General features: G+C 66.9%; 173 protein-coding genes, 2 tRNA genes and 4 pseudogenes (1 of these 179 only partly in view). 118 read left to right on the forward strand and 61 right to left on the reverse strand.

Features of this window, described 5'->3' with window-relative positions:
• Positions 1-163 precede the first annotated feature (163 nt).
• From CMV14_RS03720 to CMV14_RS03730, 3 genes and pseudogenes are all read left to right on the forward strand, one after another.
• Complete coding sequence (locus CMV14_RS03720) at positions 164-1,099, forward strand: LysR family transcriptional regulator (RefSeq protein ID WP_066959634.1); 936 nt, start codon at positions 164-166, stop codon at positions 1,097-1,099.
• 122 nt (positions 1,100-1,221) lie between these two features.
• Positions 1,222-2,437, forward strand: a pseudogene (locus CMV14_RS03725) (CaiB/BaiF CoA transferase family protein).
• Complete coding sequence (locus tag CMV14_RS03730; protein ID WP_066959632.1) at positions 2,434-3,354, forward strand: hydroxymethylglutaryl-CoA lyase; 921 nt, start codon at positions 2,434-2,436, stop codon at positions 3,352-3,354. Before CMV14_RS03725 ends, CMV14_RS03730 begins: the two are co-directional and overlap by 4 nt.
• Before the next feature lie 75 nt (positions 3,355-3,429).
• Here CMV14_RS03730 and pabB read toward each other — a convergent pair whose 3' ends face one another.
• Genes pabB through CMV14_RS03745 form a run of 3 tightly spaced genes read right to left on the reverse strand, consistent with a single transcriptional unit; the run spans position 3,430 to position 6,637 of the window.
• Positions 3,430-4,623, reverse strand: coding sequence for an aminodeoxychorismate synthase component I (pabB, locus tag CMV14_RS03735; protein WP_066959630.1), 1,194 nt, complete (start codon positions 4,621-4,623; stop codon positions 3,430-3,432).
• Between the two features lie 6 nt (positions 4,624-4,629).
• Positions 4,630-5,838, reverse strand: a complete 1,209-nt coding sequence (locus CMV14_RS03740) for an acetyl-CoA C-acetyltransferase (RefSeq protein ID WP_066959627.1) — start codon at positions 5,836-5,838, stop codon at positions 4,630-4,632.
• A 25-nt stretch (positions 5,839-5,863) separates the two neighbouring features.
• Complete coding sequence (locus CMV14_RS03745; RefSeq protein WP_066959625.1) at positions 5,864-6,637, reverse strand: IclR family transcriptional regulator domain-containing protein; 774 nt, start codon at positions 6,635-6,637, stop codon at positions 5,864-5,866.
• Between the two features lie 68 nt (positions 6,638-6,705).
• Between CMV14_RS03745 and CMV14_RS03750 the strand changes: the two genes are divergently transcribed.
• The 9 genes from CMV14_RS03750 to CMV14_RS03790 all read left to right on the forward strand — a co-directional run bounded on the left by CMV14_RS03750 (position 6,706) and on the right by CMV14_RS03790 (position 17,099).
• Positions 6,706-7,425: a CoA transferase subunit A gene (locus CMV14_RS03750; protein WP_096367669.1), complete on the forward strand. Its 720-nt coding sequence runs from the start codon at positions 6,706-6,708 to the stop codon at positions 7,423-7,425.
• Positions 7,425-8,063 (forward strand): 3-oxoacid CoA-transferase subunit B, encoded by a 639-nt coding sequence (locus CMV14_RS03755; protein ID WP_066959623.1) that lies wholly within the window; start codon positions 7,425-7,427, stop codon positions 8,061-8,063. The genes CMV14_RS03750 and CMV14_RS03755 overlap by 1 nt, the downstream gene beginning before the upstream one ends.
• A 115-nt stretch (positions 8,064-8,178) precedes the next feature.
• A complete protein-coding gene (locus CMV14_RS03760) occupies positions 8,179-9,219 on the forward strand; it encodes a hypothetical protein (RefSeq protein ID WP_066959621.1) in 1,041 nt (346 codons plus the stop codon).
• 301 nt (positions 9,220-9,520) lie between these two features.
• Positions 9,521-10,894 (forward strand): aminomethyltransferase family protein, encoded by a 1,374-nt coding sequence (locus CMV14_RS03765; protein ID WP_066959619.1) that lies wholly within the window; start codon positions 9,521-9,523, stop codon positions 10,892-10,894.
• 63 nt (positions 10,895-10,957) lie between these two features.
• Positions 10,958-11,830 (forward strand): methylenetetrahydrofolate reductase, encoded by an 873-nt coding sequence (locus tag CMV14_RS03770; RefSeq protein WP_066959618.1) that lies wholly within the window; start codon positions 10,958-10,960, stop codon positions 11,828-11,830.
• A 23-nt stretch (positions 11,831-11,853) separates the two neighbouring features.
• Complete coding sequence (locus CMV14_RS03775) at positions 11,854-12,780, forward strand: glutathione S-transferase family protein (RefSeq protein ID WP_066959616.1); 927 nt, start codon at positions 11,854-11,856, stop codon at positions 12,778-12,780.
• Between the two features lie 97 nt (positions 12,781-12,877).
• Complete coding sequence (gene pcpC / locus CMV14_RS03780; RefSeq protein ID WP_066959614.1) at positions 12,878-13,624, forward strand: tetrachloro-P-hydroquinone reductive dehalogenase PcpC; 747 nt, start codon at positions 12,878-12,880, stop codon at positions 13,622-13,624.
• Positions 13,625-13,795: 171 nt separating this feature from the next.
• Entirely contained in the window at positions 13,796-16,102 is a 2,307-nt protein-coding gene (locus CMV14_RS03785) for a TonB-dependent receptor (RefSeq protein ID WP_066959612.1), read from the forward strand.
• 10 nt (positions 16,103-16,112) lie between these two features.
• Complete coding sequence (locus CMV14_RS03790; RefSeq protein WP_066959610.1) at positions 16,113-17,099, forward strand: MBL fold metallo-hydrolase; 987 nt, start codon at positions 16,113-16,115, stop codon at positions 17,097-17,099.
• On the opposite strand, the gene CMV14_RS03795 is transcribed toward CMV14_RS03790, so the two are convergent.
• The 5 genes from CMV14_RS03795 to CMV14_RS03815 form a co-directional block, all read right to left on the reverse strand.
• Complete coding sequence (locus CMV14_RS03795) at positions 17,071-17,523, reverse strand: HPP family protein (RefSeq protein WP_066959608.1); 453 nt, start codon at positions 17,521-17,523, stop codon at positions 17,071-17,073. The two genes, CMV14_RS03790 and CMV14_RS03795, sit on opposite strands and share 29 nt — an antisense overlap.
• A gap of 102 nt (positions 17,524-17,625) precedes the next feature.
• Positions 17,626-18,588: a 2,6-dichlorohydroquinone dioxygenase PcpA gene (pcpA, locus tag CMV14_RS03800; protein WP_066959606.1), complete on the reverse strand. Its 963-nt coding sequence runs from the start codon at positions 18,586-18,588 to the stop codon at positions 17,626-17,628.
• Positions 18,589-18,696: 108 nt separating this feature from the next.
• Complete coding sequence (locus tag CMV14_RS03805) at positions 18,697-19,593, reverse strand: bifunctional 5,10-methylenetetrahydrofolate dehydrogenase/5,10-methenyltetrahydrofolate cyclohydrolase (RefSeq protein ID WP_066959604.1); 897 nt, start codon at positions 19,591-19,593, stop codon at positions 18,697-18,699.
• 3 nt (positions 19,594-19,596) lie between these two features.
• Positions 19,597-20,454 carry a formyltetrahydrofolate deformylase gene (gene purU, locus CMV14_RS03810; protein ID WP_066959781.1) on the reverse strand — a complete coding sequence of 286 codons (858 nt, stop codon included), beginning with the start codon at positions 20,452-20,454 and terminating at the stop codon, positions 19,597-19,599.
• 147 nt (positions 20,455-20,601) lie between these two features.
• The gene (locus CMV14_RS03815; RefSeq protein ID WP_066959601.1) at positions 20,602-21,219 is read right to left on the reverse strand and encodes an alpha/beta hydrolase; all 618 of its coding nucleotides are present in this window, start codon (positions 21,217-21,219) and stop codon (positions 20,602-20,604) included.
• 273 nt (positions 21,220-21,492) lie between these two features.
• Here CMV14_RS03815 and CMV14_RS03820 point away from each other — a divergent pair, with 273 nt between their 5' ends.
• Complete coding sequence (locus CMV14_RS03820; RefSeq protein WP_238147181.1) at positions 21,493-23,895, forward strand: TonB-dependent receptor; 2,403 nt, start codon at positions 21,493-21,495, stop codon at positions 23,893-23,895.
• A gap of 19 nt (positions 23,896-23,914) precedes the next feature.
• On the opposite strand, the gene CMV14_RS03825 is transcribed toward CMV14_RS03820, so the two are convergent.
• Both CMV14_RS03825 and CMV14_RS03830 read right to left on the reverse strand, forming a co-directional pair.
• Positions 23,915-24,349: a dihydroneopterin aldolase gene (locus CMV14_RS03825; RefSeq protein WP_066959597.1), complete on the reverse strand. Its 435-nt coding sequence runs from the start codon at positions 24,347-24,349 to the stop codon at positions 23,915-23,917.
• A 102-nt stretch (positions 24,350-24,451) separates the two neighbouring features.
• A complete protein-coding gene (locus CMV14_RS03830) occupies positions 24,452-25,471 on the reverse strand; it encodes a LysR family transcriptional regulator (RefSeq protein ID WP_083215676.1) in 1,020 nt (339 codons plus the stop codon).
• Positions 25,472-25,810: 339 nt separating this feature from the next.
• On the opposite strand from CMV14_RS03830, the gene CMV14_RS03835 reads away from it, so the two are divergent.
• Positions 25,811-26,461: a glutathione binding-like protein gene (locus CMV14_RS03835; protein WP_066959778.1), complete on the forward strand. Its 651-nt coding sequence runs from the start codon at positions 25,811-25,813 to the stop codon at positions 26,459-26,461.
• A 15-nt stretch (positions 26,462-26,476) separates the two neighbouring features.
• Here CMV14_RS03835 and pcpE read toward each other — a convergent pair whose 3' ends face one another.
• From pcpE to CMV14_RS03850, 3 genes are all read right to left on the reverse strand, one after another.
• Entirely contained in the window at positions 26,477-27,544 is a 1,068-nt protein-coding gene (gene pcpE / locus CMV14_RS03840) for a maleylacetate reductase PcpE (RefSeq protein ID WP_066959595.1), read from the reverse strand.
• A gap of 119 nt (positions 27,545-27,663) precedes the next feature.
• Positions 27,664-28,410: a nitroreductase gene (locus tag CMV14_RS03845; RefSeq protein WP_066959594.1), complete on the reverse strand. Its 747-nt coding sequence runs from the start codon at positions 28,408-28,410 to the stop codon at positions 27,664-27,666.
• A gap of 71 nt (positions 28,411-28,481) precedes the next feature.
• The gene (locus CMV14_RS03850; RefSeq protein WP_066959775.1) at positions 28,482-29,261 is read right to left on the reverse strand and encodes an SDR family NAD(P)-dependent oxidoreductase; all 780 of its coding nucleotides are present in this window, start codon (positions 29,259-29,261) and stop codon (positions 28,482-28,484) included.
• Between the two features lie 135 nt (positions 29,262-29,396).
• Here CMV14_RS03850 and CMV14_RS03855 point away from each other — a divergent pair, with 135 nt between their 5' ends.
• The 5 genes from CMV14_RS03855 to CMV14_RS03875 all read left to right on the forward strand — a co-directional run bounded on the left by CMV14_RS03855 (position 29,397) and on the right by CMV14_RS03875 (position 34,140).
• A complete protein-coding gene (locus CMV14_RS03855; protein WP_066959592.1) occupies positions 29,397-30,650 on the forward strand; it encodes an acetyl-CoA C-acetyltransferase in 1,254 nt (417 codons plus the stop codon).
• Positions 30,651-30,672: 22 nt separating this feature from the next.
• Positions 30,673-31,632: a beta-keto acid cleavage family enzyme gene (locus CMV14_RS03860; protein ID WP_066959590.1), complete on the forward strand. Its 960-nt coding sequence runs from the start codon at positions 30,673-30,675 to the stop codon at positions 31,630-31,632.
• Complete coding sequence (locus tag CMV14_RS03865; RefSeq protein ID WP_066959588.1) at positions 31,629-32,048, forward strand: nuclear transport factor 2 family protein; 420 nt, start codon at positions 31,629-31,631, stop codon at positions 32,046-32,048. The genes CMV14_RS03860 and CMV14_RS03865 overlap by 4 nt, the downstream gene beginning before the upstream one ends.
• Before the next feature lie 236 nt (positions 32,049-32,284).
• The gene (locus tag CMV14_RS03870) at positions 32,285-32,950 is read left to right on the forward strand and encodes a TetR family transcriptional regulator (RefSeq protein ID WP_066959586.1); all 666 of its coding nucleotides are present in this window, start codon (positions 32,285-32,287) and stop codon (positions 32,948-32,950) included.
• 53 nt (positions 32,951-33,003) lie between these two features.
• On the forward strand, positions 33,004-34,140 hold the full coding sequence (locus tag CMV14_RS03875) for an amidohydrolase family protein (RefSeq protein ID WP_066959584.1): 1,137 nt from the start codon (positions 33,004-33,006) through the stop codon (positions 34,138-34,140).
• A 48-nt stretch (positions 34,141-34,188) separates the two neighbouring features.
• Here CMV14_RS03875 and CMV14_RS03880 read toward each other — a convergent pair whose 3' ends face one another.
• The 4 genes from CMV14_RS03880 to CMV14_RS03895 all read right to left on the reverse strand — a co-directional run bounded on the left by CMV14_RS03880 (position 34,189) and on the right by CMV14_RS03895 (position 39,835).
• Positions 34,189-35,331 carry an acyl-CoA dehydrogenase family protein gene (locus CMV14_RS03880; protein WP_066959772.1) on the reverse strand — a complete coding sequence of 381 codons (1,143 nt, stop codon included), beginning with the start codon at positions 35,329-35,331 and terminating at the stop codon, positions 34,189-34,191.
• Between the two features lie 37 nt (positions 35,332-35,368).
• Positions 35,369-36,901, reverse strand: a complete 1,533-nt coding sequence (locus tag CMV14_RS03885) for an acyl-CoA synthetase (RefSeq protein ID WP_066959582.1) — start codon at positions 36,899-36,901, stop codon at positions 35,369-35,371.
• A gap of 109 nt (positions 36,902-37,010) precedes the next feature.
• Positions 37,011-38,198: a Gfo/Idh/MocA family protein gene (locus CMV14_RS03890; protein ID WP_066959580.1), complete on the reverse strand. Its 1,188-nt coding sequence runs from the start codon at positions 38,196-38,198 to the stop codon at positions 37,011-37,013.
• On the reverse strand, positions 38,195-39,835 hold the full coding sequence (locus CMV14_RS03895; RefSeq protein WP_083215675.1) for an AMP-binding protein: 1,641 nt from the start codon (positions 39,833-39,835) through the stop codon (positions 38,195-38,197). Before CMV14_RS03895 ends, CMV14_RS03890 begins: the two co-directional genes overlap by 4 nt.
• A gap of 342 nt (positions 39,836-40,177) precedes the next feature.
• On the opposite strand from CMV14_RS03895, the gene CMV14_RS03900 reads away from it, so the two are divergent.
• The 12 genes from CMV14_RS03900 (at position 40,178) to CMV14_RS03955 (ending at position 51,181) form a co-directional block, all read left to right on the forward strand.
• Entirely contained in the window at positions 40,178-41,392 is a 1,215-nt protein-coding gene (locus tag CMV14_RS03900; protein WP_066959769.1) for a CaiB/BaiF CoA transferase family protein, read from the forward strand.
• A 62-nt stretch (positions 41,393-41,454) separates the two neighbouring features.
• Positions 41,455-41,796 (forward strand): 2Fe-2S iron-sulfur cluster-binding protein, encoded by a 342-nt coding sequence (locus CMV14_RS03905; RefSeq protein ID WP_238147182.1) that lies wholly within the window; start codon positions 41,455-41,457, stop codon positions 41,794-41,796.
• A gap of 20 nt (positions 41,797-41,816) precedes the next feature.
• Positions 41,817-43,103: an aromatic ring-hydroxylating oxygenase subunit alpha gene (locus CMV14_RS03910; RefSeq protein WP_066959579.1), complete on the forward strand. Its 1,287-nt coding sequence runs from the start codon at positions 41,817-41,819 to the stop codon at positions 43,101-43,103.
• 5 nt (positions 43,104-43,108) lie between these two features.
• Positions 43,109-43,636, forward strand: coding sequence for an aromatic-ring-hydroxylating dioxygenase subunit beta (locus CMV14_RS03915; protein ID WP_066959577.1), 528 nt, complete (start codon positions 43,109-43,111; stop codon positions 43,634-43,636).
• Positions 43,637-43,658: 22 nt separating this feature from the next.
• Positions 43,659-44,576, forward strand: coding sequence for a VOC family protein (locus CMV14_RS03920; RefSeq protein ID WP_066959576.1), 918 nt, complete (start codon positions 43,659-43,661; stop codon positions 44,574-44,576).
• On the forward strand, positions 44,573-45,316 hold the full coding sequence (locus tag CMV14_RS03925) for an SDR family NAD(P)-dependent oxidoreductase (RefSeq protein WP_066959574.1): 744 nt from the start codon (positions 44,573-44,575) through the stop codon (positions 45,314-45,316). Before CMV14_RS03920 ends, CMV14_RS03925 begins: the two co-directional genes overlap by 4 nt.
• Positions 45,317-45,331: 15 nt before the next feature.
• The gene (locus CMV14_RS03930) at positions 45,332-46,165 is read left to right on the forward strand and encodes an alpha/beta fold hydrolase (RefSeq protein ID WP_066959572.1); all 834 of its coding nucleotides are present in this window, start codon (positions 45,332-45,334) and stop codon (positions 46,163-46,165) included.
• Positions 46,162-47,187, forward strand: coding sequence for an amidohydrolase family protein (locus CMV14_RS03935; protein WP_066959570.1), 1,026 nt, complete (start codon positions 46,162-46,164; stop codon positions 47,185-47,187). The genes CMV14_RS03930 and CMV14_RS03935 overlap by 4 nt, the downstream gene beginning before the upstream one ends.
• A 72-nt stretch (positions 47,188-47,259) precedes the next feature.
• A complete protein-coding gene (locus CMV14_RS03940) occupies positions 47,260-48,351 on the forward strand; it encodes an acyl-CoA dehydrogenase family protein (protein ID WP_066959568.1) in 1,092 nt (363 codons plus the stop codon).
• Positions 48,352-48,392: 41 nt separating this feature from the next.
• Complete coding sequence (locus CMV14_RS03945) at positions 48,393-48,689, forward strand: putative quinol monooxygenase (RefSeq protein WP_066959566.1); 297 nt, start codon at positions 48,393-48,395, stop codon at positions 48,687-48,689.
• Between the two features lie 39 nt (positions 48,690-48,728).
• Positions 48,729-49,919, forward strand: a complete 1,191-nt coding sequence (locus CMV14_RS03950; protein ID WP_066959564.1) for a CaiB/BaiF CoA transferase family protein — start codon at positions 48,729-48,731, stop codon at positions 49,917-49,919.
• A gap of 68 nt (positions 49,920-49,987) precedes the next feature.
• Positions 49,988-51,181, forward strand: a complete 1,194-nt coding sequence (locus tag CMV14_RS03955) for an amidohydrolase family protein (RefSeq protein ID WP_066959562.1) — start codon at positions 49,988-49,990, stop codon at positions 51,179-51,181.
• 76 nt (positions 51,182-51,257) lie between these two features.
• Here CMV14_RS03955 and CMV14_RS03960 read toward each other — a convergent pair whose 3' ends face one another.
• Entirely contained in the window at positions 51,258-52,211 is a 954-nt protein-coding gene (locus CMV14_RS03960; protein ID WP_066959560.1) for a TauD/TfdA dioxygenase family protein, read from the reverse strand.
• 278 nt (positions 52,212-52,489) lie between these two features.
• On the opposite strand from CMV14_RS03960, the gene CMV14_RS03965 reads away from it, so the two are divergent.
• Positions 52,490-54,796 carry a TonB-dependent receptor gene (locus tag CMV14_RS03965; RefSeq protein WP_066959558.1) on the forward strand — a complete coding sequence of 769 codons (2,307 nt, stop codon included), beginning with the start codon at positions 52,490-52,492 and terminating at the stop codon, positions 54,794-54,796.
• A gap of 212 nt (positions 54,797-55,008) precedes the next feature.
• On the opposite strand, the gene CMV14_RS03970 is transcribed toward CMV14_RS03965, so the two are convergent.
• Positions 55,009-55,800 carry an enoyl-CoA hydratase/isomerase family protein gene (locus tag CMV14_RS03970; protein WP_066959556.1) on the reverse strand — a complete coding sequence of 264 codons (792 nt, stop codon included), beginning with the start codon at positions 55,798-55,800 and terminating at the stop codon, positions 55,009-55,011.
• Positions 55,801-55,805: 5 nt separating this feature from the next.
• The gene (locus CMV14_RS03975; RefSeq protein ID WP_066959554.1) at positions 55,806-57,302 is read right to left on the reverse strand and encodes an aldehyde dehydrogenase family protein; all 1,497 of its coding nucleotides are present in this window, start codon (positions 57,300-57,302) and stop codon (positions 55,806-55,808) included.
• 108 nt (positions 57,303-57,410) lie between these two features.
• On the opposite strand from CMV14_RS03975, the gene CMV14_RS03980 reads away from it, so the two are divergent.
• From CMV14_RS03980 to CMV14_RS04035, 12 genes are all read left to right on the forward strand, one after another.
• Entirely contained in the window at positions 57,411-58,349 is a 939-nt protein-coding gene (locus CMV14_RS03980) for an alpha/beta fold hydrolase (RefSeq protein ID WP_066959552.1), read from the forward strand.
• A 67-nt stretch (positions 58,350-58,416) separates the two neighbouring features.
• A complete protein-coding gene (locus tag CMV14_RS03985; RefSeq protein ID WP_066959550.1) occupies positions 58,417-59,646 on the forward strand; it encodes a cytochrome P450 in 1,230 nt (409 codons plus the stop codon).
• A gap of 19 nt (positions 59,647-59,665) precedes the next feature.
• On the forward strand, positions 59,666-59,866 hold the full coding sequence (locus tag CMV14_RS03990) for a ferredoxin (RefSeq protein WP_066959549.1): 201 nt from the start codon (positions 59,666-59,668) through the stop codon (positions 59,864-59,866).
• A 20-nt stretch (positions 59,867-59,886) separates the two neighbouring features.
• On the forward strand, positions 59,887-61,077 hold the full coding sequence (locus CMV14_RS03995) for an epoxide hydrolase family protein (protein WP_066959547.1): 1,191 nt from the start codon (positions 59,887-59,889) through the stop codon (positions 61,075-61,077).
• Between the two features lie 4 nt (positions 61,078-61,081).
• Entirely contained in the window at positions 61,082-62,017 is a 936-nt protein-coding gene (locus tag CMV14_RS04000; RefSeq protein WP_066959545.1) for an alpha/beta fold hydrolase, read from the forward strand.
• Positions 62,014-63,639: a GMC family oxidoreductase gene (locus tag CMV14_RS04005; protein ID WP_066959543.1), complete on the forward strand. Its 1,626-nt coding sequence runs from the start codon at positions 62,014-62,016 to the stop codon at positions 63,637-63,639. The genes CMV14_RS04000 and CMV14_RS04005 overlap by 4 nt, the downstream gene beginning before the upstream one ends.
• A gap of 123 nt (positions 63,640-63,762) precedes the next feature.
• Positions 63,763-65,505, forward strand: coding sequence for an N-acyl-D-amino-acid deacylase family protein (locus tag CMV14_RS04010; protein WP_066959541.1), 1,743 nt, complete (start codon positions 63,763-63,765; stop codon positions 65,503-65,505).
• Positions 65,506-65,565: 60 nt separating this feature from the next.
• Positions 65,566-66,084 (forward strand): nuclear transport factor 2 family protein, encoded by a 519-nt coding sequence (locus tag CMV14_RS04015; protein WP_066959539.1) that lies wholly within the window; start codon positions 65,566-65,568, stop codon positions 66,082-66,084.
• Positions 66,081-67,199 carry an aldo/keto reductase gene (locus CMV14_RS04020; RefSeq protein WP_238147183.1) on the forward strand — a complete coding sequence of 373 codons (1,119 nt, stop codon included), beginning with the start codon at positions 66,081-66,083 and terminating at the stop codon, positions 67,197-67,199. Before CMV14_RS04015 ends, CMV14_RS04020 begins: the two co-directional genes overlap by 4 nt.
• A gap of 51 nt (positions 67,200-67,250) precedes the next feature.
• Positions 67,251-69,014, forward strand: coding sequence for an N-acyl-D-amino-acid deacylase family protein (locus tag CMV14_RS04025; protein WP_066959537.1), 1,764 nt, complete (start codon positions 67,251-67,253; stop codon positions 69,012-69,014).
• Positions 69,015-69,033: 19 nt separating this feature from the next.
• Entirely contained in the window at positions 69,034-70,125 is a 1,092-nt protein-coding gene (locus CMV14_RS04030; RefSeq protein ID WP_269148373.1) for a CaiB/BaiF CoA transferase family protein, read from the forward strand.
• Between the two features lie 39 nt (positions 70,126-70,164).
• Complete coding sequence (locus CMV14_RS04035) at positions 70,165-70,971, forward strand: metal-dependent hydrolase (protein ID WP_066959535.1); 807 nt, start codon at positions 70,165-70,167, stop codon at positions 70,969-70,971.
• 13 nt (positions 70,972-70,984) lie between these two features.
• Here the strand turns inward: CMV14_RS04035 and CMV14_RS04040 are convergent, their stop codons facing one another.
• The gene (locus tag CMV14_RS04040) at positions 70,985-71,668 is read right to left on the reverse strand and encodes a TetR/AcrR family transcriptional regulator (protein ID WP_238147184.1); all 684 of its coding nucleotides are present in this window, start codon (positions 71,666-71,668) and stop codon (positions 70,985-70,987) included.
• 294 nt (positions 71,669-71,962) lie between these two features.
• On the opposite strand from CMV14_RS04040, the gene CMV14_RS04045 reads away from it, so the two are divergent.
• Positions 71,963-73,141 (forward strand): acyl-CoA dehydrogenase family protein, encoded by a 1,179-nt coding sequence (locus CMV14_RS04045; RefSeq protein ID WP_066959533.1) that lies wholly within the window; start codon positions 71,963-71,965, stop codon positions 73,139-73,141.
• 54 nt (positions 73,142-73,195) lie between these two features.
• Here CMV14_RS04045 and CMV14_RS04050 read toward each other — a convergent pair whose 3' ends face one another.
• A complete protein-coding gene (locus tag CMV14_RS04050) occupies positions 73,196-74,746 on the reverse strand; it encodes an AMP-binding protein (protein WP_066959531.1) in 1,551 nt (516 codons plus the stop codon).
• A gap of 141 nt (positions 74,747-74,887) precedes the next feature.
• Here CMV14_RS04050 and CMV14_RS04055 point away from each other — a divergent pair, with 141 nt between their 5' ends.
• The 3 genes from CMV14_RS04055 to CMV14_RS04065 are packed head-to-tail and all read left to right on the forward strand — an operon-like array spanning position 74,888 to position 77,193.
• Positions 74,888-75,310 carry a glyoxalase/bleomycin resistance/extradiol dioxygenase family protein gene (locus tag CMV14_RS04055; RefSeq protein ID WP_066959528.1) on the forward strand — a complete coding sequence of 141 codons (423 nt, stop codon included), beginning with the start codon at positions 74,888-74,890 and terminating at the stop codon, positions 75,308-75,310.
• A 32-nt stretch (positions 75,311-75,342) separates the two neighbouring features.
• Positions 75,343-76,731, forward strand: a complete 1,389-nt coding sequence (locus tag CMV14_RS04060) for an MFS transporter (protein WP_083215673.1) — start codon at positions 75,343-75,345, stop codon at positions 76,729-76,731.
• A 12-nt stretch (positions 76,732-76,743) separates the two neighbouring features.
• Positions 76,744-77,193, forward strand: a complete 450-nt coding sequence (locus CMV14_RS04065) for a nuclear transport factor 2 family protein (protein WP_139114674.1) — start codon at positions 76,744-76,746, stop codon at positions 77,191-77,193.
• Between the two features lie 16 nt (positions 77,194-77,209).
• Here CMV14_RS04065 and CMV14_RS04070 read toward each other — a convergent pair whose 3' ends face one another.
• On the reverse strand, positions 77,210-78,052 hold the full coding sequence (locus CMV14_RS04070) for an HTD2 family dehydratase (RefSeq protein WP_066959524.1): 843 nt from the start codon (positions 78,050-78,052) through the stop codon (positions 77,210-77,212).
• Between the two features lie 18 nt (positions 78,053-78,070).
• Positions 78,071-79,234 carry an acyl-CoA dehydrogenase family protein gene (locus CMV14_RS04075; RefSeq protein ID WP_096367828.1) on the reverse strand — a complete coding sequence of 388 codons (1,164 nt, stop codon included), beginning with the start codon at positions 79,232-79,234 and terminating at the stop codon, positions 78,071-78,073.
• A 123-nt stretch (positions 79,235-79,357) separates the two neighbouring features.
• Between CMV14_RS04075 and CMV14_RS04080 the strand changes: the two genes are divergently transcribed.
• Positions 79,358-80,284 carry a LysR family transcriptional regulator gene (locus CMV14_RS04080; RefSeq protein ID WP_066959521.1) on the forward strand — a complete coding sequence of 309 codons (927 nt, stop codon included), beginning with the start codon at positions 79,358-79,360 and terminating at the stop codon, positions 80,282-80,284.
• Here the strand turns inward: CMV14_RS04080 and CMV14_RS04085 are convergent, their stop codons facing one another.
• Entirely contained in the window at positions 80,285-80,536 is a 252-nt protein-coding gene (locus tag CMV14_RS04085) for a hypothetical protein (protein ID WP_066959750.1), read from the reverse strand. It abuts the gene before it with no gap.
• 236 nt (positions 80,537-80,772) lie between these two features.
• On the opposite strand from CMV14_RS04085, the gene CMV14_RS04090 reads away from it, so the two are divergent.
• From CMV14_RS04090 to CMV14_RS04110, 5 genes are all read left to right on the forward strand, one after another.
• Positions 80,773-81,483 carry a response regulator transcription factor gene (locus tag CMV14_RS04090; RefSeq protein WP_066959744.1) on the forward strand — a complete coding sequence of 237 codons (711 nt, stop codon included), beginning with the start codon at positions 80,773-80,775 and terminating at the stop codon, positions 81,481-81,483.
• A complete protein-coding gene (locus CMV14_RS04095; protein ID WP_096367671.1) occupies positions 81,480-82,799 on the forward strand; it encodes an ATP-binding protein in 1,320 nt (439 codons plus the stop codon). Before CMV14_RS04090 ends, CMV14_RS04095 begins: the two co-directional genes overlap by 4 nt.
• A 124-nt stretch (positions 82,800-82,923) precedes the next feature.
• On the forward strand, positions 82,924-83,616 hold the full coding sequence (locus CMV14_RS04100; RefSeq protein WP_066959519.1) for a carbonic anhydrase: 693 nt from the start codon (positions 82,924-82,926) through the stop codon (positions 83,614-83,616).
• Positions 83,613-85,142 (forward strand): SulP family inorganic anion transporter, encoded by a 1,530-nt coding sequence (locus CMV14_RS04105; RefSeq protein ID WP_066959517.1) that lies wholly within the window; start codon positions 83,613-83,615, stop codon positions 85,140-85,142. Before CMV14_RS04100 ends, CMV14_RS04105 begins: the two co-directional genes overlap by 4 nt.
• 303 nt (positions 85,143-85,445) lie before the next feature.
• Positions 85,446-86,288 (forward strand): TorF family putative porin, encoded by an 843-nt coding sequence (locus CMV14_RS04110; RefSeq protein ID WP_066959515.1) that lies wholly within the window; start codon positions 85,446-85,448, stop codon positions 86,286-86,288.
• A gap of 54 nt (positions 86,289-86,342) precedes the next feature.
• Here the strand turns inward: CMV14_RS04110 and CMV14_RS04115 are convergent, their stop codons facing one another.
• Both CMV14_RS04115 and CMV14_RS04120 read right to left on the reverse strand, forming a co-directional pair.
• Positions 86,343-87,692, reverse strand: a complete 1,350-nt coding sequence (locus CMV14_RS04115) for an OprO/OprP family phosphate-selective porin (RefSeq protein WP_083215672.1) — start codon at positions 87,690-87,692, stop codon at positions 86,343-86,345.
• 101 nt (positions 87,693-87,793) lie between these two features.
• Positions 87,794-88,477 carry a hypothetical protein gene (locus CMV14_RS04120; RefSeq protein WP_066959511.1) on the reverse strand — a complete coding sequence of 228 codons (684 nt, stop codon included), beginning with the start codon at positions 88,475-88,477 and terminating at the stop codon, positions 87,794-87,796.
• Between the two features lie 182 nt (positions 88,478-88,659).
• Between CMV14_RS04120 and CMV14_RS04125 the strand changes: the two genes are divergently transcribed.
• From CMV14_RS04125 to CMV14_RS04150, 6 genes are all read left to right on the forward strand, one after another.
• Complete coding sequence (locus CMV14_RS04125) at positions 88,660-90,174, forward strand: sensor histidine kinase (RefSeq protein ID WP_238147185.1); 1,515 nt, start codon at positions 88,660-88,662, stop codon at positions 90,172-90,174.
• 23 nt (positions 90,175-90,197) lie between these two features.
• Positions 90,198-90,644 (forward strand): response regulator, encoded by a 447-nt coding sequence (locus CMV14_RS04130; RefSeq protein WP_066959509.1) that lies wholly within the window; start codon positions 90,198-90,200, stop codon positions 90,642-90,644.
• Complete coding sequence (locus CMV14_RS04135) at positions 90,644-91,681, forward strand: response regulator (protein WP_066959507.1); 1,038 nt, start codon at positions 90,644-90,646, stop codon at positions 91,679-91,681. The genes CMV14_RS04130 and CMV14_RS04135 overlap by 1 nt, the downstream gene beginning before the upstream one ends.
• Before the next feature lie 126 nt (positions 91,682-91,807).
• On the forward strand, positions 91,808-92,029 hold the full coding sequence (locus CMV14_RS04140; RefSeq protein WP_139114673.1) for a hypothetical protein: 222 nt from the start codon (positions 91,808-91,810) through the stop codon (positions 92,027-92,029).
• A gap of 327 nt (positions 92,030-92,356) precedes the next feature.
• Positions 92,357-93,550, forward strand: a complete 1,194-nt coding sequence (locus CMV14_RS04145; protein WP_066959503.1) for a hypothetical protein — start codon at positions 92,357-92,359, stop codon at positions 93,548-93,550.
• 157 nt (positions 93,551-93,707) lie between these two features.
• Positions 93,708-93,781: transfer RNA gene (locus CMV14_RS04150), tRNA-Gly, on the forward strand.
• 41 nt (positions 93,782-93,822) lie between these two features.
• Here CMV14_RS04150 and CMV14_RS26990 read toward each other — a convergent pair.
• The 5 genes from CMV14_RS26990 to CMV14_RS04175 all read right to left on the reverse strand — a co-directional run bounded on the left by CMV14_RS26990 (position 93,823) and on the right by CMV14_RS04175 (position 100,466).
• Positions 93,823-94,533, reverse strand: coding sequence for a DUF4145 domain-containing protein (locus CMV14_RS26990; protein WP_202820880.1), 711 nt, complete (start codon positions 94,531-94,533; stop codon positions 93,823-93,825).
• 159 nt (positions 94,534-94,692) lie between these two features.
• Positions 94,693-95,517 (reverse strand): peptidyl-prolyl cis-trans isomerase, encoded by an 825-nt coding sequence (locus CMV14_RS04160; protein ID WP_066959501.1) that lies wholly within the window; start codon positions 95,515-95,517, stop codon positions 94,693-94,695.
• Between the two features lie 170 nt (positions 95,518-95,687).
• Positions 95,688-97,556, reverse strand: coding sequence for an acetyl/propionyl/methylcrotonyl-CoA carboxylase subunit alpha (locus tag CMV14_RS04165; RefSeq protein WP_066959739.1), 1,869 nt, complete (start codon positions 97,554-97,556; stop codon positions 95,688-95,690).
• Positions 97,557-97,722: 166 nt separating this feature from the next.
• Positions 97,723-99,324, reverse strand: coding sequence for a carboxyl transferase domain-containing protein (locus CMV14_RS04170; RefSeq protein ID WP_066959499.1), 1,602 nt, complete (start codon positions 99,322-99,324; stop codon positions 97,723-97,725).
• Positions 99,321-100,466, reverse strand: coding sequence for an acyl-CoA dehydrogenase family protein (locus CMV14_RS04175; RefSeq protein ID WP_066959497.1), 1,146 nt, complete (start codon positions 100,464-100,466; stop codon positions 99,321-99,323). Before CMV14_RS04175 ends, CMV14_RS04170 begins: the two co-directional genes overlap by 4 nt.
• Positions 100,467-100,559: 93 nt before the next feature.
• Between CMV14_RS04175 and CMV14_RS04180 the strand changes: the two genes are divergently transcribed.
• The 5 genes from CMV14_RS04180 to CMV14_RS04200 all read left to right on the forward strand — a co-directional run bounded on the left by CMV14_RS04180 (position 100,560) and on the right by CMV14_RS04200 (position 103,700).
• Positions 100,560-101,459, forward strand: coding sequence for a LysR family transcriptional regulator (locus tag CMV14_RS04180; protein WP_066959495.1), 900 nt, complete (start codon positions 100,560-100,562; stop codon positions 101,457-101,459).
• Between the two features lie 72 nt (positions 101,460-101,531).
• Entirely contained in the window at positions 101,532-101,885 is a 354-nt protein-coding gene (locus tag CMV14_RS04185) for a DUF1428 domain-containing protein (RefSeq protein WP_066959494.1), read from the forward strand.
• Positions 101,886-102,019: 134 nt separating this feature from the next.
• Positions 102,020-102,370 (forward strand): GFA family protein, encoded by a 351-nt coding sequence (locus CMV14_RS04190; protein ID WP_066959736.1) that lies wholly within the window; start codon positions 102,020-102,022, stop codon positions 102,368-102,370.
• A complete protein-coding gene (locus CMV14_RS04195; RefSeq protein ID WP_066959492.1) occupies positions 102,370-103,170 on the forward strand; it encodes a DUF72 domain-containing protein in 801 nt (266 codons plus the stop codon). Before CMV14_RS04190 ends, CMV14_RS04195 begins: the two co-directional genes overlap by 1 nt.
• Positions 103,171-103,373: 203 nt before the next feature.
• Positions 103,374-103,700: a UrcA family protein gene (locus CMV14_RS04200; protein WP_066959490.1), complete on the forward strand. Its 327-nt coding sequence runs from the start codon at positions 103,374-103,376 to the stop codon at positions 103,698-103,700.
• Positions 103,701-103,860: 160 nt separating this feature from the next.
• Here the strand turns inward: CMV14_RS04200 and CMV14_RS04205 are convergent, their stop codons facing one another.
• From CMV14_RS04205 to CMV14_RS04220, 4 genes are all read right to left on the reverse strand, one after another.
• On the reverse strand, positions 103,861-104,889 hold the full coding sequence (locus CMV14_RS04205; RefSeq protein WP_066959733.1) for an LLM class flavin-dependent oxidoreductase: 1,029 nt from the start codon (positions 104,887-104,889) through the stop codon (positions 103,861-103,863).
• Between the two features lie 171 nt (positions 104,890-105,060).
• A complete protein-coding gene (locus CMV14_RS04210; protein ID WP_066959488.1) occupies positions 105,061-105,660 on the reverse strand; it encodes a hypothetical protein in 600 nt (199 codons plus the stop codon).
• The gene (locus CMV14_RS04215) at positions 105,642-106,184 is read right to left on the reverse strand and encodes a peroxiredoxin (RefSeq protein WP_066959485.1); all 543 of its coding nucleotides are present in this window, start codon (positions 106,182-106,184) and stop codon (positions 105,642-105,644) included. The genes CMV14_RS04210 and CMV14_RS04215 overlap by 19 nt, the downstream gene beginning before the upstream one ends.
• A 67-nt stretch (positions 106,185-106,251) precedes the next feature.
• Positions 106,252-107,220, reverse strand: a complete 969-nt coding sequence (locus tag CMV14_RS04220; protein WP_096367672.1) for a retroviral-like aspartic protease family protein — start codon at positions 107,218-107,220, stop codon at positions 106,252-106,254.
• Positions 107,221-107,355: 135 nt separating this feature from the next.
• Between CMV14_RS04220 and CMV14_RS04225 the strand changes: the two genes are divergently transcribed.
• From CMV14_RS04225 to CMV14_RS04285, 13 genes are all read left to right on the forward strand, one after another.
• Positions 107,356-107,697 (forward strand): hypothetical protein, encoded by a 342-nt coding sequence (locus tag CMV14_RS04225; protein ID WP_066959480.1) that lies wholly within the window; start codon positions 107,356-107,358, stop codon positions 107,695-107,697.
• Positions 107,698-107,720: 23 nt separating this feature from the next.
• Positions 107,721-108,563 carry an OmpA family protein gene (locus tag CMV14_RS27370; protein WP_139114672.1) on the forward strand — a complete coding sequence of 281 codons (843 nt, stop codon included), beginning with the start codon at positions 107,721-107,723 and terminating at the stop codon, positions 108,561-108,563.
• Positions 108,564-108,894: 331 nt separating this feature from the next.
• Complete coding sequence (locus CMV14_RS04235) at positions 108,895-110,403, forward strand: efflux transporter outer membrane subunit (protein ID WP_238147186.1); 1,509 nt, start codon at positions 108,895-108,897, stop codon at positions 110,401-110,403.
• Positions 110,400-111,821 (forward strand): efflux RND transporter periplasmic adaptor subunit, encoded by a 1,422-nt coding sequence (locus tag CMV14_RS04240; RefSeq protein WP_066959474.1) that lies wholly within the window; start codon positions 110,400-110,402, stop codon positions 111,819-111,821. Before CMV14_RS04235 ends, CMV14_RS04240 begins: the two co-directional genes overlap by 4 nt.
• Complete coding sequence (locus CMV14_RS04245) at positions 111,808-112,539, forward strand: ABC transporter ATP-binding protein (RefSeq protein ID WP_066959730.1); 732 nt, start codon at positions 111,808-111,810, stop codon at positions 112,537-112,539. Before CMV14_RS04240 ends, CMV14_RS04245 begins: the two co-directional genes overlap by 14 nt.
• A 118-nt stretch (positions 112,540-112,657) precedes the next feature.
• The gene (locus CMV14_RS04250; protein ID WP_066959472.1) at positions 112,658-113,866 is read left to right on the forward strand and encodes an ABC transporter permease; all 1,209 of its coding nucleotides are present in this window, start codon (positions 112,658-112,660) and stop codon (positions 113,864-113,866) included.
• Positions 113,867-114,063: 197 nt separating this feature from the next.
• Positions 114,064-114,714: an EF-hand domain-containing protein gene (locus CMV14_RS04255; protein ID WP_238147187.1), complete on the forward strand. Its 651-nt coding sequence runs from the start codon at positions 114,064-114,066 to the stop codon at positions 114,712-114,714.
• Complete coding sequence (locus CMV14_RS04260; protein WP_066959468.1) at positions 114,711-115,421, forward strand: response regulator; 711 nt, start codon at positions 114,711-114,713, stop codon at positions 115,419-115,421. Before CMV14_RS04255 ends, CMV14_RS04260 begins: the two co-directional genes overlap by 4 nt.
• Positions 115,422-116,840 carry an ATP-binding protein gene (locus tag CMV14_RS04265; RefSeq protein ID WP_066959465.1) on the forward strand — a complete coding sequence of 473 codons (1,419 nt, stop codon included), beginning with the start codon at positions 115,422-115,424 and terminating at the stop codon, positions 116,838-116,840. It abuts the gene before it with no gap.
• A 253-nt stretch (positions 116,841-117,093) separates the two neighbouring features.
• Positions 117,094-118,353: a 3-methyl-2-oxobutanoate dehydrogenase (2-methylpropanoyl-transferring) subunit alpha gene (locus CMV14_RS04270; RefSeq protein ID WP_066959463.1), complete on the forward strand. Its 1,260-nt coding sequence runs from the start codon at positions 117,094-117,096 to the stop codon at positions 118,351-118,353.
• 136 nt (positions 118,354-118,489) lie between these two features.
• A complete protein-coding gene (locus CMV14_RS04275) occupies positions 118,490-119,494 on the forward strand; it encodes an alpha-ketoacid dehydrogenase subunit beta (protein ID WP_066959461.1) in 1,005 nt (334 codons plus the stop codon).
• A 5-nt stretch (positions 119,495-119,499) separates the two neighbouring features.
• Positions 119,500-120,795 (forward strand): dihydrolipoamide acetyltransferase family protein, encoded by a 1,296-nt coding sequence (locus tag CMV14_RS04280; protein ID WP_066959459.1) that lies wholly within the window; start codon positions 119,500-119,502, stop codon positions 120,793-120,795.
• 173 nt (positions 120,796-120,968) lie between these two features.
• Entirely contained in the window at positions 120,969-121,712 is a 744-nt protein-coding gene (locus CMV14_RS04285) for a YebC/PmpR family DNA-binding transcriptional regulator (protein WP_066959457.1), read from the forward strand.
• Here the strand turns inward: CMV14_RS04285 and CMV14_RS04290 are convergent.
• Positions 121,709-121,987: a type II toxin-antitoxin system RelE/ParE family toxin gene (locus CMV14_RS04290; protein WP_066959455.1), complete on the reverse strand. Its 279-nt coding sequence runs from the start codon at positions 121,985-121,987 to the stop codon at positions 121,709-121,711. The two genes, CMV14_RS04285 and CMV14_RS04290, sit on opposite strands and share 4 nt — an antisense overlap.
• Positions 121,984-122,253 (reverse strand): CopG family ribbon-helix-helix protein, encoded by a 270-nt coding sequence (locus tag CMV14_RS04295; RefSeq protein ID WP_066959727.1) that lies wholly within the window; start codon positions 122,251-122,253, stop codon positions 121,984-121,986. The genes CMV14_RS04290 and CMV14_RS04295 overlap by 4 nt, the downstream gene beginning before the upstream one ends.
• A gap of 121 nt (positions 122,254-122,374) precedes the next feature.
• Between CMV14_RS04295 and ruvC the strand changes: the two genes are divergently transcribed.
• From ruvC to pal, 9 genes and pseudogenes are all read left to right on the forward strand, one after another.
• On the forward strand, positions 122,375-122,872 hold the full coding sequence (gene ruvC, locus CMV14_RS04300) for a crossover junction endodeoxyribonuclease RuvC (RefSeq protein WP_066959453.1): 498 nt from the start codon (positions 122,375-122,377) through the stop codon (positions 122,870-122,872).
• Positions 122,869-123,468, forward strand: coding sequence for a Holliday junction branch migration protein RuvA (gene ruvA, locus CMV14_RS04305; protein ID WP_066959451.1), 600 nt, complete (start codon positions 122,869-122,871; stop codon positions 123,466-123,468). The genes ruvC and ruvA overlap by 4 nt, the downstream gene beginning before the upstream one ends.
• A 154-nt stretch (positions 123,469-123,622) precedes the next feature.
• The gene (ruvB, locus tag CMV14_RS04310) at positions 123,623-124,654 is read left to right on the forward strand and encodes a Holliday junction branch migration DNA helicase RuvB (protein WP_066959450.1); all 1,032 of its coding nucleotides are present in this window, start codon (positions 123,623-123,625) and stop codon (positions 124,652-124,654) included.
• Positions 124,655-124,838: 184 nt separating this feature from the next.
• On the forward strand, positions 124,839-125,282 hold the full coding sequence (gene ybgC, locus CMV14_RS04315) for a tol-pal system-associated acyl-CoA thioesterase (protein ID WP_066959449.1): 444 nt from the start codon (positions 124,839-124,841) through the stop codon (positions 125,280-125,282).
• A gap of 19 nt (positions 125,283-125,301) precedes the next feature.
• Positions 125,302-126,000 (forward strand): protein TolQ, encoded by a 699-nt coding sequence (gene tolQ, locus CMV14_RS04320; RefSeq protein WP_066959447.1) that lies wholly within the window; start codon positions 125,302-125,304, stop codon positions 125,998-126,000.
• Positions 126,000-126,440, forward strand: a complete 441-nt coding sequence (tolR, locus tag CMV14_RS04325; protein WP_066959446.1) for a protein TolR — start codon at positions 126,000-126,002, stop codon at positions 126,438-126,440. Before tolQ ends, tolR begins: the two co-directional genes overlap by 1 nt.
• Positions 126,437-127,249, forward strand: coding sequence for a cell envelope integrity protein TolA (gene tolA / locus CMV14_RS04330; RefSeq protein ID WP_066959444.1), 813 nt, complete (start codon positions 126,437-126,439; stop codon positions 127,247-127,249). The genes tolR and tolA overlap by 4 nt, the downstream gene beginning before the upstream one ends.
• A gap of 128 nt (positions 127,250-127,377) precedes the next feature.
• A pseudogene (tolB, locus tag CMV14_RS04335) lies at positions 127,378-128,631 on the forward strand (Tol-Pal system beta propeller repeat protein TolB); the annotation flags it as partial.
• 71 nt (positions 128,632-128,702) lie between these two features.
• Complete coding sequence (pal, locus tag CMV14_RS04340) at positions 128,703-129,230, forward strand: peptidoglycan-associated lipoprotein Pal (protein ID WP_176488998.1); 528 nt, start codon at positions 128,703-128,705, stop codon at positions 129,228-129,230.
• A 114-nt stretch (positions 129,231-129,344) separates the two neighbouring features.
• Here pal and CMV14_RS04345 read toward each other — a convergent pair whose 3' ends face one another.
• From CMV14_RS04345 to CMV14_RS04355, 3 genes are all read right to left on the reverse strand, one after another.
• The gene (locus tag CMV14_RS04345) at positions 129,345-129,794 is read right to left on the reverse strand and encodes a hypothetical protein (RefSeq protein WP_066959440.1); all 450 of its coding nucleotides are present in this window, start codon (positions 129,792-129,794) and stop codon (positions 129,345-129,347) included.
• A 113-nt stretch (positions 129,795-129,907) separates the two neighbouring features.
• Positions 129,908-130,750 carry a S1/P1 nuclease gene (locus tag CMV14_RS04350; RefSeq protein WP_066959722.1) on the reverse strand — a complete coding sequence of 281 codons (843 nt, stop codon included), beginning with the start codon at positions 130,748-130,750 and terminating at the stop codon, positions 129,908-129,910.
• The gene (locus CMV14_RS04355; protein WP_066959438.1) at positions 130,747-131,706 is read right to left on the reverse strand and encodes an isoaspartyl peptidase/L-asparaginase family protein; all 960 of its coding nucleotides are present in this window, start codon (positions 131,704-131,706) and stop codon (positions 130,747-130,749) included. The genes CMV14_RS04350 and CMV14_RS04355 overlap by 4 nt, the downstream gene beginning before the upstream one ends.
• A gap of 192 nt (positions 131,707-131,898) precedes the next feature.
• Between CMV14_RS04355 and ispG the strand changes: the two genes are divergently transcribed.
• The 3 genes from ispG (at position 131,899) to CMV14_RS04370 (ending at position 134,499) form a co-directional block, all read left to right on the forward strand.
• Positions 131,899-133,023 carry a flavodoxin-dependent (E)-4-hydroxy-3-methylbut-2-enyl-diphosphate synthase gene (ispG, locus tag CMV14_RS04360; protein ID WP_066959436.1) on the forward strand — a complete coding sequence of 375 codons (1,125 nt, stop codon included), beginning with the start codon at positions 131,899-131,901 and terminating at the stop codon, positions 133,021-133,023.
• 103 nt (positions 133,024-133,126) lie between these two features.
• Complete coding sequence (locus CMV14_RS04365) at positions 133,127-134,020, forward strand: DMT family transporter (RefSeq protein WP_066959719.1); 894 nt, start codon at positions 133,127-133,129, stop codon at positions 134,018-134,020.
• Entirely contained in the window at positions 134,017-134,499 is a 483-nt protein-coding gene (locus CMV14_RS04370) for a GNAT family N-acetyltransferase (RefSeq protein ID WP_066959434.1), read from the forward strand. Before CMV14_RS04365 ends, CMV14_RS04370 begins: the two co-directional genes overlap by 4 nt.
• Before the next feature lie 165 nt (positions 134,500-134,664).
• Here the strand turns inward: CMV14_RS04370 and CMV14_RS04375 are convergent, their stop codons facing one another.
• On the reverse strand, positions 134,665-135,309 hold the full coding sequence (locus CMV14_RS04375; RefSeq protein WP_066959432.1) for a DUF1345 domain-containing protein: 645 nt from the start codon (positions 135,307-135,309) through the stop codon (positions 134,665-134,667).
• Positions 135,310-135,353: 44 nt separating this feature from the next.
• Here CMV14_RS04375 and CMV14_RS04380 point away from each other — a divergent pair, with 44 nt between their 5' ends.
• On the forward strand, positions 135,354-135,674 hold the full coding sequence (locus CMV14_RS04380; protein WP_066959430.1) for a DMT family transporter: 321 nt from the start codon (positions 135,354-135,356) through the stop codon (positions 135,672-135,674).
• Between the two features lie 48 nt (positions 135,675-135,722).
• On the opposite strand, the gene CMV14_RS04385 is transcribed toward CMV14_RS04380, so the two are convergent.
• Positions 135,723-136,025 carry a hypothetical protein gene (locus tag CMV14_RS04385; protein WP_066959428.1) on the reverse strand — a complete coding sequence of 101 codons (303 nt, stop codon included), beginning with the start codon at positions 136,023-136,025 and terminating at the stop codon, positions 135,723-135,725.
• 57 nt (positions 136,026-136,082) lie between these two features.
• Positions 136,083-136,973 carry a TonB-dependent receptor domain-containing protein gene (locus tag CMV14_RS04390; protein WP_066959426.1) on the reverse strand — a complete coding sequence of 297 codons (891 nt, stop codon included), beginning with the start codon at positions 136,971-136,973 and terminating at the stop codon, positions 136,083-136,085.
• A 304-nt stretch (positions 136,974-137,277) separates the two neighbouring features.
• On the opposite strand from CMV14_RS04390, the gene CMV14_RS04395 reads away from it, so the two are divergent.
• The 3 genes from CMV14_RS04395 (at position 137,278) to CMV14_RS04405 (ending at position 142,743) form a co-directional block, all read left to right on the forward strand.
• On the forward strand, positions 137,278-137,661 hold the full coding sequence (locus tag CMV14_RS04395) for a hypothetical protein (RefSeq protein WP_238147188.1): 384 nt from the start codon (positions 137,278-137,280) through the stop codon (positions 137,659-137,661).
• 49 nt (positions 137,662-137,710) lie between these two features.
• The gene (locus CMV14_RS04400) at positions 137,711-139,555 is read left to right on the forward strand and encodes a M48 family metalloprotease (protein WP_066959422.1); all 1,845 of its coding nucleotides are present in this window, start codon (positions 137,711-137,713) and stop codon (positions 139,553-139,555) included.
• Positions 139,556-139,731: 176 nt separating this feature from the next.
• Entirely contained in the window at positions 139,732-142,743 is a 3,012-nt protein-coding gene (locus CMV14_RS04405) for a CHAT domain-containing tetratricopeptide repeat protein (protein WP_066959420.1), read from the forward strand.
• 131 nt (positions 142,744-142,874) lie between these two features.
• On the opposite strand, the gene CMV14_RS04410 is transcribed toward CMV14_RS04405, so the two are convergent.
• The gene (locus tag CMV14_RS04410) at positions 142,875-143,060 is read right to left on the reverse strand and encodes a hypothetical protein (RefSeq protein WP_066959417.1); all 186 of its coding nucleotides are present in this window, start codon (positions 143,058-143,060) and stop codon (positions 142,875-142,877) included.
• Between the two features lie 196 nt (positions 143,061-143,256).
• Between CMV14_RS04410 and CMV14_RS04415 the strand changes: the two genes are divergently transcribed.
• The 4 genes from CMV14_RS04415 (at position 143,257) to CMV14_RS04430 (ending at position 147,717) form a co-directional block, all read left to right on the forward strand.
• Entirely contained in the window at positions 143,257-144,435 is a 1,179-nt protein-coding gene (locus CMV14_RS04415) for an SGNH/GDSL hydrolase family protein (protein WP_066959416.1), read from the forward strand.
• Positions 144,432-145,850, forward strand: coding sequence for an SGNH/GDSL hydrolase family protein (locus CMV14_RS04420; protein WP_066959414.1), 1,419 nt, complete (start codon positions 144,432-144,434; stop codon positions 145,848-145,850). Before CMV14_RS04415 ends, CMV14_RS04420 begins: the two co-directional genes overlap by 4 nt.
• Positions 145,851-145,975: 125 nt before the next feature.
• Positions 145,976-147,373 (forward strand): MBOAT family O-acyltransferase, encoded by a 1,398-nt coding sequence (locus CMV14_RS04425; RefSeq protein ID WP_066959412.1) that lies wholly within the window; start codon positions 145,976-145,978, stop codon positions 147,371-147,373.
• 14 nt (positions 147,374-147,387) lie between these two features.
• Positions 147,388-147,717 carry a hypothetical protein gene (locus tag CMV14_RS04430; RefSeq protein WP_066959410.1) on the forward strand — a complete coding sequence of 110 codons (330 nt, stop codon included), beginning with the start codon at positions 147,388-147,390 and terminating at the stop codon, positions 147,715-147,717.
• 227 nt (positions 147,718-147,944) lie between these two features.
• Here CMV14_RS04430 and ybaK read toward each other — a convergent pair.
• Positions 147,945-148,415: pseudogene (ybaK, locus tag CMV14_RS04435) on the reverse strand (Cys-tRNA(Pro) deacylase); the annotation flags it as partial.
• Positions 148,416-148,655: 240 nt separating this feature from the next.
• On the reverse strand, positions 148,656-149,234 hold the full coding sequence (locus CMV14_RS04440; RefSeq protein WP_066959408.1) for a cell wall hydrolase: 579 nt from the start codon (positions 149,232-149,234) through the stop codon (positions 148,656-148,658).
• 563 nt (positions 149,235-149,797) lie between these two features.
• Here CMV14_RS04440 and CMV14_RS04445 point away from each other — a divergent pair.
• From CMV14_RS04445 to CMV14_RS04455, 3 genes are all read left to right on the forward strand, one after another.
• A complete protein-coding gene (locus tag CMV14_RS04445; protein WP_066959406.1) occupies positions 149,798-150,937 on the forward strand; it encodes an AI-2E family transporter in 1,140 nt (379 codons plus the stop codon).
• Between the two features lie 88 nt (positions 150,938-151,025).
• A tRNA-Asp gene (locus CMV14_RS04450) sits at positions 151,026-151,102 on the forward strand.
• Positions 151,103-151,284: 182 nt separating this feature from the next.
• Positions 151,285-152,442, forward strand: coding sequence for a GGDEF domain-containing protein (locus CMV14_RS04455; RefSeq protein WP_238147189.1), 1,158 nt, complete (start codon positions 151,285-151,287; stop codon positions 152,440-152,442).
• Between the two features lie 14 nt (positions 152,443-152,456).
• Here CMV14_RS04455 and CMV14_RS04460 read toward each other — a convergent pair whose 3' ends face one another.
• Both CMV14_RS04460 and CMV14_RS04465 read right to left on the reverse strand, forming a co-directional pair.
• Entirely contained in the window at positions 152,457-153,185 is a 729-nt protein-coding gene (locus tag CMV14_RS04460; protein ID WP_066959401.1) for a metallophosphoesterase family protein, read from the reverse strand.
• Positions 153,182-154,060: a diacylglycerol/lipid kinase family protein gene (locus CMV14_RS04465; RefSeq protein WP_066959399.1), complete on the reverse strand. Its 879-nt coding sequence runs from the start codon at positions 154,058-154,060 to the stop codon at positions 153,182-153,184. The genes CMV14_RS04460 and CMV14_RS04465 overlap by 4 nt, the downstream gene beginning before the upstream one ends.
• Positions 154,061-154,139: 79 nt before the next feature.
• Here CMV14_RS04465 and CMV14_RS04470 point away from each other — a divergent pair, with 79 nt between their 5' ends.
• Positions 154,140-154,511, forward strand: a complete 372-nt coding sequence (locus CMV14_RS04470) for a hypothetical protein (protein ID WP_096616471.1) — start codon at positions 154,140-154,142, stop codon at positions 154,509-154,511.
• 80 nt (positions 154,512-154,591) lie between these two features.
• Here CMV14_RS04470 and CMV14_RS04475 read toward each other — a convergent pair whose 3' ends face one another.
• From CMV14_RS04475 to rpoB, 4 genes are all read right to left on the reverse strand, one after another.
• Entirely contained in the window at positions 154,592-154,939 is a 348-nt protein-coding gene (locus CMV14_RS04475) for a hypothetical protein (RefSeq protein ID WP_066959395.1), read from the reverse strand.
• 468 nt (positions 154,940-155,407) lie between these two features.
• A complete protein-coding gene (locus CMV14_RS04480; RefSeq protein ID WP_066959393.1) occupies positions 155,408-155,848 on the reverse strand; it encodes a hypothetical protein in 441 nt (146 codons plus the stop codon).
• A gap of 185 nt (positions 155,849-156,033) precedes the next feature.
• Entirely contained in the window at positions 156,034-160,305 is a 4,272-nt protein-coding gene (gene rpoC / locus CMV14_RS04485) for a DNA-directed RNA polymerase subunit beta' (protein ID WP_066959391.1), read from the reverse strand.
• A 160-nt stretch (positions 160,306-160,465) separates the two neighbouring features.
• Positions 160,466-164,830 carry a DNA-directed RNA polymerase subunit beta gene (rpoB, locus tag CMV14_RS04490; protein ID WP_066959389.1) on the reverse strand — a complete coding sequence of 1,455 codons (4,365 nt, stop codon included), beginning with the start codon at positions 164,828-164,830 and terminating at the stop codon, positions 160,466-160,468.
• A 382-nt stretch (positions 164,831-165,212) separates the two neighbouring features.
• On the opposite strand from rpoB, the gene CMV14_RS27710 reads away from it, so the two are divergent.
• From CMV14_RS27710 to CMV14_RS04505, 3 genes are all read left to right on the forward strand, one after another.
• Positions 165,213-166,823 (forward strand): DUF5615 family PIN-like protein, encoded by a 1,611-nt coding sequence (locus CMV14_RS27710; protein ID WP_083215670.1) that lies wholly within the window; start codon positions 165,213-165,215, stop codon positions 166,821-166,823.
• Between the two features lie 56 nt (positions 166,824-166,879).
• The gene (locus CMV14_RS04500; RefSeq protein WP_066959387.1) at positions 166,880-167,203 is read left to right on the forward strand and encodes a hypothetical protein; all 324 of its coding nucleotides are present in this window, start codon (positions 166,880-166,882) and stop codon (positions 167,201-167,203) included.
• Between the two features lie 61 nt (positions 167,204-167,264).
• Positions 167,265-169,244, forward strand: a complete 1,980-nt coding sequence (locus CMV14_RS04505; RefSeq protein ID WP_066959714.1) for a TonB-dependent receptor plug domain-containing protein — start codon at positions 167,265-167,267, stop codon at positions 169,242-169,244.
• 65 nt (positions 169,245-169,309) lie between these two features.
• Here CMV14_RS04505 and CMV14_RS04510 read toward each other — a convergent pair whose 3' ends face one another.
• Positions 169,310-171,379: an alpha/beta hydrolase family protein gene (locus tag CMV14_RS04510; RefSeq protein WP_066959385.1), complete on the reverse strand. Its 2,070-nt coding sequence runs from the start codon at positions 171,377-171,379 to the stop codon at positions 169,310-169,312.
• A 179-nt stretch (positions 171,380-171,558) separates the two neighbouring features.
• Between CMV14_RS04510 and CMV14_RS04515 the strand changes: the two genes are divergently transcribed.
• From CMV14_RS04515 to CMV14_RS04530, 4 genes are all read left to right on the forward strand, one after another.
• Entirely contained in the window at positions 171,559-172,251 is a 693-nt protein-coding gene (locus CMV14_RS04515) for a TetR/AcrR family transcriptional regulator (protein WP_083215669.1), read from the forward strand.
• Between the two features lie 182 nt (positions 172,252-172,433).
• Entirely contained in the window at positions 172,434-173,900 is a 1,467-nt protein-coding gene (locus CMV14_RS04520; protein WP_083215668.1) for a DUF1254 domain-containing protein, read from the forward strand.
• Positions 173,897-175,387 carry a DUF1254 domain-containing protein gene (locus CMV14_RS04525; protein WP_176488999.1) on the forward strand — a complete coding sequence of 497 codons (1,491 nt, stop codon included), beginning with the start codon at positions 173,897-173,899 and terminating at the stop codon, positions 175,385-175,387. The genes CMV14_RS04520 and CMV14_RS04525 overlap by 4 nt, the downstream gene beginning before the upstream one ends.
• Positions 175,388-175,440: 53 nt before the next feature.
• Complete coding sequence (locus tag CMV14_RS04530; protein WP_176489000.1) at positions 175,441-177,861, forward strand: TonB-dependent receptor; 2,421 nt, start codon at positions 175,441-175,443, stop codon at positions 177,859-177,861.
• Between the two features lie 284 nt (positions 177,862-178,145).
• On the opposite strand, the gene rplL is transcribed toward CMV14_RS04530, so the two are convergent.
• The 4 genes from rplL to acs all read right to left on the reverse strand — a co-directional run bounded on the left by rplL (position 178,146) and on the right by acs (position 182,037).
• The gene (rplL, locus tag CMV14_RS04535; protein WP_066959377.1) at positions 178,146-178,529 is read right to left on the reverse strand and encodes a 50S ribosomal protein L7/L12; all 384 of its coding nucleotides are present in this window, start codon (positions 178,527-178,529) and stop codon (positions 178,146-178,148) included.
• A 66-nt stretch (positions 178,530-178,595) separates the two neighbouring features.
• Entirely contained in the window at positions 178,596-179,111 is a 516-nt protein-coding gene (rplJ, locus tag CMV14_RS04540; RefSeq protein ID WP_066959375.1) for a 50S ribosomal protein L10, read from the reverse strand.
• A 390-nt stretch (positions 179,112-179,501) separates the two neighbouring features.
• Complete coding sequence (locus tag CMV14_RS04545) at positions 179,502-180,044, reverse strand: cytochrome b (protein WP_066959373.1); 543 nt, start codon at positions 180,042-180,044, stop codon at positions 179,502-179,504.
• 52 nt (positions 180,045-180,096) lie between these two features.
• Complete coding sequence (acs, locus tag CMV14_RS04550) at positions 180,097-182,037, reverse strand: acetate--CoA ligase (RefSeq protein ID WP_066959371.1); 1,941 nt, start codon at positions 182,035-182,037, stop codon at positions 180,097-180,099.
• A gap of 315 nt (positions 182,038-182,352) precedes the next feature.
• Here acs and CMV14_RS04555 point away from each other — a divergent pair, with 315 nt between their 5' ends.
• Positions 182,353-184,242, forward strand: a complete 1,890-nt coding sequence (locus CMV14_RS04555) for an ABC-F family ATP-binding cassette domain-containing protein (protein WP_066959369.1) — start codon at positions 182,353-182,355, stop codon at positions 184,240-184,242.
• A 37-nt stretch (positions 184,243-184,279) separates the two neighbouring features.
• Here the strand turns inward: CMV14_RS04555 and CMV14_RS26380 are convergent, their stop codons facing one another.
• Positions 184,280-187,330 (reverse strand): NB-ARC domain-containing protein, encoded by a 3,051-nt coding sequence (locus CMV14_RS26380; protein WP_176489001.1) that lies wholly within the window; start codon positions 187,328-187,330, stop codon positions 184,280-184,282.
• Between the two features lie 337 nt (positions 187,331-187,667).
• On the opposite strand from CMV14_RS26380, the gene CMV14_RS04570 reads away from it, so the two are divergent.
• From CMV14_RS04570 to kdsA, 6 genes and pseudogenes are all read left to right on the forward strand, one after another.
• Positions 187,668-187,928 (forward strand): hypothetical protein, encoded by a 261-nt coding sequence (locus tag CMV14_RS04570; RefSeq protein WP_066959363.1) that lies wholly within the window; start codon positions 187,668-187,670, stop codon positions 187,926-187,928.
• Between the two features lie 90 nt (positions 187,929-188,018).
• Complete coding sequence (locus CMV14_RS04575) at positions 188,019-188,312, forward strand: hypothetical protein (RefSeq protein ID WP_066959361.1); 294 nt, start codon at positions 188,019-188,021, stop codon at positions 188,310-188,312.
• Positions 188,309-188,398, forward strand: a pseudogene (locus tag CMV14_RS27550) (hypothetical protein); the annotation flags it as partial. The gene CMV14_RS04575 and the pseudogene CMV14_RS27550, both read left to right, overlap by 4 nt.
• A 477-nt stretch (positions 188,399-188,875) precedes the next feature.
• A complete protein-coding gene (locus CMV14_RS04580) occupies positions 188,876-190,438 on the forward strand; it encodes an OpgD/OpgG family glucan biosynthesis protein (protein ID WP_066959710.1) in 1,563 nt (520 codons plus the stop codon).
• Between the two features lie 199 nt (positions 190,439-190,637).
• Positions 190,638-192,494: a glucans biosynthesis glucosyltransferase MdoH gene (mdoH, locus tag CMV14_RS04585; RefSeq protein ID WP_066959359.1), complete on the forward strand. Its 1,857-nt coding sequence runs from the start codon at positions 190,638-190,640 to the stop codon at positions 192,492-192,494.
• A gap of 97 nt (positions 192,495-192,591) precedes the next feature.
• Positions 192,592-193,443, forward strand: a complete 852-nt coding sequence (gene kdsA / locus CMV14_RS04590; protein ID WP_066959358.1) for a 3-deoxy-8-phosphooctulonate synthase — start codon at positions 192,592-192,594, stop codon at positions 193,441-193,443.
• On the opposite strand, the gene CMV14_RS04595 is transcribed toward kdsA, so the two are convergent.
• On the reverse strand, positions 193,434-194,753 hold the full coding sequence (locus tag CMV14_RS04595) for a glycosyltransferase family 4 protein (protein ID WP_066959355.1): 1,320 nt from the start codon (positions 194,751-194,753) through the stop codon (positions 193,434-193,436). The two genes, kdsA and CMV14_RS04595, sit on opposite strands and share 10 nt — an antisense overlap.
• Positions 194,754-194,784: 31 nt before the next feature.
• Complete coding sequence (locus CMV14_RS04600; protein WP_066959354.1) at positions 194,785-195,954, reverse strand: glycosyltransferase family 4 protein; 1,170 nt, start codon at positions 195,952-195,954, stop codon at positions 194,785-194,787.
• A gap of 100 nt (positions 195,955-196,054) precedes the next feature.
• Here CMV14_RS04600 and CMV14_RS04605 point away from each other — a divergent pair, with 100 nt between their 5' ends.
• Positions 196,055-196,717, forward strand: a complete 663-nt coding sequence (locus CMV14_RS04605) for an ABC transporter ATP-binding protein (RefSeq protein ID WP_066959708.1) — start codon at positions 196,055-196,057, stop codon at positions 196,715-196,717.
• 133 nt (positions 196,718-196,850) lie between these two features.
• Positions 196,851-197,329, forward strand: partial view of a polysaccharide biosynthesis/export family protein gene (locus CMV14_RS04610; protein WP_066959352.1) — the beginning only. Its footprint extends 706 nt past the window's final position; the window shows 479 of its 1,185 coding nt (coding positions 1-479); its start codon is at positions 196,851-196,853; the stop codon falls past the right edge of the window.

Raw genomic sequence — 197,329 nt, forward strand, 5'->3', positions numbered from 1 at the left:
CCTCCCGAAGAATTTGCTGCTGATGGTTTTCGCTGTGGCTGCGAGGCGATATCCGGCGCTCTTATCGGGCGAACATCCGTGAACTAATGGTCGCGCTGGCCTGGCCGCCCGATGGGCGCTATCGGGGGCATATCGTTTCCTATGGCTTGACGAGAGGACGCGGATGACCTCGACCCCGCCCGAGCCCAGTCGGAATCTCACCGCCGGCTTCCTGCGTAACTTCGATCTCGCCTCGCTGCGCCTGCTGCTCAGCGCGATCGAAGAGGGGAATCTGGCGCGCGTTGCGGCGCGCGAGGGTTTCTCGCTGTCCGCGGTCAGCCGGCGCATCTCCGATCTCGAGGCGCGGATCGGTATCAGGCTGCTCCATCGGCATGATCGCGGTGTCAGCGCCACCGATGCCGCCCTGGCGAACCTTGCCCGGTTACGCAGCCTGTTCGGCCTGATCGATCAGCTGGTCGAAGATTTTCGCGCGATCCGCGACGGCGAAAAAGGCGTGGTGCGCGTGCGCGCCCACCTCACCGCAATCACCGGAGCCTTGCCCGAGGCGATGTCGAGCTTCACCGAAAGCCATGAGGGGATCGAACTCGTCGTCGATGAGGCGACCAGCAGGGAGATCGTCCATGCCGTCCAGCTTGGCGACTGCGATATCGGCTTCGTCTCCGGAACGGTCGATACCGAACGGCTGGCCGTCTTCCCCTGGAAGACCGACGAACTCGTGGTGGTGATGCCCGCGAATCATAGGCTGGGCGGCCAGGCGGCCCTGAGTTTCGGCGAGCTGCTCGATTACGGTTTCGTCGGAATGACTCCGGGCAGTGCGCTGCTCACCCTTTTCCGGGGCCAGGCCGCCTTGCTGGGTCGGACGCTCGACGAACGGGCGCGGGTGAGCACGTTCGACGGCGTGGTCGAAATGGTCGCAGCCGGGATAGGCATCGGCATTCTGCCCGCCGCCGTCGCCGCGCGTGTCGCTGCGCAACGCGGTCTGGCGATCCGGCGGCTGAGCGAGCCGTGGGCGGCGCGTCGGCTCGTGATCTGCGTGCGTGACCGCGAGCAGCTTCCGGCCGCGGCGCGTGCCTTTCTCGATCATCTGACCGGGGGATAGCGGCTGTCGCAACCCAGGCTTGCTGGAAACGGCATGGACCACAGGGGCTGGGCGGCGCCACATCGGGGACAAGGCTCGGGCCCATTGCCGTCTTGCCGCGATTTCCGGGACTGGGAGATCGGATGTCCTCGCAACGCCCTTCGCCGGTCCTGGCCGGCCTTCGCATACTCGAAATCGGCCATTTCGTGGCGGCGCCCTTTTGCACCCGGCTGCTGGCGGATCTGGGGGCGGACGTGATCAAGATCGAACCGCGCGGCGGCGATCCCGCCCGTAGCTGGGGCGAGATGGTCGATGGCCGCTCGCTCTGGTGGTCGATGCATGCCCGCAACAAGCGCAGCATCACGCTGGATCTGAAATCGAAAAAGGGGCGGGCGTTGCTGCTCGATCTGGTCGCGCAATGCGATGTGGTGGTCGAGAATTTCCGGCCGGGCCAGCTCAGGAAGATGGGGCTGGGCCCCGATGTGCTGCGCCGGGCGCGGCCGGACCTGATCGTCGCGCACATCTCCGGCTATGGCCAGGACGGGCCGGGGGCCGAGCGCGCCGCCTTCGGGGTGATCGGCGAGGCGATCGGTGGCTTGCGCTACCTGACCAACCATGTGCCCGGCACCGTCGATCTGCCACCGGTGCGGGTGGGCATCAGCATCGGCGATTCGATCGCCGGCCTCTATGCCGCCTTCGGGGTCATGGCGGCGCTGTGGCAGCGCGATCGCGCGAAAGGAGACGGTCAGGCGAGGACCATCGACGTGGCGCTGACCGAAAGCATGCTGAGCATGATGGAGGGCATGCTGCCCGAATATGGCGCGCTGGGTAAGATAGACCGGCGGCGGCATCGCCACCGCGGCGCCGACCAACGCCTATCCCAGTGCCGACGGGCAATGGGTGCTGATCGCCGCCAATTCGGAGCCGCTGTTTGCCAAGCTGATGGCATTGATCGGCCATGCCGAGCTGATCGGCGCGCCGGGCTATGCCAGCAATCCCGAGCGGGTCGCGAACGTAGCCCATCTTGATGCGCTGATAGGCGAGTGGAGCCGCCAACATGACGCGGCCGATCTGGTCGCGCTGCTCGACGCCGCCGATATCCCCAACAGCAAGGCCTATACCGCCGCTGATTGCGCCGCCGATCCGCAATATCGCGCGCGGGGTATGGTGCGCGAGGTGCCCGACAAGTATTTCGGCACGGTGCTGCAGGCGGGCATGGTGCCGCACATCCCGGAATCACCGGGCGAGGTGCGCTGGACCGGGCCCGATCTGGGCGAACATAATCACGAGGTTCTGAGCGAATTGCTGGGGCTGGAGCGCGAGGCGATCGAAGCTCTCGAACAGGAAGGCGTGCTGTGAGCGGAGCCGCTCAGGTCGAGATCGTCGAAGTCGGGCCGCGCGACGGCTTCCAGTCGATCGGCCCGCTGATCCCGACGCCCACCAAGATCGCCCTGATCGAACAATTGCACGCCGCCGGCATCCGGCGGATGGAGACTACCTCCTTCGTCAGCGCCAGCGCCCTGCCGCAGCTGGCCGACGCGCCCGCGATCGTCGCGGCGGTGGCGCGGATGCCGACGCTGGATTCGCAGGTGCTGGTGCCGACGGCGCGCCATGCCGAACGCGCGCTGGCAGCGGGGGCGCGGCATCTGAGTGCGGTGCTGTCGGTCAGCGAGCGGCACAATATGGGCAATGTTCGCCGGACGCCGATGGAATCGGTGGCGGATTACACACAGATGGTGGCGATGATGCCGGCGGACGCGAGCATGCGGCTGAACCTCGCCACCTCCTTCGATTGCCCGCATGTCGGCCGGATAGATCGCGACGCGGTGCTGGCCCTGCTCGAGCCGCTGGTGGCGGCGAGCGCCGATGTCGAGATCGCGCTGTGCGACACCACCGGCCATGCCGATCCGGCGCAGGTGCGCGGTCTGTTCGCCGCCGCGGCGGATCGCTTCCCCCAGGTGCGGGCCTGGGCCTTCCACGGCCATGACACCTATGGACTGGGTGCCGCCAATGTGCTGGCGGCCTGGGACGTCGGCATCCGGATATTCGATGCGGCGGTGGCGGGGCTGGGCGGCTGCCCCTTCGCCCCCGGCGCGACCGGCAATGTCGCGACCGAGGATCTGATCTGGATGTTCGACCATATGGGAGTCGAGACCGGCATCGATCTCCAGAAGCTGGTCGATGCCGCCCGCGCGGTGGCCGAGCTGCCGGGGGCCCAGGTCGGCGGCCGGGTCCGCCAGGCATTGGGTGCGCGTGCCTGTCTGGCGGCATCCTGATCGCGCTTCGGGCGCTACCGATATTGGCGATTTATCCTGCAATACTATCTCGAAGACGGCATCCTGTCCGTCGATCTACCAAGGAGGCCTGACGGCCCGGTCGATGAAGGCCGACTTGAGCAGGCATTCCGCCCATTCCTCCTCGAGCACCGAGTCCGCGACGATTCCCGAGCCCACCCCATATTCGGCCTGGCCGCCGGGCCGCAGCCGCAGGGTGCGGATCGCGACGTTGAAACGGCATTGCCAGGCCTCGTCCGCCCCCGTCGCGCCGTGGATCGCGCCGATCGCGCCGCAATAGGGGCCGCGTCCGCGATGCTCGATCTCGCGGATGATCTCCATCGCGCGCAGCTTGGGGGCGCCGGTGATCGAACCGCACGGGAACATCGCCCGGATCGCGCGCTCGAACGAAGGCGGGCCATCGATCCGGGCGGATATGCCGGTCGTCATCTGGAACAGGGTGGGATAGGTCTCGATCCGGAAGGGCGAGTCGACCCGGACGCTGCCGGGCAGGCTCATCCGCGCCAGATCGTTGCGCATCAGATCGACGATCATCAGATTTTCGGCGCGGTCCTTGACGCTGGCGGCCAGCGCCTCGGCGAGCCGCCGATCGCTCGGGGCGTCGCTGCCGCGCGGGCGGGTGCCCTTCATCGGCCGGACGGCGATGTTGCGATCGCGCATCGCGAAGAACAGTTCGGGTGAGAAGCTCAGCAGCCATTCGACGCCGTCGAAGATCAGCGCTGCGAAGCGGGCGTTGGCCGCGGGTCGGATCGCCCGGTAGAGCGCCACCGGGTCGCCCTCCCACCCGCCCTCCAGCCGGAAGGTCAGATTGGCCTGATAGATGTCGCCGGCCGCGATCGCCTCCTTCACCCGGCCGAAGGAGGCGGCATAGCTGTCGAAGCCGATCGCCGGCCGCAAAGGCGACAATCGCGCAAGGCCGATCGCCCTGCGACCAAGCCAGCCGTCCACCGTCTCGGCCGGCATGGCGGTGCAGCCGTCGAAGGCGAAAAGGCGCAGCAGTGCATCCCCCGGCTGGTTGCCCCCAAGCCAGTGCCTCAGCCGGGGCTCCAGGGCATAGCCGGCCTCATAGCCGATCCAGCCCGCCACGATTCCGCCGGCTCGTGCCACGGCGTCGGCTCTGGCGAGCGCCTTGTGGACGTCCTCCGCGCTGGTCGCGGTGATCATGTCGCGGGGCCGTTCGTACAGGCTGGCCTCGCCCTTCTCGATATCCTCGAGCAGGATGAACGGAGAGGGCCGGGACACGGCCGGCATCGGACGTCAGCGTTCGAAGATCGCGGCCAGGCCCTGACCGCCGCCGATGCACATCGTCTCCAGTCCGTAGCGGGTGCCACGGCGGCCCATCTCGTTCAGCAGGGTCGCGGCAATGCGCGCGCCCGTCACGCCGATCGGATGGCCCAGCGAGATGCCCGAGCCGTTGACGTTGAGCCGGTCGAAGCGGCTGTCCTCCGCGCTCCAGCCCCACCCCATGGTGACGGCCAGCACCTGCGCGGCGAAGGCCTCGTTGAGTTCGATCAGGCCGATGTCGTTCCAGCCGAGCCCGGTGCGCGCGAACAGGCGTTCGACGGCGGGCACCGGCCCGATCCCCATGCGCGACGGATCGCAGCCCGCCGCGGCCCAGCCCAGGAACCAGCCGGCGGGCTCAAGCCCCAGCTCGGCCAGGCGGTCCTCGGCGACCACCAGGCAGGCGGCGGCGGCGTCGTTCTGCTGGCTGGCATTGCCGGCGGTGACCACCCCGCCCTCGATGGGCCGGAGCGCAGCCAGGCTCTCCAGCGACGCGTCGGCGCGATAGCCTTCGTCATGGTCGAAGACGGTCACGGCGCCGCGCTTGCCCGGCACGTCCACCGGCACCACCTCATCGGCAAAGCGGCCCTCCCGCCAGGCTGCGGCGGCGCGCTGGTGCGACCGGACGGCATAGGCGTCACACTGTTCGCGGCTGATGCCATGGTCGCGGGCCAGATTCTCGGCGGTCTCGATCATGCCGGATATGACGCCGTAGCGCGCGATCGGCTGCGACATCAGCCGCGCCCGGGTCAGCCGGTCGTGCAGCTCGACATTGCCCATGCGCGCCCCGCCCCGGATCGCGGTCGAATAATGCTCGACGTTCGACATGCTCTCCGCGCCACCGGCGACGACCACGTCGGCGGCGCCGGTCTGCACCATCATCGCCGCCTCGATGATCGCCTGCAGGCCCGATCCGCAGCGCCGGTCGAGCTGGAAGCCGGGCACCGATTGCGGCAGCCCGGCGGCCAGCCAGGACCAGCGGCCGATGGCGGGCGCCTCGCCGCCCGGATAGCCATGGCCGAACACGACGTCGTCGACCCGCTCGGGATCGATCCCGCTGCGTTCGACCAGCGCCTTGAGGATGACGCCGCCGAGGTCGCCGGCGGTGAGCGACGAGAGGCCGCCGCCGAACTTGCCCACTGCGGTACGGAGGGGGGAGACGATCGCGGCGCGGCGCAGTTGCATCGATGGGAATCCTTCGGTTGAGAGGTCAGATCGCCCGTTCGAGCTGGCCGGCGGCCGCGCGCAGATCGGGCAGATGGATTTCGAGCAGCCGCTCGCGGCTGTGGGCGTGGGAGAAGGTCGCGACGTTGAGGCTGGCCACCACCGTTCCGTCGCGGTCACGCACCGGCACCGCCAGCGAACGCAGCCCCGGTTCCAGTTCCTCCTCGACGAGGCTCCAGCGCTGCTCCGCGACCGATGCCAGCTCGGCGCGAAGCCGTTCCGGGCTGGTGATGGTCCGCTCGGTACGGGGCTCCAGCAACGCCGCGGACAGCCAGCGCTCGCGCTCGTCCTCGTCCATCGCCGCGAGCAGGATTCGGCCCATCGATGTGCAGTGGCTGGGCAGGGTGCTGCCCACCATCAGCGGCGCGGCGATGATCTGGTTCCGCTCGGCGCGGGCGATGTAGATGATTCGGCCGGGATCGGACGGGTCGAGCGTGCCGACCGAGATCGTCTCCTCCAGCCGGTCGCGCAGCGCGTTGGCGACCGCCTGGGCGGCGCTCGCCAGCGGGGTGGAGGTGAGATAGCCGCAGGCGAGCGGCAGCAGCCGGGGCGTCAGTGCATATTGGCCACCGCGTTCGCGGGCATATTCCAGCTGGACCAGCGTGTGCAGGCAGCGTCCGGCGCTTGGCCGGTTGAGGCCGCTGATCCGCGCCGCCTCGCCCACTGTGAGCGAAGAGCGGCCCTCGAACGCCCGCAGCACGTCCAGCCCCCGGGCGAGCGAGAGCATGAAATTGGGATCGGCGACAGCGCCATCGGCCATGGATTGATCTTTCGACTGTGTACGATTAATGTATCTTTTGTCCGATTATCGGTCAAGTAAGGGATGAAATGGCGAAGCGCAAGATAGTGAGCGACGCGGGGGCCGCGCTCGCCGGCGTCCTGTCCGACGGGATGACCATCATGTCCGGGGGGTTCGGGCTTTCGGGAAATCCCGAGCATCTGATTGCCGGGCTGCTGGCCAGCGGCGTGAAGGAACTCACCATCATCTCGAACAATTGCGGCGCTGACGGCTTCGGCCTGTGGACCCTGCTCAACAACGGCCAGATCCGTAAGATGATCTCCTCCTATATCGGCGAGAACCGGCTGTTCGCCGAACTCTATCTGGCGGGAAAGCTGGAGCTGGAGCTCAATCCGCAGGGGACGCTCGCCGAGCGCATCCGCGCCGGGGGCGCGGGCATCCCTGCCTTCTATACGAAGACCGGCGTGGGCACCGTCGTGGCGGAAGGAAAGCCGGTCGAGACGTTCGAGGGCCAGGACTATGTCCGGGAAGCCTGGCTGCGTGCCGATCTTGCGATCGTGAAGGCCTGGAAGGGCGATCCCGAGGGCAATCTGATCTACCGCAAGACCGCGCGCAACTTTAACCCGAACATGGCCACAGCCGGCCGCATCACCATCGCCGAGGTGGAGGAACTGGTCCCCGCCGGCGCGCTCGATCCCGATCAGGTCCACACCCCCGGCATCTATGTCGACCGGCTGTTCCAGGGCCCTTCCTACGAAAAGCGCATCGAGTTCCGGACCACGCGTCCGCGTGTGGAGGAGCAGGGCTGATGGCGTGGACCCGCGAACAGATGGCCGCCCAGGCCGCGACCGAGCTGCAGGACGGCTTCTACGTCAATCTCGGCATCGGCATTCCGACGCTGGTGGCGAACCATGTGCCCGACGGTATCGAGGTGGTGCTGCAATCCGAGAACGGCATGCTCGGCATCGGGCCCTTCCCCTATGAGGAGGAGGTCGATCCCGACCTGATCAACGCCGGCAAGCAGACCGTTTCTACCCTGCCGACATCGAGCTTCTTCAGCTCGGCCGACAGCTTCGCGATGATCCGGGGGGGGCATGTCGACCTCGCCATCCTCGGCGCGATGGAGGTGGCCGGCAATGGCGATCTCGCCAACTGGACGGTGCCCGGCAAGATGATCAAGGGCATGGGCGGCGCGATGGACCTCGTCGCGGGAGTCAAGCGGGTGGTGGTGGTGATGAACCATTGCGACAAGGCCGGCGGCCCGAAGATCGTGCCACGGTGCAGCCTGCCGCTGACGGGTACCGGCGTGGTCGACGCGATCGTCTCGGAATATGGCCGCTTCCTGCTCGATCGTGCCGGCGAAAGACTGATCGCGCAGCAGCTTGCCGATGGCGTCGATCTGGAACTGGTACGGAGCCGCACCGGCATTCCCGTAGCGGCCGGCTGAGTTGCCCGCTTCGCATCCGCATCGCGGATGAAAGCTATCCGGGCGCCGGATTTCCTGGCGGGCCGGCGCATGTCTAAGGCTGCGCCTCACGATAATCCGTGAGGAGGGCGAGCGAATGACGGGCGGCCGCGGAACACCGATATTGCTGGTCGGCAGTGTGCCGCTTGCCGACGAGGCCGAGGTTTTCGCTACCGTCGGCCGGATATTGGGAGCGCGGGTCTGGGCCATTCCCGATGGCGAGACCGGCGAGCGCACCAACTGGATCAACTGGCAGAAGGCGGTGATGGACCGTGCGCCGATGCTCGAGCGGCTCCGACATGTCGATGGCTATGGCGCGGTCCAGGTGGATCTCTATTCGGAGCGGCCCGATCATCGCGGCGACGGGCGCTTTCCGCCGCTCGGCTATGCCGCCGCCGCCATCGCGTCCTACCGCAGCTTCGAACGCCTGGCCGGGGAAGGGCGGGTGGCGCCGGGGACCCGGTTCCAGGTGGCGCTTCCCACGCCCTTCGCCCCGATGATGTCGTTCATCGAGCCGGGCAGCTTCGAACGGATCGAGCCGCTCTATGTCGATGCGATGCGGCGCGAGCTGGGGGATATCCTTGCCGCCATTCCGCACGACAGGCTGGCGATCCAATGGGATACCGCGCTGGAATTCGCGGTTCTCGAAGGGGTGTTTCCAGCCCCGGTCCGCGATTTTCCGTCCCTGACCGGGCGGCTGGTTGAACTGGCCTCCTGGGTGCCGGTCGAGGTCCGGCTCGGCTTCCATCTCTGCTATGGCGATGCCGACCACAAGCATTTCAAGGATCCCGATGACAGCGCGCTGATGGTCGAGGTGATGAACCGGCTGATCGCGCAGGTCGGCAGGCGGATCGACTGGTTCCACCTGCCGGTCCCGATCGGCCGCGACGATCCGGGCTTCTTCGCGCCGCTCGCGCGCCTCGATCGGTCGGCCGGCACGATGGTCCACCTCGGGCTCGTCCATGCGCGCGATGGTGTCGAGGGCGCCCTGCGCCGGGTGGCCGCCGCGCGACACCATGTCGATGGCTTCGGCATCGCCACCGAATGCGGGCTCGGACGTCGTCCGCCGGAGAGCATTGTGCCGCTGCTCCATCTCCACGCCGAGATCGCCGCGCGGATGGACGGCGACGCGGCCTGAGCAGGCGTTCGGTGGGGATCGGCCCCGCGGTGCCCGGCACCGCGGGGCTTTTTCATGCGCGCGGCCCCCTTCTCATCCGGAAGCCGGATTCGCGGAATCCGTGCCGCCTTCTACCCATGGTCCCGGGCGGCAATTATTCAAGATCGCAAGAAGTCATCCGGCTTCGGTTCTCCGAAATCATGTCTTCGATCGATGAACATGTTGTCGGGGTGAAGGAAAGTGCCACGGCGGCGAAAGTATCTGAGTGGGATCTAGCCATGGCTCCACTTTTCGCGCGCAATATTTCTAGGAAAGAGATGCCATGAAGAGCCCATTGATGAAATATCGGAATCTGGAAGAGGCGATGGGGGCTGTCGGCGGCCCGGTGCAGCTGCTGCGCGGTTCGCAGACCGGTCCCTATGTCTTTCCCGTGGTGGCGCCCGAATATACCAACTGGCGTGACGAGCAGCGCGCCTGGAAGGAGAGCGTCGCGCTGCTCAACCTGTCCTATCACATGACCGACCTCTACCTGCGCGGTCCCGACGCGCTGAAGGTGCTGCAGAAGGTCGGCCTGACCAAGATGGTCACCTTTCCCGTCAACCGCGGCAAGCAGCTGATCGCGTCGAGCCCCGACGGCTATCTGATCGGCGACGGCATCGTCTTCCATCTGGAGCAGGATTATTTCCGCGTGGTCGGCCCGCCGGTCATCTCCGACTGGACCCAGTTCCATGCCGAGACCGGCGGCTTCGACGTGGAGATCGACCGCGACGAGACGGTCACCTTCCGGCCCGGCGATCCGCGCATCTACATCTATCAGGTTCAGGGCCCGCTGGCGCTGGAGATGATGAAGGAGGTGACGAACGGCACCCTGCCCGAGATCGGCTTCTTCGCGATCGGTGACTTCGAGATCCGCGGCAAGAAGGTCCGCGCGCTGCGCCACGGCATGGCGGGCACCGCGGGCTTCGAGATGTTCGGCCCCTGGGAGGACCAGGCCGTGATCATGGACGCGCTGGAGGAGGTCGGCGCCCGATATGGCATGCGCAAGATCGGCTCGCTGGCCTATCCGACCAGCACGCTGGAATCCTCGTGGATGCCGCTGCCGGTGCCGGCGGTCTACCATGGCGAGGCGATGAAGCCGTTCCGCGAATGGCTGACCATCCCGCATATCGAGGTTCTCGGCTCGGTCGGCGGCAGCCTCGCCTCCACCCGCATCGAGGATTATTACATGGACCCGGTGGAGGTCGGCTACACCGGCCTGATCGACACCAAGCGCGACGACTATATCGGCTGCGAGGCACTGAAGGAGCGGGTCGCGAACCAGCGCCGCAAGAAGGTGACGCTCGTCTGGAACCATGACGACCTGATGAAGGTCATGCACGACTCGCTCTACGCCGATCCGCCCGCGCGCTTCGTCAACTTCCCGCTCGCGACCTATTCGACCTTCCATGTCGATGATGTGCGCAAGGGCGGCAAGTCGGTCGGCATCGCCCAATATTCGGGCTTCTCGGCTAATGCGGGCGAGTTCGTCTCGCTGTCGATCGTCGACCTCGAACATGCCACGCCGGGCACCGAGCTGACGCTGATCTGGGGCGAGCAGGAGATGCGCCGCCCGACCATCGAGAAGAACACGCTGCGCGAAGTGCGCGTGACGGTCGCTCCGGCGCCCTATTTCGAGAAGGTCATCAAGAAAGACTGATCTTCCTTCCCCGGCCCCGCGCCGCCGCGCGGGGCCGGCCCCCTTCCCGAGAGGCTTCCCATCATGAAACTCGCCCTTGCGGCCCAGGACAGCCCCGTCCTGGACCTGGTCCGATCCTTTTCGCTCGAGATGACCGCGAAGGACATCGACAGCCTCTCCGAAGCGGCGCCGCTGATCCCGGCGGGCACGCCGATCTCGGTGACCTATCTGCCCGGCGAGGAGATGCCGGCCCGTGTCGCCGCCGCGAAGGCGGTGAAGGCGCTTGGCTTCGTCCCCGTGCCGCACATCTCGGCACGCCGTGTCCTGTCGCGCGATGATCTCGCCGATTTCCTCGCGATCCTCGACGATCAGGTGGGCATCGAGCGCGCCTTCGTGATCGCGGGCGATCCGCCGGCGCCGATGGGGCCGTTCGAGGATGCGCTGGCCGTCATCCGCAGCGGCATGCTCGACGCGGCCGGCATTCGCACCGTCGGCATATCGGGCTACCCCGAAGGCCATCCCGATATCGACAAGCCGAAGCTGGCCCGCGCGATGCAGGACAAGCTCGCCGCGCTCGCCGAACAGGGCAAGGAGGCGGAGATCATGACCCAGTTCGCCTTCGATGCCGATGCGATCCTCGTCTGGCTGGAGCGCATCCGTCAGGATGGCGTCGTTGCCCCCGTCCGGCTCGGCGTGCCGGGCCCCGCCAGCGTCAAGAAGCTGGTCCGCTTCGCGGCGCGCTGCGGCGTCGGCGCCTCGGCCAAGGTGATGCTCAAATATGGCACCTCGATCACCAAGCTGTTCAACACCGCCGGCCCGGAGCGCCTGATCGAGGATCTCGCCGCCCGTCTCGATCCGGCGCGTCATGGCCAGGTGATGCTGCACTTCTATCCCTTCGGTGCCCTGCTCGACACCGCGCGCTTCATCGACACCAACTATCCCGCCGCCGGGCGCTGACGGCGGATCGCGGGAGAACGGCCATGGGCCTGTTGGTCGACGGCGTCTGGCACGACCGATGGTATGATACGGAAAGCAGCGGCGGCCGTTTCATCCGCGCCGAATCCCAGTATCGCGGCGGACTGGACGGCGATTTCGAGGCACAGCCCGGCCGCTACCATCTCTATGCCGGGTTCGCCTGCCCCTGGGCGCATCGCGTGCTCATCATGCGCGCCCTCAAGGGGCTCGAAGGCATGGTCTCGGTCTCGATGGTCAACGCCCATATGGGCGGCCTGGGGTGGAGCTTCCTGCCCGGGGAGGGCGTCGTTCCCGATGCGGTCAACGGCGCGACCCATCTCCATCAGGTCTATGTCGCGGGCGATCCGAACTATACGGGGCGGGTCACCATCCCGATCCTGTGGGACAAGGCGGAGCGGCGGATCGTCAACAACGAATCCTCGGAGATCATCCGCATCCTCAACCATGGCTTCGACGGCATCGGCGCCGCGCCCGGCGACTATTATCCCGCCGGGCTCCGTGCCGCGATCGACGAGGTCAACACGCGCGTCTACGCCACCGTGAACAATGGGGTTTACCGCGCCGGCTTCGCCACCAGCCAGCAGGCCTATGAGGAAGCGGTGCTGCCGCTGTTCGAGACCCTCGACTGGCTCGACCGGCGGCTGGCGCGGAATCGCTGGCTGGTGGGTGGACAGCTGACCGAGGCCGACATCCGCCTGTTCACGACGCTGGTGCGCTTCGACGCGGTCTATCACGGCCATTTCAAGTGCAACCTGCGCAGGATCGCCGACTATCCGCACCTCGCCCGTTTCGTGCGCGCTCTGGCTGGGGATCCGCGCATCGCGCCGACCATCAACCTGCCCCATGCTAAGGCCCATTATTATGGCAGCCACCCGGGGATCAACCCGAGCGGGATTGTTCCGGTCGGCCCCGAACGGCCGCTGGGGCCGTGAAGTCCGCCAGGCGGAAGATCACTATCCGGTCCGCGCTATGGATCGATGCCCACGCGAAATTTATGCCTTTCCCGAGACAAGATAAAGGATTGCCAAGATGACCCATCTGGACCTGTACAATTACACCATGTCGATCTGCTCGATGAAGACGCGGCTCGCCATGGAGGAGCTCGGTCTCGACTATCAGGACCGGCAGGTCGACATCGGTTTCGCGCTGGAGAATTTCGAGCCTGACTATGTGCGGCTCAACAACAAATGCGTGGTTCCCACGCTGGTGGCCGGGGACAAGGTCGTCACCAATTCCTATAATATCGTGCTCGAGGCGGCGCAAATCGCCGGCAAGGGCCTGCCGGCCGATCCGGCCGCGCGGGAAACCGCGCTCGACTGGTTCCAGAAGGGCGACCAGGTCAACTTCCAGGTCATCACCTATGGGCGCAAGGGCGTGCCGCGTGGCGACGAGCTGCTGATCGCGCGCCGGGCACGCGCGCTGGAATATGCGGAGAAATATCCCGATCTGCGGCCGATCTACCAGGCCGCGCATGATCGGATCGTGGAGCACGGCAATTGCGCCTATGATGCCGAGACGGTGGCCGATGCCGAGGCCGGGCTGGTGGCGCGGCTCGACGAACTGGACAAGCATGTGCAGGGGCGCAGCTTCATCGCCGGCGATGACTATAGCGTGGCCGATATCATGTGGACCGTGCTGCTCGCCCGCGTCGAGATGCTCGAGCTGGGCGGCCTGATCAGCGAGCGGCCGCATCTGCTGGCCTATTATCAGCGCATGAAGGCGCGGCCCAGCTTCGCCGCCGCCCGCGTGATGCCCAATTGGAAGGGTGGGATCTGACCCGCCATCGGCGTCAGGACGGCAAAGGATATCGTGAATATTCCGTGCCTGGGAACAGATTATCCAAGTAACGGATGAGTATTATCCGGCTGTGTATTTGATAAGCAGACCATGGCCGATACCGTGATTTTCCGTAATCTCGGGAAAAACATATAAGCGGGAGTGAGGGGCATGAAGGATCTACGTCGCTGCATCATGAGTGCGATTGTCGGGGTGACCGCGCTGCAGGCTGGGAGCGGTTCGGCGTTCGCGCAGGAGCGCGCTCCCGAGGGAGAGGTGTCGGGCGGGGCCGCGACGGCCGCGCCGGAAACCCCCGACGACATCGTCGTCACGGCGCGCCGCCGCGCCGAGCGGCTCCAGGAGGTGCCGGTCGCGGTGACCGCGCTGTCGGCCGCCAGCTTGGAAGCGCGCGGCGCCTCCGATGTCGCGGCGATCGCGCCGGCCACCCCGGGTCTCAGCTTCAACGGCGGTGCCGTCGGCGGATCGGGCACCAGTTCCTCGGCGCAGGTGTTCGTGCGCGGCATCGGACAGGACGATTATCTGCCGACCACCGATCCGGGTGTCGGCATCTATATCGACGAGATCTATCTGGGCCGGACGACGGGGTCGATCCTGGCGCTCACCGATATCGAGCGGGTCGAGGTGCTGCGCGGCCCGCAGGGTACGCTTTTCGGCCGCAACACGATCGGCGGCGCGATCCTGGTGACGACGCGCAAGCCCGATCTCTCGGGAACGCATCTCAGCGTCTCCGCCAATCTCGGCGAACGCTCGCTGATCGACCTCAAGGGATCGGTCAACCTGCCGCTGTCGGATACGGTCGCGGTCAAGATATCGGCGGGGCTGAAGAAGCAGGACGGCTATGGCCGTTCCACCATCACGCCGGGCCGCTATGGCGACACCGATCGCTGGGGGATTACCGGCCAGCTGCTGTTCCAGCCGTCGGACCGGCTCAAATTCCTGCTGTCGGCCGACTATTCGGAGATCGACCAGCCCAGCCCGACCCAGGTTGCGAGCCGGATCGGCGCTCCCGCCGGCCTGATCGCGGCCTATAACGGGTTCGCCCCGGCGCGGGGCCTGCCGCTGTTCAATCAGGCGCTGGCGGCGACTGGCCGCTTCACCAACAGCAGCCAACGGCTCGGCTATGACCGCGCCAAGGTGAAGGGTGCGTCGCTGACCGGCGAATATGAGATCATGGAGGACTGGAGCCTCAAGTCGATCACCGCCTATCGCGAGAGCGACGTCGATTTCTCGGCCGATGCGGACACCACCAGCGCGCCGATCTTCGACGTCACCACGGTTGTCGACCAGTCCCAGTTCAGCCAGGAATTCCAGCTGAGCGGCACGCTGGGTTCGCTCGCGCTGACGGCGGGCACATATTATTATGACGAGGATATCGACTATACGCTGACCGCCGACATCCTGCCCGGGCTCTACGGTTTCCTTGTCGGGCGCGGTGTCTGTCCGAGCGCGGCGACGCCGTGCTTCGCGGCGACGCGCGGCTTCCGCCAGCCATCGACCCTGTCGATCAAGGCCTATGCCGGCTTCGGCCAGGGGACCTTCACCTTCACCGACTGGCTGAGCGCCACCGGCGGCCTCCGCTACTCGGTCGAGAAGCGCAGCTTCGACACCCAGTCCTTCGGCACGGCGACCGGCGCGCTGCAGTTCGGCGGCAATCAGAGCCGGCGCTATTCGCAATGGACCCCGAAGATCGGGATCGAGGTGAAGCCGGCGCGCGACGTGCTGGTCTATGGCTCCTATTCGAAGGGCTACAAGTCGGGCACGTTCAACGGCCGGGCCACTTCCGGACCTGCGCTCAACGAGGTGCTGCCGGAGAATTCGGACAGCTATGAGATCGGCCTGAAGTCGCAGTTCCTCGATCGGAAGGTGACGCTGAACCTGTCGTTCTACGACGTCACCTACAAGAATCTGCAGACGACGGTGACGGTGCGTGATGCCAGCGGCGCGCCGGCCACCGCGCTGATCAACGCCGCCAAGGCCCATGCCAAGGGCTTCGAGGCCGAATTGACGGTGCGTCCGCTCGATGGCCTGATGCTGAACGCGACCTGGGGCTATATCGACGGCAAGATCACGGAGACGACGCCGGTTGCGGCGGCGCAGGGGCTGCTGGTCGGCAACAAGCTGACCAAGACGCCGAAGAACAAGGTCTCGCTGGCCGCCCAATATGATTGGGACATGCTCGGATCCAAGGCCTTCGCCCGGGTCGATTACAGCTGGCAGTCGTCGATGTTCCACACGCCGCTGAACCAGTTCGCCACCTTCGAGCCGGCCTATGACGTGGTCAACGGGCGGATCGGCTACACCCTGCCGAAGGCGGACATCCGGGTGGCCCTGTTCGTCAACAACCTGTTCGACGAGCGCTATGCGGTGAACCGCAGCTATGTGGCCTTCGCCGACTACAACACCGCCAACTTCGCCCGGCCGCGCGAGTTCGGCATCTCGCTGGCGGCCGACTTCTGATCGGCCATCGATGAAACGCACGCTGCTCGCCCTCTTTCTCCTCGGGCTGGCAAGCGGGAGCGGGGCGCCTTCGGAGGTTCCGAAGGCGCCGACCGCGCCCCGGCTGATCCTGCTCGGAACCGCGGGCGGACCCATCGCCCGGCTCGAACGGTCCCAGCCGGCCAATGCGATCGTCGTCGACGGGCGGATCTACCTGATCGACGCCGGCGACGGCCTCCTCCGCCAGATGGCGGCGAAGCGCCTGGACCTGGGCAAGGTGCAGGCGCTGTTCCTTACCCATCATCATATTGACCATATCGCCGACCTGCCGGTGCTGATGATCGATCGCTGGCTGCTCAGCGCCGCGCCGCCGCTGCCGGTCCACGGCCCGCCGGGGGCCGCGCGGCTGGTGTCCGGCACGCTCGGCGCCTTCCGGCCGGTCGAGCTGGCGCCGGTCACGATCGGCGGGCCGCGCAAGCCGCCGCTTCGCCGCGCCGCCAGAGGGCATGACCTCCCGGCCCGGCTCGATGAGCCCCGCCTAGTCTACCAGGACGGATCGGTCCGCGTCCTCGCCATCGGGGTCGACCATTATCATTATCCGCCGGGTTCGCCCGAGGCGCGCTTCTCGCGATCCTACGCCTATCGGGTCGAGGCGGGCGGCAAGGCCTATGTGTTCAGCGGTGATACCGGGCCATCGGAACGGCTGGAGCGGCTGGCGCAAGGCGCCGACTATCTGGTCTGCGAGGTGATCGATCTCGCCCGGGTGGAACGAGCCCTGCGCGCCTTCCCCGGCTTCGCGCCCGAGCAGATTCAGCCCTTGCTGCGCCACATGGTCGAGGATCATCTGACCGGCGACCAGATCGGCCGGATCGCGGCGCGGGCGGGGGTAAGGAAAGTCATCCTCTCGCACCTGTCGCCCGGCGGCGACGGCGAGACCGACCTTGGCGACTATGCGCGCGGCATCGCCGACCATTTCGGCGGAGAAGTCGTCATCGGCCGCGATCTGGACGAATTCTGAGGCGCGGCAGCGCGATCGCGGCGAGGACCAGCACCAGCGCGGTCGCCGCGGTCAGCCCCAGCAACTGTTCGGCCGAGGCTGGCGAGGCATAGGCGAAGCCGGCATTGGCGAGTGCCGGCGGGTGCAGCGCGTCGAAGATCAGGACGATGGCAAGCGCGATCGCCACCGCCAGCGCCACCGCGCCGGGGCCGAGTGGCAGCAGGCCGCGCAGCGCGATGCCCGACAGCATGGCGATGCCATGGCTGAAGCCGACCCGGGCGGGATGGCTCGGGCGTTCGCCGCTGCTGGTCGTGATGACCACGGCGCTCGATACCAGCGAACCGAGGAAGATCGCCCCGCCGCTGGCCAGCAGCCCGGCCCAGGTCGCGAGGCCGACGATGCCGCCACACGCCATGCAGGCGAGCGCGATATCCGCCGCCCCCATAGGCCGAGCGCCACCGCCGCATGGAGCGGCGGTGGCGCGTTCGGCTTCGGATGGGATCGGGTATGCGGCCTGGTTTGAAGGATCGCGCAGCATCGGTACCCTTCAGACGACGATCGGATCGTCGGACATCGCCTGCTGGATCAGGTGCTTCTTGTCGTCGAACTGGGGCGAGACCTTCAGGTCCATGCCCAGGGTCAGCTCGTCCTCGTCATGGGTGAAGCCCAGGCTGTGGGTCGCCTCGAACATGATGCCGCCCGGGGTGCGGACATAGGTCGATTCAAAATAGCCGCGATTCTTGCGGTCGGAGAAGTCGGTGAAGCCGACGCCCTCGGTCTCGAACTTGATGCGCGCCTGCACGTCCATGTCGGGCACCGCGAAGGCGCCATGGTGGATGATGCCCTCGGCGATCGTCCAGCTGCCCTGGCGGCGATCGGGCTCATGCAGAAGGTCGATGATCGTGCCGGCGCTGCTGGTGTCCTTGACGCGGTAGCGGTGGCGGTTGCCCTCCTCGCCGATCTTCTCGAAATTCCAGCAGGCGTTCATGAAGAAATCCATGTCCTCGATCTCGCGCACCGATCCGGTCCAGCTGTGGAAGCCGCGCTGGGCATGCTCGATCGGCACATGGGGCGAGGCATAGGGCGCGCGATCGTCGGTCTCGTCCTCGATCACCTCGAAGTCGATCCCGCAATCGGGATGCTGGAAGCCGACGAAGCGCTGGCCGAAGCGGATGCCCGGCTCGCCGGTGGCGATGCCATGCGCGTTGAGATGGCCGATCCACCATTGCAGCGAGCCCTTCGGGATCGAATAGCTGCACACCGTGAACTGGTTCGATCCCTTGCGGCCCTTCTGGCCGGTGCGGCGGGTCGGGAAGGTCGTCATCACCGTGCCGGGGGTGCCCAGCTCGTCGGCGAAGTAAAGATGATAGATCGGGATGCTGCCGTCATAGAACAGGGTGCGCTTGACGAAGCGCTGTCCCATCACCTTCACGAAGAAGTCGATGTCGCCCTGTGCGGTGCCGGTGCAGATCGTTATGTGATGCAGGCTCGTGATATGGCTATTGTCCACGATCGCTCTCCATTGTCGTAGATGAACCCGCGACCGCCGCCGGTTGGAAGGCGGGGCGCGGTGTCGGATTCCGAAATACCAGCGCGGCCGGACTGCCTCCACGCGGCGTCACGAATAGGCGGCATCCGAAATCCGGATATCGGGGGCGGCGCGCAGCGCTCGGGCGGCCTGCAGGGTGTTGAGCAGCAGGCAGGCGATAGTCATCGGGCCGACCCCGCCGGGTACGGGAGTGAAGGCGGCGGCATGGCCGATCTCCTCGGCGGTGACGTCGCCGACGATGCCGCCCTTGCCGTCCGGCCCGACGATCCGGTTGATCCCGACGTCGATGATCACCGCGCCGGGCTTCACCCAGTCGCCGCGCACCAGCCCGGCCCGCCCCGCCGCCGCGACGATGATGTCGGCCTGGCGGCAGAGGTCGGGCAGGTTGACCGTATGGCGGTTGCAGACGGTGACCGTGCAGCCCTGTTCCAGCAGCAGCAGCGCCACCGGCTTGCCGACGATGTTCGACTTGCCGATCACCACCGCCGACTTGCCCCTGAGTTCGGGCAGTTCGCTCTGCAGCAGCATCATGCAGCCCATCGGCGTGCAGGGGATCAGCCCGCCGGTGCCTGTCGACAGCCGGCCGACATTGACCGGATGGAAACCGTCGACATCCTTCATCGGGTCGATCGCGTCGAGCACCTTGGCGCTGTCGATCTGCGGCGGCAGCGGCAGCTGCACGAGGATGCCGTGCACCTTGGGGTCGCGGTTGAGCCGATCGATCAGCGCCAGCAGCTCGGCCTCGCTGCAGTCGGCGCCGTGGCGATGCTCGATCGATCCCAGGCCCACCTTGCGGCATTGCTCGATCTTGCGGCGGACATAGATGCGGCTGGCCGGATCGTCGCCCACCAGCACCGCCGCCAGGGTCGGCGCCATGCCGTGGGCCCGGCTGAAATCGGCCACGTCCGTCGCGAGGCCGGCCATCAGCCGCTCGGCCGTGGCGGTTCCGGAAATGAGGCGGGCCATCGCTCAGTCCCGGAAGACGACGGTCTTGCCGGCGTTGATGAACACCCGCCCCTGGACATGGTAGAGCACCGCGCGGGACAGCACCCGCTGCTCGATGTTGCGGCCCTTGCGCACCAGATCCTCGGGCGTGTCGGCGTGCGAGACCAGTTCGACATCCTGGTGGATGATCGGCCCTTCGTCGAGGTCGGCGGTGACGTAATGGGCGGTGGCGCCGATCATCTTCACGCCGCGCGAATGGGCCTGGTGATAGGGTTTGGCGCCCTTGAAGCCGGGCAGGAAGCTGTGGTGGATGTTGATGCAGCGGCCCGACAGATAGGCGGCCAGATCGTCCGACAATATCTGCATGTAGCGGGCGAGGATGACCAGTTCGGCGCCCGATGCCTCGATCGCCGCCTTGATCCGTGCTTCCTGCTCGGCCTTGGTGTCGGCCGTGACCGGCAGGTGGTGATAGGGCACGTCCTCCAGCCAGGACTTGATGGTGAGCTTGTCCTTGGGATGGTTGGAGATGATCGCCACGACATCCATGTCGATCTCGCCGATCCGGCTCGCATAGAGCAGATGGCCAAGGCAATGGTCGAACTTGGATACGAGGATCACGACCTTGCGGCGCTGCGCGGCGGAGCGCAGCGACCATTGCATGTCGAAGCCGGCCGCGGGCTCGGCGAAGGCGGCCTCGAAGCCGGCGGCATCGTCCTTCTCGAAGCGGGCGACCACGCGCATGAAGAAGCGGCCGGTCTCCGGATCGTCGAATTGCTGTGCTTCTGCAATATTGGCGCCGGCCCTGAACAGGGCCGTGCTGACGGTGGAAACTATTCCTGGCCTGTCGGGGCAGGAAAGCTTGAGGATATAGTCTTCAGACACGCTGCATCCTATCTGTGATTGTGCGTTGATCATGGCAATGTCGGATCAAGCACAAGCTCATCAGGCCAGCGGGGCAGGAAAGGCAATAGATCGGGCGGTCCGTACTTTGGCTGGATCGATTCCGGTTATCGGATAGATGTTCGGTGGTCAGTGGTCGGCGGCGTCGAGCCAGTTCCGCACGCGCGACGCGACCGGCAACGGCAGTTCATGGCCCCCGTCATGGATCAGCACGCTGGCATGGGCATTACTCGGGCCGGTCAGATAGGCTTCGGCCTCCCGGAACTTCGCCAGCGGGATCACCATGTCCTCCCGTCCGCGACAGAACAGCACGGGCTTTCCCGACAGCGCCCCGGCGGGCAGGTTCCGTGCGGGCACGGCAAAGCAGCCGCCGATCATCACCAGGCCGGCATAGGCGCCGGGATCGGCGAGCATCAGGGCGGCCGCCATTGCCGCGCCGTTGCTGAAGCCGCACAGCCAGGGCAGCCGGCCTCCCCGATCGGCGGCGATCCAGTCACCCACCCGGGCGGACTGCTCGGCAAGGCTGTCCGGCGCCGCCACGCCGATCCCCATATTATGGAACCAGGCAAAGCCCGCCCCCTCCGGCAGGGGGCCGCGATAGGATCGCACCGTGCTGCGGCCGAACAGCGGCAGCGCCCAGCCCGCCTCCCGCTCGCTGCTGCCGCGGCCATGCAGATAGACGATGTCGCGCCCACCCTCCCGATCCGGGGCGTCGTAGCGGATCACCACCGCCTCTTCACGCGACATATGCCCTCCTTGCTTTCGCCGATGTCGCGCGAAGGCTGGCGGGGCGGAGGGGCGCGATCAAATCCATCTCCCTGATAGGCCCTATCCGGGCGGGGCGATTTCCCTTCGCGCGCAAAACTGTAGTTCCCCTGCTGTCCCGGTGGGCAGAGCGCGATGGCGCCGCCCACCCGTCAGGGCAGGCGAACAGTGCCCGCAACGACGGGCCGAACAAGGGGAGGCCGAATGTCTTTTTCATCTGGACACGCCACGATGGCGTCCTTGCGGCGGTTGCTTATGGGTTCGGTCTTCATCGGCGCGGTCGCGTCCGGGCAGGCGGTGTTCGCGCAGCAGGATGCCGCTGCCGCAAAGGATGTCGCGCAGGACGGCACGGCCTCCGAAGCCGCCGGCTATGGCGTCGGCGAGATTGTGGTGACGGCGCGCCGCCGCGCGGAATCGCTTCAGAACACGCCGGTCGCCGTGTCGGCGATCACCAGCGCCGTGCTGGAGGAGAAGGGGGCGACCAACATCGCCGCCGTCGCCCAGTCGGTGCCCAGCCTCACCTTCAACACCACCGCCGGCAATTCGGGCGCCAGCAACGCCGCCGTGGTCTTCATCCGCGGCATCGGCCAGGATGATTTCTTCCCGACGATCGATCCGGGCGTCGGCATCTATCTCGACGGCGTCTATGTCTCGCGCACCCTGGGCGGCGTGCTCGACACGGTCGACCTCGAACAGGTCGAGGTGCTGCGCGGCCCGCAGGGCACGCTGTTCGGCAAGAACACGATCGGCGGCGCGGTGCAGATCACCACCAAGAAGCCGGGGCCCGATCTCCAAGGCTCGCTGGAGGCGACCACCGGCCGGTTCAGCCGCGCCGACGTGAAGGCCAGCGTCAATCTGCCGCTGTCGGACACGCTGTTCACCCGCTTCTCGATCGCGTCGCTGAACCGCAACGGCTATATCACCATCCTCGCCAAGAACCCGGTGACCGGCGCGGTGAGCAGGAGCGACGCACCCCGCCTCGGCGACATCTCCACCATGGCCGGCCGCGCCGCGCTGCGCTGGAAGGCAAGCCCCGACCTTACCGTCGATCTCGCTGCCGATTATACGCGCAAGCGCGAGCAGTCCTCGGGCTCCACCCTGCTGGCGACTCAGCCGGTCATCCCGGGCCTGGGCTTCAACCCCGCCGATCCGGCCTCGATCAACAATTATATCTTCGCCAACGCCAACACGGTGGGCGGCTTCCACAATCTGATCGTCGCGGGCGCGCAGGACTGCAATCCGGTGTTCGGCGGCAACCCGCTCGACCAGAACAACCCGGCCTGCTTCAACAACCAATATGTGACCGGCAATCCCTACACCACCTTCTACGAACCCAATGCGTCGCGCTCGGACCTCGACGTGTGGGGGCTGACCGGGGTGGTCGACTGGGAGGCGATGCCGGGCCTCGGCGTCAAGTCGATCACCGCCTATCGCAACACCAAGTCCTTCTTCATGCGCGACGACGGTACGCCATTCCAGCTGATCGAGCTGCAGACCGACCAGACCGCCAAGCAGTTCAGCGAGGAACTGCAATTCTCGGGCAAGGCGTTCGACGACCGGCTGACTTGGCTGCTCGGCCTCTTCTACCTCAACGAGAAGGTCGACTTCGACAATCCGGCCTGCTTCTCCTTCGTTTGCACGGGCGTCTCGACCAGGCTGGAGACCAACAGCTACGCTGCCTTCGCGCAGGGCAGTTACGCGGTCGGCCCCGCCACCAACATCACCCTCGGCGCGCGCTACACCAATGAGAAGAAGACGAGCGATCCGAACAACGTCTTCATCGATATCGGCTTCGGCCTCGGCCCGCTTGCGATCGGCAATCCCAATGCCAACCCGGCGACGATCATCAACACGCCGGTCGCGGTGAAGTTCGACAATGTCTCGCCGATGGCATCGATCGACCATCGCTGGTCGCGGAACGTGATGACCTATGCGTCCTATTCGAAGGGCGTGAAGGGCGGCGGCTTCCAGCAGCGCGTGATCGTGCCGCGCATCCTCCAGCCGACCTTCGGCCCGGAGAAGCTGACCGCCTATGAGGTAGGCGCCAAGACCGACTTCTTCGACCGGCGCCTGCGGGTAAACGTCGCCGCCTTCCAGTCGGACTATAAGGATCTCCAGGTCACCACCTTCCCGGGCGGCGCGAACAGCATCGAACCGGTCCAGGTCAATGGCGGCAAGGCGCGCATCCGCGGCGTCGAGGTGGAGGCGACCGCCCATCCGATCGAGCCGCTCACCGCCAATTTCGGGCTCAGCTATCTCGACACCGAATATCTGAAGATCGCGCCCGGCGCGGTGATCCCGGCCAATGCCCGGCTGCCCTTCACGCCGAAGTGGAGCCTGTCGGGCGGCCTCGCCTACCGGTTCGAGATCGGCAGCGCCGGGGACCTCACCCTGCGGGGCGACTGGAACTACCGGACCGAGACCTTCCTGTCGGCCGACAATACCCCGATCCTGCGCCAGCCCGGCTATCATATGGTCAATGTGCTGGCGACCTTCGAGACCGCCAGCAAGGCGGTGCGCGTCACCGGCGGCATCACCAACCTCACCGATAAGGCGGTGCTGATGTCGGGCTTCGCCGACCTCCAGGGGTCGTCGCTTGCCGACGGCACCTATGGCCGGCCGCGCGAATGGTATCTGTCGATCCGCTATTCCTACTGATCGGAAAGCGGCGTCAGGCTCAGCAGCCCCGCCAGCCGTCATGAGCGGGCGTGGGCTTGCGGATTCGGAAGCGCACCGACGCCATGGCCGGGGCGATCGCGCGGGGCTTGTAAAGCTCCAGATCGACCGCGGTGACGCCGCCGAGCGCGATCAGCCGCCGGCCGAGTTCGCAGGCATAGGTCTCGATCAGCTCGAAATGCCCTTCCTCGGACAGTTGCCGGGCCTGGTCGACAAGGGTGCGATAATCGATCGTGTCGCCGATCTGGTCGGCCTCCGGCTCGGGCACCTCGGCGGCGATATCGAGCAGGATCTCCTGGCGCTTCTCCTTCTCGCCGCGATAGATGCCGACGCTCGCCATCAGCCGGACGCGCTCGGCCCTTACCCACAATGTCTGTTCCAGGCCGGCCATGGCGCCATGCAGGCCGGAACCCGTGATCCTGCGATGCTCGTTCATGCCTTCATGTCCCCGCCGGCCAGTCCATGGCCAGCTTAGGGGCGTGGCGCGGTCTGGCCAGCCTGTATTCCGGATGGAGCCTTTCCGGCTTCGCGAATTGATTCAGCAGCGGCCGGCGCCCAGCACGGGCGGCAGGGCGCTGCTCGCGCCGGGCGTGGGGATCGGCTTGACGCTCACCTGCCGCGCTTCGAGCTGGTGATCGACCCGGCATTCGGCGATCAGCGTGCGCAACCACATATTGCCCGGATCATGGTCGAAGCGCTCATGCCAATATTGCTTGACCTCGATCACCGGCAATTCGAGCGGCGGTGCCACGATCGTCATGCGCGGCGAACGGACGACCCGCGCCGCCGAGCGGGGGATCGTCAGCACCAGGTCGTTCATCTCGGCGATCAGCGCCGTGACCATGAACGTCTCGGAGACCATGCGGATGCGGCGCTTGTCGATCGTTTCCAGGATGCGCTGCTCGGCCTCCTGATGGCCGTGGCTGTAGTGGCGGCCGTCGACGACGATATGGTCGAGCGCCTTGAGGTCGCTCAGGCTCAATATCCCGTCGGGCGCCAGCGTCTTGGGCAGGATGCAGACATAGTCCTCCCGGAACAGCGTCTGTTCCTTCACATTGGCGTAGAGATTGGGATAGCTGCCGATCGCGACGTCGGCGGCGCCGGCCTCCATCTCCGAGATCAGCTTGTTGCGGCCGATCGGGACGGCGGTGAAGCTGATATTGGGCGCGCAGTCGACCGAATGGCGCTGGACCAGCGGCATGATGCAATAATGGCCCAGGTCGGATGCGGCGATGCGGAAATTTCGTTCCGACGTGCCGGGATCGAACCGGCGGCGCTCGCACAGGCCGGTGCGGTAGATGATCAGCGCCTCCTCGACCCCCTTGGCGACGGACTGCGCCACCGAAGTGGGGACCATGCCGTTGCGCGTCCGCACGAACAGCTGGTCGTTGAAATGCTCGCGCAGCGTCTGCAGGTTCCGGCTCAGCGACGATTGCGGCAGGTCGAGCTCGTCCGCGGCCATCGTCACGCTCTTGAGCCGCATCATCGCTTCGAACACCGTAAGGTGGAAGAAGGACAGCATCGACGCCTGGTCCCGGCTGGTGGGCAGCATGTTCATGGCGATCACTCTCCGATCGTTTCGTGCCTCATGGGCGCATGATTTTCCACGAATTGAATAGAGCCCGGCGCCGCGTAGCAAGTTCGGAATCCGGATAGGTTCCATCCATGTGGCGGATAATATCGTTGTTCGTGCCAAAGGCCAACGAGGCTCCCCCGTTTTCCGGCGCTTTCCATGCCGCCGGCCGGTGGCTGGTAACGACCTTCCGGGTGTCTCCCCGCCATCCTGCCGATCCCCGCGCAGGCATCCGCTATCGGGAATGTGGATATCCGGCCTGGCTGCTTGCCCGCCGTCGCCGCGCCGCCCCACCAAGGCACGCCGCCGCAGGAGGAAAAGGCCATGCTCAAACTCTATTACAATCCGGGATCCTGTTCGCTGGCGTCGCATGCGGCGCTCGAGGAAGCGGGGCTCGCCTATCAGGTGGAACTTGTCGACCTCACCAGGGATATCCAATTTTCGGCGGATTATCGGCTGAAAAACCCTTGGGGACGGGTACCCGCGCTCCAGATCGGCGACGAGACGCTGACCGAGAATGTCGCGATCCTCAATTATATCGCGGACAGCGTTCCCGGTCGGGAGCTGCTGCCTCGCGCGGGGCTGGCGCGGGCGCGCGCGATCGAATGGCTCGCCTTGCTCTCCAGCACCGTCCATGTCGCCTTTCGTCCGATCTTCCGTCCCGGCCGGCTTGCCGCCACGGAGGAGGGGCAGCGCGACGTTGCGGCCACCGGCCTGGCGGCGCTGCAGTCGGTGCTCGACCTGCTCGACGAGCGGCTGGGCGACCGGCCTTATGCGCTGGGGGACCGGTTCAGCCTGTGCGACCTCTACCTGTTCGTCTTCGCCCTCTGGTCGCGGCGGCCGGCGCTGGCGGCGAGGCTCGGCCCGCTTCCCCGTCTCGATGCCTTCGGGGACCGGCTGGCGCAGCGGCCCTCGATCGCGGCGGCGATGGCGCAGGAGGGGCTGGCATGGCCGGCGGCCGTCCGCGCGGCGTGACCCGCCTTCGGGCCTTCAGGCGGCCTCGCCGATGGTGGGGGGTAGGCCGGCATAGGCGCGGGCCAGCAGGGCGGCTATGCCTTCCTCGGTGATGGGACGCGGGTTGGGATAGGGATTGCGGACGGCGAGCCTAGCCGCCTTCTCGACCCCGTCGCTCGGCATGCCGAGCCGGGCGAGCGACATCTCGGCACCCAGGCTCGTGGCAAGCTCGTAAAGCGCCGCCGCCGGATTTCCGCCGCCCAGGGCGCGGCTCGCGCGCGCCATCGCCTCGGGCACGGCGGGGGCGTTATAGGCGATCGCGTGGGGCAGGACGGCGGTGTGGGTTTCGGCGTGCGGCATGTCGAACGAGCCGCCCAGCGTGTGGCAGAGCTTGTGGTGCAGGGCGACGCTCGCCGCGCCGAGCACCATGCCGGCCAGCCAGCAGCCATAGAGCGCTTCGCCCCGCGCCTCCCGGTCGTCCGGCCGCGCCCTGATGACGGGAAGGGCGCGCGCCAGCGTCCTTATCCCCTCTTCCGCCATGACCGAGACGACCGGGTTGCCGTCGACCGCGTAGAGGCCTTCCATGCAATGCGCGATGGCGTTGAGTCCGCTCGCGACCGAAAGCGCCGCCGGCAGGCTGAGCGTGAGGTCCGGATCGTAGATCACGACACGGGGCAGGACGCGCGGGTCGCGCCCGGTCGTCTTTACGCCATTCTCGGTCAGGCCCCAGATCGGCGTCACTTCGGACCCGGCATAGGTGGTCGGGATCACGACGGAGGGAAGCCCGGCCCGGAGCGACAGGGCCTTGGCAAGGCCAGTCGTCGATCCGCCGCCGATCGCGACGGTGCAGTCCGCATCCAGCGCCCTGGCCTGGGCGATCGCCGCCTCGACGGTGGCAATGGGAACGTGCATCGTGGCCTTGGCGAAGAGACCGGCGCCAAGGCCGCCCAGCCTTTCCATCAGGCGTTCGGCGTCGGCGCTCTGCTCGGGCGTCGAGAGGATCAGCGCGCGTTTGCCGATTGGTGCCACCTCGTCGGGAACCCGCTCTATCGATCCGGCCCCGAAGACGATCCGATAGGGCAGGGGCTCATATATGAATTGCACGGTGCGGTTCCTCTCCGGCCCGCAAATTAGCCGGCCGGGCGCGTTTGACGACACCGGTTGGGGGATATTGGCTATTCGGGAAACGGATGCGGCACGCGGCCGCGCCATCGCATCGCTTGCTACCCGGCCTCGGCCCCCGTCCGCCAGCTGACGACCTCGTCCAGCGAAGCGCGGCCGGTGCGGAAGCCGTTGGCCGGAGCGGCGCTGTCCTCATAGCCGAAGGATATGCCGCAGAGCAGCAGCCGATCGTCGCCGATGCCGAAATGGGCGCGGACGAATTGCGAGTAGGTCGCGAGCGCGCCCTGCGCGATCGTCGCCACGCCATGGGCCTGGGCGACGGTCATGAAGGTGCTGACGAAGCCGCCGCAATCGACCGCGCCATAGGGTCCCAGGTCGCGCGGGGTCGTCACGATCATCACGTGCGGTGCCCCGAACAGGTCGAAATTGTTCAGCATCGCCCGCGCCGCGCCGGCCCGGTCCTCGCGGGCGATGCCGAGGCTCTGGTACAGGGCCAGGCCGCAGGCGCGCCGCCGCTCGGCATAGATGCCGTCATAGCGCTCGGGGGTGGGAAAGTCGGGCGCCCCCTGGTCCGCGCCCGGGTCGGCCATCCTCCGGCTCGCCTCCGCGAACAGCGCCGTGCGGAAATCCCGGGTGGCCTGGCCCTCGGTGACGACCAGCTGCCACGCCTGCGAATTGCACCAGGATGGGGTCGATTGGGATATGCGCAGGATCCGCTCGATCAGCGTGCGGGGCACCGGATCGGGCCGGAACCCCCGGCAGCTGTGGCGCTGCTGCACGGCCCGTTCGACCGCATCCGCCATGCTGCTGTCCGTCGCCGGCGGCGCGATCGATGCGGTTTCGTTCATGGTAGCCACTCCATTCAATGCCGCGTGCCGGGGCGCGGAGGGCTTTCCTCCATCCCGTGGAGGGGAATCCCTCAGCGGGGCGCCATGCGGATGGCCCCGTCTAGGCGGACGTCCTCGCCGTTGAAATAGGGGTTCTCGATCATCTCGATCGCCAGCCGGGCATATTCGTCGGGCCGGCCGAGCCGTTTCGGGAACGGCACCGACGCACCCAGCGCATCCACGACATGCTGGGGCTGGCCCATCAGCAGGGGCGTCTCGAAGATGCCGGGCAGGATGGTGTTGATGCGGATGCCGTCATTGGACAGGTCGCGCGCGACCGGCAGGGTCAGGCCGATCACGCCAGCCTTCGATGCCGAATAGGCGACCTGCCCGATCTGGCCGTCCTCGGCCGCGACGCTGGCGGTGTTCACCATCGCCCCGCGCTCGCCGCTTTCCAGCGGCTCCACCGCCAGCATGCCGGCGGCCGACTTGGCGATGCAGCGGAAGGTGCCGACCAGGTTGATCTGGATGATCCGGTCGAACACCTCGATCGGGTAATGGCGGATGCTGCCGTCCTCCCGGGCGCGGCTCGCCGTCTTGATCGCGTTGCCGGTGCCGGCGCAGTTCACCAGGATGCGCTCCTGGCCCAGCGCCTCGCGTGCCCGGGCAAAGCCGGCGTCGACCGATTCGTCCGATGTCACGTCGACCGCGCAGAACACACCGCCGATCTCCGCGGCGATCGCTTCGCCCTTGTCTTTCTGCAGGTCGAAGATGGCGACCTTGGCGCCCCGGGCCGCCAGTGCCCGCGCGGTCGCCGCTCCCAGGCCGGAGGCTCCGCCGGTGACGACGGCCGTGAGACCCTTGATGTCCATTTTTTCCAACTCCTGCGCCTGATCGCTGTCGACGGCTCCCTTAATCAAGCGCGAAGGGCTTGTCAGCCCTAATTAATACAATCATATTCATGGGCGAGATTTTCTAAAACGATCGTTGTAGGGACCAGTGACCGCATGACCGAAGCCTATATCATCGACTCCGTCCGCACCCCACGCAGCATCGGCAAGGTCGGAAAGGGCGCGCTCGCCCATCTGCATCCCCAGCATATCGCGGCAAGCGTGCTGAAGGCGCTGAAGGACCGTAACGGTTTCGACACCGCCGACGTCGATGACATCATCTGGTCGACATCGATGCAGCGCGGCACGCAGGGCGGCGATCTCGGGCGGATGGCCGCGCTCGACGCGGGCTATGACGTCAAGGCGTCGGGCGTGACGCTCGATCGCTATTGCGGCGGCGGCATCACTGCGGTCAACCTGGCCGCCGGGCAGATCATGTCCGGCATGGAGGATCTCGTCATCGCCGGCGGCAGCGAGATGATGTCGCTCACCACCACCCTTTCGCAGCAGGAGGCGGCGGCAGGCCTGCCCGTCTATGGCATCGGTTCGGGCAATGAACGGCTGCAGGCGGTGCATCCCCAGTCGCACCAGGGCGTCTGCGGCGATGCCATAGCCGCGCTGGAGGGCATCAGCCGCGAGACGCTCGACGCCGCGGGCCTGGAGAGCCAGCGCCGGGCCGATCGCGCCATTCGTGAAGGGCGCTTCGCCAAAAGCCTGGTCCCGGTCGTGGACGATGACGGCAATGTCCTGCTCGCGGCCGACGAGTTTCCCCGTCCGGAAACGACGGCCGAGGGCCTGGCGCAGCTCAAGCCCGCCTTCGGCCAGCTGGCCCAAACCGCCATCGACGATCGGGGCACCACCTATGCGGGCCTGATCCACCAGAAATATCCGGGCCTTGAAATCGTCCCGGTCCATCATGCCGGCAATTCGTCGGGTGTCGTCGATGGGGCGGCGGCGATCCTGCTAGCGTCCGGCACCTATGTCGAACGGCATGGGCTGAAGCCGCGCGGGCGGATCGTCGCCACTGCCAATATCGGCGACGATCCCACGCTGATGCTCAACGCCCCCGTGCCCGCCGCACGCAAGGTGCTGGCCAAGGCCGGCCTGACCAAGGACGATATCGACCTGTGGGAGATCAACGAGGCCTTCGCGGTGGTCTCGGAAAAATTCCAGCGCGACCTCGATCTGGATCGCGACAAGGTCAACGTCAATGGCGGATCGATCGCGCTCGGCCATCCGATCGGGGCCACCGGCGCGATCCTGATCGGTACGGTGCTCGACGAACTGGAGCGGACCGGCGGGCGCTATGGCCTCGTCACCATGTGCGCGGCGGGCGGCATGGCCCCCGCCATCATCATCGAGCGGCTGTGACTGCCGGACAGCGGAGGGCATCATGAGGAAGAAGGTCATCATCGAGGTCGCCCTGAACGAGACGGTCGTGCGCCGGGAGAACCGCCACGTTCCGTTGACGCCCGAGGAAATCGCCGAGGATGCCTATCGGTGCCATCTCGCGGGCGCCTCGATCATCCACTTCCACCCCCGCGTGCCCGACAAGCCCGATGACGGCACCTATGATTCCAGCCTTGCCGGCAGCGCGGAGCATTATGCCGAGACGATGCGGCTGATCGCCGCGAAGTGCGACGTTATCGCCTATCCCTCCTACACCTATCCCGGCGCAGCGGGGCGGGAGGAGGCGGAGCGCGGCATGCATCCGCATGTGAAGGCGCTGCGTGCGATGCCCGACATCCGGCTGGAGACCTTCGTGCTCCACGTCGGCGCGACCAATATCGGCCGCTACGACTTCAAGACCCGCCGCTTCGTCTATGACCGGGTCAGCTCGCACACCCACGAGCAGATGGCCCAGTTTCTCCTATGGTGCCTGGAATCGGGCCTGCAGCCCGGCTTCATCATCCGCGAGCCCGGCCATATCCGCCATCTGCTGATGTACCGCGAGATGGGCCTGCTGCAGGAACCGATCATGGTCCACCTGAACATGTCGGATTCGGTGCCCTATGGACCGATGCCCGACGCGGCCGGCGTCCAGTCGATCCTGAACGTCTTCCCACCCGATGTCCGCTACGAGTGGTTCCCGCATAATTACACCACCTTCGTGCATGATCCCGAACAGGAGGATACGCATCGCGAGCTGAACCTGCTGGCGGTGGCGATGGGCGGTCACATCCGCACCGGGCTCGGCGACAAGCCTGAATGGGACGGCGAGCAACTGACCAATGCGGAGATGGTGCGCCGCATGGCCGCCGTCGCCAGGGCGGTGGGCCGGGAGATCGCCACGACCGACGAGGCGCGGGCGATGCTCGGCTATTCGAAGGCGGCGGGGCGGGGCGCGGCGTGAGCGGCCCGTCCCCCGACCTCGCGGTGCTCGCGGACAAGGTCGCGCTCGGCGAACTGGTGGCGCGCTATGCCTGGCTGGTCGGGCAGGGCCGGGGGCCGGAGGTGCCCGCGCTGTTCACCGCCGACGGCCGGTTCGAAGGCCGCAACCAGCAGCTGTGCGGGCAGGAGGATCTGGTCCGTTTCTATCAGGGGGCCGCGTCCGGCCATGGCGATGTCGTGCCGCTCGTCGGCAACATGATCTTCGATGTGTCGGGCGACGCGGCCAGCGGGGTTTCCACCCTCACCGGCCACAAGCGCGGCACCGGCGTCCATGTCTTCAGCGGCGTCTATGAGGATGATTTCGCGCGCGAGGAGGGCCGCTGGCTGTTCCGCAGGCGGCGCTTCACCACCTATTTCGACCTGCAGGCGGGGGGCTGAGCGGCGTGCGCCCGGCTTCTCCACCGCCTCGACGGCCGTGACGCTGCATATGGTCGCGCGTGCCGGCCATTGTCACGGCTTCGCGGCCACGCGCTGCTCCGTGTCGCCGGCTGGATAGGCAGCCCATCGTTCGAAAATAATCGATGATCATTAATTTGATTCGATCTCCGCCCAAAAATGCGCTAATACGGTCATATCAGGCGAAGATGATTCGCGATTTTAATGTAGGTCGATCAATGAAGGCTGCTCCGGACATTGCCGCCAGACGCTTGTCGCTCATCCTCGCGGCCGAGCGCCTGTTTGCCGACCAGGGGCTGGAAGCGGTGTCGCTGAGCCAGGTCAACCAGGCTGCGGGCCATCGCAACGCCTCCGCCGTGCATTATCATTTCGGCTCGCGGGACGGACTGGTGGAGGCGGTGTTCGATCACCGCATGGGCCTGATAAACCCCCGCCGGCTCGCGATCATGGACAGGCTGGCCGAAGAGGGGCGCCTCACCGAGCTTCGCCCGCTGGTCTGCGCCTGGGTCCAGCCCTTCGCCGAGGAATTGAAGCCGCGGGACGAAGGCAATTACAGCCTGCGTTTCCTGGAAAGGCTGCTGCGGGACGAGCCGCTGTTCATCCGGCGCAATGCGATCAAGGACCTCGGTGCCTTCTGGGTGACGGGCTGGAAGGTGGCCGAAGCGCTCGAAGCGCTGCTCACCTATCTGCCGCCCCAGATCGCACGGATGCGGCTCAAGCTGTTGCGGCTGCAGGTCATCTCCGGCCTCGCCGCGATCGAGGCGCGTGGCGATCATGAGATGACCGATTTCCAGATCGAGGCGCTGATCGACTGCCTGGTCGGCGGCCTCACCGCGCCCGTTTCCCACCAGGCCATGCAGGCGCTGCGCGGCGGAACGGATTGAATGACCCGCCGCTGCGGCGGCGAGAATGATGTTTGCCAAGGAAGGATGAGGATATGGAAGCGACCCTGACGCGCCAAGGCGCGATCTCCGCCGACTCGCACGTGACCGAGCCGCCGAACCTGTTCATCGACCATATCGAGCCCCGCTATCGCGATCGGGCGCCGCACATGATCCGCAAGGAAGGCAGCGGCGAGGTCTTCGTGATCCCGGGCATGAAGACCGACGTGCCCTATGGCCGGATGGCGGCGGCGGGCAAGGATCCCAAGTTCCTCGAAGACGCGAACATGCTGTTCAGCGAGATCCATCGCGGCGGCTGGGACGGCAAGGCGCGGCTGGCCGATCAGGATCGCGACGGCGTGGTGGCGGAGATCATCTTTCCCACCGTTGCCATGCTGCTCGCCAACCATCCCGACGCCGACTACAAGCGCGCCTGCTTCGACGCCTATAACCGCTGGATCCTCGAGTTTCAGGATCCCGCACCGGATCGGCTGATCTGCCTTCCGTGCACCTCGGTCATCTCGGTCGAGGAGACGATGAAGGAAGTCCGCCGCTTCAAGGATCAGGGATTCCGGGGCGTGATCTTCCCAGGCATGCCGGGCACCGACGAGGATTATGACCACCCCAGTTTCGAACCACTGTGGAGCCTGATCGAGGAGTTGGAGCTGCCGGTCAATTTCCACGTCTTTGCGGGCGGCAAGGACAGCGAGGGGCTGCGCGCTGGCGGCGTCACTCGCGGCCCCGCGATGAACCGCTTCAACTCGGTCATCCGCGCCAATCAGGACCTGATCGGCATGTTCGTGCTGAGTGGGATCTTCGAACGGCATCCCAAGCTGAAGCTGGTCGGGGTCGAAGGCGATGCCGGCTGGGCGCCGCACTTCGTCTATCGGATGGACCATGCGTGGGAGAAGCATCGCTACTGGCTGAAGGCCGGCGCCGAGCTGAAGGAGAAGCCCAGCCATTATTTCAACGAGAATGTCTACCTGACCTTCCAGGACGACTGGGTGGCTTTCAAGGTGGCGCATCTGATGAACCCGCGCCGCCTGCTGTGGGCCAATGATTTTCCCCACAGCGACGCCACCTGGCCGCACAGCCAGGCCTTGCTGGCAGAGCACACCAAGGACCTGTCCGAACAGGAGAAGCGCTGGATCCTGCGGGAGAATACCCGCGAACTCTACAAGCTCGACGTCTGATCGTCCCGGCGGTCCGGGGCGGCGTCACCGCTGTCCCGGACCCGGTCGTCAGAGCGAGCGGCTCACCACTTCCTTCATGATCTCGTTGGTGCCGCCGAAGATGCGTGTCACCCGCGCGTCGCGCCACAGCCGGGCGATCAGATATTCGTTCATATAGCCGGCGCCGCCGTGCAGCTGCAGGGCGACATCGGTGATGCGGTTCTGCATGTCGCTGTGCCACTGCTTCGCCGCCGATGCCTCGGCGGTGGTCAGCTCGCCCTTCACGTGCCGCTTGATCGCCCAGTCGATATGGGCCCAGCCCACCTGCAGTTGGCTCTTCATGTCGGCCAGCGAGAATTTGGTGTTCTGGAATTCGAAGATCGGCTGGCCGAACGCCTTGCGGTCCTTGACGAAGGCCAGCGCCTCGTCGAACGCGCGCTGCGCGGCAGCCTGTGCCGAGATGGCGATCGAAAGCCGCTCCTGCGGCAGCCGTTCCATCAGATAGCGGAAGCCGTGGCCTTCCTCGCCCAGGCAGTTGGCGACCGGCACCTCGACATCGTTGAAGAACAGCTCGGACGTGTCGGCCGACCATTGGCCGATCTTGTCCAGGTTGCGGCCCCGCGCGAAGCCGGGCGTATCGGCATCGACCAGGATCAGCGAGATGCCCTTGGCGCCCCGTTCGGGATCGGTCTTGGCGACAACGATCACCACATCGGCATTCTGGCCGTTGGTGATGTAGGTCTTGGAACCGTTGATGACATAGCGGTCGCCGATCCTTCGCGCGGTGGTGCGGATCCCCTGCAGGTCGGAGCCGGTTGCCGGCTCGGTCATCGCGATCGCGCTGATGCAGGTGCCGCGCACCATCGCGGGCAGATAGCGGCGCTTCTGCTCTTCCGATCCATAGGTCTGGATATATTCGGTGGTGATGTCGTTCTGCAGCGGCACGCCGACCGAGGAGCCGGCATAGGCGATCTCCTCGTCGATCACCGCATTGTAGCCGAAGTCGAGGCCCAGCCCGCCATGATCGGGCGACACATTGGGGCAGAGCATGCCGGCCTCGCCGCAGGCCAGCCAGAATTCGCGGCTGACGATGCCTTCCTCCTCGAACCGCTCCATATGGGGCAGCAGTTCGCGCTCCAGCATCTTGCGGACGCTGTCGCGGAACAGCGCATGGTCTTCGTCGAAGGCGAAGCGGGCGGACAGGTCGAGCATCATATTCTCCTGCGCGGGCAGCGGGTGCCGCGAGACGTCATTGCGCGGCGGCGGCTTCGCGGAAGCGGTCGCGGATCAGGCGCTTGAACAGCTTGCCGGTCGGCTGGCGCGGAAGCTCGGCCATGAAGTCGATCAGCTTGGGCATCTTCACCGGGCTCAGGCTGGCGCGCAGATAGGTGCGCAGTTCTTCGGCCAGCGCGTCGCCGGCCTCGGCCCAGTCGAGCGGCTGCACCACCGCCACCACCTTCTCGCCAAGGTCGGGATCGGGCGCGCCGATTACCGCCGCGTCCGCGACGCGCGGATGGCTGATCAGCAGATTCTCGATCTCCTGCGGATAGATGTTCACGCCGCCGGAGATGATCATGAAGCTCTGCCGGTCGGTCAGGTAGAGATAGCCTTCCTCGTCGACCCAGCCGATATCGCCCACTGTCGTCCAGCCGTGCCGGTTCGCCGCCGCGCGCGTCTTCTCGGGATCGTTGTGATATTCGATCGGGTTGCCATTCTCGAAATAGACCATGCCCTCGCGGCGCGGCGGCAGGGGATCGTCATTCTCGTCGCAGATGCGGACCTCGCCGATGATCGCGCGGCCGACCGTGCCCTTGTGGCTCAGCCACTCTTCCGCCGTGGCGGCGGTGAAGCCGTTCAGCTCGGTGCTCGAATAATATTCGTGCACGATCGGGCCCCACCAGTCGATCATCGCCTGCTTGATCTCGATCGGGCAGGGCGCAGCGGCGTGGAAGGTGCTGCGCAGCGACGAATGATCGTAGCGCCGCCGTATTTCCTCGGGCAGCTTGAGCATCCGGACGAAATGGGTGGGCACCCACTGCGCATGGGTGACGCGGTAGCGCTCGATCAGCCGCAGCGCCTCCTCGGGATCGAACCTGGTCATCACGATGACGGTGCCGCCGAGCTGGTTGACCGACATCGAATAGCGCAGCGGCGCCGAATGGTAGAGCGGGGCGGGGCAGAGATAGATGCAGTCGCTGTCCATGCCGTACAGGTTGCGCGCCAGGTTGGTGACCGGCGTCGGCTCGTCGATCCCACCGGCCGGGCGGGGGCGCTTGATGCCCTTGGGGTGGCCCGTCGTGCCCGACGAATAGAGCATGTCCTGGCCGGGCGCCTCGTCGGCGATCGGCGTGATCGGCATGGCGTCCCGGGCCTGGTCGAGGCTCCGCGCGAAATCGGCCGTGCCATCGGTGGCGAACAGCGCCAGATCGGCCAAGCCGTCCACCGCCTCGCGGACGGTACCGGCGAGGCTGGCGGAGAAGACCAGCGCCTTGGCCCCCGAATCCTGCAGCATGTAGCGCAGCTCCGTGGCGGTCAGCCGGACCGGCATGCAGACATAATAGAGGCCCGAGCGTTGCGCGGCCCACACCGTCTCCAGGAAGCGCGGCCCGTTGGTCAGGAACAGCGCCACCATGTCGCCGGTGCGCAGTCCGGTCTTGCGGAAAAGATGCGCGCCCAGGTTGGAGCGTTCGTCAAGCTGGCGATAGGTGACGGCCTCGCCAGTCTCGGCGGTGATGAAGGCCGGCTTGTCTCCGTTCACGGCCGCGTGGATGCTCGGATGCATGGGCTACTCGCTGCTCTTGGCGACGCGCGCCCACATGTCGCACGTCCGTCGGCGGCAACAATAAAACAAAGCCATGAATCCGCAAGCGATAAAAAACAAATGTCTTAATCTAGGCGGCGGACATCCATTGGCCGGTCTCCCCGGCGGAGCGGATCCTCTCCATCAGCCGCTGGTGGCGTGCGGCGTGGCCGAAGTCGGCGACGGTGCGCGTGCCCGAGCGGATATCGTCCGCGAAAGCCGCGTAGAGCCGCGCCAGATTGGCCGAGATCGGGCCCAGCGCATCGCGCGGGTCCTCCGCCACCGTGATCGGCTCCAGCGTGCGGGTGGCGCCTCTGGCGCCGGACAGCGCCAGCGGCACCATCTGGATCACCCCGGCCGGCCCGGTTACCCGCAACTCGCCTTCGGTGCCGATCACCTCGATCATCAGCCCGGTCGATCGCTGCATCCCGCCGCGGATATGGACCGACAGCGGCGCGCCGTCCGCCAGCCGCGCGGTAATCGCCACCTGATCGGGGGATGTGGGCCGGAAGCTCTCGGTCGCGTCGATGACGTCGGCGGAGGGGCTCGGCACATCGCCCGGCTGCGGAAAGGATAGCACCGCCTCGAACGCACGGTATCGGGCCAGTTGGTCCGCGGGCAGCACCGCCACCCGCGTGCGGCGGGTGGGCAGGTAGGCGCTCACCGCCTCCACCTCGCCGCAGGCGCGGATAATGGCGTCGAGCAGATGGCCGCCGGTGATGGTCAGCAGGGTCGCGCCATTGGCGGCATCCATCAGATAGGCGTTGCCAGCGTCGATCGCGCCACCCCAGCCAAGACCCGATGCAACGACGGAGACACCGAGAACCTCGCCGACGTAACCGTCCCGGATCAGCGCGGCGAGTTTGTCCAGCACCGGCGAGGCGCGGGACTGGAGGCCGATCATGCTGTGGACGCCGGCGGCCTCGGCACGCGCCGCCAGGTCCTCGGCCTCGTCCAGAGTGCGCGCCAGCGGCCATTCGCAATAGACATGCTTGCCAGCGTCGAGCGCGGCCGAGACGATCTCATGGTGCAGCGGCAGCTTTACCGATACGGTGACGATATCGACCGCCGGATCGCGGATCAGGTCGCGATAGTCGGCATAGCCGGGCACGCCGAATTTCTCCTCGGCCCGCTTCGCCGTCTCGGCGCGGGATGTGCCGGCCGCCGCCAGCCGCACGCCGCCAGCCGCACTCCCCTGCAGCAGCGCCGGCAGATGCGAGCTGATCGCCCAGCCGCGATCGGGATTGGCGCCGATCAGTCCTACGCCCAGGGTTTTCATGCAGGTTCCTTCCCATGCTGGGCCGCGGGCGTATCCGTCGCCGCCGCCGCCGCATAATCCTCGGTCATCGCGTCCCAGCAGCCGGCAACGCCGGCCTTGCGGATTTCGGTCTTGCGGATCTTGGACGTCGCGGTCTTGGGCAGTTCGTCGACGAACTGGACGAAGCGCGGCACCATGAAGCGCGGCATGATGCCCGCGAGATAGTCGACCAGCGCGCGTTCGGACAGGCTGTGGCCGGGCTTCACCGTCACCGCGATCTTGATCTCGTCCTCGGCGAACTCGCTCGGCACGGCCACCGCGGCGCATTCGGCGACCATCGGATGGGTGCAGACGTGCAGCTCGACCTCGACCGAGGAGATATTCTCGCCCCGGCGGCGGATCGCATCGTCAAGCCGGTCGACGAAGAAGAAATTGCCGTCCTCGTCGCGGTACAGGGCGTCGCCGGTGTGGAGCCAGCCGTTGCGCCACAGCGCCGCGGTCTCCTCGTCGCGGCCGAGATAGCCGATCGAGGTCGTCCACGGATGGCTCGGCCGGACGACGGCCTCACCCACCTCGCCGGGCGGCAGTTCGATGTCATTCTCGTCGAAGATGCGGATGTCATAGCCGTCGCGCGGCCGGCCGACGGTGTTCGAGCGGGCATCGGTGTTGGCGATGATCGCGCCGGATTCGGTCGATCCATAGGCGGTGAGCAGCTTCACGCCGAAGCGCTCGCGCCAGGCGGCGAAGGCGCGCGGCAGCGGCAATATGCAGATCTCGCGCAGATCATGGTCGCGGTCGGCCGCGCGCTCGGGCTGCAGCTGCAGGAACTCGGCCATCGTGCCGACGAGCTGGCTGGTCCGCGCGCCGGCCTCCTTCGCCTGCTCCCAATAGCGCGACGCGCTGAAGCCGTGCGCGACATAGGCGGTGCCCCGATGGATCAGCGCGTTATAGACGCCGCCCCAGCGGCCGGCGGCGTGGAACTGGGGCAGCACCACGAAACGCGTCTCCCCGGCCAGGGTGGTGCCCAGGCCGTCCGACGTCGCCTGTCCGAAGGCATGGGCATGCGGGCACAGCACGCCCTTGGAGCGTCCGGTCGTGCCCGACGTGTAGGAGAAGCTGAACAATTCCCAGGGCGCGACCGGCTCCGGAGAGGCGGCGTTGGCGGCGGCGAGTTCGGCGAAGTCGTGCAGCGTCCAGAGCCGCGCGGCGCGTTCGATGCTGTCTCCTTCCGCTTCCGCGCGCTGGCGGACGACCACGGTGTGGAGCGACGGTATCTCTTCGGCGATCTCGATCAGCCGCGCCAGGTAGCGCCCCTCCACAACCGCCACTTCGGCGTGGGAGTCGGCGATGATATAGGCGAGCATCTGGCCGCGATAGGCGGTGTTGACCGACACCTCGATCCGCGCGCTCAGGCCGATCGCCATCCAGAGCGCGACATTGTCGATATGGTTGTCCAGCATCAGCACCAGCGGCTGCTGGCGGCCGACGCCCAGCCCGGTCAGGCCTCCGGCGATCCGCAGGCCTTCATCCCATAGCCCTTCATAGGAAAGTGCGCGGTCGGGATCGCGGATGGCGGTCTGCGAGGGGCGCTCGCGTAGCACGGTCTCCATCACGCGGACCAGATTGCGATCCTCGATCGCGATCCCGGAAATGTCCATTCGAAGGCCCTCTCGATCGACGCCGATCTGTCGCCGGCCCTGGCTGGAAATCCGCGGCGTTGCGCCCCGGCCCGGCCGATACCTAGCAACATGCCGGCGCGGCTTGCAAGGCGACCGGTCGGGGAAAGCTTAAAGGGATGAAACAGACATTTCAATGCATGTCGACGTGAAACCAATATTAATGTGATTGAATGAAACAAGCATTGCCAACTCCTTGGTCGTCCGATAACAATCGAGCAACGGACCAGTCGACGGTGTCCGCGCCCGCGTTCTTTCGAAGGATCATGCAGCGGGCCGCTGGCGCCGCCGGCTTGGCGATTCAGGAACAGTGGAGCGATGGAGATGGCGGCAAGGGAGCGCGGCGGCGCCTGTTCGGGTATCCGGGTCGTGGAACTCGGTACGATGGTGACGGCGCCGCTGGCGGGTCAGCTGCTGGCCGATTTCGGCGCCGAAGTGATCAAGATCGAGCCGCCGCAGGGTGAGATCATGCGCGGCATCCCCCCGGTCTTCGAAGGCCGTTCGGCCGCCTTCGCCCAGTGGAACCGCAACAAGAAGTGCGTCGCGCTCGACCTCAAGAGCCCGGCTGGAGTCTCTGCGGCGCAGAAGCTGGTCGATGGTGCCGACGCCCTGGTGACCAATTTTCGACCCGACGTGCTCAAGGCCTTCGGCCTGGACTATGACGCGGTCGCCGCCCGCAATCCCGATATCGTCTATGCCGCGCTCACCGGCTTCGGGCCCGATGGCCCCTATGCCGAGCTGCCCTCCTACGACATGGTGATCCAGGGGCTTGTCGGCCTGATGCCGAACCAGGGCGGGGATGGGCCGCCCCAGCCGATCAAGTCGCCGGTCGCGGACAAGATCTCCTCCTATTCGGCGGTGATGACCATTCTGGCGGCGCTGCTGCATCTCAAGTCCGGCGGCGCGGGCCAGAAGATCGAGATTTCGATGATGGACGCCTATGCGAATTTCATCCTGCCTGAGCTTTTCTACACCCGTACCTTCCTCGATGCGCCCCCGCCGGTGCAATGGGTGAAGAGCATCTACAATCCGTTCGAGCTGTCCGATGGCTGGGTGATCGGCTTCCTGATGACCGATCGCCACTTCGAAGGGGCCTGCGACACCTTTGGCCTCGATTCGATGCGGGGGGACCCCCGCTTCGCCGATCCGGGGGCGCGCAACATCTACCAGCCCGAACTGATGCAGGAGATTGCCGGGGCCTGTAGCCACATGAACGTCGCCCAGTTCGTCGGGCTGGCGCGCGCCAACGATCTGCCCTTCGCGCCGGTGAACGACCTCGATCAGTTCATGTCAGACCCGCAGGCGCTGCATAACGAAACCTTTGTCGAGTTCAGCGATCCCGACCGCCCCGAACTGGGCCGGCTGAAGCTGCTCAACAGCTTCGCGCGCATGGCCGGAACCCCGGTGGACGCCCGTGCCTTCGCGCCGGATGTCGGCGCCCATAATCAGGAGTTGCTATCCGCCCTGGGCCTCTCCGCAGAGGAAATCGCCGCCGCGAGCGGCCGGCAGCCGTCGCAAAGAGATAATGCAATCGTATAAAACAATATTTGCATTCCGATGGGGTGAGGGCTATACCCCGGAAGAGAATAAGCAGGGCGCCCGTGCCGGCGTCGGAGGATGAGATGGTGAAGGTGCGGTTCCTGCGTCCCGATGGTAGCGAAGAGGCCTGCGACGTCGCGGCCGGGCTGACCGTGATGGAGGCGGCGCTCAACAACGGGGTGGATGAGATCATAGCCGACTGCGGCGGCGCACTCTCCTGCGCCACCTGTCATGTCTATGTCGATGAAGCATGGATGGGCCGTGCGGGCGCCCCCTCGGAGGCCGAGGAGGAGATGCTCGAATTCGCGCTGGACCGGCGGCCCACGTCGCGGCTGTCCTGTCAGATCAAGCTTGTCGAGGGGCTGGACGGCCTGTCCATCACCCTGCCCGAACGTCAGCAATAGCCGGAGGATCGAGGTCGGCCATGGCAACCGCATTTGAGAAGCGCCCGGCAGGATCCGGCTGGGTCGTCGAGGATCATGCCAGCTTCCGGGTCGCGCGCACGACCTTCACCGATCAGGATGTGCTGGAGCGGGAGCGCGCCGCGATCTTCGATCGCTGCTGGCTCTATATCGGCCATGAGTCCGAACTGCCCAATGCCAATGATTTCGTCCGGCGCCAGGTGGGCGGGCGCGACCTGATCTTCAACCGCGACCGCAAGGGCGAATATCGCGCCTTCTTCAACAGCTGCCCGCATCGCGGCGCGGCCGTGGTGCGAGAGGACAAGGGTTCGACGATATCGTTCAAATGCTTCTACCATGGCTGGTCGTTCAACAATAACGGGGCCTTCGCCACGCGGTTCGCGGCGGGCACTTACCCGGAGGATTTCAACAGGGACGGCTGCGCCGATCTGACGGCGGTGCCCCGGCTCGCCGGCTATGCGGGCTTCTGGTTCGTCAATTTCGATGCCGGCGCGGAAAGCCTCGAGGATTATCTCGCCGATGCGAAGGATTTCCTCCAGGTTGTCGCGGACCATGCCGCCGATGGCATGGAGATTGTCGGCGGCATCCAGGAATATAGCGTCCGCGCCAACTGGAAGCTGCTCGTCGAGAACAGCTTCGACGGCTATCACGCGCATGAGACCCATTCGACCTATCTCGAATATCTGGTCGATGCGATCGGCGGCCCGGCTGAGCTGTTCCCTTCGCGCGGCAACATCTCGCGCGCCTATGATCTCGGCAACGGCCATGCGGTGATCGAGGGGCCGGCGCCCTGGGGCCGCCCGGTCGCGCAGTGGATCCCGGCCTGGGGCGAGGACGGCCGCGAGGAGATTGCGGCGATCTATGCCGAACTGGAGCAGCGGCTCGGCAAGGAGCGGGCCGAGCAGGTCGCCTATGGCAACCGCAACCTGCTGATCTTCCCGAACCTCGTGATCAACGACATCATGGCGATCACCGTCCGTACCTTCTATCCGGAACAGCCCGACTATATGAACGTCAACAGCTGGGCGCTGGCCCCCAAGGGCGAGGCACGGCATTTCCGCAAGCGCCGGCTGGACAATTTCCTCGAATTCCTGGGTCCGGGTGGCTTTGCGACGCCAGACGACGTCGAGGCGCTCGAATCCTGCCAGCGCTCCTATCGCAACCGCGCGGCCGCCGGCTGGAACGACATCTCGCGCGGGATGCTGCGCGATATGCCGCTGGCCGACGACGAGGCGCAGATGCGGGCCTTCTGGCGCGAATGGGATCGCCGGGTGGCGGAGGCGGAGTGAACGGCATGGCGACCATCGAACGCGCCGATGCGGCGGCGCAAGCACAGGGCGGGATCCCGACCCGATCGCAGATCGAGGATTTCCTCTATCTGGAGGCGGCGCTGCTCGACGAGTGGAAGCTCGACGAATGGCTTGCCCTCTTCGCCGAGGGCGCGACCTATGACGTGCCCACCACCCGGGCGGAGGACGATGCCGATTCGGCCGATCAGCTCTTCCTGGTCGCCGACGATTATGCCCGGCTCCAGCATCGCGTGCGCCGGCTGAAGAAGCCGGGCGCCCATTCCGAATGGCCGCGCTCGCGCACCGCGCACAGCATCACCAATGTCCGCATCGTCGCGGTCGAGGGCGACGAGCTGCTGGTCCGCTCGCTGTTCATCACCTACCGGGCCAAGAACGATGTGACCGATTGCTATTTCGGCCACCATATCCATCGCATCCGCGCCGGGGCGGACGGGCTGAAGATCCTGTCGAAGCGCAGCATGCTCGACATGAGCAGCCTGCGTCCGCACGGCCGCGTGAGCATCATCGTCTGATCGGTTGACGAGGGCCATTCGCATGTCGGTTTCGCAAATCCGCTATCGGCGCCTGGGCTATCTGGCGCTCAACGTCAGCGACCTCGAACGGTCGCGGGACTTCTACACCCGGATCGTCGGCCTGGTCGAGACCGACGCCAGCACCCCGGACCGGGTGTTCCTGCGGTGCAGCGAGAAGCATCATGACATCATGCTGGTGCGCGGCGACGTGCCCGGCGTGAAGCGGGCCGGCTGGCAGATGGAGAGCCGGGAGGCGTTGGACGCGCTGAAGGCGCAGTTCCGCGACATCGGGCTGGCGCCGCGCCCGGTTGGCGACCTGGAGTGCCTGGAACTCGGCATCGGCGAGGCGTTCCGCATCAGCGAGCCGACCACGGGCGTCACCTTCGAATTCTACGCCGACATGGCCGAACTCCCCCCGTTCGAGCCGGTCCATACCGCTATCCAGCGCCTCGGCCATATCGTCCTGAGCAGCACCGATCGCCCCGCGACCGAAACGTTCCTGCTCGAGCAGATGAACTTCCGCGTGTCCGATCGGGTCGAGAATGTCGTCAGCTTCATGCGCTGCTTCCCCAATCCCTTCCACCATTCGCTGGGGGTTGGTGCGGGCACTCGCAACGGGCTGAACCATATCAATTTCATGGTGTCGAACATCGACGATATCGGCCGCGCCTATCATCGGGTGAAGGCGAACTCGACCAAGATTGTCTATGGCCCGGGCCGCCATCCGCCGTCGGATTCGATCTTCCTCTACTTCCTAGACCCCGACGGGATGACGGTTGAGTACAGCTTCGGCATGGAGGAATTCCCGGAGGTCGGCGCGCGAGAGCCGCGGTTGCTGCCGGCCAGCCTGGAATCGCTCGACAGCTGGGCGGCCGTGCCCGATCCGGAGTTCGGCAAGCATGGCGAGTTCGAGCGGATGGCCGAGGGGAACCCGGCATGAGCGCCGACGCGCCCGTCGTCCTCGTCACTGGCGCCGCCAGCGCGATCGGCCAGGCTATCGTGCGCCGCTTCGCGGCGGCGGGAAGCCGGCTGGTGCTGGCGGACATCGATGCCGACGCGCTGGCGACCGTCGCGGCGCAGATCGCCCCGGACGCGATCCTGGTCAGCGGGGACCTGAGCGACGAGAAGGTCGCGGCCGATTTCGTCGGTGCGGCCCGCAAGGCTTATGGCCGGGTCGATGTGCTGGTGAACAATGCGGGCGGCGGCATCATCATGCCCTTCGCCGATCACACGCCGGATACGATGCGGACCACGATCGACCGCAACCTGTGGACCTGCCTGTGGTGCACGCGTGAGGCGCTGCCGCTGATGGTGGCGCAGAATTACGGCCGGATCGTCAATATGGGGGCGGATTCGGTCCGCAACGGCCTGTGGGCGCACGCCATGTACAATGCCGCCAAGGGCGGGATGCACGGCCTTACCACCGGCCTGGCGCGCGAGTTCGCCCGCCATGACATCACGATCAACACGGTCGCGCCCTGCATGATCCGGACCCCGCAGGTCGAGGCCGAGACCGCCAAGGGCAATCCCCTGATCGATCAATTCCTGTCGGTGATCCCGAAGGGCCGCTCGGGCGAGCCCGACGAGGTGGCATCGATGGTCTTCTATCTCGCGTCGCCCGAAGCGTCGTTCGTCACCGGCCAGGTGATCAGCGTCAACGGCGGCAGCACGATGCTCTGATCCCGGGAGGACAAGATGGCGGACGGTTTGGAAAAGCGCACGGTACAGGTCAACGGCACGCCGATGGCCTATGTCGAGCATGGCGAGGGCGAGCCGCTGATTTGCATCCATGGCGGTGGCCCGGGTGCATCGGGGATCAGCAACTACCGGCGCAATGTCGAGCCGCTGGCGGCCGGCGGGCGGCGCGTGATCGTTCCCGATCTGCCCGGCTATGGTGATTCCCCGTCGCAGCCCACCGCCGAGGCCATCTATGACGGCTTCGCCGACAACATCCTCGGCCTGATGGACGCGCTGGGCATCGAGAAGGCCAGCTTTATCGGCAATTCGCTGGGCGGCGGCACCACGATCAGCCTCGCGCTGCGCCACCCCCACCGGGTCAACCGGATGATCCTGATGGGTCCCGGCGGTGGCTATTCGCTCAGCCCGCATCCGACCGAAGGCCTGCTGCGGATGCTCCACTTCTACGAGGGCGAGGGGCCGACCCGCGAGAAGCTGGACAAGGTGCTCGATCTGCTGGTGTTCGATCGCTCGATGATCACCCCGGATCTGGTGGAGGAGCGCTACAAGGCCTGTATCCGCCCCGACACCATGGCCAATCCGCCGCTGCGCGGCCGTGGCGCCAATCCGAAGGACGATCTCTGGCGACAGGCGCTCAACGAGCTGCAGCACCGCACCCTGATCCTCTGGGGCCGCGAGGACCGGGTCCTGTCGTTCGACAATGCCCTGGTGTTCCTGAAGTCGATGCCCAACGCCGAACTGCATGTCTTCCCGAAGACCGGCCACTGGGTGCAGTGGGAGCGTGCCGACCAGTTCAACGACATGGTCAACGACTTCCTCGACAGGGCATGAGCGCTTCCGGCCTCATCGACATCCACAGCCACATGACCCCGCGCGGGCTGCCGGCCGACCCCGGCAGCGCCGCGCCCTGGCCGTGCATGCGGTGCGAGGCCGCGACCCGTTCGACCCTGATGCTGGGCGACAAGCCGTTCCGAGAGCTGGACGACCGCTCCTGGGATGTCGCCCGCCGCTGCGAGGACATGGACCGCGACGGTGTGGCGATCCAGCTGCTCTCGCCGATGCCCGAACTGCTGTCCTACTGGCAGGAAGCCGCGCACGCCGAATATCTCGCCGATCATGTCAACGCCGCGATCGCCGAGATGGTGGCGCGCCGGCCGGACCGTTTCCGGGGCCTCGCCATGGTGCCGATGCAGGAGCCGGATCGCGCGGTGCGCTACCTGCGTGACCTGAAGGCGCGGTTCGGCGTCGACGGGATCGAGATCGGCAGCAACATCAACGGCACCTTGCCGGGGGAGGACGCCTTCGCCCCGGTCTTCGCCGCCGCCGAGGCGGGGGAGCTGGCGGTGTTTATCCATGCGCTGCATCCGGTGGCGACCGCCAATGTCATGTCCCACGCGCCCTTCTTCGGGCCGATGGTGGGCTTTCCGCTCGACGTCGCGATGGCGGGGGCCTCGCTCATCACCGGCGGCGTGCTCGAACGCCATCCGCGTCTGCGGGTGGCGCTCAGCCATGGCGGCGGGGCTATGGCGTCGCTGATCGGGCGGCTCGACCAGGGCTGGCGGATGGTGCCGGACCTGCGCGACCGGCTGACGACCGCACCCAGCGCACAGGCGCGCCGGCTGTTCTACGACAGCAACGTCTATGAGCCCGGCCTGCTGCGTCACATCGCGCGGGACATGGCACCCGGCCAAGTGTGCGCCGGCACCGACTATCCCTATCTGATCATGCAGGAGGACCCGGCGGCGTTCATCGCCTCTGCCGGGTTGAGCGCCGCCGAAACGGAATCGGTACGGGCCGGAGCGGCGATAAGATTCCTTGACATCGCTGATGAAACAATTGCATCATACAGATAATGCAGCCAGGTTGGCCGTCCCGGGCGCGCCGGACGGCCCTGAGCGCGGGATGCGCAAGCGGGAGGATCAGACTTGATTTCGTTCGAACTTACCGAAGAGCAGGAGATCGCACGCTCCACCGTCCGGGAATTCGCCGGGCAGGTGCTGCGCCCGCTGGCGCGCCAGGCCGATGTCGACGGCCGGATCGAGGATGAGACGCTCGACCAGCTCTGGAGCCTCGGCGTCGTCCAGTCGATGATCGACCAGGACGGCGCGGAGCCCGATCAGAGCGCGATCCTGAGCGCGCTGCTGCTCGAGGAACTGGGCTGGGCCGACGCCGCTTTCGGTGTCGCGCTGGCCAGCCCGCTCGGCTTCGTCCGTGCCGTGAAGGAGCAGGGCTCGGCCGCGCAGAAGGAAGCGCTGCTGCCCCTGTTCACCGGCGATCGCTACCATGGCGCGGCGGTCGCGCTGGCCGAACCGGGCCTGATCGACAACGGCATCGAGGCATTGTCGACCAAGGCGGAGGCCGATCCGGCCGGCTATCGCCTGACCGGCGCCAAGGTGCAGGTGCCACTGGGCGACAAGTGCAGCCATTTCCTGGTGATCGCGCAGCATGACGGCAAGCCCGATGCCTTCATCGTCCCGCGCGACGCGGCCGGCGTGGTGATCGACAAGAGCGAACGCCAGCTGGGCCTTTCCGGCCTCGGCTCGGTCACGCTGCGCCTGGACAATGTCGTGCTGGGCCATGACGCGCGGCTCGGCGAGAATCATGGCTGCGACGTGCAGCGGATCGTCGACGCGGCTCGCGTTGGCGCATCGTCGATCCTCGTCGGTCTGTGCCGCGGCGTCTATGACCATTCGGTGGTTTACACCAAGGAACGCCATGTCCATGGCTCGGCGCTGGCGCAGAAGCAGAGCGTCGCCTTCCGTCTGGTCGACATGTTCGTCGAGACCGAGGCGAGCCGCTGGATGTGCTGGCGCGCCGCGACCGAGATCGACAAGGGCCAGGAGGCCACCCGCAGCGCCGCGCTGGCGCAGAGCTACACCCGCGAGCAGGCGACCTGGATCGCCGACGAGGGCGTGCAGCTGATGGGCGGCCACGGCTTCATGCGCGCCAATCCGGTCGAGCTTTGGTTCCGCAATGCGCGGACGCTGTCGCTGCTCGAAGGCACGGCCAGCGTCTGACGCGAACAGGGTGGCGCGAGGCGCCGAACGGGAGAGATTACATGGTTTACGTCGTCGCGGAGTTGAGCGTCCGCCCGGGTACCGAGGCCGAGTTCGAGGCTGTGGCCGCCGAACTGATGCAGGAAGTGCGGGCCAGGGAGCCCGAGGTCCAGCTCTACCAGTTCACCAAGATCCGTGGCCGTGATGGCGTCTATCGCGTGATCGAGCGCTACGCCTCTGAAGCCGCGCTGGAGAAGCACATGGCCGAGCCGCATCTGCGCGCGGCCATGGAGAAGATGGGCCCGCTGCTGGCGGCGCGTCCGCAGCTCGAGAAATGCGATCCGGTCGGGGTGGCCTGACGCGCTAGGCGGGATCGCGGTGTTGAGGATGGAGCGGACATGACGGGCGGCGGATCGGGCAAGGGGGCGCTCGCCTCGGTCAGGGTGGTCGAGGTCGGGACGATGGTCGCGGCCCCGATCTGCGGGCAGCTGCTGGCGGACCTCGGCGCCGACGTCATCAAGATCGAACCGCTCGGGGGTGAGGTGATGCGGGTGATCCCGCCCGTGTACAAGGGCGTCTCGGCCGCCTTCGCCCAGTGGAACCGCAACAAGCGCAGCATTGCGCTGGATCTCAAGTCCCCCGAGGGCATGGCCGTGCTGCGCGGCCTGCTCGCCCGGGCCGATATCTTCCTGCAGAACATGCGGGTCGGCGCGGCCGAGGCGATGGGTCTCGACCATGAAAGCCTGATCGTCGACAATCCCGGCCTGATCTCGGTGCAGATCACGGGCTATGGCACCGACGGCCCCTATCGGGACCAGCCCGGCTACGACATGATGGTCCAGGGGCTGACCGGCTTCATGCCGATCCAGGGCACGCCCGAAAAGCCGCGCGCGATCCGCAGCGTCCAGGCCGACAAGGTCGCCGGCTATTCGGCGGCGCTGGCGGCGCTGGCGGCGGTGATCCACCGGCGCGCGGGCGGCGGCGGCCAGAAGATCGACGCGACGATCCTCGATTCCTACGCCAGTTTCATGCTGCCCGACCATATCTACACCCGCTCCTTCCGGAACGCGCCCCCGGAGGCGCCGTTCACGGCGGACATCTACAATATGATCCACCTGAGCGACGGCAAGCTCATCGGCTATCTGCTGACCCAGGACCAGTTCGAGGAAGCCTGCCGCGCTTTTGGGCGCGAGGATCTGATGAATGATCCCCGCTACAGCACGCCGGGCGGCCGCAACGTCCACCAGCCCGAACTGATCAGGGAGATCGCCACTGCCTGCGAGGGCAAGACGATGGCGGAGGTGCTGGCCATCACACGCGCGCACCGCCTGCCCTTCGCGCCGGTCAACGACATCGACGGCTTCTTCGATGATCCGCAGGTGCGCCACAATGGCAGCTTCGTCGAGTTCGAGACCGAGGAGGTGGGCCCCGTCCGGCTGCTCAACGGGCTTGCCCGGCTCAGCGAGACGCCGATCGATGCCCGCTCGCTGGCCCCGTCACTCGGGGCCCACACCGACGCGATCCTGGCGGAGCTCGGCTATCCGGAGGCGCGGATCGCCACGATGCGCGAGGGCCGGATCGTCGGCTGAGAATATCGGGCCGGCGCGTGGGGCGACGGCGGGTGATCTTATCCTGAATCAGCATGTGGAGGCCCAACATGGTCGCGACCCTCGAAAAGCCCACCGCGCACGAACTGCTGCCCGGCATCCGCGTCGTCGATGCCGACACCCATGTCAGCGAATGGTATGATCTGTGGACGTCGCGCGCGCCCGCCCGGTTCCGCGATCGCGTGCCGCAGGTCCGCGATGTCGGCGGCCGCTGGGACTGGGTCATCGACGGCCAGACGCTCAATCGCGAGGGCGCGTCGAGCGCGATCCGCAAGGACGGATCGAAGACGCTGGGCATGGATTTCCGCGACCTCCAGCTCGCCGATGTCCACCCCGGCGCCTATGATCTGAAGTCGCGCCTCGCCTTCATGGATCGGGAAGGGATCGCCGCGCAGATCGCCTATCCCAACCTGCTCGGCTTCGGCGGGCAGAAATCGATGCTGCTCGACGCCGAGCTGCGCAACCTCAGCATGACCATCTTCAACGATGCGATGGCGGAGATGCAGGCCGATTCCGGCAACCGCATCTATCCCATGACGATGGTCCCCTGGTGGGATGTCGACCTGGCGGTGAAGGAGGCGGAGCGCTGCGCCGCGATGGGCCTGCGCGGCATCAACATGAACTCCGACCCGCATGTCCATGGCCTGCCGCATCTCGGCGATCCGCACTGGTATCCGCTGTGGGAGGCCTGCTCCTCGCTCGGCCTGCCGGTGAACTTCCACATCGGCGCGTCGGACGAGTCGATGACGTGGTTCGGCGCGGGCCTGTGGCCGGGGCATCCGGACGAGGTCAAGCTGGCCTATGGCTCGCTGATGCTGTTCGTCGGCAATATGCGTGTCCTGGCGAACATCCTGTTGACCCGGGTGCTGGAACGCTTCCCCGCGCTCAAGATCGTCTCGGTCGAAAGCGGCGCCGGTTGGGTGCCCTTCTTCCTGGAGGCGCTCGAATATCAGATGCGCGAGGCAGCCTTCGAATATCGGGATTCGCCGAAGGACATCTTCCGCCGGCAGATCTACATCTGCTCCTGGTTCGAGCGCGACAACATCGTCCACACCGCGCGCAAGATCGGCATCGACAATCTGATGTTCGAGACCGATTTCCCGCACCCCACCTGCCTCTATCCGGACAGCTTCCACTATATGGAGAGCGCAATCGAGGCGATGACCGTGGAGGAGCGCGGCAAGATCTTCGGCGGCAACGCGCAGCGGCTCTACAATCTCGATCTGTCGCAAGTCCCCTTCTGATCGGGGCGCGGCGATCGGCACGAAAAAGGGGGCGGAGGCATCATCCTCCGCCCCCTTTTTTCTCGCGGCGGGCCGCTCAGACGTCGACCAGTTCCAGGGCGCTGTTCTCGGCGCCTTCCAGCCGGCCGAGCGCATAATCGCCGGCCAGGGTAGTGCGCTGCAGCCAGCGGCTGCCGCTTTCGGGCGGCAGGCCCTCGGCGCCGTGCAGCATCCGCCAATTGTCCCACAGCACGATGTCGCCGGGGGTCCAGCGGTGGATGTAGATGTCGGGGTGCGACAGGATGTGCCGCGCCAGTTCACCGAGCAGCACGTCGCCCTCGGCGCGGTCGAGGCCCAGTATCTCGTCGGCGAACCAGGGTGACAGGTTCAGCATCTTCCGGCCGGTTTCCTTCTGCGCATAGACCAGCGGATGGATCGAGCGCGGATAGCTGTCCTCGCGTGCCTGGATGTCGCGGAACTTCTTGCCCATCCGCACCAGCCGGATCGTGTCGACGCTGTTCTTCATCGTCGAGATGTCCATGTAGAAGTCGTAGATCACCTCCAGCCCTTCCGCCCTGCGCTTCAGATCGTCGGGCAGGCTGTCATAGGCCGCGATCTTGTCGAGGAAGGTGGTGCCGCCCATCGTCGGCGGGATCAACCGGGGCCGCAGCAGCCCGCCATGGTTGACCTTGTCGAAATAGACCAGGTCGAAATGCAGCGGCAGCCAGCCGCCCAGGTCCACGCCGTTGACGTTGTAGACATTGCCGTTTTCGCCGCCGGGTTCATACTGGACGTTGGTGATCTCCAGCCGGGAGGGATCGGTGTTGCCTTGCTTGATCGGATGCAGCTGGAACGGGCCGAACACGCGGCTCAGTTCGAGATGCAGTTCGTCGCTGTCCTCCATGCCGCGGAACACGACCAGGCCGTGCTGGATCCACAGCCGGCCGAGTTCCTCGCGCACCGCTGGATCGTCAAGATGCCCGCGCTCTAGTCCGTGGATCTGGATCGCTTCGCTGGTCGGCGTCAGCGGTTCGACGTGGAAGGGCAACATGCTCTGCTCCTGCTGTCTGGCGAGTCTGGAGCACATGAATGTGCCGAAACAATGCAATTGTTGCAAACGCTTATTAAATCAGGCTCGTCGCCTGGTCCTGACATCGCCGGCAGAGCCGTCCTCTGCCGCAGTGGGAAGGTGGGTATGGCCCTTGTTTTCCCGGGGGATTTAGGAGGGTAAGCCAATATTTCAAAATAACTGTATTGACGGTTTCCGCGGCCGGGTGTACCCCCTTCGCATCCTTACGAAAAAACAGTCAGACTGGGAGGGATTTTTCCATGGCCAGAAAGTTCGCAGTGCTGGTGTCCGGCCTTTGGGTCGCAAGCGCTCATATGGCGATCGCACAGACCACGGCGGTGCCCGCCGCCGCGGCCGAGGATGCCTCGGTCCAGGGCATTGAAGACATCGTCGTCACCGCGCAGCGCCGCGAGCAGCGGCTGCAGGATATTCCGCTGACCGTTAACGCCATCTCGGCCCAGGGCCTCGAGCGGCAGGGCGTCACCAACACCGCCGATCTGAACGCGGTGGTGCCGGGCCTGAACATCGCCAAGTCGAGCACGGTCGTGCAGCCGTTCCTTCGCGGCGTCGGCACGGCGTCGCTGGTTCCCGGCAACGATCCCAGCGTGCCGCTCTACATCGACGGCGTCTATCACAGCGCGCCCGCCGGCCTGTTCTTCTCGTTTAACAATATCGAGCGGGTCGAAGTGCTGAAGGGGCCGCAGGGCACGCTGTTCGGCCGCAACGCGACGGGCGGCCTGATCCAGATCGTCACCAAGGACCCGACCGAGGAGCTCAAGGGCAAATTCTCGCTGAGCTACGGCAACTATCGCGCGGTCAACGCCACCGGCTATATCAGCGGCGGCACCGATACGATCGCGGCAAATCTGTCGGTCGTTTACAACAAGCAGTCCAAGGGCTGGGGCCGCAATCTCTTCCAGGCGGGGGAGGGTGGCCCGATCGTGGTGGGAACGCAGACCTTCGCCGATCGGCCGGTCAAGCGGGCGGCCGGCTATACCGACGAGTTCGGCATCCACAGCAAGATCGTCATGACCCCGGACGACCGCACCACGGTCAAGCTCAGCGGCATGTATGTCGATGTCGACACCAACCAGAACCACTATCGCCACCCGCTGCCGGGCCGGCTGCTTCCTGGGCCTCCGGGCAACAACCCCTATCAGTATACCGGCGGCTTCTACGACTATAATTCGGATGTTGAGTGGTATAACCGCAACCACCAGTACATGTTCTCCGCGGAAGCGGCGCATGAGGCCGATTTCGCGACCCTCAAGTCGATCTCATCCTTTCTGAAGGCGAAGGCCGAAATCTCGGTGCCGTCGGATGCCAGCCCGCTGATCTCGCGTGCTACCAGCTTCGCCCACCTCGTCTGGAAGACCTATACCCAGGAGCTGCAGCTGCTCTCCAACGGTCAGTCCGGGCCCGACTGGCTCGAATGGATCGGCGGCCTCTATTATCTCCACGGCCGCGCCGGCTACGATCCGCAGGAAGTGACCCTCGGCTATCGCCATGACGGCACGTTCAGCCGCTATTCCTTCCAGACCTCGGACTCGCTGGCGGCCTATGGCCAGGCGACCTTTGACGTCACCGACAGCACCCGCCTGACCCTGGGCGCGCGCTACAGCAAGGATCGTCTGTCGGCCACGCAATATCAGGTCGGCACCTCCTCGGTTCTCACCGGCGCGAACGCCAACGGGCAGGTCACCATCCTGGTCCCGAAGGAGCGCGTCTCGTTCGAGAAGGTCACGTGGCGCATCGCGCTCGACCAGCGTGTCACGCCGGACGTCCTGCTCTATGCCAGCGCCAGCCGCGGCTACAAGACGGGTGCGTTGAACCATGGCGCGCTCTGCGCCACCACGCCGCCGATCGGCGTGGCCTGCAGCAACATCGTCGCGCCAACCCGGCCGGAGGTGCTCGACGCCTATGAGGTTGGCTTCAAGTCCGACCTGTTCGATCGCCGCCTGCGCTTCAACGTCTCGGCCTATTATTACGACTATGCCGATCTGCAGGTGCAGGCGGTGGTCGGCGTGCCGCCGGTCAGCGTCCTCAACAATGCGGCCCAGGCGCGGATCTATGGCGTCGATCTGGAATCGGCCCTTCAGGTGACACCGAACCTGCGCATCTCGGCCAACGCCTCCTTCCTGAACAGCAAGTATAAGGATTATCCGGCGGCGGTGGGCTTCGTGCCGCTGACGGTGGCGCCCTATGCCAACCGGCAGATATTCTTCGATGCATCGGGCAACACCCTGCCGCGCGCGCCGAAGTTCAGCAGCACGGTGGCGGTCGACTGGACGATCCCGACCAGCGCGGGCGATTTCACGCTGACCGGCAGCTGGTATCATAATGACGGTTTCTACTGGGATCCGCAGCAGCGCCTCCGTGAGTCGGCCTATGACATCGTCAACGGCCAGCTCGCCTACCAGGCGACCGACAGGCTCAAGCTTCGCGTCTGGGGTCGCAACCTGCTCGACAAGAAATATTACAGCTACCAGACCGCGACGAGCGCGGGTGACCAGGGCGCCCCGGCGGCTCCCCGCACCTACGGCATCGCCGTGGACTTCGAGTTCTGATCCTGTCGGCCGGGCTCTCGGGCCCGGCCTTCATCCCCCTTGGATGACGAGGCCGGCGAAAGCCGGCCTTTTGCTGTGGCGAACGCTCCGCGTGCCATGGCTCTATGGCGCCACGGCACGGAGCTTTGGGAGGCGTGTCTCAGGCGTGAACGGCACACCATGTCGATGAAGCTCGATCGCGCCAGCTGGTCCGCCCGGCGATCAGGGTCCGGCTATCGATGGAGCCAGCGGGGCTTGCGCTTCTCCAGGAAGGCGGCGACGCCCTCGGCATAATCGGGGATGGTCGTCGCCTCCTCGAAGATGCCGCGCAGCAGTTCGTCGAAGCGCGCGTCGAGGCCGTCGCGGCCGAGCGCGGAAAGCAGCAGGCGCCGGCCGACCCGCAGCGCGGAGCCGCTCTTGCCAGCCAGGACGCGCAGATAATCGCCCAGTTCGGCATCGAAGCTGGCGCGGGGCAGGGTCCTGATGGTCAGGCCGGCGCGTTCCGCTTCGGCGGCGTCGATCCATCGTCCCGAAAAGGCGAGATCGAGGAGCCTGGCTTGGCCGGCATGGTGCGCCATCAGCCAGGCGGCCAGGACGCTGACGACGCCGATGTCGATTTCGGGCAGCGCGAGCCGCAGGTCGTCGCGGGCGATCACCATGTCGCAGGCGAAGGCCAGTTCGCAGCCGCCGCCTGAGCAGATTCCATTGATCGCGGCGATGCGCGGCTTGCCGTCGGCGGCAGCCAGCACCCGCGACATGCGGAAGATCGCCTCGGCGTGGGCGCGCAGATGGGGAAGGTCATGCTCGCCCACGTCGCTGCCGGCCGCGAAGGCCCGGTCAAGCGCCGAGGCGATGACGATGATACGCACGCCTGGGTCGGCGTCGAACCGCTCCACTGCATCCGCGATCGCGCCGGCCATGCCGGTGGTGATGATGTTGAGCGGCGGCCGCCGCAGCCGGATCCAGCCGATGCCGTCTTCGGCCAGGCTCTCGATCTCCGGCTGCGGGGGCTCGCCGGTGGTCATATCGATCAGCCCGGGGTGTTGATCCAGACGGTCTTGCTCTCGGTATAGGCGTCGATCGACTGGCGGCCGAGCTCACGGCCGAGGCCCGACTGCTTATAGCCGCCGAACGGCGCGATCGGATCGATCATGAAATAGGTGTTGATCCAGACGTTGCCGGCCTTCAGGCCGCGCGCGACGCGATGCGCCCGCGCGATGTCGCGGGTCCACACGCCCGATGCCAGGCCGAAATCGGTGTCGTTGCCCTGGCGCAGAACATCCTCCTCATTGTCGAAAGGGATCACCGCGACCACCGGGCCGAATATCTCCTCTCGGGCGATGCGCATCTGGTTGTTCACGCCGGAGAATATGGTCGGCCGGACATAATAGCCGCTGCCCGTGAAGCGGTCGCCGCCCAGGCTGACCTGCGCTCCGTCGGCGCGGCCGATGTCGACATAGCCGTTCACCCGGGTGAACTGCGCCTCGGACACCAGCGGCCCCATCGTGGTCGTCTCGTCGAACGGATCGCCGACGCGGTGCTGGCCGACGGCCGCAGACAGCTTTTCCAGGAATTCGTCATGGATGCCGCGCTGCACGAACAGGCGGCTGCCGGCGACGCACACCTGGCCCGAATTGGTGCAGAAGGCGCGCATCGCCCCGGCCACCGCTAGGTCGATATCGGCATCGTCGAACACGATGTTGGGCGATTTGCCGCCCAGTTCCAGCGTCACCCGCTTCAGATCCCGCGAGGAACTGGCCAGGATATGCTTGCCCACCTCGGTCGATCCGGTGAACGCGATCTTGTTCACGCCGCGATGGTTGACCAGCGCCTCGCCGGCGACGCGGCCGAAGCCGGTCAGGATGTTGACGACGCCGTCCGGCACCCCGGCTTCCATCAGCAGCTCGCCCATCCGCAGCGCGGTCAGCGGGGTCTGCTCGGCGGGCTTCAGGACCACGGTGTTGCCGCAGGCGATGGCTGGCGCGATCTTCCACGCCGCCATCATCATCGGCCCGTTCCAGGGGATGATCTGCGCGCATACACCCACCGGCTCGCGGATCGTGTAGTTGAAGAACTGGTCCGACGAGGGATAGGTCTCGCCATAGATCTTGCTGCACCAGCCGGCGAAATATTCGAACACCGTCGACAGGCGCGACGCGAAGTTGCGCGTGACGGCGATCGGCAGGCCGTTGTCGAGCGTCTCGAGCTGGGCCATCTCCTCGACATGCTCGTCCAGCACGCGCGCGATCCGCAGCAGCAGCTTGGTCCGGTCGTGCGGGGGCATGCCGGACCAGCTGCGGCTCTCCAGCGCGCGGCGCGCGGCGGTCACGGCCTGGTCGACGTCCTCGGCGGTGGCGGCGGAAGCATGGCCGATCACCTGCTCGGTCGCGGGGTCGACCGTCTCGAACGTCTCACCCGATCGCGACTCGACCCACTTGCCGTCGATCAGCAGCTTCTTGGTACCGGAACCCAGGAAATCCGTGGTGGCGGCGGCCAGCGTGCCGCGGGTCAGGGTGGTCGTCGACATGCGCTTCTCCAGATGATGCGTTTGAATGATACGCGATCATTAATTAGTTGCACAGAGGCAAAGGCACGTCTAGCGTCATCATCGAACAGGGAGTCACGGAGAGGCCGGGTGCTCGACAGGGACGGGGAAAAGACTGCTGCGGTCGCGCTGGCCACCGCTACTGCGCCCGCGCCCGCCAGAGGGCGTGCGGCCGCGCCGGGATGGGAGTTCGCCGACGCCCCGGCGCGCAGCGTCTCGATCGACGGCGTCGAGATCAGCTATCGGCTTTGGGACAGTGCGCCGGCCGACGCGCCGACTCTGCTGTTCCTGCACGGTTTCCGCGCCCATTCGCGCTGGTGGGATCATATCCTCCCCTTCTTCCGGGACGATTATCGCGTCGCCACGATGGACTTCAGCGGCCTCGGCGACAGCGGCTGGCGCGATCGCTACACGATGCGCGGCTTCGCGCGCGAGATATTGGCGGTGATCGAGGATGCGGGCCTGGCTCCGGTGACGATCGTCGCGCACAGCTTCGGCGGGTCCCCCGCTGCCTATGCGAGCCTGCTCCAGCCCGAAGCGATCAGCCATGCGATCATCATCGACACGCGGCTGATCCTCGGCGGCGTGCCGGAGCCCGCGCAGATCGAGCTGCAGGCCTTCAACCCCGGCAAGCGCGTCTACAAGGATATGGACGAGGCGCGTAGCCGCTACCGCCTGATCCCGTCCTCGGGCGATGTCGATGCCGAGATCATCGATCATATCGCGCGGCATTCGGCGCGCCCCGCCGAGGGCGGCTGGACCTGGAAGTTCGATCCGTCCTTCGATCCGCAGCTCACCGATGATCCCGACAGGCTGGTGCCGCCCGGCGTCACCATGCCGATCGACTATATCTATGGCGATCGCAGCGGCGTGGTGACCCCCGCTTTGGCCGATCTGATGCTGTCGCAGCTGCCGAGCTGCCATGCGCCGATCGTCATCCCGCACAGCGATCATCATGTCCTGCTGGAGCAGCCCGTAGCGCTGGTCGCCGTGCTGCGCGCGTTGCTGCTGCGAGGGCCGCGGCTCTGAATCCGCATACGGCCCGCGAAATGTGCGGGCCGCGAGAAAATAGCCGACTGGAGAGTGGAGAAGGCGAATGGCCTATCAGGAACAGGTGACCGCGCAACGGCGCGAAACAATCCCGCCGCATGTCCCAGCCGACCGGGTGGTCGAACTCGACTATTTCTCTCCGCCCGGCGTGACCGAGGACCCGCACCTGGCGTGGAAGAGCCTGCACGACGGGCCGGACATCATCTACACCCCCTATTATGGCGGGCATTGGATCATGACCCGCGCCGACGACATGTTCGCGGTCATGCAGGATTACGAGACCTTCTCGAACTGGGAGTTCACGGTGCCGCCGCGCGGGCCGGACAGCCCGGTGTTGATGCCCAACCAGCTCGATCCACCGCGCCACGGGCCGATCCGCAGTGTCGTGCTGCGGCCGATGTCGCCCAAGGCGGTGGCGCCGATCGAACCCGTGATCCGCAAGATCATGGCCGATCGCATCGCCAGCATCGTGCCCAAGGGCGGCTGCGAGTTCGTCAGCGAGTTCGGCGGCAACATCCCGCCCGAGCTGTTCTTCGAGCATGCCCGCATCCCCAAGGACAAGCTGCCCGAGATGAAGCGCTACGCCGATACCGTCGCGCGCAGCGACAGCCATGAGGAGCGGGTCGCGGCACGCATCGGCGGCGCCAACTACATGATGGCGATCCTTGAAGAGCGCCGTCAGGTCGAGGACCTCGACGACGACGTGTTCAGCGTCATCATCCAGGCGGAGCGCGAAGGCCGCATCACCAAGGAGGAGAGCACGTCGATCGCGCTCAATGTCTTCTTCGGCGGGCTGGAGACGGTATCGTCGGCGCTCGCCTTCATCGTGCTGTTCCTCGCCCGCAATCCCGAACATCGCCGCCAGCTGATCGAGGACGGCTCGCTGACCCAGGATGCGACCGAGGAGTTCCTGCGCCGCTTCGGCATCCTCAATCTCGCCCGCATCGCGACCAGGCCGACCACCTTCAAGGGGGTGAGGATCGAGCAGGGCGAGCAGGTGCTGTTGCCGCTCCACCTGGCGGGGCTGGACGAGCGCAAATTCCCCAATCCGCTGGAGGTGGATTTCCAGCGCAAGCGGGCGGGCCATTTCAATTTCGGCACCGGGCCGCACCGCTGCCTCGGCTCGAACCTTGCCCGGCCGGAAATCCGCATCTTCATCGAGGAATGGCTGCGCCAGATACCGGACTTCTCGGTCGATCCCGACGACAAGCCGGTCGGCGCCTCGGGCGTCGCGATGACGATGACGCGCGTGCCGCTCGTCTGGCCGTCGCGCTGATCAGCAAGGGAGAATCGCGATGAAGGTGATTGTCGATCATGCCCGCTGCCAGGGCCACGCGCTGTGCATGCTGAAGGCCCCGCAGGTCTATGAACTCAACGACGACGGCTACAACACGATGCCGCCGACCGAGGTGCCGCCGGAGCTGGAGGAGCAGGCCCGCCACGGCGCGATGAACTGCCCCGAAGGCGCGATCCGGCTCGACAAGCGCGCCGACTGAAGAACCGAGGGGGTACCGCCATGGCCGATCCCGTCGCTGCCATCACCGCGCCGACGCCATTCCGCGTCGACGTTCCGGACGAGAAACTGGCGGAGATTCGCGACCGAGTCGCGCGCTACCGCCATTTCCCCGCTCCGGCCGATGAAGGGGACGATTGGCGGTACGGCATCAACAGCCGCTGGCTGAAGCGGCTGTGCGATCATTGGCTGAACGGGTTCGACTGGCGCGCGGCCGAAGCGGAGCTGAACCGCTATCCGCAATATCGCGTCGAGATCGAGGGGATCGGCCTCCATTATGTCGAGATACGCGGCGAGGGCGCCCGGCGCCGGCCGCTTCTCCTCCTGCATGGCTGGCCGGGCTCGCATTTCGAATTCTGGAAGATCGCCGATCGTCTCGCCTTCCCGTCGCGCCATGGCGGCTCGGCCGAGGACGCCTTCGATCTGATCATCCCGTCGCTGCCCGGCTATGGTTTCTCAGGCCCCCCGCCGCGCCCGGTGGGCATGCGGACGGCGGCGCGGCTGTTGAACCGGCTGATGGTCGAGGTGCTGGGCCATGACCGGTACATGGTCCAGGGCGGCGATTGGGGCGCGGTGGTCGCGGCCTGGCTGGGCGCCGATCATGCGGCCTCCTGCGTCGCGGTCCACGTCAATCTGATCGGCCTGCGCCCGGCGCCGGGCGACGATGGCGCCGCCACCGAGGAGGAGAGCGCCGCGATCCGCGCGATGATGGAGCGCGAGCGGCCCCATCTCGCCTATGCGGTGCAGCAGGCCACCCGGCCGCAGACGCTGGCGATCGGCCTCATGGACTCGCCGGTCGGCACCGCCGCCTGGATCCTCGACAAATTCTACTGCTGGTCGGAGCTGTCCGGCCGGTCGATCGAGGAGGTGTACACGCTCGACGAACTGCTCACCAATGTCATGATCTATCTGGTCAACGATACGATGTGCAGTTCGCTCTGGTCCTATCGCGGCATGGCGGAGGAGCGGGTGCCCTTCGGTCAGGTCTATTGCGCCAGCCCGACGGCCTTCGCCCATTATCCCTATGAGTTTGTGGGCGGTACGCCGCCGCGCAGCTGGGTGGAGCGCTACTACAATGTGGTGCGCTGGACCGAATTGGAGCGGGGCGGCCATTTCGCCGCGCTCGAACAGCCGGATTCGTTCCTGGCCGACGTCACGGCCTTCGCGCGCGACGCCTTCCCCGCCGGAGCCTGACGGCATGAAGGTGATGACGCCGCGAACCGTCAGGGCCGGCGTGCTCGATGTCGCCTATGCGGAGGCGGGCCCGGCGGACGGCTGGCCGGTCGTGCTGGTCCATGGCTTTCCCTATGACGCGCACTGCTACAGCGATGCCGCCGAACTGCTGGCGCGGGAAGGCGCGAGGGTCGTCATGCCGTGGATGCGCGGCTATGGCGCTACCCGCTTCCTGTCGGCCGATACGCCGCGCTCGGGCCAGCAGGGCGCGTTCGGCGCCGATCTGCTGGCGTTGCTTGATGCGTTGGGCATCGACAGGGCCATCCTCGGCGGCTTCGACTGGGGCGGCCGTGCGGCCTGCGTCGTCGCCGCGCTGTGGCCCGAGCGGGTCGAGGCGCTGGTTTCGGCGGCCGGCTACAATATCCTCGATCCGGCGCGCGCCGCCCTGCCGCTCGCGCCCGAGGTCGAACACCGGCTCTGGTATGTCTGGTATCTCCATTCCGAACGGGGCAGGGCGGGGCTGGCGGCGCACCGCGAGGATTTCTGCCGTCTGCTCTGGCGGCTCTGGTCGCCGCGCTGGGATTTCTCCGACGAAGACTATGCGCGCTCCGCCGCCGCCTTCGACAACCCCGATTTCGTCGATGTCGTCACCCACAGCTATCGCCATCGCCACGGTCTGGCGGCCGGCGACCCGACCTACGCCGACATCGAGCGACGCCTGGCGGCGCTGCCGCCGATCTCCGCGCCCAGTGTGGTGATCGAAAGCGGCAGCGACGGTCTGATGCCGCCCACCCATTTCATGGACCTGTCGGCGCGGTTCACCGGGGGCTGGAAACGACGGGTCCTGGTCAAGGCCGGCCACAATCCGCCGCAGGAGGACCCGCGCGCCTTTGCTGACGCGGTGCTGGCCGCCCGGGCTCTTGCCGCCGAGCGGCGCGCATTATCGGAGGGGAAGAGATGATCGAAGCCGACTATGTCATCATCGGCGGAGGCAGCGCCGGTTGCGTGCTGGCGAACCGCCTGTCCGAAGATCCGAACAACCAGGTGGTGCTGCTGGAGGCCGGCGGCGACGGCAAGGGCTTCTGGGTCGATATGCCGGTCGGCTCGGTCAAGCTGGTCGGCGACGAGCGGACCGACTGGATCCACAAGAGCGAGCCGGACCCGACGATCAACGGGCGCGAGATCATCTGGAACGCCGGCAAGATGCTGGGCGGCGGCGGCGGGGTGAACGGCCTCGTCTATATCCGGGGCCAGCGCGGCGACTATGACCTGTGGGAGAAGCTCGGCTGCGAAGGCTGGGGATTTCGCGACGTGCTGCCCTATTTCATGCGCGGCGAACGCTGGGAAGGCGATGGCGATTTCCAGTCGCACGGCCGCACCGGTACCCTGGCCGTCACGCATCAGCGCACCCGTGGGCCCGTCCTGTCCGCCTTCTTCGAGTCTGCGAAGAATGCGGGCTTCCGCTATATCGAGGACCCGGCGGCGGGCGATATCGACGGCGTCTTCCACACCCTGACCAATCAGGAGGACGGCCGCCGCTGCAGTCCGGCACGTGCCTTCCTGGAGCCGGTCCGCAAGCGTCCGAACCTCCGGGTGATGACGCATGTGCTGGTCGATCGCGTGCTGTTCGAGGGACGCGTGGCCACCGGCGTGGCGGCGCGGGCCCGCGATGGCCGGCCGCTGATCGTCAAGGCGCGCCGCGAGGTGATCGTCAGCGGCGGGGCCACCCAGTCGCCGGCCATATTGATGCGGTCCGGCATCGGCCCGGCCGCCCATCTGCGCGAACATGGCATCAAGGTCGTCGCCGATCGCGCCGGGGTCGGCCAGAACCTGATGGAGCATCCCGGCATCGGCCTGCGCTGGCTGATCGACCTGCCTTCGTTCAATTCGCAGCTGCGCTCGCGCTGGCGGCAGGGCCTGGCCTTCCTGCGCTATCTGGCGAAGCGGGACGGCCTCATGGCGCTGTCGATGACCCAGGCGATCGCCGGGGCTAAGACCCAGCCCGATCTCGCCGAGCCCGATATCCTGCTGTTCTTCTCCAGCTGGGTCTTCGATCCGACCAAGCCGCCGCTGCGCCCCGGCAAGGCGGCGGTATTCCCCCTGCTCAAGGACCCGGCGGCGGGAATGCACAGCTTCGTCAACCGGCCCCACAGCCGGGGTGAAATCCGCCTGCGGAGCGCCGCTCCCCAGGATTCTCCGGTCATTCATCCCAACCTGCTCGGCGACGAACGCGACGTCGAGACGCTGGTGCGCGCCGGCAAGGCGATCGAGCGGATCTTCGCCGCGCCGGGCCTGGCCGAACATGTCGTCGGCCGTTTGAGCCCGGTGCTCGGTAGCGACGACGAGTGGCGCGATTTCGTCCGTTCGACCGCCGGCATCGGCTGGCATGCCAGCGGCACCTGCCGGATGGGCGGCGATGCGGATTCGGTGCTCGATCCCCGCCTCAGGGTGCGCGGCGTCGACCGGCTGCGCGTCGTGGACGCGTCGGTGATGCCCACGCTCACCAGTGCTAATACAAATGCTCCAACGATGATGATCGGCGAACGCGCCTCGGCGATGATCCTCGAGGATGCGCACGCCTGATCGTCACCGGGCCGTAAGGAAATGGCAGGAAATATAATGGCTTCTGTGGCCATCATTCCCCGCCCGTGCTGCGTTGACGATCTAAAATAATTGTTTTAGTATCGCGCAAACTGGAGAGTCGTGATGTCACAGCAATCTTCGCCCGACCTGGTGATCCGCAACGGACTGGTGGCCGATGGTCTCGGTTCGCCGCTCCGACGCGCCGATATCGCCATCAGCGACGGCCGCATCGTCGAGGTGGGCGAGGTCAGGGCGCAGGGCGCCGAGGAGATCGACGCCGAGGGTGCCCTGGTGACGCCGGGCTTTGTCGACGTCCACACCCATTATGACGGCCAGGCCGTCTGGTCGCAGCGTTTCTCCCCCTCCTCGGCCCATGGCGTAACGACGGTGGTGATGGGCAATTGCGGCGTCGGCTTCGCGCCCTGCCGTCCCGAGGACCATGAGGTGCTGGTCAGCGTCATGGAGGGCGTGGAGGACGTGCCCGAGGTCGTCATGACCAAGGGGCTCGACTGGAGCTGGGAGACCTTCCCGCAGTTCCTCGACACGCTGGAGCAGCGTCCGCACGATATCGATTTTGGCGTCTACCTGCCGCACTCACCGCTGCGCGTCTATGTGATGGGCGATCGCGGCGTCCGCCGGGAGGAGGCTCAGCCGGCCGATCTGGAGCGGATGCGCGACATCACGCGGGAGGCGATGCGCGCCGGCGCGCTCGGCTTCGCCACGTCCAGCGTGCCGGCGCACCGCACCGGCAAGGGCGAGTTCATCCCCTCCTTCCAGAGCGCCGAGAGCGAATATCTGGCGATCGCCGAGGCGATGACCGACACCGGGCGGGGCGTGTTCCAGATGGTGCTCGACCAGCGCCACCCCGCCGACGCGGATCGCTTCGTGCCGATGCTGGAGCGGCTCAGCGAGAAGACCGGTCGGATTGTCACCTTCTCGATGACCCAGATGATGGACGGCCCGCCGAAGGCCTATCGCGACGTGCTGAAGGCGGTGAGTGAGGCCAACCGCAAGCCGGGCGTGGAGATCCGCCCGCAGGTGTTCCCGCGCCCGATGGGCATGTTGCTCGGCATCGATCTGACCCTGAACCCGTTCAGCCTGTGCCCCAGCTACGAGCCGCTGCTGGCGCTGTCGGTGCCCGAGCGGGTCGCCGCGCTGCGCGATCCCGCCTTGCGCGCCCGGCTGCTGGTGGAGCAGCCCGCGGACCCGAAGAATCCGCTGTTCGTCATCGCCCGGGACTGGAAGCGGCTCTATCCGTTCCGCACCCCGGCCGACTATGAGCCGCCCAGGAGCAGCAGCATCGCAGCCCTCGCCGAACAGACCGGCGTGTCGCCGGAAAACATCGCCTATGATCTGCTGCTGGAGAATGACGGCGCGGGAATGATCCTCGCCGCCATCACCAACTATGCCGAAGCGACGCTGGACGCGGTGTTCGAGATGATCACCCATGAGGACACCGTCGTCGCCCTCGGCGACGGTGGGGCCCATTATGGGCTGATCTGCGACGCCAGCTTCCCCACCTTCATGCTCACCCACTGGGCGCGCGACCGCGACAGCCAGAAGATCGAGCTGAGCGACGCCGTCGAGGCGCTGACCTCGCGCCCCGCCCGTCTGGTCGGGCTGGACGATCGCGGCGTGATCGCGCCCGGCTACAAGGCGGATATCAACATCATCGATCTCGACCGGCTGGAACTGAAGATGCCGCATATCGAACGCGATCTGCCGGGTGGCGGGCGCCGCCTGAACCAGGGCGCGATCGGCTACCGGGCGACGCTGGTGTCGGGCAAGGTCATCCAGCGTGATGGCGTGCCGACCAGCGAACTGCCCGGCCGGCTGATCCGCGGGCCGCAGCCGCTCGCGGCCTGAACGGCACGAGGCACCATGGCGGCGCGGCTTATCCGGCCTGCGCCATGCAGGATATATGCGATGGATGAAGCGCTGAGCGACTTGCTCGACGAGCACCGGATCCGGCGCTTGATCCTGATCTGGCTGGACGGGATCGACACTCGCGATCCGGCGAAGATCCGCGCCGCCTGGGCCGAAGAGATGGAGACCGAGTTCATCGGCTTTCCGGACATGGGCGGTGGGCCGATCGCGCCCGGCCGTCACCGCACCGCCGATCGCGCCGAAGGGCTGATCCGCATGATTGGCCAGTTCAGCATGACCCAGCATGTCAGCACCAACCATCTGGTGACGATCGAGGGCGATCGGGCGACCTGCAGCGCCTATGTGCTGGCGACGCATCATATGGAGGTCGCCGGGCGCGAGCCTTGGTCGGTGATCGGTGCCCGCTATGATATCGAGGCGGCCCGGCTTGCCGTCGGCTGGCGGCTGACCCGGCTCAAATGGACCCGGCTCTGGACATCGGGCAACGACGCGCTGTGGGCGGAGGCCGGCAGGCGCATGGCCGCCGAGGCCGCCGCGCCGGCCTTGGTGGCGCGATGAGCGGCGGCACCGCCCCGATGCGCTATGCGCTGCTCGGCGACACCGGCCTGTTCGTGTCGCGCCTGTCGCTCGGCGCGCTGACCTTCGGCGCGCAGGATGGCGACGGGCTCTACCAGATGATCGGAAATCTCGATCAGCCGACGGTGAATCGGCTGGTCGGCCATGCGCTGGAGCGGGGCGTCAATCTGATCGACACCGCCAATGTCTACGCCGATGGCCGGTCGGAGGTCGCGGTCGGCCAGGCGCTGAAAGATCTGGGGGTCCGCCGCTCGGACGTGATCGTCGCCACCAAATTTTTCAGCCGCACTGGACCCGGGCCCAATGATATCGGGGCCAGCCGCGCGCATATCATGGCGTCGGTGGAGGCCAGCCTGAAGCGGCTCGGCACCGATCATGTCGATCTCTATCAGATGCATGGGCAGGACCCTATCACCCCGGAGGAGGAGACGCTCCGCGCGCTCGACGATCTCGTCGCGCAAGGCAAGGTCCGCTATGTCGGCTGTTCCAACTGGCAGGCCTGGAAGCTGATGAAGGCGCTGGCCCTGTCGGATCGGCGCGGGCTCACCCGTTTCCAGTCACTCCAGGCCTATTACTCGATCGCGGGGCGCGATCTGGAGCGGGAGATCGCGCCGCTGCTGCAGGATCAGCGGGTCGGGCTGATGGTCTGGGGCGCTCTCGCCTGGGGCCTGCTCTCGGGCAAGTACCGGCGCGATGGAGAAGGTGGCGGCGCGGGAGAGGGCCGTCGTGCCCAGCTCGACTATCCGCCGGTCGATCGCGAGCGCGCCTGGGCCTGCGTCGATGCGATGCGGGAGATCGGCGACGCCCATGGCGTATCGGTGGCGCGGGTCGCGATCGCCTGGCTGCTGAGCAGGCCCTGTGTCAGCACCATCGTCATCGGCGCGCGCAACCTCGATCAGCTCGACGACAATCTGGCGGCGCTGGAGCTGGAGCTGGGCCCGGAGGAACTGGCCCGGCTCGATGCGGTCAGCGCGCTGCCGCCCGAATATCCCGGCTGGGCGGTCGAACTGATGAACAAGACCCGCCTGCCCCAGCCGGGGCAGGGCCCCGGCGGCTTGGGCGATCGGCTGCGGCAGTCCGCCGCCGAGAATGGCTGAGGCCGCCATGCCGCCATCATCTTACATCCCATTTTTCGAACTGGAGGCTTCATGCTGGATTTGCTGATCAAGGGCGGGACGCTGATCGACGGCACCGGCGCGCCCGCGCGCGTCGCCGATGTCGGCATCCGGGGTGACGAGATCGTCGAGATCGGCACGATCGACGCGCCCGCCCGCCGGGTGATCGATGCGCGCGGTCTGTTGGTGACGCCGGGCTGGGTGGACATCCACACCCATTATGACGGCCAGGTCACCTGGGATTCGCAGCTCGCCCCGTCCTTCTGGCATGGCGTCACGACGATCGTGATGGGCAATTGCGGCGTCGGCTTCGCGCCCGTCCACAAGGACAAGCGCGAATGGCTGATCGGGGTGATGGAGGGGGTGGAGGACATCCCCGGCGCCGCCCTGTCCGAAGGCATACAGTGGGAGTGGGAGAGCTTCCCCGAATATCTCGATGCGCTCGACCGCCGGCCCTACGCGCTCAACATCGCCGCGCAGATTCCGCACGCGGCACTGCGTGCCTATGTGATGGGTGAGCGCGGCGCCGAGAATGAGGAAGCGACCGGCGAGGAGATCGCCCGCATGGCGGAAGCCGTGCGTGAGGGGATGGAGGCCGGCGCCTTCGGTTTCTCGACCACCCGTTCGATCATGCACCGCGCGATCGACGGTGCCCGCGTGCCGGGCGCGACGGCGGGGCTGCCCGAGCTGGAGGCGATCGCCCGCGCGGTCGGCGACAGCGGGCGCGGCATCTTCGAAGTGGCGCCCAACGGCCTCAGCGGTGACGATCTGCTCGCCCCGCAGCAGGAAATCGCCTGGATGAAGGATATCTCGCAGCGGATCGGCATCCCGGTGACCTTCCTCTGCCTGCAGGTGTCCAGCGCGCCCGATCTGTGGCGGGATCTGCTCGCCGAATGCCGTTCGGCGCGTGCCGACGGCGCCGATGTAACGCCCCAGGTCTATTCGCGGGCTGTCGGCGCGATCCTGACCCTGGAGAACAAGATCAACCCCTTCTTCGAGTCGCCGACGATGCGCAGCCTCGATCATCTGCCCTTCGCGGAGCGGGTCGCGCGCCTGAAGGCCGATCCGGACCTGCGCGCGAAGATCGTGGAGGAGGGCGCGCAGGGCCAGACCCGCAAGGGCGATCATTACAAGAAGCTGTTCGGCGACGCCTGGAAGGACATGTACCCCGTCACCACGCCGATCGACTATGAGCCCGATCCCGCCAACTCGATTTCCGCCATTGCGCAGCGCGAAGGCCGCGATCCGCGTGCCGTGGCGCTCGATGCGCTGCTGGAGGATGGCGGCCGGGGCGCGATCCTCCACCAGATGGCCGGCTACAATTACGGCGATCTCGAAGCCCAGCGCGAGATGCTCAGCGATCCGGACACGGTGCTGGGCGGCGGCGACGGCGGAGCCCATGTGGCGGTGATCTGCGACGCGGGCGTGCCCACCTTCATGCTCACCCATTGGGCGCGCGACCGGACGCGTGGAGCCCGGCTGCCGCTGGAGACGGTCGTGAAGAAGCAGACCTCGGACACGGCGCGCACCTACGGCCTCACCGGCCGGGGACAGGTCAGCGTCGGCTACAAGGCCGACATCAATGTGATCGACTTCGACAGGCTCGGCTTCCTCCAGCCGCATCTGACCAGCGACCTGCCGACCGGCGCGCCGCGCCTGATGCAGAAGACCACGGGCTATGTCGCCACCATCGTCAACGGTGTGGTGATCCAGGAGAATGGCGAGGACAGCGGCGCCCGGCCGGGCGGCCTGCTGCGCAGCGCTCCGGTCCGCCGGCAAGCCCCGGTCGCCGCCTGAGCGCCATGGGGCAGGGGCGGTGCTGAGCTGGAAGGGGAGCGGCGGCCAGGGCGCGCTGCAGGGGTTGCGGATCATCGAGATCGCCTCGATCGGTCCGGGGCCGTTCTGCGCGATGATGCTGGCCGATCATGGCGCGGAAGTGATCCGCATCGAACGGCCCGGCGATCCGTTCGGCACGGCGGCGCCGCTCGGCGACCGGGATGTGCTGCTGCGGTCGCGCGCCGCCCATGTCCTCGATCTGAAGGACCCCGCCGTGATCGCCGCGGTGCGGGCGCTGGCCCGGGACGCCGACGGGCTGATAGAGGGCTTCCGCCCCGGCGTGATGGAAAGGCTGGGCCTCGGTCCGGCCCTGCTGCTCGCGGACAATCCCCGGCTCGTCTATGGCCGGATGACGGGCTGGGGCCAGGCCGGACCGCTGGCGCCGCGGGCCGGGCACGACATCAACTATATCGCCCGGGCCGGCAATCTTCACGGCTATGGTCGGGCCGGCGGCAAGCCGACGCCGCCGATCAATGCGGTGGGCGATTTCGGCGGCGGCGGCATGATGCTCGCCTTCGGGATGCTGGCGGGCGTCATGGCCGCGCGGCGCACTGGCCAGGGCCAGGTGATCGACTGCGCGATGGTGGACGGCGCCGGGCTGATCGGCGCGATGACCTGGTCCTTTCTGGCACAGGGCCAATGGGCCGACGAGCGCGGCGTCAACCTGCTCGATAGCGGCGCCCCCTTCTACGACAGCTATGAGACCGCCGATGGCCGCCATGTCGCAATCGGCGCGCTGGAGCCGCAATTCTATGCGCTGCTGCTCGATCGGCTCGGCCTGACCGACGATCCGCTGTTCGCCCGGCAGCACGATCGCGCTACGTGGCCGGCGATGCGCGCGCGGCTGGAGGAGCTGTTCCGCAGCCGCAGCCGGGATGACTGGACCGCCATCTTCGAGGATTGCGACGCCTGCTTCGCGCCCGTCCTGTCGCTCGCGGAGGCGCCGCTCGATCCGCACAGTCAGGTCAGAGCGGCTTTCATCGACGTCGGCGGCCATGTTCAGCCAGCCCCGGCGCCGCGCTTCAGCGCCACCCCGGCCTCGCCGCCAAGTGCCGGCTGGCTCGATCAATAGTCGTATGATATAAACATATTAATTCTGGGAGACCCTGCCGTGACCGAGCTAGTACATCGTCAGCCCGAGATCGATTTCACCGGTGTACCCGCCCGCTGGACGCGGAATATCGAATTCGCCTCGCTGTTCACGGCCGGATCGGCGGGCGCGCCCGCGGTGGAGCCCTATCTGAACCAGGTCATGGCGCAGGCCAAGCCGATGCTGAAGGACCGGGACCGGCATCTGGCTAAGGAGATCGACCTGTTCATCAAGCAGGAGACGACCCACTACAAGGTCCACAACGCCTATAATGCCGAGCTCCGCAAGACCTACCCCTTCCTCAAGTCGGCGGAGGAAGCCAAGCGGGCCGATTACCGCGCATTTCTGGCCGGAAAATCGCACAAGTTCAACTGCGCCTATGCCGCCGCCTTCGAGACGCTGGCGCTCAGCATGGCACTGTTCCTGTTCGAAAAGGCCGACGACCTGATCGCCGATGCCGATCCGCGCACCATCGCGATGTGGCGCTGGCATCTCGGCGAGGAATATGAGCATCGCTCGGTGTGCCACGACGTCTATTGCGCCATCTATGGCGACTGGTGGTTCCGCGCGAAGATGGTGATCTTCACCTACAAACACCTCGCCGCGCACAACAAGCGCATCATGGGCGCCCTGCTGGAGCAGGAGCGGTCGGGCATGAGCCCGGCCGAGATCGAGGAATCGATGGCGCGCCAGCGGCAGTTCATGAAGCGCTTCCGCAACTTCCATCTGCCCCGGATCATCCGGCTGCTGATGCCGGGTTACAATCCCGGCAAGGCGAAGGCGCCGCGCGGGCTGCAGGCGGCGCTCGACGCCTACGCGCCGGGCTGAGCCGGCGGCGGCCTCAGCCCTCCGGGTTGCCGTCCACCACCGGCGCGGTGAGCATGCCCACGGCGGTATCGATCAGGTTGCCGAAGTCGGCGCTCGCCGGCAGCTGGACCGAGCGCGGCTGCGCGTTCGACGCCCGGCTCGCCTCGTAGAGCGCGAACACCGACGACAGATAGCGGGTCAGCAGCAGCAGCCTTTGCCGCAGGATCGGCCGCGGCATGTCGTTCATCAGGTCGGCGATCCGGCCAAGGATCTGGTCATAGGCGTTGAGCTTGTGCTCCTTGAGGATCTCGCGGACCAGATGATAGCGGTGATGGGTGATCGCTTCGGACAGGCGGGCCGTGGTCGGTTCCTCCTCGATGTCGCTGGTATCCGACGAAATCACCAGGATCCGCACATAGTCGCGGATGTCGCGCACGCCGCCCCGCTGGTCGAGCTCGGCCAGCCGCGCGCTCCAGCGGTCATCCATCAGCCGGAACACGTCGACCGTCAGCTCGCGGATCAATTCGTCCTTCGATCGGAAATAATAGTTGAGCGAGGCGCCGTTCTTCTCTCCGGCGACCGTCAATATATCACGGACGGTGGTGCCTTCGATCCCGCGCTCGGCGAACAGGCTTCGCGCCGCCGCCTTCAGTCTGTCCCGCGTCGAAGGGGCCCCCGGGTTCGTCCCCGCTCTTCTTCTCTGGCTGGCAAGCTGCATGGAGGGGTCGACGCGCCTTTCCTGATATGTCGCGGATAATGGATGGCAGCCATATTAGCAGGCCTTTTTGAAACGTCTATCTTCATCAATTGGGAATTCGCCTTCGCATTCCTTCCCGCCAGGCCTGGAGCAGGTAGCGGGGCGCCGGGCCGCCTGAAGGCTTCTGGAAGGAAAACACGGTTGAGGGCAAACAAATGTTTTACATCCTTGCCTGTCTATGTATCATGGCGGCCAAGGCATGGCCGGAGCCCCGTATGAGGCTCGACGGCGGCGGAGATCGACGGGAGAATCGCAATGATCGATTTTGAGCTTACCAATGGCGACAAGGAGGTGGTCTCGCTCGCCCGGCGGCAGGCGGTCGGCTACCAGAAGCGCGCCAAGAGCATCGACCGGACGATGGAATTCGACCGGCCCGATTTCGCCGCCCAGTTCGCTTTCGAGGGCGAGGACGACATCGTCCATGTCCGCGATTTCGCCCAGGCGCGCGCCGACGATCTCAGCAGCCTCACGCTCATCGAGCCGCTGATCTATCTGGAGGAGAGTTACGGCTTCAAGCCACTCTACTGGCAGGGTCAGAATGCTGATGCGATGAACGTGTCGCTGTCGGGCAAGTTGATCGAGAAGGTCGGCACGCCAGAGCAGGTCGCGGCGTTCAGTGATCTCTATCTCGCCTGGGGCATGTCCGAGCCCAATGGCGGCTCCGATCCCAAGTCGCTGCGCACCGTGGCGCAATATGACGCCGCCACCGACGAATGGGTGATCAATGGCGAGAAGATATTCTCGTCCAACGCCACCCATGCCGACGGCATCCTGGTGATGTGCCGCGCGATCGGCCCGAAGGGGGACGAGGGGATCAGCCTGTTCGTCGTGACGAAGGACATGCCGGGCTATGGCGTCGGTCCCCAGATGGACAAGCTGGGCCTGCGGAACTGGGATACCGTCGCCACCTTCTTCATGGACGTGCGGGTGCCCGCGCTGAACCGGCTGGAAGGCAATCTCAAGGACGCCCTCTCGATCTTCAACGGCACCCGCGCGCTGATCGCGGGCCAGGCGCTAGGCTATGCCCGCGTCGCGCTCGATCTGGTGCGGGAGCGTTTCGCGGAAGGCGGCCGGACGCTGAACTATGCGGGCTCGCTGTCGACGCGCTCGGCGCTGGAGGATCGCATCCTGCGGATGGAGGCGCTGTGGGACGCGACCTATCTCACCATGCTCCATGCCAAATGGCATGAGCAGGCGCACGGCGCCGACAAATTCTACCCGTCGCTCGCCAAGTGCAAGGCGGGTCTGATGGTCCGCAAGCTCGTCAACGAGTGCATGGAGATATTGGGCCCCGGCAGCACCTCGGAAAGCCTGCCGGTCGAGCAGGCGCTGCGCGACGCGCGGATTCTCGACATCTACGAAGGGCCGAACGAGACCCAGCGCCTGCTGATGGCGCGGACCCTGCTCAACTATTCGGCCAAGGACCTCAACTGATCCGACGGGCGGCCGGGCCCGCCCGGCCGCCTTCGCCTCCGTCCGCGCGGCCGTTCAGACGGCGCGGGCGCGGCCTTCCCAATAGGGCGCCCGCAGCGCCACCTTGTCGACCTTGCCCACCGCGTTGCGCGGGATGTTGCCCCGCAATTCGATCCGCTTGGGCGCCTTGATGCTGCCGACCTTGTCCTTGCACCAGGCGATCAGCGCGGCGGGGTCGGGCGCATGGCCGGGCCGAGGCTGGACGATCGCCAGCACCGCCTCGCCCCACAGCTCGTCCGGCACCCCGATCACCGCGCATTCCTCCACATCGGGATGGGCCCACAGCGCCTGTTCGATATCGGCCGGATAGACGTTGTAGCCGCCGGTGATGATGATGTCGCGGGCGCGCCCGACGATGTGGACATAGCCATCGGCATCCTTGAAGCCGAGATCGCCGGTCATGTGCCAGCCGTTGCGCGAAACCTCGGCGGTCGCCTCGGGATTTTCGTAATAGCCGGCCATCACCAGCCCGCCGCGCACCGCCAGTTCGCCGCGCTCGCCGGGCGGCAGCACCGTGTCGTCTTCGCCCAGCGCCTCGACCCGCATGAACATCGTCTCGCGGCCGCAGCTCGCCAGCCGGCTCGCCAGTGCCTCGTCGTCGACGACATGGTCTTCGGGCGGCAGGCAGGTGCAGAAGCTCGGCGCCTCCATCTGGCCCCAGAACTGCGCCATCACCGGCCCGAAGATCGCGATGCATCGCCGCAGCTTGTCGAGCGACATCGGCGCGGCGGTGTACATGAAGGCCCGCAGCGAAGAACAGTCGCGCTCGCCGATGCCGGGCTCCTCCAGCAGCTTGTAGATGGCGGTCGGCGGCAGATAGAGGTGGGTCAGCCGTTCGCGCTCGATCGCCTCCAGGATCGCGGCGGCGTCGAAGCCGTCATGCAGGAATATGGTCGCCCCCTTGGCCATCAGCATCAGCCCGAAGGCGCCAGCGGCATGGGTGATCGGCGGCGCGGCCAGATAGCGCGCATCGCCGTCGACCGGCAGCGCGCTGTGGAAGCAGGCGGCCATCGTCGTCCAGTTGAGCCGTTTGTGCATCACCCGCTTGGGCCGGCCGGTCGATCCGCCGGTCGGATAGATGGCAACGATGTCGTCGGGATCGCCGGGGCGATCGGGGAGCGCGTGGCCCTCGCCCCGCGCCAGCACGGCATCGATAGGGGTGCCGACGCCCGCATCGCCGTCGATGCAGATCGCTTCGGTGAGGGAGGGGCAGTCGCGGATCAGTGCATCGACGCCGCCGGCCAGCCTGCGGCTGAACAGCAGGATGGAGACACCGAGTTCGTCGATCGCGGCCCGATGCTCGTTCAGCGGAAAGCTGGCATTGAGCGGAACGAAGATCGCGTCGGCTTCATATATGCCGAGCAGCGCGCAGACCCCGGCCGCACTGTTGGGGGTCAGCAGCGCGATCTTGGTGCCAGCCGGCGAGGTGCCGGGGCACAGGCCGGCGGCGATCCGTCGGGCTCGCACGGCGGCGGCGGCATAGCTCAGCCTCTCGGCCCCGTCGTCCAGAAACGGCCTGTCCGGCCAAAGGCCCGCCGCATGGCGGAAAAGCGCCTTAACTCCCATTATCCACCCTTTCGAACTTTTGTATCATACGATTAAATCAAAGCTTGGCAATAAGGGGGCGCGGGTCTATTCGGGGATGGTCGCCGTGCCGGTGGCTGCCGTATTTCGCGCGCCACCATCGGGTGCAGGGCTGGAGAGGTCATGGATTTGCCGATCGGTTCTATCGACCATGTCGCCTATCCCGTCCGGGACCTTCCCGGGATGGTCGATTTCCTGGCGCGGGTGCTGGGCGCGCGGGTGGGTCGCGAACCCTATCGCGTGGATGGGGAGATCGCCGTCCAGCAGATCGCGGTGGGCGATGCGCTGCTCAGCCTTCACCGGCACGGTAACGGAATCGGCCTTGCCGCGCCGGCGGCGGCGCCCGGCTGTCTCGATATCTGCTTCCGCTGGAACGCGCCGATCGCGCAGGCGGTGGCGCATCTCCAGGCAGTGGGCGTCGAACTGGTCGAGGGGCCGGTGCCCCGCCGGTCGTCGGCGGGGGAAGCCGCCCAGTCGGTCTATTTCCGTGATCCGGAAGGCAATCTTTTCGAACTGATGTCGACGCTGGCGCGATCGGGCGATTGAATCGCGGCATGGCCGCAGAAGGTGTGAGTAGCATGGGACAAGATGGAACCGTGGCGGTGCTGCCGTCTTCGTCACGGCTGGTGTCGGCCGCCCCGCCGGCGGAATCGACCGCGCGTTACGGCTGGTACGTGCTGGGCATCCTGACCTTCGTGAACCTCATCTCGGCCACCGATCGCTTTCTGATGGGCGTGATCATGGTGCCGCTGAAGACCGATCTGCAGCTCAGCGACACCAGCCTCGGGCTGCTGCAGGGCCTGGCCTTCGCGCTGCTCTATTGTTTGGCCGGCATCCCGTTGGGGCGGATCGCCGACACCTATTCGCGCCGCCTGCTGCTGGCGGCTGGCTGTCTGGGCTGGACGGTCGCGACCGGGGCGTGCGCCTTCGCGGATTCCTTCGAATCACTGTTCGCGGCGCGGCTGATCGTCGGCCTTGGCGAGGCGTCGCTGATGCCCGCCGCGATCTCGCTGATCGGCGCCTATATCGCGCGGGACCGGCTGGGCACCGCCACCAGCATCTTCATGATGGGCGCCACCGGGGGAAAGGCGGTGGCCTTCATCGGCGGTGGCGCGCTGTTGTCCTTCCTGACCATCCAGGGCGGGATGACGCTGCTCGGCCATGAATTCCGTCCGTGGCAGGCGCTGTTCCTCGCCGCTGCGCTGCCCGGCATCCCGGCCGCGCTGATCCTGCTCACCGTCCGCGAACCCGCCCGGCCGGGCAAGCCGATGGCCGCCGCCAAGGCGATGCGGGAATTGTGGGGCCATATCCGGCGCCACCGCGCCGCGGTGTTCGGCTTCTTCGTGGCGGGCACCTGCACCATCCTCAACGCCCATCTGTTCGCGGCCTGGGCGCCCAGCTTCTTCGTGCGGCGCTATGGCCTGGGCGTGGGCGAGGCGGCGATGATCGTCGGCGTGGTCGTCGTCGCGATTGGCCCGGTCGGCGGCATCACCGCCGGCGTGATCGCCGACAGGCTGCTGCGGCGCGGGGTCGAGACGGCGCCGCTGCGCGTCATGCTGGGGGCGTTCCTGCTCGCCATTCCGGGAGCGATACTGATGGTGGCCGCCGACAGCCTCTGGCTCGCCATGATGGGCTATGCGATCGCCCAGATCATGGTGCTGGCCGGCGGCCCGCAATCCTATTCGGGCATACAGATGCTCACGCCGCTGCGGCATCGCGGCATCATGTCGGCGACCTATCTGGCGGTCACCACGCTGGCCGCGATGGGCGTCGGCCCGGCCAGCATCGGTCTGTTCAGCGACAATGTCTGGACCGATCCGGCGACAGGGCTCGGCTATTCGATCATGACGGTGCTCGTCATCTTCACTCTGATCGGTCTGGGCGGGCTCGTCATGGCCACCAGCCGTTTCGCCGGCACGGCCCGCGCGGCCCACGACGTGAACAATGCCGAAGCGGCGGGGGCATAGGTGGCGGGCGACATGGACCTGGCCACGCTTCTCGCGGAGCGCGACATATCGGGGCTCGTCACCCGCTATGCAAAGGCGCTCGACGATGCGGACTGGAAAGCCTTCCATGGCCTCTTCGCCGAGCAGGTGGCGATCGACACCTCCGGCCTGCGCGGCGTGCCGCCCTCGGTGATGGATCGCGACGCCTGGGTCGCACGCGTCCGGGGGACGGTCGAGCAGTTCGAACGGGTGCTGCACTACAGCACCAACCATGTCGTCGAGATCGACGGAGATCGGGGCGCCTGCCACTCCCACGCCCAGAATGTGCACGATTACCTGTTGGACGGGGAGACGCGCCACTTCGTCGTCCACGGCCGCTACACGCATGAGGTGCGGCGCACGCCCCAGGGGTGGCGGATCAGCGCCGTGCGGCTCGCCTTCGTGATGCGTGAGGGGGAGCCGCCGCCCGCGCCCCACGCCTGAACAACGCTCTACAAGGTCAGCGCAGGGTCACCTTCGCGGCCATCGCCAGCCCGCGCGGGCCGATCGCCTGGAGGCGCGTCTCGCCATCGCCATGCGCCGCGACAAGGTCAATCGCGTCGCCCTCGATCAATGGGGACATCGCCCGGAATTCGAAGCCGCCAATGCGATCGGGGCCATGCTCCCGCAGATGATGGTCCATCAGCAGCGTCGCCAGCAGCGGCCCCTGCACGACGAGGCCCGGATAGCCCTCCTCGCGCACCGTATAATCGCGGTCATAATGGATGCGGTGGGCGTTGAAGGTCAGCGCCGAATAGCGGAACAGCAGCACGCTGTCGGGGGCGATCCGGCGGACGGCGGCGTCGGCGGCGATGTCCGCCTCCTCGCCCCGCGGCAGCGGCGCGCCGGGGGTGGGGGCGTCGCGATAGACGATGTCCTGCTCCTCGACGATCGCGGGGCCGCCGTCTCCGGCGGCGATGCTGTGCTCGACGGTGACGAACACCATCGCCCCCGAACGGCCCTGCTTGTGGACCGCCGAACGGATCGTCGAGGTCCGCGTCATCGCCGCGCCGAGCGGGATGTCGTTCAGGAAGCGCACCCGGCTGCCCGCCCACATCCGGCGCGGCAGATCGACATTGGGCAGGAAGCTCGTGTCGCTGCGCGCCGGATGCCCGTCCGCGCCCAGCGCCGATTGCGGTGCGTCGGGCCGGAAGCACAGCCAATGGCCGAGCGGGGGCAGCATCCCCGCCTTCCAGGGCTGGCCGCCATGGTCCAGCGTCGCCGCCAGCAGGCGGATGCGTTCGGCATCGGCGGTGTCCCGCGCCGTCTCGGTTCGCCCGACATAGGCATCAAGCTCGATCATCGCCGGTCCTGTCTCCGATCAGAAGCTCTTGGGCAGCCCCAGCGCGTGGGTCGCGACATGGCTGAGGATCAGGTTGGTGCTGATCGGTGCCACCTGATAGAGCCGGGTCTCGCGGAATTTGCGCTCGATGTCATATTCCTCTGCGAAGCCGAAGCCGCCATGGGTCTGGATGCACATGTCGGCGGCATACCAGCTCGCTTCGGACGCGAGCATCTTGGCCATGTTCGCCTCGGTGCCGCCATTCTGGCCCTCGTCGAACATGCGTGCCGCCTTGTCGACCATCTCGGCGGCGGCCGAGAGCTGGACATAGGCGCGCGCGATCGGGAACTGGATGCCCTGATTCTCGCCGATCGCCCGGCCGAACACGCTGCGGTCGGTGGCATAGGCGGTGGCGCGGTCGATGAAGAAGCGGCCGTCACCGATGCACTCGGACGCGATCAGGATGCGTTCGGCGTTCATTCCCGACAGGATATATTTGAAGCCCTTGCCTTCCTCGCCGATCAGATTCTCGGCCGGCACCTCCAGATCGTCGAAGAACAGTTCGGTGGTGGCATGGTTCAGCATGGTGCGGATCGGTCGGATCGTCAGCCCCCTGCCCAGCGCCTCGCGCATGTCGACCAGCAGCACGCTCATCCCGCCGGAGGGCTTGGCGCATTCCTCGCGCGGGGTGGTGCGCACCAGCAGCACCATCAGGTCGCTATGCTCGGCGCGGCTGATCCAGATCTTCTGGCCGTTGACGACATATTTGTCGCCTTCCTTCCTCGCAAAGGTGCGGATGCGGGTGGTGTCGGTGCCGGCGGTCGGCTCGGTCACGCCGAACGCCTGCAGCCGAAGCTCGCCGCTCGCCACCTTGGGCAGATAGCGCTGCTTCTGCTCGGCCGATCCATGCTTCAGCACCGTGCCCATCGTGTACATCTGGGCGTGGCAGGCGCCGCCGTTGCAGCCCGAACGGTGGACTTCCTCCAGCACCGCGGTCGCCGCCTGCAGCCCCAGGCCCGACCCGCCATATTCCTCGGGGATCAGCACGGACAGGAAGCCAGCCTCGGTCAGCGCACGGACGAACTCGGTCGGATAGGCGCGCTCGCGATCCAGCTTCTGCCAATATTCGCCGGGAAAGTCGGCGCACAGGCGACGCACCGCCTCGCGAATCTCCGGAAAGCTTTCCGTGTGGGTGCCGATCATCATGTTCTCCTTCGCGCTCGCGATGGGCGGGCCGATCGGCGCTGTCCAACACCGCTTCGTACTTTCAGATATGCCTGATCAGCATATCTGGAGAATATATCCATACTATGCGATGATCGGCGGATGGATCTCAGGCAGCTGCGCCACTTCCGCCAGATCGCCCTGCTCGGCAGCTTCTCGGCCGCCAGCGGGGCGTTGCGCATCGCCCAGCCGGCGCTCAGCCGGCAGATGCAGATGCTCGAGCGCGAACTGGGGGTGAAGCTGTTCCACCGCACCGGCCGGGGCGTGCTGCTGACGGCGGCGGGCAATGCGCTGCTCGCCGAATCCGCTGATCTCCTCGATCGCGCCGATCGGCTTGGCCGTACCATCCGCGTGTTCGGCGACCGGCTTGCGGGGGAGGCGACGATCGGCCTGTCGCCCACCATCGGGCGGATGCTGGTGCTGCCGCTGGCGATGCGGGTGCAGCAGGATTTTCCCGATCTTCGCCTCAGGATCGCGGAAGGGTTCAGCGGCACCCTGCTCGAATGGCTGCAGGGCGGCCGGCTCGATGCGGCCATCCTCTACCATGCGCCCTCCCATCGGGCGCTCCATTCCGAACTCGTCGCCTATGAACCGCTGTCGATCATCGGCGGCACCGGCGATCCGGCCTTTCCCCCGGGCGAGGAGGTGCCGCTGGCTGCGCTGGCGGGCCGGCCGCTGGTGCTCTCCACGCCGTCGCATGGGCTGCGGCAGATGGTGGACCGGCACGCCGCCGCGCTGGGCGTTTCGCTCGACATGCTGTTCGAGATTGATTCGCTGGACGCCACCATCGCGCTGGTCCGCCAGGGCATGGCGCTTACCATCCTGCCCGAATCGGGGGTCCGCGCCGAACTGGACGCGGGTGAGCTTCTCGCCTGGCGGATCGGCGCACCCAATTTCGAAAGGCCGCTCGTCATCGCCACCGCGCCCCAGCGGCCCGACGCGATCGGCGCGCGGGAGCTGGGGGCGTTGCTGCGCGGTTCGATCCTGTCGGCTTCGGCCGCCTGCGGCTGGCGGCTGATCGAGCGATGATCAGTTGGCGCGCGCGGCCTCGGCCTTGGCGCAGCCTTCCATATCGCGCGCGGGCAGGGTCGCCGCCGGGCGGCTGCCCGACGGATTCACCTTCGCCGCCGCGCAGGGCTGCGGGGCCAGCGGGCGGAACGCCTTGGCGTGGATCTTCCCCGGTGGAACCGCCAGCTCGCGGTGGGTCTCGGCCAGGCCGGCGGCCGACAGTGGCGCGGCGGCCAGCGCGATCAGGGGCAGGGCGGGAAATATCAGGCGCATCGCGGTCTCCTTGCGGTATGGTCGCCGGGAGCTATGGCGCACGCGTTGCTCCGGCATCGCGCGCCTGTAAGAAATCATGTCTGGCCCTCGCCGCGCGGCCAATCTGACGGGGCTATTGCCTGACCATTTCAAAATATTGCTGCACCCCCCGCCTCCGGTTTTTGCGCAGTGCAGCGGTTGACGCATGGGGTGCGCGTACATAGGTGCAAGCCCATGCTCAGGCGCAGGACCCCTTCGTGACCTCGAACAATATCTTGCTGGTCGAAGACGATCCGTCGCTGCGGGTGCTCACCGCGCGCGCATTGCAGGAGAACGGCTATGTCGTCCGTCCCGCCGCGACGGGCGCGGAAATGTGGATCGCCTTCAATGCCGAACCGATCGACCTGATCATCCTCGATATCATGCTCCCCGGCACCAGCGGCATCGAATTGTGCCGGCAGATCCGGCAGAAGAGCGACGTGCCGATCATCTTCATCAGCGCCAAGGGCAGCGAGACCGATCGCGTCATCGGGCTGGAGATCGGCGCCGACGATTATCTGGCCAAGCCGTTCGGCACGCGCGAACTGATGGCGCGGGTGCGCGCCGTGCTGCGCCGCGGCGGAATGGACCGCCAGGCCGACGCCGGCCGGCGCAGCGAAGCCTGCTTCGATGGCTGGCAGGTCAACTTTCCCAGGCGCGAGCTGAAATCGCCGAGCGGCGCGGTGGTCGATCTGACCGGCGCGGAGTTCGATCTGCTGTCAAGCTTCGTGCACAATGCCCAGCGGGTCATTGCGCGGGAACGGCTGATCGAGCTGTCGCGCACCCGGCTCGGTGATAGTTCGGATCGCAGCATCGACGTGCTGGTCAGTCGGCTGCGCCGCAAGCTCCAGGGTGCCGGCCGCGATGCGCCGATCACCACGGTGCGCGGGGTCGGCTATATGCTCAATGCCGAGGTGACGCGCGCTTGATCCATCTGGTGCGCCCGTCGCTCGGTCTGGTCGGGCGAATCCTTGCCATCCTCCTGCTGACCGTCACGGTCGAATTCTGCACCAGTACCCTGCTCTATGAACGGGCCAGCCAGTTCTCGCTGCGCGAGGACGAGGCGCACCGCCTTGCCGAGCATCTGGTTATCGTCCGCAAGCTGATCGCCGAGCGCCCGGTTCCGGAGCGGGCGATGATGGCCTCGCTGCTCACCACCGATCGCTATGACGTGGCCTGGGCGCCCTCGGCGCCTCCCACCGCCTCGATGGCGCCCCAACTGCGCGAGATGCGCGAGCAGGTTCTCGCCTGGGAACCTTCGCTGGCCGATTCGAACCTCCGCCTGCGGCTCAAGTCGCCCGGGCTCAACTCGGTCGTGGTCGGGGGGCTGACCCTGGCCGATGGCAGCTGGGTGCGCTTCGGCACCCGCGATGCGGTGGGCGGCTGGGATCTGGCGATCGGCCGCGTCCTGCTGGCGCTGGTGCCGGCGGTGGGTCTCTTGGTTATCGGCAGCCTGCTGATCCGCAGCACGCTGAAACCGGTGCGGATGCTGGCCCAGGCGGCCGAGCGCTATGGCTATGGCGATCGCGTGATCCTGCCGGAGATCGGCACGGGGGAGGTGCTGCGCGTGATCCGCGCCTTCAACGCGATGCAGGACCGCATCCACCGGCTGATCGCCGATCGCACCCAGGCGCTGGCGGCGGTGGGGCATGATCTGCGCACGCCGATCGCGAGGATGCGGCTGCGGATCGACATGATCGAGGACAGCGCCGCGCGGGATGCGATGCGCCGCGATGCGATCGAGATGGAAACGATGATCGCCTCGCTGCTTGCCTTCCTTGGCGGCGACGATGGTGATCAGCCGCTGGTCCGCTCCGATCTTGCGGTGCTGGCGGAAACGATCGTCGATGATGCGGCCGACCACGGCCATGCGGTCACCTATCAGGGCCCCGATCATCTGGAGGCCGATGTGCGGCCCCATGATCTTCGCCGCGCGCTCGACAATCTCGTCTCGAACGCGCTGCGTCATGCCAGCAACGTCACGGTCGCGGTCGAACCGGGTAATGATCGGGTGGTGCTGCGGGTCGAGGATGATGGGCCCGGCATCCCCGAAACCCGCCTTGAGGACGCGCGCCAGCCCTTTGTGCGCCTCGATACGGCGCGTGGCCGCAATACCGAGGGCCTCGGCCTCGGCCTCGCCATCGTCGATCGGATCGCTGCCGCGCATCGCGGCGAACTGCGCCTTTCCAACCGCCCCGAAGGCGGGCTCCGCGCCGAGATCGATATCCCGCTCGCCCGCGGCTGATCGCTTTTTTCCGGCCTTCGCGGCGGCTGGCCGCGCAGCAATAATTCCTTACATCCCCGCTGCGCTGCGGAAAAAGCGCCCGATTATCTCCCCGGCCATCACCGATGTTCGAAGGAGGTACGTTATGAACGAGCTGATCGGCCGCGTATTCAGCTTTCAGGATCACGTCTTCCCCAGCAACAGCGATCTTTACGGCAAGCTCGCCCGCGACGGGCAGAGCCCCAAGGCGTTGATGATCAGCTGTGCGGATTCGCGCGTGGTCCCCGAATATATCGTCCAGGCGGCGCCTGGCGACCTGTTCGTCTGCCGCAACGCCGGCAATATCGTCCCGCCCTTTTCGCAGGCGAACGGCGGCGTCACGTCGACGGTCGAATATGCCGTGGCGGTGCTTGGCGTGCGCGACATCATCGTCTGCGGTCATTCGGACTGCGGCGCGATGAAGGCACTGTGCAAGCCCGGCTCGCTCGATGGGCTGCCCAATGTCGCGGCTTGGCTGCGCCATAGCAGCGCGGCGCAGAAGGTAGCGGAGGAGGGCTATCCCAACGCTCCCGAATCGGAGCGGGTGAAGATCATCTCGCTCGAGAATGTCGTCGCCCAGATCGCGCACCTCCGCACCCACCCCTCGGTCGCCGCGGCGATCGCCCGGGGCGAGCTGGCGCTGCACGGCTGGTATGTCGACATCCACGCGGGCGAGATTCTCGGCCTCGATGGCGTCACCGGCCGCTTCCTGCCGCTTCGCGCCGATCAGCCGCTGCCGGTTGCGCTCCCGGCCGCCCAGCGCCTGGCCGCCGATCCCTTTCTGGAGGCCGCCGAATGAACCTGGCCCGCTTAGGATTCCCGTCCCTGTTCTCGGGGGCGAGCTTCTCGCGCGACTTCACCGCGTCGATCGTCGTCTTCCTGGTCGCGCTCCCGCTCTGCATGGGTATCGCGATCGCCTCGGGCGTGCCGCCTGAGAAAGGGCTGATCACCGGCATTATCGGCGGCATCGTCGTCGGCGCGCTGGCGGGATCGCCGCTCCAGGTCAGCGGCCCCGCCGCCGGCCTCGCGGTGATCGTATTCGAACTGGTGCGGGACCATGGCCTTTCGGCGCTCGGCCCGATCCTCGTGCTGGCCGGCGCGATCCAGTTCGTTGCCGGCGTGTTCCGGATGGGCGGCTGGTTCCGCGCCATCTCGCCGGCGGTGGTCCATGGCATGCTCGCCGGCATCGGTGCGCTGATCGTCGTCGGCCAGTTCCACGTGCTGTTCGATGCCAAGCCTCTCGCCAACGGGCTTTCCAACCTGGCCGCGATGCCGGCCCGCCTGCTCGGCCTCGGCACCATGAACGTCGCCGCCGCCGAAATCGCCTTCGCGATCGGCACGCTCACCATCCTGTCGATGCTGGTGTGGGAAAGGGTCCGGCCCGCCTCGATGAAGCTGGTTCCCGGCGCGCTGATCGGCGTGCTGGTCGGCACGCTCGCTGCCGCCCTGCTAGGACTTCCGATCGTGCGGGTCGATGTGCCCAACTCGATCGTCGCGGCGATCGATGCGCCCGGCCAAGGCTTTCTCGGCCGGATGATGGAGCCCGCTTTGCTCGTCACCGCGGTCGCCATCGCGTTCATCGCCAGTGCGGAGACCCTGCTCTCGGCCGCCGCGGTCGATCGGATGCACAACGGCGTCCGCACCGATTACGACAAGGAACTGCGCGCCCAGGGCGTCGGCAATCTGCTCTGCGGCTTCGCCGGCGCGCTGCCGATGACCGGCGTGATCGTGCGCAGTTCCGCCAATGTCCAGGCAGGCGCGATGACCCGCCTGTCGGCGATCCTCCATGGCGGCTGGCTGCTCGCATTCGTCGCCTTGCTCCCCTGGCTGCTGCGCGAGATTCCGATGGCGGCGCTTGCCGGGGTCCTGGTCGTCACCGGCTGGCGGCTGGTGTCGGTCTCGCACGTCCGTCACCTCTTCCATCATCACGGGCCGCTCCCGGTGGTGATCTGGCTGGCGACCTTCGTGATGGTGGTGGCGACCGACCTGCTGACCGGTGTGCTCGTCGGCCTCGGTCTATCGCTGCTCGAACTGGTGCCGAACCTGCGCCGCCTCCGGCTCGATGTCCATGAGCGGCATGAGGAGGAGCATAGCGAGATCCGGCTGGCCGGCGCCGCCACCTTCCTCACCATCCCCAAACTGCTCAAGGCGCTGGAATCGATCCCCGGCCATCGCCGTCAGGTCAGGCTCGACCTGCGCGACGTCCCCGCGATCGATCACAGCTCCGCCGAGATGCTGGCCGAATGGATCCAGCGACGACGCTCCGGAGGCACGCAGGTCAATCTTGACGGCGAAGCCCCAGGCCTTCGGCGCATGGCAGCCTGACCAACCCCCTCGGTGGCCTGATCCCTGGCTTTCAGCCGGGCGCCAATCAGGCTCCCACAAACAGGGCATGATCCGCCACGCCCCCTCGGGCGGCACGATCACGGCCCCGGTCAGGTGTTGCACCGGCGTCACGCTTCTCCCTCAGGAGCGTGGCGCCGGATCGCAGCAATGATTTGTCACAGATGGGAAACGTGATGCTGCACCGCATCATCATAATGGCCCCGTCGAGGATGACGCGGCCCGCCTAGAGGAAGCGCAGCTCGGCCAAAGGAGGGACGATCCACAAACAAAGGGGATTGTCTTATGCGTTTCCAGAAACTTACCGCCGCCGTCCTTGCTCTGCTCGCGTCGGCTCCGGCTCTCGCCCAGGAGGAAGAAAAGCTCGTCACCGTGTCCGGCAGCGTCGGCCTGGTTTCCGACTACCGCTTCCGCGGCGTCTCGCAGACCGACAAGGAGATGGGCATCCAGGGCGGCATCACGCTTGGCCATGCCAGCGGTTTCTATGTCGGCACCTGGGGTTCGAACCTCGCGGGCTGGGGCACGTTCGGCGGCTCGAACACCGAGCTGGACATCTTCGGTGGCTACAAGGTCCAGTTCGGTGAAGGCATGGCGCTCGATGCCGGCCTGACCTGGTACATGTATCCGGGCGGCGCCGACAAGACCGACTTCGCGGAGCTCTACGCCAAGCTGAGCGGCGCGGTCGGCCCGGTCAACCTGCTCGGCGGCGTCGCCTATGCGCCCAAGCAGCAGGCGCTCGGCCGCTGGTATTTCTCGGGCGCCTCCGCTGCGACCGGTGTCTTTGACGCGCCGGGCGACAAGGAGGACAATCTCTACATCTGGGCCGATATCTCCAGCACCATCCCGGACACGCCGATCACGCTGAAGGGCCATATCGGTTATTCGGACGGCAATAGCGGCCTTGGCCCGAACGGAACCAGCGTTGCTCCGACGGGCAAATATGTCGACTGGCTGGTGGGCGTGGACTTCGCGGTTCCGACAACCCCGCTGACCGTCGGTGTCGCCTATGTCGACACCAACATCACCAAGGCGGAATCGGCTTATCTGCTGCCGAATTTCTCCTCGACCAAGAACGGCTCGTCGATCGCGAGCGGCAAGGTCGTGCTGTCGCTGACGGCCGCTTTCTAAGCGCCCTTCCCACCACCGTCGCCCTGGTCTCGGCCGGGGCGACGGTGCCGAGGATCAGAAATCCAGTTCCATCCGCGCGCCGGTGACGTGCAGGCCATAGTCGCGCCGGCCCGCCGCCGCGATCGCCGCGCCGTCATAGGCCAGATAGGCGTGGTTTAGGTTGAAGCGCAGATATTCGATGGGCGTCCAGACCAGCCCCGCGATGACCGCATTCTGCCGCCCGCCGCGTATCGGCCCCGAATCGAGGTCGAGATAGTCGTAGCGCAGATTGATCTGCACCGCGCCGATCCCGTTCTTGCCTAATGGGGAAGAGGGCTTGGCGCCGCCGAAGATGCCGCTGCGATAGGGGCGGCTGTCGTCGGTCAGATAGACGCCCAGCTCGGCATAGCCGCCGAAGAAGCGGCGGTTCGGCCCCGGGCCGATCGCCTCCAGCCAATGGGCCTCCGCCGCCGCGTGCCAGCGGCCCCGCACCGCCGCCAGCTCCAGCCCGTAATGCAGCTCGCGCTCGATGCGCAGGGCCGGCGTCGCCAGCACCCGGCTGTTGCTGCTGTGCAGATAGGGGCGCTGGCGGTAGCGGACCGGGTTCTCGGCCAGCCGGTTGAGTTCGCGCAGATGCGCGGAGCCTCCGAAATGCAGCTGTGTCCCGCCCGCCTTGGGCGCATAGACGGCGCGGCCGTCCAGGCTGAAACTGTCATTCTCGTCGCCACCGTCGGGGCCGTCGCTGCTGTCGGCCAGCGCGTCGATATCGTCGCTGAAGACGCCGGCCTGCAGCAGCACGTCCCCCTTCCGATACTGTAACGCGATACCCATCCGCCGCTCGAAGCCGAAGGCGTCGGTGAAGGCGGCGCGCTCCATCACCGAACCGGTCGTGTCGCCCACAAGTTCGTCGAGCGACTGGAACTGATTCTGGTTGCCGATCGCCACCTGCCAGGGCCCCTTCTCCCAGGTGACGAAGGTATCGACCAGGTCGACGGCATTGTCCGACAGCTCCAGCTCCAGCTTGTAGCCGAAGCCGCTGCCCAGCTTTCCCTCGCCGCCGAGCCGTATCCGCCGCACCTCGTTTGACAAGCCGAGGCCCCGGTCGTTCAGTCCCCTCGGCGTCGAGACATGGCCAAGATCGGTCTGGATGCGGCCCTTCACCTTGAAGCTGCGATCCTCGCTGGTGAACTGGGGCGATCCCTTCCAGCCGATGGCGGTGGCGGCCGGCTTGGCGGTGGCGGGCGGCGCGGCAGGTGCTTCCCCGCCCAGCTTCGCCTCGATCGCGGCAAGCCGGGCGCGCAGCCCGCGCACCTCCTCGCGCAACGCTTCGGCCTCGGCGTCGGACAGCGGGGCGGCGGCGATGGGGGCCGCCAGCAGCGAAGCCGTTCCGGCCAGCAGCATGCGAAAAGATGGGGCGATGCTCATGGCCCCGCCGATCCGAGCCCTTTATGTCATTTTTGGTGCGGTGGCCCGTCCGGCAATGATTTGTCGCAAAAGGCCACGATTTTGCCTTTATCGGGGCCGGGTCAACCTTGGGCCGCGCGGTGGCGATCGAGTGCGATCAGCAACCCTGCCGCCTCGGCCGGAACGATCGCATCCTCCCAGTGGCGCCCGCCCGGTTCTGCGATCCGGAAGGCCCAGGGATCGGGAGCGCCATCCCGGTGGCGCGCGGCGATGGCGCGGAGTTCCTCCTCGCCGATCGAGAACACGATATGCCGGGTGTGCGCGCAGGGGCCCAGATTGTCCTCATTGGGGCAGAAGCTCTCGCCGTCGCGCGCCTCGATCAGCCCGCCGACCCGCAGCCCGTCGGGCGCCTCGTAGCTTGCCGCTGCGTAGCCGCGCCGATCGCGGGCATGGGCGCCCCAATAGAGGATGCGCTGGTGGACTTCGTAACGCACGGCGCCGGTCCGCCAGTCGATCACGGCGCGCAGATGGTTGTCGCTCAGCAGGTGGCGGATCGGCGAGACCCGGCTCGGCACATGGCCCGCCTCGGTCGACAGGATGGTGCGGCGCGCGCCGGGGTCATGCTTCAGAGTCGCCGTGGCGCCGAACGCTTCCGGCGTCATCGCCCGCAGCCGTTCCGGCAGGTCGGCGGCCGGGGCCGTCGTCGCCCCCAGTATCGCCGCCAGCCCCGCCGACATGATCGTTGCCCTGATCCTGGATCGCACCGTCCACCCCGCCTTTCGCATCGGATCGGTGATGGCGTTCATGCCTTGCGCCAGCTTGGCGCGATTGCGACAAAGCGTTGCTGATGCGTGCGTGTGGGGCCCGCCTTCCCGGCTCGACGCGGGGATGGAAGCTTCGAAGCTCTCCAACGTGGCCTTGGCGACACTTGGAGCGTGCGGGACCGCACATTGCGCCAGCTTGGCGCGAAATCATTTGGCAGGCTGGGATGCGGCGGTTACGCACGCTGCCGATGAAAGCCCCGGAGCAGACAGAAGAGCGTCAGGCGGAACGGCGTTTTGCTCGCACCGTCCTGCTCCTGATCATCCTCGGCTTTGCCTTGGTTATGCTGGCCGGCCTTTCCGCGGTCGGGATGATTTTCCGCACCGAGGAACAGGTCCGCTGGGTCGATCACACCCAGCAGGTCGAGAGCGAGGTGCGCACCATCCGGCTTGCCCTGGAGGAGATGCGTAGCGCCCGGCGCGGCGTCGTGCTGAAGATTCGCTACGATTCGGGCGCGACCTATGATGAGGCGTCGGGCCGCCTGTTCCGCGCGATCGAGGGGACGGCGGCCCTGACCCGCGACAATCCCGCGCAGCAGGCCGATGTCCGCCGGATTCGGGCGCTGAGCGCCACGCTAGATCGGCTGTTCCGCCTGTCGATGGTGCCGAACCAGCTCAGCTCGGACGAGGCCGTCCTGGAACGCCAGCAGCTTGCCGGCCAAGTCGAGGCGATGGCGGAGAAGATGCTGCGGGCGGAGCGGCGCCTGCTGGACGAGCGCGCCGCCGCGCGCGACCGCAGCGTCACCATCTTCTTCGTCGTGCTCGGCGTCTCCGGCGTGCTGCTGCTGCTGGTGGCGGGCGGCTCGATCTGGGTGATCCGCCGCTACACCGGCCAGCTCCTCGCCTCGCGGGAGGAGCTGCGCCAACTCAACGAGAATCTCGAGGATGCGGTCGCGGAGCGGACCACCGACCTGCGCCGCGCCAATGACGAGATCCAGCGCTTCGCCTATATCGTCAGCCACGACCTGCGCTCGCCGCTCGTCAACGTCATGGGCTTCACCGCCGAACTGGAGGAAGCGATCAAGCCGCTCCAGGGGCTGATCGAGCGGGCCGATGAAAACCATCCAGGGCTGGTCGACGCGGAGATGCGTTCGGCCGTGTGGGAGGATCTGCCCGAGGCGGTCGGCTTCATCCGCACCTCGACCGAGAAGATGGACCGGCTGATCAATGCCATCCTGCGGCTGTCGCGTGAGGGGCGGCGTGCGATCACGCCCGAGCGGCTCGATCTCGCCGCGATGGCGCGCGGCGTTATCGATGCGCTCCGGCACCGGATCGATGAGCTTGGCGTCAAGGTCACGACTTCCGATCAGCTGCCTGATCTGGTCAGCGACCGGCTGGCGCTCGAGCAGATTTTGTCGAATCTCGTCGAGAACGCCGTCAAATATCTGAAACCGGGCCGTCCCGGCGAAGTCTGGATCGGCGGGCGCGCGGAGCATGGCCGGGTGTTGATCGAGGTCCGCGACAATGGCCGCGGCATCGATCCACGCGATCATGAACGCGTGTTCGAGCTGTTCCGCCGTTCGGGCGAGCAGGATCAGCCGGGCGAAGGGATAGGCCTCGCCCATGTCCGTGCCCTTGCCTATCGGCTGGGCGGCACCATCTCCGTGGAATCGGAGCTTGACCAGGGCGCCACCTTCATCGTCAACCTGCCGGCATCCTTTGCCGGCGAGCGCGCCGCATGAATCCTTAAGGGGGATCGCAAGCCATGAATGCCCAGCAAGCCGTGAACATCGTCATGATCGAGGATGACGAGGGCCACGCCCGCCTGATCGAGAAGAACATCCGGCGCGCCGGCATATCCAATCCCATCCATCATTTCGTCGATGGCACCTCGGGGCTGCGCTTCCTGTTCGACGCGCCCGAGGGGCCGGCCCGCAACGGCCCGGCGCTGGTGCTGCTCGATCTCAACCTGCCCGACATGAGCGGCACCGACATATTGGCGAAGATCAAGGGCGAGGGGAGCCCGCTCAAGCGCGCGCCAGTCGTGGTGCTGACCACCACCGACGACAAGGTGGAGATACAGCGCTGCTACGATCTGGGCTGCAACGTCTACATCACCAAGCCGGTGAACTATGAGAATTTCGCCGCGGCGATCCGCCAGCTCGGCCTGTTCCTCTCGGTCATCCAGGTTCCCGATCTCGAAGAGAAGTGATGCACGAAACGCCGCCCGCGATCCTCTATATCGACGATGACGAAGGCCTGCGCCGGCTGACGGCGCGCGCGCTGCGCCGCCTCGGCTATCGGGTCGAGCTGGCGGCGGGCGGGGCGGAGGGCGTCGCGATGGCGGCGGCCGACCGCTTCGATCTGGTCGCCGTCGATCATTACATGCCGGGGCAGGACGGGCTGCAGACCTTGTCGGCGCTCAAGAAGCTCGATGCGCCGCCGCCCGTCATCTTCGTCACCGGATCGGACGAGAGCCAGCTTGCCGTGGCCGCGCTCAAGGCCGGGGCGATCGACTATGTCGTGAAGACCGTCAACGCCGACTATTTCGATCTGCTCGGCCAGGCGATCGCCCAGGCGCTGGCCACGGTCAGCCTGCGGCGCGAGAAGGAGGCTGCCGAGCAGCAGCTGCGCGAAAGCCACGCCCGGCTGGAGATGCTGCTCCACGAGGTCAACCACCGCGTCGCTAACAGTCTCCAGCTCGTCTCGGCCTTCGTCCATATGCAGGCGCGCCAGCTCGACGAGGCCGAAAGCGTCGCCCGCGCCGCGCTCGACGATACCCAGCGTCGCATCGCCGCGATCGCACAGGTCCACAAGCGCCTCTATACCTCGGATTCGGTCGAGGCGGTCGACATGGCGGATTATCTCGCCTCGCTGGTCGATGAGCTGGGCGAGACCTGGTCGACGCCCCGCGCGCCACGCCACATCCGGCTCGCCTGCGAACCGTTGAGGCTGGCCACCGACAAGGCGGTCGCGCTCGGCATCATCGTAACCGAACTGGTGACCAACGCCTGCAAATATGCCTATCCCGATGATGGCCCGGGCGAGGTGCGTGTCGCACTGTCCGATGCCGGGGAGGAGTTTGCGCTCAGGGTGGAGGATGACGGCTGCGGCATGGCGTCGGGCGCCGCCCAGGGCACCGGCCTCGGCACCCGGCTGATCCGGGCGATGGCCCAAACGCTCAAGGCCCGGCTCGACTATGCCCCCACCGAGCGGGGCGTTCATGTGGTCCTTCTGGCTTCGCAATGACCTTGTTGCTGCACGGTTCGCCGCAGCATTAGCCTGCCCGCCGACGTCGTTCCGGGGACGCCTGTTGACCGACTCAGCTCTCGCATGATGGGTGCGGCGCAGCATTTTGCGGGGGAAAACTGGATCATGACGGCCTTTCTGATGCTGGCCTATGGCTTCGTCGCGACCTTCGTGATGGGAAGCCTGTCGCGCAACCGGCGTGAGGAGCGCCCGGATACGCCGATCCTCACCTATGCCGGACACGGCCTGATGGCGGTATCGGTTACTGGCGCCTGTCTCGCGCTGTGCGTAGCCGGGCTGACGGCATTCGGCCTTTCATTCACCGCCTTCGGCGTCAGCTTGGGCTGACCCCATTACGCCCACTTGTCGACACTCGGCTCGTCGCGGGTCCGGCCCGGCCAATCCTTTCCGTTGCGCAATGACCGATGTGCTGCACGGTTCGCCGTGCATCATGGAACAAAGTCTAAAAGCGCCACCATCCTGCCGTTGACGGAATCGCCGGGGCATGATGCTTGGACGATGTGAGCCGGGAGCTCGCGCGCTTGGTGGCCCGCCGATGGTGGTCCCGCCAGGGGGCAATCAAGATGATATTCGGGACTGCTGATCGCCACTCGGCAGCCCTTCAACCGGATGACACGGGCCCTCTCCAGGGGGCTGTTTGCGTTGGAGGACTCTATGGGGCGTAAGGTGGTTTTCCTGGGCGTTCTGGCCGCCGGCCTGGTGCAGATGGCACCGGCCCTTGCCCAGACTTCGGATCAGCAGCCGGATCAGGACAAGGCGCCCGTCGCAGCCGTGCCCGAGCCCGCCGAGCCGCCGCTCGAAAAGCCGCGCCCGGCGCAGGTCGCCGTGGCACCCGAGCCCGAAGCCGAGGCCGAGGCTCGGCCGCCGGTCATGGACCGCGCCCGCGAACTGGCGGAAAAGGACCTGGCCGCTGCTCCGCCGGAGGAACAGAGGCCGGTGCTGGTCGATCCCGGCGATGCCCGCCGCGCGCTGGCGCGGGCGCGCCGTGCCGCCGCCGAGGCGCAGGACCGGGCCGAGCCCCTGTCCCGGCCGGCGGTCGCCGCCGCCGAGCCTGCGCCGCCGCCTGTCGCGCGTGAGGCGGAAGATCGCGCGGTCTATGCCGAGAATCGCGACGAGCCCCCGGTTCGTGACGACCGCGACGATGGCCGCCCCGTCTATGCCGATCGCGGGCAGGACGATGCCGCCGCCTATCCGGAGGAGGAGGAGGCGGAGGACCAGCCCGCGCCGGTCGCACGGGACGTGCGTGCCCGCCAGGCCCGCCAGATATATGCCGAGGAGACGGTCGAGCCTGCCCCGCGTGATCTGCGCGGCCGTCAGGCGCGCCAGGTCCTTGCCGAGGATGAGGCGCCCGTCACGCCCCGCCGCCAGGCCGCCGCGCCGGTCGCGCGCGATCTGCCCGTCCCCGCGCCGCGGCCGGTCTATGCCGATGACGATCGCGACGCCGCGCCCGCCTATCCCGATGATCGTCGCGCCCCGGCCGACGACGTCTATGGCCGCGTGCCGCGCAACGGCGATCGCTACGCCATCGTCGATCGCAGCCTGCGCCCCGACGCTCGTCCGATGGGCGACGATGCGGGTCAGCAATGGGGTGGCCGCGCCGCCAGCCCGATCTGCGACGATGGCCGTGCCGATCAGCTGCTCCGCGCCATCCGCCGCAAGGCCGATTTCGAACGGATCGACGGCCGCGCCGCCGCCGATATCGAGGACGAGATCGGCCATGCCGCCGATCTCCAGCGCAGCTATTGCGAATCGGGCATGAACGACTGGCGCGAGCAGCGGCTCGACCGCCTCTACGCCCAGATCGAGGACCGCATCCGTTACGAGGAAGACCGCCGCTGGCGGCGCTGAGCCGGGGTCCGCATCTCTTTTCGATCGTCGCGCGGGCGGGGCCATCCAGCCTATTGTCGGATGGCCCCGCTTTCGGCTATCAGGCCGCCTCAGCAGAGCGGTCTGTAAACCGCCCTGTAAACCGAGGTAGCCGAAAGGCCGCTAAGTGACTGGAAATGCGGGCGTAGCATAGTGGTAATGCTCTAGCCTTCCAAGCTAGCTAGGAGGGTTCGATTCCCTTCGCCCGCTCCAGCAATAACATACCTGCGCTGCAATTATCTGAGCGCATCGGCTCAAGGTGGATTGTGACGTTCAAGTCGGCGCTGTCGTGCCGCGGCGACGCGTCCAGGCTCAGTGTAAATTCGTTCGAGCAGGACAATAGTGAAGTCTAAGAGATCTTCCGCTTCGGCCTGCGTCAAATTTCCTTCGTGTGCACCGTCATTCCCATCTTCACGGATGCAAGCAGCCAACTCTTCTAAGTCTGCCGGAATCAAATGATGCCGAAACAACCACTGTAATCGAAAGGCAAGTTTCTCGCGCTCATTTCTGTTCGGCGGAGCGGCAATGTCTTCTTCTCTTTCGGGTAAGAAGCCTTTCGTCGCGAGGTCCACACATAGCCGGAACATCGCACCGGCTGCATTATGACAGCCCCCTGCTAATGAAGATGCTCCTTCGTTAAAAATGGCTGCAATATTCGCCGGAATGAGGGCAGGTGACGGGACGCCTTGGGTGTCGCGGATCGTGACCGGACGCCTCTCCTTAAAGTAGTCGTTCACGATCTGCACCTTGGTCAGAATGCTATTCCGTTCTCGGAACAATCTCTGATGATTTGGATCGGCCAACTTCACAAAGAATATCGTCGCACGACCACACCGCCGGCACACCGAGAAAATCTCGTGATGGGACTGCCACCCATATTCTTCATCGACCATCGAATCAGCGAGCACGTCAAATGTGATTTGATCGGCGCCGCATCTCGGACAATTTTCTACCAGTTCAGCCATGACGTCTCCCAACGAGAGTCATAGCGGATCGCCGTCGGGGCTCAAACATGATCGCATCAGGAATCACTGACGCGGCCTGACGCTGTCAAACTGAAGCTCGAAGCCAAGAATGATGTCGTTCGATTCCGTTCGCCCGCTCCAAAATCCCGTCAGAACCGATCAGCGCGCCATCTTGTCCGGCGCCCAGCCTGGCTCATACTGGATTTCCGCCTTGGCGCGCGCCGCTGCCACCTGCGCCTGGCTCTCATGCAGCAGGTCCTCGGCGCGCACGCCCCGGGCGGCGGTGAGGCGGGCCTCGGCGGGGGGCGTCGCGATCGGCTCGCGGCCGGTGATCGCGGCCACCGCCAGCAGGTCGCCCTGCGGCAGCAGCACCGGCTTGCCCGCGGGTGTCTTGTCCAGCTTGGCGGCCAGGTCGGGGTCGATCTGGGCGGTGTCGATCGCGCCCTGGCCCCGTTCACCCGCGATGGCCATCGATTGCAGGATGCCGGCCGCGGCCTCCAGCGTCGGGGCGGCTTCGATCGCCGCCCGCAGCCGGGCGACATCCTTCGGCGGCGTGAAGCTGATCCGCTCGAACAGCAGCCGCTGCCGCCGGGCGAACTGCAGCGGATGGGCCGCGATATAGTTGCGGATATCCTCGTCGGCCGGCATCGGCACGGTCTGCACCGCCTTCTGGCCGAGCATGCTCACCAGCAGTTCCTCCTCGCGCCGCTTCAGCTGCGCGCGATATTCGGGCGTGTCATCGAGGTCCTGGCGCCGCGCCTCCTCGACCTGCAGGTCGCGGTCGATCACGCCCTGCAGCACGACCCGCGTCAGCATCCGCCGGTCGATCGTCGCCGGGATCGTCATGTCCCGCATCTCGGCATCCAGTTGCTGCGCGGTGATTTCGCGGCCGTTGACGATCGCGAGCACCTGTCCTTTCGGTGCCTTGCCGCATCCACCCAGCAGTGCCAGCGCCAGCAGAGCGCCCGTTCTTGCCCTCTTCACTCGTCGTCCCCCCCGGTCAAACCCCTCGGCCTCGATCCTTATCGGATCATCGCGGCGCATAGAAGCCGGCCAATTCCCGGAGGCGACAATCGTTTACAGTCGCCATCGCGGCGAAGGCGGGGTCATGTCGGGCGAACGGGCGGCCCGGTCCGGATGGGGGAGGCTAGAGCTCAGTCCTCCGCCTTTTCCACCCGCGCCAGCACGGTGCCCTCGCTCACCTGCGCGCCCACGGCGGCCTTGAGTTCGGCGACCACGCCGTCGAACGGTGCGAGCATCGCCTGTTCCATCTTCATCGCTTCCAGCACCAGCAGCTTCTGGCCCCGGCTAACGTGGTCGCCCTCGGCCACCTCGACCGCGATCACCTTGCCCGGCATCGGCGCCAGCAGCGTCCCGTCGGATACGCCACCCCCGCCGCCGGCATGGTCGGCGCGGGGCTCGTCGATCGGCCAGGCTTCGCCGTCCAGGAACAGCAGACGCTCGGACCCGACATCATGGTCGCGGGCCCGCAATTCGCTGTCGTCGATGGTGACGAGATGGGCATGGCCCGCAATCTCGACCTCGACCCGGCGGTCGGGCGCGGCATTGGCGCGAAAGCCGCTCAGGCTCGTCCAGGCATCGGTCGCCTCGGGCAGCAGCGCGCGAGCGGCGGCCTGCTGGACCACTGGCGAAGGCTCGGCCGCGGGCACAAGACGCTCGGCATGGCGCTCGATGAAGCCCGTGTCGATATGGCCCGCGACGAAGTCGGGATCGTCGGCCGCGCGCGCCAGAAAGGCCGCATTGGTCCTGACCGGCCACACCTCCACCCGCCGTGCCGCCTGGGCGAGCTTGGCCGCCGCTGCCGGCCGGCTCGGCGCCGCGACGATCAGCTTGGCGATCATCGGATCGTAGAAGGGCGATACCTCGCCCCCTTCCTCCACCCCGCTGTCGACGCGGATGCCGCGCGGCAGCTTCAGCCGCAGGAGCGGGCCGGTCGAGGGCAGGAAGCCGTTCGACGGGTTCTCGGCATAGAGCCGGGCCTCCATCGCCCAGCCGTTGATCGACAGCTGTTCCTGCTTCTTCGGCAGCGGCTCGCCCGATGCGACGCGCAGCTGCCATTCGACCAGATCCTGGCCGGTGATCGCCTCGGTCACGGGATGCTCGACCTGCAGCCGGGTGTTCATCTCCATGAACCAGATGCGGTCGGCGCGCAGCCCTTCGGAGGCGTCGGCGATGAACTCGATCGTCCCGGCGCCGACATAGTCCACCGCCAACGCCGCCTTTACCGCCGCCTCGCAGACGGCGGCGCGGGTGGCCGCGTCCATGCCGGGGGCGGGGGCTTCCTCGATCACTTTCTGGTGGCGGCGCTGGAGCGAGCAGTCGCGCTCAAACAGATGGACGACATTGCCGTGCCGGTCGCCGAACACCTGCACCTCGATGTGCCGGGGGCCAAGGATATACTTCTCGATCAGCACCCGGTCGTCGCCGAACGACGAGGCCGCCTCGCGCTGGCAGGAGACCAGCGCATCGGCGAAGTCCCCGGGGGCATCGACCTTGCGCATCCCCTTGCCGCCGCCGCCCGCGACCGCCTTGATCAGCACCGGATAGCCGATCTTGTCGGCTTCGGCCTTCAGATGGGCCGGGTCCTGGTTCTCGCCCATATAGCCGGGGGTGACGGGCACGCCGGCCTCCACCATCAGCTTCTTGGCGGCGTCCTTCAGCCCCATCGCCCGGATCGAATGCGGCGGCGCCCCGACCCACACCAGCCCGGCCGCCTCGACGGCTTCCGCGAACTCGGCATTTTCGGACAGGAAGCCATAGCCGGGATGGATCGCCTCGGCGCCCGTTGCCTTCGCCGCGTCGAGGATCTTCGCCTGCACCAGATAGGATTCGCGCGCCGGCGCCGGCCCGATGCACACGGCCTCGTCCGCCTCGCGCACGAACGGCATGCCGGCATCGACATCCGAATGCACCGCGACGGTGCGTATGCCCATCTTGCGCGCGGTACGGATGATCCGCCGGGCAATCTCGCCACGATTGGCGATGAGGAGGGATTTGATCACGACGCCTTCTCCTCGGTCGTCATGCCAGCGAAGACTGGCATCCATGTCTGTTGCCTTTCCAGATGCCATCTCGGGTGACGAGAGACATGGACCCCAGCCTTCGCTGGGGTGACGGATGAGGCTGGACGGAAGGGGTTCGAGCCCTCGATATCGCGACTCATCACCATCACATCCTGAACACGCCGAACTGCGCCCGTTCCGGGATCGGTGCGTTCAGCGTCGCCGCCAGTGCCAGGCCCAGCACGTCGCGGGTCTGGGCGGGGTCGATGATCCCGTCGTCCCACATCCGGGCGGTGGCGTGATAGGGATTGCCCTCGTCCTCGTACCTCTGGCGGATCGGCGCCTTGAAGGCCTCGGCTTCCTCGGGGCTCCACTTGTCGGCGTCGCGGTGGACGGTGGCCAGCACCGATGCGGCCTGCTCGCCGCCCATCACGCTGATCCGGCTGTTCGGCCAGCTGAACAGGAAGCGCGGCTGATAAGCGCGCCCGCACATGCCATAATTGCCGGCGCCGAAGCTGCCGCCGATCAGCACCGTGATCTTGGGGACGGAGGCGGTCGCCACCGCCGTCACCAGCTTGGCGCCGTTCCGGGCGATGCCCTCGGCCTCATATTTGCCGCCGACCATGAAGCCCGAGACATTCTGGAGGAACAGCAGCGGCACCCGCCGCTGGCAGGCGAGTTCGATGAAATGCGCGCCCTTCAGCGCGCTTTCGGAGAATATCACGCCATTGTTGGCCAGGATCGCCACCGGCTGGCCCCAGATATGCGCGAAGCCGCAGACCAGGGTGGTGCCGTAGAGCGGCTTGAACTCGTGCAGTTCCGATCCGTCGACGATCCGCGCGATCACCTCATGCACGTCATAGGGCGCGCGCACGTCCTGCGGCACGATGCCGTACAGTTCGGCCGGGTCGAACAGCGGCGGCTTCGCGGCCGCCATGTTGACGGTGGCGGGAGAGGGTGGCGGCAGGGTCGCGACGATGTCGCGGACGATCAGCAGCGCATGCTCGTCATTCTCGGCGAGATGGTCGACCACGCCGGACTTGCGGGCGTGCAGGTCGCCGCCGCCCAGATCCTCGGCGCTGATCACCTCGCCGGTCGCGGCCTTCACCAGCGGCGGCCCGGCCAGGAAGATCGTGCCCTGTTCGCGGACGATCACCGTCTCATCGGACATGGCGGGCACATAGGCGCCGCCGGCGGTGCAGCTTCCCATCACGCAGGCGATCTGGGGGATGCCCTCGGCGGACATCTGCGCCTGGTTGAAGAAGATGCGGCCGAAATGGTCGCGATCGGGGAACACCTCGGCCTGGTGGGGCAGGTTGGCGCCGCCCGAATCGACCAGATAGATGCAGGGAAGCCGGTTCTCGCGCGCTATCTCCTGCGCGCGAAGATGCTTCTTCACCGTCATCGGGAAATAGGCGCCGCCCTTCACCGTCGGGTCGTTGGCCAGGATCATGCAATGGCGCCCGCGCACCAGCCCGATCCCGGCGATCACCCCCGCGCCGGGCGGTCCGCCGTCCTTGTCGTACATCCCGTTAGCGGCAAGCTGGCCGATCTCGAGGAAGGGTGATCCGGCGTCTAGCAGCCGGTGGACCCGGTCGCGCGGCAGCAGCTTGCCGCGCGCGACATGGCGTTCGCGATGCGCCTCCGATCCGCCCAGCGCGGCCGTCGCAACCTTCTCCCGCAGCTCCTCGGCCAGCGCCCGGTTGTGTGCGGCGTTGGCAGCGAAACCCTCGGAGGCGGGGTCGGCCATGGTCGACAGCCGGGTCATGCCCCGATCACCTCGCGGCCGATCAGCATCCGCCGGATTTCGTTGGTCCCCGCGCCGATGTCGAGCAGCTTGGCGTCGCGCATATAGCGCTCCACCGGCCAGTCCTTGGTGTATCCCGCGCCGCCCAGCGCCTGGACGGCCTCGTTGGCCACCTTCACCGCATTCTCGCTGGCCAGCAGGATCGCGCCGGCCGCGTCGAAGCGGGTGGTCCGCCCGGCGTCGCAGTTGCGCGCCACCGCATAGACATAGGCGCGCGCCGAATTCAGCGCGACATACATGTCCGCCACCTTGGCCTGCATCAGCTGGAAGGCGCCGATCGGCTGGCCGAACTGCTTGCGCTCGCGCACATAGGGCAGCACGGTGTCGAGGCAGGCCTGCATGATGCCCAGCTGAATGCCGGCGAGCACCGTCCGCTCATAGTCGAGGCCGGACATCAGCACGCCGACACCGCCGCCCACCGGGCCCATCACATTCTCTTCGGGAACCTCGCAATCGTCGAACACCAGTTCGGCGGTCGGGCTGCCGCGCATCCCGACCTTGTCGATCTTCTGGCCGATCGAGAAGCCCTTGAAATCCTTCTCGATCAGGAAGGTGGTGATGCCGCGCGATCCCTCCCCGGTCTTCGCGTACACGACCAGCGTGTCGGCATAGAGGGCGTTGGTGATCCAGAATTTGGTGCCGTTCAGGATATAGCGGTCGCCCACCTTCTCGGCGCGCAGCTTCATCGACACGACGTCCGACCCCGCGCCCGCCTCGGACATGGCGAGGCTGCCGACATGCTCGCCGGAGATCAGCCTGGGCAGATAGCGTGCCTTCTGCTCGGGGGTTGCCCAGCGGCGGATCTGGTTGACGCACAGGTTGGAATGCGCGCCATAACTCAGCCCGATCGAGGCTGAGGCACGCGCCACCTCCTCCTGCGCCACGACATGTTCCAGATAGCCCAGGCCCAGGCCGCCATCGGCCTCATCGACGGTGATGCCGTGCAGGCCCAGCGCGCCCATTTCGGGCCATATCTCGCGCGGGAACCAGTCCTCGGCGTCGATCCGGGCCGCCAGCGGGGCGATGCGGTCGGCGGCGAAGCGCGCCGTGGTGTCGCGGATCGCATCAGCCATCTCGCCGAGCGCGAAATCGAAATCTGCCATGCCGGCCTCTCCGAAAAAACCTGGCGCCTCGATAAATCAAGTCGCATTATAAGAAAAATTGAAAGATATACGGGAACACCATAGACGGTATCTATGATCGACCGCTATCTCCTCCGTTATTTCCTGGCGGTGATCGACCAGGGCAATTTCTCAAAGGCGGCCGCCGCGTGCAACGTCTCGCAGCCGACCCTGTCGGCCGGGATCGCCAAGCTCGAAACGCTGCTCGGTCGCCCCTTGTTCATCCGCACCAACCGGCGCGTCGAACTGACGGCGGCGGCGGTCCATCTGGCCGACCATGCCCGCCGCATCGAGGCGGAGTTCGCCGCCGCCGAACGCGCGGTGCACGAGACGCCGGCGCCGCAGAGCCTGCGGCTCGGCGTCCTCGCCTCGATCCCGGCGGCCTGGATCGAGGATTATGTGGCGGGCCTGCACGAGGCGGGCATCGCCGAGCGGATCGAGTTCGTCGAGGGGCGCGAGCGCGAACTGGCCGAACGGCTGGCGCGCGGCAGTCTCGATATCGCCTTGAGCATCATCCGCGACGATGTCCGCTTCGCGTCGGAACGGCTGATGACCGAGGGCTATGCGCTGGCGATGCCGGCCGGCCATCCGCTCGCGCGGCGCGACCTGATCGACGGCGCCGAGCTGGCGGGCGAGACGATGCTGGTGCGCCGCCATTGCGAGCTGCTGTCGGATACCAGCCGCTATTTCACCGCGCGCGGCGTCCGCCCCTTCTTCGCCGCGCGCACGACCAGCGACGATCGCGCGTTGCGCCTCGTCCGCGCCGGCCTGGGCGTCACGGTCATGCCCGATTGCTTCGCCGCGCCCGGCGTCGCCCGCCCGCGCCTCGCCGATTTTCCCTTCACCCGAGACATCGGCCTGCTGTTCGGCGCGCATGCCGATGCGGCGGCGCTGCGCGACCGTCCGGCGGTGCGATCGCTCGCCGATCTGGTCGAAAGCCGATCGGCCGATGGATATGCGCGCCGCACCGTGTAGGATTGCTGCGAACGCGTTCGTCCTCGTCATGCCGGCTGCGTTATCCTGCCGGGTGAACCAAGGAGAGATGCCATGACCTATGTCGACGGTTTCATACTTGCGGTGAAGAAGGACAGGCTCGACGACTATAAGGCGCTGGCCGAGAAGGCGAAGGGCGTGTGGTTCGAATATGGCGCGACCGGCTATGTCGAAGCGGTGGCCGACGACGTTCCCTATGGAGAGCTCACCAGCTTCCCCCGCGCGGTGATGGCGGAGGAGGACGAGGTCGTGGTCTTCTCCTGGATCACCTATCCCTCGCGGGCCGTGCGCGACGAATGCATGAAGAAGGTGATGGAGGACGAGCGGATGAAGGCCGACATGGCCACCATGCCGTTCGATGGGAAGCGGATGATCTACGGCGGCTTCACGGCCATCGTGGAGGCGTGAAAAGGCTGCCCCGTCATCGTCAGTCCCGCGCAGGCGGGACTCCATGGACGGCGTCCGGTGCCGGTTCCATCGTTCCGTGACCGTGGATGCCCGCCGGCGCGGGAATGACGGGGTTTGAAAGAGAGGGGATGACCATGGCTTTCGAAGGAAGCTGCCACTGCGGCAAGGTGGCCTATGCGGTCGACGCCGACCTGCCGGCCAAGGCGATGCAGTGCAACTGCTCGCATTGCAGGCGCAAGGGCTTCCTGCTCGCCTTCTTCCCGATCGACCGGTTCACCCTCCAGCGCGGTGAGGATGATCTGCGGAGCTACCACTTCTACAAGCACAAGATCGAGCACCGCTTCTGCACCACCTGCGGGACGCAGAGCTTCGCGATCGGCACCGCGCCCGATGGCTCCAGGATGGCGGCGATCAACCTGCGCTGCGTGCCGGAGGCGGACATCGCCGCGCTGGAGATCCAGAAGGTCGACGGGGCCAGCTTCTGATGGCGGATCAGGGCAGGGCCTATGTCGGCATTGGCGGCTGGACCTATGAACCGTGGCGCGACAATTTCTATCCCAAGGGCCTCGCCCATGCCCGCGAGCTGGAATATGCCAGCCGCCAGCTGACCGCGATCGAGATCAACGGCACCTTCTACAGCACCCAGAAGCGCGAGACCTGGGCGAAATGGGCGGGGGCGGTGCCCGATGGCTTCGTCTTCTCGGTAAAGGCGTCGCGTTTCTGCACCAATCGCCGCGTGCTCGCCGAGGCGGGGGAGTCGATCGGCAAATTCCTCGGACAGGGGCTCGCCGAACTCGGCTCCGGGCTCGGCCCGATCCTCTGGCAATTCGCGGCGACCAAGCGGTTCGATCCTGCCGATTTCGGGGCCTTCCTGAAGCTGCTTCCGTCCGAGCAGGAGGGGGTGAAGCTGCGTCACGCGCTGGAGGTCCGGCACGAAAGCTTCGTCTGTCCGGAGTTCGTCGGCCTGGCGCGCGACCATGGCTGCGCGATCGTCTTCGCGCATGACGATGTCCATCCGATGATAGCCGATCTCACCGCGCCCTTCGTCTATGCCCGGCTGCAGCAAAGCCGCAGCGACGTGCCGACAGGCTATCCCGATCGGGAACTCGACCGCTGGGCGTCCGTGGCGCGTGACTGGATGGCCGGAAAGGCGCCCGCCGATCTGCCTTATGCTGCGCCCCCGCCCGAAACGGCCGCGGGCCGCGACGTTTTCGTCTTCTTCATCGCCGGCGCGAAGGAGCGGAATCCGGATGCGGCGCGGGCGCTGATCAGGCGATTGTCCTGAGTGCATTTGTAACCAATGACAATGCTGCGTCCGCGAGGGTGCGCTGCCGCAAAAAATGGCGGATTTCCGCCATTGTCGCGAGAGCGCAACAAGACTATATGGGGCGCGCAAGCCCCAGCTTGCTGCACGGTCCAACGTGGCCGGGCATGACGAGTAGGGCGTAGGTTCCGCCGACAAGGGCCGCGCCAGCAGGAGATGTGAATATGACCAGATATGCGCTTCTCGCGCTTGCCTGCGCGGTGGGCCTGTCGTCGGCGGCCTATGCCGACGATATCGCCGTGTCGGGCGCGGACGGGCTTTCCCGGACGGCCAGCGTCAACGTCGCCGATCTCGACCTCAGAAAGGCGAACGGCAAGGTCGCGCTGCACGCGCGGATGAAGAAAGCGGTGCGCGCGGTGTGCGCGGACGATGCCGCCTGCAACTATACGACCGAGCGGCAGGCCGCCCGGCTCGCCTCGGACGCGATCGCCTCGGCCAACGGCCAGCTGGCGATGGCGACCCCGTCGCACCTGACGGTCGGCGCGCGCTGACCTCCAAGCGGCGGGCCGCCCGTGCGGCGGCCCGCCGGTTTTCTGACGAACGACATCATCGTCGTCGCGCCGGCGGAGGCCGGGGCCGCAAGCGGCTCTTGCGGCGACGCCATAGTGAATATCATGGCGGCCCCGGCCTCCGCCGGGGCCACGCCGTGGATCAGGCCGCCGCCGCCGTCCCCACCATTCCGAACGCCTCGGCGACCAGCTCATAGGAGCGGCGGCGCTTGTCATGCTCGTGCATGATGTTGACCAGCATCACCTCCTGCGCCCCGTAGAGCGCGGCGACCTCCTCGATCTGGCCCCGCACCGCGCGGCCGTCGCCCAGCAGCATCCGCCGGTCGCGCGGGCTGGTCTGCGGATTGTCGGCCAGCCAGGCCCGTGCCTTTTCGACCGAGGGGACCGCGATCGTCTGCCCGCGGATCAGATGCGCGAACATCATCATCGACGACAGCGTCAGCGATTCGGCCTCTTCGCGGTCGGTGGCGGCGATCGCCCAGCTCGCGACCATGACATGCGGCTCCGCTGCCCAGCGCGACGGCTGGAAGCTGCGGCGATAGATGTCGGCCAGCGGCACCCCGTTCGAATTGATGAAGTCGGCGATGCAATAGGGCAGCCCGAGTTCGCCCGCCCAGCGCGCGCTGTCGGGCGAGGAGCCGAGCATCCAGGGATCGGGCGATCCCAGCGTCCCGTCGGGCAGGGTTCGGGCCAGCGGCGCGAACACATGATCCTCGGGCAGGCTGTCCGAAAGATAGCCCAGCAGCTCGGCGACATGATTGGGAAAGTCGTCGGAAGGGATGCGGCGCGATCGGTCGCGCTGCAGCGCATAGGCGGTGCGCTGGTCCGATCCCGGCGCGCGGCCCAGCCCCAGGTCGATGCGCCCCGGCGCGATCGCGCCCAGCAGGCGGAAGGTCTCGGCGATCTTGAAGGGGGAGAAGTGCGGCAGCATGATCCCGCCCGATCCCACCCTGATGCGTTTCGTGGCCAGCGCCACCGGTCCGATCAGCACCTCGGGCGCCACCCCGACGATTCCGGCCGAGGCATGATGCTCGGCCATCCAGTAGCGGTCATAGCCCAGCGCGTCGGCGGTGCGGGCCAGGTCGAGCGTGTTGCGCACCGCCTCGGCCGCGGTCATCTCCTCGGCGACGGGGGACTGGTCGAGCACGGAGAGGCGAAAGGGCAGGGCCATGGCGTTCCTATCGGTATCGTCGTCGCCCAGGCGGAGGCCGGGGCCGCACGCGGCTCCGGCGGGCACGTCGTCGCACATGTCGTGGCGGCCCGGCCTCCGCCGGGACGACGGATTGGACCATGATCTAGGAAGCGCGGGCGCGGCTGCCAACGGCCCGCCATCGCAAAAAATCTATGGTGTCACGAAATCCAGCAGCGGCGCCCGATAGGTCTCGGCCACTTCTGCGATCGGCCGCCCCGTCCGGTCATGTACGATCGCGCGGTGGCGGATCAGCTCGGCGGGAACCGGCAGGGTGCCGGGCTGCCACAGCATCTCGGTCGAAAGCGTGCGCCGGCCGATGCCGAGCGGCGCGACCGCCGTGCCGAAGGGTATGTCGCTGCCGTCGAGCGCGGCGTTCATCGCCGGGCTCAGCCGCGACGGCACATACCAGTTGTCGGCTTCGGACAGGATGCGCTTGCCGCAGCGCAGCCGGACATGGCGATAGCGCACCGGCTCCTCGGCGCCGATGCCCAGCCGGGCGCGCTGTTCGGCGGAGATCGGCTTGTCGACGCCGCCGACCCGCTCGGCGGTGATGCGCGGATCGGCCGCCAGCCGATGCTCGCGGCACCAACCTTCCAGCGTCCGGGTGGCGCTGCCGCCGGCCAGCAGCCGCGCGTCGAGATCGGCGAGGATCGCCGCCCGGTCGGGCTGGGCGGGGACGGTGCCCGCCGCCCCCAGCAGCAGCGCCGCGACCGGAAGGCCGGCGTGTCGTCTCAGTGCCTGGCCTTCCACGCCTTCACCGCATCCAGCGTGCCGGTGACATGGCCTTCGGGGCTCATTGCCGTGTAGCTGAAGATGATCTTGCCGTCGGGCGCGATGACATAGGAGGTGCGGTTGCTGCGCCCGGTCAGCCCGGTCATGATCAGCGCGGCGTCATAATCCTTGATCATCGCCGGCGTCGCGACGCCCACCGCGAATTTGTTGCGGCATTCCTCGATCGAGAATTTCCGCACTTCCTCGATCGGGTCGGCGGATACCCCCACCACGGTCGCGCCAAGCTTGTTGAACATGTCGGCCGCTTCGGAGAAGCGGTTCGCCTCGATCGTGCAGCCCTTGGTGAACACCTTCGGGAAGAAATAGAGCACCACCGGCCCCTTCTTCAGCGCCTTGGCGAGGTTGAAGTCGAAATCCTTGCCGGCGACCGCGGCGCGCGTGTCGAAGGCGGGCGCCTTGGCCCCCACCGCGAGCGCGGCCTGCGCGGCGGCGGGCAGGGTGAGGGCGGCAATCAGGCTCAGGGCTTTGGAAAGGGCGCGCATCGGAAGGCTCCTCGCGAGTTATGGCCGCAAAGTAGCGCGGATTCGGGCGGCGTCCAGAGCCGCCGGTTCAGCCCCGGCCGGCGGTCAGGCTGGCCATGCGCGGCGCCGTGAGGAAGGCGTCGCCGGGCAGCAGGAAGCGGACGTTGCGATTGACGAAGTCGATCGACACCCGGTCGAACAGCTTCAGCGCGTCCATGCCCAGCAACAGCGCCGGCCGCCGGTCGAGGCCGAGATGGTGGAAGATGCCGGCATCGGCGAAGGCAATCGGCATATTGTCGAGATTGACCCCGCCGATCCGGATCTTGCGGATCGAGCTATAGTCGGCGGGGGTCTCCTCGCCGGTGACGCTGGTGATGCTGATCGGGATGACGAGCCCCAGCTTGCCGCTGCGCGCCAGCCGGGCGCGCAGCGCGTCATTGCCGATCGACACCGCCGATCCGGTGTCGATCACCACGCTGATCTTCTGCCCGTCGGCCTCGGCGTCGACCAGCACCAGCTGGCCCAGGCGGCGCTTGCCGGTGACGACGATCTCGTCGGTCTCGCCCTGCGTGCTTCCGCCCGCCTCGCTGATCGACATGTGCATCTTCTTGAAATCGAGCACGACGCGCTTGCTGCGCAGGCTGTCGAGCCCCAGCATCCCCTCGGCGCCGAGATGCGCGCCGGCCAGCACCGGGGCGTCGAACTCGTTCATCCGGCCGCGCCCGGCGGTCAGCTTCAGGCTGGGGATGATCGCGGTTTCCACCAGGTCCTCCCCCGCGATGCTCACCACCGTGACCGGCCGGGACGGCGCCAGCGTCAGCCGGTCGGCCAGCTCGCGGGATATCACGGTGCGCTCGGCGCCGGTGTCGACCACGAAATGATAAGGGCCGCCGCCATCGATCGTCACCGGCACGGTCAGCCGCTGCATCGTGTCGCGGCGGCCTTGCACCTGATCGGGCGCGGCGGGATCGGCGGGCGTCGCGGCGTGCGCGCTCGCGGCCAGCAACGCGGCGGCGGCCAGCGCGATCCAGGCGTTGCGGTTGGCCAGCGTCCCCATCCTCGGCCTCTCCATTGCGGCACCGCAGAATACGCCTTCGCGGCGGCTTCGACAATCGCCAAGCCATGCCGTGGCGGAACCGGAACGGGACAGGCCGGTTCTTAGCGGCGGTAATTCCCAGTTGGAGTACAGCAGATGAGGAAATTGCTTCTGACCGGCCTCGCCGTTGCGGGGCTCGCGGGCCTCGTCGCGCCCGGCGCCGCATTGGCCGGGGATGAGGATCAGGCGCGCGTCGCCATCGCCGCCGCCAAGGCCAAGCTCGATGCCGCCGAGAAGGCGGGTGTCGGCGGCAAGGCGGGCGATGTGCTGAATCGCAGCCGCACCGTCCTTGAACAGGCGAATGTCCAGTTCCGCAAGGACGAGGATCGCGCCGCCAAGGCGCTCGCCTTCCAGGCCGACGCGCTCGCCGATCTCGCCACCGCTACCGCCGAATTGCGCGGGCTCGAGGAAGAGCGCGCCAAGGTCGCCGTCAACTAACCCGCCCGACCAGGAGAGAGATGATGAACAAGTTCATGCTCAGCCTCGCCGGCGCCACCGCGCTGGCCGGCCTCGCCACCCCGGCGCTGGCCGACAAGACCGACAAGCTGGTCACCGATCAGTTCCGCGAGAAGATCGCGGTCGCCCGCGCGGAGCCCGGCGTCGCCGAATATGGTGCCGTCTATCTCGATCGCGCGGCGGACCGGATCGCCACGCTCGACAAGAAGCTCGACAATGACAAGGCCGGCCAGGCCGAGGCCGTCGCCGGAGAGATTGATGCGCTGATCGAGACGGCGCGGGCCCGCGCCCGCATCGCCATGCTCAAGAAGGATGTCGAGGGCGCCAAGGCCGAGGCTGCCTCGCGCAAGGATGCGCAGATTGCCGATGCGCAGGCCGCAGCCGCCAATGCCCAGGCCAATGCCGCCGCCGCCGAGGCGGAGGCCGCGCGGCTCAAGGCCGAGATGCGTGATCTCCAGCTCAAGCAGACCCAGTTGGGCGCCACGCTGGTGCTTCAGGATGTGGTGTTCGAGACCGGCAAGGCCGATCTCAAGGCTGGCGCCGCCCAGCGCCTCCAGCCGCTCGCTCATTATCTCAAGGCGAATCCCGAGGTGAAGGTCCGGATCGACGGCCACACCGATTCGCAAGGGGCCGATGCCTATAACCAGCAGCTGTCCGAGGCACGCGCCCAGGCGGTCCGGACGGCGCTCGCCGGCATGGGCGTCGATGGCGCCCGCATCACCGCCGTCGGCCATGGCGAGGCGCAGCCCGTCGCCGACAACAAGATCGCCGCCGGCCGGCAGCAGAACCGCCGCGTCGAAGTGACTTTGGTCGGCCAGCAGGCCGCCACCTTCGCGGCGCTGAACTAAACCATCGGTGGAGCCGGGCCTTCCCGGCTCCCCATTTTGTCATCCCCGCGAAGGCGGGAATCCACGGTCACGGCACGCTTCGGCTCCTGTCTGCCGCCGTCCATGGGTTCCCGCTTTCGGCCTTTTTGGGCCGAAGTTTATGCCGAGCGCCTGCCTTGCAGGCTGTCGAGGCGCGGGAATGACATTTTTGAAAGCGTGCCGAAACGGAACCAGCTCGGCGCCACGCTTGTTGCGACAACATAACGACGCGGATTATGTGCGAGCCCGACGTCCGCGTTTCAGCGGTGAAATCCCCGGACAAGAAAGGGCGCTATCAGTTTCGGCGATGAGGATGGACCACCGCCCTGCGAACATCGGACGGCCCGGCATGCTGCTGGGCCTGCTGCTGCTGTCGGCCTGCAATGCCGGGCCGGACTATCGGCCGCCCTCGGTGTCCGATCTCCGGATACCCGATCAGTTCCAGTCGGCTTCGACGATCGCGGCCGAGCAGGACATGGTCGATCTCGCCCGCTGGTGGGAAAGTTTCGAGGATCCCGTCCTCACCCAGCTGGTCGATCGCGCCTTTGCCGGCAATCTCGACGTCAGCGCCGCCGCCGCCCGCTTGCGGCAGGCCCGCGCCACGCTGCGCGGCACCCAGGGGCAGCAATTGCCGCAGGTGGGGACGAGCGCCTCGGTCAGCCGCAGCATCGGCGCCGACAGCCGCGCGCGCATCGACCCCACCACCGGCCAGACGATTGGCAGTGGTGGTGACACCACCGTCTATCGCGGCGGCTTCGACGTGTCGTGGGAGGCCGATCTGTTTGGCGGCCTGCGCCGCCAGGTCGAGGCGGCCCGCGCCTCGGCCGAGGCGAGCGAGGCGACCCTGCGCTTCACCCAGGCCAGCATCGCCTCCGAAGTCGGCCTCAATTATGTCGAGGCGCGGCTCGCGCAGATTCGCCTGCGCATCGCCCGCGAGAATCTGGCCGCGCAGGACGACACGCTGGAGATCGTCGGCTGGCGGCAGAAGGCCGGCCTCGTCTCCGGTCTCGACGTCGAGCAGGCCCGCCAGCTGCGCGCCCAGACCGCCGCCTCGATCCCGACGATCGAGAATGACTATGCGACGGCGGTGAATCGCATCGCCGTGCTGCTCGGCGATGCGCCGGGCGCGGTCAACGCGCTGATCGATCCACCCGCCTCGATTCCGCTCGCCCCCGGCGTCGATGCGCCGATCCCCGCCCAGGTGATCGAACGCCGCCCCGACGTCGCCAGCGCCGAACGGGCCCTCGCCGCCGAAAGCGCGCGAATCGGCGTGCAGACGGCACAGCTCTATCCGGCGCTGCGCCTGTCGGGCAGCTTCGCGGGGTCGGCCACCTCGATCGGCGATGTGATCAGCAGCGGCCTTGGCAGTCTCGTCGCCGGCATCACCGCGCCGATCTTCGAGGGCGGCCAGATTCGCGCCGCGATTCTTGGCCAGCGTGCCGCCACCGACGCGGCCTATTATGCCTATCGCAAGGCGGTGCTGACCGCGCTGGAAGAGGTGGAGAACGCCCTCAAGGGCCGCGAGGTCGCCGAGCGACGCGAGGCCGATCTCGCGGTCAGCTATGAGGCGGCGAACAATTCGAACCGCTATGCCCAGCTGCAATATCGCTCGGGCCTGATCGATTTCCAGGCGCTGCTCGACAGCCAGCGCGCGCGGCTGTCCAGCCAGGACGCCGCCGCCGCCGCGCGCGCCGCGCGGGCCAGCGCCACTATCCAGCTCTACAAGGCGCTGGGCGGCGGCTGGCAGATGGCGCCGATCCCCGCGCCGGGGCCCTATGAAGGCGGCAGCAGGCCCGCCCAACCGCAACGAGAGTCCGAATGACCGAGCCCGAAAAGCAGCCCCAGCAGGATCTTGACGAGTTCCTCGGCGTCGAGCCGACCTCGCCGCGCGCGACCCTGTTCCGCCGCATCGGCATCGGCCTCGCCATCCTCGTCGTGCTGGTCATCCTTTGGCGGCTGATCTTCGGCGGCGACGACAAGGCCGCCTATGCGACGCGGCCGGTCGAGCGCGGCGACCTGACCGTGGTCGTCTCGGCGACCGGCAATCTCGCGCCGACCAACCAGGTCGAGGTCGGCTCCGAACAGTCGGGCACCGTCACCGATGTCTATGTCGACAATAATGACCGGGTGCGGAAGGGCCAGCTGCTCGCCCGGCTCGATACCTCGCGGCTCCAGGATGCGGTGAATCAGGCAGCGGCCGGGCTGGCCTCCGCTCAGGCCTCGGTTGAGCAGGCCGAGGCGACGGCGCAGCAGGCGCGCGCCACGTTGCGACGACAGGAACAGGTCTGGCGACTATCGGGCGGAAAGGTGCCCTCGGCCACCGAGCTGGACGTCGCGCGGGCCGATGCCGCCCGCGCGGCGGCCGGCGTTTCCACCGCGCGCGCCGCGGTCGATCAGGCGCGGGCCAGCCTGTCCTCGGCGCAGACCGCGCTTTCCAAAGCCTTCATCAAGTCGCCGGTCAATGGCCAGGTACTGTCGCGCTCGATCGAGCCCGGCCAGACCGTCGCCGCCTCGCTCAACGCGCCGGTGCTGTTCACCATCGCCGAGGATCTGCGCCAGATGCGGCTCGAGGTGAAGGTCGACGAGGCCGATGTCGGCCAGGTGAAGAAGGGACAGAAGGCCAGCTTCATCGTCGATGCCTTTCCGGGCCGTACCTTCCCGGCGACGATCGAGCGGGTGGATGTCGGCGCCAACGCCACCGGCAGCGGCACTTCCAGCGCGTCGGGTTCGTCGGGCACCGCCAGTGGCAGCACCAGCGGCGTGGTGGCCTATACGGCGCGGCTGACCGTCTCGAACACCGATGGGCTGCTCCGCCCGGGCATGACCGCGACCGCCGACATCGTCACCATGGAGAAGAAGAACGTCCTGCTCGTGCCCGCCGCGGCGCTGCGCTTCTCGCCCGATCGCCAGCGTGCCGGCAGCGGTGGCAGCGGCGGGCTGACCAGCGTGCTGGCGCCTCGTCCGATGCGGCGCGGCGGCAATCGCGCCGATCGCGAGGCGGCGATCGGGCGCGGCAGCAAGCAGACCGTCTATGTGGTCGGCGAGGCGGGCGACAAGCCGCAGCCGGTGGAGATTACGGTCGGTGAGAGCAATGGCAGCCAGGCCGAGGTGGTCGGCGGCAAGCTGACCGAGGGGACGCAGGTCGTGATCGGCCAATATGCGGCGGGCGGTCAGGGTGGCGGTTCGGGCGGCGGCGGGGGCGGCCAGGGCGGCGGGCAGCGGCGCAATGCCCAGCAATGACATCGCCATAGGCGAGACACTGATCTCGCTGCGCGGGATCACCAAGGTCTTCGGGGAGGGCGCGACCGCCTTCGCCGCGCTGAAGGGCGTCGACATCGACATCAAGCGTGGCGATTTCGTCGCGGTGATGGGCCCGTCCGGTTCGGGCAAGTCGACGACGATGAACATCCTCGGCTGCCTCGACGTGCCGACCGAAGGGCAGTTCCTGTTTCGCGGCCACCATGTCGAGAGCCTTGAGCGGGACCAGCGCGCGCTGCTCCGCCGCCGCTATCTCGGCTTCGTCTTCCAGGGCTTCAACCTGCTCGCCCGCACCACCGCGCTCGAGAATGTCGAGCTGCCGCTGGTCTATCGCGGCGAGGAGAAGGCGAAGCGCCACGAACTGGCGATGGCCGCGCTCGACAAGGTCGGCCTCGCCGAATGGTGGGATCATACCCCCGCCGAGTTGTCGGGCGGCCAGCAGCAGCGTGTCGCCATCGCCCGCGCCATCGTCACCCATCCCGATGTCCTCCTCGCCGACGAACCGACCGGCAATCTCGACACCGAACGCTCGATCGAGATCATGGAACTGCTTACCGACCTCAACCGCAACAGCGGCATCACCGTGCTGATGGTGACGCACGAGGCGGACATGGCGGCCTTTGCCCACACCGTGATCCACTTCCGCGACGGCCTGGTCGAGCGGATCGAGGAGAATGGCAAGCAGGGGGTGAAGGCGTGATGATCATCCTCCATCGTCGCCCCGGCGGAGGCCGGGGCCGCAACGGGCTCAAGCGCGCCCTTGCCTCTTGCGGCCCCGGCCTCCGCCGGGGCGACGGCATTCGGCTGGGCCGCTTCTGATGTGGGCCACCACCTTCCTCCTCGCCATCCGCGAGATTCGGCGCCATCTGCTGCGCTCCTTCCTGACGATCCTCGGCATCGTCATCGGGGTCTGGGCGGTCGTCACCATGGTCACGCTCGGCAACGGCGCCACCCAGGCGGTGAAGGCGCAGATTTCCAGCCTCGGCGCCAATGTGCTGCAGGTCCGCCCCGGCCAGGGCTTCGGGCGCGGCGGCGGCGGGCCGCAGCCGCCCGATTTCAAGATCGAGGATCTCGACGCGATCCGCACCCAGATCGTCGGCGTCACGGCGGTCGCCCCGCTGGTCCAGTCGACCGGCACGGCGGTGTTCAATGCCGCCAACTGGTCGACCACGGTGAACGGCACCAACCGGGAATATTTCGTCGCCCAGCCCTGGGTCTTCACCGGCGGCCGCCCCTTCAACGCGGCGGAGGAACAGGCCGGCAAGGCGGTGTGCATCATCGGCAACACCGTGCGCAGCCGCCTGTTCCGGGGCGTCGATCCGGTCGGGCAGCGCTTCCGGATCAAGAATATCTCGTGCGAGATCATCGGCACGCTCGCGTCCAAGGGGCAGGGCGGCTTCGGCAATGATCAGGACGATATCGTGCTGATGCCGTACAAGGCGGTGCAGCGCCGGATGACCGGCAATCGCGACGTCCGCACGATCATGGTCTCGGTCGACGATCGCTATGACAGCCAGCAGGTCCAGTCCTCGCTGCGCGATCTGCTGCGCGATCGGCGCCACCTCGCGGCGGGCGCCGACGATGATTTCAACATCTTCGACACCCGCCAGATCAGCGATACCCTGTCGGGCACCACCCAGATCCTCACTTCGCTGCTCGGCGCGGTGGCGGCGGTCAGCCTGTTGGTCGGTGGCATCGGCATCATGAACATCATGCTCGTCTCGGTGACCGAGCGGACCCGCGAGATCGGCATCCGCCTCGCCATCGGCGCCGTCGCGCGGGAGGTGCTGCTCCAGTTCCTGGTCGAGGCGGTGACGCTCGCCTGCCTGGGCGGCCTGCTCGGCCTGTTCCTCGCGCTGATATCGACGCTGATCCTCGCGCCGGTGCTGCAGGTGCCCTTCATCTTCGATCCAAAGATCAACCTGATCGCCTTCGTCTTCTCGGCGCTGATCGGGGTGGTGTTCGGCTATTTCCCGGCGCGCCGCGCGGCGTCGCTCAACCCGATCGAGGCGCTGCGGCACGAATGAGACAGTTCCCGATACGGTGCCGCGACGCGGGCATTTCTTCACCCCTCCCCTTCAGGGGAGGGGTTGGGGGTGGGGCCTCGCCTCCTTCCCACGATGGTCTCCGTGAGACTCGCACGCCCCACCCCAACCCCTCCCCTGAAGGGGAGCGGCAAACGGCCTTCGGGCCTCTGATATTGGGTATGATTCTGGTGGCCGCCATGGCATCTCCCGCGCTCGCCAGGCGCGAGACGGTGCCGCAAGTCTGTCCCGCTCCGGTCAAGCCGGCATTGTTCCTGTCGCCGATGGGCGAGCCTTTCCGGCCGCAGGGCGACGCGGACGATCCGGTAAAACGCTGGTTCGACCAGGCCGACCGCAATGGCGACGGCAAGCTCACGGTCGGCGAACTGATGCTCGATGCCGACCGCTTCTTCGTGACGCTCGACAAGGATCGCAATGGGGAACTGCTGCCCGACGAGGTCCACGCCTATGAGCAGGATGTCGCGCCCGAGATACGCCTCTACCAGCGCCGGCCCGAGCCCGCCGCCGATGGCGCGAAGAAGGGGGACGGCCGCGATCGGCCCCGTCCGGAACGCCGCCGCGGCAACCAGCCGATCGGCGCCTATGCCGAAGGGGTGATGGGGGCGGGCCGCTATGCCTTCCTCAACATCCCCAATCCGGTCGCGGCCGCCGACAGCGATTTCAACCGCGCGATCAGCCAGCGCGAATTCGGGGCCGCCGCCGCGGCGCGCTTCGCCGATCTCGATCCCCGGCAGACCAAGGCGCTGGCCCTGGCCCAGCTGCCCAGGACGCCCGCCCAGCAGGCCGCCAACGCTGTCTGCCTCGCCCGGCTCAAGGAAAAGCGGAAATGAATGGTCCCAATCCGCTGATCCTGGTGGTTGATGACGACGCCGATCTGCGCACCCTGATCACCGATTTCCTGCGCGCCAACGGCCTGCGCGTCGAAAGCGCCGCCGATGGCGCCGAGATGGACGCGCGCATCGCGGCCGAGCGGCCCGACCTGATCGTGCTCGACCTGATGATGCCGGGCGAGGATGGCCTGTCGATCCTGCGCCGGGTCAGGAAGCCGGGCGGCCCCGCCATCATCATGCTCTCGGCGATGGGCGAGGATACCGATCGGATCATCGGGCTGGAGGTCGGCGCCGACGATTATCTCCCCAAGCCGTGCAACCCGCGCGAACTGCTTGCCCGCATTCGCGCGGTGCTGCGCCGGCGCGGGGAGGAGGGCGGCAATGGCATCGGGGCCGGCGGTGCGGTGCGCCGCTTCGGCCCGTGGACGCTCGATATCGTCCAGCGCGAGGTTCGCCGCGTCGATGCTCCGCCCGCGCCGCTCACCGATGCCGAGTTCCGCGTCCTCGCCGCCTTTCTCGATCGGCCCCAGCGGGTGCTGAGCCGCGATCAGCTGATCGAGGCGGGCAAGGGCATCGACAGCGACGTGTTCGATCGCGCGATCGACGTGACGATCAGCCGGCTGCGCAAGAAGCTCGGCCCCGACGATCCGATCCGCACGATCCGCAACGAAGGCTATATGTTCACCCTCCGGGTCGAGGGCGAATAGATGATCGCGCGGGGGCCGGGCCTTTCGATCTTCTGGCAGACGCTGCTGCTGCTGCTCGCCAGCATCGCGGTGGTGTTCGTGGTGACGGTTGCGCTTTTCGTCTGGTCGCCGCCGCCGCGTCCCGATTTCAACAGCCTCTCGGACATCGCCGAGGCACTGTCGGGTCGCAGGATTCCGCGCGAACGATCGTGGAAGGTGTTGGTCGTTCCCCGCGACGAGGGGCGGCATCTCCAGCTTCGCCCCGAGCGCCCGGACTTCGAGGAGCGCCAGCGCGAGCGGCGGCTGAGCGTGGTTGAACATCCGGCGCCGCCCGTCCCGGATCGTGACATGGTCAGCTCACCGGCCTTCTCGATCCGGCTGGCCGATCGGATCGGCGTGCCGGTCGACGACGTCCGCCTCTATTTCGAACCAGACCAGAGCAGCAACCTGCCCTTCCGGACGCGCGGCGATCGCCGCGTGATCGTCCGTCGCGGCGAGCCCCTGTTCTTCGATACGGTGGTCGCTGGCCTCCGGACGGAGAGCGGCTGGCGCGTCGTCCGCACGCCGCCCCGCGCCTGGATCGCTCCGTGGCAGAAGCGCGCCCTGATGCTGTTCGGGATCAGCCTGCTCGTCGTCATCCCCTTCGCCTGGTTCTTCGCGCGCGCTCTCGCCAAGCCGATCCGCCGCATCGCCGACGCCGCGGATCGGATGGGTGCCAATCCCCAGGCCCCATTGATTACCGAGGAAGGGCCAGCCGAGCTGCGCGTCACCGCCCATGCGCTCAACCGGATGCAGCAGCGCCTCTCGGCCTATCTGACCGAGCGGACCAACATGATCGGCGCGATCGCCCATGATCTGCGCACCCCGCTCGCCCGCATCGCCTTCCGCATCGAGACCGCCCCCGACGAGATGCGGGAGAAGGTGCAGGGCGATATCGAGCAGATGCGCGCGATGATCGCCGCGACGATCTCTTTCGTGCGTGCCACCGGCACTGTGAACCGGATCGAGCCGGTCGCGCTCGATCGGCTGCTGGGCGATCTCGCCGCCGCCGAGGAAGAGGTCGGCCGGCCGGTCGCGCTGGGCCCCGTCGAGCCTGTCGAGGTGGACGGCGACCCGATGGCGCTGCGCCGCCTATTCCAGAATCTGGTCGATAACGGCGTCGCCTATGGCGGCGGCGTCGAGATCGCCGTCGCCCGCCATGGCGACGAGGCCGAGATACGCATATCGGATCGCGGCCCCGGCCTGCCCGAACGCCAGCTGGAGGCGATGTTCCAGCCCTTCGAGCGCGGCGAGCCCTCGCGCAACCGCGCCACCGGCGGGATCGGCCTCGGCCTCAGCATCGCGCGCGCCATCGCCCAGGAACATGGCGGCAGCCTGGTCCTCGCGAATCGCATCGGCGGCGGGCTGGAGGCGATCTGCCGGCTGCCGATCCGCTCCTAGGCTTTGCCGGGCGGAACGATCGCCCGACATGGTTCTTCATTCTCGCGAAACCGGGAATCCCTGGACGGCGTCCGGCCCGGCTGAAAGCGGCCCCTTTTCGTTGACTCCCGCTTTAACGGGAACGACGTTTCGGAAATGTCGGTAGTCGACACGGCTTGGAACCGAACCGGGCCTGTTGTAATTTTATTCCAACCGGCTATAGACCGGATATGGGTCAGTATTGCTGACCAACTTTAGGTGTGAGGATCAGCGCATGACAGGCCGCAATCTGCCGCCGCTTTCGCTCCATGTGCCCGAACCGGCCTTCCGGCCGGGCGACGCAGTCGACTATAGCGATTTCGAGATGCCGGTCGCCGGCGCGGTCCGTCGCCCCGGGATCGACGTCCAGCCGGCTGATATCCGCGACATGCCTTATGAGATGGTCCGGGTGCTCGACGATGACGGCCGGGCGCAGGGCCCGTGGGATCCGCGCCTCGCGCCGGAAACCCTGCTCAAGATCCTTCGCTCGATGGCGCTGACCCGCGCCTTCGACGATCGGCTGTTCCGCGCCCACCGCCAGGGCAAGACCAGCTTCTACATGAAATGCCTGGGCGAGGAGGCAACCTCGGTCGCCGCCGCCCATGCACTCGCCTATGACGATATGTGCTTCCCCAGCTATCGCCAGCAGGGCCTGCTGATCGCACGCGACTGGCCGATCGTCGACATGATCAACCAGATCTTCTCGAACCGCGCCGACCGGCTGAAGGGCCGCCAGCTCCCGATCATGTATTCGTCGAGAGAAGCGAGCTTCTTCTCGATCTCGGGCAACCTCACCACCCAATATCCGCAGGCGGTGGGCTGGGCGATGGCGAGCGCGGCGCGCGGCGACACCCGGATCGCCGCCAGCTGGTGCGGCGAGGGCTCGACCGCCGAGGGCGATTTCCACTCGGCGCTCACCTTCGCCGCCGTCTATCGCGCGCCCGTCATCCTCAACGTCATCAACAACCAGTGGGCGATCTCGTCCTTCTCGGGCTTTGCGGGTGCCGAGGCGACCACCTTCGCGGCGCGTGCGATCGGCTATGGCATCGCCGGGCTGCGCGTCGACGGCAATGACGCGCTCGCTGTCTATGCCGCCACCCAATGGGCCGCCGATCGTGCCCGCGGGAACCACGGCCCGACCCTGATCGAGCATTTCACCTATCGCGCCGAGGGCCATTCGACCTCGGACGACCCGAGCAAATACCGCTCGGCTGAGGAGGGGGTGAAATGGCCGCTCGGCGATCCGATCGCCCGGCTCAAGAAGCATGTCATCGCGCTCGGCATCTGGGATGAGGAGCGCCACGCCGCGATGGACAAGGAACTCGCCGAACAGGTCCGCGCCGCGCAGAAGGAAGCCGAGAAGAACGGCATCCTCGCCGACGGCCTCAAGCAGAGCTTCGATTCGATGTTCGAGGACGTGTTCGAGGAGATGCCCTGGCATCTGCGCGAGCAGCAGAGGCAGATGCTCGAAGAGCGTCGGGCGGCAGGGATATGATGAACCTTCTCTCCCCCGTCGCCCCGGCGGAGGCCGGGGCCGTAACCGGCCAGCGCGCAACCTGTACTTTTGCGGCCACGGCCTCCGCTGCGGCGCCGCTGTCGGCAAGGACGATTCCGTGACCGAAACCCGCACCATGAACATGATCCAGGCGATCACCTCCGCGCTCGACGTGGCGCTCAGCCGCGACGACACGACGGTCGTGCTGGGCGAGGATGTCGGCTATTTCGGCGGCGTCTTCAAGGCGACCGAGGGCCTGCAGAAGAAGTACGGCAAGACCCGCGTCTTCGACACGCCGATCAACGAATGCGGCATCGTCGGCGTCGCGGTCGGCATGGCCACCTACGGCCTGCGCCCGATCCCGGAGATACAGTTCGCCGACTATATCTATCCGGGCCTCGACCAGCTCGTCTCCGAAGCGGCCCGCCTGCGCTACCGCTCGGCCGGGGAATATACCGCGCCGATCACGGTGCGCACCCCGTTCGGCGGCGGCATCTTCGGCGGCCAGACCCATAGCCAGAGCCCGGAGGCGCTGTTCACCCATGTCGCCGGGCTGAAGACGGTGATCCCGTCCAACCCCTATGACGCCAAGGGCCTGCTGATCGCCGCGATCGAGGATAATGATCCGGTCATCTTCTTCGAGCCCAAGCGCATCTACAACGGCCCGTTCGACGGCCATTATGATCGCCCGGTCCAGCCGTGGAGCAAGTTCGCCGAAAGCGCGGTGCCCGGAGGCCATTACACCGTCCCGCTCGGCAAGGCCCGCACCGTCCGAGAGGGCAATGACATCACCATCCTCGCCTATGGCACGATGGTCCATGTCGCGCTGGGCGTGATCGCCGAGAGCGGCATCGACGCCGAACTGATCGACCTCAGGACCCTCGTCCCGCTCGACATGGCGACGATCGAGGCGTCGGTGAAGAAGACCGGCCGCTGCGTCGTCGTGCATGAGGCGACGAAGACCGGCGGCTTCGGCGCCGAACTGTCAGCGCTGGTCCAGGAACATTGCTTCCATTCGCTGGAGGCCCCCGTCCAGCGCGTCACCGGCTGGGACACGCCTTATCCCCACAGCCTTGAATGGGCCTATTTCCCCGGGCCCGTCCGTCTCACCGAGGCGCTCAAGCGCGTCATGCAGGATTGATCGACATGGGCAGCTACAGCTTCAAATTGCCGGACATCGGCGAAGGCATCGCCGAGGCGGAGATTGTCGCCTGGCACGTCGCGGTGGGCGATGTGGTCGAGGAAGACGCGCCGCTCGCCGACGTGATGACCGACAAGGCGACCGTCGAGATGACCTCCCCGGTCGCCGGCAAGGTGGTGAGGATCGCGGGCGAGGCCGGCGAGATGATCGCGATCGGCTCGGTGCTGGCCGAGTTCGAGGTCGAGGGCGATGTGGCGGTCGAGCCCGAGCCGGCGCCTGCGGTCGAGACGGCGCCCAACGAGGCGGCGCAGGTGGTGAAACCGGAACCGAACCCTTCTCCCTCTCCCCTCCGGGGAGAGGGCGGGGAGAGGGGCAGTGCTGGGGATTCCAGCGCTGCGCCCGTCTCCACGTCGGCCCCTCTCCCCGGAGGGGAGAGGGAAGAGAAGCGCGTCCTCGCCTCCCCCGCCGTACGCCAGCGCGCGAAGAACCTCGGCATCGACCTCGCCCAGGTGAAGACCGCCGAGGACGGCCGCGTCCGCCACGCCGATCTCGACGCCTTCCTCAGCTACAATGCCGGCGGCGGCTACCGCCCGGCTGGCAGCGCCCGCGCCGACGAGCAGGTCAAGGTGATCGGCCTCAGGCGCCGCATCGCCGAGAATATGGCGGCGGCCAAGCGCGCCATCCCGCACTTCACCTATGTCGAGGAGATCGACGTCACCAAGCTGGAGGAGCTGCGCGCCGACCTTAACGCCACGCGCGGCGCCAAGCCCAAGCTCACCATGCTGCCGCTGCTCATCACCGCGATCTGCAAGACCATTCCCCAATTCCCGATGATCAACGCCCGCTATGACGACGAGGCGGGGATCGTCACCCGCTCGGGCGCGGTCCATCTCGGCATGGCGACCCAGACCGATGGCGGGCTGATGGTGCCGGTGATCCGCGACGCGCAGGACCGCAACGTCTGGCAGTTGGCGACCGAGATCGTCCGCCTCGCGGATGCCGCGCGCACCGGCAAGGCGACGTCCGCGGAACTGTCGGGCTCCACCCTCACCATCACCTCGCTCGGCCCGCTCGGCGGCATCGCCACCACCCCGGTCATCAACCGCCCCGAGGTGGCGATCATCGGCCCGAACAAGGTGGTAGAACGCCCGGTGTTCCGCGATGGCCAGGTCGTCGCCGCCAAGCTGATGAACCTGTCGATCAGCTGTGACCACCGGGTCGTCGACGGCTGGGACGCCGCCAGCTACGTCCAGGCGCTGAAACGGCTGATCGAGACCCCGGCGCTGCTGTTCGTCGATTGAACCGAACCAACCAGACCGTCGCCCCGGCGGAGGCCGGGGCCGCCATGAAGGGGAAGCTGCCCTTGCCGCTGACGGCCCCGGCCTCCGCCGGGGCGACGGACTCGGCTTGCCTAGTCCCGCTTCACGAGGCTAGAGAGCCCGCCACTCAACGATAGATTCAGGACAGGACGGCAATGGCCGGTCATAGCAAATTCAAGAACATCATGCACCGCAAGGGCGCGCAGGATAAGAAGCGTTCGGCGCTCTTCTCCAAGCTCAGCCGCGAGATCACCGTGGCGGCGCGGATGGGCCTGCCCGATCCGAACATGAACGCGCGCCTGCGCCAGGCGGTCATCACCGCGCGCAAGGAAGGCCTGCCCAAGGACAATATCGAGCGATCGATCAACAAGGCCTCGGGCGGCGATGCGGCCAATTATGAAGAGATCCGCTATGAGGGCTTCGGCCCCGGCGGCGTCGCGCTGATCATCGAGGCGCTCACCGACAACCGCAACCGCACCGCCACCAACGTCCGCACCGCCGTCTCGAAGAATGGCGGCAATCTCGGCGCGGGCGGCTCGGTCAGCCATGGCTTCGACCGGCTCGGCCTGATCAGCTACGGCCCCGCCGCGGGCGATGCGGAGAAGGTGTTCGAAGCCGCGCTCGAAGCCGGCGCCGACGACGTCTCCTCGTCAGAGGACGGCCACGAGATCTGGACCGCGCAGGACGCGCTGCATGAAGTCGCCAAGGCGCTCGAACCGGTGCTCGGCGAACCCGACGGCGCCAAGCTCGCCTGGCGCCCGCAGACGATGGTAACGGTGGGCGAGGAGGATGCCGCCAAGCTCCTCAAGCTGATCGACGCGCTCGACGACGACGACGACGTCCAGACCGTCTGGGGCAATTACGACGTCCCCGAAGAGGTGATGGCGAAGCTGGGTTAAGGGCGATCTTCGCGGCTGTGCCACAGCCGCAGGATCGTGATCGTAGTGTCCGCTATCTCATAGCGCATTTCATAGCGACCGACTTTGATCCGCCGCACCTCGCGAGGCAGATAGAGGTCGAGCTTTTCGCCAAGACGTGGAAAGTCGATCAGCCTGCCCGGCGCTCGCCCCATTTGTTGCAGCATTCGCGCGGCGGCCTCGGGGGCGTCAGGGGCCAGAAATGCATGTAGCCGCGCGAGATCAGTGACCGCCTGGTTCGACCACTCAATTTTCATTTGATGGGCGGCGGCAGCGGCTCGCTCGTGCCGAGGCTATCGACCCAACGAAGCACCGTCTCATGATCGATCACGCGGCCGGCATCGACATCTGCCAAGCCTTCAAGCGTCATGCGATGGCGTTCCTCCTCAAGATCGACCCATGCTGCCAAGGCCTGCTTCACCACCCAGCCTCGTGATCGCTCGAGCCGTGAGGCCATCGCCTCGACTTTTTCTGCCAAATCGACAGGCACATGTGCCGTAAGCACTTTGGTTGCTTCGTTCATGATCGCCTCCATTGATTAAAATATAATCATCTTCAATCAGAAGCAATCACGGTCTTTTCGCTTCACAAAGCGCGCGGGGTGCGCAAGAAGAACATCTTATGAACATGGGCGCTCTGCATACATGATCCTGATGGGCTTCGATCCGGGCCTCGGCACCACCGGCTGGGGGGTGATCGCGGCCGATGGCAATCGGCTCAGCCACATCGCCAACGGCCAGATCAAGACCGAGCCGTCGATGGAATTGTCGCGGCGGCTTTCGCTGCTGCACAGCGCGCTGGCGGAGGTGATCCGCGGCTACCGGCCCGAGGCGGCGGCGGTTGAGGAGGTGCTGGGCAACTCGAACGCCCAGTCGACCCTGAAGCTCGGCCAGGCGCGCGGCGTGGTGCTGCTGTCGGCCGCGCTCGCGGAGGTCAGCGTCGGCGAATATCATCCCTCGGTGGTCAAGAAGGCGGTGGTCGGCACCGGCGGGGCGGAGAAGCGGCAGGTGCAGGCGATGGTCCAGGTCCTCCTTCCCGGCGCGAAGCTCGCCGGCCCCGACGCCGCCGATGCGCTTGCGGTCGCCATCACCCATGCCCACCATCTCGCCACGGCGCGGGCGATGCGGAGGATCGTCGCATGATCGCGCGGCTCAGGGGCATATTGGCGGAAAGCGCCGCCGACCATGCCGTGCTCGACGTCCAGGGCGTCGGCTATCTGGTCTGGTGCTCGGCCCGCACATTGTCGGCGATCGGGGAGGTCGGCGGCGACGTGCTGCTGTTCACCGAGATGCAGGTGCGCGAGGACGCGATCACCCTCTACGGCTTCGGCTCGGCGGGCGAACGCGATGCCTTCCGCCTGCTCACCAGTGTTCAGGGCGTCGGCGGCCGGGTCGCGCTGGCGATCCTCTCGGTGCTCGACGCGGGTGAACTGTCCCGGGCGGTGGCGAGCGGCGACAAGGCGATGATCGCCCGCGCCAACGGCGTCGGCCCCAAGCTCGCCATGCGCATCGTCAACGAACTGAAGGACAAGATGGGCGGGGTGGCGATCGGCCCCGCCGGCGCTCCCGTCGCCGCCGCCAAGGGCGGGACCGCGAACGACGCGCTGTCGGCACTCGCCAATCTCGGCTTCAAGCCCGCCGAGGCCAGCGCCGCGGTCGGCGCAGCGATCGAGGAACTGGGTGAGGGCGCGACATTGGATGCGGTTGTCAGACTCGCATTGAGGAAGGCGGCGAAATAGGCATCTTCCTCCCTTTCCCGCTTTCGCGGGAGAGGGGCGGGGTGAGGGTCTTCTTCTTGGAGGCGCTCGTCCGGCCAGCGGATAGGAAGATGAGGAAGAAAGACCCTCACCCAACCCTCTCCCGCGAAGGCGGGAGAGGGCTATAAGGGATAAGATGACCGACACCGATCGCCTCCTCTCCGGCAGCCGCCGCCCCGACGACATCGATGCCGCGCTGCGGCCGAAGTCGCTCGACGAGTTCGTCGGCCAGCAGGCGGCGCGCGACAATCTGCGCGTGTTCATCGAGGCGGCCCGCAAGCGCGGCGACGCGCTCGATCATGTCCTGTTCTTCGGCCCGCCCGGCCTCGGCAAGACCACGCTCGCCCAGATCATCGCCAAGGAGATGGGGGCGGGCTTCCGCGCCACCTCGGGGCCCGTCATCGCCAAGTCGGGCGATCTCGCCGCGCTGCTCACCAATCTGGAGGACGGCGACGTCCTGTTCATCGACGAGATCCACCGCCTCCAGCCGCAGGTCGAGGAGGTGCTCTATCCGGCGATGGAGGATCGCGCGCTCGATCTGATGATCGGGGAGGGCCCCTCGGCGCGCAGCGTGCGGATCGATCTGCCGCGCTTCACCCTGGTCGGCGCCACCACCCGCCAGGGGCTGATAACCAACCCCTTGCGCGATCGCTTCGGCATCCCGATCCGCCTGCAATTCTACACGGTCGAGGAACTGGAGCGGGTGGTCAGCCGCGCCGCCCGGCTGCTTGACCTGCCGATCGCCCCCGACGGCGCGATGGAGATCGCCCGGCGCGCGCGCGGCACGCCGCGCATCTCTGGGCGGCTGCTGCGCCGGGTGCGCGACTTCGCCAATGTGCTGGGTGCAGAGATCGTCGATGCCAAGCTTGCCGATCAGGCGCTCAACCGGCTGGAGGTGGACGCGCTCGGCCTCGACGCGATGGACCGTCGCTACCTCCACATGATCGCCGACATCTATCGTGGCGGCCCGGTCGGGGTGGAGACGCTTGCGGCGGGCCTGTCCGAGCCGCGCGACACGATCGAGGACGTGATCGAGCCCTATCTGATCCAGCTCGGCCTGATCGCACGGACCGCGCGCGGCCGCTGCCTCAACGGGCGCGGCTGGAAGCATCTCGGCCTGAACCCCCCGCCCGAGGCGGGGCAGGACGGCCTGTTCGACGGGGTGTGATGCACTATCCGTCACCCCAGCGCAGGCTGGGGTCCATGTCTGCTTCCTCCTCGGATGCGGTCTCCTGTGATGAGAGGCATGGATCCCAGCCGTCGCTGGGATGACGTTTGCGTGGGGTGAACCGCATAAAAATACGGCTTGGGGGATTCATTTCGCGTCCCGATCCCGTACACAGGCGTTCGACATGCCTGAAACCCCCTATTCCGGCCGCTTCGAAGCGGGAGAGCATCGCTTCGCGCTGCGCGTCTATTTCGAGGATACCGATGCCGGCGGGGTCGTTTACCACGCCAGCTACCTGCGCTTCATGGAACGGGCCCGCAGCGACATGATGCGGCTGGCCGGGGTCGATCAGCGCGGCGCGATGGAGCGCGGCGAGGGTAATTATGTCGTGTACGAAATGAACATCCGCTATCGCGCTCCGGCGCGGCTCGATGACGAGCTGCTGGTGATCAGCCGGGTCGGGAATATGCACGGCGCCCAGTGCGTCGTTCATCAGAGGGTCATGCGGGGGGCGGAAATGGTGGTCGAGGCCGACGTGTCGGTCGCGCTGATCGGGCCGGGGGGGCGGCCGAAGCGCCAGCCCCGCGCCTTGATCGAGACCTTTGAACGCCTAAGAACTGAAGACTGAAAGGGACGGGCAGAAACTGATGATGCAGGACGTAGCGGTTGCCGCATCCACCTCGGCGCTCTCGCCGATCGCGCTGTTCCTCCAGGCGGATATCGTCGTCAAGTCGGTGATGATCGGCCTGCTGCTGGCCAGCGTCTGGACCTGGACGATCATCCTGTCGGGCAGCATGGCCCTCGGCCGCGCGCTCAAGAGCAGCAAGGGTTTCGAGGCCGATTTCTGGAAGTCCGAGGATATCGACAAATTCTACGAAGGCCCCGGCCGGCAGGATATCCCCGCCGCCAAGGTCTTCTCGGCCGGGGTCGCCGAATGGCGCCGCTCGGTGCGCACCGGCAAGCCGGTCGATCGCGACGGCACCCGCATGCGGCTCGCCAATGCGATGGGTGCGGCGGCGGGGGCGGAGATAGACCGGCTCTCGGACCGACTCAACATCCTCGCCACGGTCGGCTCGGTCGCGCCTTTCGTCGGGCTGTTCGGCACGGTCTGGGGCATCATGCGCAGCTTCACCGATATCGCCGCCTCGCAGAACACCTCATTGGGCGTCGTCGCCCCCGGCATCGCCGAGGCGTTGTTCGCCACCGCGTTGGGCCTGTTCGCCGCGATCCCGGCGGTGATCGCCTATAACCGGCTGCTGCATAAGATTTCGAAGATCGAGGGTCAGCTCCACCGCTTCGGCGACGCGATCCACATGACGCTGAGCCGCGAGCTGGAGCGCGCATAATGGGCATGGGCCCGGTATCCGGACGAGGCAGCCGCCGCGCGCCGATGGCGGACATCAACGTCACGCCGCTGGTCGACGTGATGCTGGTGCTGCTGATCATCTTCATGGTGACGGCGCCGCTGATGCTGGCGGGCGTGCCGGTCGACCTGCCCGAAAGCTCGGCGGGCGCGCTCGATCAGGAGAAGGAGCCGGTCCAGGTTTCGCTCGATGGCGAAGGCAAGCTCTATCTCGACGAGCAGGAAGTGCAGATGTCGGCGATGGACGCCCGCTTCGCGGAGATCGCCGCGAAGTCCGGCACCGGCAAGGATGGCCCGCAGGTCTTCCTGCGCGCCGATCGCGCGCTCGACTATGGCCGGGTGATGGCGGTGATGGGCGCGCTGAACCATGCCGGTCTCAACAAGGTCGCGCTGGTCACCATGGGTGAGAGCAAGTCGCCGTGAACAGGGCGGAAGGTGCAGGCTTCGGGCTTTCGGTCGCAGGGCATATCGCGCTGCTGGCCATCCTGTCGCTGAACCTGATGAGCGTGCGCGAGATGCCCAGGCTCAGCGAGCCGATGGACGTGATGCTGGTCGACGAGGCCGGCCTGGTCTCGGCCGCGCCCGAGATGTCGAGGGAGCCGCCCCAGGCGTCGCAGGCGCCCGAGGTCGCGCCGGAGATCGTCGAGGCGCCCCCGCCCGAACCGACCCCGGCCCCACCCAAGCCGGCCCCGGCGCCGCCCAAACCCGCGCCGACGCCCAAGCCCGCGCCCAAGGCGAAGCCGGTCCCGCCCGCACCGCCCAGCAAGCCCGCTCCCGCCAGGCCGGCGCCGCCCGCCACCGCGAAGGCCAAGCCCAAGGCCACCTCGCTCGGCAGCGACTTCCTGGCCGGCATCCCGGTCGAGAAATCGACCGGCAAGGCGACGGCGCCCCGCGTGGCGGCGCTCAGCCCGATCCAGATGAACGGCCTTTCGTCGCTCATCGCGAGCCAGGTGAAGCCCTGCTACACCATCCCCACCGGCACGGCCGGCGCGGAGTCGATCGTCAGCCGCGTGCGCCTGCGGCTCAAGCCCGACGGATCGATCAAGGTCGCGCCCGAGGTAACCGGCAATAGCGGCGTCAGCCCCGCCAATGGGCGCTACAAGGACCAGATGAATGAAGCCGCCCGCCGCGCCTTGCAGCGCTGCGCGCCCTACAAGCTCCCCGCCGAACTTTACGAGGGCGGCTGGGAAGACATCATCTTCAACTTCCGCCCGAGCCAGATCGGAGCGTGACGGATTTGACTTATACCCCCGCTTTCGGGTCTAAAGCCCGAACAGGGGCAAAGGAGACGAACATGCGCCTTCGCCTGACCCTGTCCTGCTTGTGCCTGGCGCTCTTCGCGGCGCCGGCGGCCGCCCAGCTCGAGGTCGACATCACCGGCGGCATCGCCCAGCCGATGCCGATCGCCATCCCCGGCATGCCGACGCCCTCGGTCGCCAGCACGCCCGCGGGCGACACCGCCGATCTCGGTCAGCGCGTCGCCGAGGTCATCACCAACGATCTCAAGAACAGCGGCCTGTTCCGCCCGCTGCCCAAAAGCGCGCTGCAGACCGTCACTCACCCGCAGGTCACCGCGCCCGACTACACCTTCTGGACGCAGAGCGGCGCGCAGGCGCTGGTTCAGGGATATGTTCAGCGCAATGATGACGGCACTCTCACGATAGGCTGTTATCTCTATGACGTGCTTGCCAAGGGCGAGCTGACCCGGTCGGGATGGGCGCTCCAGGCTCGTGATTGGCGGCGTGGTGCGCACAAATGCGCCGATCTCATTTATTCGCGACTCACCGGTGAAGGCCCCTATTTCGACAGCCGCGTCGTCTATGTGTCGGAAACCGGCCCCAAGACCAAGCGCATCAAGCGGCTCGCGATCATGGATCAGGACGGCGCCAACCACCGCTTCCTGACCAACGGCCAGACGATCGTGCTGACGCCGCGCTTCGCGCCCAACCAGCAGACGATCACCTACATGTCCTATGCCGGCAATCGCGCGCGGGTCTATGTCTATGATATCGGCTCGGGATCGCAGCGGCTGGTGGTCGATCAGCCGAACATGACCTTCTCGCCCCGCTTCTCGCCCGACGGGCGCTATATCGTCTTCTCGATGGCGGTCGGCGGCAACACCGACATCTACCGTGTCGCGGTCAGCGGCGGCGCGCCGCAGCGGCTTACCACCTCGCCCGGCATTGATACCGGCGCCAGCTATTCGCCCGATGGATCGCGCATCGTGTTCGAAAGCGATCGTTCGGGCACCCAGCAGCTCTATGTGATGAACGCCGACGGGTCGGGCCAGAACCGGATCAGCTTCGGTTCGGGCCGCTATGGCAGCGCCGCCTGGAGCCCGCGTGGCGATCTGATCGCCTTCACCCGGATCGGCGGCGGCTTCGCGGTCGGGACCATGAACATCGACGGGTCGGGGGAGAAGATCCTGACCAATGGCTGGCAGGATGAGGGGCCCAGCTGGTCGCCCAACGGCCGCGTGATCATGTTCTTCCGCACCGGCCAGGGCTCGGGCAAGGCCGATCTCTGGTCGGTGGACCTGACCGGGGTCAACGAACGGCCGGTGCCGACCCCGCTCGACGGCTCCGATCCCGCCTGGGGTCCGCTGTTGCCGTGAAAGAGCCGGTTTAAGGGAAGCTTTCTGGAATAAGTGACGTTATTGAACCGTAACCAGTTGGAAGGAGAATCATGATGGCGCGTCTGACGATGAAAATCGCGCTGGTGTCGGCGCTGGCCCTCAGCGTTGCTGCCTGCAGCAAGAAGAAGGTCGAGGAACTTCCGCCCCCGCCGCCCGCGGCCACGCCGGCCCCCACCTATGAGGCGCCGACCCCGCCGCCGCAGACCGGCCCGGTTCCGGGTTCGCGCGCGGACTTCATCGCCCAGGCGGGCAGCGACACCGTTTATTTCGGCACCGACAGCTACGAGGTCGATGCCGAGGACCAGGCGACCCTCACCCGGCAGGCCGCCTGGCTCGCCAAATATCCGAACGCCACGGTGACGATCGAAGGCCATTGCGACGAGCGCGGCACCCGCGAGTACAACCTCGCCCTCGGTGAGCGCCGCGCCAATGCCGCGAAGAACTTCCTCGTGCAGGCAGGCGTCTCGGCCGCGCGGCTCTCGGTGATCAGCTATGGCAAGGAACGCCCGGTCGCGACCGGTTCGGACGAAGCCAGCTGGGCCCAGAACCGCCGCGCCGTCACGGTGGTGCCGAACTGAATGATCCTCCCTTCCCCTTCAGGGGAGGGGATCGAGGGGTGGGGCCTCTCCACGGGCGCTGGCCTGGAGGATGGTCCCCACCCCAACCCCTCCCTGAAGGGGAGGGGCTTTTTTTCAGTCCAGCGCGACGAGATGATCGCGCAGCGCCCGCGCATCGTGCAGCGCGTTGTGGGGAACCTTGCTGTTGCGCGCGGTCGAAAAGCCCGGCGTGCGGTGGAATTCGAGCCGCATGTGGCGGATGTCGACGATCTCGGTCTCGGCCACCAGCAGCAGCCGGCAGAACAGGGCGATGTCCTCGGGCCAGTCGGCGATGATCACCGGATCGGGATCGCCGGCCAGATAGGCGGCTATGTCATGCGCCGCCGCGATCCGGTCGAGCTTGTTCAGCAGCATCGGCGGCACGCTGTCGAGATAGGGCATCACATGCTTCTCGACCCAGGGATGCCACGCCCCTTCGAACGGGATCACCACATAATAATCCTGGTCGCCGTCCTCGGGGACCAGCGCCAGGCTCAGCAGGTCGCCGCCAAAGCCGTTGAACTCGGTGTCGAGATAATAGCGCAAGATCCGTTCCCATCGTCATCCTGACGAAGGTCAGGATCCATTCACGCTCCGCCTCGGTTCCGGCGCAGCGGCAATGGATGCTGAATCGAGTTCAGCATGACGCTTGTCAACAATCACCCCAGCGCCTCGTCCAGCATCCGTGCCAGCCGCAGCCCGCCGCGCGCCACCTGACGCCGCAGCACCGGGATCAGTTCCGCGATCTTCGCATTGTCCAGCGCGGGCCGTACCGCCGGCACGGGCGCGCAGGCGTCGCCCAGCAGCGCGGCATAGGCATCGTGCGCCACCTGCCAGCTTTCCCGGCTCCATGCCTCGACATTGCCCCCGGCCATCGCCGCGCGATCGGCCTCCGGCACCTCGGCCAATATCCCCATCGCCCCGCCGGCCGGGGTGGAGATCGCCCGGTCGGCGAGCAGCCCGTCCCAGATGGTGTGGAGGTTGCTGTTCGGCCGATAGCCATAATCGGCCTTCATGTCGTTGCCGCCGCGATCGTGGCGGTCCCCGGCGTGCAGCGGCTGGTGCAGGTCGCCCATGAAATGGACCAGGAACAGCAGCGCCTCCACCCGCACCCGCACCGGCTGGCTGCGATCCTTCAGCAGCCGCGCGCTGCGCTCGGTCTGGCGCGCCAGGCAGTTGCCGTCGGGGCAGTTGGCCTTGATGTCGAACGGCCGGCAGATGCCGATATTCTGGTAATGCCAGTTATAGGCGTAACTGTAGCGGTCCTTCAGTTCCTTGATGCAGTCGGCCCAGACCGAGGCCTGCTCGATCGTCCGCGCCGGGCAGGTCGGCGTCTCCATCAGGTCGGTGCGGGCCAGCAGCCTGCGGATCGCGCGCTGGGTCTGCGGCTTGGCGGTCGCCATCGCGATCGTCGCGACCGATTCATGGCCATATTCCCACCAGGCCCTGGCCGGGCTGGCGATGCCGATCAGCGCCGCCAGCAGGATCAGCAGCCGCATCAGCCTTCGCCTCCATAAAGTTCGATCAGCGCCGGCTGGTCGGCGCGCGCCAGGCCGCGATACATGCCCTGACTGTTGAAGCACCATCCGCCCCGGCCCTGGCCGTCGACGCTGATCAGGCCGCCGGTGCCGCCCAGCGCGCCGATCGCGTCGATCACCGCCGCCCCGGCCTCGCCGATCGTCTCCCCCGCCAGCCGCACCCTGGCCGACAGCTCGTGCGCCGCGCCGATCCGGATGAAATGCTCGCCGGATCCCGTGCAGGAGGTGGCGGCGCCGCCATCCTCGGCCCAGGTGCCGGCGCCGACGACCGGCGAATCGCCGATCCGGTTCCAGCGCTTGCCGGTCAGCCCGCCGGTTGATGTCGCGGCGGCGAGGTGGCCGTGCGCGTCGCGCGCCACCGCGCCGACCGTGCCATATTTCAGGTCGGCGTCGAAGCTGCCGCCCGCGCGCAGCTCCTCATATTGGCGCCAGCGTTCGTCGGTGTGGAACCAGGCGGGGGCTGCCTGCTCGATGCCATGCTCGGCGCCGAAACGGTCGGCGCCCGACGCGGTCAGCATCACATGCGGGCTCTGCTCCATCACCGCGCGGGCGAGGGTGACCGGGTTCTTCGCCTTGGTGACGGCGCTCACCGCGCCCGCGCCCCGGCTGGCGCCGTCCATGATCGCCGCGTCCAGCTCGTTGATCCCGTCGGCGCTGAACACCGCGCCGCGCCCGGCGTTGAAATAGGGATCGTCCTCCAGCACCCGCACCGCCGCCTCGACCGCATCCACCGCGCCGCCGCCGCGCGCCAATATGGTGTTCCCGGCATCGAGCGCGGCGGAGAGGACGGCGGTGGCGTGGACCTCGGCCTCCTTGCTCAGCAGCAGCCGGCGCAGCTGGCCGGCGCCGCCATGGATGACGAGGGTCCAGCCCTCGGTGGGGCCGCTCCAATAGGAGGTGGTGGGGGGATCGTCGGTCATGTCTGCTTCACTTCCGTTTCGTCATTTCCGCGAAAGCGGGAATCCACGGTCACGGCCCGCTGGAGCCCTTGCCGGACGCCGCGCATGGATTCCCGCTTTCGCGGGAATGACGGACAGTGGCCGGCTGACGGCTGTTCTCATTGGATGATTACGACTATACGGGCGGCGACCGGAATCAAAGAGCTTACATCCATGTCCATTCGTCCGTGGCGCGATATCCAGCGCCGCCAGTCGCGCCAGATCATGGTCGGCAACGTCGCCGTCGGCGGCGGCGCGCCGGTCACCGTCCAGACGATGACCAACACGCCCACCGACGATGTTCGCGCGACGATCGACCAGATCCGCCGCTGCGAGGATGCCGGCGCCGACATCATCCGCGTCTCCTGCCCCGACGAGGCGTCGACGGCGGCGCTGAAGCAGATCGTCCGCGCCGCGAAGGTGCCGATCGTGGCGGACATCCATTTCCACTACAAGCGCGCGCTGGAAGCCGCCGATGCCGGGGCCGCCTGCCTGCGCATCAACCCCGGCAATATCGGTTCGGCCGAACGGGTGGCCGAGGTGGTCCGCGCCGCCAAGGCCAATGGCTGCTCGATGCGAATCGGCGTCAACGCCGGCAGCCTCGAGAAGGATCTGCTCGAAAAATATGGCGAGCCCTGTCCTGAGGCACTGGTCGAAAGCGCGCTCGACCATATCAAGCTGCTCCAGGATCACGACTTCCACGAATATAAGGTCGCAGTGAAGGCCTCGGACGTGTTCCTCGCCGTCTCGGCCTATATGGGCCTCGCCGAGGCGGTCGATTGCCCGCTGCATCTCGGCATCACCGAGGCGGGCGGACTGATCGGCGGCACCGTCAAGTCGGCGATCGGCATCGGCAACCTGCTCTGGGCCGGCATCGGCGACACGATCCGCGTCTCGCTCTCGGCCGAGCCGGAGGAGGAGGTCCGTGTCGGCTTCGAGATATTGAAGGCGCTCGGCATCCGCAATCGCGGCGTCCGCGTCGTCTCCTGCCCCAGCTGTGCGCGCCAGGGCTTCGACGTGATCCGCACCGTCCAGACGCTGGAGGAACGGCTCCAGCACATCCGCGTGCCGCTGTCGCTCTCGGTGCTCGGCTGCGTCGTCAACGGCCCCGGCGAAGCGCGGGAGACCGACATCGGGCTGACCGGCGGCGGTGCCGGCAAGCATATGGTCTATCTGTCAGGCGTCACCGACCACACGGTGCAGGACGCCGACATGGTCGAGCATATCGTGCGGCTGGTCGAGGCCAAGGCCGCCGAGATCGAGGCGGCGGAAGCCGCGCAGGCCCAAGCGGCGGAATGAGCCACACCCGTCGCCCCGGCGGAGGCCGGGGCCGCAAGAGGCTCCTGCGGCAATGCTCCACCCAGCATCATGACGGCCCCGGCCTCCGCCGGGGCGACGGATGATGTCGAAGCAACCCCGCTCCTCCGTCCTCGCCGCCTTCGCGGTCGCCTGTCTCGGCATCGCGCTCTTCTCGTCGATGGATGCGGTGGTGAAGCATCTCAGCCTTGCCATCGGCACCTACAACACGCTGCTGTGGCGCAGTTTCGCGGGCATCGGGGTCAGCGCCGTGCCCTGGCTCTGGTCGCGCCCGGTGCGGCCCTCGCGGCCGGCGATGCGACTCCATATCGAACGCGGCGTGGTGTCGGCGGTGATGGCGATGCTGTTCTTCTGGGGCCTTGCCCGCACCCCGATGGCGCAGGCGATCGCGCTCACCTTCATCGCCCCGCTGATCGCGCAGGGACTGGCGGTCGTCCTGCTCAAGGAACGGATGAAGCGCGGCGCGCTGGTCGGCTCGGCGCTGGGCTTCGGCGGGGTGCTGGTGATCCTGTGGGGGCAGGCGAGCGCGAATATGGGCCCCGATGCCTGGTGGGGCGCGGTCGCGGTGCTGCTCTCGGCGATGTGCTATGCCTACAACATCATCCTGATGCGGCGGCAGGCGCAGATCGCCGATCCCTATGAGGTGGCCTTCTTCCAGAGCGTCATCGTCGCCCTGTGCCTTGCCTTCGCCATGCCTTGGTTCGCGGAACTGCCGCCGGCCCGCCATGTGCCGATGATCCTGCTCGGCGCGCTTCTCGCCACCGCCTCGCTGGCGCTGCTCGGCTGGGCCTATGCCCGTGCCGAGGCGAGCTATCTTGCCCCCGTCGAGTTCACCGCCTTCATCTGGGCGAGCCTGTGGGGGTTTCTCTTCTTCGGCGAGCATGTCGGCCTCACGACGCTGCTCGGTGCGACGCTGATCGTCGCGGGCTGCCTCATCGCGGCGCGGCCGCCGGATCTTGAACGGGATGTGATTCCATGACCAGCGCCACCATCCGCCGCGCCCGCCCGGGCGACGAGCATGACATCCTCCGCCTGATCCGCGCGCTGGCCGATTACGAAAACGAGCCTGATGCGGTGAAGGCGACGGCCGGAGGGCTGGCCGACAAGCTGTTCGGCGCCGATCCCAGGGTGTTCGCCCATGTCGCCGAACGCGACGGCCGGGTCGTCGGCATGGCGGTGTGGTTCTTCACCTTCTCGACCTGGACCGGCAGGCACGGCCTCTTTCTGGAGGACCTGTTCGTCGATCCGGAAGCGCGCGGCAGCGGCATCGCCCGTGCGCTGTTAGAGGCGTTGGGCGAAGAGGCGAAAGCGAATGACTGTGCCCGCATCGACTGGTGGGTGCTCGGCTGGAACGAACTCGCCAAGGGCCTCTACCGCAAGCTCGGCGGCCGCCACATGGACGAATGGGAACCCTGGCGCATCGACGGCGACGCGCTGGAGGCGTTGCAGGGCGACTGAATATCCTCCCTGCGCGAAGCGTGGGGAGGGGGCGGTTCGCGCAGCGAATGGTGGAGGGGTCTGCCACCTCGATACCTTCGCTCCGCCCTTTGTCGGCATTGCCCCTCCACCACGCCTTCGGCGCGGTCCCCCTCCCCATCGCCATGCGATAGGGAGGATTTTCTTTCATCCCCCCAGCACGTTGATCGTGAACGCCAGCACCCCGATGTTGAACACGAACGCCGCGAAGCAGTGGAGGATCGCGATGCGGCGGATGCGGCGGCTCGAAATGGCGACGTCCGATGTCTGGAAGGTCATCCCCAGGGTGAAGGCGAAATAGACGAAGTCGCCATAATCGGGCTCATCGTCGCTGGGAAAGTCGATTCCCGCGCAGTCGCCGCCATTCTTCGGCTTCGGGCTGTAATAGAGATGCGCGTAATGGAGCGCATAGACCATGTTGCTGAACAGCCAGGCGAGCAGCAGCGTCGCGATGATCAGCGCAACGCCGCCGGCATGCGATCCGCCGCGCTGGGAAAGCTCGACCGCGATCGCCACCAGGATCACGCCGCACACCATGCCGGTGATGACCAGCAGGGTCACCCGGTTGGCGTCGTTGCGCGCGACGGCGGCGCGCATCGCCTCGGGCTCGCGCCGCAGCAGGCCCAGGCAGGATAGCAGGAAGACGAGCGCCCCGGCGTCGAAGCCGATCATCGCCGCCTCGGCCCAGCCCGCCCAGCGGATCGCGATCGCGAACCCCGCCAGCGCCACCGCGATGAAGGCGATGAAGCGCGGCGGCGCGATGCGCTGGCCGATGGCGAGGTCGCTTGCCATGCCTCTGTCTAGCCTGACGCGGCCGGCGCGGCTATGGCCGGCGCATGGTGTGGTTCTGGCTGATCCTGGGTGGATGTTTCGAGGTGGGCTTCACCACCTGTCTTCGCTTCGTCGATGGCTTCCGCAACATCCCCTGGACAATCGCCTTCCTCGTCTCGGTGACGCTGTCGATGGGCCTGCTCGAACTGGCGAGCCGCTCGATCGCGATGGGCACCGCCTATGCCGTCTGGGGCGGAATCGGCGCGATCGGCACTGTGGTCGTCGGCATGATCTGGTTCGGCGAGCCGTCCACGCCGATCCGCATCGTCCTGATCTTCGCGATCGTCGCCTGCATCGCGGGGCTCAAGCTGACGGCGGGGCATTAGGGCCACAACCTATTCGTCATTCCCGCCTGCGCGGGAATGACGATCGCCTCAGGGCCGCACCCCCGTCGCCGGCCCGGCGATGTTCGCCTCATGCTGCACCAGCGCGACGATTTCGTCGATGATCGGCTCGCAGCCGGGAAACTGCCCCAGATAGTGCATCGTCCAGTTGCAGCCGGTGAGGCTCTCGCTCGCGGTCGGCTTCGGCATCGGCGCGATCACCTTCTTGCCGCAGTCGCGCAGCGCGGGGTGATCGTCGATCATCGCTTGCACCCGCCGGCGTATCTCCTCGCCCGAAACCAGCTCGCGCTCGACGCCGGCGGACGGCGTGAAATCCGTTGGTTCGATACCCATAAGCGACACTCCCTTGCGCATGGGCGTAAAGCGCGTCGGGGGGGCGCCGGTTCCCGGTCAGCCGCCCTGGCCAAAGCGCAGCCGCGCCCGCAGGCCCAGGACGCGGGGCTCGTCCGCGATCAGCGATTGCCCGTTGTCGGCGGCCGTAGGCCGATTCTGGCGGTTGAGCAGGTTGGTGGCGAGCGCCTCGATCTCGAAGCCGTTGGACAGGCTGTAGCCGAGCTGCGCATTGACCAGCACGGCTGATCCCTGGCCCGCCATGTCGGCGCCCAGGCCGATCGCCGATCGCCAGGCCAGGCTGGGGGTGAAGGCGATCCGTCCGACGCCGGCCGGCATCAGCAGCACCGCGCCCACCGCCGTCGACCGGTCCGGCGACAGGCGGAATTTGCGGCCGTCACGCACCCGGTTCTTCAGCCGTCCCCCGCGCCAGGCGTAGGTGGCGAACAGGCTCAGGCGGTCGCTGGCGGACCAGCGCGCCAGCCCCTCGATCCCATAGACCTTGGCCTTGCCGGCGGCGGCGGTCATCAGCCGGCCGCCCTGGCGGATGCTGGTCTGGAGGTTGCGGAATTTGTTGTAGCTCAGCCCCGCCTGCAGCGCGATCGCATCGCTGGCCAGCGCGCTGCGCAGGCCGATCTCATAATCCTCGACCTGCTTGCCCGGCAGCCGGCTGAAGCGCGGCGCATCGCGCAGCAGCAACGCGGCGGCGGGCTGATCGATGCTGCCATGCGCGAAGCTGATCAGCCGGGCCCCCTCGGGCGCCGCGCCCAGCGCGGGGGATCGGGCCTCCGTATCGCCGTCGGGGCGTGGCTGGCCGATCAGCTCGGCCACGCTGAACGGACGGACGCGCAGGCCCAGCCAGTTCGATGGCATCGGCATGTCGGGCACGGCCAGCGCCGGCGCGGGCATCATGGCAAGGCCCAGCATGGCCCATCGGCGGATCGGTCGCATGGTCTTCCCCCCTGATTTGGCGGCGGGATAACCTATCGCGATGACCCGCCCGTGGCGGGCTGGAGTCAGCGGTGGGTCATGGCCGAGTCAGAAATATTGCGAATCGCGCGCGGCGCGGTCCGCCATGCTATGCTGCGGACATAGGAGGACCGTCGCGCTGTGATCGAATCAACAGCGGCCCCTTTTCAGGCCGCTAAGGTCATGGCCGAAGGAAATCGTCTGAATCCTGCGGGCAACCGGATGGGCCCCGCTTCCGTACAGGAAGATGGGCGGCCGGGCAGGGATGGGAGCAATGATCATGCGGATGGCGCGTCTTTTCGGGATGGCCCTCGCCCTGGCGGCGGCGTTGCCGGTCGTGGCGGCGCAGGCGGCCGATATCCCGTCGATCAAGGCCTATAAGCGCGATCCGCTGCCGATCTACAATGACGAGGGCACCAAGGTCCGCGACGTTGCCGTCGCCGCGATGCCGGCGGTGGGCAGCGCGGGCGCGCAGGTGGTGCGCGCCAAGCCCGGCTTCGTCGGGGTCAATCTGGGCGGCGAACTGGCCTGGCTGCGGCTCTCGACGGTCGATTATGTCGGCGATCTCGCCGCGATCAAATGCGACGCCAATGCGATGAGCTTCGCCAAGCTGGAAGAGGACGGTCTTCAGCAGTCGCTGGGGCTCGGCTGCGGCGGCGGGGGCAAATAGCGGGACGGAAAGGGGGACAATCGGGGGCGTAACAGGAGGATTTTTCGAGATGCGAAACAGCGTGATCCTGGCCGCGATGACGGCCGCGCTCGCCGTCGCCCCGATGGCCGATGCCGCCCCGAAGAAGAAGGCGCCCGCCCGCTCCGCCAAGCCCGCCGCGGCGCCCGCCGCCCCGCCGGTGATGGCCGACCTGCCCGAGCCCGCCTATGTGCCGCTCAGCGGCTGCCCGGTTCCTGCCGCCGGATCGCTTCCGGTGGTCAAGAAGATCGACAAGAAGGCGCGCGGCAAATTCTCGATCGACAAGGCGCCCTTCATCGCCACGCTCGATCCCGGCGATCTCTGCGTCACCAACGGCAAGATGCGCTCGGGTGCCGGCGCCACGGCGGGCGCGATGGGCCTGTCCTCGCAGGTGATGAACACCCGCGCCGCGCGCATGGACCTGATGACGGTGCCGGCGGTCGAGGCCGAGTTGCGGCCGATCCTGGAGGCGTTCGCGAAGGCCTGGCCCTATGCCCCGCTGGAGCGGACCCCGAAAATCCTGTTCCGCGCCGACGAGGCCTATCAGGCGCAGGCGCTGCCCGACAACACGATCATCGTCTCGATGGGGCTGGTCGAGGCGGCCCAGTCCGATTCGGAACTGCTGTTCAGCCTCGCCCATGAATATGCCCATCTGCTGCTCGGCCATTTCACCAAGGCGGAGACGATCGCGGGTGCCAAGGGCGCGACCCAGGCGGTGTCGATGGCCTGGTCCGCCGGCAGCGCCTTCAACGCGATGAAGAACAGCGGCGGCGGCGCGACCGGCATGCTCACCAGCGCCCAGACCGGCTTCGACAAGGGTGCGCGCAGGTCGGCCCCGATCGCCGAGGCGCTGCGCTTCGCGGTCGACGACATCTTCGCGCCCTCATGGAACCGCGATCAGGAGAATCAGGCCGACGCGCTGGCGATCGACCTGCTGGTGCGCAGCAACATGACGATCGACAGTTACGCCAATGTCTTCGCCCGGCTGCAAAAGGCGTTCGAGACGGAGAAGGCGTCGAAGGACAAGCGCAAGGCGGCGGCCGAAGCCGTGCAGGCCAGCATGGCGGAGGCGATGAAGGGCGTCGCCACCACCACCGCCACCACCGCGGCCTTCAGCGGCGGCGCGGGCATGTCGGGCCTCGGGTCCAGCCTGCTCAAGACGGCGGGCGGCACCCTGCTCAACAACCTGCCCAACATCACCAAATCGCTGGGCGGCGACAGCCATCTTCCGCCCGAGGAGCGGCGCAACGGCCTCGCCGCCTATTTCCAGGCCGGCTACCCCAATGCCGAACCGCCGATCGACAACGGCGCGCTGCTCGCCCGGATCAAGGCGAAGCCCGATTTCGCGCGCGCCGTGTCCACCCGCAATGCCTATCTCAAGGCGCGCGGCAGCTATTTCGCGCAGGACTATGCCGGCGCCGCCGCCCAGTTGCGCGGCCTCGGGGCCGGCACGCGCACCGCGCCGACCTTCGTCAACTATGTCGCCGGCCTCGCCGCGCGCGATCAGGGCAATGTGCCGATGGCCGCCGGCTTCTTCGATGCCGCGCGCACCGGCAGCGGCGTCCAGAACCTCCAGCTCTACGAGACCTATACCGAGATGGAGATCGGCGCCGGCGACGTGAAGGACAGTGCGGCGCTGATCGCCGAGGGCAAGGCCCGCTTCAAGGACCCCGACCATTTCAAGGCGGTCGAAATCAAGCGCGACGTCGCGGCGGGCGACATGGCCAACGCCCAGCTCGTCTACAGCGCCTGCATGGGCGTGAAGGGCCGCGACTATATCACCGAACGCTGCAAGGCCGCGATGCCGGCCGGCGCCGCCCCTGCGCAAGGCGGCATGCCCGGCGGGCTCCCGTTCAAGCTGCCGTTCGGGGGATGAGGAAAGCTCGGGGATACGGGCCGCTCCCCTCCGGAGGAGGGCGCCCGCCATCCAATATCGTCATCCCGGACTTGATCCGGGATCCCGCTTCTTCTGCCTTTTCTTCCTTAAGTCGCACGCTTGACGCACGAAGGAACAGCGGGATCCCGGATCAAGTCCGGGATGACGGATGGAAAGTGGCTCGCACTTCCTTGCTGGTCGCCCTCACCCTCATAGCCACCCCGCTCGCCGCCCAGCCCGTCCCCGATCGCCTCCCCCAGCTCGAACGCCAGATCGCCACCGCCACCGCCGCCCGCCGCTGGGATCAGGCGATCACGCTCGGCCGCGAGGCGCTGGCGATCGAGCAGGCGCGGTTCGGCCCCGATCATCCCGAAGTCGGCGGCACCCTGTCCTTGATCGCCGGCTGGCTGGTCGAGCAGGGCAGGCCCGCCGAGGCGACCCCGCTCTATGCCCGCGCGCTCGCCATCTTCGAAAAGGCCGCCCCCGGCGGCAAGCGTGCCGAGCAGGCCGCGTCGAACCTGGCCGCCAACCTCCAGGCGCTCGGCCGCTACGCCGAGGCGGAGAAGCTCTATCGCGCCGCGCTCGATCGCGCCGTCGCAAAGGGCGCGCAGAGCCGCGCCGCCGCGCTCGCCTATAACAACCTCGCCTACGCGCTTGGCCGGCAGGGCCGCTTCACCGAGGCGCGCGATCTGTACGGCAAGGCGCTCGCCATCGCCCTGGCCTGGGACCCCGAGGATCTCGATCTCGCCCTGATCGAAAGCAATGTCGCCGCCAATCTCGACGCGCTCGGCCGCCCGATCGAAGCCGAGCCGCTCTACCGCCAGGCGCTCGCGGTGCGGATCTCCGAGCTTGGCCCGGACGATCCGGCGGTCGCGACCAGCTATAACAATCTCGGTTTCAACCTCGACGGCCAGGGCCGCCATGCCGACGCCGCGCCAGCCTATGAGCGCGCCCTGAAGATCAGGTCGGCGATCGATCCGCAGGGCCTCGCCACCGCGACGAGCATCAACAATGCCGCGCATAATCTCAACCGGCAGGGCCGCCATGCCGAAGCCGCGCCGCTCTATGCCCGGGCGCTCGACATCTGGCGGCGTGTCTATGGTCCCGGTCATCCGGTCACCGCGATCGGCCTGTCCAACGTCGCGGTGAACCTGGAACGGCAGGGCCGGGCGGCCGAGGCGCAGCCCTTGTTCGAACAGGCGCTGGCGATCCGCCTGAAGGCGCTGCGCAGGGGCCATCCCGATATTGCCACCGCCCGGCTGCGGCTCGGCCATGTCCTTGCCGCGCAGGGGCGCTTCGCCGACGCGCTTTCGCTCTACCGGCAGGGCGTCGCCGCCCGGCGTGCCGCCTTCGGCCGCGATCACCCGGCGCTGGCCGAGGCGCTGACCGATCAGGCCGGGGTCTATCTCGCGCTCGGCCGCACCCGCGAAGCGCTCGCCGCCGCGCGCGAGGCGGCGGAGATTGTCCGTCGTCGCCGGCTCGGCCGGATCGGCGATGCGCGCGACGGCGACGCCCAGCAGCAGGCGAGCGGTCAGGATCCGCTGGCCGGCGCCTTCGCCATGCTGATCCGCGCCGCCTGGGCCCGCGCCGAGCAGGCCCCACACGAAACGGAAGGGCTGCGCGCCCAAGCCTTCCTCGCCGCGCAGGACCTGTCGGTCTCGGCCGCCGCGCGCAGCATGGCGCGCACCGCCGCGCGCACGGCGGCGGGGGAGGGGCCCTTGGGCGATCTCGTCCGCCGCCAGCAGAGCCTGTCCGATCGCGCCGCCGAGCTCGACGCCCGCCTGCTCCGCCAGCTTGTGGACGGTGACAGCGCCCAGATCGCCGCCACCCGCGCCCAGTTCGTCACGGTGGGCCGCGATCTCGCCGATGCCGATAGGGCGCTGCGCTCCGCCTTTCCCGATTATGCGCGGTTTATCGGCGCGCAAAGCCTGCCGCAGGCCGAGGCGCGGGGCCGGCTCGATGCCGGGGCCGGGCTGCTGCTGGTCGCGGCGGCGGGGGATGATCTCTACAGTTTCGCGCTCGGCCCGGGCGGAGCGGCCTGGGCCCGGCTCGACAAGGGGGCGCTCACTGCCCCCGCCACGATCCGCGCGCTGCGCTGCCAGGTCGATCCCAAGGCGTGCGGCGATCGCGCCGCCCAGGGCTGGCCGGCCTTCGATCGGACCCGCGCGCATATCCTCTATCGCGATCTCGTCGCCCCGGTCGAAGCCGCGCTCGGCTCGGCGAAGGCGCTGTTCGTCGTCACCGGTGGCGCGCTCGCCGAACTGCCGCTGGCCCTGCTGCCGACCGCCGCGCCGCAGGGCAGCGACGCTGATCCGCAGGCGCTTCAGAACACCCCCTGGCTCGCCGATCGCTATGCGATCACGGTGCTGCCCGCCGTTTCGGTGCTCCGTGCCGTCAAGGCGGGGCCGGCCGAGGCCGCCGATGTCCAGTTCGTCGGCTATGGCGCGCCGCGCTTCCTTGGCCCCGCCGGCCGCGAGCGCAAGCTGGACGAGTTCCTGCGCATCCCCCAGCCGGTCGACCGGGCGGGGCAGGGCCTCACCGATCCTTCCGCGCTGCGCGAACTCAGCCCGCTGCCGGGCACGGAGGTCGAGCTGAAGGCGATGGCGGCGCTGCTCAGCAGCCGCACCGATCGGCTCCATCTGGGCGATGCCGCCACCGAAGGCTCGGTGCGGCGCGATCCGGCGGTGGGCACCGCCCGCATCATCGCATTCGCAACCCATGGCATATTGCCGGGCGAGATTGGCGGCCTGCGCGAGCCGGGCCTCGCCTTCACCCCGCCCCAGACGAGCAGCCCGGAGGATGACGGCCTGCTCGCCGCGTCGGAGGTGGCGGGAATGCGGCTCTCGGCGGACTGGGTGATCCTATCGGCCTGCAACACCGCGACGGCGGACGGCACGCCCGGCGCCGACAGCCTGTCGAGCCTCGGCCGCGCCTTCCTCTATGCCGGGGCGGGGTCGCTGCTCGCCAGCCGCTGGCGCGTCGCCGACGACGCCACCGCCGCGCTGACGGTCGAGACGCTGGCCGCCCGCAAGGCAGGCCTCCCCAGGGCCGAGGCGCTGCAGCGTGCGATGGCGGTGGTTCGCACCGGCCGGCGCGCCGATGGTTCGCCGATCGAGGGCTGGTCCCCCGCCTGGGCGCACCCGGCCGCCTGGGCGCCGTTCACCGTGATCGGCAGCGATGACGGGTAGGTTGATGGCCTATCCCAAATGCGTCACCCCAGCGCAGGCTGGGGTCCATGTCTCTCGACAGCCAGACGGCATCGAGTGGGAAGACAGACATGGATGCCAGCCTTCGCTGGCATGACGATGAAGGAAGAGGCCTACTCGTGCGGTCTCAATCCCCAGTTGAGCTTGTCGACCACCTCCGCCAGCGGTTCGGTCACGGTCACGCTGCGGCCCTCGCCGAAGCGTATGCGGGTGCCTTCGCTCACCTGGCTGATGAAGGTCACCTGATTGGCGTTGATCGCGGTTTCGACCCGATCGGCGCCGACGAACATGACGAGCATGGCTTCTCCTCTCCCGGTTCTGCCAAAGCGAGGATAGCGGCATGGGCCGGCGCGGCAACCCGTGATTCCAGTGCGCCGGGCTGGTCGATCCGGCTCGACAGTGCATCGCCCCGCATATTAAGGACCGCTCAGAGCGCGTGACGTTGATCTCTCCAGCCGCGTTGTGATGTTTTCGGGAGTGTATGCGGGTGGTTCGATGAGGGGCGCGCTGTTTCTGTTCGATCGGACGGCGGTATTGTTCCTGGGCGTCGCGGCGGGTGTCGCGATCGGTTACGCCTTCGGGGTCAGGCAGCAGGTCGAGGTGCCGGTGGAGATGGCCGCCGAGGGCGTGCCGCCCGGCGCTGCCGGTCCCGCGTCGACGGATGCCCTGACGGCCGATGGACGCCCGGCGGCGGCAGCGGCGCCCGGGGCGCTGCCCCAGCAGCCGGTGGAGGCCGAGAACCGGCCGATCCAGCCCGGCATCGTCAACGCGATCGCCGCGGGCCGGCCGGTTCGCGTCGGCGTGTTCGGCGACAGTTTCGGCGACGGCATCTGGTCGGCGCTCTACAACCAGCTCAGCCGCAAGGCCGGCTATCAGGTGATCAAGTATAGCCAGCAGGCGACCGGTTTCACCCGCTACAAGACGCTCAACGTGGAAGAACATGATCGCGGCCGCCTGGCGAAGGCGCCGGTCGACGTCGCGGTGATCTCCTTCGGCGCCAACGACATGATGGGGGTGGCCGATGGCGGCCATGTCTATCGGCTGCTGACCCCCAACTGGAAGGCGGCGATCGCCCGCCGCGTCAGTTCCTATGTGCAGATGCTGCGCGGGCAGGGGGCGATTGTCTACTGGGTCGGCCTGCCCAAGATGCGCGAGGCGGAATATGATGCGGATGTCGTCCGCATGAACGCCTTCTACCGCGATCTGATGGGCCGGCTCGGCGTCGCCTTCATCGAGACCGCGCCCTACAGCGTCGATGCCGATGGCCGCTACGCCGCCTATCTGCCCGATCCGGCGACCGGCAAGCCCCAGCTGATGCGCGCGAATGACGGCATCCACATGTCGATGAACGGCTATATCCGCATCACCCGCGGGCTCGCCGGGCGCATCCGTTCCTATGTCGATCAGGCACGCGGGCAGGCGGGCGCGGGCGCGCCGCCTCCGCCGCTGGTCGAACCCGCGCCGCTGCCCGCTCCGCTCGTCACGCCGCCGCCGGTCAAATCCGCCCCGAAGCCGCCGAAGCTCGAAGACCCGCTCGCCAATGAGAGCGACGTCGCCAAGCCGGCCAAGGCGGCGCCCGAGCCGGCCTTGCCCCCCGCCAAGGGCGCGCCCGCCGACCTGCTCCCGCCGGAACTGCGCGACGATGCGGGCGGCGAAAGCGGCGGCGGCCGATGATCGGCCTGTTCGCCCTCGCCGCCGCGACCGCCGCGACGCCTGCCGTGACAGGCGATTGCGCTGGGGCCCTGTGCGATTATTCGGTGCTGCGGCCGTGGTTCGAAAAGCTCGCCGCCGCGCGTGGCGGCAGCGGCAAGCCGGTCCACATTCTCCAGATCGGCGACAGCCACACCATCGGCGATTCGATCACTGGCGCCTGGCGGGAGGCGCTGCAGGCCCGCTACGGCAGCGGCGGGCGCGGCGTGATGCCGCCCGGCAGGCCCTTCCAGGGCTATAATCCGCGCGGGGTCAGCGTCGATATGTCGCCCGGCTGGACGATATCCTCGATCTTCGGTGCCGGATCGCAGAATCCGGCCGGCGCGCGTGGCCTTGCGGGTTTCAGCATCACCTCGAACGTCGCCGGCGCCCGGATCGGGCTGACGGCTTCGGCGAACGAGACCTTCACCCGCCTGATTCTCTGCGCGACGGCGGAGCCCGGCGCCGGCAATCTTGTCGTCACGGCCGGCAGCCAGGTCGACCGGATGGAGCTGGGTGCCCTGCTCACCCGCCCCGAATGCAAGACCTTCGAATATGATCGGCCGCAATATGCGGTCTCGGTCGTCACCGAGGGCGGCCCGGTGACGATCACCAGCTGGGCCAGCTTCCGCGATGCCGGCGGGGTGGCGCTGTCGAACGTCGGGGTGGTCGGATCGCAGTTCGTCCATTTCAGCCGCAACGACGATGCCGTGGTGGCGGAGGAGCTGCGCAGCTACGATCCCGATCTGATCGTCATCGCCTTCGGCACCAATGAGGGCTTCGCCCCCCGCGTCAGCCCGCAGGAATATGAGATCACCCTGCGCACCCAGATCGGTCGCATCCGCCGCCTCGCGGGCCGGGTGCCGATCCTGCTGCTCGGCGCGCCCGACGCGCTGACCCGCCGCAACGAACTCCTCTCCAACGCGCCCACCGTCACGCCCGCGCCCTGTATCGAGCCGGTCACCCTGCCGCCCGCCGATCCGCCGCCGCCGCCCGTAGCGTCTCCGGCCGATCCGCAAGGCATCGACGACGTGCTCGACTCGCTCGGCCGCAGCGCCGCTGTCGCCGGCGGCACCGCCCCGGTCGTCCCGGCGCCCGCCGCCACGCCCGCGCCGCGCACCGGCTGGGCGATCACCGCCCGCCCGCTCTTCCCGCCGCCGGGGCTGAAAGTGGTGCGAGAGGTGCAGCGCAAGGTCGCCCACCAGCTCCGCCTGGCCTTCTGGGACTGGGAAGCGCGGATGGGCGGCCGCTGCACCGCGGTCACCTGGGTCAAGCTGCAGCCGACCCGGATGCGCGGCGACTATGTCCATTACAACACGCTCGGCGGGCAGGACATCGCCGGCCGCCTCCAGGCCGATCTCGACGCCGCGATGAACGCTGGCGGAAGCTGGTGGCGATGATCCTACGCCCACCTCCCGTCATCCCGGGCTTGACCCGGGATCCCGCTTTCTTCCGCGACGCCGAAACGAAAAGCGGGACCCCGGATCACGTCCGGGGTGACGAAACTGTGGGATCGGCCCGCTAGATGCTCTTCCCCACGCTCGATTTCGGGCTGTTCTTCCTCGCCGCCTTCGTCCTCGTCTGGGCGGTGTCGGCCAGCAACGAATGGCGCAAGCTGCTGCTGCTGGTACTCAGCTGGGCCTTCTACGGCGCGTGGGACTGGCGGTTCGTCGCGCTGCTGATCGCCTCAGCCGTGATCAACTGGGGCGCGGCGGGGCTGATCTACGCCGCGCGGACGCGGGGCACGCAGAAGGCGATCGTCACCGTCGGCGTGATCGCCAATCTCGGCATCCTCGGCTTCTTCAAATATTATGATTTCTTCCTCGAACAACTCGGCGCACTCCTCGCGGGCTGGGGCATGGCGCGCGATCTTCCGCTGCTGCAGATCGTGCTACCGGTCGGCGTGTCCTTCTTCACCTTCCAGGGCATGTCCTATCTGATTGACGTCTATCGCGGGCGTCTCAAGGCGGCGTCGCTGCTGGATATCACCCTGCTCATGTCCTTCTTCCCGCATCTCGTCGCGGGGCCGATCGTGCGCGGCGCCGACTTGCTGCCTCAGTTCGAAAAGACCCCCCGGCTCAATCGCGACATGGTGGCGATGGGACTGCTGCTGATCGTCTGGGGGCTGTTCAAGAAGGCGGTGGTCGCCTCGGAACTGTCGGTCAACCTCGTCGATCCGGTGTTCTTCGATCCGTCGGCCCATTCGAGCCTCGATCTGCTGCTCGCCGCCTATGGCTATGCGGTGCAGATCTATTGCGACTTCTCGGCCTATAGCGACATGGCGATCGGCATCGCGGCGCTGTTCGGCTACCGCTTCCCGCGCAACTTCAACCAGCCCTATCGCGCCGCCTCGCTCCAGGATTTCTGGCGTCGCTGGCATATCAGCCTGTCGAGCTGGTTGCGCGACTATCTCTATATCGGCCTCGGCGGCAATCGCGGCGGCCTCTTCATGCAGTGCCGCAACATATTGCTGACGATGCTGCTCGGCGGCTTCTGGCACGGCGCCAAATGGACCTTCCTGATCTGGGGCGGCCTCCATGGCGGCGTCCAGGTGATCGAGACGCTGTGGCGCAAGGCGGGACTGCCGGGCCTGCCGAAGCTGCTCGCCATCCTCGTCACCTTCCACATCGTCACGCTCGGCTGGATTTTCTTCCGTGCCGAAAGCTTCGACGCCGCGATCGCCTATCTCTCCGGGCTCGGCGCGGGCGATTGGCACAACGGCATGACGACGCCGCTGCTCGCCGGGCTGATGCTGCTCGGCATGGCCTTTCACTTCACCCCGCCTGGGCTGGCGCAGGGGATCGCGCTGCGGCTGAGGCTGCTGCCGGCGCCGCTACTCGGCCTGCTGGTGGCGGCCGCGATCCTGCTGGTCGATGCGATGCGCTACGAAGGGGTCGCGCCCTTCATCTACTATCAGTTCTGACGGAGGCGGTCCGCATGGCGCGCGAGATGAAGGATCATGAGCTGGCCTCCCCGGTCGATCTCCCCGCCGAACCGATCGAGGACGGCGATCCGCTGCTCTGGACGACGCTGATCATCGCGGTCGCGGCGCTGGTCCTGCTCGTCGCCAACGCCGGCACGCTCGCGGCCTGGGTCGACGAGAAGCCGGTGTCGGAGGCGCAGCAACAGGCATCGCAGGCCGCCGCCGACTGGAAGGCGGCGATGGACGACGCCGGCGCCACCGCCCCCCGCGACTGGCTCCACGCCCGCTGGAAGGAACTGCAGGCGATGCGCTTCGCCGACGAGGCACAAGGGGGCACGCAATAGCGAGCCTTGCAGCCCTCTCCCATCTTCATGGGAGAGGGTTGGGTGAGGGTCTTCTTCTTCTTCTTCTTCTTCTTCTTCTTCTTCTCGCGATCGGTTGGACAGGTCGGCAAGACCCTCACCTATTAGCCGGTATGGGATGCTCCCAGCATCCCACAGGTCATGCCGGGGGCATGACCGGCCGGCTCACTCCTCTCCCGCGAAGGCGGGAGAGGAGTGAGCCGGCTATCCGCCACGATCGCCTTCACCACCGCGCCCAGCGCCCTGGCCGCGTCGCCGGGCGCCAGCCGCACCTGCAACCCGCGCTGGCCGCCGTTGATATAGACCAGCGCTTCGGCCATCGCGGCTTCCTCGATCGCCACGGGCACCCGCTTCTTCTGGCCGAACGGGCTGATCCCGCCGACATGATAGCCGGTGATGCGCTCGGCATCGGCGGGCGTCATCATCGTGGCGGATTTCGCGCCCAGCGCGGCGGCGGCCTTCTTCATCGAAAGCTCCTGATCGGACGGTATCACCGCGCAGGCGGGCCTGCCGTCGATCTCGATCATCAGCGTCTTGAGCACGCGCGAGGGATGCTCCCCCAGCGCCTCGGCCGCCTGCAGCCCCACCCGTTCGCCGCCCGGCGCATAATCATAGCTGTGGACGCTGTGCGCGATCTTGGCCTGGGTCAGGAATTGCGTGGCACGGGTGGTCTTCGACATGGGCGCGATCTGCCCCATGCGCGATCCAAACGAAAGTCGGATTCCGAAGAAGAAGCGGGATCCCGGATCAAGTCCGGGATGACGTTAGAAGAGAGTCGAGAGCGGATCGGCATTTGGTTCAGGGCGAGCCGAAAAGCGTGATTTCCGAGCACCGGAGCGCAGCGTACTTGATGTACGTGAGCACCGGAGCACAGGAAATCGCGCTTTGCAGGCCGGCCTGGGCCGAATGACGAACCGCTCTTATCTGTAGAAGACGTGGTCGCCGACCATCGAGATGCGCTGACGCGTCCGGAAGAAGCGGTTCGGCGAATGGGAGGCGGCGTGGTAGAAAACCGCGCCGGGGACGACCTGGTCGCCTGCGCCGGCCATCGCCTGGCGCGATACCTCCACGGCAGTGGCCCAGCGGTCGGTGGTCCGCTTCGGGTTGTAGGATGCCGTCTGGAAGAACTGGCCACGCTGGTTGACCACCTCGCAGACCGATTCGCCGAAGCGATCCTGGCCGACGCGGTTCATGATCAGCTGGGCGACGGCGAGCTGGCCGCTGCGCGGCTGGTTGCTGGCTTCGTGGTGCACGACCTTGGCCATGCACTCGAGCTGCTTGTCGATCTTGCTGCTGGCGGAGGCGATCGCCTCCTTGAAAAGGACCCGATCGATGCCGTCATCGACAATCCTGTCGTCGGCGGTGATCTGGGGAGTGAGTTCGTAGGCGAGCGTCGGCTGCGTCGACGCGGGAATAGCCGCAAAGCCCATCGCGCCCGTTGCAGCGGCAATCAGCATCGCCGCGAACATGAGCGGGTGTTGAGCGATTTTCGCGGTCATTCAGTACTCCATGCAATGCGCAAAAGCTCACTCTCGCCCGAAACCTGAAACACAGGGCGAGGTGCTCTTTCACGTCTTGTCGGCAGGGAGGCGGTAAGTACGTCGTGCCCCCGGACGACCCGATTGGCGGTCCCCATGGCGGCTAGGGCGGTATCAAGTCAAGAAAAGCACGATGAGTCGTTCCGTCGACAGGACGGACGGTGAAATGACCTGCAACCCCAATATATGGTGTTTTGCTGCAACTGCTAACGCAACCGGCCATATCTTTGCCATGAAGCTGTTGTCTTCTCGTAATAATTTCGGGGCGGTAGTCGCTCCTTTTTCGGCAATGTGCTGGCGGTGCGATGCTGGGTTGGCGATAAGGGCCGGGCAGCCGGAATCGGGGGCGGAGCGAATCGATGGAGGATGGGGTGGTCGACAGGGAAGGGCAGCCGGCAGCAGCCGATGCCGCGCCCCCCGGCTCGCCCGCGCCGCCTGGCTCGTCTGCGTCCGCGCAGGCCGCGTCCCCGCCCCCTGAGGCACCGCCACCTGGAGCTCCGGTCGTCGATGCATTGCGCGATTCGATGGCCGCGCAGGTGGAGATGGCCTATCGCCGCGATCGGCTGCTTGCCTGGCTGGCGCTGACGGCCGGGGCGGGGATCATCCTCGCCATACCCTTCGCGCTGCGCTCGGGCTCCGAATTCTTCCTGCCGGTCACCACCGCGCTGGTGATCGCGGTGGCGATGGTGCCGCTGCTCGAATGGCTGGAACGGCGCGGCCTGCCGTCGCCGATGGCGGCACTGCTCTGCGTGCTCCTGTTCCTCGGCCTCGCCAATGCGGCGATCGCCTCGGTGATCGTGCCCGCCACCGAATGGTTCGCGCGGCTGCCCTCGCGCATCCAGCTGATCCGCAGAAATCTGTCGCCGCTGATCGACATCTATTCCTCGTTCGAACGCTTCGTCGACGAGACGATGGGCTCGCTGCTGCGCAATTCGGCGGCGCGCGGGCGCACGGTGACGGTGCAGCAGCCCAATTCGCTGTTCGATTATGTCGCCAGCGCGGCACCGCACCTGCTCGTCCAGATGGTTTTCTCCACCCTTGTCGTCTATTTCTTCCTGTCGAGCTGGACGCGGATGCGGCGGCGGACGATCACCAGCCGGGGCAGCTTCTCCAGCGCGATGACGACCGCGCGGGTGATCCAGGAGATGGTCGATCGCACCTCGGCCTATCTGGCCACCATCACGGCGGTGAACATCGGCATGGGCGTGCTGGTCTCGCTGATGCTGTGGTTCGCGGAGATGCCCAGCCCGATCATGTGGGGTGGCCTTGTCGCGATCCTCAACTACATCCCCTATTTCGGCCCGATCGTCGCGGCGGGCCTGCTGGCGGTCGGCGGGCTGATGACCTTTTCGGATCTCGGCTATGCGCTGGTGCCGGCGCTGCTGTTCGTCGCGGTCCACCTCGTCGAGGCGAATGTGCTGACGCCGATGCTGGTCGGCCGGCGGCTGACCATCAATCCGCTGCTCATCCTCGTCGCGCTCAGTTTCTGGAGCTGGGTGTGGGGCACGCCGGGGGCGCTGCTCGCGGTGCCGCTGCTGATCATCGTCAAGACGGTGCTCGATGCCGCGGGCCGGCCCGACATCGCCGGATTCCTGTTCGCCGAGGGCACCTTCACCAACACCCATCAGGACGAGGAGGCAGCCCTCCCGCCCGAGCTCCGATGATGATCCGGCCGCACGCCGGAAAATGATGCTCAGGCGTGTTGACAGGGCGGCGGGGCTCCACTAGGTGCCCCCTCCACCGACCAAGTTCGCGGGTGTAGCTCAGTTGGTTAGAGCGCCGGCCTGTCACGCCGGAGGTCGCGGGTTCGAGCCCCGTCACTCGCGCCATTCCTTGGAATGGTCCCCCCATCGCCAGCCGCGCGATCAGCGAAATATAGACCAATGTCCGAGATATTCGGCATTGCTTGGATATCGTTTTGCGGCATCTTCTGCTAATAATATTGCACGCATCTCCGCGTGTGAGTGGCAGGGCGCATGGAGCCTTTGGTTTGAGTTCATGGCGTAACCTGTTGCGGAACCGTGGTCGCGCTGCCGGCGTGATGAAGGAACGGTTGCCCGAAGGCACCTATATCGAACTGGTCCAGTCGCTGTTCGGCCTCACCCTGCCGGCGGTGATCATGACGCTCTGCTTCGTCGGCACCGGCGCCTATATATTGTCGCGCCACGAAGACGATCTTCTCCTCCTGTTCTACGGCATCGGCATCATTGCCTCGGTGGTGCGCCTCGCCGTGCTGTTCGGGCTGCGCGCCAAGGCCCGGACGCCGGGGCTCGGCGGGCATGTCGCCCGTTCGATCGAACGGCGCTTCGGCTATTCCTATATCGCCTTCGCGGCGGCCTTCGGCCTGTTCAGCGCGCGCGCCTATGGGGCGGTCGAAACCGATCTGCACATTCCGCTGGTCGCGATGGTGTTCGGCTATGGCGCCGGCGTCGCCGCCACCGTCTCGCTGCGCCTGTGGGTCAGTGTCACCGCGATCCTGATCGCGATCGTGCCGATGATCCTGGTCAGCCTGTTCATGCCCGGCGGCGCGCATTGGGGTACGGGGGTGCTCACCGGGCTGTTCCTGGGCGGCGGCGTGCTGTCGATGGTGCAGCGCTACCGCGAGACCTCCTCGCAGATATCGATGCGCCGCCTGATGGAGACGCTCGCCCGCCAGGATTCGCTCACCGGCCTGCCCAACCGGCTGGTGCTGCGCGAGCGGTTCGACGCGCTGGCCGCCGGATCGGACGAATCGGCGCTGATCGCGGTCCACTGCGTCGACATCAACCGGCTGGAGCCGGTCAACGAGATGTACGGCCACATGGCCGGCGATGCGCTGCTCAAGGCGGTGGCGCAGCGGCTGCGGCGCGTGGTGCGGGGCGACAATCTCGTTATCCATCTCAACGGCGACGATTTCGTCGTCATCCAACCGAATATGACCGAGCCGCGCGAGGCCGAGCTGCTCGCCCACCAGATCGTCGCCAATCTCGACAAGAGCTACGCGGTGGCGGGGGAAGACATCATCATCACCGCCAATATCGGCTATGCCGTCGACATGCAGAGCGGCGCCGAGCTCGAACGGCTGCTCGTCGCGGCGGAACGGGCGCTGCTCAGCGGCAAGCGGGGCGCAAGCGGGGTCGCCGCGTCGGAGGGCGATCCCTGGCGCGGCCACGCCCATGCGGCGGCCTGATCGGGGTACCCGGTTCAGCCCATCGTCCGCGGCACCGTCTCGATCCGTCCGCCATCGATCGTCAGCATGTTGAAGGAAGGCCGCGAGGCGCGCGTGCGCTGGGACAGCGTTCCCGCGCCGATCACCCGGATCGCCCGCCCGCCCGCCTCGATTTCGGCGTCGAACGGGTCGTGGACATGGCCGCTCAGCACCGCGCCGGCCCCGGCTGCCGCCAGCTGGGCAAGCGCTTCCTGCCCGCGCAGCGTGCGCCCGCGCGACCGGATGTCGTCGCGGTCCACCAGCGGGTGATGGGCGGCGATCACCGCCACCGCGTCGGGCGGGCGGCGGTGCAGCAGCGTCAGGGCGGCGTCCAGGCTGCGGCGGCTCACCACCCCCCAGGACCAGTTGTGGCGCCATTGCGCGCGCGCGGTGGTCTTCAGCGGCACCAGCCATAGGCCCGGCAGGTCCAGCGGCTTTTCCAGGTGGCGTTCCAGCCGCCGGAAGCGCCGATAGGGGCGCAGCAGCCGGCTGATCGGATTCCACGGCAGGTCGTGATTGCCGGGCTCGATCGTCATGGGCACGTCCAGGCTTTCCAGCCAGCGCGCCGCCGCCTCGAACTCGGCGGCGCGGGCGCGCATCGTCAGGTCGCCGGTCACCGCCACGGCATCGGGCCGCTCGGCCGCCACCGCCCCGGCGAACCAGTCGAGCGCAGCCTCGTCGGCGCAGCCGAAATGCAGGTCGCTGACATGGAACAGGCGGATCATTGCTCGTCCTCGCTGCCGATGGTGCGGATGAAGCCTAGCCGGGTCATGCCATGCGAAACGCGCAACGGGCCGGGAAGCTTCACGCTCTCCCCGTCGAACAGCAGGTGGATCGCGCGGCCGCCCTCGATCGACGCGGCATCGGGCGTCATGATCGTGACGGCAGGCGAGGTGCGCCAGTCTCCCGCCAGCCATTCGAGGCCCAGCCTGACGGCGCCGATCCAGCCGTCGACGTCGATCGCCGCGATTTCCATGCCGCCGGGATCGGGAATCGCCACCACCGCGCGGTGCCGCCGGTCGCGCGGTGTCCCGCGCAGCCTTACGCCGCCGGCGAAGCTGCGCGTCCAGGCGATCCGCGCGGCGCGCCAGGCCGCCTGCAGCCGGCCCTTGCGCACGGCCTCGCGTGCATGGGCCCAGGCAGCGGGCGGCCCGGCGATCATCGCGACGAAGGCGCGGTGCGGCCCCGCCTCGACGAAGGGTAGGGGAATGGCCTCCGGCGCCGGATCAGCGGCGGCGCGCGCCACGATCGCTTTTGGATCGGCACTGCCATGAAGCTGTTTCGCCAGCATGTTCATCGTGCCGCCGGGTAGCACCAGCACCCGACCGCCCCAGCCGTCGAGCGCGCAGGCCGCCGCATTGATTGTGCCGTCGCCCGCGAACAGGATCAGCAGTTCGATCCGCTCGGTAGCGAGATCGTCGGCGCGCGGCAGCGGCTCGTCGGGAAAGATCGTTGTGCGGACCAGTTCGATCGCGGTCTCCGCTGCCAGCGCATCGATTGAGTGCGTCTCGGTCACCGATCCGGAGGCGGGGTTGACGATCAGCCAGGCGCGCATGGCGCCGGAAAGCCCCACCGGGGAGAAGGGTTCCGCCTTCTTCACACGCCGGGGACAAAAACAATGCCACCACGCGTTATCTCCGCGATGGCCCGCCCCCTTGGGGTGGGTGAGCGAGGAAGAGATGATGCATTGGTTCAAGGCTCTCGCAGCGGCCGCGCTGCTGGCGGTTGCCGCCGGGCCGGCCCAGGCGGCCGACTGGTGGTTGGTGCCGGCGCGGCCCGGCGCCCAGGCGGTGATGTTCGCCGATGTCGAAACGCTGCAACGTCAGGGCGGCGTCGTGTCGCTGCGGGTCCTGCGGATCGACCGCGCGGGCCGCTCGGGCGAAAGAGTGGAGAGGATCCGCTGCGATGGTGCCCAGATGGATTTCCCGCTGCACCGCTTCGCCTGCGCGTCGGGTGCCGAGCGTGAGCGCTATGGCCTGATCCTCGCGGGGATGCCGCCGGACGAGGCGGCACGGATGGTCTTCGCGATACCCGCCCGCCCGCGCTCCTGACGCCCGGATTCATGCCGATCATTCACGAAAAAGGCCCGCCGGATCGCGCCGGCGGGCCTTTTTCGTCACCGATGATCGGTTCAGTCGATCATCGCCAGCGCACCGGCCATGCCGCGCTGCGCCAGTTCATGCGACATCGCCCCGCCGCTCAAGGTCGCCATGTCGATATTGGGCTGGTCTAGCACCGCCTTGTACAGGTCGCGGGCCTCGCTGCCGCGCTTCTCCTGCAGCCGGATCGCGGCCAGGTTCAGCAACACTTCGGGCGATCGGTCGCCCTTCTGATAGGCGGCCTCCAGCTTCGCCTCGATCTTGCCGATGCGGCCCTTGGAGATCGAAGCCGCGCCATAGGGATCGGCGACCTCGGTCGGCTGCGCAAGCACCGGCACAGCGAAAGCGAGCAGTGCGCCGGCGAGAACAACCTTGAACATTGGCAAACCCTCCGATTCGAATAATCGTCTTTGTTGCATCATCATGACAGAATCGACGATTTTCGGAAGAATTTTGTTGTTACACTTTTATGACGCTTTGGAAGAATATTTTCGATCTTTGCCGCGCAGGTAGAAGGCTGCGTAATCCAGGCATAAACTTGAGGTGAACCATCCTCGTCATGCCGAACTTGTGTCAGCATCTGTTCATCCGTGCGAACGCTGAGCCCAATGCGTCATTCCCGCGAAAGCGGGAATCAACGGTCACGATGGGCAGGAGCCTCTTGCGCACCGCCGCCCACGGAACCCAACCTCATCGTCATCCCGGGCACGACCCGGGATCCCGCTTCCTTGTGACAGCGGAAAGATCAGTGGAGCGGAGGTCCAGCAAGAGCAGGGAAGAGTGTCCGGCATTGGCGGGTCCGAGACAGCGAGCTTTGTTGAGCCCTAAGTTGTCCCCTCTTCCGTCTCTCAAACTGGTCGCCGATCAAATCCGGCGGCAGCCAAGGCAGCAATTCCCACCATAACGCTCAATGGTATCCCAACGAAGAACGGCAGAAGTCCAATGGACAAGGCGGCAGCGGTCCACTTCCTTTCTAGCATCGCATGGTGGGATCCTTCGAACCCGCTAAAGTAAAAATAGGCCAACGCGGCCATCGCGATGAAGAAGATCGTCGCTGCACTTCGCGTTTTTGAGCGCCTGTTTACCGCGCCGCAGACAATTGCAGCGACCCCGAACGGCATGAAAAGGAAAGCAATGCCGAGTTTGGTCGTAGACGCCCATTCCAGATGCCCGTGAACTGCTTCGCTGAAGGAGTCTCCGCCTACCGTCATCCGGGTGATCAGATCGGACCCCGTGACGGCGACTAGGAAGGCGGTAATCGCAATGAGCAGATAAGCTCTTATTGGCATTAGCAGGCCTCCGAAAGGTCTTATGTACGCTTCCCGCAATGCAAACTCGTGTGCCGATGCCGCTATTGGTCGTTCCCGGAAAGTCCGCTCGGTACCACACAGCTCTGATGCCTCCCCCAAACAAAAACCCCGCCGGATCGCTCCGGCGGGGTCTTCTTGTTCGCGATCGCCGGAGCGACCCCGGATCACGCCTCGTTGAGGTAATCGCCCGCATCGGCGTCGGTGCCGTGGGTCTCGCCCACCACCGCGCCCAGCGGATCGTCGCCGGTGTCGGCCTCGACCGGCTGGCGCAGCTCGGCCTCATGCTCCTCGGCGGCGCTCTGCGGCGCGATCAGCGACTCCTGCCAGTTGCGCTGCGCGGCGCGGAGCGCGGCGTCGCGGCTGCTGGCGGTGACGCGCAGGCGGCTCATGCCGGCGCCGGTGCCCGCCGGGATCAGGCGGCCGACGATGACATTCTCCTTCAGGCCGTTCAGCGTGTCGACCTTGCCCTGGACCGAGGCGTCGGTGAGGACGCGGGTGGTCTCCTGGAACGAGGCCGCCGAGATGAACGAGCGGGTCTGGAGCGAGGCCTTGGTGATGCCGAGCAGCACAGGCTTGCCCTGCGCGATCGTGCGGTTCTCGGCCTCGGCCTTGGCGTTGATCTCGTCCATCTCCTCGCGGTCCACCTGCTCGCCGGGGAGCAGGGTGGTGTCGCCGCCGTCGGTGATCTCGACCTTCTGCAGCATCTGGCGAACGATCGTCTCGATGTGCTTGTCGTTGATCTTCACGCCCTGGAGACGATAGACCTCCTGGATTTCCGACACGAGATATTCCGCGAGCGGCTCGATGCCGAGCACCTCGAGGATATCGTGCGGATCGGGCGAGCCGCCGATCAGGTTGTCGCCGCGCTTGACGTAGTCGCCTTCCTGCACGTCGATGACCTTCGACTTCGGCACCAGATACTCGACCGCGTCGCTGCCATCGTCCGGACGGATGATGATCTTGCGCTTGGCCTTATAGTCCTTGCCGAACTCGACCCGGCCGGAGACCTTGGCGATGATCGCGTTCTCCTTGGGCTTGCGCGCCTCGAACAGTTCGGCGACGCGCGGCAGACCGCCGGTGATGTCGCGGGTCTTGGCGGATTCGCGGCTGACGCGGGCGAGAACCTCGCCGGCCTTCACCGTCTGGCCGTCCTCGACCGAGAGCATCGCGCCCGGCGCCAGCATGTAGCGCGCGGTCTCGCCCGACGAGTCGTCGAGCAGGGTCAGGCGCGGACGGAGATCCTCCTTCCGGCTGGTGGCGCGATACTCGATGACGACCTTCTGGCTGATGCCGGTGGCTTCGTCGGTCTGCTCGGTCAGCGTCTGGTTGTCGATCAGGTCCTGATACTTCACGACGCCGCCGGTCTCGGTGATCACCGGCATGGTGAAGGGGTCCCACTCGGCCATGCGGTCGCCCTTGGAGACCTTGGCACCGTCATCGAGCAGCAGGTGCGCGCCATAAGGCAGGCGATGGCTCGCACGCTCGCGGCCTTCGCTGTCGATCACCGCCACTTCGCCCGAACGGCTCAGCGACACGCGGCGGCCGCGCGGATCGGTGATCGTGCGCAGCTCGCGATACTCGATCGTGCCGTCGGCGACCGATTCGAGGTTGGACTGCTCGTTGAGCTGCGCCGCGCCGCCGATGTGGAAGGTCCGCATCGTCAGCTGGGTGCCCGGCTCGCCGATCGACTGCGCCGCGATGACGCCCACCGCTTCGCCGATGTTCACCGGTGTACCGCGGGCCAGGTCACGGCCATAGCAGGCCGCGCAGACGCCGCCCTTCGATTCGCAGACCAGCGGGCTGCGGATCTTGACGCCCTGCACGCCGATCGCCTCGATCGAAGCGACCATCGGCTCGTCGAGCAGCGTGCCTTCGGAGACCAGCACCTCGTTGGTCTTCGAATCGACGATGTCCTCGGCCAGGGTACGGCCCAGGATGCGTTCGCCGAGCGACGCGATGGTGGCGCCTCCCTGGACGATCGCCTTCATGTCGAGCGCGCGGTCGGTGCCGCAATCCACCTCGACGACGACGCAATCCTGCGACACGTCGACCAGACGGCGGGTCAGGTAGCCCGAGTTCGCCGTCTTGAGCGCGGTGTCGGCAAGACCCTTGCGGGCGCCGTGGGTCGAGTTGAAATATTCAAGGACGGTCAGGCCTTCCTTGAAGTTCGAGATGATCGGCGTTTCGATGATCTCGCCCGACGGCTTGGCCATCAGGCCGCGCATGCCGGCAAGCTGCTTGATCTGCGCGGCGCTACCACGGGCACCGGAGTGCGCCATCATGTAGATCGCGTTGATCGGCTTCTCGCGGCCGTCCTCGCCCTTCTTGACCGCAGAGATTTCCTTCATCATCTCGGCCGCCACGCGGTCGCCGCAGCGCGACCAGGCGTCGATCACCTTGTTGTACTTCTCCTGCTGCGTGATCAGGCCGTCCTGATACTGCTGCTCGAAGTCCTTCACCAGGGCCTTGGTCTCGTCGACCAGCGGGTCCTTCGCGTCGGGGATGATCATGTCGTCCTTGCCGAACGAGATGCCGGCCTGGAAAGCGTGACGGAAGCCCAGCGCCATGATCGCGTCGGCGAACAGCACCGTCTCCTTCTGGCCGGTGTGGCGATAGACGATGTCGATGACGTCGCCGATCTCCTTCTTGGTCAGCAGGCGGTTGACCGTCTCGAAGGGCACCTTGTGGCTCTTCGGCAGGGTCTCGCCCAGCAGCATGCGGCCCGGGGTCGTCTCGACCCGCTTCATATACTGCTTGCCGTCCTCGTCGGTCTGCGGAACGCGGCTGATGATCTTGGTGTGCAGGGTCACCGCCTTGGCGGCCAGCGCCTGGTGGACTTCCTGCATGTCCGAGATCAGCGATCCCTCGCCGGGCTCGCCTTCCTTCAGCATCGACAGATAATAGAGGCCCAGCACCATGTCCTGCGAGGGCACGATGATCGGCTTGCCGTTGGCGGGCGACAGGATGTTGTTGGTCGACATCATCAGCACGCGCGCTTCCAGCTGCGCTTCCAGCGACAGCGGAACGTGCACGGCCATCTGGTCGCCATCGAAGTCGGCGTTGAAGGCCGAGCAGACCAGCGGGTGCAGCTGGATCGCCTTGCCCTCGATCAGCACCGGCTCGAACGCCTGGATGCCCAGGCGGTGGAGCGTCGGCGCGCGGTTCAGCAGCACCGGATGCTCGCGGATCACCTCGTCCAGGATGTCCCAGACTTCCTTGCGCTCCTTCTCGACCCACTTCTTGGCCTGCTTCAGGGTCATCGAGAGACCCTTGGCGTCCAGCCGGGCGTAGATGAACGGCTTGAACAGCTCGAGCGCCATCTTCTTCGGCAGGCCGCACTGGTGCAGCTTGAGTTCCGGACCGGTCACGATCACCGAACGGCCCGAATAGTCGACGCGCTTGCCGAGCAGATTCTGGCGGAAGCGGCCCTGCTTGCCCTTCAGCATGTCGCTGAGCGACTTCAGCGGGCGCTTGTTGGCGCCGGTGATGGTGCGGCCGCGGCGGCCGTTATCGAACAGCGCGTCGACCGACTCCTGCAGCATGCGCTTCTCGTTGCGGACGATGATGTCCGGCGCGCGAAGCTCCATGAGGCGCTTGAGGCGGTTGTTGCGGTTGATCACGCGGCGATAGAGATCGTTGAGATCCGAGGTCGCGAAGCGGCCGCCGTCCAGCGGCACCAGCGGGCGCAGGTCCGGCGGGATGACCGGGATGACTTCCAGGATCATCCATTCGGGGCGGTTGCCCGATTCCAGGAAGCTCTCGACGACCTTCAGCCGCTTGATGATCTTCTTGGGCTTCAGCTCGGACTTGGTCTCGGCCAGCTCCTTGAGCAGCTCCTCCTTCTCGCCCTCGAGATCGAGCTCCTCGAGCATGCGGCGGACCGCCTCGGCCCCGATCCCGGCGGAGAAGGCGTCCTCGCCATATTCGTCCTGCGCCTCGAGCAGTTCATCCTCGTTGAGGAGCTGATACTTCTCCAGCGGGGTCAGGCCCGGCTCGATGACGATGTAGGACTCGAAATAAAGTACGCGCTCCAGCTGCTTCAGCTGCATGTCGAGCAGCAGGCCGATGCGCGACGGCAGCGACTTCAGGAACCAGATGTGCGCGACCGGGGCGGCCAGTTCGATATGGCCCATCCGCTCGCGGCGGACCTTCGAGACGGTGACCTCGACGCCGCACTTCTCGCAGACGATGCCCTTGTACTTCATGCGCTTGTACTTGCCGCACAGGCACTCATAATCCTTGATCGGGCCAAAGATGCGCGCGCAGAACAGGCCGTCACGCTCGGGCTTGAACGTGCGATAGTTGATCGTCTCGGGCTTCTTGATCTCGCCGAAGGACCAGCTGCGGATGCGCTCCGGGCTGGCGATGCCGATCTGGATCTGGTCGAAGGTCTCGGGCTTCGCGACCGGATTGGCGAAATTGGTCAGTTCGTTCATGGGTTCGAACCCTTCCTGGAAAATCTGAACCCTCTCCCGCCTTCGCGGGAGAGGAGGGGCCCGCCGCCGTCAGGCGGTGGGAGGTGAGGGTCTTTCTCTCGTCGAAGAAGAAGACCCTCACCCGACCTCTCCCGCGAAGGCGGGAGAGGTGCCCCGAAGTTTACTCCGCAGCCTCGGCGATGCCGTCGTCGTCGGACGTGTCCTCGATCGAGGACAGTTCGACGTTGAGGCCCAGCGAGCGCATTTCCTTGACGAGCACGTTGAAGCTCTCCGGGATGCCGGCCTCGAAGGTGTCGTCACCCTTGACGATCGCCTCATAGACCTTGGTGCGGCCGACCACGTCGTCGGACTTCACCGTCAGCATCTCCTGCAGCGTGTAGGCGGCGCCATAGGCCTGGAGCGCCCACACTTCCATCTCGCCGAAGCGCTGGCCGCCGAACTGCGCCTTACCGCCCAGCGGCTGCTGGGTGACAAGGCTGTACGGCCCGATCGAGCGTGCGTGGATCTTGTCGTCGACAAGGTGGTGGAGCTTCAGCATGTAGATGTAGCCCACGGTCACCTTGCGGTCGAACTGGTCGCCGGTGCGGCCGTCGAACAGTTCCACCTGGCCGCTCTCGTCGAGGCCGGCGAGCTTCAGCATCGCCGCCACATCGGCTTCGCGGGCGCCGTCGAACACCGGCGTCGCCATCGGCACGCCGTTCTTCAGCACCTTCGCCATGTCGACGACCTGCTCGCCCGAAAGCGCATCGATCTCGCCATGATATTGCTCGCCATAGACATGCTTGAGCCGGTCGACGACCGCGGCCGGGGCCGCGCCGCCCACCGCGTCGGGATTGGCCTCGCGCCACACCTCCAGCGCCTCGGTCACCTGCTTGCCCAGGCCGCGCGCGGCCCAGCCGAGATGGGTCTCGAAGATCTGCCCGACGTTCATGCGCGAAGGCACGCCCAGCGGATTGAGCACGATGTCGACCGGGGTGCCGTCCTCCAGGAACGGCATGTCCTCCTGCGGCAGGATGCGGCTGATGACACCCTTGTTGCCGTGGCGGCCGGCCATCTTGTCGCCGGGCTGCAGCTTGCGCTTCACCGCGACGAACACCTTGACCATCTTCAGCACGCCCGGGGGCAGCTCGTCGCCGCGCTGCAGCTTCTCGACGCGGTCCTCGAACTTCTTGACGATCAGGCCGACGGCGTCGTCATACTGCGCCTTGACCGCTTCGAGGTCGGCCTGGACGGCGTCGTCCTGCACCGCGAACTTCCACCATTCGCGCTTCTCGACCTCGTCGAGCAGTGCCTCGTCGATGGTCGAGCCCTTCCGGATGCCCTTCGGCGCGGCAGTCGCGATCTGGCCGAGCAGCATCTCCTTCAGACGCGCATAGTTGGCGCGGTTCAGGATGGCGCGCTCGTCCTCGCGGTCCTTGGTCAGGCGGTCGATCTCCTCGCGCTCGATCGCCATCGCGCGCTCGTCCTTGTCGATGCCGTGGCGGTTGAACACGCGCACGTCGACGACGGTGCCCGAGACGCCCGGCGGCAGCCGCAGAGAGGTGTCGCGGACGTCGGAGGCCTTCTCGCCGAAGATGGCGCGGAGCAGCTTCTCCTCCGGCGTCATCGGGCTCTCGCCCTTCGGCGTGATCTTGCCGCACAGGATGTCGCCCGGCTCCACCTCGGCGCCGATATAGACGATGCCCGCCTCGTCGAGGTTGCGCAGCGCTTCCTCGCCGACGTTCGGGATGTCGCGGGTGATGTCCTCCGGCCCAAGCTTGGTGTCGCGGGCCATCACCTCGAACTCGTCGATGTGGATCGAGGTGAAGACGTCGTCCTTCACGATCCGCTCGGAGATCAGGATGGAGTCCTCATAGTTGTAGCCGTTCCACGGCATGAACGCGACGAGGACGTTGCGGCCCAGCGCCAGCTCGCCGAACTCGGTCGACGGGCCGTCGGCGATGATGTCGCCGGCGTGGACCACGTCGCCGACCTTCACCAGCGGGCGCTGGTTGATGCAGGTCGACTGGTTCGAGCGCTGGAACTTCATCAGCGTGTAGATGTCCACGCCCGACTTGCCCGCGTCCACCGATCCGGTCGCCCGGATCACGATGCGGGTGGCGTCGACCTGGTCGACGATGCCCGACCGGCGCGCGCCGATCGCGGCGCCCGAGTCACGGGCCACCGTCTCTTCCATGCCGGTGCCGACGAACGGCGCCTCGGCGCGGACCAGCGGCACCGCCTGGCGCTGCATGTTCGATCCCATCAGCGCGCGGTTGGCGTCGTCATTCTCCAGGAAGGGGATCAGCGACGCCGCGACCGACACGAGCTGCTTGGGGCTCACGTCCATCAGGGTGACATGATCGCGCGGCGCCATCAGGAACTCGCCGGCCTCGCGGGCGGAGATCAGCTCCTCGACGAAGCGGCCCTCGCCATCGAGCTCGGCGTTCGCCTGCGCGATGGTGTGCTTGGCCTCTTCCATGGCGGACAGATAGACGACCTCGTTGGTCACCTTGCCGTCGACGATCTTGCGGTACGGCGTCTCGATGAAGCCGTACTTGTTGACCCGGCTGAAGCTCGCCAGCGAGTTGATCAGGCCGATGTTCGGGCCTTCCGGCGTCTCGATCGGGCAGATGCGGCCATAATGGGTCGGATGGACGTCGCGGACCTCGAAGCCCGCGCGCTCGCGGGTGAGGCCGCCCGGCCCGAGCGCCGAGACGCGGCGCTTGTGGGTCACTTCCGACAGCGGGTTGGTCTGGTCCATGAACTGCGACAGCTGCGACGAGCCGAAGAATTCGCGGACCGCGGCCACCGCCGGCTTGGCGTTGATCAGGTCGTTCGGCATCGCCGTCGACACGTCGACAGACGACATCCGCTCCTTCACCGCGCGCTCCATGCGGAGCAGGCCGACGCGATACTGGTTCTCCAGCAACTCGCCGACCGAACGGACGCGGCGGTTGCCGAGATTGTCGATATCGTCGATCTCGCCCTTGCCGTCCTTCAGGTCGACCAGCGTCTTGACGACGGCCAGTATGTCCTCGGAGCGCAGCGTGGTGACGGTGTCCTCGGCATCGAGTTCGAGGCGCATGTTCAGCTTCACGCGGCCGACGGCCGACAGGTCATAGCGCTCGGAGTCGAAGAACAGGCCGGCGAACAGTGCTTCGGCGGTCTCCTTCGTCGGCGGCTCGCCGGGGCGCATGACGCGATAGATCTCGCTCAGCGCATGGTCGCGGTCCTCGACCTTGTCGGCCTTCAGCGTGTTGCGGATCCACGGGCCGGTCGAGACATGGTCGATGTCGAGCAGGTCGACATGGTCGAAGCCGGCCTTGTCGAGCTTGTCGAGATTCTCCTCGGTCACCTCGTCGCCGGCCTCGATGTAGATGCGGCCGGTCGACTCGTCGATCAGGTCATAGGCCGAATAGCGGCCGAAGATCTGGTCGGTCGGGATCAGCAGCGTCTCGAGCCCGTCCTTGCCGGCCTTGTTGGCCGCGCGCGGGCTGATCTTGGTGCCGGCCGGGAAGACGACCTCGCCGGTGGCGGCGTTCACCACGTCGAACGCCGGCTTCTGGCCGCGCCAGTTCTCGGCGACGAAGGGCACCTTCCAGCCGCCCTCGCCACGGATGTAGCGCTGGGTGCGGTAGAAATGGTTGAGGATGTCCTCGCCCGACATGCCCTGCATGCGGATGCGGACGATGCGGGCGATCTTCTCGCCCTCGGCGGTCTGGATGCTGCCGCCGGGGACGATCGATCCGGTCGGGTCCTCGATGGTGACGAGGTTGCCGGCGACCGCCTTGACCCGGCAGGCATAGTTGACGCCGGAGATGGCGACGATGTCGCCCGCTTCCAGCTTGCCCTTCTCGTGGTTGACCTCGATCACCGCGTCGCCCAGCGCGCGCAGCAGGCTGGTCACCGGCAGCTTGCGCTTGCGGTCGATGCGGACGTTGACGATGTCCTTGGCGTCGAACTCGAAGTCGAGCCACGAGCCGCGATAGGGGATGACGCGCGCGGCGAAGAGATATTTGCCCGAGGCATGGGTCTTGCCGCGGTCATGGTCGAACAGCACGCCCGGCGAACGGTGCATCTGCGAAACGATGACGCGCTCGGTGCCGTTGATCAGGAAGGTGCCGTTCTCGGTCATGAGCGGCATGTCGCCCATGTAGACGTCCTGCTCCTTGATATCGAGGACCGAACGGGTGTCCGTGTCGGGATCGACCTCGAACACGATCAGGCGCAGCGTGACGCGCATCGGCGCCGCATAGGTCATGCCGCGCTGGCGGCACTCGTCGGTGTCGTACTTGGGGTCCTCCAGCTCATACTGGACGAAGTCGAGCTCGGCTGTGCCGGCGAAATCGCGGATCGGGAAGACCGAGCGGAGCGTCTTCTCGAGGCCCGAGACATAGTTGTCCGCGGGGCGCGAGCGCAGGAACTGCTCGTAGGATTCGCGCTGAACCTCGATCAGGTTCGGCATCTGGACGACTTCGTGGATGTTCCCGAAGACCTTGCGGATGCGCTTCTTGGCGGTCGCCGGAACTGCCTTGGTGGCCATGCGTACTTCCCTCGCGTCAAAAATTTTGTCCGCATCGCAGCGGAATTCAGCCCGATTCGCGGCTGTTCGCCACGACAAAAAGTGCGGGTCCGGGCTGTCGGAACCGCACTGCCAGCGTTCTGGAAACCCTTGGAAAACCGGCTCCAATTCGTCGCGGTCCGTTCGCAAGGCGGACCGTGTCCCGGAGGGCCAAGGGCGGCACCCGCGCTCTCGCGCCGGGCATCTGCCGATATATGTGGAGGCGGCTATATAGGTCGCGACAGGGGCTTTGGGAAGGGGGCGATGCGTCATCAGGCCGGGGATAAGGCCGGCGCAGCGATGCTGCGCCGCTTCCACGGTACGGCGCCTTGACCCGCCCAGCCCCGACGCGCACATTTTGCCGATGACGCTCGAAGGCTTTCCGCGGATCGCTGTCGATCCGGCTGTCTGTGGGGGGCGGCCGACGATCGCCGGGACGCGTGTCCGGGTCAGCGACGTGCTCGAAACGCTTGCGGCCGGCGCGAGCCCCGAACAGATCCTCGCCGATTTCCCTTATCTGTCGATCGAGGATGTGCGTGGAGCACTCGTCTTTGCGGCGCGCGCCGCCGATCATCCTATCGTTCTCGCGCTGAATGAAGTTCGTCGTCGACGCGCAACTGCCGCTGGCTCGAGGCGCGGGGGGCACGAGGCCGACCATGTCATGACGCTTGGGTTGCTCGCTGCGGCCGATCGGCAGATCGCGCACCATGTCGAGACGAGCGGTGCGATCCTTATGACGAAGGATGAGGATTTCCTCGTTCTTCGCCTGCCCGACCGGTTCGGGTTGTTGTGCTGCGATGTGGTAATGCGACGAACGCGGCGCTGGTGGCCTGGCTTGAAGATCGATGGCCGAGGGTCGAGGACCTGCTTTCAAGCGGTGAGCGGGTCGTCGAATTGCGCTGACGATGACGCTATGCCGGCATCGCGATACGGTATCGGCGCTTGCGGCGCCCGGCACGCTGTTACAAGCTCGATCGCCCAATCCGATGGAAAAGGACCCATGATCCGCTCGCTTATCCTTGCCGCCGCCCTGCTCGCCGCTCCCGCGCTCGCCGCGCCGCCGGTCAAGGTGCCGCCCTCGCTGCAGGGCGCCACGGTCGGCGAGACGGTCGCGCGGATGAAGCCCGGCGAATATCTCTGGGCGCCACAGGTCGCGCCCGACGGGCCGGTGGTGATCGTCGTCTCGATCGCCCAGCAGCGCGCCTATGCCTATCGCAACGGCCTGCCGATCGGCATCTCCACCGTGTCGACCGGCAAGAAGGGTCATGAGACGCCGACCGGCGTGTTCACCCTCCTCCAGAAGAATGTCGACCACAAGTCTAACCTCTATGACGACGCCCCCATGCCCTATATGCAGCGGCTCACCTGGGACGGGATCGCGCTCCACGCCGGCAACCTGCCCGGCTATCCCGCCTCGCATGGCTGCGTCCGCCTGCCGCTCGGCTTCGCCAAACTGCTCTACGAGGTGACGAAGCTCGGCCTCACCGTGATCGTCACCGGCGGCGCGGAGGTGCCGCGCTTCGCGCCGACCCCATCGATCCTCAGCAACGATCCCGCCAAGGGCAAGGAGGAGCTGTTCGGCGGCACCCTCTGGCAGCCCGAGCGGCAGCGCACCGGCCCGGTCTCGATGATCATCAGCTCGGCCGACGGGCGGATGTTGGTGCTGCGCAACGGCGTGCCGATCGGTTCGGCCCCGGTGAAGATCGCCGGGGAGGTGACCGGCACCACCGCCTATACGCTCGGCGCGATCGAGAACGGCATCTATAAATGGATCAAGCTGCCGATGCCGGGCGAGACCCTCGCCGGCCCGGTCGAGGTCACGCCGGACGAGCGCGCCCGCCTGACCGTGCCCGAGGAGATGATCCGCGCCACCGCGTCGGTGGTGACGCCCGGCACCACCGTCGTCGTCACCCCCGACACGCTCCGGAGCGGCGGCGCCGGCAAGAAGATGACGGTGATGACGGCGGGGAAATAGCCGTCGCGCGACAGCGGGGCTGTCCATCGCGACGGCAAGCGGCTAGGGGCTTGGCCATGCGCCGCCTGTGGCCCCTGCTGATCATCTTCGCCGTGCTGTGCTGCGGCCTGCACGTCGGCGAGGCGGATACCGCCCATGTGGCGATCGAGCATCACCAGCTCGCATCGGATGACCCTGCCGCCGCCGATAATGGCGACGATAGGCCGGAACTGCCGGGCAAGATCGCCGACGCCGGCCACCATCATTGCCCGGTCGCGCCCGATCAGGCCCCCCCGCTGCTGCTGTGCCGCGCAGCGCCGGTCGCCCTGCTGACCAGCCGGCCGGTCGCGATCCTGTCGTCCCTGGCGCTCGCCCCGCCGGTCGAGCCGCCCTCCGCCTGAACACCATGCCGCCGCGCGGGCGTCGCCCGTGCCGTCGATCCACTGGTTTCAGGAATATCCCATGTTCAATGCAAGGCGTGCCGCCCTGGCCGCGGGAGCCGTTTGGCTCCTGTCCGGCCCGGTCGCGGCCCAGGAAATGACGATTTCGACACCCGCCGAACCCCAGGCGGAAATCGAGGAGGGCGACACGATCATCGTCCAGGCGACGCGCTCCGGCCGGCGCGTGCAGGATGAGCCGGTCCGCGTCGAGGTGCTCGGGCGCGAGGAGATTGAGGAGAAGATCCTCATGCGGCCCGGCAATATCGCCACGATATTGAGCGAGACCGGCGGGCTGCGCGTCCAGGTAACTGCGCCCGCGCTCGGCGCCTCCAACATCCGCGTCCAGGGGATGGACGGGCGCTATACCCAGCTGCTCGCCGATGGCCTGCCGCTCTATGGCGGCCAGGCCTCGTCGCTCGGCCTGCTGCAGATTGCCCCCACCGATCTCGGCCAGGTCGAGGTGATCAAGGGCGCCGCTTCGGCGCTTTACGGCCCCTCGGCGCTGGGCGGGGTGATCAACCTCGTCTCGCGGCGGCCGCGCTCGGAGCCGGAGGCGGAGCTTCTGCTCAACGCCACCACGCGCGACGGGCAGGATGCCACCGCCTATCTGGCCGCGCCCCTGTCCGAAGGCTGGGGCGCCTCGCTCACGGCGGGCGTCCATCGCCAGCGCCGCCAGGATATCGACGGTGATGGCTGGATCGACTTGCCGGGCTACCCGCGATGGACCGCGCGGCCGCGCCTGTTCTGGGACGGTGCGGCTGGTGCCTCGGCCTATCTCACCCTTGGCGCCATGGGCGAGCGGCGGCGGGGCGGCACTCTGCCGGGGCGGACGGTCGCCGATGGCACCGGCTTCCCGCAGGCGCAGCGGACGGCTCGCTTCGACGGCGGCCTCGTCGTGAAGCTTCCGGCCGGGGCGCTCGGCACCGCGCAGTTCCGCGCGTCGGGCATGGCGCAGCGCCACCGCCACCTGTTCGGCCCCGTCCGCGAGGATGACCGGCACGGCACCGCCTTCGCCGAAGCCTCGCTCGCGGGATCGGCGGGCGGCACCTCCTGGGTGGGCGGCATCGCCTGGCAGCTCGATCGCTTCCGCTCCGACGACCTGCCCGCCTTCGACTATAGCTATCGCGTGCCGGGCCTGTTCGCACAGGCCGAGCAGGAACTGGGCTCCGGGCTCACGCTGGCGGGCAGCGGCCGGCTCGACGTCCACAATATCTATGGCACCCATGTCAGCCCCCGGCTGTCGCTGCTCTACCGGCCGGGGGCTTGGACGATCCGTGCGTCGGGCGGGCGGGGTTTCTACGCCCCCACTCCGTTCGTCGAGGAAATCGAGGCGGCGGGCCTGTCGCGGCTCGAACCGCTCGCCGGGCTGCGCGCCGAAACCGCCACCACAGGCTCGCTCGACATCGGCCATGCACGCGGGCCGTTCGAGGTGAACATGACCCTGTTCGCCTCCGACATGCGCGGTTCCACCCGGCTGGAGCCCTTCGGCATCGGCCCGTCGGGCCAGCCCGAACGGGTCAGGCTCGCCAATGTCGCGGGCACGACGCGCATCCGGGGATCGGAACTGCTGCTGCGCTATCGCCGCCATGGTTTCACCGTCACCGGCAGCTATGTCTATGTCCGCGCCACCGAACCCGATGGCGGCGGCGGGCGGCGCGCCGTGCCGCTCATCCCCCGGCACAGTGCCGGCCTTGTCGGCATGTGGGAAGCGCACGGCAAGGGGCGGATCGGCGTGGAGGCCTATTATACTGGCCGCCAGGCGCTGGAGGACAATCCCTATCGCACGCGCAGCCGGCCCTATGTCGAGCTCGGCCTGCTCGGGGAGATCGCCGTTGGACCGGCGCGGCTGTTCCTCAATGCGGAAAACATCCTCGACACGCGCCAGACCCGCCACGATCCGCTGGTCCGGCCCGGCCGCGCCGTCGATGGCCGCTGGACGGTCGACGCCTGGGGCCCGATCGAGGGCTTCACCCTCAATGGCGGGGTCAGGCTGAAGCTGTAGCGGCGCGGGGTGCCGGCCCTTCCGGAAACCGCCATCCCGGGCGCGACCCGGGATGGCGGGAGCCGCTACTTCGCGGCGTTCCTGTCGGTCCGATATTTGTCGAACCAGGCGATGATCGCCGATGCCTTGGCCGCCGATTGGGACGGCCGCGCCGCGATGCCGCCATGGCTCGCCCCGGGCACCTTGACCAGCGCGGTCGGCACGCCCTGTATCTGCAGCGCCGCATAATATTGCTCGGCCTCGCTGACCGGGGTGCGATAATCCTCGCTGCCCACCACCACCAGCGTCGGCGTCCTGACGTTGCCGACCAGGCTCAGCGGCGAACGGTTCCAATAGCCCATCGGGTCCTCCCAAGGCTTCTTGGGGAACCAGTAGCGCGATGTGAACAGGGTCGCGTCCATCGTCAGCGCCTCGCTGATCCAGTTGATCACCGGCTTCTGGGTGGCGGCGGCGCGGAAGCGGTTGTTCTTGCCGATGATCCAGCTGGTCAGCACCCCGCCGCCCGATCCGCCGGTCACGAACAGGTTGTCGGGATCGGCGATGCCGGCCGCGATTGCCGCGTCGACCGCCGCCATCAGGTCGCCATAGTCGTCGCCCGGATATTTGTGGTGGATCTTCTGCGCGAAGGCCTCGCCATAGGATGTCGATCCGCGCGGGTTGGTATAGAGCACCGCATAGCCGGCGGCGGCATAGAGCTGGTCGTCGGTTGAGAAATGGGGGCCATAGGCGGTGTGCGGGCCGCCGTGGATCTCCAGCACCAGCGGCACGCGCTGGCCGTTCCGGTATCCGGGCGGCAGCACCAGCCAGGCGGGGATGGCCAGCCCGTCGGGCGCCGTCACCGCCAGTTCGCGGACCTCGCCCAGGCTCCTGTGGTTCAGCAGGTCGTCGTTCAGCGCGGTCAGCCGCCGCGCCTTGCCGCCGCTGCTCACGGAGATGTCGGCCGGGCGCAGCGCCGAACCGCTGGTGAAGGCGATCGCCCCGCTCTTGGAAACGCTGTACTGCCCGCCGCTATAGGGCCGGTCCAGGCCGGTGCCGGTCAGCCCCGTCGCGATTTCCGTCACCTTGCCGTCCAGGGTGACGCGGGCGATCCGGTTGATGCCCTTCTCGTCATATTGCGCGTAGAGCGATCGGCCGTCGGGCGCCCAGCGGACATCGTCGATGCTGCGGTCCAGCGATGCGGTCACGGCGCGCGCGCCGCTGCCGTCGCGGTTCATCACGTAGAGCAGGCTGTTCTGGTAGGACAGACGCTTGTCGTCATAGCCCAGATAGGCGACCTTCGCTCCGTCCGGGGATACGATCGGCGACACGTCCGGCCCCTCCCGGCTGGTCAGCGCCCGGATCGCCCCGCTCGCCACGTCGAGCGCGTAGATTTCGGGATCGAAGATGTTCTGCTGCCAGTCGGGCTTGCGCACCGCGCTGAACAGGATCGATCGCCCGTCGGGCGTCCAGCTCAGCGGGCCGCCGTCATTATAGTCGCCGAAGGTCAGCTGGCGCGCCGGGCCGCCATCGGCCGGCACCAGGAAGATATGGTCGTAGCCGGGCTCGACATAGCCGCCGCCGTCGTTGCGATAGTCGACCCGGTCGATCACCTCCAGCGGCTTGGCCCATTCGGCGCCCTCGGGCTTGGCGGGCGCCTTGCCCAGCTTCAGCCCCTCGCCGGGCACGCGCATCACATAGGCCAGGCTGCGGCCGTCGGGCGACCAGGCGATCGCCTGCGGTGCGTCGGGCAGGCCGGTCACCTTCACCGTCGCCCCGTCGCCCGCGCCGGCGCCCGCCATCCAGCGGACGTGGAGCTGCGGCTTGCCCTTGGCGTCGGCGGCGACATAGGCCAGCCGCCGCCCGTCGGGGGACCAGCGCGGCTGGCTGGCATCGGCGACCAGCGGGCGCTGCGCGCCGGTGGCGCTGTCGACCAGCCAGATCGATCCCTTCTGCCGGTCGGTCATGATGTCGCCCTGCTTGCGCACATAGGCGACGGTGCGGCCGTCGGGGCTGATCTGCGGGTCGGTCGCGACCTGCAGGGCGAAGATGTCCCCGCCCTCGAAACGCGACACCAGCGACGGCGCGGTTTCGGCGAAGGCCGGGGCGGAGAGGATGGGCGCGCCGAGCAGCAGCGCGGCCAGGGTCGGTTTGAGCATGGGAAACCTCGATCTGCGGATGCCACAGAGTTGCGCGTTTCGGCGCCGGGCTCAAGAAGTGTATTGCAATCGCAGGACGGTGACGGCGATCGCGGCCGCCCATCTTCAGCGGGGCGGTGGATCCATTTTGATGCATTTATATTAATTGCACGGGGAGGGCCATGCTGTAGGATCGTCATATGGCTCAGGGACAAAATGCGGCTTTGAATGTGGAAGCCGTCCGGCGCTCGGAAACGCGGGAACGCCTGCTGGAAACGGCCGAGAGGCTGTTCGGAACCCATGGTATCGACGGCGTATCGCTCCGCCAGATCCGGCTGGAGGCGGGTCAGCTCAACAGCAATGCGGTCCAGTATCACTTCGGCAGCAAGGATGATCTGATCTATGCGATCATGAAGGCCCGCGTCAGGCATATGGAAGCCATTCGCCGGGAAATGCTCGAAAAGGCGGAGAGGGAGGGGCGCACCTCCGATCAGCCCACATTGCTGAAGATCATGTGCCTGCCCCATCTGGAACTGAAAAGTGCCGACGGGCGATATCCCTATGCGCGCTTCATGTCTGAATATCTGACCAGGTACAGGGCAAGGAACATACAGCATCCGATAGAAGATCGCCTCGAAACCCCGATATTGTTCAAGGTGGTGAAATTGCTGCGGTCCACGCTGTTCATGCTGGATCGGGAAATAGCGCTCATGCGCGTCACCGCTGCCACCCTGATATTCCTGAATGCGCTCGTCCAGTATGATTCGGGTATAGCCTATGAAGGCCATTCTCTGGACCTGGGGATCGTTGCCGACGAGGCGATCGTCATGGCGGTCGCGGCGCTCAACGCCCCCCCGAGCGAGTCGCTACGCAGCCGCTATGAAAAGAGCTAGGTACGCTCGGCAGGCTAAATATATATGTATTAAATCCAGCGAGGCGCTGAACCGAAGATGCGCTTCGTAAGGGCGCCTGATCGGATGCCCGGGACCGTTTTGGCTGCCTGAATGGCGGCGCGACGGATCCTGCTTGTACGGGCGGATGCCGTCCATACTGGTCCGGGGGAGTGGGTGTGCGAATGGACGTTAGGCACCTTCGGGCATGGGCCCGACTCGTCCCGATGATCCTCGCGGCGTCCCCGCTGACGGCCGCGTCGGTCTCTGCGCTCCCGCCAGCGCCCAGCTATGCGCTGGACAGGGCCGATCAGTTTGATCCTTCGCCCCGGCCGGATGTGGTTCCTGGCGATCCATCCGCCCGCACGGCGCTCGCCCACATCCTCACCGCCGATGCCGTCATCTACGGCCTCGCCGGCGTGTACCAATATGAGCAGATGTACCGCCAGGCGGTGGATCGCGATGCCCCCCGCTTCACGGGTTTCAATCGCTTCTGGCACGATAATGATCTCGCCGGACCCGGCTATGCCGCGTTCAAGGCGCCCAACTCCGACACGCTCTACTCGAACGCGTGGCTCGATCTCCGCGACGGGCCGGTGCTGATCCATGTGCCGGATATCGGCCTGCGATACTATACGCTGAATTTCTTCGATGCCTTCGGCAATCCCAGCAACATCAGCACGCGGACCTTCGGGTCCGGCGCCAGGACCTATCTCGTCGCCGACGCCAATTGGTCCGGCAAGGTGCCGGACGGTGCCACGCTGTTCCGTGTCGCGACGCCGCAAAGCTGGATTCTGATGCGGCTGTTCGCTGCCGATGCCGCTGAACTGGCGGTGGCCCGCGGCGTGCAGAAACAAGTGTCCATCGTGGCGCCCGCGCGCGTATCTGCCGATCCGCTGCGCTTTCCCGCGCCCGACATCGGGTCGCCGGCCGGGTTCCTCGCCATCCTCGATCATGTGCTGCGGACCAATGGGCATCCCGATCAGGAGGATGCGCTCGTCCATCGCTTCGCGCAGATCGGTATCGGCCGGGATGATCTATTTGATTTCGCCCGACTGGACCCCGAAATCCAGGCGGGAATCAGATCCGGTTTTGCTGAGGGGATGCGGATTGTCGAGGCATCGCACACCCAGTTGGGGCAACCGACCGGCACCGGCTGGGCGAAGGTCGAGAAGGGCCGCTACGGCTTCAACTATCTGAACCGCGCGACGGTCAATGCCGTCGGGCTCGGCGCCAATGTCAGCGCGGAGAACCATTCCTTCACCACCTTCGTGGACGGCGACGGCGCCTCGCTCGATGGCAGCAGGGGGGCCTATGTGCTGGATCTCGATCCGCCGCCCCCGGTGGATGCCTTCTGGTCCGTCACCCTTTACGATGCGCAGAATTTCGAACTCTTCGCCAATCCGCTGCGCCGCTATCTCATCAACGGGAAGACCCCCGGGCTGAAGGTGGGGCCGCGCGGTTCCGTCCGGATCGTGATGGCGCACGACAGGCCGGCGAAGGGCGCCAACTGGCTGCCGGCGCCGGACGGGCGCTTCTTCGTGGTGATCCGTGCCTATCGGCCGCGGCAGGAACTGCTCGACGGAAAATGGCTGCCGCAGCCCATCAGGCCGATCGGCCTGCCACGGGCGGCCAGGGATGTCGCGCGATGACGGGGGGCGATCGCGACGGCGCTCCTGGCGACTTTCGCCTGACGCGCAGGCAACTCTGCGCCCTGCCGGGATCTGCGGCGCTGCTGGGGCTGTTGGGCGGCTGCGCCTTCGCGGCCCGCGCCGATGCGCCGCCCCTGCCTTCGGACCTTTTCGGCGGCACTACCGCCGATCCCTATCTGCTGGCGTTGCGGGCCTATATCTGGGGCTATCCGCTGGTGCGCGCGGCGCAGGTCCGCCAGAATACCACGCTTCCGGCCGATCCTTTCCGGCCTCGTCCGCCCTCCGCCGCCGGCGCCGCTATCAACCGGCTCGGCCATGCTGCCGAACTGGCGACGCCGTTGATGAAGCAGGGCGTCGCTCCCAATAACGACACCCTGTACAGCCTCGCCTGGCTCGACATGCGCGAAGGTCCCTTCGTGCTCGAAATGCCCGATTTCGGCGATCGCTATTACACCGTCCAGTTCGGCCAGGCCGACAGTTCGACCGAACAGGCGCTGGGCCAGCGCACCCATGGCGGGCAGTTGCCGCCCGTGCTCATCCAGGGGCCGGACCAGCAGGTCGCTTTGCCAGCCGGCATGGTGGGGGTTCGGTCCCGGCAACGCTATATGATGATCGCGGAGCGTTCGCTGGTGCGGACTCCGGCCGATCTCCCGGCGGTTCATGCCCTCCAGCGGGCGATGCGTCTGCGCCGCTGGGTGGACTATGCGGCGGGCACCGACCTTCCTGCGCCGGTATCGGACCAGCGTCCGCTGCTGGCGCCCGACACGCGCTGCCCCGCACCCCTCCATTTCCTGGAGATGCTCGGCAACGTCCTGCGCGACTGGCGGCCCGATGCCGGCGAGGCTCGTCTGATCTCCGGCCTTCGCCCGCTCGGGCTCGCCGCCGGGCGGGGATTCCGGCTCGAAGCGCTTTCGCAGGCCGGGCGTGCGGCTGCGGCGCGGGGCCTTGCCGATGCCGAAGCGGCGGTGCGTGCCAAGACGTTCACGCTGGGCCGCAACGTCAACGGTTGGAGCGTCAACTATGGGGGGTCGGTCTTCGGCGAGGATCATCTGCTCCGTGCCGCCGTGGCGATGGACCAGATCTATGTGCTCCCCGCTGAAGAGGCGCTATATCCCAATGCGCGGTCGGATGGCGGCGGGCAGCCGCTGGATGGGCGCAACCGTTATGTTCTGCGGTTCGGCGCGGGCGATCTTCCGCCGGTCGATGCCTTCTGGTCGATCACCATGTATTTCGCGCGCGGGCTGATGGTCCCCAATGCCGCCGGAATCTATTCGATCGGTGATCGCACGGGCGGCCTCGTCCGCAACGCCGACGGCGGAATCGACATCATGATCCAGCAGGAGCCGCCGGCGGCGCCGAGGTCCGTGAACTGGCTGCCCGCACCGCCTGAACCGTTCATGGTCATGATGCGGCTGTACAGGCCGCGCGCGCCGGTGCGCAGCGGCCATTGGAAGCCGCCCGCCATCCAGAAGATCGGCGGGGCCTGACCCATGCGCCGTTCCGACAGTTCGACAACAATATGATCCAGTGGGGGATTGCCATGCATAAAGAATATGATTTCCGACGCGCCATCATCATGGGGGTGCTGCTTCTCGGCTCAAGCATGCCGGCTCTGGCGCAGGGCCAATCCGGCGGAACGCTGCGTCCTGCGGAAGAGGCCGGCTCGGCCGATGTCGGCGATATCGTCGTCACCGCACGCCGCCGTACCGAGCGGCTTCAGGATGTGCCCGTCGCCGCCACGGTGATCGGCCAGCAGCAAATCCGCCAATATGATCTGACTTCGGTCGCCAATATCCGCATCGCGGCACCCGAACTGTCGCTGGATCGAGGCTTCACGGGATCGGGCGCCTCCATCTCGTTGCGCGGCGTCAGCTCCGCTTCGATCGACGGCGGCGTCGAACAGTCGGTCCTCATCGATTTCGACGGCATGGCCATCAGCCGTGGCCGCATCACCAATGATGCGCTGTTCGATGTGGGAAGCCTCACCGTGCTGAAGGGCCCGCAGGCCGTGTTCTTCGGCAAGAACTCGCCCGGCGGCGTGGTCTCGATCAAATCGGCCGAGCCCACCGACACTTTCTCGGGCTTCGTGCGGGCCGGCTATGAATTCCATGCCGATACCAAGCAGGTCGAAGCGGCGATCAGCGGCCCGGTCGGTGATGGGCTGGCGGCGCGCCTCGCCATCTTCGGCAGCGACAGCAAGGGCTACATCCGCAATCTGAGCCGGGGCGTGCCCGATCTCGTCCGCACCGCGGTGTCGGGCAGCACCTTCGTGCCGGCCGCCCCGGCCCGGCTGGGCGCCGAACGCCGGCTCGCCGCGCGCGCCACCCTCGCCTATGATGCCGGCAACGGCTTCACCGCCAACCTCAAGGTTCTATACAGCGCGCAGGACAGCCAGGGCGTGCAGAGCCTCAGCGAAGTGATGGGATGCCCGGCGGGACGGACTCAGCCCGTCACCACAGGCAACGTCGTCGATCCGAATGGCGACTGCAAGCTCAACGATCGGATCGCGCGCGGCGGACTCTCCCAGACCATCCTGGATGCCTGGCCGCAGGTGCGGGGAAGAAATCGCGGTCGTCCCGATGGCAAGAACGACACGTTCATGCCGGTACTGACGCTGAACTATAAGACCGACAGCATCAACCTGACCAGCGTGACCGGCTATTACGACTATGACTATGCCAGCCAGGGTAATGCCGACGGCACGTCCTATTCCTATTTCTATTCGTACAGCAACGAACGGAACAAGAGCTTCTACCAGGAGGTGAGGGCCACGACGACGCTGGACGGAATGTTCAACTTCGCCGCGGGCGGCCATTATGAGCGGAACCGCAGGACCCTCTATGTCGGTGGTGCCTCGGGCCCCCTGCCGATGGATCCGGCGACCGGCCGCTACAACACCAACGACAATGAACAGCACAACAGGTCGGAAGCCTGGTCGATCTTCGGGCAGGCCATCGCGAAGATCACGCCCGAGCTCGAGCTGGCGGGTGGCGGCCGCTATACGAAACAGCAGAACGAACTCGACTCGTTCAACACCTATCTCCATCCCAATGTCCGCTCGCAGCTTCCGGTTGGCGTCCATATCCGGGGCAAGAAGTCGCAGGACAATTTCTCGCCCGAGGCGACGCTGACCTGGCGCCCCAGCCAGGAAATCACACTCTACGGTGCCTACAAGACCGGCTTCCTGGCTGGTGCCTATTCAAACCCCGGCGTCCTGGCGGCGACGGCCACCCTGGCCTCGCTCGATTTCAAGGCGGAGACGGTTAAGGGTTTCGAGTTGGGGCTTAAGACGTCGTTGCTCGATCGGCGGCTCACCACCAACATCACCGGCTATCGGTACATCTACAAGGGTCTGCCGCTCACCTCGCTGATTGCGTTGAACACCAACACGCTGGTCTTCATCACACAGAATGCCGCCAGCACGATAGCGCAGGGTATCGAGGTGGAAAGTGCGTTCGATGCGGGTGGGGGCACGCGGCTGCGCGCGACGGCGTCCTATAACGACGCCAAGTTCCGCCGCTTCGAGCGTGCCCAATGCTATACCGGCCAGACGGTCGCGCAGGGCTGCCTGATCGATCCGGTCACCGCGGCCCGCTATCAGGATTTGTCGGGCCGGGCCGTCTATCGCGCACCGAAGTGGATCGCGACGGCGGGTATCTCCCAGGAAGTGGAGCTGTCGCCGGACCTCACCCTCAACGCAACCGCCGATCTCCGCTACACGTCCGACTATTATGCCGGGCTCAACCTCAACCCGCTGACCTACCAGAACGGCTATGTGGCGCTGAATGCCGGTGTGACGGTAACCAGTTCCAGCGGGCTGTCCGTGGCGCTCATCGGCCGGAACATCACCAATCGCCGATATGCCACCATCGCCCTCGACAAGCCGGGCGGCGCTGGGGAGGCTTTCACCGTCGCGGGCGAGCCGCGCGCGGTGGTGCTGCAGCTCGGCTACAAATTCTGAGTCTGAAGATGGGCTGGAGCCGTTCCGGCTGCGGCCCGCCTGCACCGATCAGGTGAGCAAATCCCCTGAACACTGGCCCGGCCACCGCAAGGTGCGCCGGGCCTTTTTCGTTTGGTCCCTTGCCCCGGCATCGGTGTCGCATTCGCCTTTTGCGAAGGCGCCGGGCAAAACGAAAGGGGCGGCCCGTTGCCGGACCGCCCCTCTGTTCGTTCGCTGAGAAGCGAAGAAGCGTTCGTCGCGATGTTCGTGGCGGGCGTGCCGCCCGCCCCGAAACCGCTCGGAGCTTACTTGAGTTCGACGGTCGCGCCGGCTTCCTCGAGCTGCTTCTTGATCTTCTCGGCCTCGTCCTTGTTGACGCCTTCCTTGACGGCCTTCGGAGCCGACTCGACCAGGGTCTTGGCTTCGGTCAGGCCCAGGCCGGTGATGGCGCGGACTTCCTTGATGACGTTGATCTTCTTGCCACCGTCGCCGGTGAGGATCACGTCGAACTCGGTCTTCTCTTCGGCGGCCGCGCCACCGCCGGCGCCACCGCCAGCGGCCGGAGCCGCAACCGCGACGGCAGCGGCGGCCGAAACGCCCCACTTCTCTTCGAGGAGCTTCGAGAGCTCCGCGGCTTCGAGAACGGTGAGAGCCGAGAGGTCGTCAACGAGCTTGTTCAGGTCTGCCATTTTAAGTCTCCATCAGGGCCGCTCGGGCCCAAAAGTTTTCAGTGAAATAGATATCGAGGAAGAGGATCAGGCCTCTTCTTTCGCCGCATAAGCGCCGAACACCCGGGCCAGCTGGCCGGCGGGTGCCTGGACGATCTGGACGACCTTGGTCGCGGGCGCCTGGATGAGGCCCACGATCTTGGCGCGCAGCTCGTCGAGCGACGGCAGCTCGGCCAGCGCCTTCACGCCGGCCACGTCGAGGACGGTCTCGCCCATCGCACCGCCCACGATTTCCAACTTGTCGTTGGTCTTCGCGAACTCGACGATCACCTTCGCCGGGGCGACGGGATCGACGGAGGTGCTGAGCGCGGTCGGACCGACAAGCAGATCGTTGATCGCGTTGTAGGTCGTGCCCTCGAGGGCAATGCGGGCGAGCTTGTTCTTCGATACCTTGTAGCTGGCACCGGCTTCGCGCATCTTGTTGCGCAGCGTGGTCGACTGCGCAACGGTGAGGCCAAGATTGCGGGTGACGATCACCACGCTCGTGCCCTCGAAGGTGCTCTTCAGCTCGGCGACCAGCTCGGTTTTTTGAGCTCGATCCATGCCTTACTCCTTAGAACCACCCCAGCAGCACATCCGCTGGGGCTTTGAGCCACGGGACAGATACGCCGTCCCATGACCCGTCCGAGGGGTCGGTCGCCTGGCCGTGAGCCCGAAGGAGCGCGGCAGACCCGGCGGTCACCCATCAAGGGCTGGGCCGGTAAAACTTTTCCCCGTCTAGGCAGGAGATTAAGTGGGGCATATTCCCCACACCTGCTGTCTCGGACGGTACAATCCCGGCCCCGCTGCAAGCGGAATCGGAACATGAAGGCGCGCCCCTACAGCAGGGCGGCGGCCTTGTCGAGTCTGATGGGCAGCCGTCGCCCGGCGGAGGCCGGGGCCGCAAGCGTTTGCCGCCCCGTCTCGCGAGCCTGGCCTGCGCCCCAGCCTGGCCTAGGCCCCCGGCGCGCCCCGCCACATGCGGCTCAGCACGCCGTCCTTCTGCACATAATGGTGGTAGAGCGCCGCGCCGACATGGCCGATGATCAGCACCGCCCACGCGATGCCGAACAGCTCATGCGCGTTGTGGGTGCCCTGGGCGAGCGGCGAGCCCTTCTCCACCGCGAATTTCGGCACGTCGAACAGCCAGAAGAAGCTCAGCGGCCGGTCCCCCGCCGAGCTGAAGATCCAGCCGGTGATCGGCAGGATCAGCATCAGCGCGTAGAAGATCCAGTGCAGCCCGTGCGCCAGCACCGCCTGGACCCGGCCCACGCTCGCGGGCAGCGGCGGCGCCGGATGGGTGATGCGCCAGAACAGGCGGAACAGGCTCAGCGCCAGCACCAGCAGCCCGATCGACTTGTGGATCGGCATCACCGGGAACAGCTTTCCCAGCGGATCGTGCAGGATGCCGAACAGGATGTTGACGATGACGAGCGTGCCGATCGTCCAGTGCAGCCTGCGGGCGACGGCGTTGTAGTGGAGCTGGGCCTCGGTCATGCGCTTCTCCGCGACGCGGCCGGACGGAATGTTCCGGCCGCGTCCTAAAGGATCAGCTTTTGACGCGGTTCGCAACCAGATCGTCGACCACCGCCGGATCGGCGAGGGTGGAGGTGTCGCCCAGCGAACTGACGTCGCCTTCCGCGATCTTGCGCAGGATGCGGCGCATGATCTTGCCGGAGCGGGTCTTGGGCAGGCCCGGCGCGAACTGGATCGCGTCGGGCGTCGCGATCGGGCCGATCTCGGTGCGGACCCAGTCGCGCAGCGTCTTGCGCAGTTCGTCGCCCGGTTCCTCGCCCGCGTTCAGCGTCACATAGGCGTAGATGCCCTGGCCCTTGATGTCGTGCGGGAAGCCGACCACCGCCGCTTCCGCCACCTTGGGATGCAGCACCAGCGCCGATTCCACCTCGGCGGTGCCCATGCGGTGGCCCGATACGTTGATGACATCGTCGACCCGGCCGGTGATCCAGTAATAGCCGTCCTCGTCGCGGCGGCAGCCGTCGCCGGTGAAATATTTGCCGGCATAGGTGCTGAAATAGGTTTGGAAGAAGCGCGCATGGTCGCCCCACACGGTGCGCATCTGCCCCGGCCAGCTTTGCGTGATGCACAGATTGCCCTCGGTCGCGCCCTCCAGCACCGCGCCTTCCGCGTCGACCAGTTCGGGCACCACCCCGAACAGCGGCCGGGTGGCGCTGCCGGGCTTCAGGTCGGTCGCGCCGGGCAGCGGGGCGATCATCGCCGCGCCGGTCTCGGTCTGCCACCATGTGTCGACGATCGGGCAGCGCCCTTCGCCCACCACCTCATGATACCAGCGCCACGCCTCGGGGTTGATCGGCTCGCCGACCGTGCCGAGCAGGCGCAGAGACTTCCGCGACGTCTTCGCGACATATGCGTCGCCGTCCTTCATCAGCGCGCGGAGCGCGGTCGGCGCGGTGAAGACGATCTCGACCTTGTGGCGGTCCACCACCTGCCAGATGCGGCTGGCGTCGGGCCAGTTGGGCACGCCTTCGTACATCAAGGTGGTCGCGCCGTTCGCCAGCGGGCCGTAGACGATATAGCTGTGCCCGGTCACCCAGCCGATATCGGCCGCGCACCAGTATATCTGCCCCGGCCGGTAATCGAAGCAGATCTCATGGGTCAGGCTCGCCCACAGCAGATAGCCGCCGGTGCTGTGCAGCACGCCCTTCGGCTTGCCGGTCGATCCGCTGGTGTAGAGGATGAACAGCGGGTCCTCGGCGTCCATCGGCTCGGGCGCGCAGTCGGTGGAGGCGCCCGCCGCCGCCTCATGATACCAGATGTCGCGCCCCGCCTGCATCGGCACCTCGCTGCCCGTCGCCTTGACGACGATCACCTTCTGCAGGCTCGGCGCATGCTTCGCGGCGGCATCGACATTGGTCTTCAGCGGCACCAGCTTGCCGCCGCGCCGCCCGCAATCGGCGGTGATGACGACGCTGCTGTCGCAATCCTGGATGCGCCCGGCCAGCGCCTCGGGGGAGAAGCCCCCGAACACCACCGAATGGATCGCCCCGATCCGCGCGCAGGCGAGCAGCGCGAACGCGGCTTCCGGGATCATCGGCAGATAGACGGTGACGCGGTCGCCCTTCTTCACCCCTTGGCCCTTCAGCACATTGGCGAAGCGGCACACCTCCTCATGCACCTGCGCATAGGTGAAGCGGCGCGGCGCCTCGTCGGGGCTGTCGGGTTCCCAGATGATCGCGATCGTGTCGCCGCGCTCGGCCAGGTGCCGGTCCAGGCAGTTGGCGGCGACGTTCATCTGCCCGTCGGCGAACCATTTCACGCCGAAATCGGCCTCGTGGAAGCTGCTCTCGTTCGCGCGGGTCGGGAAGCGCACCCAGTCCAGCCGCTTCGCCTGCTCCAGCCAGAAGGCGTCGGCCTCGGTCCCGATCGACCGCGCATAGAGCGCCCGGTACGCGGCTTCATCGATCTTGGCGGTGGCGGCCCATTCGGCCGGGACCGGATAGAGATCAGACATTCGCTCCCCTCATTTATAGGATCGTTTAGCGGATTCGTTCCCCGCCTTATGGGTCCGCCCGCGCCCCGGCATCAAGCGCCCGCCGATTGTTTTCATACGACAGTACAATTGCAACTATTGCAATCGTCGACCACCTCCCTCTCCCGCCTTCGCGGGAGAGGGTCGGGGAGGGTCTTCTTCTTCGGATTCTTCTACTTCCTCCTCTGCCCCACCGCCCCACCTTCACCGCACCGCAAAATTCCGCCCCCTTCGCCGCGATTTCCGAGCCGACAGATGTTCCATCTGTCTCGAAATCGCTCTATCGGCCCCCGCATCATGCTCAACTTCTCGAATCTCACCGTCCGTCTCGGCGGCCGCACCATCCTCGATCGCGTCTCGGCGGCGCTGCCGCCGCGCGCCAAGGTCGGCCTGATCGGCCGCAACGGCGCCGGCAAGTCGACCCTGATGAAGGTGATGATCGGCAGCCTGGAGGCCGACGAGGGCGAGCTGGAAAAGCCCCGCGCGCTGCGCATCGGCTATATCGCGCAGGAAGCGCCCAGCGGCACCACCACCCCGATCGAGGCGGTGCTGGCGGCCGATACCGAGCGCGCCGCCCTGCTGGCGGAGAGCGAGAGCTGCCACGACGATCATGATCGCCTGGGGGAGGTCTATGATCGGCTGCTGGCGATCGACGCCTATACCGCCCCGGCGCGCGCCTCCACCATCCTCGTCGGCCTCGGCTTTGACGAGGAGATGCAGGGCCGCCCGCTGGACAGCTATTCGGGCGGCTGGAAGATGCGCGTCGCGCTCGCGGCTTTGCTCTTCTCCAACCCCGATCTGCTGCTGCTGGACGAGCCCTCGAACCACCTCGATCTCGAAGCCACCCTGTGGCTGGAAAGCTTCCTGAAAAGCTATCCGGGCATGATCGTGATCATCAGCCATGAACGCGATCTGCTCAACAATGTCGTCGATCACATCCTCCATCTGGAGGGAGGCAAGACCACGCTCTACACCGGCGGCTACGACAGCTTCGAAAAGCAGCGGGCGGAGCGGCTGGCCCAGCTCGCCGCCGCGAAGGCCGCGCAGGATGCGCAGCGCGCCAAGCTCCAGGATTATATCGCCCGCAACTCGGCCCGCGCCTCCACCGCGAAACAGGCCCAGTCGCGTGCCAAGGCGCTGGCGAAGATGCAGCCGATCGCCGCGATGGCGGAGGATCCGACGCTCAGCTTCGATTTCCCCTCGCCGTCGGACGGGCTGAAGCCGCCGCTCGTCACCCTCGATCTCGCGGCCGTCGGCTACACGCCAGGCCACCCGATCCTGACGCGGCTGAACCTGCGCCTCGATCCGGACGATCGCATCGCCCTGCTCGGCCGCAACGGCAACGGCAAGACGACGCTCGCCCGCCTGCTCGCCGCCCAGCTGAAGCCGATGGAGGGCAGCATGGCGGCGGCGGGCAAGATGCGCGTCGGCTATTTCACCCAATATCAGGTGGAGGAGCTGGACCGCGACGATACCCCGCTGGAACATATGACCCGGCTGATGAAGGGCGCCACCCCCGGTGCCGTCCGCGCCCAGCTCGGCCGCTTCGGCTTCTCGGGCGACAAGGCGACCACCAAGGTCGGCAAGCTCTCGGGCGGCGAACGCGCCCGCCTCGCCCTCGCGCTCATCACCCGCGATGCGCCGCACATGCTGATCCTCGACGAACCGACCAACCACCTCGACGTCGACGCGCGCGAGGCGCTGGTCCAGGCGCTCAACGCCTATGATGGCTGCGTCGTCGTGGTCAGCCACGATCGCCACATGATCGAGATGGCGGCCGACCGGCTGGTGCTGGTCGATGGCGGCCATGCGAAGGAATATGGCGGGAGTCTGGAGGATTACACCGATCTGATCCTCGGCAAGAACCAGCCCAGGGGCGATGCCGCCGCGAACGGCAACGGCGGCAATGGCGGGGGCAAGAAGGACAAGAAGGCCGCGGCCCAGGCCCGCGAAGCCGCCGCCGCGCTGCGCAAGTCGGTCAAGACGATGGAGGATCGCATCGCGGCGCTCACCGCCCGCCGCAACGAGATCGACCGCGCGATGTTCGATCCCAAGCAGGCGACGCCGGCCGATGCGAAGCGCACCATGACCGAACTGATGAAGCTGCGCGCCGACGTGCAGGCGGAGCTGGATACGGTCGAGGCCGAATGGATGGAAGCCAGCGAGGCGCTGGAAGCGGCTGCGTGAGAAGCCTGTTTAATGTTATCTCCAACGAGCGAACCGTCTAATCTCGGCCAGACATCCAGTTGCCAACAATGCGACTGGCCTCAATATCGCTCATAAGTGGGGCGGACTCTTTGCGGAAGCCCTCGACTTCCTTATAGATTTCGCGAACTCGTAAGGGCGCTGAGTTGCCTAAGAGGCGGATAGCGTCCATGAAGAAAGCTTCGGCGGCTTGGAGGTCACCCAGGTCGCGGAGAATTTGGCCTACCCATCGGCGGGCATAAGCTCGATTCGATTTGCTGTGGTAAGACGTGTCCGTCTCCAGAATTCTCATTGACCGTTTATAGCAGATCAGAGCATCTTCGTTGCGTTGCATAAATTGGAGGCAACGTCCTACATTGCCGTACATTGGTCCGTCCTCGGGAACGCCCTCTATCCCGGCAATGATGTCCTCGATCGTCCAGTTCTTCCTAAAGAAATCTAGCGCGATGGCTGGGCGCCCTGCATCACGTTCAGCAAGGGCAAGGGTATGGTCGCAATCAAAATTCGTGTCTACGTGGCTTTCCTTTTTTAGGGAAACACCTGTTCGCGCCCACTCAGTAGCGAGCTCGAATTCTCCGCGTAACCAATAAGAAGAAGATTTAATATCGCAAAATTTAATATAACGTGCTGTCTTCTGCGGAATTGTACCTTCGTACCGGAGAATCATACTATCCGCTGACTCCCTGTCACCCAGTTGCTCAAAAGCGCCAACCATCATTCCGACCACCTTGTCGAATTTGTCATACTCCGTCGCTGCTGTTTCCCAGTCAATGGATTCAAATAGCAATCGCCCGACGCGCACATATTCCTGTACGTGTCCGCCGCCGATCAATGCATTTTCAATTTCCACCAGTGTCTCAAATGCTTCACTGTAAAGTCCTGCGGATACCTCTAGCTCTACTTTCTGTGACCAGCGCTCGAGCATCGCGAAAGGTAGGTTAATACCAAGCATTGACTTAATGGATCCAATAATAATCTTATACTGATTGATAACAACTGAAATAAATCCGCTCCGTTCAGATGGCTCAAATTTAGTTCTTACAAATTGGCGAACGAGTGGGTGCAAGTCATAAAGATCAGGAGCATCCATTTCCGGCTTCACGACAATAAGGTTCAAAGAAATGAGGGAGCGTAACGCTCTCGTGAAATTTTTATAGTTCAACTGTGATGCAGAAAATCTCTGAATAGTTATTTCGGTTTCGGGACGAACGGCTTCAGCCATAAACCTTAAGAGAGTTTGTTCCCGTAGTGCAAGCTTATCCCAAATTGATGAAAGTACATCAGGCACCTCTTCTCGGCCCCTACGCATGTCATCTAGGAGTTTTCTAAGGGTCGTGCCGGGAACTTTGTTCACCTGGACTGCAATGAGATCAAGCCAGAAGGCGTGGCCTTTGGTAAGGGCGTGCGCATCACGAATATCGCTATCAGGAATAGTATGGCCGGGTGCCCGTTTGGAAAATAGCTCGAGGGTTTCTTCCTCCGATATCCCTTTCATTGGGAAGGTGATTACCGAAGAAGATGCATACTGGACATCGGGTCTACAAGTTAGTATAATGCGACTACTGCATTTCATAGTCGAAATGCGATTTATTAGGATATCAATTGCTCCAATAAAAGTTCGATTCTCCAAATCTACGTAGCTATCTACGTTATCAAAAACGAGAATCGCGTCAGCGTCTTCAATATGATTGAGCAAGATTTCGACAAGTTCTTCGTCGTCTGCTTCAGTAAGGTCATCTGAAGAAATTTTTCCAACTGAGAATCGAACAATTATTTCAATAAATTGTGTTCGTATGCGATCACTCTGCTCTTTGCAGTCGCGCCAATCCCAAAAATGATAACGCCCTTCACGCTCATCCAGTGTATTTATATAATGAGAAGCGAGCGCCGATTTGCCTTCTCCTCCAATGCCGCAAATAATCACAACTCTCGCATTGGACGTTTCTAGAGCTCTAAGCTCATTTTCGCGACCTACCCAAACTTCAATATTAGGAGGTCTATCACATTCTAAAGGAGCAAGTTGGAAAAGGCTGCGCCGCGAGTTCTGGAGGGGCGGCAAGGACTGGGGTGCCTCAGGAGGGGCCACATCTAGGTTTGAGCGATTCGATTCCCAAAGGTGTGTTAAGGCAGGTAAGAAAATATTGCAGTCGATGCCTGAATAAAAAGTGACGCGATTGCGCTCTATGCCGGGACGTAGCTGGCTTAAGAGATAGGCATTTAACTGGGGCTGCTCACCATAGCAGGTCCAGAGAATCTCAGGAAATAGATTGTCGTTTCCAACAACCCCACCTAACGCACTCATGAAAATATCTGGCCAACCTCCATACGCCATTACTACGACGATGCGGTCCTGAAGGCGTACCAATAGGTCGTTTTGTAAGGTAGGGCGGCTACGCATGAGTTGGTTATTGGTATGAAGTGTATCGGTACCATACCAATAGCCATGGATATGTATGACTTGACAACCATTTGCTGAACTATGGTTAATCGAACCGTCAACAGCTAGGGAGGTGCGCCATGCCATACCATCGGCACGTCTTATAGAAACTTCAAGGAGAGGATCAAAGTTGGAGGTTATTAGAAGTTTGCCGAATCTATCGGGATTCTGGGCAATAAGACGTCCTAGAGCCTGTACTGCTGGGGTAAAATGCCAAGCATTAATATCATTATCAAATGATTGAAGTTGATTATCTTGCAAACTGCAGATGCTCTCGCTCCAGTTATTTTCACCTGAAGTCACTAGTGCATTCGATACGGCACGTTTGATGATCCGATTGGCCGCTCCCTGTCCTGCTCGTCCTGCGAGAAAGTCGAATGCAGTCTGATAAGGGTTGGTCGATGTGGCTAATTGGGAATCCAGTTTTTCAAGCTGTCCAGTCTTCTTTGCGAATTCACCTCTGATCAGTTCGACTACAGCTCCGACATCGGCAACGCCGGGAATGTCCTTGTGGGGAGCAGTTATTGGAGAACCTACAACGAACACAACCTCTTTATCGCTGTCTTTCAGCGCATCATGCAGGCGGAACAAGAGTGCATCTTGATCGTAAAAATTAAGATCGTTCCCCAGCATCACTCGATCCATCGTTGCCCCCAACAGCGAATTCGTCAATGCCAAGCGAGGAACGCATGCGCACGTTAAATTTGCTCTATATTGGCTGAAATGTGCAGTGCCATATCGGCCATATCTGGTGCCTGTATTGCAGGGTATACCTTGATAGATCAAGGGAGTCTGGCTTTGTCGCATTAGCGATGGAGGCCTTGGCAGGCGGGGCCATTAACTGGTGCCTTCTCCATCGTCTGACGTTGTAAAGTGATGACGAAGTGCTCCTGCGATATCGCTTGCCGCAACAGTTCACTGGTGAAAGACTTTCGCACATGGCGCGCGCCATGCTCAATTTCCGGTATCCATGCCCCGCAAAAAACGCTACCTCACCGCCACCCTCTCCGATGGCTACGTCAAGACCATCGGCCCCACCGCCGCGCCCTTCACCCATTATTGGCGGATCGTCGCCCATCTCGGCAGCGGGCGGACCGAGGTTTTCTGGGGCCACACTAAGTCGCTGCGGGAGGCGACCGCCAAGCAGGCCGCCACCCGGGACGCCGCCCGCCAGCGCGGCTGGGAGCGCTATGATTTCGAGGTGGTCGAGCTGACGGAGAGCTTCGGCTGAACCGCTGGCTGCCAACCGTTGTTCGCTATTTGTTCTTGCTTTTTGCCCCGGTTTCTGCTAGTCTCGCATCCTTCTTTCGAAAGGCCCACGATGAACGAGATGCGCAGTCCGGAGGCGGACGATCCCGATGCCTGCCTCCCCGTCGATTTCATGACGCGGACGAGCGAGATATTGATGGAGCAGTCGCTCACCCTCAATGAAATGTTCCTCGAACTCACCCGATCCGCCGTCGAGCATCAGCATCAATGGCCGGGCGCGACGAAGGATTATGTGCGGCTGGCACTGCGGGCGCAGGCCAATTGCCGTGCCTCGCTGACGGCGATGGCCCATGTCGAGAGAACGATCCGCGCGCGCGACGCCGGGGCAGACACCGACGGCGAATGAGCGTCGAGCCCGCAATCCTGGCGGGTGCCCCGCGCTGTGGCGCCCGCACCCGCTCCGGCGCGTCATGCCGGTCCCCTGCCGTCGGCGGCCGGGCGCGCTGCCGCATGCATGGTGGCAAGGGCAGCGGCGCCCCGCGCGGCAACCGCAACGCCTGGAAGCACGGTATCCGCTCCGCGCGCATCCGCCAGCTGGCCCGCTATCTGCGCGCCACCTATGCCGGCGCCCTCTGCCCGCCCGGTTGGGGCGAGAGGACCAGGAGCGGCGCGAAAAATAAAAATACGAACGAACAACCCCATGCACCCGGAAATGGGGGGCCGGAATCGGCCCGCCACGCGCCTTCCCCTCCCCGTCATCCCGGCCTTGAGCCGGGATCCCGCTTCTTTCTCGCCACCGCCAAGGCAAGCTGGATCCCGGATCATGTCCGGGATGACGAGAAAGAGGGTGGCCGGCGGCCCTTCACCATTCGCCGCCTCAGCCTCCGTTCATCTCGATTCGCCATAGGAACCGCCCCATCCGCCGAATGCGCGGTGGACCGGCGGCGAAACGAACCTAGATGGAGCGGCATGTTCGACAGACGGCAGACCCTTGGGCTTCTCGGCGCGGCGCTCGCTTTCGGCGGGGATGCGGTCGCCGCCACCCCCCGCTCCGCCCTCGGTGCCGGCCAGCCCTTCTCCTGGGATGGGCTGAAGGGCCAGGCCGCCGCGCTGGCGCGGGGCAGGGCGCGTCCGCTGCCCCGGCCCGATCCGCGCGCCCATGCGGTCGATTATGACGCCGCCAACCGCATCGCCTTCCGCCCCGATCGCGCGATCTTCCCCGATGACGGCTATTCGGTCCGCCTCTTCCCGCTGGTCCGCAACGCCCCGATCCCGGTGCGCGTCTCGGTCGTCGAAAATGGCCGCGCCCGCCTGATCGAGCATAGCGAGGATATGTTCGCGGTCGGCCCCGCCACGGACCCCGACAACGCCGGCCCCGCGCCCCACATCGTCCCCGGCATCGCCGGCTTCCGGGTGATGAACCGGGGCGGGGTGGGCGATTGGCTCGCCTTCCTCGGCGCCTCCTATTTCCGCTCGGCCGGGCCGCTCGCCCAATATGGCCTGTCGGCGCGCGGCCTCGCCATCGATACCGGCATCGACGGGGCGGAGGAATTCCCCGTCTTCACCGCCTTCTGGCTGGAACGGACGGGCACGGGCGGAGAGGGCGGCCTCACCGTCTATGCCCTGCTCGAAAGCCCCAGCGTCGTCGGCGCCTATCGCTTCGCCACTGTGAAGGGCAGCGCGGAGATCGTGCAGGACGTGTCGGTGGCGCTGTGGATGCGCCGCGATGTCCGGCGGCTCGGCATCGCACCGCTCACCTCGATGTTCTGGTATGATGAGGGCAACCCCGCCCAGCGCGCCGACTGGCGGCCCGAGATCCACGATTCGGACGGCCTGCTGATCCACAACCGCGCGGGCGAGCGGATCTGGCGCCCGCTCGGCAATCCGCCCCGCGCGACGATCAACGCCTTCGCCGATCCCGGCGGCGGGCCGGGCGACGGCTTGGGCGGCGGCTTCGGCCTGCTCCAGCGCGATCGCGCCTTCGATCATTATCAGGACGACGGCGTCTTCTACGAAAAGCGCCCCGGCCTCTGGGTCGAGCCGAAGGGCGATTGGGGCCCCGGCGCGGTGATGCTCTACGAGATTCCGACCAGCCGGGAGACGGACGACAATATCGTCGCCTTCTGGACCCCCGATCGCCCCGCCACCGCCGGCAGCCGCTTCGCCTTCGACTATCGGCTGCGCTGGATCGGCGGGGAGCCTGACGCCGCCCCGCTCGCCCGCGTCGTCGATCGCTGGACCGGCACGGCGGGCCGCCCGGGGCTGGATCCGATCGCCAATGCCCGCCGCCTCGTCGTCGATTTCGAGGGGCCGGCGCTGCGCGGCCTCGATCGCGGCTCGGGCGTCACCGCCGCCGTCGCGGTCGATCGCGGCCGCATCCTCTCCTCGGTCGCCTATCCCGTGGTCGGCCGCCCCGGCCGCTGGCGCCTGATCGTCGACACCAGCAAGACCCCGGACCCCGCCAACCTCCGCGCCACCCTCCAGCGCGGCGACGCTCCGCTCAGCGAAACCGTCATCCACCAATTCTACTGATGACCGCGGTTCGCCCTCCCTTTTTTTCTCCGTCCCCAATTCCCCCTCCCTGTCAGGGAGGGGGGCAAGGAGGACTGTCCCCTTGTGCATCGCACCAAATTTCTGCCACTGATCCGGCGCCGAGTGCAGCCTGACGCAAAGGGGAGGGGAATCACCTCCTTTTCTGTCATGAGGCCCGGCCCGAAAAGCGAGAGCTGATTTGTATCGGATCGACAACGAACTGGAGATGGGCGCGCCGGGCGCGGACCTGCCGCCGGAAGCGCCGCTGGCGATGCCGGTCCAGGATCTCTCGCGCCTGCCCGCCAATGTGCAGGCGGAGCCGGTCGGCTATGTCGGCCCGCTGTTCCAGCGCCGCCTATTCCTGATCGTCGGCAGCTTCCTGTTCGGCCTGCTCGCCGCGCAGGAGATGTTCACCCCGCTCCAGTCGGACGGGATCGACTGGATCGATGCGGGCTTCTTCCTGCTCTTCTTCGGCCTGTTCGCCTGGATCGCCTTCGGCTTCCTCAATGCGGTCGCGGGCCTGTTCGTGCTGCTCGGGCGCGGTCCAGCGCCGGCCGTCGCGCCCGGCCGGCTCACCCGGCCGCGCGGGCGCACCGCGGTGCTGATGCCGATCTATAATGAGGATATCGCCGCCGTCTCGCGCCGCCTCGCCGCGATGACCGATTCGGTCGATCGCGTCGGCGCGGCCGATCGCTTCGACTTCTTCATTCTCAGCGATTCGCATGAGCGGAACCACGCCGCCGAATATCTCGCCTTCCGCCGCCTGCGCGAGGCGAGCCGCGCCCGCCTCTTCTATCGCCGCCGCCCGCGCAACATCGCCCGCAAGCCCGGCAACATCGCCGAATGGGTGCAGCGCTTCGGCGGCGCCTATGATTACATGCTGGTGCTCGATGCGGACAGCCTGATGAGCGGCGCGGCGATGGTCCGCCTCGCCACCGCGATCGAGGCGCGGCCGAACATCGGCCTGCTCCAGACGGTCCCGCAGCTGATCAACGGCCAGACCATGTTCGCGCGCTGGCACCAGTTCGCCTCCGCCGTCTACGGACCCGTCGCCTCGGCGGGCCTGCGCTGGTGGTCGGGGACGGAGGCGACCTTCTGGGGCCACAACGCGATCGTCCGGGTCCGCGCCTTCGCCGAAAGCTGCGGCCTGCCCGAACTGTCGGAAGACGGCCTGCTCGGCGGCCACATCATGAGCCACGACATGGTCGAGGCGGCGCTGCTGCGCCGTCGCGGCTGGGCGGTCCACATGGTCGCCCTGCCCGACGGCTCCTATGAGGAATTCCCGCCGACGATGATCGATCATTCGGTCCGCGACCGGCGCTGGTGCCAGGGCAATCTCCAGCATCTCCGCCTGCTCGGCACCGCCGGGCTGCACTGGGTCAGCCGGCTCCAGCTGTTCATGGGCGCCTCGGCCTATCTCACCTCGCCGCTCTGGCTCCTCCTCCTCGGCGCCGCGATCTTCGAGCAGCTTCGCGCCAATTTCGATGGCTATGTGCTGATCTCCTCGGGCTGGCTGCTCGGCCTCACCGTGCTGATGCTGATCGGCCCCAAGGCCGCCGCGCTGATCGCGCTGTCGCAGGATCGCCCGCTCGTCCGCCAATTGGGCGGCTGGCCGAGCATCGCCAGGGGCACCCTGCTCGAAATCCTCACCTCGATCGTCACCGCCCCGGTCATCATGCTCACCCAGACCATGGCGATCGTCGACATATTGCGCGGCCGCCAGAGCGGCTGGCTCCCCCAGCGCCGCGAGGTGGAGGGGCTCGACCTGGCCGAGGTCACGCGCTTCTACCGCTGGCACATCGCCCTTGGCGTCGCGATGATGGCGGCGATCGGCCTCGGCATCGACGGCACCATCTGGTCGCTCCCCGTCGCGCTCGGTCTGCTGCTCACCCCGCTCACCGTCTGGCTCACCGCGCGTGCCGATGTCGGCGAATGGCTGGTGCGGCGTGGCTGGTTCGTCTCCCCCGCCGACCAGCGCCGCTTCGAGGAAGGCCCCGAGGACGCCGCCGTCGAACCCCTGCTCGAACCCAGCTTCGTCATCGCGCGTGGCCGCTGACCCTGTCCGTCATCCCGGCGGAGGCCGGGATCGCCGTCGCAGCGAAGCGCGCGCGCACCCGATTGCCTCCCCGCCGCGCCCCGCCTAAGTGTCGCCCATGAAGATGCTGGGACATGAAGTCGGGCTCGACGAGCCCCTGTTCGTCATCGCGGGCCCCTGCGTGATCGAGTCGGAGGCGCTGGTCCTCTCGGTCGCGGCGCGGCTCCGGCAGATCGCCGATCGGCTCGGCATGCTGATCGTCTTCAAGAGTTCGTTCGACAAGGCGAACCGCAGCTCCAACGCCTCCTTCCGCGGCCCCGGCCTCGACGAGGGGCTGCGCATCCTGGAGAAGGCCCGCGCCGAGACCGGCCTGCCGATCCTCACCGACGTCCATGATGCCGAGCAGGTCCGCGCCGCCGCCCAGGTCGTCGATATCGTCCAGACCCCCGCCTTCCTCGCCCGCCAGACCGACCTGATCGAGGCGGTCGGCGCCTGCGGCAAGGTCGCCAACATCAAGAAGGCCCAGTTCATGGCGCCCGGCGACATGGCCCATGTCGTCACCAAGGCGAAGGCGGCCGGGGAGGCGGCGGGCGCGCCCGCGCAGGTCCTCGTCACCGAGCGGGGCACCTCCTTCGGCTACAACAATCTCGTCACCGACCTGCGCGGCCTCGTCATCATGCGCGAGACCGGCTGTCCGGTGGTGTTCGACGCGACCCATTCGGTGCAGCTGCCCGGCGGGCAGGGGATGACCTCCGGCGGCCAGCGCGAATATGTGCCCGTGCTCGCGCGCGGCGCGGTCGCGGTCGGGATCGCGGGGCTGTTCATGGAGACCCATCCCGATCCCGCCAATGCGAAGTCCGACGGCCCCAACGCCTGGCCGCTCGACCGGGCGGAGGATCTGCTCGCGGAACTCCAGGCGCTCGACGCCCACGGCATCGAGGCCCGCCGCCGCTGGCCCGGTCAGGCCTGACGCATGACCTGGTCGTACATCGCCGCGAGCCGTGCCGCATAGGCCTCGTCGCTGAACCTGGCGGCCTGCGCGGGGGCTGCGGCCGACAGGCGCTCGGCCAGCGCCGCGTCGGCATCGATTGCCCGGATCGCCCCGGCGATCGCCGCCGGATCATAGGGGTCGACCAGAAGCCCCGCCTCGCCCACCACTTCGGGCAGCGAGCTGGTCGTCGAGGCGATGACGGGGGTGCCGAGCCGGATCGCCTCCAGCGCGGGCAGGCCGAAGCCCTCGTAGAGCGACGGGAACATCACCGCCTTCGCCCCGCGCGCCAGCCGCAGCAGCATCTCGCGCGGCAGATAGTCGAGCTGGACGAGCCCCTTCGCGGTCGCTTCGCCATAGAGCGATATGCCCTTGTCGCCGAAGATGCGCGCTTCCTGCTCGGTCCCCCAGTGCCGCGCGCCGACGATCACCAGCGGCGTCTCGCTGCGGCTCGACAGATAGGCCTCGATCAGCCGGGCGAGGTTCTTCTTCGGGTCGAGCGCGCCGAAGAACAGGAAGTAACCCCGCCGCTTCAGCCCGAACATCCCCTCCACCACCGCCGCATCCTCCTCCGGCGCGCGCGCCAGCAGCGCCTCGGGCACCGGCGCGGTCTGGTAGCTGTTGGTCACCTTGTCGGGCGCGGTGCCGGGGAACAGGCCGAGGATGTCGCGCCGGCTCGATTCCGAGACGGTGCAGATATGGTCGCCCTGCGTCACGCACAGCTCGATCAGCTTGCGATAGACATGCTTGTGGTCGAGCGTGGTGTAGGGAAGCTTCAACGGCACCAGATCGTGCAGCGTATAGATGTTCCGCGCGCCCTCCAGCCGCACCGGGATCGGATAGGTCCAGTGCATGATGTCGGGCGGGTTCGGCACCCGCAGGGTCAGGAAGCTGCCCAGCTTGCGCAGTCGCTTGTCGGCGACGTCCCACAGCGCGGGCGAACTCACCAGCCGGTCGAAATGCGGCAGCCGGTCGGCGAAGACCTGCTTCTCGATCGCGCCGCTCACCGGCACCTCATAGCCATGCGCCGGCAGGAAGGAGCGCAGCCATTCGCGGCGCAGCCGGCGCTTGTGCTGCTTGCGGGTCTCGTGCCCGCGCTCCTTGCCGATCCGGTCCCAGAACAGCAGCTCGCGCGTGTCGGGCCGCTGTCCGACGTCGATGCCGAACACCCCCAGCGTCGCATGGCCCAATCCGGCCACCGCCTGGGCGAGGCCGAAGCCATAGGTGGCGACGCCGGTGCCGCGCGGCATGGCGAGGTTGAACCCGTCGATCCCGATGGTGAGTTTCGTCATCCCGATCCGCTTCGCCCCCGTCCGCGCCGCCCTAGTCGGTCGCCGACGATTTGGCCAGCAGCCGCGCGTGGATCGCGTCCAGCCTCTCGGCGAAGGCCGCGGCGGTGAAGCTGTCCCCACGCGCGCGGCCGGCGGCGCCCAGGGACGCGATCGTCGCCTCGTCGCCGAGCCGCGCGATCTGCGCCGCGAGATCGTCGGTCGACAGTGGATCGGCGAGCAGCGCCGCGCCCCCGGCCACCTCCTCGGTCGCCCCGCCGCGCGAGGTGAGCACGGGGGTGCCGAGTTGCATCGCCTCGATGATCGGCAGGCCGAACCCCTCGGTGATGGTCGGGAAGACCAGCGCCTTTGCGGACGCCATCAGCGCCATCAGCTGCCCTCGCTCGACATAGGGCAGGCGGACGATCCCCGGCGCGGCGGCGAGCCGCGGCGCGATCTCGGCGGAGCGCCATCCGTCCGGCCCGGCGATGACGAGCGGGTAGGGCGATCCGCTCCGCAGATGAGCCTCCGCCAGCCGGATCAGGTTCTTGCGCGGCTCGACGCTGCCGACGAACAGCAGATAGCGGCCCGCTTCCAGCCCGGCGGGAAGCGGTGCCGCCGGTGCCGCGGCCACGTCGAGGCCGGGCGGGCAGGCGCTGATCCTTTTCGGATCGCAGCCGAGCGCGGCGATGATGTCGACCCGCGCGGCCTCGGAGACGGTCAGCAAATGCTCGGCGCCGGCCGCCAGGGCCTCGAGCAGGCGGCGATGGCGCGCCGCGTCGATCTGGCTGAGCTCGGGATGGAAGATCGGGATCGCGTCGTGAACGGTGTAGATGTTGGTCCAGCCCTCGATCCGGATCGGCAGCGGATAGGTCCAGTGGACGATGCCCGCCAGCCCCGGCGCGCGCAGCCGCAGCATCTTGCCGTGCCGATCGAAATGGACCTGGGCGAGGCGGAAGATGTCCCGCGCCCGCAGCCGGCCCGGCGCCTCGTACAGGCGACGCGGCCGATCGACCAGCGCGTCGGTCCAGCGCGTCCAGCGGGCAATGGTGCGCGCCCGCTCCATCGGCCGGCCGCAGCTCGGGTCGCTGATCCGGATCGGGGCACGCCCGGCACGTTCCAGCGCGTCGAGCATGGCGGCGGCATAGGTGGCGACACCGGTGCCCTCGCGGCCCAGCATGCGCGCGTCGATCGCGAAGGGGATGTTTTGCGTTTGGCCGGCCATCGTCTATGCTTGCCGCGCATCGCAGCACGCGCGGACAGCGTCCAGTATTTTATCGGTCGACTCCGTCTGTAGCTGCGGGTGAGTGGAAGAAAGCCGTTCGATGATCCGGTTCGACAATGTTTCGAAGACCTACCATATCCGTAAATTCCAGAAGCAGGTGTTCAGCCATCTGAATTTCGAGATCCGGCGCGGCGAGAGCATCGGCATCTGCGGCGCGAACGGCGCCGGCAAGTCGACGCTGATGCGGCTGATCGCCGGGGTGGAGCAGCCGAGCAGCGGCACGGTCGAACGGCATATGACGACGAGCTGGCCGATCGGCTATGCCAGCGCCTTCCAGCCGACCATGACGGGCAGCGACAATGTCCGCTTCATCGCCCGCATCTATCGCCAGCCCGAGCGCGAGACGCTCGACTATGTCGAGGAATTCGCGCAGCTCGGCGCCTATTTCCACCAGCCGGTGCGGACCTATTCGTCGGGCATGGCGGGCCGCCTGGCCTTCGGCATCTCGCTGGCGATCAATTTCGACTGCTATCTGGTCGACGAGGTGACAGGCGCCGGCGACGAACGCTTCCGCAAGCGCTCGCACGAGGAATTGATGAAGCGGCGCGAGCAGGGCACGCTCGTGATGGTCTCGCATGATCCGCACATGCTGCAGCAATATTGCGAGCGGGGGGCGGTGCTCTACGGCGGCAACCTCACCTTCTATGACACCGTCGCCGAAGCCTGCGAAGTCCATCACGGGCTGCAGATGCGCGCGGCGTGACCGCCATCGCCTTCACCTTCTCTCTTCCGGCAGTGGAAATGGGCTTGACGAGACGGTGTCTCCCGCGCTTCTCGTCCACCCAGCTTTCGAACCAAGTCACAGATTTGCCGCGTTTCTCGCTATAGGGGCCTTGATGCAGTCCAGTTCCAGCCTTCACCTCCGCGTGACCGGCACCCTGTCGATGTTCGCGGTCCTGCTGTCGGGCTGCGCAAGCCTGCCGTCGAGCGGGCCGACCGGCCGGCAGGTGATCAGCAGCGCCACCGATCCCGCCGCCGAACTGAAGTTCCAGGTGGTCGACCTCGACGGTGCGGCGTTCAAGAAGCTGCAGGCGATCCAGCCGGCCGGGCGTGCCATCGGCCAGATCGCGGCACTGGCCCGCGAGGGGCGGGTCGACCGGATCGCGCCCGGTGATGCGCTCCAGATCAATATCTACGAAGTCGGCATGACGCTGTTCGGCGCCAGCACGCAGAGCGCGGGGACCGGACTGGGTGGCGCCGCGATCGCCGGCGATACGGTCGATCCCACCGTAAGGTCGCAGCCCGTGAATGTGGTGACGGTGGCCGGCGACGGCACGATCCGGCTGCCCTATGTCGGCCGTCTGATGGTTGCCGG

Source organism: Rhizorhabdus dicambivorans, from assembly GCF_002355275.1.
Lineage (GTDB): Bacteria > Pseudomonadota > Alphaproteobacteria > Sphingomonadales > Sphingomonadaceae > Rhizorhabdus > Rhizorhabdus dicambivorans.

Excerpts from the sequence above, each read along its gene's own strand:
- CMV14_RS03720 (WP_066959634.1), top strand. The coding sequence starts at position 164 with ATGACCTCGACCCCGCCCGAGCCCAGTCGGAATCTCACCGCCGGCTTC.
- pabB (WP_066959630.1), bottom strand. The coding sequence starts at position 4,623 with ATGCCGGCCGTGTCCCGGCCCTCTCCGTTCATCCTGCTCGAGGATATC.
- CMV14_RS03740 (WP_066959627.1), bottom strand. The coding sequence starts at position 5,838 with ATGCAACTGCGCCGCGCCGCGATCGTCTCCCCCCTCCGTACCGCAGTG.
- CMV14_RS03745 (WP_066959625.1), bottom strand. The coding sequence starts at position 6,637 with ATGGCCGATGGCGCTGTCGCCGATCCCAATTTCATGCTCTCGCTCGCC.
- CMV14_RS03750 (WP_096367669.1), top strand. The coding sequence starts at position 6,706 with ATGGCGAAGCGCAAGATAGTGAGCGACGCGGGGGCCGCGCTCGCCGGC.
- CMV14_RS03755 (WP_066959623.1), top strand. The coding sequence starts at position 7,425 with ATGGCGTGGACCCGCGAACAGATGGCCGCCCAGGCCGCGACCGAGCTG.
- CMV14_RS03760 (WP_066959621.1), top strand. The coding sequence starts at position 8,179 with ATGACGGGCGGCCGCGGAACACCGATATTGCTGGTCGGCAGTGTGCCG.
- CMV14_RS03765 (WP_066959619.1), top strand. The coding sequence starts at position 9,521 with ATGAAGAGCCCATTGATGAAATATCGGAATCTGGAAGAGGCGATGGGG.
- CMV14_RS03770 (WP_066959618.1), top strand. The coding sequence starts at position 10,958 with ATGAAACTCGCCCTTGCGGCCCAGGACAGCCCCGTCCTGGACCTGGTC.
- CMV14_RS03775 (WP_066959616.1), top strand. The coding sequence starts at position 11,854 with ATGGGCCTGTTGGTCGACGGCGTCTGGCACGACCGATGGTATGATACG.
- pcpC (WP_066959614.1), top strand. The coding sequence starts at position 12,878 with ATGACCCATCTGGACCTGTACAATTACACCATGTCGATCTGCTCGATG.
- CMV14_RS03785 (WP_066959612.1), top strand. The coding sequence starts at position 13,796 with ATGAAGGATCTACGTCGCTGCATCATGAGTGCGATTGTCGGGGTGACC.
- CMV14_RS03790 (WP_066959610.1), top strand. The coding sequence starts at position 16,113 with ATGAAACGCACGCTGCTCGCCCTCTTTCTCCTCGGGCTGGCAAGCGGG.
- CMV14_RS03795 (WP_066959608.1), bottom strand. The coding sequence starts at position 17,523 with ATGGGGGCGGCGGATATCGCGCTCGCCTGCATGGCGTGTGGCGGCATC.
- CMV14_RS03805 (WP_066959604.1), bottom strand. The coding sequence starts at position 19,593 with ATGGCCCGCCTCATTTCCGGAACCGCCACGGCCGAGCGGCTGATGGCC.
- CMV14_RS03815 (WP_066959601.1), bottom strand. The coding sequence starts at position 21,219 with ATGTCGCGTGAAGAGGCGGTGGTGATCCGCTACGACGCCCCGGATCGG.
- CMV14_RS03820 (WP_238147181.1), top strand. The coding sequence starts at position 21,493 with ATGGGTTCGGTCTTCATCGGCGCGGTCGCGTCCGGGCAGGCGGTGTTC.
- CMV14_RS03825 (WP_066959597.1), bottom strand. The coding sequence starts at position 24,349 with ATGAACGAGCATCGCAGGATCACGGGTTCCGGCCTGCATGGCGCCATG.
- CMV14_RS03830 (WP_083215676.1), bottom strand. The coding sequence starts at position 25,471 with ATGAACATGCTGCCCACCAGCCGGGACCAGGCGTCGATGCTGTCCTTC.
- CMV14_RS03835 (WP_066959778.1), top strand. The coding sequence starts at position 25,811 with ATGCTCAAACTCTATTACAATCCGGGATCCTGTTCGCTGGCGTCGCAT.
- CMV14_RS03845 (WP_066959594.1), bottom strand. The coding sequence starts at position 28,410 with ATGAACGAAACCGCATCGATCGCGCCGCCGGCGACGGACAGCAGCATG.
- CMV14_RS03850 (WP_066959775.1), bottom strand. The coding sequence starts at position 29,261 with ATGGACATCAAGGGTCTCACGGCCGTCGTCACCGGCGGAGCCTCCGGC.
- CMV14_RS03855 (WP_066959592.1), top strand. The coding sequence starts at position 29,397 with ATGACCGAAGCCTATATCATCGACTCCGTCCGCACCCCACGCAGCATC.
- CMV14_RS03860 (WP_066959590.1), top strand. The coding sequence starts at position 30,673 with ATGAGGAAGAAGGTCATCATCGAGGTCGCCCTGAACGAGACGGTCGTG.
- CMV14_RS03870 (WP_066959586.1), top strand. The coding sequence starts at position 32,285 with ATGAAGGCTGCTCCGGACATTGCCGCCAGACGCTTGTCGCTCATCCTC.
- CMV14_RS03875 (WP_066959584.1), top strand. The coding sequence starts at position 33,004 with ATGGAAGCGACCCTGACGCGCCAAGGCGCGATCTCCGCCGACTCGCAC.
- CMV14_RS03880 (WP_066959772.1), bottom strand. The coding sequence starts at position 35,331 with ATGCTCGACCTGTCCGCCCGCTTCGCCTTCGACGAAGACCATGCGCTG.
- CMV14_RS03885 (WP_066959582.1), bottom strand. The coding sequence starts at position 36,901 with ATGCATCCGAGCATCCACGCGGCCGTGAACGGAGACAAGCCGGCCTTC.
- CMV14_RS03890 (WP_066959580.1), bottom strand. The coding sequence starts at position 38,198 with ATGAAAACCCTGGGCGTAGGACTGATCGGCGCCAATCCCGATCGCGGC.
- CMV14_RS03895 (WP_083215675.1), bottom strand. The coding sequence starts at position 39,835 with ATGGACATTTCCGGGATCGCGATCGAGGATCGCAATCTGGTCCGCGTG.
- CMV14_RS03900 (WP_066959769.1), top strand. The coding sequence starts at position 40,178 with ATGGCGGCAAGGGAGCGCGGCGGCGCCTGTTCGGGTATCCGGGTCGTG.
- CMV14_RS03910 (WP_066959579.1), top strand. The coding sequence starts at position 41,817 with ATGGCAACCGCATTTGAGAAGCGCCCGGCAGGATCCGGCTGGGTCGTC.
- CMV14_RS03915 (WP_066959577.1), top strand. The coding sequence starts at position 43,109 with ATGGCGACCATCGAACGCGCCGATGCGGCGGCGCAAGCACAGGGCGGG.
- CMV14_RS03920 (WP_066959576.1), top strand. The coding sequence starts at position 43,659 with ATGTCGGTTTCGCAAATCCGCTATCGGCGCCTGGGCTATCTGGCGCTC.
- CMV14_RS03925 (WP_066959574.1), top strand. The coding sequence starts at position 44,573 with ATGAGCGCCGACGCGCCCGTCGTCCTCGTCACTGGCGCCGCCAGCGCG.
- CMV14_RS03930 (WP_066959572.1), top strand. The coding sequence starts at position 45,332 with ATGGCGGACGGTTTGGAAAAGCGCACGGTACAGGTCAACGGCACGCCG.
- CMV14_RS03935 (WP_066959570.1), top strand. The coding sequence starts at position 46,162 with ATGAGCGCTTCCGGCCTCATCGACATCCACAGCCACATGACCCCGCGC.
- CMV14_RS03945 (WP_066959566.1), top strand. The coding sequence starts at position 48,393 with ATGGTTTACGTCGTCGCGGAGTTGAGCGTCCGCCCGGGTACCGAGGCC.
- CMV14_RS03950 (WP_066959564.1), top strand. The coding sequence starts at position 48,729 with ATGACGGGCGGCGGATCGGGCAAGGGGGCGCTCGCCTCGGTCAGGGTG.
- CMV14_RS03955 (WP_066959562.1), top strand. The coding sequence starts at position 49,988 with ATGGTCGCGACCCTCGAAAAGCCCACCGCGCACGAACTGCTGCCCGGC.
- CMV14_RS03960 (WP_066959560.1), bottom strand. The coding sequence starts at position 52,211 with ATGTTGCCCTTCCACGTCGAACCGCTGACGCCGACCAGCGAAGCGATC.
- CMV14_RS03965 (WP_066959558.1), top strand. The coding sequence starts at position 52,490 with ATGGCCAGAAAGTTCGCAGTGCTGGTGTCCGGCCTTTGGGTCGCAAGC.
- CMV14_RS03970 (WP_066959556.1), bottom strand. The coding sequence starts at position 55,800 with ATGACCACCGGCGAGCCCCCGCAGCCGGAGATCGAGAGCCTGGCCGAA.
- CMV14_RS03975 (WP_066959554.1), bottom strand. The coding sequence starts at position 57,302 with ATGTCGACGACCACCCTGACCCGCGGCACGCTGGCCGCCGCCACCACG.
- CMV14_RS03985 (WP_066959550.1), top strand. The coding sequence starts at position 58,417 with ATGGCCTATCAGGAACAGGTGACCGCGCAACGGCGCGAAACAATCCCG.
- CMV14_RS03990 (WP_066959549.1), top strand. The coding sequence starts at position 59,666 with ATGAAGGTGATTGTCGATCATGCCCGCTGCCAGGGCCACGCGCTGTGC.
- CMV14_RS03995 (WP_066959547.1), top strand. The coding sequence starts at position 59,887 with ATGGCCGATCCCGTCGCTGCCATCACCGCGCCGACGCCATTCCGCGTC.
- CMV14_RS04000 (WP_066959545.1), top strand. The coding sequence starts at position 61,082 with ATGAAGGTGATGACGCCGCGAACCGTCAGGGCCGGCGTGCTCGATGTC.
- CMV14_RS04005 (WP_066959543.1), top strand. The coding sequence starts at position 62,014 with ATGATCGAAGCCGACTATGTCATCATCGGCGGAGGCAGCGCCGGTTGC.
- CMV14_RS04010 (WP_066959541.1), top strand. The coding sequence starts at position 63,763 with ATGTCACAGCAATCTTCGCCCGACCTGGTGATCCGCAACGGACTGGTG.
- CMV14_RS04015 (WP_066959539.1), top strand. The coding sequence starts at position 65,566 with ATGGATGAAGCGCTGAGCGACTTGCTCGACGAGCACCGGATCCGGCGC.
- CMV14_RS04020 (WP_238147183.1), top strand. The coding sequence starts at position 66,081 with ATGAGCGGCGGCACCGCCCCGATGCGCTATGCGCTGCTCGGCGACACC.
- CMV14_RS04025 (WP_066959537.1), top strand. The coding sequence starts at position 67,251 with ATGCTGGATTTGCTGATCAAGGGCGGGACGCTGATCGACGGCACCGGC.
- CMV14_RS04040 (WP_238147184.1), bottom strand. The coding sequence starts at position 71,668 with ATGCAGCTTGCCAGCCAGAGAAGAAGAGCGGGGACGAACCCGGGGGCC.
- CMV14_RS04045 (WP_066959533.1), top strand. The coding sequence starts at position 71,963 with ATGATCGATTTTGAGCTTACCAATGGCGACAAGGAGGTGGTCTCGCTC.
- CMV14_RS04050 (WP_066959531.1), bottom strand. The coding sequence starts at position 74,746 with ATGGGAGTTAAGGCGCTTTTCCGCCATGCGGCGGGCCTTTGGCCGGAC.
- CMV14_RS04055 (WP_066959528.1), top strand. The coding sequence starts at position 74,888 with ATGGATTTGCCGATCGGTTCTATCGACCATGTCGCCTATCCCGTCCGG.
- CMV14_RS04060 (WP_083215673.1), top strand. The coding sequence starts at position 75,343 with ATGGGACAAGATGGAACCGTGGCGGTGCTGCCGTCTTCGTCACGGCTG.
- CMV14_RS04065 (WP_139114674.1), top strand. The coding sequence starts at position 76,744 with ATGGACCTGGCCACGCTTCTCGCGGAGCGCGACATATCGGGGCTCGTC.
- CMV14_RS04070 (WP_066959524.1), bottom strand. The coding sequence starts at position 78,052 with ATGATCGAGCTTGATGCCTATGTCGGGCGAACCGAGACGGCGCGGGAC.
- CMV14_RS04075 (WP_096367828.1), bottom strand. The coding sequence starts at position 79,234 with ATGATCGGCACCCACACGGAAAGCTTTCCGGAGATTCGCGAGGCGGTG.
- CMV14_RS04080 (WP_066959521.1), top strand. The coding sequence starts at position 79,358 with ATGGATCTCAGGCAGCTGCGCCACTTCCGCCAGATCGCCCTGCTCGGC.
- CMV14_RS04085 (WP_066959750.1), bottom strand. The coding sequence starts at position 80,536 with ATGCGCCTGATATTTCCCGCCCTGCCCCTGATCGCGCTGGCCGCCGCG.
- CMV14_RS04100 (WP_066959519.1), top strand. The coding sequence starts at position 82,924 with ATGAACGAGCTGATCGGCCGCGTATTCAGCTTTCAGGATCACGTCTTC.
- CMV14_RS04105 (WP_066959517.1), top strand. The coding sequence starts at position 83,613 with ATGAACCTGGCCCGCTTAGGATTCCCGTCCCTGTTCTCGGGGGCGAGC.
- CMV14_RS04110 (WP_066959515.1), top strand. The coding sequence starts at position 85,446 with ATGCGTTTCCAGAAACTTACCGCCGCCGTCCTTGCTCTGCTCGCGTCG.
- CMV14_RS04115 (WP_083215672.1), bottom strand. The coding sequence starts at position 87,692 with ATGAGCATCGCCCCATCTTTTCGCATGCTGCTGGCCGGAACGGCTTCG.
- CMV14_RS04120 (WP_066959511.1), bottom strand. The coding sequence starts at position 88,477 with ATGAACGCCATCACCGATCCGATGCGAAAGGCGGGGTGGACGGTGCGA.
- CMV14_RS04125 (WP_238147185.1), top strand. The coding sequence starts at position 88,660 with ATGCGGCGGTTACGCACGCTGCCGATGAAAGCCCCGGAGCAGACAGAA.
- CMV14_RS04130 (WP_066959509.1), top strand. The coding sequence starts at position 90,198 with ATGAATGCCCAGCAAGCCGTGAACATCGTCATGATCGAGGATGACGAG.
- CMV14_RS04135 (WP_066959507.1), top strand. The coding sequence starts at position 90,644 with ATGCACGAAACGCCGCCCGCGATCCTCTATATCGACGATGACGAAGGC.
- CMV14_RS04140 (WP_139114673.1), top strand. The coding sequence starts at position 91,808 with ATGACGGCCTTTCTGATGCTGGCCTATGGCTTCGTCGCGACCTTCGTG.
- CMV14_RS04145 (WP_066959503.1), top strand. The coding sequence starts at position 92,357 with ATGGGGCGTAAGGTGGTTTTCCTGGGCGTTCTGGCCGCCGGCCTGGTG.
- CMV14_RS26990 (WP_202820880.1), bottom strand. The coding sequence starts at position 94,533 with ATGGCTGAACTGGTAGAAAATTGTCCGAGATGCGGCGCCGATCAAATC.
- CMV14_RS04170 (WP_066959499.1), bottom strand. The coding sequence starts at position 99,324 with ATGACCCGGCTGTCGACCATGGCCGACCCCGCCTCCGAGGGTTTCGCT.
- CMV14_RS04175 (WP_066959497.1), bottom strand. The coding sequence starts at position 100,466 with ATGGCAGATTTCGATTTCGCGCTCGGCGAGATGGCTGATGCGATCCGC.
- CMV14_RS04180 (WP_066959495.1), top strand. The coding sequence starts at position 100,560 with ATGATCGACCGCTATCTCCTCCGTTATTTCCTGGCGGTGATCGACCAG.
- CMV14_RS04185 (WP_066959494.1), top strand. The coding sequence starts at position 101,532 with ATGACCTATGTCGACGGTTTCATACTTGCGGTGAAGAAGGACAGGCTC.
- CMV14_RS04190 (WP_066959736.1), top strand. The coding sequence starts at position 102,020 with ATGGCTTTCGAAGGAAGCTGCCACTGCGGCAAGGTGGCCTATGCGGTC.
- CMV14_RS04195 (WP_066959492.1), top strand. The coding sequence starts at position 102,370 with ATGGCGGATCAGGGCAGGGCCTATGTCGGCATTGGCGGCTGGACCTAT.
- CMV14_RS04200 (WP_066959490.1), top strand. The coding sequence starts at position 103,374 with ATGACCAGATATGCGCTTCTCGCGCTTGCCTGCGCGGTGGGCCTGTCG.
- CMV14_RS04205 (WP_066959733.1), bottom strand. The coding sequence starts at position 104,889 with ATGGCCCTGCCCTTTCGCCTCTCCGTGCTCGACCAGTCCCCCGTCGCC.
- CMV14_RS04215 (WP_066959485.1), bottom strand. The coding sequence starts at position 106,184 with ATGCGCGCCCTTTCCAAAGCCCTGAGCCTGATTGCCGCCCTCACCCTG.
- CMV14_RS04220 (WP_096367672.1), bottom strand. The coding sequence starts at position 107,220 with ATGGGGACGCTGGCCAACCGCAACGCCTGGATCGCGCTGGCCGCCGCC.
- CMV14_RS04225 (WP_066959480.1), top strand. The coding sequence starts at position 107,356 with ATGAGGAAATTGCTTCTGACCGGCCTCGCCGTTGCGGGGCTCGCGGGC.
- CMV14_RS27370 (WP_139114672.1), top strand. The coding sequence starts at position 107,721 with ATGAACAAGTTCATGCTCAGCCTCGCCGGCGCCACCGCGCTGGCCGGC.
- CMV14_RS04235 (WP_238147186.1), top strand. The coding sequence starts at position 108,895 with ATGGACCACCGCCCTGCGAACATCGGACGGCCCGGCATGCTGCTGGGC.
- CMV14_RS04240 (WP_066959474.1), top strand. The coding sequence starts at position 110,400 with ATGACCGAGCCCGAAAAGCAGCCCCAGCAGGATCTTGACGAGTTCCTC.
- CMV14_RS04245 (WP_066959730.1), top strand. The coding sequence starts at position 111,808 with ATGCCCAGCAATGACATCGCCATAGGCGAGACACTGATCTCGCTGCGC.
- CMV14_RS04250 (WP_066959472.1), top strand. The coding sequence starts at position 112,658 with ATGTGGGCCACCACCTTCCTCCTCGCCATCCGCGAGATTCGGCGCCAT.
- CMV14_RS04255 (WP_238147187.1), top strand. The coding sequence starts at position 114,064 with ATGGCATCTCCCGCGCTCGCCAGGCGCGAGACGGTGCCGCAAGTCTGT.
- CMV14_RS04260 (WP_066959468.1), top strand. The coding sequence starts at position 114,711 with ATGAATGGTCCCAATCCGCTGATCCTGGTGGTTGATGACGACGCCGAT.
- CMV14_RS04265 (WP_066959465.1), top strand. The coding sequence starts at position 115,422 with ATGATCGCGCGGGGGCCGGGCCTTTCGATCTTCTGGCAGACGCTGCTG.
- CMV14_RS04270 (WP_066959463.1), top strand. The coding sequence starts at position 117,094 with ATGACAGGCCGCAATCTGCCGCCGCTTTCGCTCCATGTGCCCGAACCG.
- CMV14_RS04275 (WP_066959461.1), top strand. The coding sequence starts at position 118,490 with ATGAACATGATCCAGGCGATCACCTCCGCGCTCGACGTGGCGCTCAGC.
- CMV14_RS04280 (WP_066959459.1), top strand. The coding sequence starts at position 119,500 with ATGGGCAGCTACAGCTTCAAATTGCCGGACATCGGCGAAGGCATCGCC.
- CMV14_RS04285 (WP_066959457.1), top strand. The coding sequence starts at position 120,969 with ATGGCCGGTCATAGCAAATTCAAGAACATCATGCACCGCAAGGGCGCG.
- CMV14_RS04290 (WP_066959455.1), bottom strand. The coding sequence starts at position 121,987 with ATGAAAATTGAGTGGTCGAACCAGGCGGTCACTGATCTCGCGCGGCTA.
- CMV14_RS04295 (WP_066959727.1), bottom strand. The coding sequence starts at position 122,253 with ATGAACGAAGCAACCAAAGTGCTTACGGCACATGTGCCTGTCGATTTG.
- ruvC (WP_066959453.1), top strand. The coding sequence starts at position 122,375 with ATGATCCTGATGGGCTTCGATCCGGGCCTCGGCACCACCGGCTGGGGG.
- ruvA (WP_066959451.1), top strand. The coding sequence starts at position 122,869 with ATGATCGCGCGGCTCAGGGGCATATTGGCGGAAAGCGCCGCCGACCAT.
- ruvB (WP_066959450.1), top strand. The coding sequence starts at position 123,623 with ATGACCGACACCGATCGCCTCCTCTCCGGCAGCCGCCGCCCCGACGAC.
- ybgC (WP_066959449.1), top strand. The coding sequence starts at position 124,839 with ATGCCTGAAACCCCCTATTCCGGCCGCTTCGAAGCGGGAGAGCATCGC.
- tolQ (WP_066959447.1), top strand. The coding sequence starts at position 125,302 with ATGATGCAGGACGTAGCGGTTGCCGCATCCACCTCGGCGCTCTCGCCG.
- tolR (WP_066959446.1), top strand. The coding sequence starts at position 126,000 with ATGGGCATGGGCCCGGTATCCGGACGAGGCAGCCGCCGCGCGCCGATG.
- pal (WP_176488998.1), top strand. The coding sequence starts at position 128,703 with ATGATGGCGCGTCTGACGATGAAAATCGCGCTGGTGTCGGCGCTGGCC.
- CMV14_RS04355 (WP_066959438.1), bottom strand. The coding sequence starts at position 131,706 with ATGACCGACGATCCCCCCACCACCTCCTATTGGAGCGGCCCCACCGAG.
- ispG (WP_066959436.1), top strand. The coding sequence starts at position 131,899 with ATGTCCATTCGTCCGTGGCGCGATATCCAGCGCCGCCAGTCGCGCCAG.
- CMV14_RS04365 (WP_066959719.1), top strand. The coding sequence starts at position 133,127 with ATGTCGAAGCAACCCCGCTCCTCCGTCCTCGCCGCCTTCGCGGTCGCC.
- CMV14_RS04370 (WP_066959434.1), top strand. The coding sequence starts at position 134,017 with ATGACCAGCGCCACCATCCGCCGCGCCCGCCCGGGCGACGAGCATGAC.
- CMV14_RS04375 (WP_066959432.1), bottom strand. The coding sequence starts at position 135,309 with ATGGCAAGCGACCTCGCCATCGGCCAGCGCATCGCGCCGCCGCGCTTC.
- CMV14_RS04380 (WP_066959430.1), top strand. The coding sequence starts at position 135,354 with ATGGTGTGGTTCTGGCTGATCCTGGGTGGATGTTTCGAGGTGGGCTTC.
- CMV14_RS04385 (WP_066959428.1), bottom strand. The coding sequence starts at position 136,025 with ATGGGTATCGAACCAACGGATTTCACGCCGTCCGCCGGCGTCGAGCGC.
- CMV14_RS04390 (WP_066959426.1), bottom strand. The coding sequence starts at position 136,973 with ATGCGACCGATCCGCCGATGGGCCATGCTGGGCCTTGCCATGATGCCC.
- CMV14_RS04395 (WP_238147188.1), top strand. The coding sequence starts at position 137,278 with ATGGCGCGTCTTTTCGGGATGGCCCTCGCCCTGGCGGCGGCGTTGCCG.
- CMV14_RS04400 (WP_066959422.1), top strand. The coding sequence starts at position 137,711 with ATGCGAAACAGCGTGATCCTGGCCGCGATGACGGCCGCGCTCGCCGTC.
- CMV14_RS04410 (WP_066959417.1), bottom strand. The coding sequence starts at position 143,060 with ATGCTCGTCATGTTCGTCGGCGCCGATCGGGTCGAAACCGCGATCAAC.
- CMV14_RS04415 (WP_066959416.1), top strand. The coding sequence starts at position 143,257 with ATGAGGGGCGCGCTGTTTCTGTTCGATCGGACGGCGGTATTGTTCCTG.
- CMV14_RS04420 (WP_066959414.1), top strand. The coding sequence starts at position 144,432 with ATGATCGGCCTGTTCGCCCTCGCCGCCGCGACCGCCGCGACGCCTGCC.
- CMV14_RS04425 (WP_066959412.1), top strand. The coding sequence starts at position 145,976 with ATGCTCTTCCCCACGCTCGATTTCGGGCTGTTCTTCCTCGCCGCCTTC.
- CMV14_RS04430 (WP_066959410.1), top strand. The coding sequence starts at position 147,388 with ATGGCGCGCGAGATGAAGGATCATGAGCTGGCCTCCCCGGTCGATCTC.
- CMV14_RS04440 (WP_066959408.1), bottom strand. The coding sequence starts at position 149,234 with ATGACCGCGAAAATCGCTCAACACCCGCTCATGTTCGCGGCGATGCTG.
- CMV14_RS04445 (WP_066959406.1), top strand. The coding sequence starts at position 149,798 with ATGGCCGCGCAGGTGGAGATGGCCTATCGCCGCGATCGGCTGCTTGCC.
- CMV14_RS04460 (WP_066959401.1), bottom strand. The coding sequence starts at position 153,185 with ATGATCCGCCTGTTCCATGTCAGCGACCTGCATTTCGGCTGCGCCGAC.
- CMV14_RS04470 (WP_096616471.1), top strand. The coding sequence starts at position 154,140 with ATGATGCATTGGTTCAAGGCTCTCGCAGCGGCCGCGCTGCTGGCGGTT.
- CMV14_RS04475 (WP_066959395.1), bottom strand. The coding sequence starts at position 154,939 with ATGTTCAAGGTTGTTCTCGCCGGCGCACTGCTCGCTTTCGCTGTGCCG.
- CMV14_RS04480 (WP_066959393.1), bottom strand. The coding sequence starts at position 155,848 with ATGCCAATAAGAGCTTATCTGCTCATTGCGATTACCGCCTTCCTAGTC.
- rpoC (WP_066959391.1), bottom strand. The coding sequence starts at position 160,305 with ATGAACGAACTGACCAATTTCGCCAATCCGGTCGCGAAGCCCGAGACC.
- rpoB (WP_066959389.1), bottom strand. The coding sequence starts at position 164,830 with ATGGCCACCAAGGCAGTTCCGGCGACCGCCAAGAAGCGCATCCGCAAG.
- CMV14_RS27710 (WP_083215670.1), top strand. The coding sequence starts at position 165,213 with ATGACGCTCGAAGGCTTTCCGCGGATCGCTGTCGATCCGGCTGTCTGT.
- CMV14_RS04500 (WP_066959387.1), top strand. The coding sequence starts at position 166,880 with ATGCGCCGCCTGTGGCCCCTGCTGATCATCTTCGCCGTGCTGTGCTGC.
- CMV14_RS04505 (WP_066959714.1), top strand. The coding sequence starts at position 167,265 with ATGTTCAATGCAAGGCGTGCCGCCCTGGCCGCGGGAGCCGTTTGGCTC.
- CMV14_RS04510 (WP_066959385.1), bottom strand. The coding sequence starts at position 171,379 with ATGCTCAAACCGACCCTGGCCGCGCTGCTGCTCGGCGCGCCCATCCTC.
- CMV14_RS04515 (WP_083215669.1), top strand. The coding sequence starts at position 171,559 with ATGGCTCAGGGACAAAATGCGGCTTTGAATGTGGAAGCCGTCCGGCGC.
- CMV14_RS04520 (WP_083215668.1), top strand. The coding sequence starts at position 172,434 with ATGGACGTTAGGCACCTTCGGGCATGGGCCCGACTCGTCCCGATGATC.
- CMV14_RS04525 (WP_176488999.1), top strand. The coding sequence starts at position 173,897 with ATGACGGGGGGCGATCGCGACGGCGCTCCTGGCGACTTTCGCCTGACG.
- CMV14_RS04530 (WP_176489000.1), top strand. The coding sequence starts at position 175,441 with ATGCATAAAGAATATGATTTCCGACGCGCCATCATCATGGGGGTGCTG.
- rplL (WP_066959377.1), bottom strand. The coding sequence starts at position 178,529 with ATGGCAGACCTGAACAAGCTCGTTGACGACCTCTCGGCTCTCACCGTT.
- rplJ (WP_066959375.1), bottom strand. The coding sequence starts at position 179,111 with ATGGATCGAGCTCAAAAAACCGAGCTGGTCGCCGAGCTGAAGAGCACC.
- CMV14_RS04545 (WP_066959373.1), bottom strand. The coding sequence starts at position 180,044 with ATGACCGAGGCCCAGCTCCACTACAACGCCGTCGCCCGCAGGCTGCAC.
- acs (WP_066959371.1), bottom strand. The coding sequence starts at position 182,037 with ATGTCTGATCTCTATCCGGTCCCGGCCGAATGGGCCGCCACCGCCAAG.
- CMV14_RS04555 (WP_066959369.1), top strand. The coding sequence starts at position 182,353 with ATGCTCAACTTCTCGAATCTCACCGTCCGTCTCGGCGGCCGCACCATC.
- CMV14_RS26380 (WP_176489001.1), bottom strand. The coding sequence starts at position 187,330 with ATGCTGGGGAACGATCTTAATTTTTACGATCAAGATGCACTCTTGTTC.
- CMV14_RS04570 (WP_066959363.1), top strand. The coding sequence starts at position 187,668 with ATGCCCCGCAAAAAACGCTACCTCACCGCCACCCTCTCCGATGGCTAC.
- CMV14_RS04575 (WP_066959361.1), top strand. The coding sequence starts at position 188,019 with ATGAACGAGATGCGCAGTCCGGAGGCGGACGATCCCGATGCCTGCCTC.
- CMV14_RS04580 (WP_066959710.1), top strand. The coding sequence starts at position 188,876 with ATGTTCGACAGACGGCAGACCCTTGGGCTTCTCGGCGCGGCGCTCGCT.
- kdsA (WP_066959358.1), top strand. The coding sequence starts at position 192,592 with ATGAAGATGCTGGGACATGAAGTCGGGCTCGACGAGCCCCTGTTCGTC.
- CMV14_RS04595 (WP_066959355.1), bottom strand. The coding sequence starts at position 194,753 with ATGACGAAACTCACCATCGGGATCGACGGGTTCAACCTCGCCATGCCG.
- CMV14_RS04600 (WP_066959354.1), bottom strand. The coding sequence starts at position 195,954 with ATGGCCGGCCAAACGCAAAACATCCCCTTCGCGATCGACGCGCGCATG.
- CMV14_RS04605 (WP_066959708.1), top strand. The coding sequence starts at position 196,055 with ATGATCCGGTTCGACAATGTTTCGAAGACCTACCATATCCGTAAATTC.